The organism is Pseudochrobactrum saccharolyticum, assembly GCF_008801715.1.
GTDB classification, from domain to species: domain Bacteria; phylum Pseudomonadota; class Alphaproteobacteria; order Rhizobiales; family Rhizobiaceae; genus Pseudochrobactrum; species Pseudochrobactrum saccharolyticum.
The window spans coordinates 1-230,686 of sequence record NZ_VZPG01000005.1; the positions used below are offsets into that span (position 1 = coordinate 1).

Consider the following 230,686-nt stretch of genomic DNA (forward strand, 5'->3'; position numbering starts at 1 on the left):
AATCAATCTCTCAATCTTTTCAGTGCTTTAACCAGCTAACCAATTCCTCAGTCAACCAATCTCAGGGGCGAAGCTCTCTGCCGCTAGCAGCGCCGCCGCCCTCGTTGTGTCGCTATATAGACCCCACTCTCCCAAACTGTCAACACGACTTTTCAAAAAAATTACACAAATCGCAAACTTTCTTTCCACAGGGAAAACTTTAAAAATTAAGCGAAAATTTACCCTCTTTTTCACCCTCGGAAAACCGGATTCGGCAAATCAGCAAGCCCGCGACAGACACATAGATTATGACTTGTGTTTGATACCCGCCCTACTCTGCGCTACAGATAGAGAGCAATAACATTATATAATGCAGGGAACACCGCTTACATGCTCACTAAAAAAGGGAAATACGGCCTCAAAGCAATGGTTCATCTGGCAGAAGCCACACAGGATGACCTTATCTCTGTTGGCGAGATTGCCAAGGCACGTAACATCCCGCGCAAATTTCTGGATAATATCCTGACAGACCTGCGCGTTGCAGGCTTTGTTCAAAGCCGCAAAGGTAAAGGCGGAGGCTTTTGTCTGGCCAAACCGGCCGATCAGATTTCAATCGGCAATATTATCCGCAGCCTTGACGGCCCTCTGGCCCCCCTCCCCTGCGCGAGCAAGACAGGGTATAAAGCCTGCGAGGACTGCATCGAAGAAGACTGTAAAATTCGCCGTATGATGCTGGAAGTACGTGAAGCCATCGCCAGCGTGCTGGATAAGCGCACACTGGCAGATGGCTATAGCGATTTGTAACGGGAATTACTGCAGGCAGGTCTTCAGCGATGTCGCCAGATTGCGGATCAGCTGCGGATAAAGTTCCGGTCCATCCTGAAGATCAGCCCCAAGCGGATCAAGTATGCCTGTTTTAGCTTCCGTTCCTTCAAGCACGGTCTTTACCAAAGCGGACTCAAATTGCGGTTCGGAGAAAACGCAGGTCGCCCCCAAGGACTTCACTTTGGTCTGAATTTCACGAATACGCGCTGCACCCGGCGCTTTTTCCGGATTGACCGTAATTGAGCCTGCCGCGGAAAGTTCGAAACGACGTTCGAAATACTGATAGGCATCGTGGAACACAATATAAGGCTTGGTGCGCACCGGCTCCAGCTCCGCCGCCACTTCTTTTTGCAGCGCATCAATCTTATCGGCATAGGCTGCCGCATTCGCCTGATATTGCTTGGCATGCTCCGGATCAGCTTTACTTAAAGCTTCCGCAATCGGCTCCAGCATCAGCTTGGCATTTTGCGGATCAAGCCAGAGATGCAAATCATCATGATGATGGTCATGCGCTTCACCACCCTCACCATGACTGTGCCCGCCATGATCATGCGGTTCAAAATTACCGCTTTCACGCGCAGACAGGATCTCAAGTCCCTTTACCTGATCCAGCCGTACAACTTCAACCTTAGAACCAAGAGTCTCTAATGGCTTTGTCAGATAAGTTTCCATTTCCGGCCCGACCCAGAAAATGACTTTTGCTTTTTCCAGTGCACCGGCATCAGACGGTTTCAGATTATAGCCATGCTCTGATGCAGCGCCTTTAACAATAAGATCCGGCTCCCCTGCCCCCTGCATAACAGCAGAGACCAGCGAATGAATTGGCTTAATCGAAACCACGACATCGCCTTTTTCCGCCGCAAGAACAGTATGCGAAGAAACAGACAACAAAGCAGATGCCAGCAAAACTCGGATAACAGACATAAAACCTCACAGAAATTGCTATTAATCACTGCCAGCGATTGAAATGACAGCATATCGGAACAATATGTTATAAAGTTACATTATTGCGTAATGCTATAACGTATGAGATAACTCGTGACAAGAGCAGGATCTGCTTTTCTATCATTCCGAAAGCGTACAATGCATCATCCATTATCAGCTGCCGCCAGCGGACAGACATCTGACATTCTTCTGCGCCTTGAAAATGCAGGGATTGAGCGGAACGGTCGCTGGCTTGTCCGCAACATTGATCTCACTCTGCATAAAGGCGAAATTGTTACGCTCATCGGCCCTAACGGCTCGGGGAAAAGCACGACCGCCAAAATGGCATTGGGCATTCATAAGCCTGATGAAGGTGCAGTGAAACGCGAGAAGTCCCTGACCATCGGCTATGTTCCGCAAAAAATCTCGATTGATCCGAGCCTGCCGCTGACAGTTGAGCGCATGATCCGCATGACTGCTCCTATAAGAACAGAAGCAATCGAAGCAGCTCTGCAACTTGCAGGCATTCCGCAACTCATCAAAGCACAAGTTGTCCATCTTTCCGGCGGCGAGTTTCAGCGTGTGCTGCTTGCCCGTGCATTTGCATGCAAACCGGATTTGCTGGTGCTGGATGAACCGCTGCAGGGTGTTGATTTTGCCGGTGAAGCCGAGCTTTACGAGAAAATTGCAAAGTTCCGCGATCAGACCGGTTGCGGTGTTCTGATGATCTCCCATGATCTGCATATTGTTATGGCCGCAACAGACCGCGTTGTCTGCCTGAACGGGCATATATGTTGCAGTGGTACGCCGGTTGATGTGGCGGCCAGCCCTGAATATGCGAAGCTTTTCGGATTGCGCACTCCGCGCGGCATGGAAATTCCGCCCTCGCTTGCAGTCTACACACATCATCATGACCATACCCATCTGGCTGACGGACGGGTGCAACATGCAGACGGCACGATAACCGATCACTGTCACCATGATGACGGCCATCATCATGAACACTGCGAAGACCATAATCACCCCCAAAGCGGTGGACACAATCATGCTTGATGACTTCTTTATCCGCGCCATGCTTGCCGGTATCGGCCTCGCTTTAATTACCGGCCCTATCGGTTGTTTTATTGTATGGCGACGCATGGCCTATTTCGGCGACACGATGGCTCACTCGGCGCTGCTTGGTGTTGGCCTTGCTATGCTGTTTGACCTGAATATTATGGTTTCCGTCTTTCTGATCGCTTTTAGTATCGCCATGCTGCTGGTCGTCCTGCAAAAACGCCACTCACTTTCAGCCGATTCATTACTGGGCATACTCTCCCACGCCACATTGGCATTCGGACTGGTGCTTGTCGCCTTCATGACATGGATCCGCTTTGATCTGATGTCACTGTTGTTCGGCGATATTCTCGCAGTATCCATATCTGATCTTATCGCCATTTACGCCGGTGGAGCGTTAATTCTTGCGGGTCTGATCAAACTCTGGCGACCACTACTGGCAGCGACCATCAGCGAAGATATTGCGCAGGCTGAAGGCCTGCAACCGGAGCTGCACCGCACATTGTTTATGATTTTGCTGGCGCTGTTGATTGCCATTGCCATGAAAATCGTCGGTATTCTGCTGATTACCGCTCTGCTGATTATTCCGGCAGCCACGGCGCGCCGTTTTGCATTATCGCCGGAGCAAATGGCCATCTATGCGGCTTTTATCGGTGCCTGCTCGGTTATTGCCGGTCTATTCGGCTCATTAAATTATGACACACCGTCAGGACCATCCATAGTCGTGGCTTCTGTGGTGTTTTTTGTTATAAGCTTGCTCCCATGGCAAAAACTCAAAGCATCTTTGCCGGTTGCGCGCGATAAGGAGACTTCATAATGACCGCTCATACGCATACAGGAACTGCATCTGCGGCAGCGCGCGCTCCGAAACTCACACGTAATCAGAATCTCGTATTGGAAGCGCTTGCAAAAGCTGAGTTCCCGCTCAGCGCCTATACAATTCTCGACCAGTTGCGCGAAGAAGGCTTCCGTGCCCCCCTGCAAGTCTATCGTGCACTGGACAAATTGCTCGAATACGGCCTGATCCACCGCCTTGAAAGCCTGAATGCTTTTATTGCCTGCGCCCATCCGCACCATCATGAGCACGGCCATCTGCATGGTATCGCAGCTTTTGCCATTTGCGATAAATGCGGTTTAGCTTCGGAATTTTCTGAGCCGGAAATCGAAGATTGCGTGCAGCACTGGACGCAGAAGAACCATTTTCATCCAACGAAAACCACTCTGGAAATTCGCGGTCTGTGCGCAAGTTGCGCGCATAACTGAGCAGGAATTATAGAACACCCCGCAAAAATGCGGGGTGTTTTTGCCAATCAGCCCTGTAAATGCGATGTATCCGGCAAAGGTATAATGCCAAGCGACATCGCCACCGCCACTGCAGATGTGCGGTTGGCACAACCCAGTTTGATCTTGGCATTTTGCAGATAGGTCACCACTGTCCAGCGGGCGATGCTGAGAATTTCAGCAATTTCACCGTCAGTTTTTCCGCGTGCGGCCCATTTGAGGCAATCAACCTCGCGTGGCGTCAGAGAAACCAGCGACTGAACTTCGCTCTTTTGTGATGAATAGTCGCTCACCGCGGATAATACAGATTCATGTAATTGCGCAGTCGCCTGTAAAAAATCCTTTTCCAGCAGACGGATCAGGTCTTCGGCATTGAGGTCGTTTTTGCCCTTTTTCGTATCAAACGCAAAAATAGTATGGGCATCCCCGCTGCCATTCAGCCGCTGTGTCACCATAATAAATGTATCGCCAAAATTATGCGCTCTCAAATCATCGACATAATTCTGCAATGCCGGTGTATTTTGTTTGTGACTGTAAATCTCTGTAATGCTGACACTATGAGGCAGCTCGGGATCAGACCATTTCTGATGAAAAAGCGGATCAATATCAAAATAACTTTTTGCAGCGTAATTCACGATCCAGTCTGCCGGAAATGTCGACACCACAGTCTTGATATTATCAGCCATGCCCGCATCCGCATGCTTAGGCGTAATATGCGTAATATGCTTGCAGGAAAGTTTTTTACGAACGGCGATATATGTTTCCAGAATAGATGAACAATATTCTTTGCCAAAGAAACTGTTTTGAAATTCCGGGAAATGGATAAATTCAAATTCCATGAAAAAATTCCGTTTTAAACACCTGTAATAATCAGCGAAATGAAAACATAAAAATCAAAGCGCATAAAAACGCGCGAATATGAAAATGATTCGAAAATAAACGCACATGATTTGCGCGCCTCTTCTCAACTAAGACATGAATGCAGCAAAAATACTATTTCAACGCGATGACGCAAATAAGATAAAACAACAGTGATCCGCTGCGACGAATCTCCGGTCATCCCCTCCCTCTGGAAACCGGCCCAAAACACTCTTCTGCAGAACTTAATAATTAAAAATCAGTGCCTTAAAATTAAGATTATTTCACCGCCAAACAGAATCTCATTATCCGGCACAGTTATTTTATTAAAATGTTTTTGTCACAATGCACAATTACCAACTAATTGCCCGCTCATACTATCCGGTTAACGACATTTGCGGCTAAGCCTATGAATCCTTTCTGATATTCAGAACCACGCCGCGCAGCCGGATTATCATCCGATAAAAATCAATATATTCAAGAGATTAAGTATATTGTTGTTTTTTATTCATTTCCTTCTCTCTAAACTGCAACATTCAATTGATTGCGATAAAAAAACATGGTTCACTTCTGCCCGGATAAAGAAAAACGATAGCTGTCATGGTACTTTCATATGACGCGCCTATCGAAAAAATGCGAGGATGCCTGAAAGCAGGCCTCCCGTAGCTTTAAGGGGAGTATGTCAATGCTTAACAGAACAACACGGCTGTTGTCCCTGACAACAGCGATCGCTTTTGCCGGCACCACATTATCCGTGGCAGCTCCGTCAGAAGAACTGATCGCCGCCGCGAAAGCAGAGGGTCAGCTGACCACAATCGCCCTTCCGCATGACTGGTGCGGCTATGGTGAAATCATCAAGAGCTTCAAAGACAAATACGGCATTCAGGTCAATGAACTGAATCCGGATGCAGGCTCCGGTGATGAAATCGAAGCGATCAAAGCGAACAAAGACAATAAAGGCCCTCAGGCGCCTGACGTGATCGATGTCGGCTTTACCTTCGGCACCACCGCGAAAAAAGATGGCCTGCTCCAGCCTTATAAAGTATCGACATGGGATTCGATCCCTGATGATGCCAAGGATGCTGAAGGTTATTGGTACGGCGACTATTACGGCGTATTGGCTTTCGAAGTAAACAAAGACATTATCAAAGATGCACCGCAGGACTGGGCTGATCTGCTCAAGCCTGAATTTGCCAATGCCGTTGCGCATTCCGGCGATCCGCGTGCATCCACACAGGCAATCCTGAGCGTGTATGCAGCCGGTCTTTCTCTTGGCGGCAAGCCGGGTGAAGAAGCAGCTCAGAAGGGTCTGGAATTCTTCCGCGACGTGAACAAGGCCGGTAATTTTGTACCTGTCATCGGCAAGGCCGCTTCATTGGCACAGGGCTCAACCCCTATCGTTATCCGCTGGGACTATAATGCTCTGGCAGACCGCGATACGCTGAACGGCAATCCGGAAGTTGAAGTTATCATTCCGAAAACCGGTGTGGTAGCCGGTGTGTATGTACAGGGCATCAGCGCCTATGCACCACATCCAAATGCAGCCAAACTCTGGATGGAACATCTCTATTCCGATGAAGGCCAGATCGGTTATCTGAAAGGCTATTGCCACCCGATCCGCTTCAACGCCATGGCAAAAGAAGGCAAGATTCCTCAGGAACTGCTCGACAAGCTGCCACCGGCAGAAGCTTACCAGAAAGCTGTCTTCCCGACTTTGGAAGAACTCGACAAGTCTCAGGCTGTCATCACCAAGAACTGGGATAGCGTTGTCGGCGCGAATGTTCAGTAAGCTGAACAGCTGAATGCTGCTGTTACGGGCGGCAACACCCGCCCGTAACAGGTTTTGCAATTTGCATTTTTATACGACACATATCATCATAAAAAATAACTCAGCCGGCACCGCAATCTGAACATTGCTGTATGCCTGCAGATTTCAGCACCTCAATCTGCGGAAGCCATCACCGACGCAGACGATAAAAAGCAAAAATCATATGAGCCTGTCCAGCAATGGCATAACATCTGACACGCCCCCTGTGCGACGCGCCAAGCGCCGTCTGCCTTTAGAGTGGCTCGGTGTTGCCCCGTTTTTCGCCTTCGCAATTCTGTTTCTGCTCTGGCCGACCATGTATCTGGTTGTCGGTGCATTTCAGGATAGTCAGGGTAATTTCACCCTGCAAAATATTATAGATCTGTTTGAACCCGGCATCATGAGCGCCTATTGGGTCTCGATCAAAATCAGCTTTGCCTCCGCTTTGGGTGGCGCTGTGATCGGTTCGTTCATGGCATGGGCGATTGTACTGGGCAAACTGCCTCGTTTTCTGCGCCCGACTGTGCTCACATTCTCCGGCGTTGCGTCCAACTTCGCCGGTGTGCCGCTGGCTTTCGCCTTTCTTGCCACGCTAGGCCGCACCGGTTTTGTCACGATTTTGCTGCGCGAATGGTTCGGCTTCAATCTCTATGCCACCGGTTTTAACCTGCTGAGCTTTTTCGGCCTGACACTGACCTATCTGTTCTTCCAGATTCCGCTGATGGTGCTGATCCTCACCCCTGCTCTGGACGGTCTGAAAAAAGAATGGCGTGAGGCTTCATCCATTCTAGGTGCCACGACATTCCAATATTGGCGCATGGTGGCCTTTCCGATTCTCTGGCCCAGCCTGCTCGGCACCAGCCTGTTGCTGTTCGCCAATGCCTTTGGCGCCATTGCAACAGCCTATGCGCTGACCGGTTCTTCGCTGAATATCGTACCTATCCTGCTTTATGCGCAGATTCGTGGTGATGTTCTGCACAATCAGAATCTCGGCTATGCATTGGCTCTGGGTATGATCCTGATTACCGGTATTTCCAATCTGCTTTATATCTGGCTGCGCATGCGTGCAGAACGGTGGCAGAAATGAAGCTGAAATATTTCATTCCAAAAACCCTCGGCGCATGGATCGCCTTTCTGATCGGCGCGATCTATTTTGTGGTGCCGCTGATCGGTACATTTGAATTTTCCCTGCGTATGCGCCGCGGCGAATATTCCTTTGATGCCTATCGTGTAGTGCTGACTGACCCGAATTTTCAGGCAACTTTCGGCTACTCCATCATGCTGGCAATCATGACGATTATTTTCGGCGTGTTGCTGGTCGTGCCGACAGCCTATTGGGTGCGTCTGCGCATGCCATATTTGCGCCCCGTCATTGAATTTATCACGCTGATGCCACTGGTTATTCCGGCGATTGTTATCGTATTCGGCTATTTGCGGATTTATAACTCGTCCTCATGGCTGCCATTTACAGGATCAACGCGTGCAACCGATATTCTGCTGATGTTCGGCTATGTGACTCTGGCGCTGCCTTATATGTATCGCTCGATTGATACGGCCATGCGCACGATTGATGTGCGTACGCTGACAGAAGCCGCGGAAAGTCTGGGCGCAGGCTGGCCGACCATTCTGTTCAAGGTGATTTTCCCGAATGTGCTTTCCGGCGTTATGAGCGGTGCGTTCATTACCTTTGCGATCGTCATCGGTGAATTTACGCTGGCTTCGCTGCTCAATCGTCCGGCTTTCGGCCCTTATTTGCAGCTTGTCGGTGCAAACCGCGCTTATGAACCGTCAGCACTGGCAATCATTGCCTTCGGCATCACATGGCTGAGCATGATTATGCTCCAGCTTGTCACCCGCTTCTCCAAATTTAAGACAGCAGGCAATTAAGTCATGGCTTTTCTCAATATCAATAATCTCAAAAAAAGCTTCGGCGCCAATACTGTTGTCCATGATTTCAGTCTGGCGGTTGAAAAAGGCGAGTTCATCTCATTTCTCGGACCATCGGGCTGCGGAAAAACCACCGTTCTGCGTATGATTGCCGGTTTTGAATCACCCGATCAGGGCGTGATCGAGATCAACGGTCAGGATGTGGTCGATCTCAAGCCGAATAAGCGCAATATCGGCATGGTGTTTCAGGCCTATGCGCTGTTCCCTAATATGACCGTAGCGCAGAATGTTGCCTTTGGTCTGCGGGTTTCAGGCAAGCCTAAAACCGAGATTGATGCAACAGTTAAGGAAATGCTTGAACTGATCCGCCTTGAACATCTGGCAGACCGCTTCCCTTATCAGATGTCAGGCGGCCAGCAGCAGCGTGTTGCTCTTGCCCGTGCTTTGGCAACAAAGCCGCAGGTTCTGCTACTCGATGAACCGCTCTCGGCACTGGATGCGAAAATCCGTATTTCGCTGCGCGAAGAAATCCGCGCCATTCAGCGTCAGCTTGGCATCACAACCGTATTTGTTACCCACGATCAGGAAGAAGCACTGTCTATTTCCGACCGGATCGTGGTGATGCATGAAGGTAAAGCCGATCAGATCGGCACGCCGTTTGATATTTACAACCGTCCGGCAACGCGCTTCGTGGCATCATTCGTTGGTACGCTGAACATGCTGGAAGCCCGTGTGGCAGACCCGCAGCAGAATAAAGCGGATCTCGGAGGAACGATTATCACCGTGCCGCAATCACTGGCATCTTACAACAAAGGTGATGCGGTCACTCTGGCTCTGCGGCCGGAAACCATCAGCCTTGATGCCTCCCCTGCCCGCGATAGCAGCGTTGAAGTCATTGTGCAGGATGTGCACTTCTTAGGCTCAGTCATTCGTACCCGTGTAACACTGGGTGCAAATCAGCTGTCTTTCGACAGTTTCAACAATCCGGCGGTGCGCCCGCCGCAGCATGGTGACAAAATCACTGTCCATTTTGCTGCACAGGATTTATTGGTTCTGGGCAAATAAAAATAAAGGCCGGACTTTTATCAAGTCCGGCCTTTTTCTTGTCCTGTGACAAGGTACAATTACAGCCCATCGCCCCAAGGGCCGTGAAAGTCGCCGTCTTTGTCGATTCTTTTGAAACCATGCGCCCCGAAGAAATCACGCTGCGCCTGAATCAAATTGGCTGAACCGCGCTTCTGGCGGAAACCATCAAAATAGCTGATCGCAGAGCTCAGTGCCGGTACCGGCACTCCGGCAGTCACCGCGGCAGCCACAACCTGACGTAGACTTTGCGCAGCCACGCTCATTTGCTCAACAAATGCAGGTGCCAGAAGCAGATTATCCACCTCACTCGCAGCAAAAGCCTCACCGATTTCATCCAGAAACTGTGAGCGGATAATACAACCGGCACGCCAGATCCGTGCAATCGTTGCTAAAGGCAGATTCCACTGATGCTCTTGTGAAGCTGCGGCCATCACTGCAAAGCCCTGCGCATAGGCCGCAATTTTTGCGGCCAGCAATGCCTGCTCCAGTGCATCAATAAAAGCCTGATCCGCCTTGATCGATCCTGTCTGTACCGGCTCGCCATAGACATTTGCCAGTTTTTGTCGTTGTGCAATCAGGGAGGATATCGAGCGTGCAGCAACCGCCGCTTCAATACCTGTTGCCGGAACACCGAGAATCTGGCTTTCAATTGCCGCCCAGCGTCCGGTACCCTTTTGCCCTGCAGCATCCAGAATAATATCAGGCACCGGCTTTCCGGTTTCAGGATCAAGCGCTTTCAACACTTCTGCCGTAATCTCGATGAGATAAGAATTCAGAGCGCCTGTATTCCATTTTGCAAAAATCGGCGCGATTTCTTCCGCCTTCAAACCGCAGACATCACGCAAAATGCCATAGATTTCCGCAATCATCTGCATATCGGCATATTCAATACCGTTATGAATGGTTTTGACGAAATGTCCCGCACCATCCGGCCCCATACGGGCACTGCATGGTTCGCCTTTATAACGCGCGGCAACCGCATCCAGTATCGGCTCAATCCGCGCATAGGCTTCAGGCGTACCACCCACCATCATTGACGGACCGTTACGCGCACCTTCCGCACCACCGGAAATGCCCATACCGACAAAAGTCGGATCATTTTCGCCGAGAGAATTCAGGCGGCGCACCGTATCGCGGTAATCGGAATTGCCGGAATCAATAATGATGTCGCCTTTTTCCAGAAAGGTCTTGAGCTTGGCCATTTCCGTATCAACGGGGCTGCCTGCTTTAATCAGCATGATAATCGGGCGCGGCCTGGCAATATTCTGGCTGAGCTGCTCCATGGTTGCACAGGGAATAATGCGTTCCTGCAACTCACCGCTGGAAGCATAAAACTTTTCTAATACCGGCGCTTCACGGTCATAAACTGCAACCCGATATCCTTTTTCAGCAATATTGAGCGCCAGATTAGAACCCATGACGCCAAGCCCGATCAGTCCGATATCTGCCAGTTGCATTCTGTTTTCCCTATATGTGAACTATCCGGCAAAATAGCCGGAGCATAATTCTTCGTTCTATATAGGTATGCTATTCAAAACCGGTTTCAACTGAAAGCAGAGACTGACAGCTGAAACCGGTTATTTTTCTTTAAATTCCGCTCTATTCAAACAGCAATGGCCTGACGGTCAGCAATCAGCTTGCCGGTAGCAGTCAGCACACCGGATGCACCGTCCAGATAGTTTTCTTCCAGCTCCAGTGCCAGAAAACGGTGACGTTCCACAGGCCCCGGCATAGCCAGATCAGCCATTTTATTGCCGGTAAAACCGAAACGGCCATAATATTCCGGATCGCCCACCAGCAAAATCGCCTTATGACCAAGCGCCTGCGCATTATGAATAGCCTGACGCATCAAAGCGGCGCCGACACCCCGCCCCGCATAGATTGTCTCAACCGCCAAAGGTCCCAGCAGCAAAGCAGGCACAGCTTCTCCGCCGGCTTTTTTACCGGCAGAAATATGCCAGAGCCGGACACTGCCGATCATTACGCCATGCGCATCGCGGGCAATCAATGCCAGCCCATAAGCAGGCACGCGTTTACGGCGTAGCTTTTCCGATGATTTGCGCTTGCGTCCCTCGCCCATCACACGGTCGAGCAAAGCCTCACGCGCGCTGCTGTCCGCAGGCGTTTCATGCGCAATACTAAACGAGACCGGTGCCGGAGCAGTGATTTGCGCGGCTGACAATTCAGCCGTGGTTCCGGCCGCAACAGAAGAAGCAGACATCAGCGTGAACCTTAAAGCATTTGCGTGAAACAAATGCGCTAAAACAAAGCGGTAAGGGGTATTGTTTCCTCACACAGATGTATGAGGATAAACACAAAGCAAAAATCTTATGTGACAAGACCGGTGGAATTCTTCCACCGGTATCATTCGCAATGTGATGCTGAATATGCGTCCCTGACGAGACGCATATCAGTATCAGATCACATAGGAGCGCAGCGGTTCAAAACCGTTAAACGCAACAGCCGAATAGGTTGTTGTGTAAGCGCCGGTGCCTTCGATCAGCACTTCATCACCGATGGTCAGCGAGACCGGCAGTGGATAAGGTGCCTTTTCATACATCACATCGGCGCTGTCACAGGTCGGGCCTGCCAGAACGCAAGGTTCCAGAGTATCGCCGTCACGCGGAGTCACGATCTGATAACGGATCGCTTCATCCATGGTTTCAGCCAGACCGCCGAATTTACCGATATCGAGATAGACCCAGCGATTGTCATTGTCAGCTTTGCGGGAAACCAGAACCACTTCGGTTTTGATGACACCGGCATTGCCAACCATGCCGCGGCCTGGCTCGATGATGGTTTCCGGCAGACGATTGCCGAAATGACGGCTCAGCGCGTCGAAAATAGCTTCGCCATAGGCCTGTGCAGTCGGGATATCTTTGAGATAACGGGTCGGGAAACCACCGCCCATATTGACCATGCGCAGGTTGATGCCTTCTTTAGCCAAAAGATCAAACACGCCTTTGGTATCGGCCAGAGCACGATCCCAAGCGGTCAGATCAGTCTGCTGCGAACCGACATGGAACGATACGCCATAGGCATCCAGACCCAGCTGATGGGCTGCACGCAGCACATCAACAGCCATTTCCGGAACGCAGCCGAATTTGCGCGACAACGGCCATTCAGCACCTTCACCATCGGCCAGAATACGGCAGAACACGCGGGAACCAGGAGCCGCACGGGCAACCTTTTCCACTTCTGCAACGCAATCAACAGCATAGAGGCGAATGCCATATTCATAGGCGCGTGCAATATCGCGCTCTTTCTTGATGGTATTGCCATAAGAAATGCGGTCAGGTGTTGCACCGGCATTGAGTGCCATTTCAATTTCCGCAACCGAAGCTGTGTCGAAGTTCGAGCCCATGGAGGCGAGCAGCGACAGAATCTGCGGTGCAGGATTTGCCTTTACCGCATAGAAAATGCGCGAGGCCGGCAGAGCCTTTTCAAAATGTTCATAATTTTCACGCACAATGTCGAGGTCAACGACAAGGCAAGGGCCTTCCGGACGTCGGGTGGCGAGAAAGTCGATAATGCGCTGTGTAGCCATCCTGATCTCCTGAACTGCAATAAGCAGTAAAAAGCCGCATCTTCATATCATTTGCGATGCGAAAGCCTGCCCCCGTGCAATGACGCACAAGGTTGAGCATGGTTTCAAAGGACTGATGAGCAAATACCTGCGCATACACGCATCAAAAGCCATCAGAGGGACAAACTGCCTTACGGCAAATATGAATCAGCTCTTCGCGCAACCGGCCTTTGGAGATGCAGGAAACACGGAACAAATACATATGCAGATGGATCAACGCCCTGAATTTAGCGTTTTTCCGCTTTGTCTGCCTTGGCTTGGAATGGGAAAAACCCGGTTCCGCACTTAGGGCAATGAGGGTGTGCCTCTTTGAGTTCCCGACCTGTGGAGAGCCGGAAGACACCAGAAAGGCCCGCACCGTCGTTGCTTCAAGGTGTCCTTGATCCATGGTTGGCCATCAGATCAACTGGAGCGGTTAGGTCCAGGTTACCGTACCGGTCTATTCTCCATTCAGAATACCGGCGGACACCCACAGGCACGTGCGACTTTGGGCAAGCGCGATATAAGATGATTTATGTGTCCACACAATGACAAATTTGCGCCGGTTTGATTTTTTTTGGTTAATAAATCACTTCTTTATTCAAAATACGGCGCAGTGCTTTATGTAGATGATAAAAACAGGTGTCTTATTGATTGCAATGCAGCGAATCACTTTGATATTTCTGAGACATTTTGAATATTCAGGATCGCGATATATGGTGCGGTTTAGTCGCTGATCTGGAGGACAGAGCTTATGGACACACTCACACGGATGCGTGCTTTTATTGATGTTGTGGAGGCCGAAGGCTTTTCCGCAGCTGCGCGCAAAATCGGTCGTTCCAAAGCCCTTCTGTCCAAATATGTCCGCGAGCTGGAAGATGATCTGGGCGTGCGGCTACTGAACCGTACAACTCGGCAATTTTCACTCACCGAGAGCGGCCACACTTATTATCACCGCGCAACGGAGATTCTGCGTGAGCTGGATGATCTGCAAGACTCCATCTCCGAGAGCAGCGGCGATGTGCGCGGCAAGATCAAACTGACAGCACCGCGCAGCTTTGCTGATGCCTCACTGGGCATGTCACTGATTGATTTTTGTGCTGACCATCCGGAGATTGCGCTGGATATCCACCTTGATGACCGGTTTGTAGATCTGGTTGAGGAAGGCTTTGACCTTGCCATCCGCATCACCCGCTTGCAGGATTCATCGCTGATCGCCAAAAGGCTGAGCGCATTTCACACTGTTGTCTGCGCCTCGCCTGATCTGATCGCACGGCTGGGCATGCCGGAAACACCGGAGCAATTGCGGGAAATGCCCTGCATTATTGATACCAACAGCCGTTCCCGCAATAATTGGCAGTTCCGCAATCAGGACGGCTCGATGATGACAGTCGCCATCCGCGGCCCGCTGGAGGTCAACAGCCCGCTCACCACCATGGCAGCGACTGTCAAAGGTCTGGGCTTCAGCGTTCTGCCGCGTTTTGTTGCTGATGGTGAGTTGAATAAAGGCACACTTGTGCCGGTGCTCCTAGATTATATGCTTAATGACGGCGGCATTTATGCCGTTTACCCGCACCGTACCTATCTGCCTGCCAAAGTGCGTCTGCTGGTGGATTATCTCGCCAAATGGTTCAAAGATAATCCGTGCAAAGAGCTGACCAATGACGAGGCGTAAAACCCGTAGACTGTCGTCGTAGTTTTGCCTCACTCATTCTCCAAATTCCGAACCAGCATTGACCGCTCAAAAGAGTGATTTTCGTTTCCATGACCAGCAGCAAAAACAAGTCTTTACTGAATGTCCTCGGCCTGACCTGTCTCATGACAGGGCTGGGTGTTGTCGCGGCATCAGCGCATCCGCATGTTTTTGCCGAAGCCCGTCTGGAAATCACAATCACACCGGATCGTTCCGTTGAGAAACTGGCGCATGTCTGGCGCTTTGACGACCTGTTCTCGTCAACCGTATTGATGGAGTTCGACAAGAAAGGCACGCTGAAACTCGACAGCGCCGAGTTGAATGAACTCAGCACAACAATCGACACTTCTATTGCCGAGTATAAATATTTTCAGACAGTTACGCAGGATGGCAAAGATATTGCCATGAACAAGCCTGAGCATCTGATTGCCGATCTGCCGGATAATCAGCTGATTGTTCTGTTTGAAAGTAAGCCGGAAAAACCGTTGAAACTGGAACCCGGGCATAAAGTCAGTTTCGGCGTCTATGACCCGACTTTCTATACGGCAATTGATTATCTGAAAGACGAAGATCTGGTAGTGAAGGGCATGCCATCCGGCTGCAGTTCTGCTGTTGTGCGCCCTGATCCCGATGAGGCGCTTGCCCAAAACCAGCAAAGTCTGACACAGGCATTCTTCGACGAAGCCGCGGCGATGACCAATGACGTGTCAAAATTCTTCGCAACCCGAATAGAAATCACCTGTAAATAACAAGTCACCGGCCAGCGCATAAGGATTGGCCAAAATTCAAATTTGTTACGTTATATCATCAGAGGCATTCCGGCATGAACCACGCAAAGCAACACACTCTTACTCTACCCCCGTTAAGAGCCTGTGCTTTGCTGCTGACCATATGCACCTGCCTGTTATTTGTGCTTCACAGTCAGGCATGGGCACAGTCTTCACTGGGTATCGGCGCCAGTGAAGTCACATTGCAGCCAACCGGCCCGTTTGCAAAGCTGATATTGTGGATTAATGCCGAGCAAAAACGTTTCTATCTGATGATGACCACAGCACTGAAAGCGATGAAGGATGATCCGTGGGCTGCGTGGACATTGGTCAGCCTGTCTTTTCTCTATGGTATTTTGCATGCCGCCGGCCCCGGCCACGGCAAAGCAGTGATCTCATCCTATATGATTGCCAATGAAACAGCTTTGCGACGCGGAATTTTTCTTTCCTTCGTCTCATCCGTTTTGCAGGCACTGTCCGCTATTTTTCTGGTCGGCATGGCATGGTTTGTGCTGCGTGGTATCGGCATTTCAATGGGAAAAGCAGGACGCGGCATGGAAATAGCCAGCTATGTGCTGGTCATTCTCTGCGGGATTTATATCATCTTCCGCAAGCTTCGCTCAAAGCCGCAACGTGCTCCTGCAATAGCGGTTGAAACAATTGCACCGGCTCCCGTCTGGCAAGGTTCACTCTCAGCCTCGGCAACACAAAAACCATCGGCATTGAACACATCCATGCGGCTTAAATATCAGCCTGCCAATGCAAAACCGGCTGTCTTTGACCATGAGTTTTCAGGGAATGGTGCCAATTGCACAGCCTGCGGCCACAGTCACCTTGCTGATCCGTCCACTCTGAGCGGTGATTTCAACTGGAAAACCGCATGGGCAGCGATTATTGCCGTCGGCATCCGTCCCTGCTCCGGCGCGATTATCGTGCTGACATTTTCAATGCTCAACGGTCTGATGCTGGGTGGTATTCTCTCTGCTTTTGCCATGGCATTCGGTACTTTCATCACCGTTGCCTTGCTGGCAACACTGGCTGTCACCGCTAAAAATACGGCGCTGCGCCTGGTCAAGAATCCGCTGATGTCAGCACGTTTGCAAACGGCGATTGAAATCGCCGCTGCATTATTCATCATTCTGACAGGCGTGCTTCTGCTGATTGCTGCCCTCAGCTGATTAATCTTTGTGGTGTTTTCGCTGTGATTTCGCCCGCAGCCAGAACACCACAAAAAAGGCCATCACAAAAACAACAGCAATCAGCGCCGCCAGCACATGGCTGTAAGGCCCGACCGCCAGCATAATGATCGGCATGGAATAAAACAGCGCGCCGAAAACCACCATAATCAGTGCGGCGGCTATAGCGGAATTGCGCGTATCCTTCTTATTCTGCTGTGTGGATGCCATGCGCTTATCTCCGGCCTGTATCGGCGTAGAAGCTTTCCAGCTTTTTGATCTGCTGTCCGTTCGCGTCAAAATTGTCAGGAGCGAGCCAGTTTTGGTAAGCCTGTTTCAATGCAGGCCATTCACAGTCGATCACCGAATACCATGTAGTGTCACGGTTTTTGCCTTTAACAATCAGATGCTGCCGGAAAATACCTTCAAACTGAAAACCGAAACGCTCCGCCGCACGCTTTGACGGCAGATTGTCATTATTACATTTCCACTCATAACGGCGGTAACCGAGCTCATCAAAAATATATTGCATGAACAGATACTGGGCTTCGGTCGCAGCCGGTTTGCGTGAAATCAGCGGCCCCCAATAGATATTACCGATTTCAATACTGCCATTCTCGGCATCAATGCGCATCAGCGCCTGACGACCGGCAATTTTACCTGTCGCCTTGTCAATCGTGACGAAAAACATAGTCGTCTGGCTTGCGGCGGATTTCTCCAGCCATGGCCGCATCTCTTCGAGAGTTGAAGGCACTGTATCAAACAGCCATGTGAAACGGCTGTCCGCATCGGCAACGCTTGACGCCTCAAACAGCCCCTGCCCGTGTTTTTCAACACTCAGCGGCTCCAGCCGCACAAACTGCCCTTCAAGAACTTTGCGCTCAGGAACAGGCCGCGCTGTCCACTCTGACAAGTCCTGCATAATCATTCTCCTCTTCCTCAAAAGGAAATGACCATATTTTATGCAGATTGCAAACTGATTTCACTTTGCTGCAGTCTTGCGGCACTGCGATCTATCGACACTGCTTTGATAAGTGCAAAAACCTGCTCGCCGGTTTTCAGATTGAGATCCTGCACAGATTTGCGCGAAATACGGGACAATAATTGTACATCACCCAATTGCAGGCGCAATTCCGCAAACGGCCCGTCATCGGTTGAGATTGCAACAATCGTTACCGGAAAAATATTGCGGATACTGATATCCACCGGCGCAAAGCGCGACAGAGATACATCGCGCGAGCGGATACGCAGACGCACTTTCATCCCCGATTGCAATGCATGGTCTGTCAGCTGAAAATTATGTCCGCCAATGGCAATGTCAGCCATGGCATAGGCATCATCACTGCGGGTGACTTCCCCTTGCAAAAGCACACTGGTCGTATCGCCCGTACCATCAATCTGGCTGAAAATATCAAACACTGAACCGCTTTCCCGTACCCGTCCCTGCTCCAGCAGCACAAGCGTATCCGCCAGCCGCGCGACTTCATCCACCTCGTGGCTGACAAAGACAATCGGCAGCCCGCTCTCGTCACGCAGACGCTCCAGATAAGGTAAAATTTCCTGACGCCGCGCATGATCCAGCGATGACAGAGGCTCATCGAGCAGCAGCAGGCGCGGTGCCGACAGTAATGCCCGCCCGATCGCCACACGCTGTTTCTCACCGCCGGACAATTGATGCGGCTTGCGCTGCAATAAAGCGCCGATGCCGAGCAGCTCGGTTATTTCCTCAACCTTACGCTCCGGCTCACGTTTACCTGCCCATTGCGCATAGGTCAGATTGCGCAAAACACTGAGATGCGGAAACAGACGGGCATCCTGATAGACATAGCCGATATGGCGTTCTTCAGGACGGAGATTGATGTTTCTGGCGCTGTCAAACAGCACCAGATTGCCAACGGCAATACGTCCTTCCTCAGGGCGCAGCGTTCCGGCAATCATGCGCAGCAAAGTGGTTTTACCGGCACCGGACGCACCGAACAAAGCTGTAACGCCGGTCTCCGCACGAAAGGCCGCCTCAACGCGAAACCCGCCATTGCCGCCTTTTACATTGAAATCAAGGGTATTGAAGCTGATTTGATGTGTCATTTGCCAGCTCCGCTCAACCGGCGCTGCAACCATTCGGACAGCACCACCGCCAGCACAGACAGCACGACGGAAACCAGAATAAGCTTCAGGGCAGCGGCATCACCGCTCGGCGTTTGCATCAGCGCATAAATCGCCAGCGACAGGGTTTGCGTTTCACCCGGAATATTCGAGACAAAGGTAATTGTAGCGCCAAATTCGCCGAGCGCTTTGGCAAAACCCAGCACACTACCGGCAATAATGCCCGGTATCAGCAAAGGCAGCGTCACAGTCATAAAGGCTTTGATGCGCCCTGCTCCCAAAGTGCGGGCAGCTTCTTCCAAGCCCCTGTCAATATTTTCAATCGCCAGCCGCATCGGGCGGATCAGCAATGGCAGTGCCATCACACCGGCAGCCAAGGCTGCCCCTGTCCAGCGGAAAGCGAAGGTAAAATCAAACCATTGCAGCAGCAAACTGCCGATAGCGCCGCGCGTACCAAACAGCACCAGCAGAAAATAACCGGTTACTACCGGCGGCAGCACCAGCGGCATTGTCAGCACCGCCTGTAACAGGCTTTTGCCGGGGAAATTATAGCGTGCCAATATCCACGCAAAACCAAATGCAACCGGCAAGGCTCCGAGGATAGCAAGCCCTGCTATCCTCAAAGACAAAGCGATAATTTCCATTTCCGGCATTGCCATCAGTCAGATCAGAGCCTTATTTTGCTTCTGCCGCAGGCACAAAGCCCTTATCGGCAATGATTGCCTGTCCGGCATCGCTGCGCAGGAATGCAAGAAATGCCTTGGAGTTTTCGTCAGACTTGCCGACCAGTGCCGCAGGATAAAGAATTGGCGCGTGGCTTGATGCAGGGAAGCGGTAAACTTCTGTCAGTTCAGGCACCTGTGCACGATCCGATGCATAAACAATACCGGCTTTCACTTCACCGCGGGAAACATATTGCAGCGCTACGCGCACATTTTCCGCGAAGACCGCATTGGCAGACACATCACCCCAGATGCCGAGTTTTTCAAGTGCTGCCTTGGCATATTTACCGGCAGGCACATTTGACGGATCGCCCATGGAGAAACGGCCGGCTTTGAGGATTTCCGCAGCTTCTGCCGGTTTTGTATCTTTGGCACCGGCGATAACCAGCGCATTACCGGCAATCACAGCGCGGCTGTCATTATCGATCAGCTTGCGTTCCTGCACATAATCCATCCAGTCGAGATCGGCTGAGATGAAAATGCTGGCTGGCGCACCGGCTTCAATCTGTTTCGCCAGCACAGAGGAAGACGCATAGGATGCGGTTACTTCCGCACCGTTTTCAGCCTTAAATTTCTCTGCTGCCGTATCAATCACATCTTTCATGCTGGCCGCAGCAAATACGACAATCTTCTCTGCCGCTAAAGTTGGCAGGGCAGTTCCGGCAAGCAGGCCAAATGCAACAACAAATCTGATCATGATATCCCTCAATATTTTCAATCATTATATTTCATCATGCATAACGATTCCTGCCTTATGCTTCAAGCAAATAAAAAAGGCCCTCCGAAGGGAGAGCCTTTTGCAAATGAGGACGGACTAGAAATCAGTCGCCGATATGCTGTTTGGCACCGCGCTCTTTCGCCAGCAGAACCTGACGCTGGCGCTCGGCATAGCGGGCACGGTCAGAATCACTGCGCTCATGATAGCAAGTATCGCAGGAAATACCTTCCTGATAGAATTTCGACAATTTACCCTCTGGCGTTACCGGATTGCGGCAGGCGCGGCAGAGTTCCACATCGCCTTCCACCAGACCATGACCAACAGAAACACGCTCGTCAAAAACGAAGCATTCACCTTCCCAGCGTGTATCTTCCGCAGGCATATCTTCGAGATATTTCAGAATGCCGCCTTTAAGGTGGAAGACATCATCAAAGCCCAGACCTTTTACAAAAGCCGTTGCCTTCTCGCAGCGGATACCGCCGGTGCAGAACATGGCAATCTTCTTGCCTTCCAGCTCATCGCGGTGGTCTTCAACCCATTGCGGAAACTCGCGGAAAGTCTTGGTTTTCGGATCAATCGCGCCTTTAAAAGTGCCGATGGCATATTCATAATCATTACGCGTATCGATGAGGATCGTGTTCTCATCATCGATCAGCGCATTCCACTCCTGCGGCTGCACATAGGTGCCGACGCTCTGCAACGGATCAATCCCGTCCACACCCATGGTCACGATCTCTTTCTTGAGACGGACTTTCATGCGGTTAAACGGCATCTGGCTAGCTGTTGAATATTTCAGTTCAATATTCTGCTCACGCAAGGCAGGAATAGCTTCAATGAAAGCAATCAGCGCGGCAATGCCGGACTGTGTTCCGGCAACAGTGCCGTTCAGTCCTTCAGCAGCCAGCAGCAACGTGCCTTTGATACCCTGCTCATCACAAAGCTCAGTCAGCGGTGCCTGATAGGCTTCAAAATCCGGAAAACGCGCAAAACAATAGAGCGCAGCAACAGTGAAATGTGCTTCACACATAAATAAACCTCAATAGCTGGTCGCCTCGCAAAGGCGCTGCCGTGATATTCCGCCTGAGCACCCTGAGGGTCAGTCAGACAGCCGAAAACAGATTAATCTGCTTGCCTGTGCTCTAACGCCGCTGCGGAGCAATTTCAAGATCAGCATCAAATTTTGCTGCCACGAAGCGAGAATCTATCCCCGCCCTCACTACGCATGACACAGTGCAAAGGGTATATCAGTCAGGAGAGAGTGCCATGTTTCGCGCAGAAATCAGAATGCTGTTTTCAGAAGCAGGACAAGCGCATCATCTCGATCCCGCAGCCCTTGTCGCTGTCGCACAGACAGAAAGCAGTGGCATTGTCACCACACGAATCCATGGCCGTGATGAACCACTGATCCGTTTTGAGGGGCATTATTTTGATAAACGCCTCAGCCCTGCCGATCAGGCAAAAGCCAGAGCGCTGAAGCTCTCCTCTCCCCGTGCCGGAGCCACTCCCAATCCGGCGGGCCAGGCGGCACGCTGGCAAATGCTGGACAAAGCCTGCCGCATCAACCGCGATGCCGCTTATGAATCCACATCATGGGGTGTCGGACAAGTTATGGGTGCCCATTGGCATTGGCTCGGTTATGTGTCCGTTGCTGAAATGGTTGAAACTGTACGCAGCGCCGTGCCGGAGCAGATTGAGCTGATGAGCCGCTTTATCGTCTACAGCAATCTGCGGGATATTCTGAACAAGCACGACTGGCAAAAATTCGCATATAGCTATAACGGCCCGCTCTATGCCAAAAACCGCTATGACCGGAAACTGGCTCAAAACTATGCGCTGTATCAACCCTTGTTTCCCGCCTTCATCACTCCTGAAGAATGAACAGCATAGACAAAATATCTTTGGAACGTTAAATCGATTATAACAATAATTCCGAGGGTGAGATGTCGCAGAAAACCGAAAGCCTGATTCCCGTCATGACGGGACAAACCGTCATCCCTGTTCTGCTGGTTGATAAAGCAGCAGATGCCGTGCCACTTGCACGCGCTCTGGCAAAAGGCGGTCTGCCTGCCATCGAAATTACCCTGCGCACCAGTGCGGCACTGGATGCTATCCGTGCTGTGGCAGAAGATGTGCCGGAAGCCATTGTCGGCGCCGGAACCATCCTCAATGCCGCCCATTATGAGCAGGCTGTCGCCGCCGGTTCAAAATTCATCGTCAGCCCCGGCGTAACAGATGCCATTCTGAAAGCCGCAGATAACAGCCCTGTTCCTCTGCTGCCGGGTTGCGCAACAGCAAGCGAAGTGATGAGCCTGCGTGAGCGCGGCTATACTCATGTGAAATTTTTCCCTGCGGAACAGGCAGGCGGCGCGGCCTATCTTAAAGCCCTGTCCTCCCCGCTTGCCGGTACCTTCTTCTGCCCGACAGGCGGCATCAGCCTCAGCAATGCCATGAATTATCTCACCCTGCCGAATGTGCTGTGCATCGGCGGCTCATGGATCGCTCCCAAAGAGCTGGTCAATGATGGCAAATGGGATGAAATTACAGCACTGGCAGCCGCAGCCGCCGCGCTCAAATCCTGATCAACATTAAAATTCAGGCAATAAAAAAGGGAGCTCAAAGCTCCCTTTTTTTCATTCTTTTACCGATCAGTTGATCTTAGAGAATTTAGCAATCGGAATGAAAGTCACAGCATTGCCTGTAAAGCGGTTTGCATTACCGGCAGGCAGGTCTTTCTGGAAGCCGGCTGTGTAAACAACGGTTGGTGCCTGACGCATGGCATCATTCCGCAGAACCGGATTGGACACCGGTACAACCTTGGCTACAGGCTCATTCGAAATCGCAACTTCTGTCGCGGCATCGGCAGGCTGCAGCACTGCATTGGCAGCCGCTTTTGTAACTGGGCGATCTGAGCGACCGGCTTTAGCGGTTGTCCGTACAGCGTCAGCACCAGTTGCTGCGGCAGTATTCTCGCTGTTTACGACCGGACGGGAGGACGGACGGCTGTTGCGTGTATCCTGTGGCATAACCATAGCCACCTGCTGTTCCTGAGCCTGCGGACGCGGAGCAGGAATAGATGCAGTGTGGTCACTATTGCTCAGCAGATCAGCAATCGCATCCTGACCGGCTTCAGCACGGGCAACGGAGACTTCCTGAGCCTGTGTTGGACGTGTTGCCGGAACAGCAGCGGCCAGAACGGTATTGATCGCCTGTCCTGCGCCCTGCGGACGCTGTACCGGAACCGGCACATATCCGCTCAGCATAGCACCGGTATTTGCAGTTGTGTCAGCTGCAACCAGCGCGGCAATCTGGTCATTGGCAGGCTGGGCCGGTGCGGAAGGCGCACCTGTGGCACCCGCAAAAGCCTGCGCTTCAAGTGTATTCGGCGGTGGCGGCGCCATAGCCAGCAGCACTTCGGCTTCCGACTGCGGACGCTTCACCGGAACCGGCACAGCAAAAGCCATTGCCGCCTGTGCATCCGGTGTCATTTCCACACCGGCCGAAGGGCGCGGTGCATTCAACGGTACCGGTGCATCGCGGGCAGGCAAAGCAGCAATCAACGCTTCCTGCGGCACCTGAGGCTCAGGCTGTGCAGGTACAGCACGGTTCGGCACTGCCGGTACCGGAGCCTGACGGGCAGGAACTGCGGCAGCAGGTGCTGTACGCGCCGGACGGGCAGTTGCTACAGCACGGCTGGAGCTTTCACCATTATCTTCTTCTTCATCCGCACCGCCGCCAAACAACATACCGAACAGAGATTTGCTCTTCGGCTTGGCAGAAGCCATCTGGATTGTACCGCCATTGGCCTTACGGGCTTCATAGGCAGCAAGCGCCTGTTCATAACCCGGCAATGGCTTGCCATCGGTCGGAACGTGAATTGTTTTACCGTCAGGGAACACAGCCAGCAATTCGCGGCGGCTCAGGCGCGGCCAGTGACGCACACTGCCGACGTCAAGATGCACAAATGGCGAACCGGAAGTCGGATAATAACCAACGCCGCCGATCTGATAGCGCAACGCAGTGTCACGCAGCTTTTTCAGCGGAACACCCGGAATGAAAAAATCCATCGCCTTGCCGAGCGTATGCTGGCTGCTTTTGGCAACGCCGCGGGTACGCGAACGCAGCATGGAGTTCGTCGCCGGCGAACGATAGGCGGAAACAACAGTAATATAATCGCGGCCACCGGCGGTCTGATAGACCTGCCAGACCAGATCAAACAAACGCGGGTCCATCTTGGTCGGCTCGTTGCGGCGCCAGTCGCGCAGGAAGACATTCAGCTTCTTCAAACCATCCGGCAGATAGCGGCCGTTTTTCTTGAACGTGATTTCTGCACGTTCACCGGTATGCACAAAATGCAGCTTCAGTGTACGGGTTTCGGCTGCAGCCTGAGACGGCGCGAAAGCTGTAACAGCCGTGAAAACAAGTGCCAGCTGCGCGCTGAGTTTAAAAACTCTGCCTGCCCAGCCCGCCAGTTTAGATGTTTTGCTGTTTTCCAATTTCGAATGCCTTACCGTTTACAGTCACGCTATTCAGATGAATATCGGATTTAATGGTTAATAGACACTTATTGAACAGACAATGAGTTTTCAGCATGACAAAAAAAACGCATTCGGGAAGGACTTTCCATCATGGTAAAGAGTTTATGAACAGATTTTACAACCTGAGGAAGCATGATTTTATCTATACACGCGCCCAGCGTCACGAACAGCACTCTGTGGCATATATGCACCATCTGATTGAAAATATTTAATTTTCAGGGCAAATAGTGCGATATTTCGCGGTTTTCGGCACCTGAAAAACAAAGAACACCAATCAGAAAATTCATATAATATTTCAGCAGTATAATAGGCCTTAAGCACATAAAATTTACCGGATTTTACTCACATTGTTTCGTCAATGTAACGCAATGTGATGGGATAAAGAGCCTCATTTCGGGAACCAAATCGGTTTTGGCTCTGCTTTTGAGTCGGAAAAACACAAAATTGCACCAGCGCCACCTGATCCGGCATGCTGATTTCACCCTTTTATATCTTAACAGCGCCTGCCTGCACCTGACTTTGATCCCGCAATTTCAATACTGTTGAAACGCATGAAATCTGCGCAGGAACATCCTATATAGACTGCAGCATTAAAAAGAATCGTATGAGGTTGAACCGCAATGAATTTACGCAACCATGCAGAATTTCTCCGTATGCCTGCCGATGCCCCGCAGGCACAGGTTTCCGCAACTTCCGAGCTGAGCAATCTGCCATGCTGGAACCTCACCGATCTTTACCCTGCACCGGACAGTGCGGAACTGACCCGCGACCTGCAGCTTTCAGCAGAGCGATCAATTGCTTTTGAGAATAAATGGAAAGGCAAGCTCGAAGCTGAAGCCTCCAAGCCTCAGGGCGGTAATTTTGCCGATGCGATTAAAGAATTCGAACAACTTCAGGAACTGATGGGACGCATCTATTCCTATGCCGGTCTGCTCTATGCGGATGACACCTCCAGTGCCGCCAATGCCAAACTCTATGGCGATGTGCAGCAGAAACTCACCGATGCAGGCAGCCACCTGATCTTCTTCTCGCTGGAACTCAACCGTATTGATGACGCCCTGCTCGACAAGGCGATCGCTGAGAACCCTGCTATCGGCCATTATAAGCCATGGCTGATCGACTTGCGTAAAGACAAGCCTTACCAGCTGGATGACCAGATTGAGACATTGTTCCATGATATCTCTGTCACCGGTTTTGTTGCGTGGAACCGTCTGTTTGACGAAACCATGAGCGGTTTGCGCTTTACCATCGACGGCGCAGAGCTACCGATTGAACCGGTGCTCACCATGTTGCAGGATGCGGATGGTGCAACCCGTAAAAAAGCCTCAGACGCATTGTCCAAAACCTTTGGTGAAAATCTGCGCCTCTTCACGCTCATCACTAATACATTGGCCAAGGATAAAGAAATCTCCGACCGCTGGCGCGGTTTTGAGGATATTGCCGACAGCCGCCACCTTGCCAACCGCGTGGAACGCGAAGTTGTCGATGCACTGGCCAGCGCCGTAAATGATGCCTATCCGCGTATTTCCCATCGCTATTATGCGCTGAAAGCCAAATGGCTCGGCCTTGAACAACTCGATAACTGGGATCGCAATGCGCCGCTGCCGGAAACCCCGCAGGTGACTATCGGCTGGGATGAAGCAAAAGCAACTGTGCTGGATGCCTATGCAGGCTTCGCACCGGAAATGGCCGATATTGCCCGCGACTTCTTTGACAAGAACTGGATTGATGCCCCGACCCGCGCCGGCAAGGCACCGGGAGCTTTTGCCCACCCGACTGTGCCTTCCGCACATCCTTATGTATTGCTCAACTATCTGGGCAAGCCGCGCGATGTTATGACCCTTGCCCATGAACTCGGCCATGGTGTGCATCAGGTTCTTGCCGCCAAACAGGGTGCGCTGATGGCCTCAACCCCGCTGACACTGGCAGAAACCGCTTCCGTCTTCGGTGAAATGCTGACCTTCCAGTCCCTGCTTGCTAAAGCAAAGGACAAGCGCGAGCGCAAAGCCATGCTTGCACAGAAAACCGAGGATATGATCAATACGGTTGTGCGCCAGATCGCCTTCTACCAGTTTGAACGCAAAGTTCACACCGAGCGCAAAAACGGTGAACTGACAGCCGAACAGATCGGTGAAATCTGGATGGAAGTGCAGCGTTCAAGTTTAGGTCCTGCAATCCGCCTCAATCCGGGTTATGAAAGCTTCTGGACTTATATTCCGCATTTCATTCACTCGCCGTTCTATGTCTATGCCTATGCTTTCGGCGATTGCCTCGTAAATTCGCTCTATGCGGTTTACCAGAACAATCCTGAAGGTTTTCAGGATAAATATTTCGATATGCTGAAGGCTGGCGGTACCCGCCATCATAAAGAACTGCTGGCACCATTCGGTCTGGATGCTTCTGATCCGGCCTTCTGGCAGCAGGGCCTGTCAGTGATTGAAGGCATGATCGACGAACTGGAAGCGATGGAAGACTGATCGCATTATGGTTGAGCGAGTAATGCCTGCATCTTCTGAGCCTTTCATTCTGTTTCGTGACGATGTTGAACAGCAATCCATGCTGTTCAACAGGCCGGAACAGCTGATTATTATTGAACAGGCTTCCGATTTTGAGGCAGGCTTTGCCGCGCTTGAAGCAGCGCATCGTCAGGGCAAATGGCTGGCAGGTTATTTCAGCTATGAGGCGGGTTTTCTGCTGGAGCCGAAGCTTGCTCCCCTGCTGCCGGAGGAACGCCGTGTTCCGCTGATTTGCTTTGGTGTCTTTAGTAAACCTCCGGCGGATATCCCTGCCGGAAACCGGAACAGTGGCACCAATGCGTATCTTTCTGATTTTCATGCCCATTGGTCGGAAACAGACTATCAGCAGCGTTTCGAACGCCTGCATCGTCATTTGCGTGAAGGTGATTGCTATCAGGGCAATCTGACATTTCCGATTTCAGCACGCTATCACGGTGAGCCTGAGGCGCTGTTTGCCGATCTCAGCAACCGCCAACCTGTGCGTTACAGCGCATATGTCAATCTGACTACGCAAGACAAGGCACCGCTTATTCTGTCGCGCTCACCGGAGCTGTTTTTTCAAATCGATAAAGACGGCTGGATAGAAACCCATCCGATGAAGGGCACCACACCGCGCGGGGCAACACCACAAGAAGATGATGCCTTGCGTGATTTTCTGATCCATGACGAAAAAAGTCAGGCCGAAAACCGCATGATCGTGGATTTGCTGCGTAACGACATTTCGCTGATCAGCGAAGTCGGCAGCCTTTCTGTGCCGAAACTCTTCCATGTCGAGCGCTATCCGACGGTGCACCAGATGGTCAGCCATGTGCGGGCGAAGCTGTTGCCCGATCTCACTTTGCGGCAGATTTTTGCAGCTTTGTTTCCGTGCGGCTCGGTGACCGGCGCACCGAAAATCAGCGCCATGACGATTTTGCACAAGCTTGAACAACAGGCGCGCAATATTTATTGCGGCTCCATCGGCTGGATCGCACCATCCGGTGAAATGCGTTTCAACGTCGCCATTCGCACCCTGTCACTCTATCCTGACGGAGAAGCAGTCCTCAATGTCGGCGGCGGTGTGGTCTATGATTCAACGGCAGAAGCGGAATATGCCGAATGTTTGCTGAAAGCCCGTTATGCGACCGGTGAAAACACAGTCTCCGGCACCCGAGAGTGAAACATGCAAGACCTGAATTTTGGCCTGATCGAAACATTACGCTTTGAGCCTGCCAATGGTTTTCTGCGTCTTGAACAGCATTTACAGCGTCTGCAACAATCCGCAACGCAACTCGGCTTCACTTTCGATGAAGCTGTCATTCGGGCACAATTACAGGCACACGCAAACAGTACCCATGCCTTACGTGTTCGACTTTGCCTTACGGCAGACGGCACAGCAGATATCATCAGCGCAGTCTTTCAGCCTTTGCCGCCGCAAATGATCTGGACATTGGCAATTGCGGAAGCCCGTCTGAATAGCACCGACACGCTTCTGCGCCACAAAACAACACGCCGAACAACCTATGAAGCCGCACGGACGGAATTTACACCTGCACAGGCCGATGAAGTTCTGCTGCTCAATGAAAAAGGCGAGCTATGCGAAGGTACAATCACTTCGCTCTTTGCGGATATGGGGGATGGTATATTGCTGACCCCGCCGCTGGAATGCGGGTTGCTGAATGGCGTCTTGCGGCAGGAACTGCTGCAACAAGGCAAAGCCAGAGCCGCCGTTCTCACGCTTCAGCACTTGCAAAAAGCGCACCGGATTTTTGTCGGCAATTCTCTGCGCGGCATGATAAGAGCGCAATTAGCCGATGCATTCTGATATCAGCCGCCCTTTAAATTACGCCATTATAAAATATAATGTTTTTGCTGTCTGAGACCAACAAAACCGCTTCACACACAAAGATGTGAGGTAAAAAAGCAACAGATACAAGGCTCTTCATGGTTAAGGAACCTATAAAGCTCTTGTATTTGCCTGCATTTACATACATCAAATTATTATAAAATTTTGCAGAATCCCGGGAGAGCTCGCTTATGAAAACATTCCGCACGGCCGCATCCCTTTGTCTGGCTGCCACACTCGCTGCCTGTACCACATACGGACCAGTCAATGGCGGCGGCAACACCATGCCGACCCGTCCGGCTAATGCCGGTATTGATGGTGGCTGGGTTGATGCCAATGGCATTACATCGAATTTCAACGGCGGCGTTTTTGAAACCCGCACAACTGACACCAATGAAAAGCTGGCAGAAGGTAATTACCGTTACCTGTCACCGCGTTTGGTGGAAATTGATATGCGTTCGATCGTACGCGGCACCACATCCAAAGTGAATTGTGCACAGGTTACTCCATCACAGCTCAATTGCACCACATCAACCGGTTCGCAATTCTCGCTGACACGTAAAGCCTGAAATTAGACAAGAAAATATACAAACGCCCGCGGCTCTGCTGCGGGCGTTTTGCTATTCCTAGAGTATGTCGCAGCTAAATGGTCTCATTTAGCGTCCGCGAACATACGACAATTAAGTGAATCTAGAGCGAACGCTATGAATTCAATTAAACGCGACACGCTCTAGCTCTCTCCGAACTTGGGAGATGCAAACAGCATTCGTCATATTACTATGCTATTCTGCCCCGACAAATGTCTACGGAGAGAGCTATGTCCGGACTGTTCAAGATTCTGTTTTGCAGCGCCAGCCTCGTGAGCCTGTCACTGCCTGCCTATGCCGATTACACGCTGACCATTCTGCACACAAATGACACGCATTCCCGCATTGAAGAGGTCAATAAATATGACGCGACCTGCTCGGCTAAAGAAAGCGCAGAGCAGCAATGTTTCGGCGGCATGGCGCGGCTGAAAGCGGCTATAGATGCAGAGCGCGCCAAGGGCGGCAATATGCTGGTGCTGGATGCCGGAGATCAGTTTCAGGGCTCTTTATTTTTCACCACCTATAAAGGCACGGACAATGCCGAATTCATGAATGCCATCGGCTATGATGCGATGGCACTCGGCAATCATGAATTTGATCTTGGGCAGGAAGGGCTGGCACCCTTTTTGGAAAAAATCAAACTGCCGGTTCTGTCTGCCAATATTGAAACCGCTGCCGGTTCACCGATCCACGGCAAATTCGCGCGCTATCTTGTCAAAACAATTGGCAATGAAAAGATCGGCATTGTCGGCCTGACCACACCGGACACAGTGGAAATTGCACGTCCGGGCAAGGACATCCGTTTTCTTGATGCCAAGGAAACATTGCAGCGCATGATCACAGACCTGAAGGCAGAAGGCGTGAACAAGATCATTGCCCTTACCCATCTGGGTTATGATGCGGATCAGCAATTGGCAGCAGAACTGGATAATGTGGATGCAATTGTCGGCGGGCACAGCCATACATTACTTGGCGATAATGCCTTACGCGCTTCCGGCCCCTATCCTACTCTCGTCAAAAATCCGTCCGGCAAGATGGTGCCGGTCGTCACGGCCTATGCCTATACGCAATATCTGGGCAGGCTGGTGTTGAATTTTGACGATGCGGGCAATCTCACATCAGCCTCCGGTGCACCGCTCCGGCTGGATGCCTCCATCAAGCCGGACGCAGAACTGGCCAGCCGCATTGCGGAAATGGCCAAGCCGATTGAAGAGCTGAAAAACCGCCGTGTCGCCGAGACAACCAAGCTGATTGATGGTTCTGCTGTCAGTTGCCGCACGCAGCAATGTCCTATGGGCGATCTGGTTACCACTGCCATGCTCGATCGTGTCCGCGATCAGGGTATCACTGCCGCGCTGATAAATGGCGGTGCATTGCGCGCTTCAATCAAGGCCGGTGACATCACTATGGGCGATGTACTGGTGGTGCTGCCGTTTCAGAATACGGTTGCAACATTTCAGATGAAAGGCAGCGATCTGCGATCAGCATTGGAGAATGGCGTCAGCCAGATTGAAAAAGGCAGCGGCCGCTATCCGCAGGTTGCAGGCATAAAATTCACACTGGATATGGCTAAACCTGCCGGACAGCGCATTACCGCTGTCGAAATGCAGGATGCGGAAAGCAACTGGCAGCCGCTTGATGATAATAAGCTTTATGGCATTGCCGCAACCGATTATCTGCGCACAGGCGGTGACGGCTATGACATGATCGCCCAAAAAGCTGAAAAAGCCTATGATTACGGTCCTTCACTCGATCAGGTTGTTGCTGAATATTTGCAGGAACATTCGCCCTATTCAGATGCTGCACAGCCCGCAGCAAAAATGCCGGTCTCTGAGGCTTATGAAATCAAACAAGGCGACAGTTACTGGTCGATTGCAGAGAAGCTCTATGGCAATGGCACAGAATGGAAACGCCTGTTCCGTCAGAACCCGACTTACAAGCCACGGAAACTGCCGGTTGGCGCTGTTTTGAAAACCGGAGCACCTTCCCAATAAAAAACCACTTTAAATTTGAGTTTTCTCATCATGTTATGGTTATGTTCTGGTCATGCCGGACATAATACTGTTATGATAGGCAAATTTTGTTCGGCAGCTTCCGCGCACGCAGATACAGATTGTATTTGTTCGAGTGAAAGCACCGCCCCCTCAGGATAGAGACACAGACATGCATGATAATGTGATGAGCCAATCCGCGACTTCCCAGCCGGTTTCAGCAAAACCTGTTCTTGAAAAAACAGGCGTAATGCTGATCAATCTGGGAACACCTGATGGTACTGATTACACATCCATGCGCCGCTATCTGCGCGAGTTTTTAATGGATTCGCGTGTTATCGAATGGCCGAAGGCGATCTGGTATCCGATCCTGTTCGGTATTGTGCTCAATACACGCCCGAAAAAGTCCGGTGCCGCCTATGACCGCATCTGGAACCGCGAGCGCAATGAATCACCTTTGCGTACCTTCACACGTTCCCAGAGCGATCAGCTCAGCGCCCGCCTCTCCGATCTCGGCAATGTGGTTGTGGACTGGGCAATGCGTTATGGCCAGCCCTCGATTGAAGATGTGCTGACACGCCTGCGCGAACAGGGTTGCACCCGTATTGTCGCCTTCCCGCTCTACCCGCAATATTCTTCTTCCACCACCGGCAGTGTGATTGAAAAACTCAATGACGCACTGAACAAGCTGCGTTTCATGCCTGCCGTGCGTACAGTGCCGTCCTACCAGCATGAGCCGGTCTATATTGATGCGCTGGCACGCTCGATTGAAGACCATATTGCCAAGCTTGATTTTGATCCGCAGGTCGTGGTTGCCTCCTATCATGGCATTCCGCAGAGCTATGCACGCCGCGGCGATCCTTATCCGCAACAGTGCCTTGAGACTACACGCCTGCTGCGCGAGCGCCTTGGCTGGGATGAAACCAAGCTGATCAGCACGTTCCAGTCGCGCTTTGGCCCTGAGGAATGGCTCCAGCCTTATACAGATAAAACCATCGAGGAAATGCCAAAACAAGGCATCAAATCCGTTGCCGTATTCAATCCGGGTTTCGTGGCTGACTGCCTTGAAACTGTTGATGAAATCGGCAATGAAGCGGCAGAATCCTTCCATGAGAATGGCGGCGAAAATTTCAGCCATATTCCGTGCCTCAATGACACGGAACTCGGTATGCGCGTGATTGAAGACCTCGTACGCCGTGAATTGCAGGGCTGGGTCTGAGACTTTTATAAAACAAGACCATCATCATTTCCGGCATTTTAAAAAGGAAACAGAATGGAATTCGGTGCCAATATCGCCCTGCTGATTTTAGCTGCAGTGGTTATTTTCACGCTTTATGCCGGTATTAAAATTGTGCCTCAGGGTTCCAATTTTACTGTCGAGCGTTTCGGCCGTTACACCCGCACTTTGTCGCCGGGGCTGAATATGATCGTCCCGTTTTTTGATCGTATCGGCGCGCGCCTCAATATGATGGAGCAGGTACTGGACGTACCGACACAGGAAGTCATTACCCGTGATAATGCCACCACATCCGTGGATGCTGTGGCTTTCTTTCAAGTGCTGAATGCGGCGCAGGCTGCCTATCAGGTTTCCGATCTGCAATATGCAATCCTCAACCTGACCATGACAAATATCCGTACCGTCATGGGCTCGATGGATCTGGACGAATTGCTCTCCAACCGCGACACCATCAATGATCGTCTGCTGCGCGTACTGGATCAGGCGGCGCATCCATGGGGCATCAAGATCACCCGTGTTGAGATCAAAGATATCAATCCGCCGAAAGATCTGATTGATTCCATGGCGCGGCAGATGAAAGCCGAGCGTGACAAGCGTGCACAGGTTCTGGAAGCAGAAGGTGACCGCAATGCGCAGATTCTGCGCGCTGAAGGTTTGAAACAGTCGCAAATTCTTGAAGCGGAAGGTAAGCGCGAGGCTGCCTATCGTGAAGCGGAAGCCCGTGAGCGTCTGGCAGAAGCGGAAGCCAAAGCGACAACCATGGTGTCCGAAGCGATTGCGCAGGGTGATGTGCAGGCGCTGAATTACTTCGTTGCACAGAAATATACCGATGCGCTTTCCGAAATGGCCTCTGCCAAAAATCACAAGGTCATTATGATGCCGCTGGAAGCCTCGTCGCTGATCGGCACATTGGGCGGTATTGGTGCGATTGCCAAAGAAGTCTTCGGCAATAATTCGGATTCCGGTGCGAATACCACCACCCAAGGCGCACAGGCCGCTCGTAAAGCACCTGCCAAACCGGCTGCCCGTAGCGAAGGTACAAGCCGCAGCGGCTCTGCTGATTATGTCTCGGTTCCGAACCACATTATCGGCAATCGTGTACCGCCGACAGGATCACGCTGATGCCGGATATGCTCGCAGCATTAGGGATATGGAACTGGGTCGTCCTTGGCCTTGTTCTGCTGTTTCTGGAACTGGTGACACCGGGTGTCTTCCTGATCTGGATCGGTTTTGCTGCTCTGGTTACCAGCCTGATTGCGTTTACCGGCCTCGGCTTCATCGACAGCTGGCAAGCGCAACTGCTGCTCTTCATGGTTCTGTCCGTGATCTTTGTGCTGATCGGGCGCAAATATTTTAATCCGCGGGTGCAGAACAGCGATGAACCGCTGCTCAACCGCAGAGCCGATCAGCTGATTGGCATGCGCACCACACTGGAAGAGCCGATTATCAACGGCCATGGCCGTGCACGTTTTGATGATACACTCTGGCGTGTGACCGGCCCTGATCTCCCAGCCGGTACAACAATCATCGTGCGGGAATATCACGACGGATTATTGCAAGTTGAAGAAGTGAAATAACAAAAAAGGCGGCTAATAGGCCGCCTTTTTATTATCCTGCAGAGAGCGTTTAAGCCACACCGGCACGCAGCAGATCGTGGAAATGCACCAGCCCGACAGGACGGTTATTCTCAGCCACAATCACCGCGCCGATACGCGCTTCATTCAAAAGTGCCAGTGTTGAACCGAGCAGCTGGTCAGGGCTGACAGTCTTCGGCGTGCGGGTCATAATATCATCGACTTTCAGCGTCGCCATCGGCCGGTCGACATTGCGTGTCAGGTCGCCATCCGTGATGATACCGGCCAGTGTGCCGTCTTCATTCTCAACAATCACACAGCCGAAATGCTTATGCGAGTGAATGCGCATCGCTTCCGGCATTGGTGTGCCGATTTTGACCAACGGCAATTCCTCACCGCGATGCATAATATCTTTCACATGAGAAAGGCTGGCACCCAGTGAGCCACCCGGATGGAATACGCGGAAATCGCTGGCGGTAAAGCCGCGTCTTTCCAGCAGAGCAAGTGCCAGTGCATCACCCACTGCCAGCTGCATCAGAGTTGATGTGGTCGGTGCAACACCATGCGGGCAGGCTTCAACTACTTTCGGCAATAACAACAGCACATCAGATTCACGGCCGAGCGTGGAATGTTCACCGGAGGTCAGCGCGATCAGCGGCACTTTAAAACGGCGGGAATAGCTGACAATACCTTTCAGCTCCGCAGTCTCACCCGACCAGGACAGGGCAAGAATAACGTCATTGCTGTTAATCATGCCGAGATCGCCATGATTGGCTTCCGCCGCATGAACAAAAAACGCAGGCGTTCCGGTGGACGCAAAAGTTGCCGCCAGCTTGGAGCCGATATGGCCGCTTTTGCCGATACCGGTCACAACAACCCGTCCCTTCATAGCGGAGATAGCCTGAACTGCCTGTTCAAACGGCTCTGCAAGCCCGTTTTGCAGCGCATCTTCAAGAGCGCTCATACCGGCTTTTTCAACTGCGATTGTATTCAGGGCGGAGCGGATAGCTGGGCTGTGGCTGCTCAATGGACTTCTCTCACTTCATTCATCCGGTCAATAGTGCTTCTTCTATATAGAAACCGGAGCTGCATTCTGCAAAACGAATTATGAGGTAAAACTTTACATATTCCCTGTCCAGCCTCCCTGCTTGCAGAAATACAGCACATATTTCCCTGTAATTAATAAAGCACAAGCTGAAAAGCTGAATAAAGCCAGCCCATTACAGCAAAAGAAACTTTGTATTAACCATGATCCTTTACCGTCCTGTAACAAGCCTGCTCCGTGCAGGCATTCTCAGTTGCGTGCACAACTCTTGGCAGGACAATGGAAAAAACAGCCAAACCGGCTCATTACGCCCCGCTTTCCCTGTACGGGCTGCGTCAGGCAGCTCTGCTGACGGGCGTTGTGCTGTTTTCATCCGTGACCATATCCCAGGCACAAACCGTGCCCTCCGGTGCTCAAAATGACGCAATTGCCGATGTTATTGCGCAGAGCGAAGGCACTGAAAATATAACTTATGATGCCAATGGCCGTATCGTTGCACAGCCTGTAATCAATCCTGCAGTTCCGGCTGCACGCCCTGTTGCCGACAGCGCTGTTCCGTTGAGCGAAGATATCAGCGGTTTACGCACCGGCCCCGCAGATGCAGGCAGAGCCGTTCGCGAAGGACGGGAAAATATGCCGGAAGGCGCCCTTGAAGGCCGCCCGCGTGCGCCTTTTGAAGCGGATCCGTTTGAACCGCAGGGCATTCGCGCCGGAAGTTTCATCTTACGTCCGTCGCTGGATCAGGGTATCCGCGCCACTAACAATGCCGATAACAGCGCAACCGGAACCAGCGGTGTCTTGTCCGAAACCGCATTGCGGCTGAATGCCCGTTCAGACTGGGCAAGCCATCTGGCCACACTGGATGCATCCGGTATCTTCGAGAGAAATCTCTCCGGCCAGTATGTTTCCAATCCGCGCGGGCAGATTGATGCTGCATTACGACTGGATATGAGTGATGAAACCCGTCTGAATTTCGGGCTTGGTTATTCTGTCAATCGTGAAGATTCATCTGATCCGAATGGTATCAGCGCCGCACGCACCCGCCCTCTGGTACAGAGCCTGAATGCGCAGGCCGGTATTGAGCGCGATATCGGCAAGATTTTTGCCAGTGCGATAGCACGGGTGAACAATACCCGTTACGGCAAAGCCAAATTATATAATGGCGACCAGCTGGATCAGAGCGACCGCAACAATACCTATGTCAGCATGACATTGCGCGGCGGTTTTGAGCTGAGCGCCGCCATCCGCCCGTTTGCGGAAGTTGAAGTGGGTCGCCGGCTTTACCAGAACGATAATGGTCTGGATCGCAATGCAACCCAGCTCGGGCTTCGTACCGGTTTGCAGATCAATACCGGTGAAAAACTGAACGGTGAGTTTTCTGTCGGTTATATAGGCGCACGCAGTGCAGATGACCGTCTGCAAGATACCGGCGGCCTGTCGGTGGATGCAGCGATGAACTGGTCACCGCAGCGCGGCACCGATGTCCGCTTTGGTCTGCGCACTTATCTCGACAGCAGCCCGGATATTGGCGGCAATTCATCCATTTTGTATCTCGCCAATATTGATGTCACCCGCATGATCCGCGCCGATCTCAGCGTGAATGCCCGCTTTGATGCTTCTATCCGTGATAATCGTGACGGCAGTGGTACCGATTATGGTATGGGCGCGGAAATCGGGGCGACTTATTGGTTCAACCGCTTCTTCGGTGTGGATGGCAAATTGCGCCATGAATTCATCAACAGCGATGTGGCCAGCCGTAAATATAGCAGCAACAGCGTCTATCTCGGCGTAAAACTGCGCCGCTGACATAATTACAGTCGTAATAAAAAAGCCGGTCACTGACCGGCTTTTTTATTTAGCTCAAGACAACTTAATCGTCTTTAGCAATTCATCAATACTGACTTCGACCAGCGGGCGGATATCATGGCGCCACAGGGCAAAGGCCACATTGGCCTGAATGAAGCCCTCTTTGGAGCCGCAGTCAAAGGTACGGCCCTGATAATTAAAGCCGTAGAAATCCTGCTCTTTCGCCAGTTTCAGCATCGCATCAGTCAGCTGAATTTCGTTACCGGCACCCTTTTCCTGCTTGCTCAGCAGGTCGAAGATTTCCGGCTGCAAAATATAACGGCCGTTAATATAGAGATTTGACGGCGCGGTACCTTTGGCTGGCTTTTCAACCATCTGGTTGATTTCAAAACCATTGCCGATTGCATTGCCTTTGCCGACAATACCATATTTGTGCGCTTCTTCCGGATCGCATTCCTGCACAGCAATCACATTGCCGCCGGTCTGTTCGTAAAGCTCAACCATTTCCTTGAGGCAGCCTTTTTTCGACTGCATCACCATATCCGGCAGCAACAGTGCAAAAGGCTCGTCACCAACGATTTCGCGGGCACACCATACTGCATGGCCAAGGCCAAGCGGCACCTGCTGACGCGTGAAACTGGTCGTACCAGGCTGCGGCTGCAGGCTCTGCATATGGTTCAGCTCATTGAGCTTACCGCGTTCCTGCAGCGTTGTGTAAAGTTCAACCTGAGCATCAAAATAATCTTCGATCACCGCTTTATTACGGCCGGTCACAAAAATCAGATGTTCGATACCCGCTTCGCGCGCTTCATCAACCACATATTGAATGACCGGCTTATCAACAACGGTCAGCATTTCTTTCGGGATTGACTTTGTGGCTGGTAAGAAACGTGTCCCCAGTCCGGCGACAGGGAAAACTGCTTTGCGGATTTTTTTAACTGAACTCATGTCACTTCCCGTTTTATCCGGTTTCAACCTACATCAAACAAACCTAAGCCACCGGTTATAATTTTTCTATTATCAACCTGTACTCTAGTCTCTTGCTAAACTTGATCTATAAAAGCCATTACAGCTAAACTATGAAAAAAGCCTGTACTTTCTAAAAGTTACGGTCACATTTCATGTGCGATTATTAACGCAGTTGAGCGTCTCTCATGCCCGAACAGAAGTTTCTTCACGTCCGGTTCATCAATGATGCAGTAATTCAGACAAGCCGAAATTACGCATATGCAGATCATTCATTGTCTGATTATTATCTGCACTGTCTTAACAGTTTTTTGCCGGTTCTTAATTCCGGCACTGCATGGTAAACTAAATGCTAACTTCCGTGTGGCATAAACAATGAACCTAGACCATTTCCCGCAAAATTGTGAAGTGATTTTGCATCCGGATAATGCGGCTAAAACCATTACCCGAGCGTAGTGAGCACCGGCAAACTGAACGACGCTCTTAATTGATTGCATTTTCGTACCCGCAACAATGCCTGTGTGCATTGTTATAATGCGAAATGCTAAAGTTTATATTCAGGGAGAAAAGCATGCTTCGAACCCATATTTTCAAAAGCCGCTTCTGGAAGACCGCAGCAACAACAGCCTCTGCGGCTGCCTTGTCGCTTATTCTGACAACCGGCTATGCATCTGCCGATGCTCAATTTCGCAAATGGGTTTCCAGTTTTCGCCCTGTAGCCCTTCAGAACGGGATTGCTCCGGCCACTTTTGACCGTGCTTTTGCCGGTGTGAATGCGATTGATCCTGAAGTGCTGCAAAAAGCGCGTTATCAGCCTGAATTTACCTCCCCTGTCTGGGAATATATCGACAACCGTGTCAACGAGCATTCTATCGGCACCGGTCAGGCCATGGCGCGCAAATGGGGCAAAGCCCTCAATGCGATTGAAAAGCAATATGGCGTAGACAAAAATGTGCTTCTGGCTATCTGGTCAATGGAAACCGGCTATGGCGAGATGATGCAGCGCCCCGATGTGATGCGCGATGCGATCCGCTCGCTGGCCACACTGGCCTATGCCGACCAGCGCCGCGCCAAATATGCCCGCACGCAGCTGATTTCAGCGATGAAGATTCTCCAGACCGGTGATATTGACCGCGGACATCTGAGCGGTTCATGGGCCGGTGCAATGGGGCATACCCAGTTTATCCCGACCAGCTATCAGGCCTATGCGGTTGATTTTGATGGTAACGGCAAACGCGATATCTGGAATTCCGTGCCGGATGCGCTGGCAACCGCTGCCAATCTTCTGCGTAAAAATGGCTGGGAGCCTGGCCGCACATGGGGTTACGAAGTGGTTCTGCCTGCTTCGGGTAAGTTCCCGTCCGGCAGCCTGAGCATTGCTGAATGGCGCCGTCTGGGACTGGTCCGCGCCAATGGCCGTCCGTTCCCGAGTGATGCTGAAAAAGCCACGCTGAAAGTCATGGATGGCCGCAGCGGCCCTGCCTTCCTGATGACCAAGAACTTCTTCGTTATCAAGCGCTATAATAATGCGGATAAATACGCTCTCGGCGTGGGTCTTCTGGCTGACCGCGTTGCCGGTTATCAGGGTTTGGTACAGGACTGGAACCGTCCTTTCACACCAATCTCCATGAAAGAACGTGAAGAACTGCAAACGCATCTGCGTGCACTCGGCTATTATGACGGCAATATTGACGGCAAAATCGGCTCAAGTTCACGTAAGGCGATTGAGGCCTTCCAGCAGCGCAACGGGCTGTCACCTGACGGCCATCCGAGCAAAGAAGTGCTCAGCGTTCTGCGCCGCCGCTAAATACGACTTATTGTCAGGCCGGTTAATCCGGCCTGATCCTTTATACTGCCGCATATATGCGTTCTAAACGGCAAATGCAGCAGAAGGCTTAAGGGTTGAAACCCGTTATGACAGATCAAACAGTCACACAGAACAAGATCAGAGCGGGCTTGCTCAGCCTGCAATCCTTAACTGTGGCTTTCGGCCTGACCGTATTGCTGGCAACTCCCGCCACTGCACAGACACAAATGGCAGAGCCGGACAGTGCCCCCACTCTCATTGCCCAGCAATATCCGCAGCAACAAAAACGCCGTACATTGCTGGATATATTATTCGGAAATCCCGCACAGCCCAGACAGCAGGAAGTCACCCGCCCTCCGGTTCAGCAGCCGCAGCGGCGCTCGGCACCGGTGAAGAAAAAGCCCGTTGTTACCAAGCCTAAACCAGCCATTATTACACCGCCGCAACCGGAAGCCGTCGCAAAGAATCCCGATGCGCGGAAGATTATGGTTATTGGTGATTTTATCGCCGGTGGTCTTGCAGAAGGGCTGACAGAGACATTTTCCCAAACTGCGGATTTGCAGGTTATCAACCGGACCAATGGCTCATCAGGCTTTGTTCGTCAGGATTATTATAACTGGAGCAAAGAACTTCCGGCCATTTTGACTGAGCAGAAACCTGCCGTCGTCGTTATGATGATCGGGGCGAATGACCGCCAGCCGCTCACACAGAAAAGCGTCAGTGTTGCCGCCGATACGGATGAGTGGAAGAAACTGTATCAGTCGCGGGTTGATGAATTTCTGCAAGTCACAGCGAAATCCGGCGTGCCTGTTGTCTGGATCGGCCAGCCGCCCTATCAATCTTCTTCACTGTCTCAGACCATGTTGTCGCTGAACAAGATTTATAAGACTGCGGCAGAACAAGCCGTTACAACGGAAGATACAACACCTCAGGTTGTTTTCGCCGATGTATGGGACGGTTTTGTCGATGATAAAGGCAGCTTTACTCAGACCGGTGTTGATGTGAACGGTCAGACGGTACGCCTGCGCGGCAATGACGGAATTAATATGACCGCAGCCGGCAAGCGAAAACTGGCTTTCTATGCGGAAAAACCATTGCGTCAATTGCTGAAACTCTCATCACCGGATGCTCCTGTTTCACCTGACAGTAAAAGCAATGAACCTATGGCTTTGCCGGTGCAGAAAGAAATCACCCGTATCGGGCCAATGAAACTCAATGATCTGGATCAGTCCGGTGATGATACACTGCTGGGTGATACAACAGTGATCAGCAAAACCGCTGCTGCAGCGAACAAGCCTGCTATGAAAGCAGCTCCGCATGGCCGTGCGGATGATTTCAGCTGGCCACGCCCTTAAAAAAAGCCTCAAGAGCGGCTCCGGTTAAGATTAAATAGCTGGAGCCGCTCTATCTTTTAGTTTACGCATTATCCTACGCAAAACCGCTTCACACTTTTGCTGGAAATGCTTTAGCGAGGCCTTTCTTCATTCACGCAGGCAACAGACTTGCGCCCATCAATTGCAGATCAATAGCTCTTGCAGCCTGCCGCCCTTCACGGATTGCCCAGACAACTAATGACTGGCCGCGACGTACATCACCCGCTGCAAAGAGTTTTGGTATAGATGTGTGATAATCCGTCTCATTGGCCATCACGCTCTCACCGCCACGGGCATCTTTTTTCAGCTTCAGCCTGTCACCGAGTTCCGGCAACACGCCCTGCTTGGCAGGGCCGCTGAAACCAAGGGCAATGAATGCAAGATCAGCCTGCAAAATAAACTCCGAACCGGCAATTGGCATGCGCCGTTCATCCACTGCACTGCAAAGCACATGGGTCAGTTGGCCGTCTTCGCCGCCAAAGCCAAGTGTTGCCACCTGAAACTCACGCATAGCGCCTTCCGCCTGACTGGACGAAATACGGATCTTTGTCGCCCAATAAGGCCACACGCCGAGCTTATCTTCCCGTGCCGGTGGTTCAGGACGAATATCCAGCTGCGTGACCTGCACTGCGCCCTGCCGGAACGCCGTGCCCACACAGTCAGAAGCCGTATCGCCACCGCCGACAACCACAACCCGTTTGCCTGCTGCCGAAATACTATCTTCCAATGCCCAAGCACGCGACTGTTCATCTTCCCCTGCAACACGGCGGTTTTGTTGCACCAGATAAGGCATGGCATCATAAACACCATTTAAGTCAGAACCAGGCAAAGCCGGATCGCGTGGTGTTTCCGCCCCGCCGCAATAGAGCACGGCATCATAATCTTTGAGCAATTGCTTGACCGCAATGTCCTTGCCAATTTCCACGCCGCAATGGAACGTCACCCCCTCGCCTTCCATCTGGGTGATACGGCGGTCAATCAACTGCTTTTCCATTTTGAAGTCAGGAATACCATAGCGCAGCAAACCACCCGCACGGCTTTCCCGTTCATAAACATCCACACCGTGACCAGCACGTGCGAGCTGTTGTGCAGCGGCCAGACCTGCAGGACCCGAGCCGATAATCGCGACACGTTTTCCGGTCTTAACAGCCGCGATTTGCGGTTGTATCAGACCCAGTTCGAAAGCCTTGTCAGCCAGTGCCTGCTCAACGGTTTTGATCGCCACCGGCATATCTTCCAGATTAAGCGTGCAGGATTCCTCGCACGGTGCAGGGCAAATCCGCCCTGTAAATTCCGGAAAATTATTGGTGGAATGGAGATTGGCAATCGCCTCTTCCCACTGCCCCGCATAGACCAGATCATTCCAGTCCGGAATCTGGTTATTCACCGGACAACCGCTGTCACCGCTTTTATCGCCATGGCAGAACGGCACACCGCAATCCATGCAGCGTGCTGCCTGTTTCTGCACTTCCGGTTCACTCATCGGCAGAGTGAATTCACGAAAATGCCTGATGCGATCCGATGCCGGCTGATATTGCGCAACCTGCCGGTCGATCTCCAGAAAACCTGTAACTTTACCCATTTTAAAAACCTGTTCTTTTCTGAAGTTCGGATTATTCTGCGGCAACCGGATTGCGCAGAAGTTCCATCTCTTCCAAGGCACGGCGATATTCGACCGGCATGACTTTGACGAATTTCGGACGATACTGTTCCCAGTTATCAAGGATCATCCGTGCCTGCTCAGACCCCGTATAATGATGATGATTGGCCAGCAACTGTGCCAAACGTTCCTCATCGTGACGGGTCATATTGCCGGAAACATCCACGCGGCCTTTATGCATCAGATCACCGCCGTGATGATGCAGCTTTTCGAGAATGTCGTCCTCTTCTGGCACCGGCTCCAGTTCGACCATCGCCATATTGCAACGCTGGGCAAAATCACCGGCTTCATCCAGCACATAGGCCACGCCGCCGGACATACCGGCCGCAAAATTGCGCCCTGTCTCGCCAATCACAACCACCACACCGCCGGTCATATATTCGCAGCCGTGGTCACCCACGCCTTCAACAACCGCAACGGCACCGGAATTACGCACGGCAAAACGCTCGCCCGCCTGTCCGCGAATATAGCACTCACCTTCAATCGCGCCGTAGAGCACAGTATTGCCCGCAATAATCGCCTCATCGGCCTTGAGCCGGCTGTCTTCACTCGGACGGATAATAATCCGCCCGCCGCTTAAGCCCTTGCCGATATAATCATTACCTTCGCCATGCAGTTCGAAACTGATGCCATGTGCCAGAAAGGCTGCGAAAGACTGCCCCGCAGTACCATTGAAACGCACCTGAATCGTATCTTCCGGCAGACCTTTATGGCGGTAACAGCTGACCAGCGCACCGGACAACATCGCCCCTGCCGAGCGATCGGTATTTTTAATGCTGCGGATAAGCGTAACCTTCTCACGATTTTCCAGTGCCGGTGCGGCAGCTGCAATCAGATCACGATCCAGCACATCATCAATCGGATGCTGCTGCAATTGCGTATGGCGCAGCTGTGCCTCATCGCCAGCGATTGCCGCATAAGGGCGATAGAAAATACGGCTGAAATCCAGCCCCTGTGCCTTCCAGTGATTAATCGCTGCTTGCTTTTCCAACAGGTCGGAGCGACCGATAATCTGCTCCAATCTGGTAAAGCCAAGCTCGGCCAGCAGCACGCGCACTTCTTCCGCCAGATAGAAGAAGAAGTTAATCACATGCTCCGGTGTGCCTTTGAAACGCTGACGCAGCACAGGATCTTGGGTCGCCACACCAACCGGACAAGTATTGAGATGGCATTTGCGCATCATGATACAACCGGCAGCAATCAGCGGCGCGGTGGAGAAACCGAATTCATCCGCACCCAGCAAAGCACCGATAATCACATCACGACCGGTACGCAAACCACCATCGACCTGCAATGCAATGCGCGAGCGCAAACCATTGAGAACCAATGTCTGATGCGTTTCCGCCAGTCCTGTTTCCCAAGGGGAACCGGCATGTTTCAGCGAAGTCAGCGGCGATGCACCGGTACCGCCGTCATAACCGGAAACGGTGATATGATCGGCACGTGCCTTGGCAACACCGGCAGCAACCGTACCGACGCCGACTTCCGACACCAGCTTGACCGAAATATCGGCTTGCGGATTGACATTTTTCAGGTCGAAAATCAGCTGTGCCAGATCTTCAATGGAATAGATATCATGATGCGGCGGCGGTGAAATCAAGCCGACACGCGGGGTGGAATGACGTGTCTTGGCAATTGTCGCATCCACTTTATGCCCCGGCAACTGACCGCCTTCACCGGGCTTGGCACCCTGCGCCACCTTGATCTGAATCATGTCGGCATTGACCAGATATTCCGTGGTCACGCCAAAACGTCCTGATGCCACCTGCTTGATCGCCGAGCGTTGCGGATTTGGTGAACCGTCACGCAGCGGGTAGAGACGATCCGGCTCTTCACCACCCTCACCGGTATTGGACTTGGCACCCATCCGGTTCATGGCAACGGCCAGTGTTGTATGTGCTTCACGCGAGATCGAGCCGAAGGACATCGCACCGGTTGAAAAGCGCTTGACGATTTCAGCCGCAGGCTCAACTTCTGCCAGATCAACCGGCCTCTTTCCGCGTTCACCCGCGCGCTTTAAGTGGAACAGGCTGCGGATGGTTTTGGCTGCCGCAGAACGGCTATTGAGCATTTCGGAATATTCCGCAAAGCTCTTCGGATTGTCATTGCGCACAGCATGTTGCAGCTTGGCCACCGCATCCGGCGACCACATATGCGCCTCACCGCGAATACGATACGCATATTCACCGCCCGCAGGCAGCGCACCGGTACCGCCGATTTCTTTCACAAAGGCCGTGTTGTGCCGTAGCACAGTTTCCTGCGCCACTTCAGTTAACCCCACACCTTCAATCATCGAAGCGGTGCCGAAGAAATACCGGTCAACAAAATCCTGTTTTAAGCCGATGGCATCGAAAATCTGCGCACCACAATAGGACTGATAGGTGGAGATGCCCATTTTTGACATCACCTTCAGCATGCCTTTGCCGATCGACTTGATATAACGGCTGACAATCTCACTACTATCCACCTCAGGTGGAAAATCCCCGCGCTGATGCATGTCGGTCAGCGTATCAAAAGCGAGATACGGATTGATCGCCTCGGCACCATAACCGGCAAGGCAGCAGAAATGATGGACTTCGCGCGGTTCACCGCTCTCAACCACCAGCCCCACAGATGTGCGCAGACCCTTACGGATCAGATGATGATGCACGGCAGCCGTTGCCAGCAAAGCCGGAATGGCGATACGGTCAGGCCCGACCTGCCGGTCAGACAGGATGATAATATTATAGCCGCCATGCACCGCCGCTTCCGCACGGTCGCACAGACGTGCCAATGTGCCATCCATACCCGCCGCGCCTTCATTCACCGGATAGGTAATATCCAGTGTTTTGGTATCAAAACGGTCTTCCGAATGGCCAATGGAGCGGATTTTTTCCAGATCAGCATTGGTCAGGATCGGTTGGCGCACTTCCATACGCTTGCGCCGTGAGGTGCCGACCAGATCAAACAGGTTCGGTCGCGGCCCGATGAAAGATACGAGGCTCATCACCAGTTCTTCACGGATCGGATCAATCGGCGGATTGGTCACCTGCGCAAAATTCTGCTTGAAATAGGTATAAAGCAGCTTGGCCTTGTCCGAGAGCGCGGAAATCGGCGTATCCGTACCCATCGATCCAACCGCTTCCTGCCCCGTTGTCGCCATCGGTGCCATCAGCAGTTTGGTGTCTTCCTGTGTGTAACCAAAGCTGCGCTGACGCTCGATCAGACTGACATCACGGCGCAGAGCGCGTGGCTCCACCGGTGCCAGATCTTCCAGCACCAGCTGCGTGTTTTTCAGCCATTGGCGATATGGATGCGCACTGGCGATCTGGGATTTCAGCTCGTCATCACTGACAATGCGCCCCTCTTCCAGATCAATCAGCAGCATACGCCCCGGTTGCAATCGCCATTTTTTGACAATCCGACTTTCATCCACCGGCAGCACACCCGCTTCCGATGCCAGAATGATCCGGTCATCATCCGTCACGAGATAACGCGCAGGGCGCAGACCGTTACGATCCAGCGTCGCGCCAATTTGGCGACCGTCGGTGAAAGCAACGGCGGCAGGGCCATCCCAAGGTTCCATCAAGGCGGCATGATATTCGTAAAATGCCTTACGCTCATCCGCCATCAGCTTGTTATTGCCCCAGGCTTCAGGGATCAGCATCATCATCGCATGGCTCAGGCGATAACCGCCCTGCACCAGAAATTCGAGCGCATTATCAAAACAGGCTGTGTCCGACTGCCCTTCATAGGAGATCGGCCAGAGCTTGGAAATATCATTGCCGAACAGCTCGCTATCCACCGAAGCCTGACGCGCAGCCATCCAGTTTACATTACCGCGCAGCGTGTTGATTTCACCATTATGGGCAACCATACGATACGGATGCGCCAGCTTCCATGACGGGAAAGTATTGGTTGAAAAGCGCTGATGCACCAGTGCAATGGCGCTCTCAAAACGCGGATCTGCCAAATCCTTGTAATAGGCACCGACCTGATAGGCCAGAAACATGCCTTTATAAACAACGGTGCGGGCAGACATGGAGACAATATAGAAACCGTTATCACGGCCTTCGGTTTCCTGAAAAATCCGGTTGGAAATCACCTTACGCAGCACGAACAAACGGCGCTCGAAATCATCATCGCTGGCAATATTCGGATTGCGGCCGATAAAGACCTGACGATGCACCGGCTCGGTTGCGGCAATATCTGCGGCTTTGGACAGTGAACTATTATCCACCGGCACGGTGCGGAAACCGAGCAATGTCTGGCCTTCTGCGGCGATCACTTCCGTAATCACCCGCTCCAGATGCGCACGCAGCTTCACATCCTGCGGCATGAAAATCTGGCCGACAGCATAATGTCCGGCATCCGGCAGATGAATACCGGCTTTTGCCATTTCTTGTGCAAAAAACTGGTGCGGAATCTGCACCAGAATACCGGCACCATCGCCCATCAGCGGGTCGGCACCCACGGCACCGCGATGCGTGAGATTTTCAAGCATCTGCAAGCCGTCCAGCACAATCTGGTGCGACGGCACATTTTTCATCTGCGCAATAAAGCCGACACCACAGGCATCATGCTCATGTCGCGGATCATAGAGCCCTTGTTTCTTGGGCATAGTTCGGGATGTTTTGGCGGTTTTAGTCGATGTTGTGGTTTTGCCGCCTTTTTCTGTATGCGTATGAGCCTGAAATGCCCCAACAGAATGCGACTTGATCAACATCGAAACCTCCTTAGACCCGGTACAGGGCCATGTGCCGGCTCAGGCGTGCGGCACCAACCCGTCCTCCGGACGGGATAAAGACCGCAGCTGAAACAGCAGAATTGTTAAATGAGCTTGTGAAAATGCCTGTCCGTGCAGCGCACCAAAGGAAGCAGACAGCATAATACATCAGATTAATCATTGACCGGCCTCCCTTGTTGCTAAGCACGCTATGGCGTGCGCATGAACGGAATGCTCTCACCGGTTATCGCAACGGCTGTTTTGATTGCCATTGCGGAAAACAGGTAAAATCATAGCATGAATTGCAGCAAAATTCGCCGGATTTTCCTTAGACCGAACCCTGCTCAATAGGTCAGCATTGCTGCCCTATCATTTTATTGCAGAATATTTTCTGCTCTACAAGCACGAAATATTCAATTTTAAATCGATTTTTTGTAATTTTATTGCGCAATCAATTTCATCATATGAAAAAACAAGGATTTAGCTGGCAGCACCAGACGCAAATCAGAAAAACTGCGTCAATGTGACCACACCGAAACTTGATATCAGGTTTCATTCGTGTGTCAGAAAAAACCAGCTATAAACACGCATCACATTAAACTGCACCCTCTAAACGATTTGCAGTTTAGTTCTTAGTCCTGATGCATACGGAGCTCTTGATGTTCTTCGCTTCCGATAACTGGGCCGGTGCCCATCCTGATATCAATGCCAATATTACTGCTCATGCTGGTGGCTTTGCTGCTTCCTATGGTGCCAGCGAAATCGACAAAAAGGTCGAGCAGCGCTTCAATGAATTATTCGAGCGTGAAGTTGCGGTTTATTTTGTCGGCACAGGTACCGCCGCCAATTCTCTGGCGCTGGCCAGCGTTAACCGTCCGGGCGGTGTATCGCTTTGCCATCGTGAAGCCCATGTGATCGAAGATGAATGCGGCGCACCGGAATATTTCACCGGCGGCGCCCGTCTGCATCCGGTAGACGGCGCTCTGGGCAAAATGGATCCGGCAAATCTGCGCAAGGAGCTGAAACGCTTCAACCCTGCCTTCATCCATGCCGGTCAGCCAATGGCTGTGACCATTACGCAGGCTACCGAAATCGGCACACTATATTCGCTTGATGAAATCGCAACGATTTCAGCGATCTGCCGTGAACATGATCTGCCGCTGCATCTTGATGGCGCACGCTTTGCCAATGCTCTGGTGACGCTGGGTGTTACACCGGCAGAAATGACATGGAAACAGGGCGTTGATATCGTCTCTTTCGGCGGCACCAAAAACGGTTGCTGGTGTGCGGAAGCTCTGGTTTTCATGAACCCGCAACAGGCGAAAGACCTGCCGTTCATCCGCAAACGTGCGGCGCAGTTATTCTCCAAAACCCGTTTCATTGCCGCGCAGTTTGATGCTTACTTACAAGATGATCTGTGGCTCAATCTTGCCCGTCATTCCAATGCCATGACCACCAGAATGGCAGATGCCATCAAAACTTCCGGCAAAGTGAAGCTGGCATGGCAGCCGCAGGCCAATGAGATTTTCGCCATTTTGAAAAAGTCAGACAGTGAAAAACTACTGGCACAGGGCGCAGTATTCCATGACTGGAACCCGCCACATAGCGCTGATCCTATTGCTGAGGACGAAACTTTCATTCGTCTTGTTACCAGCTTCGCCACAACGCAAGACGAGACAGATAAATTCGTCAGCCTGATCAAAGCTCTTTAAACAAAAAAGGGCAGGAAATTTCCTGCCCTTTTTCATGATTCACAATATGTGCAGATCAGTTTTTACTGATTGCTTTTGCATCAACGGTTTTGGCATCGATGCTTTGCGAAGTATCGCCCGAAACACTCGTCACATTAATCTTGCGTGGCTTCAGTTCTTCAGGAATCTCACGCTTTAGATCAATATGCAGCAAGCCGTTTTTCAGGCTCGCACCGGCGACCTCAACATGGTCGGCCAGATGGAAGCGGCGTTCAAATGCACGCGATGCAATCCCGCGATAGAGAAATTCTTTTTCACTGTCCGCTTCATCGGCAATCTTGGTGCCTTTGATGGTCAGCTGATTGCGGTGCGCTTCAATTTCAATCTCATTCTGATCGAAACCGGCCACAGCCATGGTAATACGGTAGGAGCTTTCACCGGTGCGCTCGATATTATAAGGCGGATAAGCCTGCGCACTTTCCGGCTGGCCGAGACTGTCCAGCATCGTGAACAAACGGTCGAAACCAACGGTTGAACGGTAAAGCGGAGAAAAATCAAAATGACGCATAAAATGCCCTCCTTCAGAGCGACGTTGCGTTAAAAGACTGTCTGAAAAACTCCCGTTATCGGCGAGCCTTTCTCGTTTGCGCAGCCCCTTATCAGGCGGCTACACCAATGATCTGGTATTACAGAAAACATATTTCAAGGGGGTAATTCCGGCATTTACAATTTGTCTTCCGCCCGCCATGATCCCGCTATATGCAGACCATATAAGAAGCACTGAAGCTTCACCGGCACGCAATGACAAGAGTAGCAGTAATGACAAATCCGTTTTTTGAGACAGAAAATAACAAGGTACCCGCAGGATTGCAGGCAGGCTATTTTCAGTCTGCCGACGGGTTTGAGCTGCGCTATGCTTTTTGCCCCTATGCGGAAGATACACCGCGTAACGGCACTGTCATTTTGCTCCACGGGCGCAATGAAGCCTTTGAAAAATATTATGAAACGATCAGTGATCTGAACCGGCGCGGTTTTTGTGTTGCGACAATGGACTGGCGTGGTCAGGGCGGATCGTTCCGCATTCTCAAAGATGCCGCGCGTGGCTATGTCCGAAAATTTTCCGATTACCGCAGTGATTTCGAGATTTTTCTCAAAACCATCATCATGCCGGACTGCCCGCCGCCCTATTATATTCTGGCACATTCAACCGGCGCATTAATCGCCTTGCAATCGCATGAAATGCTGCAATCGCGTATCCGCCGCATGGTGCTGGTTTCCCCTTTTCTCGGGCTGGCGCGCAGCATCTTTTCAGACCGTCAGCTTAGGCCGCTTGCCACATTGCTGGCATCATCCGGTTTTGGCAGCCGCTATGCTGGTAAAGTCCCTTTGCAACTGCCGCCGGAGAGTTTTGACGGCAACCCGCTTACGCACGATCAGACCCGTTATCTGCGCAATGCCGCAATCACACGCGAGCACCCGCAACTGGGTATCGCAGGGCCGACAATCCGCTGGCTGGCGCAAACACTCAATGCCATTCACAGTATCAACAATCAGCAATTTTACGAGAATTTTGCGATCCCAACGCTGTTTATCGTTCCCGGTGCCGACCGTGTTGTCGATGGTAAAGCAGCAATGCGTCTTGCTGAAAAACTACGCAGCGCCTCTCTGATTACCATTGACGGCGCACGACACGAATTATTGCAGGAAAGCGATTTTTATCGGGAGCAGGTCTGGGCAGCGTTTGATGCATTTATACCAGGATCAAACGCGCCGGAACAAAATACTGAACCGGCGCTGATTGAAGCATAGGTCGCTATAGTCAGGCGTTCAGTAGTTTCAGAGCCTGTTCATGCAGAGCTGCTGAAGAAGCAGCAACAATATAGCCCCCCTTCTCCGCAGGTCCGCCGTCGGCCTGCGTAATAACACCGCCTGCCTGTTCAATCACCGGAATTAAGCCCATAACATCATAAGGCTGCAAACCACTTTCAATCACCAGATCGGCAAAACCGGAAGCCAGCATTGCATAGGCATAGCAATCCACACCATAACGGGACAAACGCACCTGTGCTTCCAGACGATCAAACGCCTCGCGCTGCTTGTCTTTGAACAAAGCCGGTGACGTTGTGAAAACCGTTGCTTCCGACAAATCTGTGGTCTGGCGGGTTTTCAGCTGCACATGCCCGCCATTGCCTGCATATTCCGGCCCGCTCCAGAAAGCACCGTCACCCAGCGCATAAAACATCTCATTGGTGAAAGGCTGGGACATCATACCAATACGGGCATCGCCATCAACCATCAGGCCGACCAACGTACCCCAAACCGGCAGTCCGGAAATAAAAGCACGGGTGCCGTCAATCGGATCAATTACCCAGATATGGCTGCTGTCGAGATTTTCGCCGCCAAACTCTTCGCCCAGAATTCCGTGATCGGGAAAATGCTGATTGATCACTTTGCGAATGGCTTTTTCAGCTTCGCGATCCGCTTCGGTTACCGGATCAAAACCGACAGTATATTTATTATCGATTGCGATTTTTTGCCGGAATCGCGGCAGGGTTTGTTCGGACGCTGCCTGTGCAACCTCTTTTAAAAACGACGAATTCACCACGAAAATTCACTCCATTTCACAGCAGGATTTTAGCATTTCGACGAAATTTCGGCGATATCTCTCATCAAAATGCTTGAGCTATAGCTTTTAGCCAAAACATTTTGATGAAATATATCAATAAGTTAATTTGATTGTAACTTCAGAAAATTCAGAATTTTCATAAAAATGTCTGATTTTTCCGAATTCCGAATTGACCGTAACTCACCGGCAAAATAAAATAGTTAATGGACAATATGTCTGTTTTCGCCCGCAAGGGCGTTTCCTCCCTAGATTTTGGACCGCACTTTTGTGCGGTCTTTTTTTATGCGCGTTTCATTCTGCGGCCTGCGGTTTCTGTAAAAATACATAATCCGGCAAGGCCGTCAGATCTGCCATAAATTGCGTCAGATCACGGCAAAGCCCCGCAAATGACGGCAGGCACTCAAGGCTGTTTTCGTCGACATAGAGTGCGCGGTTCACTTCAATTTGCAAAGCATGGAAATCACGATGCGGGCGTCCGTAATGTTCGGTAATATAACCGCCGGCATAAGGCTTATTATGCGCAACATTATAGCCCATATTTTGCAACAGCTCGATTGCCGCCCATGACAAGGCATCAGAACAGGACCTTCCGAAACGGTCACCGATAATGAAATCCGGCCGCCCTGTAATCCCGTTCTGACCCGCATTATCAGCCATATCCATTCCGCTCGGCATCGAGTGGCAATCCACCAGAACAGCATAGCCAAATTGTGCCCGCGTATCGCTCAGCAACTGTCCGAGCACATGATGATATGGCTTATAGATGGTTTCGATCCGGTCGAGCGCCTCACATAATGGCAGTCTGGATTTATAAATATCCTGACCTTCGCCAACGATTTTAGCGATTGTGCCTAAACCGCCTGCAACCCGTGTTGACCTGATATTCGCATGAGACGGCACAGGCTCGTTAAACATTTTCGGGTCGAGCTCAAAGGGCTCACGATTCACATCCAGATAGGCACGCGGGAAATGCGCACGCAGCAAAGGCGCGCCCAGCGGCACGGCCATGGCGAATAATTCATCCACATAGCAGTCTTCCGACTGACGGATATCATGGGGGCTGAGACGGGATTGCTGCAGAAATGCCCGCGGATAATAATTGCCGCTATGCGGCGAATTAAAAACGAACGGGATGCGCTGTTGCGCCGGAGCACAGACTTCAAAAGGAGTGATTGTCTGAAAATCCCGTTGCAGGCTCATTCTTCACTTTCATATACTGCAAGGGCATATGCCCAGATTATTTGGCCGGATAGCCGGTTCATTTCTCAAGCCTAACTGATAATCCGGAAAAGCAAAGCCGGAATTGTCATGTTTTGCCAGAAAATACCGGCAGCAGGCATTCAGTTTATTATTTAAGAACAATTTCATACCATGACACATGACATTTTCTTGAACTGCCCTATATGGTGTTTTTAACGTCGTTCTTGCCTGCCAAAATGCATAGGCAATAAAACACTTTTGCCCTGCCGGTCGCAGAGACGGGGCAGATTAATGGGAATGATTCATCCGATATTTACCAAAGCAGCGTCTTATAGGATCAGATTGAATCGCTTTTCTTGCCATTTTGTCACCGCAATATCATGCTGGGGACACGCAGATAAAAAGCGTACAGACATTCGGACGGACCAATGAAAAGAATTCTGCTTGCTGAAGATGATAATGATATGCGCCGTTTTCTGGTGAAAGCACTGGAAAAAGCCGGTTATCATGTCACCCATTTCGACAATGGAGCCAGCGCCTATGAGCGTCTACGCGAAGAGCCTTTCTCTTTGCTGCTGACGGATATTGTTATGCCTGAAATGGACGGAATTGAACTTGCACGCCGTGCAACCGAAATTGATCCTGACCTCAAAGTCATGTTCATCACCGGTTTTGCTGCTGTTGCCCTCAATCCTGATTCAAACGCACCGCGTGAAGCCAAGGTATTGTCCAAGCCGTTTCACCTGCGTGATCTCGTGAATGAGATCGAGAAAATGTTGCTGGCAGCCTGATTTCAGGTATCGGGATAAGCCTGTTGAAAAACAACAGGTAAAACAAAGTTTTTTCTCTTTATTCTTCAAAAGGGCATTGACGCGCGCGAGCCAATATGGTGTATGCGCGTCATCGGATGGGCGTATAGCTCAGCGGGAGAGCACTACATTGACATTGTAGGGGTCACAGGTTCAATCCCTGTTACGCCCACCATCCAAATCCCATAAAATAGTATATTACAATCAGCACAGACGGCATCATGCCGTTACCGGCGCTGCACATCTCGCGACCTCTCAAAAGCTTTAACGAGGTCTCTCAATCGGGCACAGCTATACTCCGCGCCCTCTCCCCAAATCACCTATAAATACAGCACCATATCGGCGCCAGTATATTATGTAGTATCTAATAAAAATTTGTCTTTATCTTCAAATTGACCAGACAGAGCCAGAATAGATCATATTTTTTCAATAAATTTCAAAATAATACGCATTTTTATGAGTGAAACCGGCTTTTTTACACAACATTAAATTGTTATCTTATGATATTATAAGCATTCTCATTGCGACTATCTGCACGGGAGATTGTGGGGAAATTATCTCACGTTCAGATAGATGGGGCAAATGGATGGGAATCAAAGTAGGGGTCACAGGGGGAATTGTTTTTGGTTTCAAAAACGCACCGGAAAATTTGCATCGGCACGATCACAAAAGATCGCCCCGTTATGCTGCAGAAATTGCTGATGTCTTATGCCCGGCTGATTATTCCTGAGGGGACACAGGTCTGTTTTTTAATTGTAGAAAACAATCACGAGAAAACAGTCTGCTCGATTATCAATGACTTTAAGGCAAGAGTTTCGCCTGCTGAAGTCGTCTATACAGTTGAGCCGGTTTTAGGCATCGCATCGGCCAGAAATCATGTGCTCAATTATGCGGTTGATCATGGTTATGATCTGCTGACCTTTGCTGACGATGACGAGCAGGTAGAACCGCAGTGGCTCATGGAATTGCTGAAAGAACGCGATCACCTCGATCTTGATATTGTCGGCGCACCGGTACGTTTTGCACCACCGGAAGGCAAATTGTCATTCTGGCAAAGAATTGTCTGGCAGGGTGTCGATAAAGTGAACCGCAATGCTGAAAACCGCTCCATCAAAAAGCGCGATGAAGGCAAAGCCGGACAACTGAAACTTGCTACCGGCAGCTGGATGGGCAATCTCGACTTTTTCCGCTCGACAGGATTGCGCTTTGACGCAGCTTTGGGTCAGGCCGGCGGCGAAGACTGGCAGCTATGGGCCGAGGCGAAAGCTCTTGGCGCAAAAACAGGCTGGACACCGCACGCCATTGCCTATGAAACCGTTCCCGCTTCACGCCTGAAACTGAGCTATTATTATCGCCGTAACCGCGATCATGCCAGAACTGTACATCTGGAACGCATGAAAAACCAGAAGAGCGGCAGCTTATGGCGCACCTTCAAATCCGTTCTTTCGCGTGTTTATAAAGTGCTTGTCGGCAGCTTACTACTGCCCATCTATCGTGAAAGAGGCTTGCTAACGATTGCTGCGAATTTAGGCAGTCTGGTCGGCTTTATCGATGGAGCCCGTGGCAAAAAATCCATGCATTATGTTGATATTGACGGCTACTGATAGCTCCCCCTGCCCGAAGAGTAAAAGCATCTGCCTATGACAGTTCCGATCCTTGTCTATCATCATATTGCAGCTGTCGGCAGCAGTGTCCCTTTTCGCAGCCTTTTTGTGCATCCGAAACGCTTTGCAAGCCAGATGCGCTGGCTGAAAAAACTCGGCTATCAAGGGCTCTCCGTGCGGGATGCCATACCTTATATTAAGGGAGAAAAAACCGGAAAGGTTGCTGTCCTGACTTTTGATGACGGCTTCCTGAATGTGCTGGAAAATGCCGCACCGGTTCTGGCAGAATGCGGCTTCACCGCCACAAATTATTTTGTGGCCAACCAGATTGGTGGCAGCAATATTTGGGACAAGGCAATCGGCATTCCGGAAATGGCATGTATGTCCGTCACGCAAATGCGTGAATGGGCAGCATTGGGACATGAAGTCGGCGCCCATACGCTTGATCATGTCAATCTGAATGACACACCGGATGAAGAAGCCCGCCGCCAGATCAGTGAATCAAAATCACGTCTGGAGGACATGCTGGGCGCAGAGGTTCCTCATTTTTGCTATCCCTACGGTGCCAATAATCAGACACACCGCTTAATGGCACGTGAGGCAGGTTTTCAAACTGCGGTCACGACAATTGCCGCACGCGCAAAACCAAATGATGACCCGTTTGGCATTCCGAGAATATATATCCGCCGCAATCATACATTGCCGGAATTTTTATATCGTGTGTATTTCCGCTAAGGGCAGCAAACTGCACATATTCAGATAATTAACACCTGCAATTATCGTCAGTTTGTTCTGACGCAAAGACGCATTCCGCCACTTCATTAAAGTCCACTGCATAACCGCTGAGCAGCCTGCTGCTGCAGCACCTGACTTGCAGTGAGCACCTTATATGAACCGCTTTCATGATCGTCCGGCATTTTTCATCAGAAAACTGATCCTGCTGTTCTGTCTTCTGTTAAGCGGCTTCATCAGCCTGCAATCGACAGCCTTTGCCGCTCAGCTGGATAAGTATCTGCCTGTGCTAAAAGTGCAGGAACTATTTCAGGATGCGGATCGTATCGGCACACCGCAAGGTGAACCGCCGATTGCGCCGGTCTATAAAAATCAGGATCTGCTCGGCTATATTTATCTGAATTCAGACTTTACCAGTTCTGTCGGCTATTCCGGCAAACCGATCCATATTCTCGTCGGCATTGATACCAAAGGTATCATTCGCGGCATCAAACTTGCCGACCACAAAGAACCGATTGTGCTGATCGGTATTCCCGAAGCCAAAGTGGTTGCGGCGCTCAACTCCCTCATCAACAGCGATTTCAATGCCGTTGCTTCAGGCACTGCCAAACCGCCTCAGGTCGAGATTGTCAGCGGTGCCACGGTCACTGTTCTGGTCATGGGCGACAGTGTGGTGCGCTCGGCTGTCGGGCTGATCCGTAGCGGCCGTCTGGGCAATCAGCTTGCTGCCGGACAAGTCGCGGCACCGCAGGAAACCCGCACTGTTGATCTGTCGAAACAGGATATCCGTGACTGGCAGGAACTGACCGGTGACGGTTCTGTTCGCAGCCTGAAGCTCAGTGTCGGCGAAGTAACGCAAGCCTTCCTTGATGCCAAGCAACCGCGTGCGGCAGAAAACCCTGAAACATCCGCTCCAGAAGACCAGTTTATCGAGCTCTATGTCGCGCCGGTATCAGTGCCGTCCATCGGTCTCAGCCTGCTGGGTCAGGCCGGATATGACCAGATGCAGAAACGGCTTAAACCCGGCCAGCAGGCCGTACTGGTTGCCGGTGATGGTGCCTATTCCTTCAAGGGATCGGGCTATGTACGCGGCGGTATTTTCGACCGTATCGAACTGTTGCAGGACGGTCAGGGCATCCGTTTTCGGGATAAAAACCATACGCGCATCGGCAATATTGCTGCTGAAGGCGCACCGGATTTGCGTGAAATCGCGTTGTTCACGGTGCCGGAAGGTTTCGCCTTCGACGTAACAAAACCATGGGAACTGCAATTACTGGTACAGCGTGGCTTTGGTGCCCGTGACAAAGCCAGCATCTTCTATGACCTCGGTTATACACTTCCCGACCAATATGTGACCATCACCGCACCTGCCAAACCTGTCCCGGCTCCCGTGCAGCCTGCACAAGATGCTGCCACTGCGAATAATCCACATGTCAGCGCACCGGTCGGTGAAGCATCCATGCCTGATTTCTTCGGAGAAGATAATCCGCTGTGGATCCAGATGTGGCAGATGAACAAAATCAATATTGTGATTACTGCCTTCGCCATTCTGGTGCTGGTCGCAATCTTCTTCTTCCAGAACCATCTGGTCAGACGTCCGCGCTTCTTCGCATGGGTCAGACGCGGCTATCTTCTGTTCATCCTTGTCTGGCTTGGCTTCTACACCAACACCCAATTGTCGGTCGTCAATGTCCTGACTTTCACCAATTCGCTTATCACCGGCTTCAACTGGGAATTCTTCCTGACCTCCCCGCTGACTTTCCTGTTATGGGGTTCGGTTGCTGCCGGTCTGCTGTTCTGGGGACGCGGTCCGTTCTGCGGCTGGCTCTGCCCTTTCGGTGCGCTGCAGGAATTGAGTAACAATCTGGCACAATGGCTGAAAGTACCGCAGGTCAAACTGCCATGGGGCCTGCATGAACGTCTGTGGCCGATCAAATATATTATCTTCCTCGGCCTGTTTGGTCTGTCCCTCTATTCCGTGGCTCTGGCCGAGGTTTTCGCCGAAGTCGAACCGTTCAAAACCGCGATCATCCTGAAATTCGCCCGCGAATGGCCGTTCGTCATCTATGCCCTGACCTTGCTGACTGCCGGTCTGTTCATCGAGCGCTTCTTCTGCCGCTATCTGTGCCCGCTCGGCGCGGCACTCGCCATACCCGGCCGTATCCGCATGTTTGAATGGCTGAAACGCTGGCCGGAATGCGGCTCGCCATGTCAGCGCTGCGCTGTCGAATGTCCGGTACAGTCCATCCATCCGGAAGGCCAGATCAATGTCAATGAATGTATCTACTGTATGCATTGTCAGGAGCTTTACCACGATGACCAGCGCTGCCCGCATATGATTCAGGTGCGCGTCAAACGTGAGAAATTCGCTGCCCGCAACGCGCCTTATACGCCACCGGCAGAACGTACCGGCAGCCAGTCAAAAACCATCATCACCCATAACGGACAACCTGTTACCGGCGCATCCGCACCGGACGCAGCATCCTGAAATTTTCAACTGGAGACAAAGCAATGTCTGAGCAAGAAAATAAAACCCGCATGAACAGACGGCAATTACTCGGCACCTCGGCTTTTGTGGCCGCTGCCGGTGCCAGCGGCATGGGCGGTGCGCTAGTCATGGCCGGCGCACCGAAGCAGGCCATGGCGGCATCCGCATCCGGTTCAAGTGCAGAAGTCAAACCGGGCGAACTGGATGAATATTACACATTCTTTTCCAGCGGCCAGAGCGGTGAAGTCCGTATTGTCGGCCTGCCATCCATGCGCGAGCTGATGCGTATTCCGGTTTTCAACCGTGACAGTGCCACCGGCTGGGGACAGACCAATGAAAGCCTGAAAGTTCTCCGTGACGGCATGTTGCCTGAAGACCGTGAGTTTATGAAAGACCGCGGCGGCGTTTTCGACAATGGCGATCTGCACCATCCGCATCTTTCCTTTACCGACGGCACCTATGACGGCCGTTATCTCTATGCCAATGACAAGGCCAATACCCGCGTCTGCCGTATCCGCCTTGATGTCATGAAATGCGACAAGATCATTCAGCTGCCGAACCAGCACACGGTTCATGGCCTGCGCGTGCAGAAATATCCGAAAACCGGCTATGTCTTCTGTAATGGTGAAGACCGCGTGCCGATCCCGAATGACGGTAAAAATCTGACAGATACCAAAAACTATCATGCGATTTTCACCGCAGTAGACGGCGAAAGCATGAAGGTAGCATGGCAGGTCATGGTCAGCGGCAATCTCGATAATGTGGACTGTGACTATCAGGGCAAATATGCTTTTGCCACTTGCTACAATTCCGAAGAGGGCGTGACACTGGCCGAAATGATGGGCAGTGAGCAGGACTGGATTGTTATCTTCAACCTGAAACGCATTGAAGAAGCGGTTGCCAAAGGCGAGTTCAAGGAAATCAACGGCGTGCCGGTGATTGACGGACGCAAAGGCTCCAAATTCACCCGCTATATTCCGGTACCGAACAGCCCGCATGGTATGAATACCGCACCGGACGGCATCCATATTGTGGCCAATGGTAAATTGTCGCCGACCGTCACCGTTTTCGATGTGCGCAAATTTGACGACCTGTTTGATGACAAAATCAATCCGCGTGATGCCGTTGTGGCGGAGCCGGAACTCGGTCTCGGGCCTTTGCACACCGCCTATGACGGCAAAGGCAATGCCTATACGACACTGTTTATCGACAGTCAGGTCTGCAAGTGGAACATTGAGGATGCCAAACGTGCTTTCAAGGGCGAAAAGGTCGATCCGATCCGCCAGAAACTCGATGTGCATTATCAGCCGGGACATAACCACACTTCGATGGGACAGACCAAAGAGGCTGACGGTAAATGGCTGATCTCCCTCAATAAATTCTCCAAAGACCGCTATCTCAATGTAGGACCTCTCAAACCGGAAAATGACCAGCTCATTGATATTTCCGGAGATAAAATGGTGATTGTCCATGACGGACCAAGCTTTGCCGAACCGCATGACGCAACAATCGTACATCGCTCCAAGATCAATCCGGTCAATGCCTGGAATCGTGAAGATCCGTTCTTTGCCGATGCTGTTGCACAGGCAAAGGCCGATGGCGTCGATCTGATGGAAGCTGCGGAAGTCATCCGCGACGGTAATAAAGTCCGTGTTTATATGACCTCTGCCGCACCGGCCTTCAGCCTTGAGGAATTCACCGTCAAACAGGGCGATGAAGTCACTGTCTATGTAACCAATATTGATGAAATCGAAGACCTGACCCATGGTTTCTCGATCATCAATTACGGGATCAATATGGAAGTGGCACCGCAGGCTACAGCCTCGGTCACCTTCATCGCCAATAAGCCGGGCGTGTGGTGGTATTACTGCTCGTGGTTCTGCCATGCCATGCATATGGAAATGAAAGGCCGTATGCTTGTTGAGCCGAAAGGCGCTTAAACATCATGCAGCATCAGCGCCATAAGGAAAAACGCAACTCCGCAGCTTTACCGGAGCACACAACGCCCGCAATGAAGCAATATGCTTTGGCTACGGCTTTGTGTTTTTCCGGCCTGCTGCCCGCACTGATTTCTCCGGCACTGGCCGGAGAGATCATCGTATCTGCCGGACAAAATCTGCAAACCGTCCTTGATCAGGCACCGGCGGGGGAAACGATCCGCCTGCTCAAAGGGCGGCATGACGGGTCAGTCGTCATTGACAAGACAGTCATGCTGGAGGGGGAAGCCGGAGCCGTGCTTTACGGCTCCGGCACCGGCAATACGATTACCGTCAATGCACCGGAAACCATCATTCGCGGATTGGAAATCCGTGGTTCCGGCGACAATCTCTTTGATCTCAATTCCGGTATTTTCATCGCCAAAACCGCCACCGGCGCACGGGCGGAGAATAACCGGCTGATTGATAATCTCTATGGTATCTATCTGCATGGTGCCAAGGATTCCGTGGCCGAAGGCAATGAGATTATTGGCAAGCGCGGTGTACGCATGGCGCAAACCGGCAGCGGTGTTTCCATCTGGAATGCACCGGGTGCCAAAGTGCTGAATAATATCATCCGCTATGGCCGCGACGGCATTTATACCAATGCCAGCCGCAAGAATATCTTCCGTGGCAATCTCATGGAAAATGTACGTTTTGCTGTCCATTATATGTACACCAATGACAGCGAAGTCAGCGATAATATCTCGCGCAATAATTCTGTCGGCTTTGCCATTATGTATACCAGCCGGCTTAAAATTACCGGCAATCTTTCGGAGGGTGACCGCGATCACGGGTTGCTGCTAAACTATGCCAACAGTTCCGTCATCACCGGCAATCGGGTGATCGGCAAAATGCAATCGGCTGACCGCTGGATGGATGCCGGTGTTCAAAGCGCCGAGCATGGTATGCCAGAACCGGAAACTGACCCGTCTGCAGAGACTGGCAACCTGCGACTGGGGCCTGAGAAATGCGTTTTCATCTACAACGCCAATAAGAACAAATTCACCGGCAATCAGTTTGAAAATTGCAGCATCGGCATTCATTTCACGGCCGGTTCCGAAGGCAATGTGATGAGCGGCAATGCCTTCATCAACAACCGCAATCAGGTCAAATATGTCGGCACACGCAATCTCGACTGGTCGGCCAAAGGACGCGGCAATTTCTGGAGCGACAATCCCGCCTTTGACCTCAATGGCGACGGCATTGCTGACAGCCCCTACCGGCCAAATGATCTGATCGACAAAGTGCTGTGGACAGCTCCCCAAGCCAAAATTCTTATCAACAGTCCGGCGATCCAGACAATCCGCTGGGCGCAGACGCAATTTCCCGCATTGATGCCGGGTGGTGTCATTGACAGCTATCCGCTGATGAAACCGCCTGCGATGCCGGTCAAATCCGGAGGCGAAAATAAATCATGACTGAAACCGTAAAGCTTGCCGGTGTCACCAAAACCTATGGCACATTCAATGCCATCAGCGATGCGTCCTATGTGCTGAATGCCGGTGAAAATATTGCCTTGGTCGGCCATAATGGTGCAGGCAAGACCACGATGATCAAGCTGATGCTGGGATTGATCCGCCCGACACATGGCAAAGTGCTGGTGCTGGGTGAAGACCCTGCAGCCGGACAATTCGCGGCACGGCGCAAGCTTGGCTATCTGCCCGAGCATGTCTCCTTCAATATGGCACTGACCGGACGGGAGACCCTGTCTTTTTACGCCAAGCTCAAATCTGTTCCTGTGAAGGAAACCGCCGCGCTGCTCGATCATGTCGGCCTGTCCCATGCGGCAGACCGCCGTGTCGGCACCTATTCCAAAGGCATGCGCCAGCGGCTTGGTCTGGCACAGGCTTTGCTCGGCAAACCCGCCGTGCTGCTGCTGGATGAACCGACAACCGGCCTTGATCCGGCCTTGCGCAAAAACTTCTACGATTTGCTGGAGGTTATGCGTGCGGAAGGCACCACCATTCTGATGTCCTCCCATGCGCTCACCGAACTGGAAAATCGTGTCGGACGGGTAATTATCGCCAATCGCGGCAAGGTCATCGCAGACGGTTCACTGGATGATCTGCGCCATATTGCGCGTCTGCCGGTGCGTATCCGTGTCAGCTTAGCCGAAGGTGAAACCGCACCGCACAGCACCGGACAATCCCTGCGGATAGGCTGGCGGAAAACCGGCTTTGCAAGTTTTGAAGCGGATGTTTCCGCAGAAGATAAAATGCAGGTTCTGAACTCCGTTATCGCTCAAAACCATAACATCACGGATATTGATGTCATGGCACCGACACTGGATGAGCTTTACGCCCATTTCCTCACAGTTAAAGAGGCCGCGGAATGAAAAATCTCATTCATATTGCCGGCAAGGAAATTCAGGAAGGGTTGCGCAACCGCTGGGTGCTGGCAACCACTCTGCTGCTGGCTGCGCTGGCACTCAGCATGAGCTTTCTCGGCAATGCACCGACCGGCAGCACAATCGGTTCCAACCGGCTGGATGTGGTGATCGTCAGTCTCTCCAGCCTCACCATTTTTCTCATCCCGCTGATTGCGCTGCTGATCTCTCATGATGCTGTTGTCGGCGAGATGGAACGCGGCACCATGCTGTTACTGCTGAGTTACCCGATCGGGCGCAAACAGGTCATTCTTGGCAAGTTTCTCGGACAGCTCACTATTCTCGCTTTCGCGACCCTGTTCGGCTATGGCAGCACCGCCATAGTGCTTGCGCTGACAGGCGGCGGCATTGATGCGGCAAGCTGGCTGGCTTTGCTGTCGCTGATCGGCAGCTCTGTCCTGCTCGGCGCGGTATTCATCGCCATCGGCTTTTTCGCCAGCACAATCGTGCGTGAGCGCAGCACTGCTGCGGGTATTGCCATCGGCATCTGGCTGCTCTTTGTGCTGATCTATGACATGGCGCTGCTTGGCCTACTGGTCTTCGATCAGGGGCAGATGATCGGCACTGCTTTGCTCAATATTTTGCTGCTTATCAACCCGACAGATGCCTATCGCCTGCTCAATTTCGGCACAGGCGGTGCCGGTGCCCTCACCGGCATGGGCGGCGTTGCTGGCACCACAACTCTGAGCGCAGGTGTCCTCACTCTGGCGCTGGGACTATGGACTGCCATCCCGCTCGGCCTTTCCATACTCATCTTTTCAAGGAAAGAACTATGAGACTGATCTCTCTTTTCATCCCCGTTATTGCTGCTCTTACTCTGTCGGCCTGTTCACCAGAAAAACAGGCTGAGACACCCGCTCCGTTTGCACTGACTGAAGCGGCTATGGGGCGCTATTGCGGCATGAATGTTCTGGAACATAGCGGCCCGAAGGGACAGGTCATTCTTCATCCGGCAAGTGAAGCCATATGGTTCTCCTCTGCCCGTGACACGCTGGCTTTTACCATGTTGCCGGAAGAGCCGAAAAATATCGCGGCAATCTATGTCTCCGATATGGCCAAAGCCCCAAGCTGGGAGCAACCGGGCGCACAAAACTGGGTTGATGCGAAAAAGGCTTTTTTCGTCATCAACAGCAATGCCACCGGCGGCATGGGGGCTAAAGAAACCGTGCCCTTCTCTACCCGTGAAGCGGCAGAGCAATTTGCCAAAGATAAAGGCGGCGACATCGTTACCTTTGCCGACATTCCGCAGGACTATGTTCTCGGCACCTCAGACGCGCCAACTGAAGCACCAATGAGCACACATCACTAATCTCATGAATATTTGCACGGAGACTGCCATGACAAGCCGTATCAATCGCAGACGTTTTATCGGTATCAGCTGTGCTGCTGCGGGTCTGAGCCTCCTGCCGTTTCATGCCGGTGCATCTGCACATAATAATGCTGTGATCTGGCAGGGCTTTGCCCTTGGCGCACCGGCAAAAATCATTCTGCATCATCCCGACAAGAGGGCCGCAGAAGCCCTCCTCCGGCAGGTTCGTGCGGAAATCGCACGTCTGGAAGGTATTTTCAGCCTTTACCGGCCAGACTCTGAACTTGCCTCGCTCAACCGCTCCGGTGCTCTGGCGATGCCATCGCCGGAGCTGGTTGAGTTGCTGGAAAAATGCCGTGATTTTTGGGAGAAAAGCGGCGGTCTGTTTGACCCGACCATTCAGCCGCTTTGGGCATGTCTTGCGCGGCATTTCTCCGCAGAACATGCCGCCGCCTCCGGCCCCTCCGCACAGGAATTGCAGCAGGCGCAGTCTTTAACCGGCTTTGATGCCGTGCGTTTCAGTAAAGACCGGATTGTCTTTGACCGCCCGCATATGGCCATGACCCTCAATGGTGTGGCACAAGGCTATATTACTGATCTGATTACGCAATTGCTGGCAGACCACGGCGTTACCAATACGCTGATAAATCTGGGTGAATATCGTAGTCTGGATAATCAGCCCGATGGTACGCCCTGGCAGATCGGTATTGCCGATCTTGAAACTGATCCGCAGCCCGATGCGATGCTGCAACTCTCCGGTAATGCACTGGCCACATCCGGCGGCGCCGGTTTCCGGTTTGATCCGGACGGGCATTTCAACCATCTGCTCAATCCGAAAACTGCGAACAGTCATGAACTGTCTTCGTCCCGTTATCAGCGACTGACAGTTATCGCGCCTGACGCCACTTCTGCCGATGCATGGGCGACAGCCTTCAGCCTGATGGAGCAGGCAGAAATCCGTGCAATCCTGCAAAATATGTCCGCAACTTCTGTCTATATAAAAACTGAAAAAGATGGTTTTCAGCGGTTAAAAGTCTGAAAATGATAGCAATATATTGAATTGCGCCACGCTTCACAAAGCTTTACTACTCATCCCACATTGATGAACACAGGGTCGGTCACGGCGACGGCTCTATAGCGTATCATGACTGCAAAGGGATGAGTATGATTGACCGGACGCTTGTCAGCGCATTGCCGATCTTTGCAGGCATGGAAGAAAGCGCTCTGGACAAACTGCTCTCCAATGCGGTTCAGCGCCCTGTTGCCAAAGGCGCTAAAGTCTTCGAGCAAGGTCAAAAAGCAACCTCATTCTACCTGCTTCTGCAAGGCCGGTTGAAAGTCATGCAGGTTACCGCCGGTGGTCAGCAGCTGATTGTGCGCGTCGTCCATCCCGGTGATTTATTCGGATTTGCTCTGGCAATCGGGCGCACAGAATATCCGGGCACACCGATTGCTGTCGCCGACAGTATTGTACTCGCATGGCCGATGAACATGATGAACAGCTTTCTGGAGCGCAATCCCACGCTGGCAATTAACGCCATGCAGATGATCGGCCAGCGGCTGGATCAGGCGCATAACCGTATCCGTGAAATGTCCACGCAGGAAGTGGAGCGCCGCATCGCGCATACGGTTATCCGGTTAGCACAGGAAGCGGGCATTCATGAAGGTGCTGATATCCGCATTGATTTTCCGATTTCGCGGCAGGATATTGCCGAAATGACCGGCACCACATTGCATACGGTTTCACGCATACTCAGTAACTGGGAAACCAGAGGACTGGTCAAAGGCGGACGGCAATTGCTTCTGGTTTCCAATCTGACCGGACTTAAAAGACTGGCCGAGCACGAAGACTAAAATACTCCACCATTTTTGTCCGGTTTTTCAGCCTCTTTGCGCCCCGACAAAGAGGTGTGTTTCAATCTGTCTTAAGAAACGGGCAGCCGCTGAAGCGGTTACCTTTTTTCGGAGACTGACATGAAACTTACCGCAACAAAACTGGCTCTGACAGCAGGCGTTTTCGCCCTCTTCACCCTGCCGTCTCTGGCTGCCGATATTGAAGTACACATGCTTAATAAAGGCGCAGAAGGCGCAATGGTCTTTGAGCCCGCCTATATCAAAGCCAATCCCGGCGACAACATCATCTTCATCCCGACGGATAAAGGTCACAATGTCGAGTCGGTCAAAGATATGATCCCCGAAGGCGTTGAAAAGTTCAAAAGCAAAATCAATGAGAACTATACGCTGACAGTTCAGCAGGACGGCGCTTATCTGGTCAAATGCACACCGCATTATTCCATGGGCATGGTCGCGCTGATCGTTGTCGGTGATAATCCGGCTAATCTTGATGCCATTGTGGCTGCGAAGAAGCCAAAGCCGGTGCAACAGCGCCTCGAAAAAGCAATTGCCAGCGCACAAAAATAACAGCCCTGCCTGATGCAGGTTTGCATACCGGCCCGCATGTTGAGATGAGGACACCGCTGTGAACGCCCCTGATACCGCTGACCATCTGAAAAACGAAACCATCAAAACCAGAAAACCGGTGCCGCGCGGGTTAAAAATGACCGGCCCTGTGCTTTTCAGTTATGGTTTCAGACCGTTTTTCCTTGGTGCCGGTATCTGGGCTGTGCTTGCCATGCTGTTGTGGATTTTATCCCTCACACTCGGCATGCCGCTGGGCGGTTCTTATGATGCACTCAACTGGCATGCCCATGAAATGCTGTTCGGTTTCGGTTCTGCGGTTCTGGCAGGGTTTCTGCTGACCGCTGTGCCGAACTGGACCGGCAGCCTGCCGGTCTCCGGCACACCGCTGATCATTCTTGCCGGTTTCTGGCTGGCGGGACGTCTGGCCTTTCTCTATCCCGATCTCATCCATTTCTATGCGGCAATCGCATTGGAAAGCCTGTTTCTGCCATTGTTACTGGTCATTTGTGCAAGAGAAATCATTGCCGGCAAACAATGGAAAAATCTGAAAGTGCTGATCGGTGTCACACTTCTCACCATCGCCAATCTGATCTTCCATTATACCGTGATAACCGATGGTGATATTGCTTTTGCCAGCCGTATCGCTGTCAGTGCCTATGTGTTGCTGATTATGATTATCGGCGGCCGTATCGTGCCGAGCTTCACCCGCAACTGGCTCAACCGCAATCAGAAAACACGTTTTCCTGTACCGTTTAACCGCTATGATGCGCTTTGTATCATCACAGGCGCATTAACGCTTCTAAGCTGGATAGTTGCGCCGGAAACGCCGGTCACACTCGTGCTCGCCAGTCTGGCTGCGATCTTGCATATTGCGAGACTGGTACGCTGGCGCGGCTGGGAAACCGCACCGGAAAAACTCCTGCTCATCCTGCATATTGCCTATGCTTTCATTCCCGCAGGTTTTATCGCTATCGCTTTGTCTGCAGCGGATATGCTCAATGCCTATTCAACATTGCATATTCTGACTGTCGGCGCTGTCGCGACCATGATGCTGGCGGTGATGGGGCGTGCCACACGCGGACACACCGGCAATGCGCTCAGCGCATCTCCGCTCACCATTCTGTCTTATGTCTGTCTGATTGCCTCAGCACTCCTCAGACCATTTGCGGAAATTGTTCTGAATTATTTCCATACAATTCTGGCAGTGTCGGCGCTGTTATGGATCGCGGCCTTCACCCTTTATGTCATCGAATATGCACCGATGCTGCTGCAGGATCGTCGCCAGCGGGCAGAATAAGAACAAATCAATGAGCGCCGGAGCGTATCATCATCCGGTATGCTTCGCCGCTGGCATCAAAATTTCCGACCCATTGATGACCGGCATTTTCCAGCTCCGGCAGCAAGAAATGCGGCTCGGCAGAGAACAGCGCAAAGATCACCGCACCTTCTTCAATTCTGCCAAGCAGGCGCAGGATTTCTTCCGTAACAGTCTTCTGATCCGGCAATGAATAATCCAGATAATGCATCGGATCCGGCCAGATTTCCGGCACTACGGTTCGGGCAGACAGGCTGACCGGTTTTATCTCTTCTGCGGTTTCTTCTGAAATTGCCGGAGAGAAAATGACCTCCCAGTCACCACCGGTAATTTCACGGGCAGCACAGGAAAAACCTTTCCGCTCCATGACCTGAAACAACGGCACCGGACGGAAAGTTGCAAGCAATCTGAGGGATTGCCCTTCCTGCAAGCCGGAAACAGTCTGCATAATCAGTGGAAACGGCTCACCGCCCTCACGCAGCACCGGCCGTACATCCAGCTCAACTATTTGCATGTAAATCCCCCGTCATAGACAGAATCTTGATTCCGGTGCGTTTTCAGGAGGTCAGTTTAAACCGGAAGTCTTCAGAGAATAAACAAACCATGTGTGAATTATAATCATGGTTTGAGGACAGGATTTTGTTCTGTCGCAAATTGCTCGAAATAAGAATTAGCTTTTTAAAATTACGCTAAAATACACAGTGAGGTAAGCACGGACATATCGGTGACCGCGCGTAAAAGCGTGTGGTTTACACTCATTAAGAGCGTAAACCACAAAGCTGATTAACCGGCGGCCATCACTGAATGCGCCTGTCCGGTTTTGTTCAGGTCAGGAATAACGACGATATCACTGCCATCACGCACATTATCATACAGATGCATCACATCCTGATTGACCATGCGGATACAACCGGAAGAAACGGATTTACCGATGGTCCAATATTCAGGCGAGCCGTGAATACGGTAGATCGTGTCACGTCCGTCTTTATGGATATAATGGGCACGGGAACCGAGAGGATTTTGCAAGCCCGGCCCCATGCCGCCATTGGCGATGCTGTATGGTTCAAGCGCCGGATTACGGGCTACCATTTCATCCGGTGGTGTCCAGCGCGGCCACTTACGCTTATAGGCAATTTTCGCACGGCCGGACCATGCATAACCGTCTTTACCGACGCCGATACCGTAGCGGGTTGCACGGCCACCGGATTTAATGTGGTAGAGATATTTATTCGGGGTATCGACGATAACCGTGCCCGGCTTTTCATCCGTGATATAATCAACTTCCGTACGCCAGAATTTCTCCGGAATTTTCGACACATCGACTTCAGGAACCTGATAGCCTTCATCCCACACTGCATAATACATTGGCGGAGTGACAGGCTTGATTTTGTTGGCTGCAAGATCAGCCGAAGGGCGCTTGGTTTCACCGGTGGAAACGCAACCCGTCAAAGCAAGAGCACTGGCTCCAAGCAAGAAATGACGACGGGAGAATGCAAATTCAGACATTTATAGCTCAATCTTCATTGGAATTGACCCCGAACTATCATGTCTGTCCTTAAGTCAGGCTTAAGAGCAGTCACGGGATCTTTCACTTCATTCATTTATCTTTTCTGATTTACTGAACGCGGGAGGCTGCGTTTTTCATTCAGCAAGTCTGAAACCTGAGAAACCACATCTATGACAACAACATGGTAAAAACAGAATTAACGTATGAAATAATAAGTTTTCTGGATGACCTGTGGCATTTATAACAAAGCCCTCTGCGTTTCAGGCAAAGGGCTTTGTTCATTTCGTACTTATGTCAAAGTTCAGTTCTTGCCGTAGCCGCCACCGGTCGGGGTAATGATGGTGAAAGCCTCACCGGCTTTCAGAACTACCTGATCGCAGCCTTTCAGCACTTCGACAGCACCGTCCTGACGGCGGACTTCATTGCGTCCCAGCTGGCCGTCCTCACCGCCTTCAAGGCCAAACGGCCGTACACGACGATGGCCGGAGAGAATCGCAAATTCCAGCTCTTCCAGAGCACGGATGGTACGATGCGTACCATTACCCGCAGTCCATTTACCGCGGCCGCCGGAATTTTCACGGATATGGAAATCTTCCAGCATCACAGGGAAACGGGTTTCCAGAATTTCCGGATCGGTCAGGCGTGAATTGGTCATATGGGTATGAACCGCATCGGCACCATTGAAACCAGGGCCTGCCGGCGCACCGGAGCAGATGGTTTCATAATACTGATATTCATTATTACCGAAGGTCAGATTGTTCATCGTACCCTGTGCCGCAGCCATGGCCTTGGTTGCACCAAACAGGCAGTTGGTCACAGCCTGACTGACTTCCACATTGCCCGCCACAACAGCAGCCGGATAATGCGGTGACAGCATCGAGCCTTCCGGCACGATGATTTTGATCGGGCGCAAACAACCGGCATTCATCGGAATATCGCCGTCCACCAGCACGCGGAAAACATAAAGCACGGCGGCACGGGTAACCGGCTGCGGCGCATTGAAATTATCAGGACGCTGTTCAGACGTACCGGTGAAATCAACCGTTGCTTCACGCTTCACACGGTCAATCGTTACTTTGACTTCAATTTTGCTGCCCTGATCCAATTCATAGGTGAACTGACCATCCGGCAATTGATCCAGCACACGGCGCACGCTTTCGGCAGCATTATCCTGCACATGCCCCATATAGGCTTTCACCACGTCTTCACCAAAATGCACAATCATCTTGCGCAGTTCAGCCACGCCTTTTTCATTGGCAGCAATCTGGGCTTTCAGATCATTGACGTTCTGCGTGAGGTTACGCACCGGATATTTTGCGCCATTGAGCAAATCAGCCAGCGCTTCTTCGCGGAACTGCCCCTGATCGACCAGCTTGAAATTGTCGATATAGACGCCTTCCTGCTCAATATTCACCGCCAGAGGTGACATCGAACCCGGTGCAATACCGCCGATATCGGCATGGTGACCACGGCTGGCAACCCAGAAACGGATTTCTGTCTGCGCATCATCAAAGACCGGCGTACACACGGTCAGATCCGGCAGATGCGTGCCGCCATTATAAGGCGCGTTAATCAGGAACACGTCACCCGGTTTGATGACCGGATTTTCACGGATAGCTGTGGCAACAGAGGCATCCATCGAGCCGAGATGCACCGGCATATGCGGCGCATTGGCAACCAGATTGCCCGCAGCATCAAAGACCGCGCAGGAGAAGTCGAGGCGCTCTTTAATATTCACCGAATAGGCGGTATTCTGCAAAGTCACGCCCATCTGTTCCGCAATCGACATGAACAGATTGTTGAAAATCTCCAGCATGACCGGATCAGCTTCTGTACCGATTGCAACGCGTTTCGGCAGCGCTTTGATGCGGGTAAGCACCACATGATCATGCTCGGTCAGGCGTGCCTGCCAGCCATCTTCAATGATAATAGTCTGGTTTTTCTCAATAATGATTGCAGGACCGGTAACAGTCTGGCCGCGCTGCATGGTTTCACGCACCACAACAGCTGCATCATGGAACGCACCTTGTGAATAGAAACGCGTCTGACGATCAGCCTGCGCTTCAGTTGCCTCACCAATATTGCCTGCTGCCTCGCCCTCACCGGCACCACCGCCGACAGTTTCGAGTTCAACAGCATCAATGACCAGCGCTTTATTTTCCGCAATGAAACCAAAACGACGCTTATGCGCAGCTTCAAATTCGGCACGCAGGCGCGAAGCCGCATCAACTGCCGGATAAGTTGCCTCAACGGAAAGCACAGTATCGGTGCCCGCATAACGGATATGCGCGCGCAGATGTTTGGTGATAACTTTCTCATCCACGCCCTGCGCGGTGAGTTCCGCCACGCATTCTGCGGCCAGTTCTGCACCAAGACGCTGCAATTCTGCAGGCGCATCCGCATCAAGATCAACACCCAGCGCCTTCTGACGAGTGGCGCGAATATCTGCCAAGCCCATACCATAGGCGGACAGCAGACCGGACATCGGATGCAACAGAATATTCTTCATGCCCAACGCATCAGCCACCAGACAGGCATGCTGACCACCGGCACCGCCAAAGCAGCTGAGTGCATAACGGGTCACATCATAACCGCGCTGTACGGAAATCTTCTTGATCGCTTCCACCATATTGGCAACAGCAATACGAATAAAACCGTCTGCCACGCTTTCCGGTGTGCGATCATCGCCGATCTCAACAGCCATCTGCGTGAACAATTCACGCACGCGCTCAACATCCAGTGGCTTGTCCTGATCGGGACCAAAGATCGACGGGAAATAATCCGGAATCAATTTGCCGAGCATCACATTGGCATCGGTGACAGCCAAGGGACCACCATTGCGGTAACAGGCAGGCCCCGGATTGGCACCGGCAGAATCAGGACCAACGCGGAAACGACCGGCATCAAAATGCAAAATAGAACCGCCGCCCGCTGCAACAGTGTGGATCAGCATCATCGGCGCGCGAACACGCACACCAGCCACTTCGGTCTCAAAAGCGCGTTCATATTCGCCGTCAAAATGCGCCACATCTGTTGATGTACCGCCCATATCAAAGCCGATAACCTGCCCAAAACCGGCCGTTTCACCGGTACGGGCAAGTCCGACCACCCCGCCGGCAGGGCCGGAGAGAATAGCGTCTTTACCCTGAAACATATCCGCAGCCGTCAGACCACCGGAGGACATCATGAACATCACGCGCGCACCGGTACGCTCAACATCCAGCTCGCGGGAAACCTGCGCCACATAACGGCGCAAAACCGGCGACAGATAAGCATCAACAACGGTGGTATCGCCACGGCCGACCAGCTTAATCAATGGTGACACTTCATGGCTGACGGAAACCTGCTCAATGCCGATTTCACGGGCGATTTTGGCCACAGCAGCTTCATGGGCAGGAAATTTATAGGCATGCATGAAGACAATAGCGACAGCATTATAGCCTTCAGCTTTCAGGGCACGCAGCGCAGCTTCTGCCTGAGCCAGATCGAGCGGCAATTCAGTGTTGCCATCGGCCAGCACGCGCTCATCAATCTCGACAACGCGGTCGTAAAGCGCTTCCGGCTTGATGATTTCCGTTGCGAAAATATTCTTGCGTTCCTGATAGCCGATGCGCAGCGCATCACGGAAACCTTTGGTGGTCACCAGCGCCAGCTTTTCACCTTTGCGCTCCAGCAGCGCATTGGTGGCAACGGTTGTACCCATACGCACTTCACCGATTGCACCGGTCGGTACCGGCTCACCGGTTTTCAGCCCCAGATGCAAGCGGATACCCTGAACAGCCGCATCCTTATAGGCAGAAGGATTCTCTGACAGCACTTTGCGGGCGTGGAGCACACCCTGCGGGTCACGACCGATAACATCCGTAAATGTGCCGCCACGATCAATCCAGAAGTCCCAAGCCCCTGAAATCTCTTGTGTCGCTGCGCTCATTATCGGCTCCCTCACAAAATTATGCCGTTACGCTGAATGTTTATTGGAAAACATAGTTTCATTTTATTGACAAAATGTCGATAAGATGGTGACATAAAATACACAGGATTGGGAGACTGGCAATATGAGCAGGAAAAAATCGCCGCCACCGGCAGATCATAATGACGAGTCATTTATGGCCGAGGTCAGCCTGCCCAAGCATTTGCGCCCTGTCCCTTCCATCGGCCCTATTGTCTCTTCCGCCCATCTGGCAGAAGGCGGCTCCACCGCTTTATCTGAAGTTGAATATGGTTTGATTCTCGCGTCCCATGCATTCTCCCGCTGGATGGTACGCTGCATGGCCGCCGCAGGGCTGCCGGGTCTCTCCCCGATCGAAATTCTGATTCTGCACTCGATCCGTCATCGCGGACGTGAAAAGAAGCTTGCCGATATCTGTCTGGTTCTGGATATTGAAGACACGCATATTGCGACTTATGCCCTGCGCAAGCTGGAAAATGCCGGCTTACTGACCACCGGCAAGGCCGCAAAAGAAAAGACCGTCCGTATTACCGATAAAGGTGCTGAAGCCTGCGCGCGTTATGCGCAAATCCGTGAGCGTCTGCTCGTGGATTCCACAGCCAATGCCCGCCCTTCGGAAGAAACCCTGTCGGAAGTGGCGGCTCTGCTGCGCTTTATGTCGGGTGCATTTAATCAGGCAGCCCGTTCTGCCATTACACTATAAGGATGACCGGAGTGAACGACGCACAGCTTCGCCAAACAGCTGAAACCCAGCCTCTGCTGGAAGTCAAAGATCTCTCGGTAGAGTTCGGCACCGCCCGCGTGGTGGACGGATTGAGCTTTTCCGTTCGTTCCGGCCGCACAACGGCGATTGTCGGCGAGTCCGGCTCCGGTAAATCCATTACCTCTTTGTCGGTGATGCGTCTGGCAGATATGCTCGGTGCAAAATTCCCTGAGGGCAAAATCCTGTTTACCGGCGCGCAGGGACAGATGAACCTGCTCGAAGCCGAACAGAAGACGATGCGCGGCATTCGCGGCAAAGAAATTGCCATGATTTTTCAGGAGCCGATGACCTCGCTCAATCCGGTTTTCACCATTGGTGACCAGATTGCCGAAGTGCTGATGCTTCATGAAAAAATGAGCAAAAAAGCAGCGCTGAAAGAAGGCCAACGCCTGCTGGAAATGGTACGTCTGCCGGATGCACAGGGCATGCTCAGCCGCTTCCCGCACCAGCTTTCCGGTGGCATGCGCCAGCGCGTGATGATTGCAATGGCGCTTGCCTGCCGTCCGAAACTGCTGATTGCAGATGAGCCTACCACAGCCCTCGATGTAACCATTCAGGCGCAGATTCTGCATATTATCCGCGATCTCCAGAAAGAACTGGAAATGGCCGTGATCTTCATCACCCATGATATGGGTGTTGTTGCAGAAATGGCCGATGATGTTGTGGTGATGTGGAAGGGTAAAAAGGTTGAGGAAGGCGCGGTCAGCGATATTTTCGCCAATCCGCAGCATCCTTATACCAAAGTGCTGCTGTCAGCCGTGCCGAAACTCGGCAGCATGGCCGGTGAAGATTTCCCGAAACGTATGCCGGTGACAATTCTGGAAGATAATAAGCCGGTTCTGGTCGGTGAAACCCGCATTCAGGACACAGCCCGTCTCGATGAAGCGCCGCTCTTGTCGGTGCGTGATCTGTCCGTGCGCTTTAATATCAAGAAGAACCTGTTCGGCCGCACAACCCATGTGTGCAATGCAGTATCGCAGGTCAGTTTTGATATTCATCCGGGCGAAACACTGGCTCTGGTTGGTGAATCCGGTTCCGGCAAGTCCACCATCGGCCGCACAATCCAGCAATTGCAGAACCCGCTTTCCGGCGATATGCGTTTTAACGGCAAAGCCTTCTCAGAAATGAGTTCGGCAGAGCGCTTCCGCATGCGTCAGGAAGTGCAGTATATTTTTCAGGATCCGTTTGCCTCGCTCGATCCGCGCAAAACTATCCGCTTCTCGATTGCCGAGCCGATCCGCACACACGGTCTCATTCTTGATGAAGCCGCGATCACCAAGCGTGTTGACGAATTGCTGGAACGGGTAGGCCTGAGTTCAGCCGTTGCCGGACGTTATCCGCACGAATTTTCCGGTGGTCAGCGCCAGCGTGTTTGTATCGCCCGCGCGCTTGCTTCCAATCCGAAGCTGATTATCGCCGATGAAGCCCTGTCCGCGCTCGACGTTTCTATTCAGGCGCAGATCATCAATCTGTTTATGGATCTGCAGAAAGAACATGGTCTCGCTTATCTCTTCATCAGCCATGACATGGCTGTGGTTGAGAAAATGAGCCACCGTGTGGCCGTGCTTTATCTCGGTCAGATCATGGAATTAGGCTCACGCCGTCAGGTGTTTGAAACACCGTCCCATGATTATACGCGCCGCCTGCTCTCTGCCGTTCCTGTCGCCGACCCGCTGGCGCGTACCAACCGCGCAATGCTGGAAGGCGAAATTCCGAGCACAACACGCCGGATCGAGGACAAACCGCAGATCTGGCAGCATGAGGAAATCGCTAAAGGGCATTTCATTGCCCGCAGTGCATAAGTTTAATTTCAAAGGGGAGTCGAGACTATGAAGCTTAAAGCATTACTCACAGCGCTGACTGTCGGCACAGCATTGTCCGCTGTTGCTCTGTCATCCGCACCGGCATTCGCTGCCGGTAAAATGACCGTATCCTCGCCGCAGGATCCGGGCAGCTGGGATCCGATTGACACATTTCTGGTCAACTGGGCATCTGTTGCCACCAATATTTATGACGGTCTGGTCTATCGCGGCCCTGATCTGAAAATCGTACCGGCGCTCGCAACCTCATGGGAAGAGCTGGACGAAGGCAAGCGTATCCGCTTCAACCTGCGTGAGAATGTAAAATTCCACAATGGCGAGCCTTTCAATGCGGAAGCTGTCAAATTCACCTTTGAGCGTCTGCTCGGTGATGAAGGTGCCAAAGGCCCGCAGCGCTCCAACTATGTTGCAATTGAAAAAATCGAAGTTATCGACGACAAGACTGTCGATTTTCACCTGAAAGCGACCGATCCGGTTCTGATGACCAAGCTCGCCGGTTACGGCGCGATGATCGTGCCGCCAAAATATATTCAGGAAAAAGGCGATGATTTCTTCAACGCCAATCCTGTAGGCACCGGCCCGTTCAAAGTCACCAGCTACAAGCCAAAAGTCGGCATTCAGATGGAAGCTTTTGCTGACCATTGGGGCGGCGCACCAAAGCTGTCTGAACTTGAATACCGCTTCATCACCGAACCATCAACAGCCGTTGCCGAATTGCAGGCAGGCCGCGTTGATCTGGTAATCCCGCCAACAATTCCGATCGGCATGATCCCGACTATTGAAGCTGATCCTAATCTGGCGATTGTCACCACTGCCGGTCCAACCGTTTATTCGCTTCGTTATAATACCCGCGACGGTATTACCGCTGATGAACGTGTGCGTAAGGCGCTGATCCTCGGTGTTGATCGCGACACCATCATCAAATCCATTCTCGGTGGTCAGGCTGAGCCGATTGCCAGCCTTCAGGGGGCGCTTTCCTTCGGTTATGATGCCGAAATGAAGCCGCTGCCATATGATCCGGAAGGCGCGAAGAAGCTTCTGGCAGAGGCCGGTGTTAAGCCGGGTGCAGCCGTGCAGATCGACATTCGCGGTAATGATGCGACATTCAACGAAGTTGTGCAGGCTGTTTCCAGCTATCTACAGATCATCGGCATCAATGCGACCATCAAGCCATATGAAACCAACGTATTGCTGAATGACATCATCCCGCAGGGTAAAACCGGCGCGATGTTCCAGCAGTCATGGGGCGGCTGGACATTCGATTACGATAACACCGCTTATTCCATGTATCACGCCGGTGAAAAGTGGAACCCGTATGACAATGATGCGAAAATGAATGAGCTGCTGGAATCCCAGCGCGCCATCACAGATCGTGCCAAGCGTGAAGAAATCCTCAAGGAAATCGCGAAATACGCCGCCGACCGCGCATTGGAAATGCCGCTTTACAATCTCAAAGCGATTTACGGCATCAACAAGCGCGTGAAAGATTTCGTACCGGCACCGGACAGCCGTCTGCGCCTCACCGAAGTCAGCGTTGACTAATACAGCATCAACCGCGCCGTTTTTTTTGCCGGCGCGGTATTTCCTTGATCTTATAAAGGATAAGAATTTTGGCCGGGTTTCTGATCAAACGAATTTTACAGGCGATCTTTGTCGTCATTGTCGTGACTTTGACCGTCGCTTTCGCAATCCGTATGACCGGTGATCCGGCGCTGATGCTCACCCAAGGTGCGGGCAGCGTAACCGAGGCCGATCTGGAACGCATCCGTGAAGGTCTGGGTCTGAACCAGCCTTTCATCGTGCAATATATGAATTTCATCAAAGGCCTGTTCACGCTGGATTTCGGGCGCAGCTTTCTTGGCGGCACTCCGGTTTCCCTGCTGATTAAAGATGCCCTGCCTGCCACTTTGCTGCTGGCTTTTGCATCCATGGCCGTTTCGATCATTATTTCGATCCCGCTCGGTATTAAAGCTGCGGTATCACGCGGCAAATGGGCAGATCAGCTGATCCGCATCCTGTCGCTTGTCGGCCTGTCCTTCCCGAACTTCTGGCTCGCAACCATGCTGGTATTGCTGTTTGCCGTTGGCCTGCAATGGCTGCCGCCAAGCGGTATGGATGGTTTTGCCAGCTTCATCATGCCTGCGGTGACAATGGGGATTATCCTCACTGCTACCAATGTGCGTCTGGTGCGCACCTCCATGTTAGAGACCCTGCAGTCACAGTATATTATGGTGGCACGCGCCAAGGGCCTGAGCGAAAACAAGGTGCTGTACAAACATGCACTGCGCAATTGCGCCATTCCGCTGATCACCTATTTCGGCCTGCAATTCGGCGGGTTGCTCGGCGGTATTGTGGTGGTTGAGCGCGTGTTCAACTGGCCCGGCATGGGCACTCTGGCTTTCGATGCGGTTTCCGGTCGTGACTATCCGGTTCTGCAGGCAAGTATCACCGTACTGTCGCTCATGATTATCGGTGTCAATCTTCTGGTCGATATTGCCTATGGTCTTGTCGATCCGCGTATCCGGACGGAGTAGAAAATGGCCGCGAAAACTTCCTCTTCCCTGTTGTTCTCCCGCCTGTTCAGCCTCGAATTCATTCTCGGTGTCGGCCTCACAGCCATTATCTGTCTTGCCGTGCTGTTTTCCGGCCTGCTGTTTCCGGGTGGTGCGGACAAGATCGACCTGATGGCGCGTCTTACGCCGCCATTCACCAATATGTCCCATATTTTCGGCACCGATCCGCTCGGCCGCGATGTGCTGGCACGCGTAGTCACCGGCGGTAAAATCTCGCTACTGGTCGGCTTTGTCTCAGTTGCCGGTGCCGTGGTTGTCGGCGTTATCATGGGTCTGATTGCCGGTTACTATCGCGGTTTCTGGGATATGGTGGTGATGCGCTTTGCCGATGTGCAGCTCGCATTGCCATTCATCCTGCTGGCCATTACCTTTATCGCCATTGTCGGTGGCGGCCTGATGAACACCATCATCCTGCTGATCGTTTCCCAATGGGTACAATATGCCCGTCTGGTGCGCGGTTCGGTACTGGCGCTGCGTGAGCGTGAATTCATCCTCTCCGCCCGTGCAATCGGTGTCAAAGACTGGCGCATTATTTTCCAGCACCTGCTGCCGAACCTGCTTGGTCCGGTGATCGTGCTGATGACACTGAATGTCGCCAATAATATCCTGCTGGAATCCAGCCTGACGTTCTTGGGGCTTGGCGTTGATCCGACGATTCCGAGCTGGGGTGGTATGCTGGCCGATGGCCGTACTTACTTGCAAACCGCATGGTGGGTCAGTGTTTTCCCAGGTTTGGCAATTTTGCTGACAGTGCTTGGTCTTAATCTTCTGGGCGACTGGCTGCGTGACAGCCTTGATCCGACAGGGAGAACATCACGATGAGCACGATCTTTGAAAAAAGCTTTGAGCGCAGCCTCGACAAGCTGGTTTCCCGCTTTTCCGATGCGTCGATGAAAGGCGCAACGGTTGAGGCATGGCTGTTCGATGATCTGCAAAGCCGCAAAGCTGCGGAAGCAAAATTGCAGGCACTTGGCGTTAGCGCCAAACTGCATAGTGCCTATAAGCCGCTGGTGCATTTCTTTCTTGAAGATGTGGATTGCGGCAACCTCAAGCAGATCAGCATCGCCTATCCTGCCCATGAAGCTTGCACACCAAACCGTTTTCTGCTGGAAACCTATCCGCTGAGCAAACTGACCGGCGATGCGGAAGTCGGGTTCAAGCCATCCGGCAAACAGGATTTCACCTATCAGGTGACCCTGAAAGACAAAAACGGCACCGCCACGCAACACGAGGTTTTCGCACCAAACCGCACCCATCAGGATGCGGTTGGCGAAACCTTATTGTCGCCGACCGGCTGGTTGAAAGTCACCCATCAAGGCACGACCAAATCCGAGCGATTTGAGACAGATTTTGAACAGCTGTTCCATGCCGGTATTGCCGCTGTTGCCGATCATGCATGGGGCGATACAGAGCCTTATTTTGAAGAGCTGAATATTGCCGTCTCGCTACCAGTCAAAGATCAGAAGCTGGCCTATGCGGAAGAAGCAATCAGCCTGACTGAAGCGCTGCACGAAGATTTCTATTTCTCACTGCTGGAAGTGTTTCAGAAGAAATCCGGTCGCCCGCTCGGTGACCGTGGCTTGCAACCGGGGCAGATCGTACCGGAAATTACTTATGCCGATGCGGCACCTTCAATCCGCATCAGTAACCGCGCTTTGTCCACACAAGACAGCACCGGCGAGAACCAGCCGCTTGCCACAGCACAAGCACCGCTTTTTGCAGCACAAATTGCACAGGAGCTGGAGCTTATTGGTGGTGAGGCTTTTGAGGCCAAATCCCGTTCCGGCCGCAGCGTTCTTGGCCGCTATATCAAAGGCACTGATGAGCCGATGATTATCAGCGGCGGTCAGCATGCCAATGAAACCACCGGTGTGGTCGGTGCATTGCGTGCAGCTCATGAGCTGAAATCCCGTAAAGGCGCGCATTTCACCATCTCCCCGCAGGAAAATCCTGACGGCTATGAGCTGCACCGCCGTCTCTGCGCTGATAATCCGAAACATATGCACCATGCGGCGCGTTACACCGCTATGGGCGATGATCTGGAATATCGGAGCGGCGAGAAGCTCTGGGAAAAAGCCATCCGCACACAGGCTGAAGCGCTGACCGGTGCCAAGCTTCACGTGAATCTGCACGGCTATCCGTCTCATGAATGGACACGCCCGCTCTCCGGCTATATTCCGCGCGGTTTTGGCATGTGGACATTGCCGAAAGGCTTTTTCCTCATCGTCCGCCATCACTCCGACTGGACACAGCAGTCCGAAGAACTGGTTGATCATGTCACCCGTCATCTCTCGGCCATTGACGGTCTGGTGGAATACAATAATGCGCAGATCGTCTTGTTTGAAAAACATGCAGGCGAAACCGGCTTCCGCATCATCAACGGCTTCCCTTGCCTGATCGGTGTTGATGACCGTCATACGGTACCGCTGACGCTGATCACCGAATATCCGGACGAAACCATTTACGGCGAAGATTTCATTCGCGGCCATACGGCGCAAATGGAAACAGTGCTCTCAGCCTATGAGGCACTGCAAAAATTATCCGCCAAATGGTACATTGCTTGAATAAAAATCCCGCCGCTTCAACAAAAGCGGCGGGATTTTTTTAATTTATTATACCAACAGGTAAAAATGCCTCATGGCACCCCGCTTTACTTCACCCTGCTGACAAAATAGGCTTTCCTTGCTTCTGATATTTCAGCATCGGCCATCAAACCAATATCTGAATAAAACCAGAGACATATAAAAAATAATCCGGCCTTTTGCTTTCCTTATCAGATGCACAAGACAATCGCAGTTCCGGCTCAAAACAGTCCGGAAATGGTGTGTGTAAAGAGGAGAGACCATGCCTGAGACTCTGATTTCCGTTGATCTTTCACAGTCCGCTTATGACAATGAGAACCTGCATAACCGCTGGCATCCGGATATTCCGATCAATGTCTGGGTTGATCCCGGTGATGACTTCCTCGTCGAGACTGTCGACTGGACCGGCGGTGCGATCAAGAACAATGATTCCGCTGAAGATATCCGCGATGTCGATCTGACAACGGTGCATTTTCTCTCCGGCCCTATCGGTATCAAAGGTGCCAAACCCGGCGATCTTCTCGTCGTTGACATTCTCGATGCCGGAACACTCAAGGGTCATGAATGGGGCTTTAACGGCTTCTTCTCCAAGACCAATGGCGGCGGCTTTCTGACCGACCATTTCCCGAGCGCCCAGAAATCCATCTGGCATTATGAGGGCATGTTTACCCGCTCCCGTCACGTTCCGGGTGTCAGCTTTGCCGGTATGATCCATCCGGGTCTGATCGGTACGCTGCCTGACCGTAAAATGCTGGAAATGTGGAACACACGTGAGCTTGGTCTGATTGCAACAGAACCAAATCGTGTGCCACCACTGGCCAACCCGCCGCATGCCCGCACAGCGCATCTTGGCTCGATCAAGAAGGGTGAAACCTTCGACAAGATTGCAGCGGAAGGCGCACGTACTGTTCCGCCACGCGAACATGGCGGCAATTGCGATATTAAAGACTTGTCACGCGGTTCGAAAATCTATTTCCCTGTCTATGTTGACGGTGCAGGCCTCTCCATGGGTGATCTCCACTTCAGTCAGGGCGACGGCGAAATCACCTTCTGCGGTGCCATCGAAATGGCCGGTGGCTGGCTGCACATCAAAGTCGATCTTATCAAAGACGGCATGGCAAAATACGGCATTCGCAATCCGGTCTTCAAACCATCGCCGATGGTGCCGAATTATAAAGACTATTTGATCTTCCAGGGTATTTCCGTGGATGAACAGGGTCATCAGCATTATCTGGATGCCAATGTTGCCTATCGTCAGGCCTGTCTCAATGCCATCGAATATATGAAAAAATTCGGCTATTCCGGTGCTCAGGCCTATTCGATTTTAGGGTCTGCTCCGGTGCAGGGACATTTCTCCGGCGTGGTGGATATTCCGAACTCCTGTGCGACTTTGTGGTTGCCAACCGAAATCTTCGATTTCGATATCAGCCCGTCCGCAGCAGGACCGAAGAAGTTCCTCGACGGCTCCATTGATATGCCGATTGCCTATGATCTTTGAGGTGAAACATGCCGGTTTATGAATATGCCTGCGAAGAATGCGGGCCATTCACAGCACTGCGTCCGATGTCGGAATATGATCAGCCTTGCGCCTGTCCGGACTGTGAAACATCCGCCAAACGCGTCATGCTGACAGCGCCCAATCTTGCATCGATGAATGCAAATAAACGCAATGCAATGGCGGTGAATGAACGCAGTTCCCATGAACCGATCAGTTCAAAATCATTAGGACACGGGCCGAATTGCGGCTGCTGCGGATCAAAATCCAAGAAATCCAAGGCAAAAGTCTCGGCAAATGGCGCGAAGAGTTTTCCTTCCGCCCGCCCATGGATGATCAGTCATTAAATCTGCAAATAAAAAAGGCGGGTCTTCCCGCCTTTTTTACAAATTAACACCGCGATTGAATTTTGTTTCCATCACAATATTCGATGTAGTGCGGACAATACCCATCATTTCATTGATCTTGTTGATCTCGGCATTAAGCTTTTCCAGCGTATCCGTGCAGATGTGAATAATCAGATCCCAGTCACCGGAGATCGAATGTACAGCCTGTACCGCTGTCAGTGTTTTCAGTTGTTTGATAACATCAGGAAAATTCTTGTTGTTCAGTGCCGCAAAGGTAAAGCACTGGATCGGTGAGCGGTTCACATTCGAACCGAGACGCACCGAATAACCGTCAATAATCCCGTTGGTTTCCAGCCGCTGGATACGCTCCTGCAAAGCCGTGCGGGATACGCCAAGCTGGCGCGCCAGAGACGCCACAGATTCACGAGCGTTTTTCTGCATCAACGCCAGTAACTGCTTATCCTTATCGGTCATTTGCATAGTCGTCATTCCGTGTCTTAACGATGGGCGCCCTTATAGCGGCCTTCCTGAAAGTAATCCATCAGGCGCAGATAATAGTAGACGCTTTCAGCGGCCAGCGGGCCGAAAATACCGCCATTCCATGTCAGACCATAAGGTTTGAACAGACGGATACGATCGCTTTCGCCACTCACAGCTTCAGCCACAACACGTCCGCCGATAGCAGTCGTATTCATACCGTGACCGCCGAAAGAGCTGCATGCCCACACACCATCTTCAACTTTGGCAATGTGAGGCATTTTATGGCGCGAATAGCCCATCAGACCCGACCATGCCTTTTCGATTTTCACATCTTTCAGACCGGCAAACACATCGCACATATCCTTGCGCAGAATTGCAGCGAGACGTGTCTCATCCTGCTCATTCTTAGTGGTAATGCGCCCGCCCCAGAGAATGCGGTCACCTTCCACCACACGATAATAATCGGATGAGCGACGGTCATCACCGACCGCATCTGTAGTGCGGATGAAATCCTGTAAACGGCTGCCCAGCTTTTCAGTCAGTACAACATAAGTGGCGATCGGCAGGAATGAACGGCGCAGCTTGCCAAACTGGGAACCGCCATAACCACCACAACACAACACCACATCATCGCATTGCACAGAACCCTGTGCGGTTTTCACCGTATAACGTCCTGTGGCACCGGCCTGTGGGTTACGGGTGAAGGACTGCATCGCACTGTCTTCAAAAATCCGGCCGCCTTTGGCACGGATCAGATCCGCCAGACCCAGTGCATAATTCAGCGGATGAAAATGGAAGCCGGTACTGTCACGCAATGCCTGTTTATAGATCGGCGTATTCAGCTTCTGACGAACGGCAGCAGTGTCGAGATATTCATATTCATAATTGAAATGCTGCGCCATACGATCACGATAGCGCTGCATCTGGTCGGCGGCCTCATAGCGCACAACGCTGAGCTTGCCTTTGACAATATTGCAATCGGGCAGATTATTCTGCTCAATATTCTCACGGACAATTTCCACGCCTTCAACCGACATGGCAAACAGCTTTTTTGCATCCTCAAAGCCGCTGCGTTTTTCAATCGCGCCCAAGCCTTCAGCCCAGCCGTTCAGACAGAAGCCGCCATTGCGCCCCGACGCACCCCAGCTCACTTTATTCGCTTCAATCACGATCACGGATTTATTGCGCTTCAGCAATTCCCATGCGGTTGTCAGACCGGCAAGCCCCCCGCCGACAATACAAACATCGGCCTGCAAATTTTGCTGCAAGCTTTCATAGGCAGAAGATGAAGCAACGCGGGTGGCGCTGTAATAGGTAGCCGGATATGAACTCATAATGATACTGCTTCTTACAGAAAATGCGTTTCAATTTGTAAAAGACAATACCGGTTTCTGACTACGGGGGAAGTCCAGAAACCGGCATGCATAAACAGACTGATTATTTAAGCTTGGTATAATCCACGCCGTACCACTTTACGGACAAATCAGACATTGTGCCGTCTGTTTTCAGCTGTTCAAAGATCTCTTTAACCTTAGCTGAGAACTCAGGATCACCCTTGTCAACGGCAACAGCCAGCGGCTCGTAGAATGCCGGCTCATCTGCCAGTGCGCGGATCGGATAACCGCGCTTCACCGCATTTTCCACGGTTGGCATAGCGGAGACTGTCGCATCAAGACGGGTGCCGTCACCAAGACGCAGATCATCCAGCGGGCCTACGCTGTCGCCATAGGTTTTAATATCGCCCGGCTTCACGTCATATTTGAATTCCGGCACACCAACGGCATCAATCTTCAGGCTGCCATTGATATAATCTTCGGTGGTTGTGCCGCCTTCAACACCAATGGTCTTGCCGTTCAGATCTGCACGCTTTTCAGCCTTGGAATCTTTGTGCACGGTGAAAACATAAGGCGTGTAATAATAAACAATCGGGAAATCGAGCACACGGGCGCGGCCTGATGTCGGGGTCATGGAACCTACAGAAATATCCCAGCGGCCATTCCAGTGACCGGCAGTGATAATGCCCCATTCCGGTGTCACAAAACGGGCAGTCGCACCCAGACGTTTGGCAACTTCGGTTGCAACATCAATGTCAAAACCCACCAGCTTGTCGTCTTTCATGAAAGACTGCGGTGGCCAGTTCGCGGCAGTTGCCACAACCAGTTCTTTTTTGCTGGTCACGCGATCCAGCGTTTCACCGGCAAAAGCAGGCAGGCTGACAGTCAGTGCCAGTGCTGCAACGGCGGCGGATAAAATTGCATTCTTCATATGGTTTCCTCCCCAGAGCATAGCGCTAATCAAATGACCTCACCGGAATAAACGCTATGCGAACAACAATAGATAGTTGTGGTCAGAACGGCTGACCGCCCGTATTCATCAGCGCTCCTGACGCTTCATGCGATGTTCCAGCACGGCCTGACAGCGTTCGAGAATGATCGACAAAATCCAGTACAGCAGTGCAGCAGTGATCAGCATTTCCAGATGGCGGAATTCTTCACGACCCTGCGTACGGGCAAGGAACATCAGCTCCCAGACACCAATCACCGAGACAAGTGATGAATCTTTCAGCATCGCAATGAACTGGTTTCCTGTCGGCGGGATGATCAGTTTCATCGCCTGCGGCATGATTACTTTGCGCATAGTGGTGAACGGACGCAGACCAAGGGCACGGGCAGCTTCCCACTGACCACGCGGAATGGACATGATCCCGCCGCGAAAAATCTCGGTCATATAAGCGCCGTAGCAGAGCGACAGAGCAAGCACACCGGCGGGAACCGCATCAATCACATAGCCAAGCTGCGGAATACCTAGATAAATCAGATAGATCTGGATCAGCAGCGGCACGCCGCGGAAAAATGAGGTGTAAAATGAGGCGATAGCAACCGCAAAACCGTTCTGTGAAAGTTTGGCAACCGCACCAACAATCGCCAATACAAAAGCAATCGCAATGGAAATCGCCGAGATATAAACGGTCGTGAATACGCCCTGCGTAATCAGGAATGGCAGCTTCGACAGGATAAAAGTGTAAGACAGATCAAAGCTGTAGAAGAAATACAGAGCAGCAGAGAGCAATGCCAGCCAGACAACGATCGTCTGTATCTGCATCGGCAATTTACCGACAAGATTGATAATCAGCGTCAGAACCAGCGAAGTGACGGCTGCAACCGCAATTATGCCGCCCGATGTCTGCAATAATCCGGCCAAACCCGTAGCGGCAGCATCGGCTGCACCTGTCAGATGCCAGTTCTTCCAGACCATAAAAATGAAGGTAACAAGGGCGAATGCGCCCAAAAACCACGGTTTTTGCGTGATTTTATTTTTTTGTACTTTATCGTAATACATGCTGCTCTGCTCCCTGCCTCTATGTCTCCGCCAAAAAAGCGCAGGCTTCCACCCGAACATTTGCCGGAAATGACACAAAAGGCAGTCAAAATCACTGAAATAACAGTCATAATGCGATTCAAAGCAGCAGATTTAACTGCATAAGCGCATGGTGAAGTCTCTTAAAAGTGATTTCGCAGGTCATAAAAGACTGAAACACGGGTCAATGACCGTCATTTTCACATTATTTCTCGCCGGATATATCGCAAGATATTAAACAGTGTTTTCAGGACACAGCGTTGCCGGTTATGCGACTTGATTTATCCCTGCCCGCACCATAAATTCGGCTCATGCAGCAAGAACCGGAACTGTCCGGCGCTTTGCTGATAATAATTTTAATCGTTCTCAGGGCGGGGTGTAATTCCCCACCGGCGGTAACAGGCGGAAGTCTGAAGCCCGCGAGCGCTTAATCGAATGATGGCGGCATGATCTATATCATCATCTTGCAGGCTCAGATTTTGGTTATGGCGTGCTGAAAATGGTGTTTTTCGAAAACCGGAGCGGAGTGTACTTTGAGTATATGAGCACCGGAAAGCGTAGAAAACGACATTTGCAAGCCGTCAGTGACAAAATATGTCGGTTAAGGACAGCAGATTCGGTGTGAATCCGAAGCCGACGGTCATAGTCCGGATGAGAGAGAGCGGGGCTGAAATGGCATCATGCGCGGCGTTTTTTGCCGCCATTATGTAATTTTCTTCCCGTAGCATTTCCCAATCCCTGGGGTAACGGCTTACGAGACAGGAAGAAAACGTTGAGCCCAATTGCCTCTGTTCAAACATTAAAACCAACCGTCCGTGGTGCAGCGCTCATGCTGGCAGCCGGAGCAGCTTATGCGGGCGTTAATGTCGCCACCCAATGGGCGGGCACACGCACCGGCATCCCTTCGGTTATTATTGCTTTCTGGCAATATGTCATCGCCCTTGTACTGACCTTACCGCTGCTGATCCGCGAAGGCGCACAGGCACTGCGCACCAATCATCTCGGGCTGCATATTATTCGCGTGGCACTGGCTGCTGCCGGTGTGCAAGTGTGGATTTTTGCCCTCACCCATGTGCCGATCTGGCAGGTGATTGCACTGTCCATGACCTCGCCGTTTTTTGTTATTCTCTGTGCAAGATTGTTCCTGCGCGAGGCTGTAACACAGACACGCCTGCTCACGACTCTGGCAGGCTTCATCGGCGCATTGATTATCATTGCTCCGTGGTCGGACACTTATACAGTCTATTCCCTGCTGCCAATTCTCGCGGCGGCACTGTGGGCAGGCTATTCGGTGATGACCAAATATCTGACCCGTTTTGAAACAACCGCCAGTATCTCCATGTATATGCTGATCCTGCTCACACCGATTAACGCGGCACTCTGGGCTGCATCAGGTGTCGGTTTTCCGGAGATCGCATCGCCATCCATGGAAATCTGGTCAATCCTGCTCACCATCGGTGTACTGACTGCCATGGCGCAATATTTCCAGATCGCCGCCTATTCCGTGGCAGATGCTGTCTATCTGCAGCCTTTTGACGATCTGAAACTGCCGCTGAATGTTATTCTCGGCTGGATCGTTTTTGCGGCCACCCCAAGCATCAATTTCTGGCCGGGTGCCCTGCTGATTGTCGGCGCATCACTCTATCTGATGCGTCAGGACAGCGGGCGGTCATCCCCGAAAATACAAGCGGCAGAATAACCAAAAAAACGGCGGGAAATCCCGCCGTTTTTATTTGAACTGATACGCTTTAATGACCTGCCGCGTCTTTCGGCACATCACCGGGCTTCTTCATCATCGTGGCAAAAAACGCCAGTGAGACAAACAACACGGTCAGGATCATAAACACGTCGATGAAAGACATCAGCGTTGCCTGCTGGCGCACCATGCCGGAGAGTTTCATCAATGCAATATTGGCACCATCCATACCCGCCGCATTAAATTTAGCAGTCAGATTGGCCAGCATTTCCTGCGCTTCGCGGTTGCCCCAGTTCAGATGTTCCGACAATTGCGCATAATGCAGATCACCGCGCCGCATCAGCATCGTATTAATCACCGCCAGACCAATCGCACCACCCAGATTACGCATCAGATTAAACAGGCCGGAGGCGTTTTTAATATGGGATGGATGCAATGTACCAAGCGCCAGATTGTTGATCGGCACCATACACAGCATCATCGAGCAACCACGCAGAATTTGCGGTAGCAACAGTTCATAGAAATCCCAGTCCGCTGTCAGCCCTGTCATCAGATAGGTACCGGCGGCAAAGCCGATAAAACCGATCATCATCATCAGGCGCGGATCCATCCGCGTTGACAGAAAACCTGCCAGCGGCGCTGTCATAAACATCGCCAGACCACTGACAAACAGAGCCTCACCGATCATCAGCGCATCATAACCGCGGATACTGCCGAGATAGAGCGGATAAAGATAAGTCAGCCCGTAAAGCCCTACCCCCATGATGAATGAGAAGCTGGAGCCAAGCGCAAAATTCATATTTCTGAAGGCCGAGAGATCAACAATCGGCTCTTCCGCCGTGAATGCCCTGTAAAAGAACATCAACGCACCGGCCACGAGCACAACAGTCATAATCACAATATGGCTGTCCTGAAACCAGTCATTGCGCGGCCCTTCTTCCAGCACATATTCCAGTGAGCCGAGAAATGCCGCCATACCGGCCAGTCCCCACCAGTCGAATTTAGCCAGCAGGGATTTATCACCCTTGTCAAAGTCGATCAGGTTCCATGCAGCAATTGCCACCAGAATTCCGGGCCCGACATTGACCAGAAACAGCCAGTGCCATGAAAATGCGTGCGAAAGATAACCGCCGATTGTCGGCCCTACAGTCGGCGCCAGTGTTGCCACCAGTCCGACAATCGGAGAGACGATAGAGCGCTTGGACGGCGGGAAAATTGTGAAAGCCGCCGCAAAGACGCTCGGGATCATACCGCCGCCGATAAAACCCTGAATAGCGCGGTAGACGATCATCTGTTCAATATTGGTCGCGGTCGCACAGAGCACGCTGGCAGCGGTAAAACCCGCCGCCGAAACAGTGAACAGCACACGGGTAGACAGCAGACGACCAAGGAAGCCGGAAAGCGGGATCATCACCACTTCGGCAATCAGATAGGAGGTCTGCACCCATGAAATTTCATCGGAACTGGCACCCAGTCCCGCCTGAATTTCAGCCAGCGAGGCCGACACAATCTGGATATCCAGAATGGCCATAAACATACCGAAGACCATGGCCAGAAAGGCAAAGGCTTTTTTCGGATCAATTTTTTCTTCAGCGGCAGGCACTGCCTGCATGGTGGTTGATACAGCCATGGCTGGATACTTTTATTGTACAGCCGGAATGTTCTGCGGTGCTGTGCGGGTATCCACATCCACAACAACACTCAGACCTGCACGTAGTTTACCAGTCGCCAGAGCCGCTTCAGGGATGGCAATGCGCACCGGCACACGCTGAACAACCTTGGTGAAATTGCCCGTGGCATTTTCCGGCGGCAGCAGGGAGAACACAGAGCCGGAAGCCGGTGACAGCGATGCGACTTTGCCTTCAAATGTCTCTCCGCCCAGTGCATCAACGGTGAAATGCACCGTCTCGCCACCATGCAGATTTTTCAGCTGGGTTTCTTTAAAATTCGCATCAATATAAAGCGCATTCACCGGCACCAGCGCGGCAATACGCTGCCCTGCACTGACCAGATCACCTTTTTTACCGGTCAGATTGCCGACAACACCATCAAAAGGCGCGCGCAATGTTGTAAATGACAAGTCGCGCTGAGCCTTGTCCCGCGCCAGCTCAAGACTGCGGGTCTGGCTTTCGGCTTCCTGATATTGTGCTTTCAAAACACCGATATTAGCCTGAGCCGCTGCAATCTGCGCCTGTGCATTGGCATCCGCCGCCTGTGCCTGTGCGAGAGCCGTGGTTGCACGATCAAGCTCCGACTGCGAGACAAAACGCGTATCATGCAGCTTGGTGATCCGCTCCATAGTTGCCTGTGCATTGGTCAGGCCGGCAGCGGAAGATTGCTGAGAGGCGCGTGCCTGTGTGAGGCTGGCTTCTGCCGCAACGGTCTGCGCCTCAATTCGTGCCAGCGTTTTCTGCTGGCTGGCCAATGCCGCGATTTTCTCATTCAACGCAATCTGGTAATCACCCTGATCGAGCTGGAAAATAGCATCACCGGCTTTGACATGACTATTGGCGCTCACCAGCACATCATCAATATAGCCGGTTACTTTCGGCGACATCGCCATAATATCCCCGTGAATATAGGCATCATCGGTCGAGACCATAAAGCGTCCTGTTGTCCACCAGTCATAGCCGTACCATGCGCCACCGGCCAATGCCGCGAGCAGCAGAACACTCAGGACTTTACGCTTGCGCGATGATTTACCCGATGCAGGCTTTGATGTTTCAGGCACTGTCGTCTGTTCGCTGAAAGGCTGGGAATGCTCGGCGCGCAGCGGATCATCCGGCATTCTGTTGTCATCATTCTGCGCCGCTCGCTTGAAATCAACCGGAGCAACACTCTGGGTGTTGTCCTGATCGGACGAGGAATGATTCGACTGAACTGGTTTCGCAACAGGCTTGAGAGCGGACATAGCGGGGGCAACTTTCTGAGAAAAACAGGCCGTACTGCCAATAAACTTTATTGAATTGATTATCCCGGTAAGGAGAATTTTAAAAAAGAACCGAAACCGGACTAAGAGTGATGTCTGCTTCTGTCTTCCTTACAGGAGTCACACAACCCTTCAAACCGATCGGTTCGATGTTGACATAAAGCAAGAGAGACGGCATATCAATTGAAATCGCACTGATCGGTTCGAATTGATAATTTTTATCGTCGGCACATAAGCGGAAACACACAGATATGACAGACACCAAACAAGGACAGAATGGCCGTCACGGCGCCGGACAAGATCCGGCAAAGCGTCAGAAAATTCTGGACGGTGCGCAAAATGTATTTCTGCGCATGGGGTTTGATGCTGCGAGTATGAATGACATCACCCGTGAAGCCGGTGTGTCCAAAAGCACGATCTATGTTTATTTCGAAAGCAAAGACGAATTGTTTGAAACGCTTTGCGAGCAACATCGCAGCGTTTTATTTTCACAGATTGGTGCAATTAACGGCGATACGCTGTCCAGCAAAGAGAGCCTGATTGCCTATGGTGTGGCGCTCGTTACACTTGTGACATCGGATATGGTTATCAGCGCCCAGCGCACTATTCTCGGTGTTACAGAGCGGAAACCGGAAATGGGTGTGCGTTTCTATGAACGCGGCCCGCGTCGCGGGTTGATGGTGCTGAAGGCCTATATTGAAAAACTGGCCGAGCAAGACATTATCCGTGTGCCGGACGTGCAGCATGCCGCCTATCAGCTGGCAGAACTGTTTCTCGCAGGCATATATCGCCAGCGGCTGTTCGCCTATATGGAAGAGGCACCGACAACAGAACAAATCTGCTATAATGTGGAATCCGCAGTGAATATGTTCTTCGCGGCCTATGGCACACAACCGGACGCGCCCGAAGCCCGATAACACCGTCCCTCCTCTAAACATCACAATGCATGACTGTAATTGTGATTGCAGCAATGCAGATTTGCGCTACTCTGCCAAGCTAGCAGTTTACGTTCAGGTCAACTAACTGTATTGACCGGAGGGGGAAGCAAACGCATGGCTGTCGGGGACACATCAAAGACAATCAATAATCATCATGCTGCAACAGTGATCTATGTTGTACTCGCTACAGCAGCAATTGCGGGCGCATTGCTTGGCAGCTCACTCAGCCCTGAATGGCGCTGGCTGCATTATCTGACCAAGCCGACGGCTACGGCTTTCCTGCTGTTTCTGACTTTGCAGATTAAGCATCCTGCATCCCGCCATTATCGCAATGCTATTGCGCTCGGGCTGGCCTTTGCCATTGGCGGTGATTTCTTCCTCATGCTGCCGCAAGATTATTTTATGGCGGGGCTGATCTGCTTTCTGCTCACCCATTGCGCCTATATTTATGCATTACTATCCGATCATGCTGCGTTCAAACCCGCTGTCTTTATCGGCTTTGCAGCCATTGCATTGCTGATTATTTCCGGTCTGTGGAGCAGCCTGCCTGATGGCATGCATATTCCGGTCGCTATTTATGCAGTGGCACTGGCGCTGATGGCTGCACTGGCACTCAACCGCGCTATCAACATGACAATCGCCGACCGCAGCACAAAACAGGCAGCCAAGATTGCGGCTTTTGGCGGCATCTTCTTTGTTATCAGTGATAGTATTCTGGCTTACGGGCGTTTTCGTTTTGATATTCCGCTGAATCCGGTCTGGGTACTTGGCACCTATTATGCAGCGCAATGGTGCTTTGCCCGTTCTGTTTTAAGGGACACAAATGACTGAGCAACTGAGCACGAATTTTGCGATTTTGCGTGAAGCATGGCTGAAAAACCGCCCTGATGAGCGGCAGCGCCGTGAAGATTTGTTGCGGTTGCGCACCGCATTTAAGGCCAGCCTGCCGCAGATGGCCGAAGCAATATCGCGCGATTTCGGGCATCGCTCCACCCATGAAAGCATGATGGCCGAAGCCGTGATTGTGCTCAAGGAAATCGACTTCTGTCTGCGCCATCTCAGAAAATGGATGAAGCCGCAAAGGCGCAAAGCCGGATGGCAGTTCTGGCCTGCGAGAGCAGAAATACGACATGTGCCGCTGGGCGTGGTTGGCATCATGTCCCCGTGGAACTATCCGGTGAATCTCTCCCTGACGCCACTGGTTTCTGCACTTGCGGCGGGTAATCATATCTATCTGAAACCTTCAGAACATACCCCGCATACCAATGCCTATCTCAGCCGCCTGTTGCAGGAAATTTTCCCGCCCGACCGTGTATGTATCGCTCAGGGTGGTGCGGACATCGCCGCAGCATTTTCTGCCCTGCCCTTTGACCACTTGTTTTTCACCGGTTCCGGCGCGGTCGGTAAAAAAGTCATGGCCGCAGCTGCCCGAAATCTCACACCGGTCACTCTGGAACTTGGCGGTAAATCGCCTGCATTGATCGCCCCCGATGCCGATCTTGTTAAAAGTGTCAGCCGCATCCTGACGGGCAAACTCTTCAATGCCGGACAAACCTGTATTGCGCCGGATTATGTACTGCTGCCGGAGAATATGCTGGAAGCTTTTATCGCAGAATGCAAAAGCCAGACCGCCCGTCGCTATACGGGGCTCGACCGGCAACCGGATTACACCGCCATTATCAATGAAGGTCAGTATAAACGCCTCACCCATTTGCTGGATGATGCCAGTATCCGTGGCCATAAGACCATTCCGCTCCTGACATTGAGCGACACACAGAGAGCCGGAGAATATCATATTCTCCCGCCGATGCTGATTATCAATCCGGATGAAAACAGCGCCATTATGCAGGAAGAGATATTCGGCCCGTTACTGCCGGTAAAAACCTACCGCACCTATGATGAGGCCATTGGTTTTATCACCAGCCGCGACCGGCCACTGGCATTCTATTGTTTCAGCAACAGTAATGAGACCATTGAGGCTGCGCTTACACATATTGTGGCAGGCAGTGTGTGTATTAATGATACGCTCTATCAGTTCGCCTGTGCAGACCTGCCATTTGGCGGCGTGGGCATGAGCGGCATGGGGCATTATCACGGTGAGGAAGGTTTCAAAACTTTCTCCAAAGCCATGCCGGTGCTGCGAAAATATAATCCCGCGGCGACTGATTATCTGCACCCGCCTTATAGTCGTTTTGCCGATTTCATCATCCGTTTTCTGACACGATAAAAAACAAAAAGCCCCGCCTGAAACAATCAGGCGGGGCTTTTTCATTGCTCTTTCACAACTGCTTAATTGGCAGGCTGCACCTGCATCATAGCGGCTGCACCGCGGGCAAAATATTGCGGACGATACATATCTTCCACAAATGGTGCCGGATGCGCATAAGTGCCCGGTGTCACCGCCCGCACAATATAGGCGACCGTATATTCACGGGCATTGCCGCCGCTGCTGTTGAATGCCGCAACAAAACGGTCACTGCGAAATTCGCTATGAGCAACGGTCGTGTCACCGAGCCAGCCAAAATTGCTCAGATCCGCACTGTTCACAACGCGCGGATTATCAATTTCAAATCCGGCAGGCAGCAAATCCGTTATCAGCACACGGGAAGCCCAGTTATTCGATTCAGCTACTTTCAGAACAACCACATAGCGCTCATTCTGTTTCGCTTCAGAAACACTGATCTCTTCACCGTCGAGCGTGTAATAGCTGCGGCCAATACTGAAACCATCACCGCCTGCCGGTGGTGCTTCCACCGGCGCTGCAACAGTCGTAATCACAGCAGTCACCGGCTTGTCACCGGTATTACCGACAGTCACCGGCGCGGCTTCAAGCTGTTCACCTGTCAGACGTTCAGACAACGCACCCTGACGGGCCTCACCATTGAGCAGCAAGGTCAGATTGGCATCTTCGTCCTTCAGCCCCTTGGCAGCCAGCAACAACCATGCCTGCTCCTGCGTGCTGGTATAGCGCGTTTCATTGCTCAGACCGCCAACCACTTTCACCAGTTCCGGCACAATGCTTGGTACCGGACGGCTTTCTGCGGCAAGAGCCAGAATGGCCGCGCCGTCACGCAGGTTCGAACCGTAATCCGAACGCGCCCAGGAAATATTGCCTTTATTGGCAAGACGGAAAGCCGAAGCAAAAGCCTTTTCGGAGCGTGCACCGTCACCATAAAGGGCAAGGCTTGCACCGAGCTGAGCACGTGCCAGCGGCGTTTCAAACTCATCCAGACGGGTATCCGCGTAGTAGCGCAGATCGGCAATGGATGCACGGCGGTTACGCGACAATACATAGAAAGCATAGGCTATCGAATTGCCGTTATCCTTGATCGAAACATCGTAAGACAGTGCATTTTGCAGATTATCCAGTGCCGAAATCATCGGCTGCTGCGGCACATCAAACCTCTGCTCGCGGGCGCGGGTCAGGAAATCTGTCACATAGGCATCAAGCCACAGATCACCGCTATCCGGCGACCAGAGACCGAAACTGCCGGAAGAGGACTGATTATTCAGAACCTTGTAAATGGCTTCCTGAATACGCTTGTGCAGTTCTTCTTCACTGTCCTGCATCGGCATACCGGCCTGCTTGGCCAGTTCGCTCATATAGAGCAATGGCAAGGCACGGCTGGTTGTCTGTTCGGTACAGCCATAAGGATAACGGTCAAGCGATGTCAGCAAGCCCGGAATATCAAAGCCGGATGCATTGGAAACATTGATGCTGACTGAAGCGCCGTCCATACGCTGACCGGCAAGCAGTTCTTTATTGATAACAAGAGAACCGTTAACTGCAGCCAGTGTTACTTCCTTGCGGGTCGTTTCCGGCAAAGACGATGCACGCACCGGCAGGATCAGATCCTGCGAAATACTCAGACCGCTTTCATGGGTCAGCTGTACCGTCAGCTCTTCAGTTCCTGCGCGCTCAGCTTTCAGCGGCAGTGTCAGATATTTCTTTTCGCCCTGTGCCAGTGTCACAGATGCCGGTGCCTGTTCCTGCGGTACAGAAACCAGACCGGAACTGGCCACACTCACAGTGTAATTTCCGGCAGGGCCATCCGTATTGGCAATATCAAGACGCAACTGTGCCTGATCGTCCGGTGCCATGAATTTTGGCAGAGCGGCAGTGATAACCACCGGATCACGGATGATGACATCCGACTGCGCATTACCGACAGCCGTCTTTGTCCAGGCTACAGCGCTGATGCGCGCAGTACCGTTAAACTGCGGAATATCAAAGCTGACATTGGCTTTGCCATCGGCACCAACCTCAACAGGACCGGCAAAGAATGCCACCAGTTTTTCGGTTGGCGGCGAGCCTTCAGCGGCCATTTGCGCGCCGTCACCACCGGTGCGCAGACGACCCATCGTGCCGAGCGAACCGTCAATCAGACGACCGTAAAGATCGCGGATTTCGAGACCGAGCTGACGCTGACCGAAATACCATCCAGCCGGATCGGCCGGTTTGTGATTGGTGAGGTTGAGGATACCCACATCCACAGCCGAGATCATGACATAAGCCTGATCGCCGGATTTCAGACCGCCGATTGAAACCGGTATAGTCAGAGCCTGACGCGGTTCGGTTTTCTCCGGCGCTTCAATCCGCACTGAAAGCTTGCGCTCTGCAGGATCAACAGCCAGCCAGCGGATACCGATGGCACGGGCAGGCATACGGGTTTCCTGTGCTTCGCCCGGACGATAAAGGCTTGCGGTAATATAAGCACCGGCACCCCACTCACCGCTGACCGGAATTTCAACTTCTGCACCCTCAGCAGGAACCGAAACGGTTTTGGTCATCAGCAGACTGTCAGCGCCGACAGTGACCAGCAGCTCACCGGCAAAACGCGGAGAGACTTTCAGCTTTGCGGTTTCGCCGTCTTTATAAATATCTTTATCAAGCGCAACTTCAAGACCGTCCGGTGTTTCAGTCGAGCGTGCTTCAACATACCAACCGGCATCAAATTCAATGCTGGTCTGCGGGCCGTCAGGGTCAGAGGTCGCGATCTCAAGACGATAACGTCCCCATTCCACAGGCACCTGAATGCTGCCTGCAGTCTGTTCATCAGCAGAAACAGTGCCGTCGGCAACTTTCTTCGTATAGCTCACCGGCTCATAGTTCCATGAACTGCCGCTGCGATACCACTGATACTGGCGCTCGACCTTAACCAGCGTCCATTCCAGCCCTTCTTCGGCCACGCGCTTGCCATCAGCATCGCTGACAATCACCGAGAATTGTGCATTGCTGTTTTCAGGCAGGCTGTCGCCGTCAAATTCCGGCTTGATACCGATCATGGCGCTGTCGGATGCAACCGGCAAAGTCAGCTTACGCTCGACCGCACGGCCGCCGCCTTCACGCATACGCACAACAATATCCGCGTTCAGACGCTGTGTTGTCGCTGGCAGATCATTCAGCAGTACCGGAATTTCGGCCTTGCCCTGTTCATCCAGTTCCGGCAGATCATCCAGCGTAATACGTGTATCTTCCGGCTGATCCTCATCGGCCAGACCGAAAACATATTTCGGGAACAGATCCCATGTCCGTGTCGGGCGAATATTGACTTCGCCTTCCAGTGTCAGACCGGCGGCAGGTGCACCATAAAGATAGCGGCCGTCAACTTTAACCACAGCCACATCACCGGCTTGAATTTCCTTCACATCCGAAGTCAGATCAAATTCTGTGCGATCAGGCACAAAATCCTCAACCAGAAACTGCTTTTCTGACAGCGGGGTGGCTTTCGGGTCGCTCAGGATACGCAATGTCCATGTACCGCGCATGGCGTTGTCTGCCAGCGGCAATTCCACAGCATGACCACCGGCAGCCTGTGAGGTGCTGACAATCGCACGGTCTTCCACACCATCGGGACGCAGGAAAGAGAATGTCAGCGGCAGATTTTCAACGGCCTTCGCTGAGCCGTCACGCACCAGCGCAGCGGCATGAACGGTTTCACCGGTGCGGTAAATACCGCGCTCCGTCCAGCCGTAAACATCCAGCGCACCCGGTGCAGGACGACCGGTTACACCACGGTCAGAGAGGTCAAAACCGGCACGTTTCATATCGAGGAAAACATAATCTTCCTCATCGCCATTGCCCTTGGAGCGTGCGGTCAGAATGGCAGGCGCCATCGCTGCTGTGCCGCGCATCAGACCGGCTGTGAAAGTCGCACGACCATCACCATCCGTTGTTGCAGTCCCCAGAACTTCATTATTCGCCGCCAGCAATTGCAGTTCAACGCCGCTCAGCGGCTTGGCTGTTGCAAGGGAACGGGCGAAAACATTCAGACCATCTTCACCGGCAAAAGTTGCAAGACCGGTATCAGACACCAGAAACCACTGTGTCGCCTGCGATGACCAATATTCCGAACGGTCACCCTCAGCCTTGGCTGTCATAATATAGATGCCTGGCTTACGCTTCGGCAGCGCTTCATCCACGGGGAAGGATGAGACGATTTCTTTGTTCAGCTCGCTCTCAACATCCAGCTTGCCGGTGTAAACTTTTTCACCCAGCGAGCTGACAATCTGCGATGTGGCATAGCCGTCAAGCTGACCGAAGAAACTGATACCATCCATCGACTGGGTCAGAGCACGCTCGCCCACACGATAGACTTCCAGATCAATAGTTTTGACATTGATGCTGACAACAGGAATACCGCGGCGCATGGTGCTTGGCAGCACAAAAGCATCGCCGTTAAAACGTACTGTCGGTGCACGGTCACGCACATAGATATTAAGCGCAACCGGTGTTTCAATCATTTCACCGATCGCGGCAGGCAGACCGGAGCGGATACCGATGCGGTAATTTTTACCGTGCTGCAAACCTTCAATACAGATTTGCTTTTCTTTGGCTTCCAGACCTTTCGGGCTTGCATCATCAACAGTCACGAAAGAAGCGTAATCAATGCCGCTTTTCATCAGCGTTTCTGAAAGCTGGATACAAACACGCGGATTGGCGCTGTCGCTGTCCACCGTATGATCGACCACGCGGAAACCTTTACGTGTACGCAGGTCTTCATAAGCGGCACTGACCGCAGCCGAATTTTGCAACGCGAGGCTGGCTTTATAACTGTCGATAGCAGGACGGAAATTATCGCGCAATTCCAGCGCCTTGGCCAGATTGCTCAAAGCTTCAGCACGGTCAGAAACCGTACGGCTGAGCTGATAGGCAATAATAGCCGAAGATGTGGCAGCGCGTTTGATCTGCCAATTGGCATCATTGCTTTGTGCAGAACCAAGCGTCGCGCGGCTCAATCCCATCCAGACAGCACTGTTTTCTTTTGCAGCAGGCACAATACTGGCAAAATCAATCACGGATGAAGAAACACTGCCGGATTCGTAATTTCTTTGGGCAGCGCGCAGCAATTTGCTGACATCACCGGCAGGTTTTTCGCCGCTGTTCAGCTTATTGCGATAGGTGCGCGCCTCATCCAGAACACTGGCTGGAACAAAGGTAATCGGTGCAGGTGCGGGCAATTCCGCTTCCGCAGCGGCAGCATCCAGCACTTTACCCGCTACTGCGCCTTCAAAAGCATTGAGCTGATTATAATCAGACTTCAGGAAGCACCATTTCGCCTTCACATTATAGGTGAAAGCACGGCACTCCTCATCTTTAAGACAAATATTCTCACACTGGTCAAGGCCGACATCCTTCACTGTGCGCAGATCAAAACCGGGATAATCACCGTTTTGCGTTGTTTCAATCGTCCTTGTTCCGTTTTGAGCAGTCTGTGCCGTAGTAGTTTGGGCTATGGAAGCTTGAACAGACAGTGAAAGCGCAGCAGACAATATCAGGCCTGCAAAGACAGTACGCATCGACATCGGGATTCTCCGGTCAATTAAATTTGATTCAGCCATGAAACTTGTCCGGAGACTCTTGTCAAGTCAGACGCGCAGTCAGGACAACAGAAGCAAAAGCATTTTACAGATCAGATATGACAATACATGCTGTATCACTAATTCAGTATCATAAATTTTGGATGACCATGACCGGTTTTTATTCTAAAGAGGAAACAAGTCTTTAAGACGTTTGAAGTGCCGGAGCATGTTGTATTTGATTGCACCCACCGCAAGTGCTCTGGATTTTTTAGTTTATCGCATGTGCGCGGGCGTTAAATGACAGCATTTAACTGCGGCATGCTTAGTGCGGAATGCTTCTATGGAATTGAAGTGGCTCGAAGATTTTCTCTGCCTGTCACAACATTTAAATTTCTCCCGCGCGGCTAATGAGCGGCATGTTACTCAATCCGCGCTGTCACGCCGGATCAGGCAGCTTGAAGCCTGGGTCGGCGTACCGCTGATCGACCGTTCCACCTATCCTATTCGTCTGACCCTTGCCGGACAGAGTTTTTTGCTCCGTGCGCATGATGCGGTCGGCCTCCTCACTCATGCCAGAGATGAGCTGAGCGCCCGCTATACGCCGATGATGGAAGTGCTGTCTTTTGCGACACTCAACACCCTGTCGCTCACCTTTTTTCCGGCGCTGATGGCACGCATTGAAAGCAACGGCGATAATTTCCGCACCCGTTTCTCCGATCCGCATCCCTCATTTCTCGGCAATGTCTCAACACTTCTCAATGGTAATTGCGATTTTCTGCTGACCTATGCTCATCCCTTGGTCAGCCAGATGGAGGATCTGAGAAATTTTCCTTATTTGTCTCTCGGGCATGAAAAGGTAATACCGGTATCAGCGGCAGATGCCGCCGGCGAACCTCTGCACCGGCTGGGCAACCATACATTGCCGACAGAATATCTGCGGTATCGCGATACAACATTCTTTGCACAGGTTCTCGATCCGCTTGTGGAGCGCCGCGGCCTCAATCTGAATATGGTCTATGAAAACGGCATGGCCGTCGGGCTGAAGGCCATGGCGGTTTCCGGTCAGGGCGTGGCATGGATTCCGCAAAGCCTGATGCCGGATGAATGGAAACGCGGCATTCTGGTGCGTGCAGGCGTTCAGGACTATGATCTGGATGTGGAAATCCGCGTCTACCGCTCGCAGCGTTTTCGCACGGATTATGCCGAGCGTTTCTGGCGGCGCGCATCAGCACTCGCCGCCAAAGACATTAACTGGTGGCAGAACTGAATAAGAATTTCAGTGCCTTAAGGTCTTTTGCATCGTCCAGTACCAGAAGCTCTTCATAAACAACGGCAGCATTATCCGATGCCCCGCAGCAATCCATGAATTTACCGAGGCGGTCAGCATCGGTGAAAGGCTCCTGTAAGCCACCGACAGCATAATTGCGCGATGCTGTTAGCACGCGCCCGTCATGCAATTTCACGGTCACAACATGCGGGAGTTTGTCCTGTGCAATCCGCTCTTCATCCGCACTGTAGCTCAGCATTGTCACACGGTTCAGCAAGGCATCACTTGCATAGTGCTGCACAGCTTGCGGCGTAAAATCAGCAAGACTTAAATGTCCCTGCCGCAATGCTCTCGCCACGCAATATTGCATGGAAAAACGTGCCTGCATTTCATCGACTGGCTGCGGATAGGTCAGATTACGGTAATTGGCGATACCAACCAATGCCTCGATACTGTCCACATCCTCTGCCGTGAAATCGTGCTCATGCATCAGATCCAGCAAACCGTCAACGATCAGATGGGTTGAACCGCAACACGGATGTTTCTTCGGCATCACCCCAGCGGTCTCAATAATATGCTCTGCGTCAGCGATGATCGCTTCCGCTTTCCAGCCACGGCGCTGATCTCCGGCAAACAGGCTATGAAAACCCTGCGCACCTTCCAGAATATCAGGTTGTGCCTGCATCCCCGCTTTGGCCAGCAATGCGGCCTCCGCCGCATTGCGTGCCGCCATGCCCGCATGGAATGGTTTAATCAGCGTGCCGAATTGACCTTTGGTGCCGGAAGCATAGCTGACCGCAATGGTGATTGCCCTTGCAGTCGCCTCGTCATTCAGCCCGAGCAGATGTGCCACTGCTGCGGCAGTGCCGATGCTGCCAATGGTTGAGGTACCATGCCAGCCTGCCGTATAATGCGCCTGACCAACGCCATCGCCAATCAGTGCCTGCGCCTGAAGGCCCGCCAGATAAGCATCAATCAGTTGCGCACCGGACGTTTTCTCAAAATCCGCAACAGCCAGCAAAGCCGGAACGATAACCGCTGAAGCATGGCTCATACCGGGCAGAAAATTATCGTCATAATCCAGCGCATGAGCGGCCGTGCCGTTCACCAGCGCCGCCACAATCGGACTCGATTTTGCACCGGTCACCAGCAGCGCCTCTCCCGCGCAGCCGGTCCGGGCAAAAGCCTCAAACACTGTTTTGGTGCTTGCATCTTCACGCCCCGCAACCATACAGGCCAGCGTGTCGATAATCGCATCACGCGCCAGCAGACGCGCCTTTGCACTGGTTACCGGCTTTGCACAAACTTGCGCAATCGCTCCGGCAACCGTCATTTTCGCCTCCCGCATTTCCCTCACCCCTGAAATGCGTCGAAGATCAGTTTTAGCAGACGGCCGAATTTGTGCCGGTTGAGCTGGCGACCGGCAATATCCGTATCCACCCGATGCACAATCACCATGTCCAGCGCCGGAATGGTAATGCAGAAATGTCCGCCTGCGCCAAAGCCTGCATAGCTGCCTTTAGGGGTTACAACACCGGGGAAGAACACACCGTCCCGCTCCAGCCACCACATATAGCCATAGGCACCGCGCGCACCGGCATCGGAATAAGGCATCACGCATTCCTGCGCCCAGCCTTTAGGCAGAACGTCTTCACCATTCCAGCGGCCATGACGTAAGTATAGCTGGCTGAAACGTGCCAGATCGCGTGTCGACAGGCGGAACGGATAGGCCGCATGACGGCTCTCGGTGAAACGATCATGCCAGCCATCCGGCTTATCACCACTAAGTGAAAAATCTTCAAACTGCAGCGGCTTGGCAATACGCTCTTCAAAAGCCTGATGCACAGTTTTACCAGTCAGCTGTTCAAAGATTGTACCCAGCGCATTGAAATCCCAGTTATTATAACACCAGAAGGTGCCCGGTGCATGGGAATGGCGCTTCTCTTTAATCATGCGCATCCACGGTGTTTCATAGCCTGCTGCATGATAAATACCGGAACGTGCGGTGAGCAGATCATAGACTGTTGCCTGTTTTTCAACCTCGCTCAGACCGTCATTGTCATCGATGCCAAGTTGCTCAAGCGTCAGGCTCAGATCAATTGTGCCATCCGCCACATCCTGTCCCATCAGAGCGGCCAGAATGCTTTTACGTATCGAATGGCAGAGATATTTATGAGTAACATCACCATAGGTGTAGATGATCTTGCCGCTCTGCACGATCATCAATGCATCGGTCTCCTGGCTCTCAACGCAGGCTTCAACCGCCTGCAAACCCGCTTCAGACCAACCGGACTGGGCAGGATTTTGCACCCGCTCCCACTCAGCCGCCGGATTGGCTGCATGCTGATAACTCATAGCTCTTCCCCCAGTTTAATTATGCGCCACGGCCTCAACGCTGGCCTGCAAAAATTCCTGCGTATAAGATGCGCTGGCACGGGACTGGCGCAGATCATCTGCCGTCAGTTCCTCCAGAATAATGCCTTTATGCATCACACCGACGCGTTCACAGATATGCGCAACCACCGCCAGATCATGGCTGACCATCAGATAAGTCAGACCGCGTTCACGGCGCAGGGTTTTAAGCAGGTTGAGAATTTCCGCCTGAACAGAAACGTCCAGTGCCGAGGTCGGCTCGTCCAGCAACAGCACTTCCGGCTCGATAATCAGTGCACGGGCAATTGCCACACGCTGACGCTGACCGCCTGACAATTCATGCGGATAGCGATACATGAAACTCGGCCCCAGTCCGACAGCTGTCAGCACATCACGGATACGCTCTTCCTTACGATCCATACCATGAATGGTCAGAGATTCCGCCAGCACTTTATGCACCATTTTGCGCGGATGCAGCGAGGCATAAGGGTCCTGAAACACCATCTGCACGCGGCGGAAGAACGATTTGTCCCGCTCACCGGACAGCAATGTACCGTCAAAACTGAAATTGCCGGTATAATGCGGGATCAGGCCAGCCAATGCGCGCAGGATTGTCGATTTACCGCAACCGGATTCCCCGATCAGACCATAGGCCTCACCACGGGCAATGTGGAAACGCGCTTTCTTGACCACTGTCGAGCGCTTGCGCCCCTTGCCAAAGCTGACAGACAGATCAGACACATCCACCAGCGGCTTTGTATTCTCACTCATAATATCCGCCATTATTTCTGACCTCCGCTGAGGGTTGCACCTGAAAGCCAGCTCGGATCACGCTCCGGCACTTGCAGCATATCCACCGGATGGTCGAGACGCGGCAGGCTGGCAAGCAGAGCCTGCGTATAAGGATGCTGTGCTTTGTGCAGTTCTTTGGCAGGCAGATCTTCCATAATGCGACCGGCATACATCACCAGCACGCGGTCACAGAAATCCGCCACCAGATTGAGGTCGTGGCTGATAAACATCAGTCCGGTGCCGGAACGGCTTACCAATTCATCCAGTACGGTCAGCACCTGACGGCGCACCGTGACGTCCAGCGCCGAGGTCGGTTCATCGGCGATAATCATATCCGGTTCAGGGATCAGCATCATTGCGATCATCACGCGCTGCCCCATACCGCCGGAAATCTCATGCGGGAACAGATTCATCACCCGCTCCGCATCACGGATATGTACGGCTTCCAGCATGTTCAGTGTGCGCTGACGGGCTTCCTGCTTATTCACCCGATGATGCAGCCGGTAGGCTTCCATAATCTGGTCGCCGATACGGATCAGCGGATTGAGCGAATATTTCGGATCCTGCAAAATCATCGAGATTTTATTGCCGCGCACCGAGCGCATCTGGCGCTCACTGGCACCCAGCAAGTCAACATCACCGAATTGCAGTTTCTTCGCTTTGATCTGCGCTGCCTTCGGGGTCAGTTTGAGGATCGAGCGACCGGTCATGGATTTACCGGAACCGCTCTCACCTACAATACCGACTTTCTCGCGTCCGATGGAAAAGCTGATGCCACGCACCACATCGATTGAGCGATCAACACCCGGAAAAGACACCCACAGGTCTTCAACTTCTAACAGAGGTTTGGTCATTTGATTTATCCGTTCCTCTTATCCGTTACGCGGGTCAAGCACGTCGCGCAGACCATCACCAAACAGGTTGAAGGCAAGGCTGGCGAGCAGAATGGCACAACCAGGCATGGCTGCGAGCCACCACGAGGTCATCATGAATTCACGTCCGCTGGAGAGCATCGCACCCCACTCAGGGCTTGGCGGCTGCGCACCGAGACCAAGGAAGCCAAGGCCTGCGGCTGTAAGAATGATTGATGACATATTCAGCGTGATACGGATCACCACAGACGGGATACACATCGGCACAACGTGATGCCAGATCACACGCATGGTGGAAGCACCCTGCAAGCGAATGGCAGCCACATAGTCGGAAGAGCGGATGGTCAGAGTTTCTGCACGCGCTAAGCGGGCAATCGGCGGCCATGCAGCCAGCGAGATCGCAATCACTGCATTTTCAATGCCGGGTCCGAGCGCCGCTGCAAAAGACAGCGCCAGAACAAGACTTGGAAATGCAAGGAAAATATCAACAATACGCATCAGCGCTGTATCAACCCAGCCGCCCATATAACCGGCAGTGGTGCCGACAATCAGGCCGATTGGTGCAGCGATAATTGCCGTCAGCGTCACGATATAAAGCGTAATCCGCGAACCATAGACAAGACGGCTGAAAATATCGCGGCCCAGCTCATCGGTGCCGAAATAATGCGTCCATGACGGCGGCTGCAAACGGTTGGCCAGATTATTGGCGCCGATATCATAAGGCGCGATATAGGGCGCAAAGATCGCCACAGCCACCAGCAGCAGAATAACGAACAGGCCGAAAACTGCGGATGTATTGGTCAGAAGCTTCAGCCAAGAGCGGCGCAATTGCTGCACATTGGCCTGAAGGGCGGAAGAAGGCACCGGCGCACGCAGCCATTCACGGAATGACGAAGTGTTAGGTGCGGAATTGGAAGTATCAGTCATAAGAGCACCTATCGTGTACGCGGATCAAAGACGCGGTAAAGCAGATCGCTGATCAGATTGATGACAACGAAGAGTATACCCACGATCAGCGTACAGCCGACCACAGCATTCATGTCACCGGCCATCAGAGCATTGGTGAGATAGCGGCCAAAACCCGGCCATGCGAACACGGTTTCTGTCAGCACTGCACCTTCGAGCAGGAACGCATAGGACAGTGCAACAACCGTCACCACCTGCACGGCGACATTGCGGAATGCATGTCCCCAGACAGTGCGCGACCATGACAGGCCTTTCACACGGGCAGTGATGATATATTCCTGATTGAGCTGCTCGATCATAAAACCGCGGGTCATACGGCTGATATAGGCCATGGAGCCAAAAGCCAGAATGAGCGCAGGCATGATGATATGGCTGAAGGCATTGCCGAATGCTTCCCACTGCCCCTGCATCGCACTATCGAGCAACAGGAAACCGGTTGTCGGCTCGACTGAAAACTCATGAATGAAATCAATACGACCCGGACCACCGATCCAGCCAAGACCGGCATAGAATACCAGCAGCGCCATCAGACCGAGCCAGAAATTCGGCGTGGAATAACCGAGCAGGCTGAGCATACGCACCAGATGATCCAGCGGCGAATTGCGATACATTGCCGAGAACACGCCGAGCGGAATACCAAAACCGGTACCGATGATAATCGCAACGGTTGCAAGCTCAATGGTGGCAGGGAATACGCGGCCGATATCTTCCAGCACAGGACGGCCGGAGGTCAGCGCATTGCCGAAATCAAACATCACGGCATTTTTAATATAAAGACCATATTGCACGATCAACGGCTGATCGAGACCAAGCTTGCGATACATCGTATCATAGGCTTCCTGAGAGATATTATCCCCCAGCATCGCGATCACCGGATCAAGCGGCAAAAGACGGCTGATGAAAAAAGTCAGCGTGACCAGACCAAGCAGCGTAATCGCCACGGAAATGATCAGGCGTGCGGCGGCGGCGAGAAAGAGAAGAACGGGATGAGGTTCATGATAGACCTCATTGTCAAACTCCGTATCTTGCAAAGTTTCGGGCGTCGTCATGGCAATGTTTCCGTCAATATCGGGAAAAGGAGAATTTGCAGCACAGGGCTTTCAGCACCGCAAAGGTGCCGGTAAAATAAAGAAAATGTGCTGCAAACCTGACTGAATGCCGGAATATCAATTCCGGAAGTTACCTGCCGCCGCAATGCAAGCGGCAGGTCTTTCGCGGTCAGTTATTTAGCGGCTGTATCATAATAGGTGCGGAAACCGTTCCACTCCCAATTCGTGATACCCTTGTTAATACCGGCAACATTATAGATCTGGAACATATAGGCCTGCGGGCCTTTTTCCATCATCTCTTTCTGCAAGGCATGATAAAGCTCGGCACGCTTGGCTTCATCTTTTTCAAACAAGGCTGCATCGACTTGCTTGTTCACGGCCTCATCAAAATAGCTCGCGCGCCAGCTCGGATACATGGTCTGCTTGGCTTCCATGCGGTTATCCGGATTGAAAATCTGACGCGAGGCATTGCCATGCGCATCCGGCACGCCGGTCGCCCAGCCCATCAGCGAGGTCTGGAATTCACGGCCACGGATACGGCTGAACAGCTGGGCATTGGCCATGCGTTCGATCTTGATTTTCACACCGGCTTTAGCCGCTGCATCCTGAATACTCTGGGCAATCGGGGCTGCATAAGGAGCGGTACCGATAAACATGGTGGTTTCAAAACCATCCGGATGACCGGCTTCAGCCAGAAGTGCTTTGGCTTTTTCCACATCCAGAGTGAATGGCTGGCCTTCTTTTTCATCCAGCGCACCAAAAGCACCAAGCTGCACAAAACTTGCGCGCGGCACACCGACATTGTGCATTACAGTCTTTGCCAGACCGTCATAATCAATGAGATAGCGCATAGCGAGACGCACTTTTTCATTGTTGAAAATCGGGTCGGCATTGTTGAAGTTCCAATAGAACAAGGTCGGTTTCAAAGCGCGTGAAACGGCAACCTTATCCTGTGCTTCCAGATCTTTCAGATCTTCCGGTGTCAGATCACGGGCAATATCACTATCGCCTTTTTCCAGCAGCAGGCGCTGGGTACCGGCTTCCGATACGTGACGGATCAGAACCTGTTTCAGCTTTGGTGCTTCACCCCAATAATTATCACTGGCCTGCAACAGCACAACTTCCGCAGGGTTCCAGCGCATCAGCTTGTAAGGGCCCACACAGTCGGTACGGGTGGCGAGATACTTGTTGCCCATATCGCCTTCAACCTGATTGGCCATCAGTACTTTTTGATTAAGCATTGTGGCAACACGGTTCGCGGCAATTGCCGACAGGATGAGATTAACCGGATACGGCTTATCGAGCTTAAAGACGACAGTATGATCATCCGGCGCTGTAATCGCGGTATCAACATTCTCTTTGACAAAACCATATTCGGTCAGTGTCGCAGCATTACCGAAGCCCAGTTTCACAACGCGCTGCAACGACCATGCCAGATCACCGGCCGTGGCTTTTTCGCCATTGTCAAATTTCAGGTCATCGCGCAGATGGAACGTAATCTGCAAACCGTCGTCCGACACGTCCCAGCTTTTAGCCATGCGCGGCAGAATTTTGGTTTCATCTTTCGGGTCAAAATCAACCAGCGGATCGCAGGTATTCTGGATAATTTCATTGCTCACCACTTCGCCGATCTGTGCCGGATCGAAAGTGCTGATCGCATCAATATTCCATGCCATCACCAGCGCATTTGGCGGTGAAGCAGCTTCCGATGCAAATGTTGCAGCCAATGTAACACTGGCCATAGCGGCAGTACCGGCAAGCAATGCGAATGCAGAACTGCGGCTCAAAAATTTATTGGTCTTCATCTTTATCCCCTGTTTATCATTATTTGCGTTGATAAAGGACATGGCGGCAGATCACCGCCATGCCGATTGATTTTACTCAGCCATTTTACTCAGCAGGACGCGGCTGCAATGGCGGGTTAACCTCCGGCGGGATCGGGCAGGTATAAGGTGTTTTTGCCATACGTGCCTGATGATCAGCCTTGGCAGCGTTGAGAATGCTCTCATCCTGCATCACATCCAGCGCGGTTCCGGCCATAACTTTAGCCGCATAGACCATGCCTTTATGCGCGGCCGGCATTTTGCCCTGCGCAGTGATCTGCCATGAGTGACCAGGTGAACCAATCGCATGGGTGGCAACACGCGCCTGCACAGTCGGCACCGCCCAGCTGACATCGCCCAGATCGGTAGAACCAATCATCGGCACGCCGGTCTGTTCACGTGGCAGTACATAATCGCAAAGCGGTGCATTTTCAGCAAAAGGCTGACCAACGCGCAGGTAATCAGTTTCAATATCTTCCGCCGACAGAGTTGTCTGAATTTCTGCAGCAAAAGCACGATCAGCATCATCAAACGGTACGCCACCGAGGCGCTCCATATTGGAATGCATTGCGATTTCCAGCGGCGTATTGCCGAGCAGGTTAGACACCGCACTCATGATCGAAATATCGACCGTGGTTTCGGTCATCATTGCAGCGCCCTGCGCCACTTTTTTCACACGCTCATTGAGCGAGAACATGCCCGGCAGATCGGTTGCGCGGATTGCATAACGGACTTTGGCTTTGGCCTGCACTACGTTCGGCGCAATACCACCGGCATTGAGATAGGCATAATGCAGACGGCAATCCGCCGGAATATGCTCGCGCAGATAATTGCAGCCAACGCTCATCAGCTCAACCGCATCGAGAGCAGAACGGCCGAGATGCGGTGCAGCAGCAGCGTGCGATGCACGGCCGGTAAATTCGAAGTCCATACGCGTATTGGCAAGCGACTGGGCATCATCCACTTGCGTGAACGAAGCCGGATGCCATGAAATGGCAATATCCACATCGTCAAAAGCACCGGCGCGCACCATGAACGCTTTGGCAGCACCGCCCTCTTCCGCAGGGCAACCGTAATAACGCACACGGCCTTTTTTACCGTTCTGTTCCAGCCAGTCTTTCACAGCCGTTGCTGCGAGAAGCGCTGCGGAACCCAGCATATTATGACCGCAGCCATGACCATGGCCTGTACCCGGAATCGGACGCGGTTCAGCAATACCAGCTTCCTGAGACAGACCCGGCAATGCATCATATTCGCCAAGGATAGCGATAACAGGCCCGCCTTCACCGGCTTCACCGATCACGGCAGTCGGAATACCGGCCACATTTTCCGTAATCTTAAAGCCCTGATCGCGCAGCATCTGAGTATGCTCGGCGCAGGATTTATATTCCGTATAGGCAATTTCCGGCATACCCCAAACGCGGTCGCTGAGTTCCTCGAACTCACGCTTTTTCGCATCAACCAGATCCCAGATCACCTCACCATTTTTCATGGTGTTCCTCCCAAATTACATAATATTTTCAAAGCATTTCCAGCAAAAGTGTGAAGCGGTTTTGCGTAGGATAATGCGTAAAACTCAAAGAAATTTCAGGAAACAGGCCTCCACCTGTTCCTGAAACCGTGTTGTTTTACAGGTTTTCGTCGATGAAACGTCCCAGCGCATCAAACACTGCGTGGCGGTTTTCAATGCGCGCGAAACCATGGCCTTCATGCGCAATACGCAGAATTTCCACCGGCTTACCCAAGCCGCGCAGGCAGGAATAAACCATCTCGCTCTCGCATGGCGTTACGCGCGGATCCTCCAGCCCGTGCACCACCATCAGCGGTGCCTGTACTTCAGCCATTTTGTGAATTGGCGAGAAGCGTTCCAGCGCATCTTTCATCGTCGCCACATCGCCATATTCCACCTCACGCAGGACTTTGCGCCACGGGCCGGTGGTCTCCATCAGGGTCAGGAAATTGGCGATGCCGTAATATTCCACGCCGAGTTTCCACAAATCTGGATATTCAGTGAGTGCAGCCAGCACCATGAAACCGCCATAGGAACGGCCAAACACGCCGATACGGCTGTCATCAACATCCGCACGATTACCCACAGCCAGACGCACAGCTTTGAGATCAGCCACGCTGTCCATACGCAATTCACGGTCATCAAGATGCTGATAAGGGCGGCCATAGCCGGTGCTGCCGCGAATATTCGGTGCAACCACCATGATGCCGCGTGCCAGCATATATTGAATATCGGCGCGGAAATCAGGCTTCCACTGGGCTTCAGGGCCACCATGGACAATGATCATCACCGGATAGCCGCTCGCAGGCGCAGCAACTGTCGGCTGGTAGACAAAGTAAGGAACATCCAATCCGTCAAAGCTCGCAACACTGGTCACTGTCGGCTCAATAAAGTCCGGCAGAGCGGTTTTTGCCTTTGGCGCATCGGTCAGGCGGCTATAGGTGCCTGTAGCCACATCACAGCGCCAGATATCCCCGGAGGTTGCCGCACCTTCCGCAGGCATCACCAGTGCGGAACCATCCTGTGTCCATGCCACAGATGCAATGACGCATGGCATCGGCGTTGGCAGAGATTTCTGCACTTTGCCCTGACGGTCAATGATAACGATCTCGCTCCAGCCCTGACGGTTGAGCACCAGCGCCACGCTCTGCTGATCCGGCGCAATAGCCAGAGCTTCCACATCCTGTTTTTCAAAACCGGCAATTTCAACAAGTTCATTGCTGTCGTGGGCTTTGAACATCACACTGGAATAATCACGTCCCTGATCGGAAATCAGCAGAATACCGGAATCATCCTTGAGGAATTTTGCAGCCTGATAGGAAGCGCGTCCCTGATGCGGCAGCATATCTTCATAAGCGCCGCTTGCCAGATCAAGGCGGCAGAAATTCTGATCCGTCATGGCGCGGGTACAGTCATTGACCAGCAGTGCTGCACCATCCGGTGTGAAAGCTGCCGGAGTGCGCCAGCCGGTGCCCTGATAAACACATTTGGCTTCACCTGTCGCAACCGTCATCACATAGAGATCCATGTGGGTGCGGTCACGATAATTGGCGGAATAGGCAATCTGCGTGCCGTCCGGTGACCAGCAGCCCCAGCCATGTACCACAGTTGCGTCAGTGGTCAGCTTACGCGGCTCACCTTCCGCATTTTCAATCAGCCAGAACTGATGACGCTCATCACCACCCCAGTCGGTACTGATCAGCAGATCGCGGCTTTTCGGATTGAAAGACAGTGTGCCGACAGGTTCCGGCAGATTGGTCAGCTGCTTCGCTTCGCCACCGGCCAGCCGCTTGATCCAGACCTGTGCGGTACCGCTTGCATCGCTCAAAAATGCCAGCAATTCGCCATCCGGTGAGATGGCCGGTTTTACGGCTTTGCGGATCTCCGTATAGGAGGACATCGCAACGGCGGAAGGATCGGATTTCAGTGTATCAAACATGAAGCTGCCCGTTATTTTAAAAGAAAATTATGCGTGAACCGGTGCTTTGACGGCCTTAGCCAGACGCTCGGAAGCATCGGCAAGAGCGCCAGCCATAGGGCCGGTTGTCGACTGATGATTAGACAGAGTAACAATGGTGAAATTGGCTTCCGGCCATGCGGTTTTCAGCTTCCATGCTGTCACCATCGGGGTCACGGTATCATAACGCCCCTGCACAATTTCTGCAGGCAGATGGCGGATACGGTCGAGATTATCCAGCAGTGCATTGGCAGGCATGAAGGCACCGTTCATGCAATAATGCGTGAAAATACGAGAAACAGCTAAAGCCGCATCACTCTGCAACAATGTCGAGACGTGCTCGGCGCTTGGTTCCAAAGTCTGAGTGCGGGCAGAGAAACCGCGCAAACTCTGCGCCGCAGCATGTTCCACCACCGGATCACCGCAGGTCAGACGCTTATAATAGGCGCTCAAGAGATCGCCGCGTTCATCCTCCGGCACAAATTCTGCAAATTCCTGCCAGTAATCAGGAAAAATCGTTCGTGAACCGTGGAACCACCAGTCACTGTCTTCGCGATCACCAAGGAAAATCCCGTGAATGCGGAAGCCAAGGCAGCGTTCAGGATGTGCCTGCCCATAGGCCAGTGACAGGCAGGAGCCCCATGAGCCACCGGCAACCAGCCACCGCTCAATACCGAAATGCTCGCGAATGCGTTCAATATCTTCAATCAGATGCTGCGTGGTATTTTCGCGCAATTCTGCAACGGGAGTCGATTGTCCGGCACCGCGCTGATCAAGTGTAATCACGCGATAGGTATCAAGATCAAAGCTGGCAATCTGCTTGGCTGATACACCGGCACCCGGCCCGCCATGCAAAAATATCGCCGGAATCCCGTCAGGATTACCATAATCATAAACCGCAATTTCATGAATATCGCTGACTTTCAGACGAAAGCTGTCACGCGCCTGACGCAATTCTGCCACGGCCCATCCTCCTGCTGCTGTTTATTGAAACAGCACTCCGTTCACCACTCTTGCGTCTGAATTGATTTGCCTCTTTGCGGCATTTATTTTTTAATTTCAGACGTGAAATTTATAGGCAGTGAACAGCTTTCAAGGCCAATGCAATTTCCGACTGCCTATACCAAAACGGAATAGTTTTGTTCAACATTGCATAAAAATCCTCAAAACCACTCTTTTCGATAGCTATTCATTCGAAGAAAGTTATTGAAATTTATGGGGAAATAAAAAACTCCGGCATTGCTGCCGGAGTTTTCAATCAACCTGAAGTCTCAGATTTAGCGGAACAGGATCAGAGATTTTTCAAAGGTTGTCCACACACCCCAGAGTATTGGTATACCCACAGCGGCCCATGCAAGAGCAGCTTTAGCATCCAAGCCGCCTGTGCCGATGCCGAAGGAACCGCTCGGCCCTGTCGCTTCCGCTTTTGTGGCTGCTTGCAGTTTGGCAACTTCCGCATCCGACATGAACCATTTATCGCCCAGCGGTCTGATGAAGAAATTTGCAATCAGACCAAGCGCCAGCATGCCCGCCAGAATATACATCGTATAATCATAGACCTGCGCGCGCGGCACACCGGCAGCAATCTGGAACTCACGAATATAATTCACCACAACCGGCCCGACGATACCCGCCGTTGCCCATGCAGTCAGCAAACGTCCGTGGATTGCGCCCACAAATTGCGTGCCGAAAATATCCGCCAGATAGGCAGGCACAGTCGCAAAACCACCGCCATACATCGACAGGATGATACAGACCATCACCACAAACAGCGTGACCGAGCCCATATGCGCGGCTGTCGGCAGCAATGTATAAAGTGCAATGCCAAGTGCGAAAAAGGTAAAGTAAGTGGCTTTACGACCAAGGCGGTCAGACAGGGAAGCCCAGAAAAAACGGCCACCAATATTAAACAGCGAGATCAGACCGGTAAAACCGGCTGCAATTGCAGCAATTGCAGCTTTCTGCTCTGTACTCAGTTCTGTGAAAGTCAGCCCTGCCTCACCGATCAGACGACCACCGAAAATCTCCTGCAACATTGGTGACGCCATACCGATCACACCGATACCGGCAGAGACGTTCAGGCACAGCACTGCCCAGATCAGCCAGAATTGCGGGGTCTTGTGCGCATCACGCAAATGCACATGGCGGCTGGTAATCATCGCTTTCTTAGCTTGCGGTGCCACCCAACCTTCCGGCTTCCAGCCTGCAGGCGGAATACGATAGCCGAAGGCACCGCCCATCATGAATACGAAATAGCCTGCGGCCATCACCAGAAATGTCTGCCAGACACCAATGGAATCCGGTGTTTTGAAATGTTCCATCAGCAGATCAGCCAGCGGCGCACCGATCATGGCACCGCCACCAAAACCCATAATCGCCATACCGGTCGCCATACCGCGGCGATCAGGGAACCATTTAATCAATGTGGAAACCGGTGAAATATAACCAAGGCCAAGACCGATACCGCCAATGAAACCGGCACCAACCCACATCAGCCATAATTGGTGGGTCATCACGCCGAAAGCGGCAATCACCATACCGCCGCACCAGCACAGCGCGGAAACAAAACCGGCTTTGCGCGGGCCTACCCGCTCCAGCCAGCCGCCCCAGATCGCAGCGGAACAGCCGAGCAGAACAAAGAACAGCGTATAAATCCAGCCGAGATCTGCCACACGCCAGTCGCAACTGGTGGTAAACAAGGCAGTTAAAAGGCTCATATCCGCACAGGCAGCGGCGGTTTCACCACCCAAAGCACGGCTCAGCGGCAGCCAGAACACACTGAAGCCATAGGCCATGCCGATACACAGATGTATCGCTAGCGCCGCCGGCGGCACCAGCCAGCGGTTAAATCCGGGTTTGGCGATAATCCGCTCGCGGTCGAGAATCCCCGGCCCGCTCAAACCTCCCAGGGTTTGATCTGTTGCACTCATGTCAAAATCCTCCCTTCTGCGAACGCGCCGCAGCCTGCCCATCTCCCGTGAGCATCCCTTAATTGTCAGAATGAAATTATTTAAATGCTGAATCATTTCAGCCGGATACTGGACTGTATCCGGCTGAAGTTGCGTATTATGAGACCGGACGTTTAATCAGTGGCGCGGCCTCAAGCACCAGAGGATGCAGCCCCTCTCCGCCTGCATCAATCAGATTAAATAATTGCGTACGCATGCGTGGTTCCCAGAACATATTGATATGTTTGGCGACACCCGCCGCCTGATCGATCTGCGTCTGCGAACTGAAAAATGTGGCAATCTGTGATGCCATCATCGGAATGCGGCTGTGATAAGTATGTTCACTCATAGCTTAGCTCACCGTATCCAAAGCTGTTTCAATATGGCGGCTGGCATCAGAATGTTCACGATATTCCTGCTGCCATTGTGTCGGGCCGTTGGATGCGGTGATCTGCACCGCAGTTACCTTATATTCCGGACAGTTGGTCGCCCAGTCCGAGAAATCGGTAGTCACCACATTGGCCTGTGTCGTCGGGTGGTGGAAGGTCGTATAGACCACACCCGGTGTCACACGGTCTGTAACCAGCGCCCGCAAAGTGGTTTCACCGGAGCGGCTGGCGATCTTCACCCAGTCGCCGTCACGCAGACCACGCACTTCCGCATCATGCGGATGGATTTCCAGACGGTCTTCCGCATGCCATGCCACATTTTCGGTACGGCGGGTCTGTGCACCCACATTATATTGCGAAAGAATACGTCCGGTGGTGAGCAGCAGCGGGAAGCGCGGGCCCGAACGCTCGTCAGTTGCCACATATTCCGTGCGCATGAATTTGCCTTTGCCGCGCACGAAATGGTCAATATGCATCACCGGCGTGCCGAGCGGTGCTTTGGCATTACATGGCCACTGCACGGAACCTTCACGTTCCAGCAGTTCATAGGACACATTGGCAAATGTCGGTGTGGTCATGGCGATTTCGTCCATGATCTGCGACGGATGCGTATAGTTCCAGTTCAGCCCCATTGCACGGGCAAGGTTTTGCGTCACTTCCCAGTCAGCATAGCCGTTGGTTGGTGTCATCACCTTACGCACGCGGTTGATACGGCGTTCCGCATTGGTGAATGTGCCGTCCTTTTCAAGGAAGGTCGAACCCGGCAGGAAAACATGGGCGAAATTGGCGGTCTCATTGAGGAACAGATCCTGCACCACCACACATTCCATGGCCTCCAGTCCGGCGGCCACATGGCGGGTATCCGGATCGGACTGCAGAATGTCCTCACCCTGAATATAGATACCCTTGAAGGTGCCTTCCACCGCCGCATCCAGCATATTCGGAATACGCAGACCCGGCTCATCCTGAAGAATTACGCCCCAGATATTTTCATAAATCTCACGGGTTGCAGGATCAGAGATATGACGATAGCCCGGCAATTCATGCGGGAATGAGCCCATATCGCAAGAGCCCTGCACGTTATTCTGGCCACGCAGCGGGTTCACACCCACGCCCTTGCGGCCGATATTACCGGTGACCATCGCAAGATTGGCAATCGCCATCACGGTCGTGGAACCCTGACTATGCTCGGTTACACCAAGACCATAATAGATTGCACCATTGCCGCCGGTTGCAAACAGACGGGCTGCGCCGCGCACTTCTTGTGCCGGAACACCGGTCAGCAGTTCCACAGCCTCTGGGCTGTATTGTGTCTGGGAGACAAATTCCACCCAATCGCGGAACTCTTCATTCTCGCAACGCTCGCGGATGAAAGCATCATCCTGCAGACCTTCGGTTACAATCACGTGCGCCAGCGCCGTCATGATTGCCACATTGGTGCCCGGACGCAGTGCCAGATGATGTGCCGCCTCAATATGCGGCGAACGCACCAGATCAATACGACGCGGATCAATCACAATCAACTTGGCACCTTGGCGCAAACGCTTACGCAAACGCGAGCCAAATACCGGATGGCCATCGGTCGGATTGGCACCGATCACCATCACCACATCAGTATGTTCAACACTGTCGAAATCCTGCGTCCCCGCAGAGGTACCGAAAGTCTGGTTCAGACCATAGCCGGTCGGCGAATGACAAACACGCGCACAGGTATCAACATTGTTATTGCCGAAACCCGCGCGGATCAGTTTCTGCACAAGGAAGGTTTCTTCATTGGTGCAGCGTGACGAGGTAATACCGCCGATGGAGTTGCGCCCGTACTGTGTCTGCAAGCGTTTAAACTCGCTGGCCACACGGCCATAGGCTTCTTCCCATGACACTTCGCGCCAAGGATCGGTGATCTTCTCACGGATCATCGGTTTGAGAATACGGTCTTTGTGATGGGCATAACCATAGGCAAAGCGGCCTTTAACGCAGGAGTGACCGCGATTGGCCTTACCGTCTTTATACGGCACCATACGCACCAGTTCTTCGCCACGCATTTCCGCTTTGAAAGAACAGCCGACACCGCAATAAGCACAGGTCGTGACTTTGGAATGTTCAGGCTGACCGATTTCGATCACCGATTTTTCTGTCAGCGTCGCCGTCGGACAAGCCTGTACACAGGCACCGCAAGACACACATTCCGAGCCTAAGAAGCTCTCATGCATTCCCGGTGAGACGCGGGAGTTGAAACCACGTCCCTCAATGGTCAGCGCGAAAGTACCCTGCACTTCCTCACAGGCACGCACGCAGCGTGAGCAAACAATACATTTGGAAGGATCATAGGTGAAATACGGATTGCTCTCGTCTTTCGGCATCCATTTCGCATTCAGAGCACCGTCATTACGGCCTTGTTTGAACACATGGTTCGCGCCGTCCTGACCATAGCGCACATCACGCAAGCCCACGGCACCGGCCATATCCTGCAATTCGCAATCGCCATTGGCGGCACAGGTCAGACAGTCCAGCGGGTGATCGGAAATATAAAGTTCCATCACGCCTTTGCGCAAAGATTTCAGGCGTCCGGTCTGGGTATGAACCACCTGCCCTTCCATCACCGGTGTGGTACAGGAAGACGGCGTGCCGTTACGGCCTTCAATTTCTACGAGGCACAGACGGCAGGAACCGAACGCATCCACCATATCGGTGGCGCATAGCTTCGGGATGGCAATGCCGGCTTCCATCGAAGCCCGCATGATCGAGGTGCCTTCCGGCACAGTCACCTGATTACCGTCGATGGTCAGAGTCACCATTTTTTCCGAGCGTGAAACAGGTGTGCCGTAATCGATTTCTTTAATTAAGCTCATCTTCTGTCACTCCTATTCCGCTGCCTGCACGAAAGTCTGGCTTTCAGGGCGCGGACGAAAATCCTCTTCAAAATGCGTCAGGGCACTCATCACCGGATAAGGGGCAAAGCCGCCAAGCGCACAAAGGGAGCCGAATTTCATTGTCTGGCAAAGATCTGTCAGAACTTCGATCTGCGTCTCGGGTTCTGAACCGGCTGCAATTCTGTCGATCACTTCAACACCGCGTGTCGAGCCGATGCGGCATGGGGTGCATTTCCCGCAGGATTCAATGGCACAGAATTCCATCGCAAACCGCGCCTGTTTCAGCATATCTGCCCGATCATCAAAGACCACCAGACCGGCATGACCGATCAGCCCGTCTTTGGCAGCAAAGGCTTCATAATCAAACGGTGTATCGAACAATGCACGCGGGAAGTAAGCACCCAGCGGTCCGCCGACCTGAACCGCCTTAACCGGACGACCACTTGCGGTACCGCCGCCGATCTCATCGACAATCTCGCCCAGTGTCAGGCCGAAAGCGGTTTCAAACAGCCCGCCATATTTAACATTACCGGCAATCTGCAACGGAATTGTACCACGGGAGCGTCCCATACCAAAATCACGGTAATAGGCAGAACCCTTGTCCATAATCACCGGAACGGAGGCCAGTGAGATCACATTATTGATGACTGTCGGTTTGCCGAACAGGCCTTTATGGGCAGGCAATGGCGGCTTGGCACGTACCAGTCCGCGCTTACCTTCAAGGCTTTCCAGCAGAGCGGTTTCTTCACCGCAGACATAAGCACCGGCACCGGTGCGCACTTCCATATCAAAGGCGAAACGCGAGCCCATCACTGATGCGCCGAGCACACCGGCTTTGCGGGCAATCTCGACGGCCTTTTCCATCATCGCAATCGCATGCGGATATTCGGAACGCGTATAGAGATAGCCTTTGGTCGCACCCACTGCGATACCGGCAATCGCCATACCCTCAATGAGAACGAAAGGATCACCTTCCATAATCATACGGTCGGCAAAAGTACCGCTGTCACCCTCGTCAGCATTGCAGACAATATATTTACGCGCACCTTGCGCATCGTGAACGGTTTTCCACTTGATACCGGTCGGGAAACCGGCACCGCCACGGCCGCGCAGGCCGGAATCCGTGACCTGCGCCACAATATCCGCAGGCTGCATGGCAATCGCGTTTTCCAGCCCCTTAAGCCCGTCATGAGCGCGATAATCATCCAGCGACAAAGGATCGGTCAACCCGCAACGGGCGAAAGTCAGACGGGTTTGTTTTTTGAGAAACGGGATTTCTTCGGTCAGTCCCAGCGACAGTGGGTGGTCTTTGCCCTCAAGCAAGCCGCTGTCAAAGAGGGAAGCCACATCGGATACATCCACAGGACCATAGGCCATACGGCCTTTATCGGTCGCCACTTCAACCAGCGGCTCCAGCCAGACCATGCCACGGGAGCCATTGCGTACGAGCTTGATATCCAGACCGCGCTTTACGGCTTCACCGGCAATGGCATACGCCACTTCATCGGCACCAAGCGCCAGAGCGGCAGCGTCACATGGCACATAAATTGTTACACTCATGCCCGTGCCTCCGCGATCATTCGTTCTGCCTTGCCTTCATTCAGGCGACCGATCAGCCGGTCATCCACTTGCGCCGCAGGCGCACAGGCACACAGACCAAGACAATAAACCGCCTCAAGCGTGATTTTACCGTCGCCGGTTGTTTCACCCCAGCCGATACCGAGCAATTTTTGCACCGCTTCTGCCACGCGGTCGCCGTCCATAGACTGGCAAGCCTCAGCGCGGCACAGCCGGATCACATGGCGACCGGTCGGCGATGCGCGAAAATCGTGATAAAAAGTCATAACGCCGTGCACTTCTGCGCGCGACAGGTTCAGTGCCTCGGCAATCAGTGTCAGTGTTTCCGCCGGCACATAGCCGAATTCTTCCTGTATGGCGTGCAAGACAGGAAGCAGCGGGCCCTCAATGGCTTTATACTCATTGATAACATCTATCGTGCGCTCGGCGACATCAGACTTTTGAGATGACGTGCCTGCGCTTCTGGTAAAAACTGAATCCGAGCCTGACATTGACGTCAAAGCCTCCCGCAAATTTATATTTCTGTTCCCCATCTTAGAACAGATCAAAACTGCGCCCCTGATTCAATAGGGCAAAACCGTCAGTCAATAGAAAAAATCTATCAAGTGAGCGGCATCATAATGCGCGACAATGCTCTTGCTTCATGCAGCAAAGCCGCGATCAGCGGTGTGTGCGGTTCACGCTGTGCAGCAATCAGCCCGACACTATGGCTGGCCTGCGGTTCAACAATCGGAATCGAGCGGATCGGCTCGCTAAAGCCCAGAATCTGGGAAAGATTGAGCGGCATAATGCTCGCCCATTTGCCTGTACGGATGTGAGAAAACAGCACAATCATGGAATTGGATTCCAGCGTCGGCTGCACGGTTACTCCCGCCTGCGCCAGATGCTGATTGATAATCCGGCGGTTCTGCATATCGCTTGTCAGCAGACAGAGCGGCAAACTGCCGACTTCCGCCCATGTGACATTTTCACGCTCCGAAAACCGGCTGCCGACCGAGGTAATCAGCTGATAGCTCTCGCGATAAATCGGCACCGCTGTCACTTTTCCCAGCGGTTCATTGTCCAGATAGCTGATTCCGGCATCAATATCGAAATTCTCCAGCGCGGCCAGCACTTCAACAGAGGTGCGGGAAATGATCGTAAAAGTCACATCGGGATGCTTCTCGCGAAACGGGGTTGTCAGCTGCGAGACCATCGCCAGTGCGGTGGGAATTGCCGCGATACGGATATGTCCGCCAAGGCCGAAACGCGCCGCCCGCATCTCTTCTTTCATCGTCCGTGCATCACCGACAATGCGCCTTGCCCATTCCAGCACACGCTGCCCTTCCGGTGTCAGCCCCTGAAAACGGGAGCCGCGCTGCACCAGCATCACCCCCAGCATATCTTCAAGCTGGCGGATACCGGCAGAAAGCGTTGGCTGGGTAATGCCGCAATCTTCTGCCGCTTTGCCGAAGTGTTTTTCCCGCGCAAGCGCAATGAAATATTCCAGCTTGTCGATCATGGTGTTCCCCGTTATTTTCTGCCCTGTTATATGCAATAATATAAGGGCGGTACAATCAACCGCTTCGAATTATGCCTGTTCATGCAGGCGGAGACAGCTTTTGGCCGAGACCCAGCCCCTTAAAAAACCGCGTTTGCATAAGAAGCTCATGGTCTTGAGCGGCACTGCAATCGCTCTGGCTGTGACATGGGCCAGTCTGGAAATTCTCGACAAGGCTTTTCCGCCACCGCTGGAAGTTGTCAGCCAGACATCCAAAGAGGTGATGGATCGCGACGGTAATCTACTGCGTGCCTTTGCCATTCCGTCCGGTCACTGGCGGCTCGCCACCACCCACAAAGATGTCGATCCGCAATTTATTGAGATGCTGATCGCCTATGAGGATCAGCGTTTTCGCGACCATGGCGGTATTGATCCGCGTGCCATGGGGCGTGCAGCCATACAGCTTGCCAGCCACGGGCGCATTATCTCCGGCGGCTCCACTCTGTCGATGCAGGTTGCCCGTCTGATTGAACCACGCACGGAGCGCTCCTTTATTGCCAAATTTCGCCAGATGCTGCGCGCCGTGCAAATCGAGCGCCGCCTGTCGAAAGAAGAAATCCTTGATGCCTATCTGACGCTTGCGCCTTTTGGCGGCAATCTTGAAGGTATCCGTGCCGCCAGCCTTGCCTATTTCGGCAAGGAACCGCGCAGGCTCACAACCTCGGAAGCAGCTCTGCTGATTGCCCTGCCGCAATTGCCCGAGCGCCGCCGTCCCGACCGCTATCCTGATAATGCCCGTGCCGCCCGTGATCGGGTGCTGAACCGCTTGGCGGTAGTGTCGCTGATCGGCAATGATGAGGCAGACCGCGCCGCACATCTGGCCATACCAAAACGCCGCTTGGCCATGCCCGCCCTTGCCCCGCATGTCAGCGAAACCGCTTTGCGTAAAGATAGCCAAGCCAATGTGCATCATGTGACGCTCAAGCGCTCGGTGCAGCAGGCACTGGAAACCGTGGCAATGGATTCCGCCAAGCGCCTCGGCCCTAAAATCTCCGTCGCCATGGTCATGGCCGATGCGGTAAGTGGCGAAATTATCGGTGAAGTCGGCTCCTCGGATTATTTTGATTCCAGCCGCTCAGGCTGGATTGATATGACCAATGTGCAGCGCTCCCCCGGCTCCGCGCTGAAACCCTTCATCTTCGGGCTGGCTTTTGAAGACGGTCTGGTGATGCAGGAAACCATTATTGAAGACCGGCCGACCAATTTCTCCGGCTATCGCCCGCGTAACTTCGATATGAGCTATCAGGGCGATGTGACGGTACGCGAGGCGCTGCAACTCTCGCTCAATGTGCCGTCCGTGCGCCTGCTCGACAGTGTCGGTGCCACACGCCTGATGGTGCGGATGCGCCGCGCAGATATTAAAACCACATTGCCACCGGGGGAAACACCAGGTCTGGCTATTGGTCTTGGCGGGCTTGGCATCAGCCTTAAAGATCTGGTGCAGCTTTATACCGGCCTTTCCAATCGCGGCAAAACTACCGTCATTTCCAATGGCGTGGATGACCGTATAAAAGATGACAAGAGCGCAACCTCCGGTGAGCCGCTGCTGCAACCCGCAGCCGCATGGCAGGTGGCTGATGTACTTACGGGTGTTAAACCGCCGCTGGGGTCACTCCAGCGCGGCCTCGCCTATAAAACCGGCACCAGCTACGGCTATCGTGATGCATGGTCAGTTGGCTTTGACGGCCGCTATGTGCTGGGTGTCTGGGTTGGCCGTGCCGATAATGGCGCCGTGCCGGGTTTAAGCGGTTATGGCTCCGCCGCACCGATCCTGTTTGAAGCTTTTTCCAAATCCGGTGTCGGCTTTACCCCGCTTGCAGCCCCACCGGTCGGTACAATGCGGCTGCGCCAATCCGAGCTGCCGGTATCGTTGCGGCGCTTTACACCCTATCTTAGCCCCCTTGTCAGTGCGTCCGTGCGGGAATCCGCACCGCAAATCCTGTTTCCGCCGGAAGGTGCGCGGGTCGAGTTGACCAACCAGCCTGACGGCACCACCGCACCGCTGGCATTGAAAATGCAGGGCGGCCGTGCACCGTTCATCTGGCTGGCCAATGGCAAACCGCTGGATAAAGCCTCACGCAAACGCTCCGGCCTCTGGCAACCGGATGGTGCAGGCTATTCCACACTGACCGTGATTGACGCGATCGGTCGTGCCGCCAGCGTACGCGTCTTCATCGATTAGAACTAAGCTCATACCCGCATATCATCACGCCCGTAATGCACTTCGCATTGCGGGCGTTTTTATGTGATGAATTTCGATTCCGCACAGCTGCAACTTATTACCAAACGCACAATGCTAAATATAAACATATATTTATCTGCGATAGTTTTATTCGTGATTTAGCAAAATTACGCAAAAATATTCTAATAAAACTTAATTCGTAGACGAAACTTCCTTGTTATCGCACACCATTCTGTGAAGAATATACTCACACAATCCGCCTGCCTCCGTTTGAGAGAAAACAGGTATGAGATTTGTGAGGCAAAACCGTTAAGCGAGAGACCGCTTAATGACCAAAATTATAAGGAAAACAGCAATGTCGTTGTCAGATATCGCCCGCGTCAAAACCTTAATTTCGCGCCGCACCGGCATGAAAATGATGCTGCTTTCCGCTGTTGCCATGAGCGTTGCATTTGCTGCACCTCTGTCGGTTCAGGCACAGGACACAACTATCAAAGTCGGCATCATGGGTGGTGAAGACGAAGATGTGTGGAAAGTTGTTGCTGAACAGGCTGCAAAAGAAGGCCTCAAAATCGAAACCGTCATTTTCAACGATTACACCCAGCCGAATGAAGCGCTGGAGCGTAAAGAGATTAATGCCAATGCGTTTCAGCATGAGCCATATCTGAATGAGCAGATCAAACAGCACGGCTATAAAATTTCCGTTGCCGGTTACACTGCCCTCTGGCCAATTGGTATTTATTCCCGCAAAGTTGAAAAGCTGGAAGATCTGAAAGAAGGCGCAATCGTCGGCGTTCCGAATGATCCGACCAATGAAGGCCGTGCCCTGCGCGTTCTCGAAAGCAAAGGTCTGATCAAACTCAATCCGGATGCAGGCATTCTTGCAACTCCGATTGATATTGTTGAGAACCCGAAGAAGCTTGAGATCAAAGAACTGGATGCCGGTGTTGTCGGTCTTTCCATTGATGATCTCGATGCAGCCATCGTCAACAATAACTGGGCAGCCAAATCCGGTCTGGATCCTGTAAAGGATGCTATCGGCTGGGAAGCAAAGGAAAACAATCCTTACCGTAATTTCATTGCCATCCGCACTGAAGACAAGGATGCAGCATGGGTGAAACCGCTTGTTGCAGCTTTCCAGAACGAGCCGGTGAAAGCAGAACTCGACCGTGCTTATAAGAGCACAGGTATTCCTGCCTGGGAATAAGAGCTGTCAAACCAAGCTTAAACCGCGCATAGTAACGGTCCGGATTTATCCGGACCGTTTTGCACTCTGAGCATTGCCATTTTGCTCCGTTATTATTGCCTCAATTTAAAGAAAGAGCTCGAGCATTTTCATTTTAAATCAACTCTTTGAAAATGCTCTATCTACTTGTTTTTACGCGCATCTTTTCCGAAAACCGCTTCGCATTTTTCGGGATGCGCTCCAGAGGATAAAGTGAATACTTCAGTTCCAACAAAGAATATGCAGCAAAAGCTGCCTTCCGCATCCGGTCAGCCTCCCGTGACCGGTGACGAAGTTGTCAAACTTTCCAATATTAAACGTATGTTCGGCACTACACCTGCCGTGGATGATATTTCTCTCTCGGTTCAGCGCGGTGAAATTCTCGGTATTATCGGCCGCAGCGGCGCGGGCAAATCGACACTGATCCGCTGCCTCAACGGTCTGGAACGGCCGGATAGCGGCTCGGTCATCATTGAAGGTCAGGAAATCACCGGTCTCACTGAAAGCCAGTTGCAGCCGGTGCGCCGTCGTATCGGCATGATTTTCCAGCACTTCAATCTGATGTCGGCCAAAACCGTGGCGCAGAATATTGCCCTGCCGCTCAAAATTGCCGGCATTGCCAAGCCGGAACGTCAGAAAATCGTTGCGGAGCTGCTGGAACTGGTCGGCCTGTCAGAGCGTGCGCAGCATTATCCGGCACAGCTTTCCGGTGGTCAGAAGCAGCGTGTCGGCATTGCCCGTGCGCTGGCAGCCAAACCGAGCCTGCTCTTGTCGGATGAGGCAACCTCCGCTCTCGATCCGGAAACCACCCAGTCCATTCTGGCACTGCTGAAAGACATCAATCAGAAACTCGGCCTGACCATTCTGCTGATCACCCATGAAATGGATGTCATCCGCAAAATTGCAGACCGTGTGATTGTGCTGGATCACGGGCATATTGCCGAAGAAGGCCCAGTCTGGGAAGTTTTTGCACGCCCGAAGGCCGATACGACCAAAAGCCTGCTGAAAATGCTGACCCCTGCACTGCCGGATAGCATTGCCGCACAGCTGACGCAGAACCCGCAATCAGCTTCGGAAGCGATTGTCCGTCTGCGCATCTCCGGTGAATCTGCACGCAGACCGCTGATCAATGATATTGCCGCCGCTTCCGGTCTCAATGCACGCCTCGTTCATGGCGGCATTGATACGATTCAGGGAGAACCGGTCGGCACATTATTCCTTGGCCTCCCCGCCCATGACCAGACAGCTTTGCAAAAGGCTGTGGGTTTTCTGAAGACAATTTGTGATGAAACGGAGGTTGCCGGATATGTTTCAGTTCCTGACGCCCGCAATGCTTGATCTACTCTGGCGCTCGTTAGGCGAAACCCTGATTATGACGGGTTTCTCCAGCTTCTTCACATTGCTCTTCGGCCTGCCGCTTGGTTTGCTGCTGATCCTGACAGACCGTAACGGCCTGCTTCAGAATATTCCGGTCAACCGTGTTATCGGCGCGGTGGTTAATGCGTTCCGCTCGGTACCATTCATTATTCTGCTGGTTGCCCTCATCCCGTTCACACGCCTGATTATGGGCACTGCACTGGGCACATGGGCTTCCATCGTGCCGCTGTCGATTGCCGCCATCCCTTATTATGCCCGTATGGCTGAAGTATCACTGCGTGAAGTTGACCACGGCCTGATTGAAGCTGCCCGCTCCATGGGTGCAAGCCGCTGGACGATCATTAAAGAAGTGCTGATACCGGAATCCATGCCGGGTCTGATCGCAGGCTTTACAGTTACCATCGTCACGCTGATCGGTGCATCCGCAATGGCCGGTGCGATTGGCGCAGGCGGTCTCGGCGACCTTGCTATCCGCTATGGCTATCAGCGTTTCAACTATCCGATCATGGCCGCTGTTGTTGCCGTTCTGATCGTGTTTGTCTGCCTGATCCAGTGGATCGGTGACAGGCTGGTACAAAAAGTCGATAAACGCGTCGTTAAACGCTAGAGCATTTCCAGCAAAAGTGCGCAGCGCCTTCGCAGGGAAATCAGTTCACTGGACTGATTTCCTTTCCTGCTTCGATGCGTAGGATAATGCGAGAAAATAAAATTTAGAGCGGCTCCGCTCTAAATAAAAAAAGGCCGGTGAAAACCGGCCTTTTCTTTATCTCTTTGTCAAGTCAGCCGTGTTTCTCATGAACACCGACTTCAACCGTATTACCGTCAGGATCAAAAACCAGAGCCGCGAAATAACCCATTTCCTTCGGCCCCTGATAGGACGGTGCACTGCTTTCCCGCCCGCCGGATCTGAGTGCAGCCTGATGAAAAGCCTCAACCTGCTCATGACTTTTGGCGCTGAATTTAAGGTGTAAATGCTGACCCGGCTGTGATGCAGAATCTGCACCATTTGCAGATTTTGCCGCAACAATCCGCAAGAATGGCAGAGGACTGCGGGCATTGCCACTGACAAAAAACAAATTATCCGCCGTCTGCAACACCCTAAGCTCCAGTGCAGCCATGCTGCCGGAGTAAAACTGGTAGGATGCCGGAATATCCCGGCTCTCAAAGCCGATATGGTCGAATAAAGACATAGGCAATAATATAGAGAGCTTCAGAAATAAGAAAAGAGCCGCCGGATACGGAATCCTGCGGCTCTTTAACTTGCTATGCTCTGTCTATTTAGGACTGATCAATTACCGTGTACGGCTCAGACCATCCTTGGCAGGCTTATATTGCGGATCAAGCTGCACCGCGCGGGCATAGGAAGCCGCTGCACGTTTCTTGTCACCGCGATGCTCATAGACCAGCGCCTGATTGGCCCAGCTTTCCGCAATCTTGTCATCCAGCCCGATAGCCGTATTGAAGTCATCAAAGGCATTGTCATAATCGCCGAGCGCCGCATAGGAAATACCGCGGCCATTATAAGGCTCCGGCGCATTCGATTGCAGGGAAGCCGCAGCAGAGAAATCCTCAATCGCCTGTTTGTGCTGACCGCGTGCCTGATAGATCAGACCGCGATTGTGGTAAGCACGGCCATCCGTTGTATCCAGCTGAATTGCGCGGTTGAAATCTGTCATCGCTTCGTCCAGACGTCCTGCCTGACGATAGACATTACCACGCCCGATATAGGCGGCATCATATTGAGGGTTGATCTGAATGGCGCGGCCATAATCCTGCACAGCCGCCGCATCATTTTTCAGATAGCGCTGGATCAGCGCACGATTGGCATAGGCCTGATAATAATTCGGATCGAGCTGGATCGCCGTATCAAAATCCTTCATCGCCTCGCGATAGCGCCCTGCTTTACCATAGGCCGAGCCGCGCACATTATAGCTTTCAGGATTACGCGGATTGCTCTGAATGACGGTTGTCAGCGAACCGATATTCTCGCTGGAACCCTGCGCAAGATCAACCGGCGTAAGCATGGAATTGGAAGTGCTCTGACAGCCCGCCAAAGCCAGAACTGCACAGGATGCCGCGACCAGCAAACCTTTATTCAAAAAAAGGCGCTGTTCACGCAAAGTCAATTTCACACTTGCCAAAGATCCCATTCGCGCACTCCTCAAAAGCAGTCTTGTGGCCTGAGATTCCGGCCTGTGCTCTGCACAGTATCTGACGGAAAATGGTAAGACTGCATATATTTTATGACATGCCAATGCACTCAGCCCATACAGAAAAAGGCGGAAGTGAATACTCACCCCACCTTAAAGCTGTTTTCCAGCGATGCAAACATATCTGTATGGTCAACTTTTACAATAAAGCTTCATATTACATCAGTTCTCAAAAACCGGCATAATAAGCCTGAAAAGCTGGCCTGAACGCAAAGCAAAACGCATGACCCTGAGATCATGCGCTGCTTAATCAGTATATCTGATCAGAAACGACGCAGCCTGTAGCCACGCGTTCAGTCTGATTAACCGGTCGCCAAGCGACCCGTTAATTAGCGGGCCGCTACGCGACTTGTTACTTAACGAGCCGCTACGCGGCCGCCGCCTACCAGACCTTCACGCTGTGCGCGCTTACGAGCCAGCTTGCGTGCACGGCGAACGGCTTCAGCCTTTTCGCGGGCGCGCTTTTCAGATGGCTTTTCATAATGACCGCGCATTTTCATTTCGCGGAAAATACCTTCACGCTGCATCTTTTTCTTAAGAGCGCGGAGAGCCTGATCAACATTATTATCGCGTACGAGTACCTGCACGTGTAATCCCGTTCCGTTTCGGTTAGATTTTTCAGTTTAGCCTGAAGGCACCGGTGAGCCCCGAAGAAAAAACAGTCTGGCAGTTCCGGTAAAGGAGCCGTCTTATGGCTGAGAAATCTTAAGACTTCGCAACGGCCTTCCGATGCAAATTCGAGTGCCGTTTAACAGTATCCGGCGCGATTGTCCACACAGAATCCGTAACACAGCGCCCGATCAGGCCTTATCAACCTCATTATTACAGTTTTAACCGTAAAAATCACGTTTTATTTGCATTTTTCTTTGCGGACATTGCATTGGTTTTAATCTGCAAATGCAAAATTTACCCCGTATTTCACAGAGATTCTCTGTCGCTTTTCTCGCTAAATTTCAGACGAAATGAAGTGAGTCCTTCGCACTGACATCCCGCCGCAATACGGAGGCTTTTCAGCAAACAAAAACCGCATGATACGCCAAAACCCGTCGCAAAATGGCAAAGTCAGTGTCGGCATATGGTTTAACTTTAAACCAACAGGCGGAAAAAATCTTCCGCGCCCAGATAAGGGGACATTATGCGTAAGTTTTCAGTATTTGCAGTTGCCCGAGAAGCACTGCGCGGAAATAAAGGCTGGGAGCCGCAATGGGCTTCACCGGAACCGCGTGCCAGCTATGATGTGATTATTGTCGGCGGTGGCGGTCACGGTCTTGGTGCTGCCTATTATCTGGCCAAAGAGCACGGTATCACCAATATTGCAGTACTGGAAAAAGGCTGGATCGGCGGCGGCAATACCGGCCGCAACACCACCATTATCCGCTCGAACTATCTCTATGAAGAGAGCATGAATATCTATGAGCACTCGCTCAAGATGTGGGAGAACCTGTCACAGGATCTCAACTATAATGTCATGTTCTCACCGCGCGGTGTATTGATGCTGTCGCATAATATCCATGACAAGCAATCCTTCAGCCGTCACATCAATGCCAACCGCCTCTATGGCATCGACAATGAATGGCTGACACCGGAACAGGCCAAAGCCTATTGTCCGCCGCTGAATATTTCGCAAAATTCCCGCTATCCGATCAATGGCGCAGCCTTGCAGCGCCGCGGTGGTGTTGCCCGTCACGATGCGGTTGCATGGGGCTATGCCCGCGCAGCCTCTGACCGTGGCGTGCATATTATCCAGAATTGTGAAGTGCTCGGCATCCGCCGTAATGCGGACGGCAGTGTCAGCGGTGTTGAGACCAATCGCGGCTTTATCGGCGCCAAAAAAATCGGTGTTTCCGCTTCCGGTCACTCCTCGGTCATCATGAATATGGCTGATGTGCGCGTACCGCTGCAAAGCTCCCCGTTGCAGGCACTGGTTTCCGAGCCGATGAAGCCGATTGTACCATGCGTGGTCATGTCCAATGCGGTTCATGCCTATATTTCCCAGTCGGACAAGGGCGAGTTTGTCATCGGCGCGGGCACAGACCAGTATAATTCCTATTCGCAGACCGGCGGCTTGCAGATCATTACCCATACACTGGATGCGATCTGTGAATTATTCCCGATGTTCCGCCGCGTAAAAATGATGCGCCAATGGGGTGGCGTCACCGACAACACTGTTGATCGTGCACCGATCCAGAGCAAAACCCCTGTGCCGAACTTGTTCGTCAATGCAGGCTGGGGCACCGGCGGTTTCAAGGCGACACCGGGTTCCGCCCATTTGTTCGCCCATCTGATCGCCCGTGGCGAACCGCATCCGCTGGCCGCAGGCTTTACGCTTGATCGTTTCCGCACCGGTCGTCTGATCGACGAAGCCGCTGCCGCCGCTGTTGCGCACTAAATAAGGATAGCCAATCATGTTACTGATCCATTGTCCTTATTGCGGCGAAGACCGCTCGGAACTGGAGTTCCGCAGCGCTCATGATGCCCATATTGCCCGCCCGACCAATATAACCGAACTTTCGGACGAGGAATTCGTTGAGTTTCTCTATTGGCGCGACAATCCCAAAGGCGTGATTTTTGAACGCTGGCGGCATATTCACGGCTGCGGCCGCTTCTTCAATGCGGCACGCGACACGGTGAGCGACCGGTTCCTGCTCACCTATAAAGCCGGAGAGCCGAAACCGGATCTGAGCCAAATCGTACAGACGAACAGTGTTGCGGCCAAGGAGAGTGGTCAATGAGCGGCTCAAAACGCATACCTGGCAAAGGCCGCCTGACACCGGCGAAAACCGCCCGTTTCACCTTTGACGGCAAGACCTATACGGCATTGGCAGGCGATACTGTCGCCTCGGCTCTGCTTGCCCATGATATTCACCTGATCGGACGTTCGTTCAAATATCACCGTCCGCGCGGCTTTCTGTCTGCAGGACCGGAAGAGCCGAATGCACTGCTGGATATTTCCCGCGACAAAGCCCATCGTCAGCCGAATGTGCGCGCAACCGTGCAGGAAGTTTTCGACGGCATGTATTCAGAATCGCAGAACCGCTGGCCGTCTTTGTCTTTCGACATCGGCGCAGTGAATGATCTGTTCTCGCCTTTCTTCGGTGCAGGCTTCTATTACAAGACTTTCATGTGGCCGAGAAAGGCGTGGGAGAAGGTCTACGAGCCGATCATCCGCCGTGCCGCAGGTCTGGGCGTAACGCCGACAGAACCTGATCCTGACCGTTATGCAGGCCGCTATGAGCATTGTGACGTGCTGGTTGTCGGTGCAGGTGTAGCTGGTTTAAGTGCGGCACTTGCTGCGGCGCGCACCGGTGCCAAAGTCATTCTCTGCGATGAACAGCCTGAAGTCGGCGGTGCCCTGCACCACGAGAACGGCACCAAGATCGACGGTCAGGATGGCTTTGCATGGGCGCAAATCACTGCGGCCGAGTTGAATGCCATGCCGAATGTACGTGTTCTCACCCGCACCACGGCTTTCGGCTATTATAACCATAATTTCGTGGCTTTGGCTGAGCGTGTCACCGACCACGTTGCATTGCCGGAGAAGAACACCGCGCGTGAGCGTCTGTGGCAGGTGCGTGCCAAGCGCGTCATTCTCGCCAACGGTTCTATTGAACGTCATATGGTCTTTGCTAATAATGACCGTCCGGGTGTGATGCTGGCTTCGGCTGCCCGCACCTATCTCAATCATTTCGGCGTGGCTGTCGGCTCGCATGTTGGTGTCTTCACCGCCCATGACAGCGCCTATGAAGCCGCATTTGATCTGAAAAATGCAGGCATTGATATTCCGGTGATTGTCGATGCACGCGCCCATCCGGGTGAAGCCGTGCTGGCGGAAGCCCGCCGTTTGAATATTCCGGTTCTGACCAATCATTGTGTGCTGAGTGTTGGTGGCAAGCTGCGGGTCAAATCCATGACTGTTGCCACCAATGGCGCGAAGTCAGGCCGCAAATATACGATTGATGCGCTGATCACCTCCTCCGGCTGGACACCATCGGTGCACCTGTTCTCACAATCACGCGGCAAGCTGCGCTTTGACGATGCCAAACAGCGCTTTCTGCCGGATGTTTACGCGCAGGACTGCATCTGCGTCGGCACCTGTAACGGCACCGACGATCTGCAGGCGGTAATTGATGAAGCCGTTGCAGCAGGCACATCTGCCGGTGTTGCAACCGGCGGCAAGGCATCAGCAACCACCACTGTCAGCGCAACAACAGCCTATAGCTGGAGCGGCGGCATGGTCGGCACCACAGCCGGTGCAGGCCCTGACAGCAATGTGAAGGCTTTTATCGACTTCCAGCATGATGTTTGCGCCAAGGATATCCGCAATGCCGTGCGTGAAGGTATGCACTCTATCGAGCATATCAAACGCTTTACCACCAACGGCATGGCATCCGATCAGGGTAAAATGTCCAATATGCACGGACTGGCGATTGCCTCGGAAGCACTCAACAAGCCAATCCCGCAGGTCGGTCTCACCACCTTCCGCCAGCCTTATACACCGGTGACGTTCGGCACACTCATCAACTCGTCCCGCGATCATCTGTTTGATCCGGCGCGTCAGACTGCGCTGCATCATTTTGAGGCTCAGAACGGCGCGATTTATGAGGATGTCGGCAACTGGAAACGCGCATGGTATTATCCGCAGGCCGGTGAAACCATGCATGATGCGGTTGCCCGCGAATGTAAAACCGTGCGCGAAGTCGCCGGTATCTTTGATGCCTCCACCTTGGGTAAAATTGAAGTTGTCGGCCCTGATGCCGCTGAGTTCCTCAATCTGATGTATACAAACGCATGGGATACGCTGAAACCGGGTCGCTGCCGCTACGGTATTATGACCGGTGAAGACGGTTTTGTGATGGATGATGGTGTGGTCGGCCGCATGGCGCATGACCGCTTCCACGTCACTACCACAACCGGCGGTGCGCCGCGTGTCCTCAACCATATGGAAGATTATCTCCAGACCGAGTTCCCGCATCTCAATGTCTGGCTGACCTCCACCACCGAACAATGGGCAGTGATTGCCGTTCAGGGGCCGAAAGCCCGTGAGATTATCGCGCCATTTGTTGAAGGCATTGATATTTCCAACGAAGCCTTCCCGCATATGAGTGTGGCAGAAGGTAAATTCTGCGGCGTACCGACCCGTCTGTTCCGCATGTCCTTTACCGGTGAACTGGGCTTTGAAATCAATGTCCCTGCCGATTATGGTCAGTCTGTGCTGGAAGCCGTCTGGGAGCGTGCCAAAGCCATGGGCGCCTGCCTCTACGGCACTGAGACCATGCATGTTCTGCGTGCTGAAAAAGGCTACATCATTGTCGGTCAGGATACAGACGGCACTCTGACCCCCTATGATGCAGCGGTCGGCTGGGCTGTTTCCAAGAAGAAAATCGACTTCGTTGGCATCCGTGGTATGCGCCGCCCTGATCTGGTGGCGGAAGGCCGCAAACAACTGGTCGGCCTGCTGACCAAAAATCCAAACACAGTGCTGGATGAAGGCGCACAGATCGTTGCCGATCCGAACCAGCCGAAACCGATGAAAATGCTCGGTCACGTCACCTCTTCCTACTGGTCGTCCAATCTCGGGCGCTCCATTGCCATGGCTGTGGTGCATGATGGATTTAATCTGCACGGCAAAACCCTGTTCGTGCCGATGCTGGATCGTGTGATTGAGGTTGAAGTAACCGGCCCGGTCTTTATTGACGAAAAGGGAGAGCGCCTGCATGTCTAACTCCGAAGCAATCGCACAGCGCATCACAGTTCTGGGCAACAGCCGTGCCGGAAACGGTTCGGTGCAGATCATTCCGGCAGAACCGGCGGAGCGTATTTCGCTCCGCGCCCGCGCCAATGATGTTACAGCACTGTCCAAAGCCCTTGGCGTCACCCTGCCGCAAAAACCGAAACACAGTACCACCAAAGGCAAGCGCTCGGCATTGTGGCTTGGCCCTGACGAATGGCTGGTGATTGACACCGGCGGACAATCACCTTTTGCGGATTTGCAAGGCGTTGAAACGCTGCATGCCGCAACCGATGTATCCCACCGCAATATCGGCATCATCATTTCCGGTGAAGGCGCAGAGGCAACAATCAATGCGGGCTGTCCGCAGGATTTATCGCTGGCCGTTTTTCCGGTTGGCGCTGCCACCCGTACGATTTTCGGCAAGGCCGAGATTGTGCTGTGGCGCTTGTCTGAAACCGAATTCCGGCTGGAATGCTGGCGCTCCTTTGGCACCTATGTTTTCGGACTGCTGAGTGAAGGCGCATTGGACGCAGCCGTCTGACGATAACCTCAACGTCCTGAAACTGTCATAATTACACTTTAAGCACCGCATCTTCCCAAAGACGCGGTGCTTTTATTTTGAGCAAGCATAATAGCTTTAATGTGATTGTTCATTTACAGCAGACCGCACTAAAGCATCTTCTGCGCCGTATTGCCCTCTTCTGTTTTGACAAGCACCATTTTCATGACCATTAAAAAACGTCTCATCATTAATTTCACAGGTTATGAAGGGCTGCACCCTAAGGCAGTGCGCGTGCGTCATCGCAAAATTATGAGCGATTTTGACAAGCTGTGGGGCACAAAAACCAGCCTGTCCCCGATGGCCGATGCAGATCACGGCAGCGGCACCATGCAGGTGACAGCCAAAGGCGAGAACTGGGAAACACAAAGCGAATTCTGCCAGTTCGGTACCGCAGATATTTTTGATGAATATGCAGCACGATCCCTGCCACACCGTCTGTTCACCGGCAGCCGCGCTTTTCTGAATATTCTCTTCACCGGCACCTTATGGCGTTATGGCCGCACCAGTTGGCGGTTTGTCATGTTTTTCATGTGGCCGTTTCTGATGGTGCTGGCCATGCTGGCCTTAACGCTCGGCATCACAGCAGCGCCGGTACTGGCCGGTTTCTCACCACTGCATATGCTCTGGTCGCTGCCGCTGGCTCTCGGTATTTGCTACGCACTGATACGGGTGCTGGATGAAAAACTTTTCATCTCCTATCTGCTCGACGACTGGTCAGCCGCCTATGACCGGATTTATGACAAGAGTTCCAGTCTGCGCCAGCGCAAACAGATTTTTGCCCAGATGTTGACAGAAAAACTGCGCAGCAGTGAGGCTGATGAAGTCATCATTATGGGGCACAGTCTCGGCACTGTACCGGCGATTGAAGCGCTGGCTGAAGTCTGGCGCACCGAGCCGGAACTCCTGCGTAAACAGCCGGTCTCTTTGCTTGCTGCCGGCTCCTGCTTGCTGATGATTGCTCTGCATCCGCGCGCTAAAGCCTTGCGCGAGGATGTAAGTGTATTACTGAACGATAGTCCGGTTTTCTGGGCTGAATTTCAGGCGCTGACGGATATCATCCATTTTTACAATTCAGAGCCTGCCAAAGCACTGAAAATTCAGACGAACAATCCGCCGCTGATCCAGCATATCCGGTTCAAACATATTCACTCTCCTGTCCGCTACAAACAGGCCAAGGGCAATTTCTTCAAAATGCATTTGCTGTTTATTTCAGGCAGCCAGAAGAAGAACGCCTATGATATCGGCATGTTCCTGCACGGGCCTTTCGCGCTCAAAACCCTGCTGACCGATTACCCCGATCAGCCTGCACCGCTGGATACATTACACTAAAACGGCACTGCCTCGTTTCTGGTCAGCACGAGGCGAAAATGGTGTTCTTCGAGAACCGAAACGGAGCGTACTAAAGTACGTGAGTATCGGAAGCGCAGAAAAACGCCATTTGCAGCCCGTTCTGGCCGGAAACTTCACTCAGCAGGTGGGACGACAGCGATGGTCAGCCACCGCGCTGTGAGAGCCGGTTTGACCATACCTTCCACTTCCAGTGTCACATCATAATGATTGACCACACGGCCGGAAGGACGGATATCCGCATCAGCCAGTTTGAAACGGGCGCGGACGCGGGTTCCGGTTTTGACCGGCGACATGAAACGCACACTGTCAAAACCGTAATTGATGCCCATGGTTGCGCCCTGCAGCATCGGCAGTGCTTCAAAAGCCAAAGTCGAGAGCAATGAAAGCGTCAGAAAACCATGGGCGATTGTACCGCCGAAAGGTGTTTCCGCCGCACGAACCGGATCCACATGGATATATTGATGATCATCCGTTGCATCGGCAAACTGGTTGATCATTTCCTGTGTGACCACACGCCACTCGGAGCAGCCGATTTCTGTGCCGATCGCTTCACGCAGCTGATCCAGAGTGATCGCATCTTTCATTGCTATAGACCTTTATGATGGATTCGCACTTTCAGAGAATGTTATTCTCTATCTCTTTCCAGCTGCTATAAACCGCTTTTGCACCTTTTTCCAAAAGCTTTTCCGTGTGCCCGGCATAAGTATGCCCGCCGCCGGTATAACCGATTGCTGTCATACCTGCGGCAACAGCCCCCTCCACACCAAATGGTGAATCTTCAAACACCACACAACGTGCCGGATCAGCACCGAATTTCTCTGCGGCAAACAGGAACAAGTCCGGTGCAGGCTTGCCGCGTTTGACCATTGTTGATGAGTATAATGCCCCATTAAACGCCCCGATCAGACCGGTTTTTTCCAGACTGAAAGCAATACGCTGCGGTGAGGAAGACGAGGCCACACAACTGCGGGTCTTCAGGCGCTCCAGCACACCGGCAATGCCGTCACAAGGCTGCAGGGCTTCAGAAAACACCCGATGTGTTTCCGGCCAGATATCATCCTGCGCTGCATCCGGCAGATAATGACCGGTCAGATCGCCGATCAGACGGATAATATCCGCCTGTTTCATTCCCACGCCTTTGGCTACCGTACCGTCAGGAATCGGCATATTATGGCGGGCATAAACATTATGGAAAGCCAGCGCAGCCAGCGGCTCGCTGTCGACCAGCACACCGTCACAGTCAAAAATCACGAGATCCCAGTTATTATTGGTTACGCTGTCCAGCACTTTGAACTCCTGCTCTGTCATGCCGCACGGATGCAGCCCCTTAGTAATTGATATTTAATCTAGTCTTTTATAACTGTCATTATCAGGCGGGTTATTCTCCCGCAAAACACTATCTCCGGAGAACAAACATGGCCACCAATGTCGCACTCACCGGCTTAGCTCGTGATATGAAAGCCCGCGCCGATACCGGTAAACCCATCCGCATCGGCCTGATCGGCTGCGGAGAAATGGGCACCGATATTGTGACCCGTGTCGCCCATATGCCCGGCATTGAAATCGGCGCGATTTCGGAGACCAATCCGCAGCGCGCTCTCAAAGCCGCCGAGATCGCCTATGGTGAACAAGGCCATGCCCGCGAGGTTGGCACCGGCTCTGATCTGAGCCTCGCGCTCGAAGCCCGTAAAATTGCTGTTACCGATAATGCAGACCTCATTCTCAATAATGACCTGATTGACGTGGTGATTGATGCAACCGGCATTCCTGCTGTTGGTGCAGAAATCGGCCTGCGTGCCATGGAGCACGGCAAACATCTCGTAATGATGAATGTTGAAGCTGATGTGACAATCGGCGCTTATCTTAAGAGCGAAGCCGACCGTCTTGGCGTTGTCTATTCGCTCGGTGCCGGTGACGAGCCGTCATCCTGTATGGAACTGATCGAATTTGTCACCGCCATGGGGCATCCGATTGTTGCCGCCGGTAAGGGTAAGAACAATCCGCTCAATATTGATGCTATTCCCGATAATTACATTGAAGAAGCCACGCGCCGGAATATGAATGTGCGCCTGCTTGTGGAATTTGTGGACGGTTCCAAAACCATGGTGGAAATGGCGGCTATCGCCAATGCCACCGGTCTGGTACCGGATAAAGCCGGTATGCACGGCCCTGCCGCAACACTCGACCAGCTCTCCTCAACGCTGATTCCTGAGAAAGACGGCGGCGTGCTCTCCCGTGTGGGCGTTGTCGATTACACCATCGGCAAAGGCGTGGCTCCGGGTGTATTCGTGGTTGCGGACATGTCCCATCCGCGTATTAGTGAGCGTATGGAAGACCTGAAAATGGGTAAAGGCCCATATTTCACCTTCCATCGTCCGTACCACCTGACCTCGCTGGAAGTGCCCCTCACCTGCGCCCGTGCAGTGCTCTATGGCAAAGCCGACATGGTACCGCTGAGCAAACCGACCGCAGAAGTTGCAGCCGTTGCCAAGAAAGATATGGCGGTTGGCGAAACCCTCGATGCAATCGGTGAATATTGCTACCGTGCATGGATCATGACCTCCGGTGAAGCCCGCGCAGCCAAAGCCATTCCATGCGGAATGCTGACCGGTGCCAAAGTACTGAAGCCGATCAAAAAAGGTGAGCTCATCACCTATGACAATGCGGCTCTGCCTGCCGGTTCTCGCCTTGCAGAACTGCGTGCCCGTCAGGACAAGCTGGTTTACGGTAGCTAGAATAAATTCAGCAATTTTTCGCCTCCGGAATAATTATCATTCCGGAGGCGAAAGTCTTATTTTTTATTTGAGTCCGTAATATAATAGACAACTTGTGCATGCGTTACATCATCCGCTATTTTAGAGATGATACCCTTTTCCATTGCCTGTTCCGGCAAAAGAAACTGCCTTTGTGCTTCTCTGGCTAATAATGAACTAACCTCATCATCACGAAACTTCGTGCATTTCTTATAAATATCTTTGAACATTTGATTATAAGCAGCCAGATCAGACTGCGCTATCTCTATAACGTCCGGACTAAAATAAGAGCTTTTCCGTGTAATGCTGGCCGGATGCAGAATAAAGCGTCCGCCCTGTAACGACTGTCTGTTTTCAGCACCACAGAAGATCATACTCGCGGCAGATCCGACCGTTGAGATATTGACTGTCGCCACCGGAATGCGGGATCCCTTTACAAGCCAATACCCCACATAACCGCTATCCATATCACCACCATAACTACTGATATAAAGATTGATGGTTTCCAGATTTTTATAGCTGATATTCAGCTCATCAAGTACCCGTGCCAGATTAGATATATTGTCAGCATTAACCTCAGCGGTAAAATAAATTTTACCCACTTTTACTGCGGCCTCAGCTCCAGGTGACGTTAGATAAACCTTATTCACGTCTGCATGGGCTGCCACTGAGAGAGAACAAACGCACACACCAAGAAACAATATTTTGCGATATAAATTAGTAAATAATCTCATTCATTTTCCTCCTTTAACAAGGAGAATAAAGATGAAAATACTCAGATTAAAAATCCCAATTTAAAGCGGGTTTTACGGTGCCAGATCACTTGAGGTTCTTTTTCTCAGGCGACGAATTTAAGTCTTTGTCTGTGCACGAATTTCAACCAGAAGAAGATATTTTTTCCTATTAAAAGCAGCATTAAACATTGCTCAAATCACAATAAAAAGGCGGCTCAAAAGCCGCCTTTTCTTTTATCTGCCGAATTGTGCCGGTTTAATCCAGCGCTTTGACGATATTCTCGACCATCTTCTTTGCATCAGCAAACAGCATCATGGTGTTGTCACGGAAGAACAATTCGTTCTCCACACCCGCATAGCCGGAGCCCATGCCGCGCTTGATGAACAGCACCGTTCCGGCCTTATCCACATCAAGAATAGGCATACCGAAGATCGGTGACTGCGGGTCTGTTTTCGCCGCCGGATTGGTCACGTCATTCGCACCGATTACGAAAGCCACATCGGCCTGCGCAAATTCGGAGTTGATATCTTCCAGCTCGAAGACTTCATCATAAGGCACATTGGCTTCCGCCAACAGCACGTTCATATGTCCCGGCATACGACCCGCCACCGGATGAATGGCATATTTAACTTCTACGCCCTCTTCCTTCAGCTTATCGGCCATTTCACGCAGCGCATGCTGTGCCTGTGCTACCGCCATACCATAACCCGGTACGATGATGACTTTGGCGGCATTCTTCATGATGAAAGCCGCATCATCTGCCGAGCCCTGTTTGACCGGACGCTGCTCAACTTCGCCAGCCGCACCGCCAGCAGATGTGTCGCCGCCGAAACCACCAAGGATCACAGAAATGAACGAGCGGTTCATGCCCTTACACATGATATAGGACAGGATCGCACCGGAAGAACCAACCAGCGCACCGGTGATAATCAGTGCCAGATTGCCCAGCGTAAAGCCGATACCTGCCGCTGCCCAGCCGGAATAGGAATTGAGCATAGACACAACCACCGGCATGTCCGCGCCACCGATCGGGATAATGATCAGCACACCGAACAGCAGGGACAGCAGCACAATCGCCCAGAACACCAGATGGCTTTCAGTAATCGCCAGCACGATCACCAGAACGACGATGCCGATAAACAGCGCCGCATTGATGATATGCCGTGACGGCAGCATGATTGGCTTGCCGGACATACGCCCGTCCAGTTTGAGATAGGCAATGATCGAACCGGTAAAGGTGATCGCACCAATGGCCACGCCAAGCGACATTTCCACCAATGCCTGTGCGTGGATTGACCCCACCTCACCGATGCCAAAAGAATGCGGTGAGTAGAGAGCCGCAGCGGCCACCATCACGGCCGCAAGACCAACCAGCGAGTGGAAAAATGCCACCAGCTGCGGCATTGCCGTCATGGCAATACGCTTGGCCACAACGGCACCGATACCGCCACCGATTGCCAGCCCCAGCACAATCAGCGCCAGTCCGCCAAAAGACGGCTGCGCCAATATCAACGTGGTGACAATGGCGATGCCCATACCGAGCATACCGTAAAAATTACCCTGACGACTGGTTGTCGGATGAGAAAGACCCCGCAATGCCAGAATGAATAACACGCCGGAAACGAGATAAAGAAAGGCTGCCAGATTAACGCTCATGTTTCAGCCCTCACTTGTCTTTTTTCTTATACATGGCGAGCATGCGCTGGGTGACGAGAAAGCCCCCGAAAATATTCACGCTTGCCAGCACCAAAGCGATAAAGCCGAAGCCGGTTGCCCAACCGGAAAGGGAAAGACCGACGGCCAGCAGCGCACCGACGACGATCACCGAGGAAATCGCATTGGTCACCGCCATCAAAGGCGTATGCAAGGCAGGCGTTACCGACCAGACAACGTAATAGCCGACAAAAATCGACAGCACGAAAATCGCCAGCTGAAATACAAAAGGATCAATCACACCGCCACTCGCGGCATGCACAGCATTGCTGATGGAATCTGAGCTCCCCAGACCTTCCGCAGCCTGTCGCAGGTTTTCAACCGCCTTATCGAGACCACCCAGTGCCTCTTTCAAAGAATCCGCACTCATGCCTCATCCCCCTTATTTCCGGCTTCATTTACGGTTTTCTTGCTTGCACCCGTTTTGGTTGCCGGTTTTGCAGCTGCCGGTTTTTTCGGGGCAGCTTTTTTAACCGGAGTTTTTTTCACTGCAGATTTTGGCGCAGCTTCAGCCTTATTATCAGCAGCAACCGGTGCTGCTTTCGCATCAGCAAAAGCCGGATGCACGATGGCGCCCTGATGGGTCAGCACCGTTGCTTTCACCAATTCATCATCAAGATTGATTGCAAGCTGTTTGGTGTCTTTGTCGACCAGCGTTTCAAGGAAAGCGAACAGATTACGCGCATAAAGCTGTGACGCAGAGGCAGCGATGCGACCGGCCGTATTCATATGACCGATAATTTTCACGCCGTCTTTTTCAACAACCTGTCCCGCTACCGCACCTTCAACATTGCCGCCACGCTCAACAGCCAGATCAATCAGCACCGAGCCAGGCTTCATGCTGGCAACCATCTCAGCACTCACCAGACGTGGCGCAGCACGCCCAGGAATAAGCGCTGTAGTAATCACAATATCCTGCTTGGCAATATGGTCAGCAACCAGCGCTGCCTGTTTTGCCTGATAGTCTTTCGACATTTCCTTGGCATAGCCACCGGCAGTCTCGGCCGCTTTGAACTCGTCATCCTCTACAGCGACAAATTTAGCACCGAGCGATGCCACCTGCTCTTTGGCTGCAGGACGCACATCAGTCGCCGTCACCACAGCACCAAGACGGCGCGCGGTCGCAATGGCCTGAAGACCGGCAACCCCTGCCCCCATCACAAAAACTTTGGCTGCTGGTACTGTGCCGGCAGCGGTCATCATCATCGGCATGGCACGGCCATATTCCGCCGCGGCATCAATCACCGCCTGATAGCCTGCAAGATTGGCCTGCGATGACAGCACATCCATCACCTGCGCACGGGTAATGCGCGGCATAAACTCCATGGTGAATGCAGTCAGCCCTGCCTGCGCAATGGCCGCTACACTGTCCTCATGGCCATAAGGATCAAGCATCGCGATCAGCACGGCACCGGTTTTGTAATTTTTCAGTTCAGCGGATGAAGGACGGCGAAGTTTAAGAATAATATCCGCGGTTTTAATATCGGCGGTCTTACCGATCTGCGCACCGGCATCGGCAAAAGCCTGATCCGTAATACGCGACGTAATGCCTGCACCGCTTTCCACGATTATCTTAAATCCGTAACCGATCAGCTTTTTCACGGTTTCCGGCGTTGCCGCCACCCGTGTTTCACTCGGATCAGTTTCAACGGGAATGAATATTACCTGAGACAAAACTGCCCTCACTTTCCCTATCCCCAAAACTCACAAAATCCGCACCGGTCTCCTCCGGAACAACATTTTGGACGGGCGCAGTAAATCACGGAAAAAGCAGGCTGCAATACTCTTTATGCAAAAAATTTCTTATGTGATCGAAAATACGCAATTATGGAGAGATTTTTGCTCTGAACAGGGCGCAAAAAATTATACCGCCAAAATGGCGGTATAATTTATGGATTCCATGCCGTTCTGAAATGAAATTTTTCAGTCTGCTTCTGACAGGTCTCAGGCAAAGAAAACTGCCGCAGCCATAATCAGCGCGAACAGAATAACACCCGAGAACCAGCCGGCAGCAAAAAATGCAAATGCCATCGCGATCATCAAAGCGGAAAGCACAATCGTTCCCCATTTTACCAAAAAGGTAAAACCATGATAGGTGCGCTCATGCTCAGGATAATCCATCTCTGCGCCAAGCTCTGCAGGACCGTGCTGAATTTCTGCCATTTCTTTCTCCCTCCCCAAAGATATCTTCCTTTGCGGCCGTCTTCCGGTTCAGAAATCTTATCTAGGCACAGTTGACACAGTTCTGAAGCAATAGGCAAGCTTCACTTCACCGCCAATGTTGCGACAATCTGCTGCAAGCCGATGCCATTTGTAGCCAAGTCGGGCGACTTTTAGATCAGATACTCAGATACTTATATCCCCAGTCCGGTATATTTAGCCGTCGGTAGAATAGTCAGCGGAACATTGCCTGCACGAACATCGGCAAACATATTGCGCCGCTCATGAGCCTGAGATTTAAAAAACGGAAACCGCGCGGCAACCGCATCGCGGATTGAACTGACCGCCGCAGCGCCTAAGCCCACCTGAATACCATAGCCTTCATGATCGCGCGGGTCTGCCAGCATTTGCGAGCCAAAGATGCGCTTATAGAAAGCCATATGCTCCGGCTTGACTGCGGCAAGGCAAAAACTTGCATTGAAATATTCTGACGCCATCGCGGCAATGCGCAATGTCAGATAGGGAATGGCGGGAAATTCAGCGAGATAAGCAGGATCTGCAGCGAAACGTGTCGGATCAACAAAGCTCATATTATTATCCAGCATCGGCCCCAGAATATCGGGAAATAATTTGGCGCTGGTACCAATGCGATGCTCTGCCGTAATGTGATGAACACGGAGCGTACTGACCAGAATACCGTCTATATAGACACCGTAAACATAGGCCTGATGATCGCGGTCGACTTCATCAATAATGGTGCCAAGAAAATTGTCGTCCATGACATTGCGCGTCATATAGGAACGATAACGCAGCCGGCCGACCTCTTCCAGATCTTCCGCGTGTATAACCCGCCGGTATTCCACTCGATCCAGAAACTCCAGCATGTGCCGGGCAAAGTTCGAAAGGACTGGTGCTTTCGCAACCGGTTGAGAGACCGTCATCTATAATGTCCGCCACCAATAAACTAAAGCTCTGGTGCAGCCGTTTCATGAATATGCCACGCTTCATATTCCGTAAAATATACAGGAATACACATCCAATTTTAAACCCGCCCCCTATAAGCAAAATCTAAAATAAAGCGTAATTTCAAAGCACTAACCATTCCGGCAGATGTCTTATGTCCGGAACATAATATATTCAGGAAACAGCAATAGCCCTCACGGGCATCACCTTGCATATCTGCCCGCTGATTTGAGGAAACAAATATGCTGGTAACCATTTCTCTTTATGTGTGACAAAAAGCAAGGGTCCAGACCGGCACAATTAATCTTTTTTATATCTGCCGCGAAATGAATGCATCGCCGGAGACAAATATCACCGGCATATTCTCAGAAAGAACCGCTGATCAGGAAGGAAGTTCGTCCGCCTGCACTGCCTCCGCATGATTATTCGACATCACGGAGAGAGAGCGCCCGAGCTGCGCACTGATCTCATCGGCACTCAGTGGTGCGCCGAGCAAAAAGCCCTGTACCAGATCTGCACCGCCGGTTCCGCGAATCAGTTTCAGCTGCTCCTCAGTTTCCACGCCCTCAATGGTAACGCCGAAACCAAGCTCATGAGACAGCTGTGTCACACCGCGTAAAAGCATAAAGGCCCGTCTGTCCGTCACAATATCGCGGACGAAAGAACGATCAACTTTGACCTTTGTCAGTGGCAATGTGTTCAGATAGCTGAGACTGGAATAACCGGTACCGAAGTCATCAAGAGCAATGTTAATGCCTGAATTTTTCAAGCGCTGCAGCATTTCGCAGGTTTTGACGCGGTCGCTGATAATTGCACTTTCCGTCACTTCAACTTCAAGCAGGTAAGACGGTAATTGCGCTTTCTGCAAAGCATCAACAACCATATCGACAATGCCGGAATTTTTCAGATCAATGGCAGAGAGATTGACCGACACGCCGATCTTATGCCCCCAGCCCGCGCAATCCTGACAGGCACGGTTCAGCATAAATTGCGTGAGTTCCGTAATAATCCCCATCTCTTCGGCAAGCGGAATATAGTCTGCAGGCCCGATAGGCCCGAATTTCGGATGATGCCAGAGGGACAGCGCCTCAACCGCCACAATACGCAGAGAATTCAGGCTGACAATCGGCTGATAGACAACTGTCAGACTGCCTGCATTGATTGCCTCTCGCAGATCATTTTTAAGCTTCTGCCGTGAGCGATATTTTGTATCCATCGCTTCCACGAAAGCAACCCAGCGGTCATGTTCGCTGCTTTTGGCCTCATAAAGCGCCAGATCGGCATTCACATGCAGGCCACGAAGATCGACATTCTTCATAATATCAACCGCTACACCGGCGCTGATATCCAGATAGATCTGCTGGGATGCAAATTCATAAACACCGCTCAGATAGGCCGTGACCTCATCCATCACCGTATTAATATGCGAGCGGTCTTTAATGCCCTGAATGAACAGAACAAATTCATCGCCGCCAAAGCGCGATGCCACAAAACGCTCGGCATCAAGCTGGCCGAGACGCTCCGCAAACTGCCGTAACAACTCATCACCGGTGTGATGACCATATGAATCATTCACATGCTTGAAGTGGTTAAGATCAATAACGGCAAGCGCAACGAGGTCGTCAGGCTTATTGCCTGCGGTCAGTGCGCGAACCAGCGTTTCAAAATAGAAACGGTTCGGCAATCCGGTCAGCCCGTCATAGCGTGCCATATGCTGGATCTGCGCTTCGGCCTCAATACGTCCTGTCACATCATCAAAAATCAGCACCGCTCCCTCTTCGCGACGCTGATTACACATCACCTCAATGTAGCGATTATTGCCGAAATGAAACACATCGCGCTGACGGCGGCCTTCCAGCAACTCGTCAATCCGCATGCGTACATTGTCCAGCTCATCACGCGGAAACAATCCGTGCTTGCTGCAATAGCGCAGAACAACTTCAAACGGGCGGTTCAGAAGACTGATATTTTGCGAGATATTCAACATATCCCGCACCTGCTTATTGACCACAGCAATTGATGCACGGCCATCCAGCATCACCAGCCCCTGAGGCATATTATTCAACGCCGTATCAAAGCGGCTTACAACGGTGCTGAGGCGGCGCTCATTCATCACGGCCGCAAACAAGGACTGTCGCAGACCATTGGCCATTTGAATATTGCTGAGAAAATACGGCACCAGCAATGCGCCGATAATCACATGATAGATGCTGTCGACCAGAATAAACCCGAACAACACCGGCACCAGAGCGCATACCGACATCATGACAACGGCATTGCGCGACGCATAATTACGGCCGACAATTGAAACAACGGAGGCAAGAAGAATAGACAGGCTGGCCAGTTCGGCAAACGGATCATCGATCACATAGGTGCTGTAGAAACAAAGCAGCCCGAGGATCAGGCAGATTGCACAGGCACCCAAAAGATAGTGCATTTCCCAGCGATTGATTTTGTCGTGAGTGAGTCTGCTGAAATCCGCCCTGTCAAAAACATGCATATCATACATGCGGATACTGGTAGTCAGCGCGAACAGGCCGGAGAAGATAACAAAGACAATGTCGCCGGTTTTAAAATAAATAACCATGCAGGCCAGCATATGTGCGGCCAGTCCGAACCAAAGTGTTTCCCGGTTGCCATAAAGCGCTCTGACAAATGACAGGCGAACGTCCACCGGAATGTTGGTCTTAAATAACCATGTCATTTGTCACTGCTCCCCCTCGCCGGGGAAGAATGACAAAAATACTTTAAAAATAAGTTTCAAATTTTTCTACTTCTGAGTGTTTTTACATTAAAATCAATGCCATAGGTTGCTACCCCCTTTGATAGGATTATTATCGCCGGGAACTATAAAAATATATTTAAAAATTATGATATTCGTAAGTTCTACAATAAAGATATATCCCGCAAACACAGCGCTTTCAGCCCGCGCAATCAGACTGTCCGCTGATCCCGCCTGAAAATCAATCCGCCAACAGTCGCAGATTTCACCCTTGCAGGCTGTGTCCGCCATCAACCGTGATGGTTGTACCCGTCATATAACCGCCCGCATTGGAGGCAAGCAGCAACAATGCGCCTTCCAGATCACCATTTTCTCCAAGCCGGCGCATCGGGTTCTTCGCTTTAAGATAATTACTTGCCGGTCCTGTCATAAGCTCCTGATTAATCCCTGTCGGAAACCAGCCCGGAGCAATGGCATTCACGCGAATATTATGTGCTGCCCATTCAAGTGCCAGAGCCCGCGTCATCTGCGCCAAGGCTGCCTTAGACATGGAATAAGCAACAGCGCCTTTCTGCGGCATGTTTTTCAGAATACTGGTGGTGTTGATGATCGCACCGGCAATTTTGGCCTCAATCATCCGTCGTGCAGCTTCCTGCGCGACATTGAACGCCCCGACAACATTAACCGCGAAAACCTGCTCCATCATCTCGGCGGTTGTTTTCAAAGCACTCGCTTTGCAGGCAATACCGGCATTGTTAAACACCACACTGACCGTACCGAAATGCTTCTCCGCTTCGTCAAAGGCGGCAGCAATATCCGCACTATCGGCAACATCAGCACAAATATGAAGGATATCCGGCTTTATAGTCTCGCAATCAGCACAAGAGGTCACAGGATGGCTGCGCGCGATGGACACAACTTTTGCACCATGTGCAGCAAGTGTGTGCACCATATGATGCCCCAGCCCTGACGAACCGCCTGTCACCGCAATAACTTTATCTTTGACAGAAAATATATTCGGATGATTTGCGGACATCGCCCTCTCAATCAATTATTTTGCCGTCATACACAGCGCAAAATTTTACAATAATTATTCCCAATCACGCCGCTTTACAGTAGACAAATTCAGGCCGCTGAAAACTGACAATCCGGACGGTATTCCCGCTCCTGTTTTGCATTTTCCGGCTCTTACAGAAACACTGCCTCACTGCATAATCGTAAAACTAACCAACTGCCTGCGACTGCGCAACCACGACAAGGCCTGTTTATCATGCAAAAATCCCGCCCTCTGATTGCTGTCACCTCTGACATTCGTGATATTGACGGCAATAACTGGCACGCAACACCTTCGGAATATATTACAGCGCTTGCTGAAGTCGCTCAGGTCACGCCGCTTCTGGTGCCGAATATCCGTGACAAGGTTGACCACGACGCCCTGTTCGCGGCGGTGCACGGTCTGCTCATCACCGGTTCCCGTTCCAATGTGCATCCGGAGCATTACGGACAGGAAGCCACAGAACAGCACGGCCCGTTTGATCCGGACCGCGATGCGACCACCCTGCCTTTGATCCGCGCTGCACTGGAACGGGGTATTCCCGTGCTTGGCATCTGCCGTGGTTTGCAGGAAATGAATGTCGCGCTTGGCGGCTCGCTGGCCAATGATATTCAGGAACTCAACGGCAAGAACGATCACCGCGCGCCGGTTTCCACAATCCGTGATGAGCGTTATGCGATTTCGCATCCGCTGGAGATTGCTGAAAACTCATGCCTTGCTGCGATTCTGGAAAGCACAGCAGTTAACACCAATTCTGTACACCGGCAGGCGATTGACCGCCTTTCCGACAAGCTTGAACCGCAAGCCGTAGCCGAAGACGGGACGATTGAAGCGGTTGTTGTGAAAGACGCACAGGATTTTGCGCTCGCAGTGCAATGGCATCCTGAATATTGGGTGCGCTCCGATGCACCTTCAGCCAAAATCTTTCAGGCATTCGGTGATGCTGTGCGCAAACATGCCGGCAAAGCAGAGTAAAAAATATACAGTGTTACAGATCGCGGTTCTGAAACCCGCGATCTGTATTTCAGAACCGGTATTTCAATCCGCCGCTTAAAGAAAAAGACTGGAATTTCATTCCGGCTCCGTCCGGAAAATATTCCACGACCTCTCCGCTGGTCAGATTATACATTGTTGTATCAGCAGTTTTGTTGAAATAGCGCTCATAATTACCGGCGAGGAAAAATGACGTCTGCGCAGTATAGGCATATTCTGTACGCGCACCGACGGACATGAATGCCAGGCCATCATATTTCTCAGTAAAACGCAGGTTCCGCCGCCAATGATGATCTTCATCTCTGGATTTAAAGGCCAAACCACCCCTTGCCTGCACTGAGAACGTCCACTGTTCAAAGCTCTTACTTGCTTCCAGCCCTAAAAATGCTGTCGGATAACTCTGTTCATAACTGATAGTACGTTCACCATCAGGAATATCACCGGCATCATCACGAAATTCATTCCGGCTATAAATATAGCTGCCGCCATAGGCATCCCATTTCACATTGGTATATTTAAAGCCGCCATGCAGATTAAGCAGCGCTGTTTCATTGAGGCGGAAATCATGCCCCAGCGCCAGATCAGCCGTTATATAGCGGTTAAGCTGTGTATCGGGATGGATTGAGCGATGTGACCACGCATCGGAGCCATAACCGGCTGGCGGATCCATCAGCCAGTCATAATCTTTCATCCGGTTATTGCCGCTGAAACCGACCATCACATTGCCTGCCAGCGTCCAGTCATTATCAAACACAGCTTTTGCTGTTGCGGTCAGAACCGGTGCATCCGTCTTCCAGATCAGATGACTGATCTTCTTGCCGGTATTATTATAAACCAGCTCATCCCCTTGCAGATGGATGTAACCAATTCCGCCCAGAAAAGAAAAATCGGGGTTGCTGATCCGTATCTCTGTGACTTGCGTGGGATTTAAATCTGCGGCACCGGCCGGCAAAGCTGCAATTAACAAAAACTGACTGCAAATAACTGCTGATACAGACTTCACAACACGCCCCCGCCTATGAATACAGGGCGTATTTAGAATATAATTTTACAAAATTTCAAATACTAAAATACTGAAACCTGCCTGTTTATGCGTATCAGGCAGGTTTACTTGTCGACTGACGGATATGTAATTCCGGTTTAATCAGCGGCTGATCGCTATGCATTTCAACACCATTGAGCTGATCCAGCAGTGCACGCGCTGCCTGACGTCCGACTTCACGCTGGCCGTTCCAAACCGTTGTCAGTGCCGGTGTAGCAATTGCCGCCTCTTCCAGATCGTCATAACCGGTCACAGAAATATCTTCACCCGGCACCAGGCCGGCACGGGCAATACCATTCATCAAACCAATAGCGACCAGATCGTTCCAGCACACTGCTGCCGTCGGCTTGTCTTTGAGAGACAAGAATTGCGGTGCCACTTCAAAGCCGCCCTGTTTGGTGCGCGGCCCCGGAATACGCCATTCCGGCTTCACAGTCAGCCCGGCTTTTTCCATCGCATTGACATAGCCCTGATAGCGGTCGCGACCTGTAGAGGTCTGATCCGTGCCGCCGATCATCGCAATGCGTGTATGTCCGAGTGAAATCAGATGATTGGTCGCAAGACTGATGCCATAGGCATCATCGCCGCGAAACACCGGCACATCCGCACCTTCCACATTACGAGCGATCAGCACCACCGGCAGACCGTTATTTTCTGCCAGTTCAATATCTTCCGCAGGCGTACCGATAGCCGGTGACATGATTACGCCGTCCGCGCCGAGCTGCAAAAGCGTATCCACAAATGTGCGCTGCTTTTCCAGCTGGTCATAATGATTGCTGAGAATGAAAGTCTGGCGGGAGCGATCCAGCTCCGTTTCAATAGAGCGCAGAATTTCCGCAAAAAACGGGTTCATAATATCATGAACCACAACACCGATAATGCCGGAGCGCGATGTGCGCAGCGATGCGGCACGACGGTTATAAATATAGCCGATGGCGCGGGCATGTTCCTTGATACGGTCGCGGGTCTGATCCGCCACCAGAGGACTGTCACGCAAAGCCAGAGAAACCGTGGCCGTTGACACGCCAAGCGCATCAGCAATGGTTGAAAGTTTGATCTTCTGGGCCAAAAGCCGTCCGCCCCTTATTCAACAATCATATTCACCGGAACCGGCAGTTCTGCGGTATAGTTATCTTCAGTAATCTTAGTTAATCAATATCTAGAATATAGTTTAACAAATAGCGAGACAGTTTTTAGCAACTTATCCGGCAAATTATTCAATACGGAACACAGAGCCGCCCTCACCTGCATTGTTCCGTTTTAATCGGCATCATCATCTGCCAGATCATCCGCCGTATCGGTCTCATCACTGGCAGACGTGCGCAACGGGCGACCGGCAGCAACAGCATTCAGATTATTTTCCATCCGCGCCAGTAATTTCAGCAGAACTTTCCGTTCTTTCTTTTCAAAACCGCGCAGGCAGTCTTTTTCAGTTTTGCGTACCAGCTTTTCAATCACACGGATAACATCATGCCCCTGATCGGTCAGAAACACATGAGTCTGGCGCTGATCGCTTTCCGATGCCTGTTTGGTGACAAAACCCTGTGCCTGCAAACGACTGATCGTTTTTGTCACAGTCGGCGGACGCACGCCCAGACGCTGCGCCAGAATACCGGGCGGCAGGCCGTCTTCTTCGGCAAGTTTCAGCAAAACCGCATCCTGCCCCGCATATAATCCGTGTTCCAGCAGCCGTGTGGCTAATATTGTGCGCATCATCCGCGCATTGTGCTGTAACGGCTGAAGAATAGCAGCTTTGCCTGTCTTGCTCATATGCACCCTACCTGTCCGTATATAAAAGCATTTCCAGCAAAAACCGGAACCGGTTTTGCGTCAGGAAATGCTCTATTTCATAAACAACCTAATTGAAGGCGTTATGACTGACAAGCAGCAGTCTGGTCTCAGCTGCAAAGTCAGGACAACGGGCATAAAGGCGTATTTAGAATAGCCGCGGCCACACTCACCCGTTATGATGCCTCTCACTTGCACATATCAGAGGAGAAATATTTTGCCGGAGATCACCCAGCACGCCAGTTCCGCCCTTTCTGACAGAGTGCCGCAAACCAGTGAGGCTCTCGTAACTGAGCCGCTGCAGGATACTATTCCTGAAAATCTCATTGCTGTCTTACCGCTGGGTGCCCATGAGCAACACGGCCCGCATTTACCCTTTGAGACGGACACAATCATCGCCGAAGGCATAGCTGCCCGTCTGGCAGAAAATCTGCCGGAGCATATTACCGCGCGTTTTCTGACCACCGAGCCGGTTGGCTATTCTGTTGAACATATGGATGTGGAAGGCAGCCGTACGCTGGCTTTTTCTGAAGCAGTGAACCGCTGGATCGGCATCGGCGAAAACCTCTGCGCCGCCAATATCCGCAAGCTGGTTATCCTCAATGCCCATGGCGGCAACTCTCCTTTGGCAACCATAGTCGCTACAGAACTGCGCGCGCGTCTGGGGATGCTGGCCGTGGCAACCCACTGGACACGGTTCGGCATACCGGAAGATCTCATCAGTGCGGAACAAAAGCACCTTGATATCCATGCTGGCTATATCGAAACCTCTGTCATGCTGGCCTTGGCACCGGAGCTTGTGCAGATGGATAAGGCGCAGAATTACATCAATGAACAGGCAAAATTCATTGAAGAATTTCAGTATTTGCGTGCCTATGGCCCGCACGCTTTTGGCTGGATGATGAGCGATCTGAACAAGCAGGGTGCCGCCGGCAATGCTTTACGCGCCAATGCGCAAGATGGTGAGAAAATCATCGCTCATGCAGTGAGCGGCCTGACCGGCCTGATGGATGATGTCCACCGGTTTGATATCTCGGTCTTTGGGCAATCGCCTGCACTCTGAAAACTGAGAACAATCGCACCGAGGTGATTGCTCTATATAACTAGTCTGTTCTATAGAATTACGGTTTCGCAATTCTTATATGCACAAAGATTTCAACACACAGACCGTTTCGGCTCCCGGCATCACCTGTCCGATCCGGTAAAAATTCTGACAATGAAGAGGCACTCTACCCATGAGCGATAGCCCTGTAGCAGATCAGGTTGCGACTGGCGCAACCACACTCCCTAAAATTCCGGTTACCGTGCTGACCGGCTATCTCGGCTCCGGCAAGACCACCCTGCTCAACCGCATTCTCAGCGAAAACCACGGCAAACGCTATGCTGTCATCGTCAATGAGTTCGGTGAAATCGGCATTGATAATGATCTCATCGTCGAGTCCGATGAAGAAATCTATGAAATGAACAATGGCTGCATTTGCTGCACCGTGCGCGGCGATCTGATCCGCGTGGTTGAAGGTCTGATGCGCCGTCCGGGTCGTTTCGATGCGATCATTGTGGAAACCACCGGCCTTGCCGATCCGGTACCGGTTGCCCAGACATTCTTCATGGATGATGATGTGCGTGCCAAAACCCAGCTTGATGCTGTGGTCGCCCTTGTTGATGCCAAACATCTGCCGCTACGTCTGAAAGACAGTAAAGAAGCCGAAGACCAGATCGCTTTTGCCGATGTGGTCCTGCTCAACAAGACCGATCTCGTTAATGCGCAGGAACTTAGCCATGTCGAAGCGACAATCCGTGCCATCAATCCGCATGCGATTATTCACCGTACCCAGCGCGCAGAAATTGATCTGACGAAAGTTCTCGATCGCGGTGCTTTTGATCTCCAGCGTGCGCTGGAAAATGATCCGCATTTCCTCGATCATGATCATCCGGATCATGTTTGCGGCCCTGACTGCGATCACGACCACGGGCACGATCATCATCACCATGACCACGGACACGACCATCATGGTCATCACCACCATCATGATCACGACCATAGCTGCGGCCCAGATTGTAATCATGACCATGGGCATGACCACGGCCATGCTTCAGCGATCCACGATGTAACGGTTATGTCCGTATCCTTGCGCACCGGCGAGCTGGATGCTGCGAAATTCTTCCCGTGGATTCAGAATGTAACCCAGGTTCAGGGGCCGGATATTCTGCGCCTCAAAGGTATCATCGCTTTTGCCGGTGACGATGACCGCTATGTGGTACAGGGCGTGCATATGATTATCGAAGGCGATCACCAGCGTCCTTGGAAACCGGACGAAAAGCGCGAAAGCCGTCTGGTCTTTATCGGTCGTAATCTGAATGAGCAGGCACTGCGTTCCGGCTTCGAGAAATGCAAATAACCATGCCGACGATTGCCCCTATTGATCTGGGAAGCCACTGCCTGAAAGCCGGCTTCCTCAATGATAATGCCTATTATGCACTGGCCGATGGTACACTCCATTGGCTGGATGAAGCGCATAAAACAGTAACCGTGCATGACGGTTTGCTCTGCGTTGCACCAACGGCTGACAATAAAGCCCTGATCACCGGCGGTGAAGACGGACGCATCTGTCAGACTGACGAAAAAGGCAATGTGCAGGAACTGGCTGTTCTGCCGCGCAAATGGAGCACTGCGGTTGCCAGTGGCCCTCATGGTGCAGTGGCCTATGCTTCCGGCCGTACCGCATGGGTGCGTGAAGCCAATGGCAAAACCACCGAATTTGCCCATGAGCGCAGTGTTGAAGGCGTTGCCTTCGCACCCAAAGGTCTTCGCCTCGCCATTGCCCGTTATAATGGCGCGACATTGCATTGGGCAGGCACTGCCGGCAAACCGGTTGATCTGGAATGGAAGGGCGCACATACCGGCGTGATCTTTTCGCCGGACGGCCGTTTTCTGATTACCACCATGCAGGAAAATGCTCTGCATGGCTGGCGTCTGGAAGATAACCGCAATATGCGCATGACCGGCTATCCGGCCAAGGTGAAAGACTGGTCATGGAGCCCTAAAGGCAAATGGCTGGCCACCTCCGGTGCTCCTGCGGCAATCATCTGGCCGTTTGCAGGCAAAGACGGCCCGATGGGCAAAGCGCCGCTGGAACTTGGCCTGCGCGGTGACACAATGGTTACAGCCGTTGCCTGTCATCCGGTCGAAGATATCGTGGCTGTCGGCTATCAGGACGGAATGGTACTACTCTGCCGTTTTGCAGATCAGAAAGAAGTGCTGCTGCGTCGTCCGGGTAAAGGCGCCATCAGCTCAATGGGCTGGGATAAAAACGGTACACGCCTCGCCTATGGTGCGGAAACCGGTGATTGCGGTCTGATTAATATTCAGTGGTAACAAAGAAAAAGCGGCTTCAGAGCCGCTTTTTTTTAAACATCTAAGATCGAAATTACTTCTTCGATTGTTCCAGTGCCTGCTCGCTCTGAGTGGCCGGTTCCTGTGCTTCCGGCAGGGCTTTCAATTTATCCGTTTTGTCTTTGACCTTTGCCGTTACAGCCTGCGACATTGCTGGTGCGCCATCCGGTCCCTGCCCCGAGAGCCAGGCAGTCACCAGCGACACATCTTTCGCACCAATCATATGACCGGCCTTCACCACGCGTGCATCCACTTTGGCACCGCTGGTACGCAGCAAATCCGAGAGTGCAGGCGCAAAAGGCGCATACATCTTGTCATCGGCGCCGGTCACAACCAGCACCTTAGCTTTACTCAGATTGGCTGCAGGTGTCTGATCCAGCACCGGCATAGAGCGCATCAGAACAGCTTTTTTCACCAGATCAGGATGCAGTATCATCGTGGCGGCCAACAGATTGGCACCATTGGAATAGCCGACAAAAGTGGTACGGCTCAAATCAATCTGATCGTCTTCAGAGAGTTTGGTCAGGAAACTGACAAAAGCATCCGCTTCATTACGCACATCTTTCTGGTCGAATTTTACCGGCGTAATGCGGGCATACCAGCGTGTGCGACCTTCCTGCAAAACCCGCCCGCGGATACCGAGCAGCGTGGCACGCGGCCAGACTTCCTGCGCAAACGGCACAAGACTGGTTTCATTACCGCCGGAACCATGCAGCAGGACAATCGTTTCGCCACTGCCGTTTTCCGGCTTGGTAAAGTGATAAACAAATTTCTGACTGCGGGAAATTGCCTCTTTTACCACCTTGCTCACATCTTTCGCTGCTTCAGCAGCATCCGCTTTAGGATTACGCATGGTCAGCCCCGCGCCTGTGGCCGGTGTCATTATATCTGATTTCTTCATAAATGCCGCATTACCGGAAGCTGTTTCAGCACGGGACGGCGCCTCCTGCGCAAGCACAGCCTGCGGCAGAAACGAGATCAGCATAGCTGCCACAGTGGCAGAAGCGGAAAAAGAGAATAATTTGTTTACCATAGGAGAAGTTTTGCCGGACAAATATTAAAATAATCTAACAAGTCGGTAAATTGATGCATTGCGTGCCTGTAAAGGCGCATTTTACGGAGAGTTGCAATTCTGGCAAGCTCAAAACAGGCCACTCTCTAAATCTCAATCGCGGCGAAAACATGCCATCAATAATTATTTTAACTTCATGCAGCATAATAAATATCTTCAACAGATATTCCGCCTCATCAGCAATACCGGAACCAAATGACATATAAACCAGCTCTGGTCTTCTTAGCACTTCTGGCTCAGGCTTTTTTCAGTCTGGTTCTGATTATCATCACCGTCTGGGGCAGTCTTGCACTCCATTATCAGCTGACAGAATCGCGCCTTCTCACTTATGCTGCAATCGGCATATGGGTGCTGGTTGCGTTGGCTGCACTCAGCACACTCTGGTTCACCGATCTGCAACATTATCGCAGAGCCGCATTTATCAGCTTTGCAATCCTGTTCGCAATTTTGCTGATCTGGTGGCACGGCATCAAGCCATCGCTGAACCGCGACTGGGCACCGGAAGTCGCACAAACAGTCACCGCCGAGTATAATGGCGATATGGTGCGGCTCGATCATATCCGTGATTTTGACTGGCGTACGGAAAAGGATTTTACCGTTAACTGGAAAAGTGCCGATTATGATCTGAGCCAGATTAAAAGCGTTGACCTATTCTTGTCCTATTGGGCAGGGCCTGCGATTGCCCACACATTGGTCAGTTTCGGGTTTGAAGACGGGAGACAGGTCGTTTTCTCCGCAGAAATCCGTAAAAAACGCGGACAGGCTTTCTCTGAAATCGGCGGGTTCTTCAAAGATTTTGAACTGGCAATGATCGCGGCAGAAGAAAGCGACATTATCTATCTGCGCACCAATGTGCGTGGTGAGCATGTCTATCGCTATCACGTGGATATTGAACCGGAACAGGCACGGCAGCTTTTCAGACTATATACTGATACAGCCAACCGCCTGAGCAAAGAAGCCGGTTTCTATAATACGCTGACCGCCAATTGCACGACGGTTGTTTTTGACATGGCACGAATTCTCGACCCGTCGATAGCTCTTGATTATCGTGTGCTGCTCTCCGGCTATCTGCCTGAATATATGTTTGAAAAACAACTGATTGTAACGGCTGAGACCAATACGCAGTCAATGCGTCTCAATGCGGATATCAGTCAGCAGGCAAAGGGCAGCCGCGAAGGCTATTCACAACGTATCCGCACTATGGCCATGCCTCAGGCTCAGGCGGCAGAATAAAACACCGGTGCCGCAGCCAACAGCCTGCGGCACCGGAAAAACCAGAGCGTGTTGCGTTTCATTGAACCCACGGCTCTCGCTCTGTTTCTTTATTTTAACGCATGTCTTTATCCCAAAACCGGTGTCCACTTTTGGGAGACATGTTTTAGTCTAGAGCAGCAGTTACGATGAACTCTACTTTGTAGCCCGGAGTTGCCAGATGGGCAGAACCGGTTGCGCGTGCCGGTGTGTTTGCAGGATCAACCCATGCTTCCCAAACCGCGTTCATTTCTGCGAAATCTTTCATGTCATCCAGCCAGATAATGGTCTGGAGGATTTTGGATTTGTCGGTACCGGCAACAGCCAGCAGACGATCAACTTCAGCCAGTGCGGTTTTGCACTGTTCAGTCACGCTTGCATTTTCTGTGCCAACCTGACCGGCCAGATAAACAGTGTTGCCATGGACAACCGCACCGCTCATACGCTTGCCGGATTCGAAACGCTTAACAGACATAGTTCTTCCTCTCATTGTAAATTCGATAAAGCCTTATAAGCATCAAAGCGCGCCAAGACTATTTGTCAGGGTCAAGAAAACGGAAAACAGCACATATTTTTTCGGAATAATGTGAGCAATCCTTATGCTGACCGAATATTCCGCTCCATTCTTGACTCAAAACCTGCCTGCATCTATAAGCCGCCCCACGTTCAGATATTTTTTGCAAGGTCGTTCATCGACCGCGTCTGAACCAGCTCCTGTTAAAAAACAGATTTAAGAAGGGCCGCACACCGCGGTATTAAACAAATGAAGCGCACATATCAGCCATCTAAACTCGTCCGCAAGCGTCGTCACGGTTTCCGTTCGCGCATGGCTACTCCAGGCGGTCGTAAAGTTATTGCAGCCCGCCGCGCACGCGGTCGCGGCAAGCTTTCTGCATAATTGTTGCTCCGCGTAGAGCGGTGACACAACAAGCAAATAAGCAGACCAAAATACTCCGCCTTCGCAAGAGAGCGGAGTTTTTGGCTGTTCGTAGCGGGGAAAAGCGTCGCGGCAAATATTTCCTTTTGGAAGTAAAACAACGCGATGAGGCAACCAGCAAACAGGCAAAAACCGGTGAAAACCCGCGTGTCGGCTTCACCGTTACCAAGAAAAACGGCAATGCGGTTATCCGCAACAGAATCCGCCGCCGCCTGAAAGCCGCCGCTGCACTCAATGAGGCCGCAATGGCTCCGCAAACTGATTATGTTATTGTTGCACGCAGGGAAGCGTTAAACGCCCCCTTCAGCGCACTGACCAGAGAGCTCTCAAAGCGGTTTAAATGACCGTTTCTCAAAATAGGCCTGAATTATATCGTCTCAGCGTTCGCTTTTCTGAATGGCTCGTATTATAAGGCAGGCACTTAACTCTGACAGGTATGGGGCATATTCTGCACAGCGCTCTGTCAGCCAGCATATTATACGCTAGGACAGCGCAGCGATTTTGCGCACTTAGCTGTAATGAACTGACAGGAACCAGGACCCGTCAATGGAAAAAAATCGTAACTTCTTTCTCACCATTGGCCTGTCGATTCTGATTCTCACGCTCTGGCAGGTATTCTATCTGGGGCCAAAGACTGAGGCTCAGAGAGAACAGGCACGGATTGAAGCGCAGAATACTCAGAATGCGCAGGCAACATCCGCCAATGGTGCAACATCTGCCAATATCCCGCAGGGCAATGCGCCTCAGGCTGGTATTCCGGGTCAGACAGCAGAGGCTCAGGGAGCAAAACCTGTTACCCGTGAAGCAGCGCTGACTCAGAGCAAGCGTATCAGCATTGATACACCGCGCGTCAGCGGCTCGATCAATACTGTCGGCGCCCGTCTCGATGATCTTTTCCTGAAGGATTATCGCGAAACCGTTGATCCGAAATCCCCTGAAATTGAACTGCTTGCACCATCAGGCGTGAAAAAGGGCTATTTCGCTGAACTCGGCTTCTCCGGCAATGATGCAATCGGCACTGTTCCGGGTCCTGCAACCGAGTGGAATATTGAAGGCAATGACAAGCTCACTCCTTCAACACCGGTAACCCTGACCTATGCCAATGAAAAAGGCATCCAGTTCAAGCGCGTGATCTCCGTTGACGAGAACTATATGTTCGCCGTTGAGGATACGATCACCAACCCGACTGATGCTGCTGTTTCGCTCAGCTCCTATGGCCGCGTAACCCGTTTTGAAAAGCCTGAACATGCCAGCGGCACCTATGTGCTGCATGAAGGCCTGATCGGCGTTGTCGGCGATCAGGGTCTGCAGGAAATTTCCTATTCCAAGATCGAAGACAACAAGAACATGCCGCTTGCCAAAGCAACAGGCGGCTGGCTTGGTATTACCGACAAATATTGGGCTGCGACACTGATCCCGCCGCAGAACGAAAGCTTCGAAGCACGCTTCTCCTATTTCACTGACGGCACTCCGCGCTATCAGGCAGATTTCCTGAGCAGCCCTGTTACCATTGCTGCCGGTCAGAACGCTGTCATCAAAAACCATGTTTTTGCCGGCGCCAAAGAAGTTGCCAAGATCAAAGAATATGAAGAAAAACTGGGCATCAAACAGTTCGAACTGCTGATCGACTGGGGCTGGTTCTACTTCATCACCAAGCCGATGTTCTATCTCATCGACTGGATCTATAAATTCTCCGGCAATTTCGGTGTCGCTATTCTGGTGGTTACCGTTCTGCTGAAAGCCCTGTTCTTCCCGCTGGCCAACAAGTCCTACAAATCGATGGCCCGTATGAAGATGATGCAGCCTGCTATGCTGGAAATCCGTGAAAAATATGCGGATGACAAAGTTAAGCAGCAGCAGGAAATGATGCAGCTTTACAAGCGTGAGAAGATCAACCCGCTGGCCGGTTGCTGGCCAGTGCTGGTGCAGATCCCTGTATTCTTTGCGCTCTATAAGGTTCTCTATGTCACCATCGAAATGCGTCATGCGCCGTTCTTTGGCTGGATTCATGACCTTGCTGCGCCGGATCCGACATCGTTGTTCAACCTGTTTGGTCTGCTGCCTTGGGATGTTCCTGCATTCCTGATGATCGGTGTATGGCCGCTGATTATGGGTGTCACCATGTTCCTGCAGATGCGCATGAACCCGACCCCGCCGGATCCGACACAAGCTGCAATCTTCACATGGATGCCGATTATCTTCACATTCATGCTGGCTGCATTCCCTGCAGGTCTGGTTATCTACTGGGCATGGAACAACACATTGTCCATTCTCCAGCAGGGCATGATCATGAAACGTCAGGGTGCCAAGATCGAACTTTTTGACAACCTGAAAGGCATGTTCAAAAAGAAAGAACCTGCGGCACCGGCGAAAACCGATAAGCCTGCCAAGAAATAAAACAAACAGAAAAGCCCCCTTTACGGGGGCTTTTTTATATCTGAAGCGCATTGATGGTTGACAAAAGCCACTGAAAGCTCAATGCCATAAAGAACAGTGTTATGTTGCAATGACACGGATATAAGCCACAGGAAGAATTGAGTGACCGAAGCAGAACTGGCCGTCGCAAAAGAAGCAGAGAAATATGCAGCACTTGTTGCCGAGGGTAAGGCTCTCTTCAACAAGCGATGGATTTTTATCCGCGGCGTGCCGTCAATGAAATTTCTGCCGCCGGAAGGCCCTGTTGAAATCGCTTTCGCCGGTCGCTCCAATGTCGGCAAATCCTCGCTGATTAATGCGATTGTCGGCCAGAACGGCTTGGCACGCACATCCAACACACCGGGTCGTACGCAAGAGCTCAACTATTTCGTGCCGGATGGTTATTCCGGTGAAAATGGTGACCTGCCGCCTTTGGCACTCGTGGATATGCCAGGCTATGGTTTTGCCGAAGCACCAAAATCCATGGTCGATGCATGGACACGACTAGTTTTTGATTATTTACGCGGCCGTACCACGCTGAAGCGTGTTTATGTGCTGATTGACGCTCGTCACGGCATTAAAAAGAATGATGCTGATGTGCTGGATCTTTTGGATAAAGCCGCTGTCTCTTACCAGATCATTCTCACCAAGATCGACAAGATCAAGGAAGCAGGCGTCCCGCGCCTGATGGCGGAAACTCAGAAAGCGATTGCGCGCCGTCCGGCCGCTTTCCCGCAGATTCTCGCCACATCCTCCGAAAAAGCCATCGGCTTTGATGCAGTGCGCGCTGCGATTGCCCTGCTGACCAAGGAATAGGAACCACGCAAGGTGGTTTCTTTATCACTCACATAACCCTTCATGCCGTGGAGTGCTCCATGACCGCGACAAGCCCTGAAATCCAAGCACAACTCCTCTCAGCCGCGCTGCCATTCATGCAGCGCTATGAGAACAAAACCGTCGTCGTTAAATATGGCGGTCATGCCATGGGCGATGCGGCACTGGGCAAGGCCTTTGCCCGCGATATCGCACTGCTCAAACAGTCCGGCATCAACCCGATTGTTGTTCATGGCGGCGGCCCGCAGATTGCAGCAATGCTGGGCAAGCTCGGTATTGAATCCCGCTTTGAAGGCGGCTTGCGCGTTACCGATGAGAAAACGGTTGAAGTGGTTGAGATGGTTCTCGCCGGTTCAATCAACAAAGAAATCGTGGCGATGATTAATGCCGAAGGCGAATGGGCTATCGGCCTGTGCGGCAAAGACGGCAATATGGTTTTCGCTGAAAAAGCGCACAAGACCTATCGTGATCCGGATTCCAATATTGAGCGCGTGCTTGATCTGGGCTTTGTCGGCGAGCCGGTTGAGGTTGATCGCACCCTGCTCGATCTGCTGGCACGTTCCGCCGTTATTCCGGTGATTGCGCCGGTTGCACCGGGTCGTGATGGCAATACTTACAATATCAATGCAGATACCTTTGCCGGTGCGATTGCGGGTGCGCTGAGCGCAACACGTCTGCTGTTCCTCACCGATGTACCGGGTGTTCTGGATAAGAACAAAAACCTGATCAAGGAATTGTCGGTTGCAGACGCACTGGCACTGATTGAAGACGGCACCATTTCTGGCGGCATGATCCCGAAAGTGGAAACCTGTATCGACGCTATCCGCCGTGGCGTTGAAGGTGTGGTTATCCTCAATGGCAAAACTCCGCATTCCGTATTGCTGGAATTGTTTACGGAGCACGGTGCCGGCACACTGATCGTGCCGTAACTAACAATGCACACTTATTGTGCCATGAACTAAAGAGCACGCTTATCGTGCCCTAAACTAAAAGACCTTATAAAAAAATCCCGCAAATTGCGGGATTTTTCTTTGAGCATTTCCAGCAAAAGTGGGAACCGGTTTTGCGTAGGATAATGCGTGAAAAAAATGTCTTATTGCCATAATAATAAGAACAGAATGCCGGTGACAATCAGGATACAACCGGCCACTTCCATCCGGTTGATCCGCTCTTTAAAAATGAACACTGCCGAGATGAAAGTAAAAATCAGTTCGATCTGCCCAAGCGCACGCACATAGGCCACCTGCTGCAAAGCCATAGCTGTAAACCAGCCCATTGATCCCAGTACGCTGGACAGGCCAACCAGCGATGATGAGCGCCATGATTTCAGCACCAGAACAATCTCATTCTTGTCCTTAATCAGCATCCAGACCAACATGAAAGCTGTCTGGAATGTCGTCACACAGGCCAAAGTTACCGCTGCCTGCATGATCGGATTTGGACCGTCCAGCGACAGTGCTGCGGAGCGATAAGCCACGGCGGAAATACCGAATACACCACCCGAAGCAATACCGATCAAAGCTGTACGACTGACCAGCGCTTTAAACAGATTGCCCCAGCTTAACGGCATACGCGCGACCGAAATCAGCATCACACCCAGTACACCAACAATAATTGCCAGAACGGCACCGGTTGTCAGGCGTTCGCCAAGCAGGATCAGGCCAAAGATTGCCGCCTGCACGGGCTCGGTTTTGGAATAGGCCGTGCCCACTGCAAAGTTGCGCAGGGTAAACAAATAAACCAGCATGATAGTGGCGAAGATCTGTGCCAGCCCGCCGACAACACTCCAGAACAGGAATGCACCATTAAGCTGCGGCAAAGCAAAACCAGCAAAGAAATGCAGTCCCAGCACATAAAGAATGGCGACAGGAAAACCATAACCAAAGCGTACAAAGCTTGCGCCTCTGGTGCCGAGCTTGCCTTGCAGTTTCTTTTGCAGTGTCGTGCGCACATTCTGCATAAAGGCAGCGGCAATTGTAATCGGTATCCAGAGTTCCATGATTATGCAGTGCTTTTCTGTTTTGTAGAAATATATCAGGCTCTGTTTGCCCTGCCCCGCCGCTAAATACAAGCCACCTGTCTCAGGCTCTGTTACCCAGCAAAATAAAGGCTGATCTTTACAAAACTTCGTGGCATAACACCTGCATGACCAATTTACCTGAACCGCGCCACTTCGCCCATGTCACTGACTGGGTGTTTGATATGGATAATACGCTCTACCCGCATGACACTAATCTGTTCTCGCAGATTGATGTGCGGATGACATCTTATGTCTCGGAACTGCTGCAGCTGCCACGCGATGAAGCGCGCAAGGTTCAGAAGCGGTTCTATCAGGAATATGGCACGACCCTGAAGGGTCTGATGGAATGTCATGATATTGACCCCGACGACTTTCTCGCCAAAGTGCATGACATCGACTATACATGGCTGAAACCCGACCCGCTTTTGGGTGAAGCCATTGCCCGCCTGCCCGGCCGCAAATTTATCTATACCAATGGCGACCGCAAACATGCGGAAAATGCGGCAGCACAGCTTGGTATTCTCGACCGTTTCGACGATATTTTCGACATTGTTGCCGCACAACTGGTACCGAAACCTGAGCGTGCACCTTATGAGCTGTTTTACAAACAATGCGGTATCAATCCGCAAAAAGCAGCGATGTTTGAAGATCTGGCACGCAATCTCACAGTGCCAAAATCCACCGGCATGCGCACAGTTCTGATTGTGCCGAATAATTTTGAACCGGATTTCAGCGAGATTTGGGAAAGCGATCCCGCCTTTACTGACAGCGTGGATTTTGTCACGGATAATCTGACAGAGTTTCTGACTGCGCTACACCCGTAAATGCATCAACCCGTGCACAGCAAACGCCGCTTCACTTCACTGGAAGCTGTAATCGATGCAGCCGCACACCGGCTGCTCGATCAGTTACCACAACATGGTCTCTCCGGTGCACTGGTTGAGTTTCTGGTTTTCGGGCTGAAACAGGCATGGGCATGTCTGTTCGGCGGCGCCATGCTTGGCCTGATTATACTCAGCAAATATCTCTGGGCAGACGGTTCTGCCCTGCCGCAACTGATCACACGCTATGATTTCCTGTTTCTGTCAGCCATCACCATTCAGCTGCTGATGCTGTTGTGCCGCTTGGAAACTTTGCGGGAAGCCAAAGTCATCCTGATTTTCCATATTGTCGGCACGGCAATGGAAATCTTCAAAACCCATATGGGGTCTTGGATTTACCCGGAGGAAAATCTGTTCCGTATCGGCGGAGTGCCGCTGTTTTCCGGCTTTATGTATGCGGCAGTCGGCTCCTATATGGCGCGGATCAACCGGATTTTTGACATCAGACTGGCAAACTATCCGCCATTACCGCTGACTTTTGCACTCGCCACCGGCATTTACATCAATTTCTTCAGCCATCATTATCTCCCCGATATGCGCTGGCTGCTCTTCGCCGTCACCGCATTGATGTTCTGGCGCACTAGTATGCATTACCGCGTGTTCCGTTTTCGCCACCGTATGCCGCTGCTGCTGGCGTTCTTCCTGACTTCCCTGTTCATCTGGATTGCCGAAAATATCGGCACGTGGTCACGCGTCTGGCTCTATCCCGGTCAGCATGACCAATGGGTGCCGGTCTCCCTGTCCAAGCTCGGTGCATGGTATCTGCTGATGATTATCTCTGTTGTGCTGGTGACAATTATTCATCCGCCGAAACAGCCGGACGACAGATAATAAAAAACGCCGGTGCGTTCACACCGGCGTTTGAAATTCTCATTATCAGCGCTTACAGATCATAGTGATTTTTCACGACATTCCATGCTTCATCGGCCGTATCCACATAATGGAACAGCTCCAGATCTTCCGGCGAAATTGTGCCCTGCTCGGAGAGATACGGAATATTGATCGCTTTCGTCCAGAACTCTTTGCCGAACAGCACCAGTGGCACACGTTCCATCCGGCCGGTCTGCATCAATGTAAGTGTTTCAAACAGCTCGTCCATGGTGCCAAAACCACCCGGAAAGACTGCAAAAGCCTTGGCACGGAACAGGAAGTGCATCTTGCGCAATGCGAAATAGTGGAAGTTGAAGCATAGTTCCGGCGTGACATAGGCATTCGGTGCCTGCTCATGCGGGAGCACAATGTTCAAACCGATAGACGGCGCACCAATATCAGCGGCACCACGGTTGCCCGCTTCCATCACACCCGGCCCGCCACCGGTGACGACGACGAATTCACGGTAATAGGTTGAAGCCGAATATTCCGAACAACGGCGGGCAAATTCACGCGCTTCTTCATAATAGACGGAATTAGCTTCGAGATTCTTTTTCTGAACTTCGTTTTTCGCAGCCCATGCCTCGCCGCCCGGCTCAGGGATACGCGCGCCACCGAACAGCACGACAGTCGACTTGATGCCGCGCTCTTCCATAATCATTTCCGGCTTCAGCAGCTCAAGCTGCAAGCGGATCGGGCGCAGTTCCCGCTTGGTCATAAACTCCGCATCGCTGAAAGCCAGCTTGTAGGCAGGCGCACGGGTTTGCGGTGTATCCGGCACCGCAGCGACGCGCTTAACAGTTTCACCGGAATTGCTGAAAGGTGTCCAACCATCTTTCTCAAGCGGATTCATGCAATATCATCCTGTTGTGGCAGCGACATCAATTATAAAAAAGCAAGCCACTGTTCGTGTTTCCATATTGAGTGTCTGAATCAAAAATCGTCAGGCCGAGACGAAAAGGGTGATTTCGAGAACCGGAACGGAGCGTACCTATTGTACGTGAGTACCGGAAGCCCAGAAATTGCCCTTTGCAGGCCGGCATGGCGACTTTTAGATCAGATACTGAGGCATATAGTGCAAAAGCGGCAATGCCAAGATTGACCATGCTTTGAGCATAGCCTAATCATTTGCCGAAAATATTCCGTAATCTGTATATTTCGTCAGGCATTTCGTCTGAATGACGAAATAAATGCGATTTAATTCCGTTTCAACACCTCAGGAGCAGTAATATGTCCCAGCCTGATCTGTCAGCTCTCGAAAAAATTATCACAAAAGCTTTTGATGAGCGTGACACAGTCTCGGTATCTACCACCGGAGAAATCCGTGATGCCGTCGTACAATCCCTCTTGCTGCTCGATCAGGGTAAAGTACGTGTTGCCGAAAAACAGGCAGACGGTAACTGGACAGTCAATCAGTGGCTGAAAAAAGCAGTTCTGCTTTCCTTCCGTCTTAACCCGATGGAAATCATCAAAGGTGGTCCGGGCGCATCCGTCTGGTGGGACAAAGTCGCTTCCAAGTTTGACGGCTGGTCTGCCGACGAGTTTACACAGGCCGGTTTCCGCGCCGTGCCAAACTGCGTCGTACGTCACTCCGCTTATATTGCACCAAATGCCATTCTGATGCCGTCTTTTGTCAACCTCGGCGCTTATGTCGGTGAAGGCACGATGGTTGATACATGGGCAACTGTCGGCTCCTGCGCTCAGATCGGCAAGAATGTCCATCTGTCCGGCGGCGTCGGCATCGGTGGTGTGCTTGAGCCGCTGCAGGCCGAACCAACCATCATCGAAGACAATTGCTTTATCGGCGCCCGTTCGGAAGTTGTGGAAGGCTGCATCATCCGTGAAGGTTCGGTGCTTGGTATGGGTGTCTATATCGGCAAATCCACCAAAATCGTCGACCGCGCCACCGGCGAAGTCTTCTACGGCGAAGTACCACCCTACTCAGTTGTTGTTGCCGGTACTATGCCGGGTAAACCACTGCCAAATGGTGAAGCAGGCCCGAGCCTTTATTGCGCCGTTATCGTTAAGCGCGTTGATGAGAAAACCCGCTCGAAAACCTCAATCAATGATCTGCTGCGCGATTAAAAGCAGCCTATCAAAAACAACAAAAAGCGGCGGGCCTCAAGCCCGCCGCTTTTTGTTTGCACTACCGTCAATTAACGACGGGTGCTTGCAGGCGAATGATCGTCAAAGCCGTTAGCGGAACCGTCACTATAGGTTTCGGTCTGTGTGCTGGTTACAGTCGCAGTCGCAGTTACAAATGTCTGGTCAGCACCATACAGATTGTCTGGAATACCGGCATTTGGATTTTCAGCAAAAGCAGCACCGGCAGTCAGAGCAAGAGCGGCAACAGTCAAAGCAATCTTTTTCATTTTCATATTCCTTTTATAGGCCGGTCATTTTCAACGGATCAGTTGGGAGGTCTGTTCATCAGACGTTGAAATCCGGCTGTCATTCATAATGTTGATATTATGCGGAACAGGTACCGGCTAAATTAGCCGTTATAGCTGGATGGTGAATTATCACCGAAACCGTGAGCCGAACCGTCAGTAAAGGTTTCAGCCTGCGTGCTTTTCACGGTTGAAGTGGTAATCACAGGTGTCTTGTCATTGCTGTACAGATCATCAGGAATGCCAACATTTGGATTTTCAGCAAAAGCGGCACCGGCGGTCAGAGCAAGGGCGGCAACAGTCAAAGCAATCTTTTTCATTTTCATATTCCTTTTATAGGCCGGTTATTTTCAACGGATCAGTTGGGAGGTCTGTTCATCAGACGTTGAAATGCGGCTGTCATTCATAGTGTTAATGTTATGCGGAGGAGGTACCGGCTAAATTAGCCGTTATAGCTGGATGGTGCATTATCACCGAAACCGTGTGCGGAACCGTCTGTAAAGGTTTCAGCCTGCGTGCTTTTCACAGTTGAAGTGGTGATCACAGGTGTCTTGTCATTGCTGTACAGATCATCAGGAATACCCGCATTTGGGTTTTCAGCAAAAGCTGCTCCGGCAGAAAGAGCAAGTGCAGCAACAGTCAAAGCAATCTTTTTCATTTTCATATTCCTTGTTCAATTTATGTGAACGTGCTTGGGAGAAGCGCCGTTCCGATGACCCTGAGATAGGAGCCATTGTTTAGGATTTCAACTCACATAAATTTTACGAATAAATAAAAATTCTGACACAATCTTTCCTTGAAAAAACAAGGAACACATATCAACTCAATAAAATCAATAACTTAATAGTTTAAAAATTCGGCAGATATTTCAATATTCGCTGTATCGTTCTCTAAATAGAGACATTCCGTTCGTTGTATCGTTCCCAATTGATGAACAATAACAGTTTTATCACAATATTATTACCGGCTGTTACAGTGCTGTTTTTGGAATTAGATACCGGCAAATCACACAGTGACTCATCAAAGATAGATTCCAGATGCGCCAGCTTGCGGCATCTGCTAAGCCTTGTGCATGATGACCACATTTGATCCCGCCGAAAATCTCGCTGCTCTTATCCGCTGCCCGTCAGTTACACCGGCAGAAGGCGGAGCTCTCACAACGCTGCAGGCAATGCTGGAGCCGCTCGGCTTCAAAATCGAGCGTCCTGTCTTCACCGAAGAAGGCACGCCGGACATAGAAAACCTCTATGCACGCCTCAAAGGCACAGGCCCGCATCTGATGTTTGCCGGCCATACCGATGTCGTGCCGACCGGTGATCTCTCGCTCTGGAAGCACCCGCCTTTTGCAGCCGTAATTGAGAATGGTGAACTCTATGGCCGTGGCGCAGTCGATATGAAAGGTGGCATTGCCTGTTTTGTTGCCGCAACCGCCCGCTATCTGAAAAAGTTTCCGGATCGCAAGCCGAGTATTTCTTTCCTGATTACCGGCGACGAAGAAGGCCCTGCAATCAACGGCACAGATAAATTACTGCATTGGGCAAAAGCTAAAGGCGAAAGCTGGGATGCTTCACTGGTTGGCGAGCCAACCAATCCTGACCGTCTGGGTGAAACAATTAAAATCGGCCGCCGTGGCTCTGTCACCGGCACGGTAACAGTTCATGGCACACAGGGGCACGTGGCTTATCCGCATAATGCGGATAATCCGGTGCGCGGTATTATGGCTCTGCTGAACAGCCTGCTGATACCGGCCTATGATCAGGGTACAGAGAATTTTCAGGCCACAAATCTGGAAATCACTTCGATTGATGTCGGCAATCCGGCAACTAATGTCATTCCGGCAAAAGCAATCGCCTCATTCAATATCCGCTTCAATGACACATGGACAGCCGATACTCTGCAAGACGAAGTTACACGTCGTCTGAGCGATGCTGCACAGGACAATCCGTTCCGGCAGGATAAATCGGTGCCACTTCACTATGAGTTACAGTGGAGCGAACGCCCGAGCCATGTATTTCTGACCCGCAATGACAAGCTGATTGACTCTCTGAACGATGCGATCAAAGCAGTGACCGGCAAACAGGCCACACTTTCCACATCCGGTGGCACATCTGATGCCCGTTTCATTAAAGATTATTGTCCTGTGGTGGAATTCGGTCTTGTCGGCCAGACCATGCATATGGCCAATGAGCGGACGTCACTGCAAGACCTTGAAAATCTCACCGCAATTTACGAAAAATTCCTTGAGGGCTTTTTCGCCTGAGTCATTTTACTTCGGGTGCCTGTCGTGAAAACACAGGCACCTCTTTCGCCGTCACTTATACAGGTTGCCCATGCCCAGTTTTGAAGAGATTCAGTATTATTTCTCCGCAGTCTGGCGCACCATGACCGGCCATCCGGAAGCATTGAATGATCTGAATACGGATGCAGACGGTTTCTGGCGGTCTTTTTATGCAATCCTGATTTCTCTGCCGCCAATGCTGATCGGTTGGGTCGAAATCGCAGCCCGCCTTACAGAAGGAACAGAAGGCAGCGACGCTACAGCATTGCGCCTTATCAATACGGTCAAGCTCGGCGCTATTGATATGATTGTCTGGCTGTTACCGCTGCTGATTATCGGCTTTCTCAGCCGCAGCCTTGGCCTTGAACGCCGTTTTTCCACTTATGTAGTCGCTACCAACTGGACCACCGCGTTATTTGCGTGGATTTATGCCCCGCTTTCATTCCTCAATCTGCTGCTGCCGGATTTGTCTCCGGTCTTCGCAGGCATCGGTTTCGGGCTGTTTCTGGCGACATTGGTGCTGAGCTACAGGCTCACCCGCGCAGCCTTGCAAAGACCACATAGTTTCGCCGCGCCATTTTTCATTTCTGTAGTGTTGGGTAGTATTATGCTGACAATCATACTGCAAAATCTGGCAGGTTTTATGCCTGCTCTATAAAATCAGCGGATAATCCGCACCGATCATATAGAGGCCATGGGCAGGTGCCACGACACCGCAGGCTTTGCGGTCACGTGCTTCCAGTGCCGCCACCAGATCGTCATTGGTCCAGCGGCCTGTACCAACTTCGCTGATGCTGCCAACCAGTGACCGCACCTGATTATGCAGGAAAGACCGTGCAGAGGCCCGCACCTCAATCAACTCGCCATGGCGCTGCACATTCAAGAGATCAAGCGTTTTAACAGGGCTTTTGGACTGGCACTGTGTGGAGCGGAATGTCGTAAAATCATGCAGACCGACAAGCAATTGTGCGGCCTCGTGCATGGCATCCGTATCCAGCTTTTTCGCTACCCACCAGGCACGGCTGGCTTCCAGCGCCAAAGGTGTGCGACGATTGATAATGCGGTAAATATAATGCCGTCCCAGCGCGCTGAAACGCGCATCAAAATGATCCGGCACTTTCTCGACATTAATCAGAAAGACGCTCTCTTTATCCAGTGCCAGATAGGCATTGACGGCATCGCGTACTTTGGATGCGCCCCAATCCTTGGTCAGGTCAACATGGGCTGTCTGTTGAAAAGCATGAACGCCGGCATCGGTACGCCCTGCAGCCCCGATTGAATTACTGTCACCACAGAATTTGAAAATCGCGGCTTCAATAGCCCCCTGCACCGTCGGCGCATTATCCTGCCGCTGCCATCCGGCATAGGGTGAACCATCATATTCAACTGTCAGGCGATAACGCGGCACTCAATTTTCTCCGAATGCAGAAGCATAAATCAATTTGCCCTGTATGGTCGCACAAGGCTTACTCTCTGTGAGATATTTCAATTGCAGATATTGTGCAGGATAAGGACTTTCAAACTGAGCAGCATCGGCAACGCTGTAACCGAAGCGGCCATAATAGGCGGGATCGCCTAAGACAATGCTCAGAACCTCACCTTGCTGAACCAGCAGCTTGTGCGCAGCTTCAACCAGCGCACTGCCCAGCCCCGTCCGTTGCATTTCCGGTGACACAGCAAGCGGCGCCAAAGCAACAGCAGCAAGACGATTGCCGGACTGTTCGACCCATAATCTGGAAAACAGGATATGTCCGGCAATTTGACCGTCAATTTCCGCAACCAGCTCCAGCATAATGTCACCGTCAGCGGCCAGCTTGCGCACCAATGCAACCTCATCAGCCCCGTCAAAAGCAGCAGTAATCACACCATCAATCATTGAGCGATCCTGCTCTCTGACGGGACGGATATCCGGCTGCTTGACGGGAGAATGACTCATGGCAGAATTGTACCGGTTGCGAGCTTAACGCCATTGCAGAATTCTGCAGCGCTGACAGCCTTGCCACCCGCTTTTTGTACCAGCGTCAGCGCAATTGCACCGTCACCACAGGCAATCACCAGCTGACCTTCCAGCACTTCACCGGCTTTGCCAGCGCCATCAGCGATCACCGAGCGCAGCACTTTTACGCGCTCAAGCTGACCATTGATTTCCATCTTGCACCATGCCCCCGGAAACGGGCTCAGCCCACGGATACGGTCATGCACGGCCTGCGCAGGTTGCGACCAGTCGATACGCGCTTCGGATTTTTCAATCTTGGAGGCATAGGTCACGCCATCTTCTGACTGCGGATTGAGCTTCAGACTGTCACGCTCCAGTGCAGCCATAGCACGCACCATCAGATCGGCACCGGTAATGCTCAAACGATCATGCAATTCACCGCAGGTCATATTCGGAGTGATGGTAATTTTCTCGACCATGGCCACAGGACCGGTATCCAGCCCCTCATCCATTTTCATAATCATCATGCCAGTCTCGGCATCACCAGCCATAATCGCCCGCTGGATCGGCGCCGCACCGCGCCAGCGCGGCAACAGAGACGCATGACCATTATAACAACCAAGTGCGGGCGCTTCGAGAATAGCCTTTGGCAGCAACATGCCATAGGCAACAACCACAGCGACATCCGCATTCAGATCACGGAAAATCTGCTGTTCTTCTTCACTTTTCAGGCTTTTCGGGGTGAAAACAGGAATACCGAATTCTTCCGCTTTTTCATGCACCGGCGATTTTGTCAGTTCCAGACCACGACGACCAGCCGGACGCGGCGGTTGGCTATAAACAGCAACAATCTCATAGCCCTGTCCGATCAGCGCTGTCATCACCGGAACAGAAAATTCCGGCGTGCCCATAAACACAATACGTAACGACATAGACTATCCTACCTACACTCTCTGACCTGACCGTAATTCAGCCTGTGCTTCAGATTTTTTTACCCGAAGCCGGCACATGGGTTTTAGCCAGTTTTTTGAATTTCTTGATCACCATATCCCGCTTGAGCTTGGAAATATGGTCGATAAAAAGTACGCCATCCAGATGGTCAATCTCATGCTGCAGACAGGTAGCCATCAGGCCCTCAGCTTTGATTTCCTGCGGTTTACCGTCCAGATCCTGATAGGTCACGCGCACAGTCGCAGGACGTTCCACTTCCGCATAATAATCAGGGATCGAGAGGCAACCTTCTTCATAGCTGCTCGGCTCATCCGAGCGCTCGACAATCACCGGATTGATGAAGACATGCGGCGCAGGGGCATCGCCCTCTTTCGCCAGATCAATCACCACCATACGGATCGGCTCAGCCACCTGAATTGCAGCCAGACCAATACCCGGCGCATCATACATCGTGGCAAACATATCATCAGAAAATTTACGCAAATCCGCATCGAAACGCTCAACGGGTTTGGAAACCTGACGCAAGACCGGATCAGGAATAAAAATAATCGGCTTAATGGTCATCACAGTGATCCGGTGTTGCAAATGATTGAAAATATCTGACACCCGCGCAGGCAGGCACAATCGGAATGATGTCCGATCTAATCTCTCAGCACTCCGCCGTCAATAAATTACATGAGATGAATAAAAATTTGTTCACGTTTTATTCTTATATTTACCGCGAATCGTGTAATCTTTATCTATGGAAACATTATCTGCTTCAGAAATACCGGCATCCTTTGCGGGTGCTCTCGGCCTCAGCCCCGCCCAGTTTTTGCTGGCGGCGGGCGGTTTTGTTCTGCTCATCATCCTCCTGCTGTTCTGGCTGTCCGGCCGTAACAGCAGAACGATGTTGCATGCACAATTCCAGTCGGAAGAGCGGGCGCGCGAGGCAGAAATGCAAATGCAGTCGATCCTGAAAAGTCAGGCAGAGATGCAGGGCCGGATGCAAACGATGGCTGAACTTTTCGGCGCCAGACAGGCAGAACTCAACAAATCCATCCGCGACCGGCTCGACGGCATGACCAGTCATCTTGGCCGCAGTATCAATGAACAGACCCGCTCGACCCATGAAAACTTAAGCAAGTTGCAGGAGCGGCTGGCGGTGATCGACACCGCGCAGAACAATATCCAGTCTCTCGCCGGTCAGGTTGTGCAATTGCAGGCCATCCTAGCCAATAAGCAAACGCGGGGCGCTTTCGGCCAATCGCGGATGGAAGCAATTATTGCCGACGGTCTGCCAATGGGTGCCTATGAATTTCAGGCTACACTCTCCAATGGCATGCGCCCTGATTGTCTAGTGCGGATGCCCAACGGTACAGCCTCATTAGTGGTCGATGCCAAATTCCCGCTGGAAAGCTGGAATGCATTGAAGGTCTCTGAGACACCGGAAGCCAAACGTCATTACGAACAGCTGTTCCGCCGTGATATGGAGGTACATATCCGTGACATTGCTGCCAAATATTTCATCAGCGGAGAAACACAGGATACGGCTTTTCTGTTTGTGCCGTCAGAATCGATCTTTGCGGAAATTCACGAGAATTTTGAGGTGATTATTCAGCGGGCACATCGTTCCCGCGTGGTTATCGTCTCGCCTTCCCTGCTGATGCTCTCCATTCAGGTCATCCAATCCGTGCTCAAAGATGCGCGGATGCGGGAACAGGCGCATCTCATTCAGGGAGAAGTTGTGCGGCTGATGGATGATGTATCGCGCCTTGATGAGCGTGTGCGCAAATTACAAACCCATTTCTCACAAGCCAGCCGCGACATTGACGATATTCTGATTTCATCTTCCAAAGTCACCCGCCGCGGCGCGAAGATTGAAGCATTGGAACTGGGCGATAATCCGGATAATCACGAGCAGAAAAAAGCGCCGCAGCAACAGTCTTTACCGCAGAACCGTGCCCCTTCTGCACCACGCTTTTTATAGGGGGCAATCTCGCGGAATCTATCTCTGAAAACAGGATTATAAGCCTTTGCAAACGTGGCCAAAATCCTGTTCAAGGCACAACAGAGCCTTATTTTATGTAATAAAATTAACCATTTCAGCTATCTGCGTCACAATAAATAAAGACGAAACCAGCAATCCGCGCCTGTTCAGTTCACATATATCCGCCTCGAAACCGGAAAGCCGCAGCGGAATCTCTGCCTCACATTATGCCCGCAACACTTTGCCCGCCAAATAAAAAAGCCGGACGCACATTGCATCCGGCTTTAACTCTACAATAAAAATCAGCTAGTTACGTTTTATATATTACCTAAAGACCAGAGCCTGATCAGCCCTTCATTGTCTCACGAATACGGGCAACCAGCGCATCACTTTCCGGAAAGCCGTTTTCAGCTTTACGATCCCATACCACCTTATCATTCAGACGGATGATGTAATTGCCATCTCCGCCCGGAATAAGCGCGATCTCACCGACTTCATCACCGAATGCCTGCAACAATTCCTGAGCCGCCCATGCAGCACGGAGCATCCAGTTACACTGGATGCAATATTCAATGGTAATACGTGGTTTAGCAGTCATATCGAAATATCCTATATTAAGTAGAGCGTTCCCGTTCATATTGAATCGTTAGAACCACTCTACTCTTTTGTTTTACGCATTTTCCTACGCAAAACCGGTTCCCACTTTTGCTGGAAATGCTCTAAAACAAACCCGCCGGAAGGCGGGTCTGCTCGAAATCTCTGAAGTGATTATTCATCACCCATTTTAAGCGCCTGAATAAAGGCTTCCTGCGGAATTTCCACCTTACCGAACTGACGCATGCGCTTCTTACCTTCCTTCTGTTTTTCCAGAAGTTTGCGCTTACGCGAAACGTCACCGCCGTAACATTTTGCCGTCACATCCTTACGCAGAGCCGAGATCGTCTCACGCGCAACAATACGTCCGCCAATAGCCGCCTGAATCGGAATCTTGAACATATGCTGCGGGATCAGGTCTTTCAGCTTTTCACACAGCACGCGGCCACGTTTTTCAGCGGCAGAACGGTGTACAAGCATGGAGAGTGCATCAACCGGCTCGTCATTGACGAGGATCGACATCTTCACCAGATCACCTTCTTTATATTCCGACAGATTATAGTCGAAAGAAGCATAGCCTTTGGAAATCGACTTCAGGCGATCGTAGAAATCGAACACCACTTCGTTGAGCGGCAGTTCATAAGTCACCATCGCACGCGGGCCGACATAAGACAGATCGACCTGAATACCACGACGCTCCTGACAGAGTTTCAGGATCGAACCGAGATAATCATCCGGCGTCAGAATCGTCGCTTTAATCCACGGCTCTTCAATAGAAGTGATTTTCACCACATCCGGCATATCTGCCGGATTGTGCAGTTCCTTCACCGAACCGTCGAGCATATTCATGCGATAGACAACGGAAGGAGCGGTAGCGATCAGATCAAGATCAAATTCGCGGGAAAGGCGTTCCTGAATGATTTCAAGATGCAACAGTCCGAGGAAACCGCAACGGAAACCAAAGCCCAGAGCGGCCGATGTTTCCATTTCAAAGGAGAAGCTCGCATCATTGAGACGCAGCTTGCCCATGGCAGCACGCAAATCTTCAAAATCAGCCGCATCCACAGGGAACAGACCGCAGAACACCACCGGCTGAGCAGGTTTGAAACCCGGCAGCATGGTTGTTGTCGGACGTTTGTCTTCGGTGATCGTATCACCAACGCGGGTATCCGCCACTTCCTTGATCGAAGCGGTGATAAAGCCAAGCTCACCCGGCCCCAGATCTTCAACAGCCACCATTTTCGGTGTGAATACGCCGACGCGCTCCACCGGATATTTGGCACCTGTGCCCATCATACGGATGGTCTGGCCTTTTTTCAGCACACCGTCGATGATGCGAACCAGCACGATCACGCCTAGATAGGTGTCATACCAGCTATCCACCAGCATGGCTTTGAGCGGTGCATCACGGTCGCCTTCTTTTGGCGGCGGCAGGCGCTCAACAATCGCTTCCAGCACATCCGGAATACCCAGACCGCTTTTCGCGGAAATTTCCACGGCATCCGATGCGTCGATACCGATCACATCTTCAACCTGTTCTTTCACACGCTCAGGATCAGCCGCAGGCAGATCAATCTTGTTCAGCACAACAACCAGATCATGATTATTGTCGATTGCCTGGTAAACATTGGCCAGCGTCTGCGCTTCCACGCCCTGAGACGCGTCTACCACCAGCAGCGAACCTTCACAGGCCGCTAATGAGCGGGAAACCTCATAGGCAAAGTCAACGTGCCCCGGGGTGTCGATCAGGTTGAGAACATAGTCCTCACCGTTTTTCGCACGATAATTCAGGCGAACAGTCTGCGCCTTGATCGTGATGCCGCGCTCGCGCTCGATATCCATCGAGTCGAGCACCTGCTCTTTCATTTCACGATTATCAAGGCCGCCGGTTGCTTGAATCAAACGGTCGGCAAGTGTCGACTTCCCATGATCAATATGGGCGACGATGGAAAAATTCCGGATATGGTCAAGTGGTGTGCTCATGCGCGCGATTTAGCAGCAGATTTGCGCAAAGGCAAAGGGGATTCATGCAAATCGGGGCAAAACAAAGCTTAAAGTGTAATCTTTCGGGGTATGGTGCATTATGTCCCCTTTGCGAAACGGCAAAAAACCAGTAAAGCGTGACCCCAAAGCTGGCAGAACGCGCAAGACATCGCGGGGCAGCACTGGAAAGTTTACTGCATAGAGATGGCAATATCCGCTATGCAGCTATCATGCCGCAATAAGACCGGCGCAGGAGACAGGTCATGGACACACAAACGCTTAATCACCGCACAACACCAAAACTGGTTACAGTTTTCGGTGGTTCAGGTTTTGTAGGGCGTCATGTGGTTGATGCACTGGCACGGCGCGGTTACCGTGTGCGTGTTGCTGTGCGCAAGCCGGAAATTGCCTATTACATGCAGCCGCTTGGCAATATCGGTCAGATCCAGCTGGTACAGGCCAATATCCGCCATCGCTGGTCGGTTGAACGTGCAGTCAAAGGCGCGGATTATGTCGTTAATCTGGTTGGTATTCTTGCCGAAGGCGGCAAACAGCGTTTCAACACTGTTCATGCCATCGGTGCGAAACATGTGGCTGAAATTGCTGCCGCTGCCGGTCTGCCGCTACTGCATATGTCGGCACTCGGAGCAGATCTGAAAAGCGCATCCGAATATGCCCGCACCAAAGCAGAAGCAGAACGTCAGGTACTGAGCGTAAAGCCGGATGCGGTCATTCTGCGCCCGAGCGTGATTTTCGGCCCTGAAGACCAGTTCTTCAACAAATTCGCCAGCATGTCCCGTTTCTCCCCGTTCATGCCTCTGATCGGCGGCGGCAAGACCCAGTTCCAGCCGGTTTATGTCGGCGATGTGGCTGAAGTGATTGCCCGTGCGGTTGAGGGTAAATTGCAGGCAGGTAAGGCCTATGAGCTGGGTGGTGCGGAAGTGCTGACCCTGCGTCGTTGTATGGAAATTTCGCTGGAAGTGATCGGCCGCAAACGCGCTTTCATCAACCTGCCTTGGTGGGTTGCCAGTCTGCAGGGCAAAATTCTCGGCCTGTTGCCAAACCCGCCGCTGACCAGCGACCATGTTAAATTGCTGAAGAGCAATAATGTGGTTTCGCAGGAAGCTGCGGATGCTGACCTGACACTGGAAGGTCTGGGCATCAAACCACAGGCAATTGATGCAATCCTGCCGTCTTACCTCTGGCGCTACCGTGTACTGGGTCAGTATGACAAGGCAAGCCTTGCCCGCTAAAACGGCCATAAACTGAATACAATAAAGGCCCCTCGCGGGGCCTTTTCTGTTTCTGATATTGGAAGCTTAACCCCAGACCATCAACGCGGCCAGACCGGCAGAGCCCACAATCAAACGCCACCAGGCAAACAATGCAAAACCGTGGCGGGATACATAATCCAGCAAATAACGCACAACAATCACACCGGAGATGAAAGCCGCAACAAAGCCGATACCAATCTGCGTCAGATCATTCGTTGAGAGCAGCGCATGATTTTTATAGAGATCATAGGCAAAAGCACCGGCCATTGTCGGCATTGCCAGAAAGAACGAAAATTCCGCTGCGGAGCGCTTATCCGAGCCCATCAGCAGCGCCCCGACGATGGTCGAACCGGAACGGGACACTCCCGGTATCATTGCCAAGCACTGCACAAGGCCGATCATAAAGCACATTTTCAGCGGATATTGCGTCACATCATTATAACGCGGTCGCAACGGCAGCCGATCTACCCACAGAAGAACAAACCCGCCGAGAATCAGCATCGAGCAGACCAGCACCGGCGTTTCAAACAAAACCTGTTTGATATAACTATGTGCCAGCGCACCGATCACGGCAGCCGGTAAAAAGGCCAGTATGATTCCGGTTGCAAAACGCCTTGCACCCGCATCCCGCGGCAGATCAGTCAGCAGCTTCCACAAACGGCCGAAATAAACACTCAGGATTGCGAGAATAGCACCAAGCTGAATCAGCACCTCAAAAGTACGGCCGGTTGATTCAAAGCCAAGAAAGTATCCTGCCAGCAAAAGATGGCCTGTAGACGACACCGGCAGAAACTCTGTCAAACCTTCCAGAAGACCGAGAATCGCAGCCTCAAATATTGCCCATGCGTCCATAATGCTGAATACCTTTGTCTGCGTTATATAAATATTGCCGCCGGTCCGGATAGATTTTAAATGTCGGAATTAAACGGACATTATGTCTGTGAACCGGAAATATGCTGAAAAACAATCTCACCGCCATAAATTCAGCCTGTTGAAATGTTTTTACTCACAATGCAATGCATCTTTATGTAACTCACCCGTCCTAACCAATTATTTATAGGAAGCATGTATAATTACGCAAAATGCTCTACAACCGCATTTTTATTGCGTCTGCTGTTTTAAATCTAACTCCTCGTCTGCCGCTCAGGCTTAACGCTCTGCCGGACCGGAACCTTCTTTAAGGTCTGACTCTTTTGCAGGTCGGCTACAAGCTGGCAGATTATTCAGTCCGATTACCGGCTTACCGGTGGCAAAGTTTCAGACCATGCCGCTTCCAAGCCACACCTGAAAGTACTATCGAACCATATGCTCACGCTGTTTCACCATCCGATGTCTACAACCTCCCGTTATGTCCGTCTGATTCTCAATGAATATGGTGTGGAATCGGAAATGATTGAGGAACGTCCGTGGTCACGCAGAAAAGAATTTCTGGCACTCAATCCGGCCGGAACTCTGCCGGTTTTGCTGGCCGAAAATGACTGGCCGGTTGTCGGTGCCACAGTTATTGCGGAATATATGGATGAGACCCGTGGCGCGCTGAAGCGCAATCGCCGTCTGCTGCCGGAAACGCCGATGGAGCGCGCCGAAGTGCGCCGTCTCGTCGACTGGTTTCTGATTAAATTTGAAAATGAAGTTACACGTCATCTTGCCCGTGAACGCGTGTTCAAGTTGCAGATGTCGCAGGAAATGGGCTCATCAGCACCGGATTCCACAGCAATCCGCGCTGCCCGTTCCAATATCCGCCAGCATCTGCGTTATACAGACTGGCTGGCCGCAACCCGCAACTGGCTGGCCGGTGATACGCCAAGTTATGCCGATATGGCAGCAGCTGCCGGTATTTCCATTCTCGATTATCTGGGGGAGATTGAGTGGGCAGAACACCGCGCAACCCGCGAATGGTATGCGCGCATGAAATCCCGTCCTTCTTTCCGTCCGCTTCTCGCTGATCGTGTGCGCGGCATTTTTCCGGCATCCCATTATGGCGACCTCGACTTCTGATCGCGCACCAAAGAAACCTCTGCCGAAAAGCGATGAGCCTCCTGCTGTCCGTCTGAAGCGCTTCTTAATGGAAGAAGCCGCAGCGGTCGGTTTTGACGTTGTGGCTATTACGACGCCGGACGCCATTCCGCAGGCACCGCAGCGGTTGCGCTATTTTCTCGATCATGGCCGCCACGGCTCCATGGAATGGCTGGAAGAAACGGCTGACCGGCGCTCAAATCCGTCTGAGCTTTGGCATGAAGTGCGCTCCATCGTCATGCTGGCGATGAATTACGGCCCTGACCACGACCCGCGTGACTTACAAAGCAAAAAAGACTGCGGGGCGATCTCGGTCTATGCGCAGAACCGCGATTATCACGATATTATCAAAGGCAAGCTCAAACATATGGCCAGCCGCTTTGCGGCACGAACCGGCCATGAGGTGAAAGTCTTTGTCGATACGGCTCCGGTGATGGAAAAACCGCTGGCAGTTTCCGCAGGCATGGGCTGGCAGGGTAAACATACTAATATGGTGAGCCGCGAATATGGCTCATGGCTGTTTCTCGGCTCGATTTTTACCACTGCGGATCTGGAACCCGATCGTGCTGGCAAAGACAGTTGCGGCAAATGCCGCGCCTGTCTTGATGCCTGCCCGACAGATGCCTTTCCCGCCCCCTATCAGATTGATGCGCGGCGCTGTATTTCCTATCTCACCATCGAGAACAAAGGCCCTATCCCGCACGAATTTCGCACCATGATGGGCAACCGTATCTATGGTTGTGATGACTGTCTGTCGGCCTGTCCGTGGAACAAATTCGCGCAGGTCTCCAGAGAGGCCAAACTACAAGCACGGGAGGAGCTGAAAGAACCGGCTCTTGATACTCTGCTGCAACTCGATGATCCCGCTTTCCGCACCCTCTTCAGTGGTTCGCCGGTCAAGCGGATCGGGCGTGACCGCTTTATCCGCAACGTTCTGATTGCAGTCGGGAATTCAGATAATCCGGCCTATCTCCCAATGATTGAACAATTGCTGAATGATCCCGCACCGGTAACACGCGGGGCTGCTGTCTGGGCACTATCTCAACTGGCTGATGAACAAGAATTTCGGCATCAGAAAAACCAGCACCTTCCCCTTGAACAAGACGCGGAAGTGATCGAAGAATGGCTGACTGCCGCAGCGCAAATTGAGAGAAACAAATAATGCATATTTTTCTGTTCGGCTCCGGCTATTCCGCTCATTATTTTATCGAAGCACTCAAGCAAAATCCGGCAGCAAAAATCAGCTCAATCACCGGAACTGTCCGCCGTCCGGAACAGGCAGAGATTTTACGCAAAAACGGTATCACACCTGTTTTCTTTGATGCGGAACAAGGCCTCAGCGCAGCATTGCGCGATGAATTGCAACAGGCAACCCATATCGTCTCGTCTGTCGCGCCATTAACCGGCAGCGCGGATGAAACAGACCCGATCCTGCGCCTCATGCCGGAAGGCCTGCCCTATCACGCGCCGAATGCGCGTTTCATCAGCTATCTGTCCACCATCGGTGTTTACGGCGATTATCAGGGCGCATGGGTGGATGAAACATCGGAGTTAAAACCGCTTTCTGCCCGCTCTGCCGCCCGTGTGACCGCCGAAAAGGAATGGCTGGCGCAGGTAGAAGGCACAGATATCGCCTGTGCCATATTACGGATTGCCGGAATTTACGGCCCGTCTTTTCAGGGGCAGGCACGCAATGCTCTGGCCAATATCAAACAAGGTCGCGCCCATCGCCTGATTAAAAAAGACCATGTTTTCAACCGTATTCATGTGGAAGATATTGGCGGTGCATTGGCACATCTGGCGCTGAACAATCAGGGCGGCATTTATAATCTTGCCGATGATGAACCGGCACCGGCACATGAAATCATCTCCTATGCCGCAGAATTGCTGGGTGTTACTCCGCCTCCGGCCGTCGATTATGAAACGGCTGAGCTTTCTCCGATGGCGCGCTCTTTTTATCAGGAATGCAAACGGGCTTCCAATGCCGCATTGAAAGCAACCGGCTATCAGTTGCTTTATCCGGATTATCGGACAGGGCTGAAAAATCTTCTGCAAAGCGGCGAAGGGCTCTGAACCCGCCGCGACTGTGATATTTTTACGCTTGTCAGCCAAGGCAACTCAGTCGATGCTGTCCGCGAATTTATAAATGACCGGAACCTGTTCTGATGACGTTTCGCCCCCGTATATTATCCGCATTGTTTTTAAGAGTTGGACTGGCTGTTGCCATTTCAGGCAGTGCATTATTCTCCGCACAGGCTGATGCACCGGCCAAACAGGCTTTTGGCTCGGTCAAACTACCGTCAGTCACTGCACCGGAATCCTACGGCTTCTATTCCAAAGGCTGCATCAGCGGTGCGGTTGCATTGCCGGTTGACGGGCCAAACTGGCAGGTTATGCGCCTGTCCCGTAACCGCAACTGGGGACACCCGAACCTGATTGCACTTCTGGAGAAACTCTCCCGCGATAGTGCTAAAACCGGCTGGAACGGCTTGCTGGTCGGGGACATTTCCCAGCCACGCGGCGGCCCTATGCTCACCGGCCATGCCTCCCATCAGGTCGGGCTGGATGCTGATATCTGGCTGACGCCGATGCCAAACCGCCGTTTCACCAATCAGGAGCGTGAGGATGTGAGCGCGGTTTCCATGCTCAAAGCAAATTCTCTCTATGTGGATCAGAACAAATGGACGCCGTCACGCACGGCACTGCTCAAACATGCGGCCGGCTATCCGGAAGTAGAGCGGCTTTTTGTGCATCCCGGCATTAAAAAACAACTCTGTGAAACCGTAACCGGTGACCGCAGCTGGCTGGCTAAAGTGCGCCCTTACTGGGGGCACCATTATCATTTCCATGTGCGTCTGCGCTGTCAGGCCGGATCACCGGACTGCAAACCGCAGGAACCGACGGGCAAAGATGACGGTTGCGGCAAATCCCTCGACTGGTGGTTTACTGACGAGCCGTGGAAACCGGCAAAACCTGCCAAACCCGGTGAGAAACCAAAGCCGCCCAAAATCATGATGGTCTCGCAACTGCCGCAGGCCTGCGCATCCCTACTGAATGCACCGGCTCCGGCTTCCGTGCAAGACGTGACTTTTGGCCTGAAGAAAGGCGGCAATGCCAGCGCCTTTGCACCGGAACAAGCACCGGCCTCTGTGCCATTGCCCGCGCAGAAACCGTAATCGCAAAATCTGTCACACTATTGCGCTTTTCTTCAACCAGCGCATCCGATATAGAATTAAAACGATTTAGAGGCAGAGCAGACAGCAATCATCGCTTGGCTCTTTCTCTGCAACAATAAAACAAACATTCAGAGTGAGAAGCAGTATTAACAATGCCTAATATCGATCCGAACTTTGTTTTTCCTGTCCTTATCGGTGATATCGGCGGCACCAATGCCCGCTTTGCTATTCTGGTTGATTCCTACGCGGAGCCAAAAGAATTTCCGGTTCTGCTGACCAAAGATTTCGCAACGCTGGAAGATGCAATCCAGACTGTTGTTCTGGATCACACATCCATCCAGCCGCGCTCGGCAGTGATTGCCATTGCCGGTCCAGTCGAAGGCGATGAAATTCCGCTCACCAATTGCCAGTGGGTTGTGAAGCCGCGCCAGATGATGGAACGCTTCAACCTGCAGGACATCACCGTCCTCAATGATTTTGAAGCACAGGCACTGGCCGTTGTCTCCCTCGACGATCACCATCTGGAAAATATCGGCGGTGCAGCCGCTCATCCGAACGGCAAACGTGTGGTTCTGGGGCCCGGCACAGGGCTTGGTGTTGCAGGTCTGATCCGCTCGCGCCAGACATGGGTTCCGGTTCCGGGTGAAGGCGGCCATGTGGATTTTGGCCCGCGCTCTGAGCGCGATCTGCAGATTTTTCCGTTTATTGAAAAGATTGACGGCCGTGTTTCTGCAGAGCAGCTGCTTTGCGGACGTGGTTTGCAGCATATTTACAAGGCAATCTGTCAGGCCGATGGTGTAAAACCGTCCCTCGTTACACCGGCTGAAATTACCGATGCGGCGCTGGACAAAAGCAATGCACAGGCTGTTGAAACTTTAGAGCTTTTCGTGATCTATCTCGGCCGTCTCGCCGGTGATCTTGCCCTGATTTTCATGGCACATGGCGGCGTTTATCTGTCAGGGGGCATTCCGCAGCGCATTATTTCCGCCTTGCGTACCGGCAGTTTCCGCGCTGCTTTTGAAGATAAAGCACCGCATCAGCTGATCCTCAAATCCATCCCTGTCTATGTCATCACCCATCCGCTGGCAGCTATTGCAGGGCTTTCTGCCTATGCACGTACCCCTGCCCGTTTTGACATTCACACAGACGGCCGCCGCTGGCGCTGATTTCCAGAGCGGTTTGTATTCAGATTAGATTACCGTGTTCGCTCTGGATTCTTTAGTGGCCGCATTATCACAGCCGCCAAATAATAAGTCATAAACCTTATTGACCATGCTTTCGCGCAAAGAGCATGGTCAAATGCTTTATACAGCTTTATAGAAAAGGAATGACGACAGGCGCAACAAACCCTGCCGATGCTTACAGATAACCAGCAGCAGGATTTTCCCTGACCGTGACTTTATTTAAAAAGAAAAAAAAGATTGATCCCGCAGAGACCACACAGATGATCCGTCGTGTGCTTTCTGAAAATTTTTCCGATCACAAATTATCCTATGCCAAAGCCATTGCCGGTTCCCTGATGATTTCCGGCGCTACCGTTTTTGTCGGCTATATTATGCGCGATGTCATTAATGACATTTTCTACAAGCAGCGCGCCGATCTGATCGCCTATATTGCCGGTTCTATCCTGCTCGCTTTTGTTTTGCGCGGGTTGGGCAGCTATATTCAGGCGGTACAACTGGCCAAGATCGGTAACAATCTGGCCGCGATCTATCAGAAACGTGTCTTCGCCCATCTGATGAAGCTGGGGCTGAATTTCTATAATGATCACCGCTCCGGTCATCTGGCAGCGCAGATCAATCAGAATATCGGCGGTATGCGCGATCTGATGAATATGACAATCACATCGCTGGCGCGTGATGCCGTGATGCTGGTCGGCCTGATCTGTATCATGGTCTATCAGGAACCGTATTTATCGCTTTATTCGCTGCTGATTGCACCGCCGCTGATTCTGACCGTGACCTATGTGTCACGCCGTATCCGCACAGTGACGCGTGAGGTTGTGCATCTGAACTCCCATCTGCTCGGTGCCATGCAGGAAACCACGCAGGGCATCGCCATTGTGAAAGCCTTCACGATGGAAGATCAGCTGCGCGGCAAAATCAACGGGCTGATCGAACTGGCTGAAACCCGTTCCAACAAAATTGCCAGCGTTTCCGAGCGTGTAACTCCGATTTCCGAAATTCTCGCCGGTATCGCTATCGCGTCCGTCATTGCTTATGCCGGTTACCGCGCCATCGCTGAGCAGCAGCCACCCGGCACAATGTTCGCCTTCATCACTTCGATGATGCTGGCCTATGACCCTGCGCGCCGCCTTGCGCGTCTGCAGGTCAGTCTGGAACGTGCGCTCGTCAATGCCCGTATGATCTATGAAATTCTTGATCTGCAACCGGCACAAAGCGATCGCCCCGATGCTGTTGAACTGAAGGTACAGAACGGAACTGTCCGTTTTGAAGATGTCCAATTTGCCTATCATGCGCAGGGCACACCTGAGCATCAGCAAGTTCTCAAAGGCGTCAGCTTTATCGCAAAAGCCGGAGAGACAACGGCGATTGTCGGTGCGTCCGGAGCGGGTAAGTCCACATTGATTGCGCTGATCCAGCGTTTCTATGATGTCAATGACGGGCGTATTCTCATTGACGATCAGGATATTGCCGGTGTGACTGTCAATTCACTGCGCCATTCCATCGCCTATGTTTCGCAACAGCCATACCTGTTTGAAGGCACCATTGCTGATAATATCCGCTATGGCCGCCCCGATACGACAGAAGAAGAAATCATTGAGGCGGCGAAACTCGCCAATGCCCATGAATTCATTATCCGTCAACCGCAGGGCTATGACAGTCCTGTCGGTGAAAACGGTGTGACACTTTCCGGCGGTCAGCGCCAGCGCCTTTCCATTGCCCGTGCAATCGTGCGCAATGCACCGATCCTGCTGCTCGATGAAGCCACATCCGCCCTCGACAATGATTCTGAAAAACGGGTGCAGCAGGCTCTGGAAACCATCATGAAGGACCGCACCACAATTGTGATTGCCCATCGTCTTTCGACTGTGGTCAGTGCGGATAAAATCATCGTCATGGAAGCGGGTAATATTGTTGAAGAAGGCCGTCATGCCGATCTCATCTCCATCGAGAACGGGATTTACGCCCGCTTCTACCAGCTGCAATCCGCACCTGAGAATGAAACCCTGATCGGATAAGTCATGACCTCAACTGTTTCAGCCATGCAGACTTCTTCATCCCCGATGCGCCTCGTTGTCACCGGCGCAGGCGGACGTATGGGAAAAGCACTCATTCGTGCCATTGCGGAAAATCCGGAGACTGTTCTTTCAGGCGCGATTGTGCGTGAAGGCTCCCCGCTGATCGGACAGGATGCCGGTGAAATAGCAGGTTGCGGTAAAAACGGTGTCCTCATCTCTGCCGATCCGCTGCCGGTTTTTGCCGAGGCGCAAGGTGTGCTGGATTTCACCACACCCGCTTCGACGCTGACCTATGCAGCACTTGCCGCGCAGGCACGCATTGTCCATGTGATCGGCACCACAGGCTGCTCGGAAGATGATGAAGAAAAGATCCGCGCCGCCGCCCGTCATGCGACAATTATCAAGTCCGGCAATATGAGCCTCGGCGTCAATCTCCTGTCTGCTTTGGTGGAACAGGCAGCACGTGCGCTCAGCCCTTCCGCTTTCGATATTGAAATCTTCGAAATGCATCACAAGCATAAAGTCGATGCCCCTTCCGGCACTGCCCTGCTCCTTGGAGAAGCGGCAGCAGATGGCCGCGGCATTACACTGAAAGATCACAGTGTCCGTGTGCGCGACGGCCATACCGGCGCACGTGAAGACGGCACAATCGGTTTCGCTTCTTTGCGCGGCGGTTCTGTTGTCGGGGATCATTCTGTGATTTTTGCCGGTCTTTCAGAGCGCATTACTCTCTCCCATCAGGCACAGGACCGCTCCGTTTTCGCACAAGGCGCGGTAGCAGCGGCATTATGGGGACACGGCAAAAAACCGGGTCTTTATTCAATGCGTGACGTTCTCGGCCTCTGACCCAGTTTTTATTTGTCTATCTAACCGGAGATAAACTTATGTCCCGCACCCTTGTTCTTGTCCGCCACGGCCAAAGCGAATGGAATCTGAAAAACCTGTTTACCGGCTGGCGCGATCCATCCCTGACCGAACAGGGTCATGCAGAAGCCAAAGCCGCAGGCCAGCGCCTGAAAGATGCCGGTCTGAAATTTGATATTGCTTACACATCCGATCTGTCCCGTGCACAGATCACCTGTCAGCATATTCTTGACCAGCTTGGTCAGTCTGATCTGCAGACCATCCGCAATGTTGCGCTGAATGAGCGCGACTATGGCGATCTTTCTGGCCTCAACAAGGATGATGCCCGCGCCAAATGGGGTGAAGAACAGGTTCATGTCTGGCGCCGTTCCTATGATGTGCCGCCTCCGGGCGGTGAAAGCCTGCGCGATACCGGCGCACGCGTCTGGCCTTATTATCTGCACACAATTCAGCCGCATGTATTGCGCGGTGAAAAAGTGCTGGTTGCCGCTCACGGCAATTCCCTGCGCGCTCTGATTATGGCTCTGGAAGGCCTGACCAGCGATGAAATCATTGCGCAGGAGCTGAATACCGGCGTACCGATCATTTATGAACTGAATGCAGACAGCACGATCGCTTCCAAGAAAGTGCTGAGCGCATAATCAGAGCCATTCGCTCAGAGTGATTCAAAGCCGGATACATCCATGTGTCCGGCTTTTTTCTATGCATAATGTGGAAAACAACACACGTCTAAGGTGTTGAAATGATTTTATTTTCCATCCTGAGACGAAAAAACAAAAAAACTTCAAAAAAATACAAATTTTCTGCAATTTTCGATGAAATGCCGTTGACATGAATCACTCTGCCCTTTAAACGGTCACTCAACGCCCAGATGGCGGAATTGGTAGACGCACCAGCTTCAGGTGCTGGCGCTCGCAAGGGCGTGGAGGTTCGAGTCCTCTTCTGGGCACCATATAAAGACTGCTACCAAGGTCTTTAACAAAAACACCCGCGCAAGCGGGTTTTTTTGTATCTGCATTTCATCCGCACAATATCCCCCTCTCCTCAGCAGGAAACATTATGGAAACTGTCGCAATTGACAATCGCAGCGAATTTGCTCTCTGGGCTATTCAGCGCGCGCAGGAAATCGTTACACAGCAAGGCGCCGCACTGGCAATAGCAGCACGTGATATGAATGAAGAAGAACTGGCCAGAACTGCAGCCGATCTCGGCTCAGCCATTTCCGATGCCTTGATTGATGTTTTCGACGGATTAATGGTTCAGGAATAATTCGGATATTTTTTATCAGATTATCCCGTTTCCTTTTTTGTAAGAGCGCACTAATATTATTGTAACATCTGCTGACGAAACGAAAAAACACCAAACACGACCAGCAGCACTGCCGTTTATACGACCCGTCTTCGCATGCCACCTTTCTTATAAAACAGAAATCTGGAACTTATCTTGATCAGTCAGAATGCTACCCGGCCATTTGAAATCCCTGCGAATGAAGCTGAACGTCTTGTATCTGTTCGCAGCCTGCTTCCTTCTCAGTTCACAATTACAGATGAGCTGAACATTCTCACAACGCTTGTCAAAAATATTTTCCACGCAGCATCCTGCGCCGTGACGATTATTGATGAAGACTGGCAACGCATCGCCTCAACGGCAGGTATCAAGGCGGAAGATTGTCCGCGCGAGCAATCTGCATGTACCTATGTCGTTAAATCCGGCCGTCAGTTTATTGTGCAGGATATGACGAGCGATCCCGCTTTCAACAGCAAAAACTATGTTACCGGCGATCCGTCCTTCCGCTTTTATGCAGGGTTTCCGCTGGAGATTGATACAGGGCTGACATTGGGTGCCTTGTGCATCATTGATACAAAGCCACGCACCCTGAGCGATGATGATTGTGAGGAGATGCGCCGCTTTGCCCTTCTCGCCAGCGCTCTGCTCCGGCTGCAACGCAAGAATGTTGTTTTGCAAAATGACAAAACCAATTTATGGAAAAATTCTCTGACTGATCCACTGACGCAGCTCTACAATCGCCGCGCATTGAAGGAATATGTCTCGCCGTTTCTCCGTCAGCATTTTGATGAAAAACGCTCTGCCGGCATCCTGCTGCTGGATATGGATAATTTCAAAACCATCAATGACACGCACGGACATCCAGCCGGTGACAGATTGTTGCGGCAGGCGGCAGAAAGAATCCGTTCCGTTCTGGGGTCTGATGATATTCCCGTCCGTATCGGCGGCGATGAATTTTGTATCATTCTGCCGGAAACACAAAGCGATGATACACTGAAAACGATTGCCGACTGTCTGGTTGATGCATTCCGCATCCCGTTCAAAATCAACGGGCATGATATTCATTCAGCCGTCAGTATCGGCACATTGCTGGTACCCGAGGACGGCCGCACCAGCGAGCAAATGTCCCGCCATGCGGATAAAGCACTTTATACAGCCAAAGCCCGTGGCCGAAATTGTGCCGTCCGTTTTGACAAGTCGATGCTTTAGACCTGTTTAAACCGTATTCTTGGGCTATAAATATACGAAAATATCATCTGCGGGTTTGGCAAAAATCACGCATGATATTGCTCGGGGTCATTCAGCACCCTATATACACGATCTCTGACTGCACTATTCCGGCACCAAACACCCTCCGGAGATGCTCTAGTGATCTGCAATGAGGAAACTGCGCTTGCGTAAGAAATTGCATGACAGGAAATTACCCCAGACGGTTCTGAGAGCAATACGCAACCGGCGCGGCTACCGGCCGCTGGCAGATAATAATCCGAGCGGCGATACAATCGTCGCCTCTTACAATGTCCATAAATGTATCGGCATTGACAAAAAATTCGACCCCGAACGCACGGCTCAGGTCATCTCCGAACTGAATGCCGATATCATCGCTATTCAGGAAGCGGATAAGCGTTTTGGTGAACGCCACGGCTTACTCAATCTGCAGCATCTGGAGAGAGACAGTGGCTTAGTGCCAGTGCCGATCCAGACTATGTCGCCCAACGGCCATGGCTGGCACGGCAATCTGCTGCTGTTCCGGCAGGGGCTTATCAGAGACATCCACCAGCTGAAATTACCGGGTGTGGAGCCGCGCGGTGCCGTGGTTGCTGATATTGATCTGGAAGAAGGCCCACTGCGGATTATTGCCGCGCATTTCGGCCTGCTGAAACATTCCCGTTCCCGTCAGGCAGAAACCCTGCTCTCGATGATCCGTGAGGATAATGAGCGTCCGACTATCCTGATCGGCGATCTCAATGAATGGCGTGTCGGCAAAGGCTCCTCGCTGGCAACTTTGCAACCGGTGTTCAACCTCACAGCGGGTGCTGTTCCGAGCTTTCCATCAAGATTTCCGGTATTGGCGCTGGATCGTATCCTCAGCAGCCCGCAAAAGCTTGTTACCTCGGTCGAAGTACATAACACGCCGCTTGCCCGTATCGCATCGGATCACCTGCCCATCAAAGCCCATCTCGACCTCAGAGCACTGGACTTACCCAATCCGATGCAAGCGCGCTTTTCTGCTTAAAGATAAGGCGAGCCCAGCCAGACAATACGCTCCAGCAAACGGCGGGAGAATGGCCGCGCCTTCAGATCGGCCAGCTTGACACCTGTCCCCAGCGCGACATGCTGATCGATGCGTCTGGAAATGGATTTTGCCGTTCCGGCATCATAGACTTCAAGATCAATCTCAAAGTTCAGACGCAGAGAACGCGGGTCAAGATTGCTCGAGCCGACATAAGCCCAGACATCATCGACGCTCATCAGCTTCGAGTGATTGAACGCGCCTTTGGCTCGCCAGATCCGGCAACCGTCTTTCAGCAACTGATCGAACTGCGCCGTCATCGCCATATCCACCAGCACCAGATTATTCTGCGCTGGCACAACAATATCAACCGTAACGCCACGCCGCGCAGCCGTTACCAGCGCACTGACCAATTCACGATCCGGCAGCAGATAAGGCGTCATGATACGGATATGTTTTTCAGCGACCGAAAAAGCGCCCATCATGATTTTATGATTGGTTTCAAGACTCTTATCCGGCCCCGAAGGCACAGCACGCACCAGCAGCCCTTCACCGGGTGAAAAAGCCGGCGGCGTCACAGACCATGCGGCACCGCTTAAATGCTCATCGGTGGTAAAGCGCCAGTCCTCGGACGCCGTATTGAACAAATCTGTCACAACCGGCCCTGTCAGGCGAAAATGCGTGTCCTGCGCCGCATGACTTTGTGCAAATTCCGTTGTGAAGCCCGCACGGATATTCATACCGCCGGTAAAAGCAATTTCTCCGTCAATAATCAGAATTTTACGATGCGTACGCAGATTGGCATAAGGCAGACGCAGCCCCATAATCAGCTTGCCGTTAAACACCTCTGCCTGCACGGTCTTGGAACGCAGCAAACCAACGATACTCGGCGTGGAATAACGGGCGCCGACAGCATCCACCAGCACGCGGACTTCCACACCGCGGATAACGGCCTTGCCAAACGCCTCGGCAAATTGCTTACCGATTTCATCATTATCAAAAATATAGGTTTCCAGCAGAATGCTGCGTTTTGCTCTGCCTATTGCTTCCAGCATGGCTGCATAGGCGATATCACCGCTCTGCAAAACCTCAATATTATTGCCCGATGTCAGATTACATCTGCTGACAACATCGCCCAGCCGTTTCATCGCAATAAAATTATTGCCGCTGGCATCGCGCACCTCATCCGGCGAGGCATCATAATGCGACAAGTGATAAAGCTCGATATCGGTCATACCCGCACGCTGCATACTCAGCGAGGTTCGTCTGATACGGTTCACACCGGCAATGGCATAGACCACGGCACCGATAATCGGCGACAGCATGATAACGCCGACCCACCCAAGAGCGGAGCGGACTTCCTCTTTGGTCATCGTCGCATGAATGGCAGCAATCGCACCGATAATCAGCGAAAAACCAAGCACAATATGCGGCCAGTAAACCGGCCAATATGAAATCAACGCGTCAAACATGCAGGCAAATTATCAGCAATCACCGAGCTTTGGCAAAAAAATTTCGCGCCTGATTTATAATACACAACTCTTAAAAGCCGTATACTCTCATAGCCGTCTTTGAGAATATATTCGCAACACATCCATCTGCCGCATTTGCAGCTATAACAACAAAAAATATCTCTCATCAAAACACCTCCCTTTGATCTTTTCAAACCAAAGGGAGGCAACATTGCAAATTATTGAAACAACTCCGAGCCTAATAACAAGCAATCAGCTCAGCAGCGAATTATATAATAAACCGGTCATCAAAATGATGCCTGTTTAACCTTTTGGAACTTCGCCGTTACATCTCCTGACAGATTAAAATTATCGGGCTTGAGGAACATGACAGGGGCTCCTTTCGCCAGATTGAACTTGTTTAAATCCGCCCAAACAACGTTCAGACTGGTTGTCATTTCAAAATAGTAGCGTTTTTTTGCCAGGTTAGAGACCGTACGATACTCCGTATTATACTGTCCGGAATCCTTATACGGTGCACCAAACGGTACTGAAACATTTCGCGCAACGGACAACATGGTGGAAACCGCTTCATGATCGGTTTTAGGCTCCGGTATAGTACGGAGATAATAGGAGGCACGCTGGAACCGATCTGTCGGGCTTACATTTCCGGGAAGTGGCGTTTCTCTGCTCGCATTAGAAAAATCAAGCTTTTTTAACAATGCAAGCTGTTTATCGTAAGAAGGATCATTCGTCACCACCCGATAATCAGGATTGTGATAAACAACAGCCTTACCATTTATATATTCAACAATAGCAGAGTCACCGGCAGCATCCTCCAATGCCAGATGAACGGTCGCTTTAGTGCCCCCGTTCACCTCAACCATCACGGGCTGAATTTTATCAAGCAGCATAAGCGCCTCTGAAACCGTTGCTGCACTGTCAAGCGCGTATTGAGCCCAAAGCGCCGCCTGTAGTCCGGGCTTACTTGTGTCCCGCGTACCAAAATCAGTCGAGGTTAAATAGAGAAGATGCGCTCCCAGACCACGTTCATTGAAACCATCAACCGTTCCAACGCCAAACATCGTGGTGACCATGCTTCCATATTTGGATGTCCATTTCAGCGGATTTTTCGCAACAACAGTTTTATGATCGAGTTGCCCCCCATTACGAGATATACCCCGTGGGAAAACATTAATAACCGGCTCAGTTGTAGCCGGCCAATCCGTCGTACGCCCTACTACGACACCAACTTTATTGTTCCAAAGGAGGCGGGTACAGGCCTCTGCATTGAACGCAGGAAATAAGCTGAACGGGACAATAGCTGTAGCAATGGCAATACTGCTTGAGAGCACTTTGCAAAATGTTTTTTTCATCTAATAAATCCAGTTATTAAAATTAAAACAAACACAACTTAAACTTAAAATTTTTTGTTGTTTAAGCTGTCAAGCATGCGGAACATGCAGAGCTGTTGCAGCCTGTGGGAGTCAAAGCGATCATAGTCTGCCTGTCTGGAGCACAGACAGGTATACCCCGTATCAATAAGGTTGAAATCTCCAACTTAATGCCAATTAAAAATTGAAACCCACCTGAAAAATGGAGACAATTACAGCATGTCCATTTTAAAAACACAGAGTAAAACCTGCATTTTCCAACCCGTTTTTCAGCCGCACTAAAGATCCTGATTTTAATATAGTGAAGCAGGATCACATTATAATCATTTGAATTTTGCAATAAATTTAATATGATCATCTTTTAATAAGAGTTGCGTTACTTCATCAACAGGATGACACTCATGTCTTTATCATCAGATATTAAAACTCCGGCACAAGCCATCAGCTCCCTCACTCATAAATGGGGCTGGTTTATCGTTCTGGGCATTGTCATGCTGATGCTCGGTGGTATTGCTTTCGGTAATCTCGTTTTTGCGACCGTGGCATCGGTCTATTACGTAGGTATCACTATTCTGATTGCTGGTATTGTTGAAATCATCCATGCATTCAGTGTTCAGACATGGAAGAGCTTCTTCTTCTGGATGATCAGCGGTGCGCTTTATGCGGCAGCCGGTGTTCTGACCTTCCTCAACCCGCTGCTCGCATCCAGCATTTTCACAATCTTCATCGCCGCAGCACTGCTGGGCTCGGGTGTATTCCGTATGTGGGTCGCATTCCAGAGCCGCAGCGTTAAAGGCTGGGGCTGGATGCTCGCCGGTGGTCTCATCACTGCCCTCGCCGGTATCGTTATTGCAATCGGCTGGCCGGTCAACAGCCTGTGGATTCTCGGCATGTTCCTTGCCATTGATCTGGTCTTCCAGGGCTGGGCGATGATCGCACTGGGCTTTGGCCTCAAAACCATGCGCGGCTGATAAAACCGCTTTATGAAAAGGGCGTTTTCTGCTTTCAACGGCAGAAAATGCCCTTTTGCATTTCAGGTCGACGAACTGCCGCGATGCTGCTAGAAGGCACACCTGTCCAATTTTATATTATCCGAGCTCTTTATGCCTGAACAAACGACCCCCGCCTCGCATCGTCGCACATTCGCGATCATTGCGCATCCGGACGCCGGTAAAACCACGCTGACTGAAAAACTGCTGCTATTCGGCGGTGCTATTCAGCTTGCCGGTGAAGTTAAGGCAAAGAAAGACCGTATCCAGACCCGTTCCGACTGGATGAATATTGAGCGCGACCGCGGTATTTCCGTTGTCACCTCGGTGATGACCTTTGAATATAAAGACTGCATCTTCAACCTGCTCGATACACCGGGGCACGAAGACTTTGCGGATGACACCTATCGCACACTCACAGCCGTTGACAGTGCCGTTATGGTGATCGATGCCGCAAAAGGTATCGAACCGCGTACGCTGAAACTGTTTGAAGTCTGCCGTATGCGTGACATTCCGATTGTCACTTTCATCAACAAGATGGACCGTGAAGCCCGCGACCCGTTTGAGATTCTCGACGAGATCGAAGAAAAACTGGCGCTGGATACCGCTCCGATCACCTGGCCGATCGGTTCCGGCAAAAGCTTTGCCGGAACCTATGATCTGCACAACAACACCATCCGCCGTCAGGATACCGAAGAGCAGCCGACACCGGTCAGCGGCCCTGACGATGCGCTGGCTGCCGGTCTGCTACCGGAAAATGAACGCGAAAACTTCATTGAAAGCGTGGAAATGGCGCGCGGCGTCTGCCGTGAGTTTGATCTGCAGTCGTTCCGTGAAGGTCATCTGACACCGGTCTATTTCGGCTCAGCGCTGAAGAAATTCGGTGTGCGTGATCTGATCGAAGCTTTCTGCGATTACGGCCCGAGCCCGCGCGCTCAGGACGCCGATACCCGCCGCGTTGAAGCCGATGAAGAAAAAATGACCGGCTTTGTCTTCAAAATTCAGGCGAATATGGATCCGAACCACCGCGACCGCATCGCCTTCCTGCGCGTCTGCTCCGGCAAATTGTCCCGTGGCATGAAAGCCAAGCTGGTGCGTACCGGCAAGCCGATGAGCCTTTCCGCTCCCCAGTTCTTCTTTGCCCGGTCACGTCAGATCGCCGATGAAGCTTTTGCCGGTGACGTGGTTGGCATTCCGAACCACGGAACTCTGCGCATTGGTGACACGCTGACCGAGGGTGAAGACCTGCTGTTCCGTGGCGTACCAAACTTCGCGCCGGAGATTCTGCGTCGCGTGCGTCTTGATGATGCAATGAAGGCCAAGAAACTGCGCGAAGCTCTCCAGCAGATGGCTGAAGAAGGCGTGGTACAGCTGTTCCTGCCGGATGACGGCTCTCCGGCGATTGTCGGCGTGGTCGGCGCGCTGCAGATCGACGTTCTGACCGAGCGTCTCAAAATCGAATATTCGCTACCGGTCGGTTTTGAAATGTCGCGCTTCAGCCTGTGCCGCTGGATTTCTTCCGATGATCCGGCTGAGCTGAACCGTTTCATCGCTACCCATCGCGCTGATATTGCTCATGATCTGGATAATAATCCGGTCTATCTGACGCCAAATGCATTCTCGCTGAATTATGAAGCAGAACGCTGGAAAGCCATCAAATTTGCCGCGATCAAAGATTATCAGGTTCGCGACATTAAAAAATAAACATAATAAATCCGCGTAACCGGTTTCTGCTGTCATCTTCTGCGGATGATCTGACAGAGCCGGTTACGCGGCAGCCCCTCTGCGGCTGAACTTGTTTTTTATGAATGCACAGTCTCGCCGTGCAGATTGATATCGAGACCCTCGATTTCCGTGGCCTTGGACACACGCAGCCCCATGAATATTCTGATGACAAAAACAATCAGGGCAGTCATCAGCGCCGTATAAAGCATGGTCACCACCACACCATAAAGCTGCTTGAGAACCGTCGCGCCTTCCGAGAGCGGATTGATCGCCGCATCTGCAAACAGGCCGGTGAGAAGCGCGCCGATAATACCGCCGACACCATGCACACCAAAAGCATCCAGACTGTCGTCATAGCCAAGCCAGTGCTTGAGCTTGACTGCCGCGAAATAACAGCCTGCACCGGACGCCACGCCGATCATCAGCGCCCCTGCCGGATTAACAAAGCCTGCAGCCGGTGTAATCCCCACAAGACCAGCCACCGCGCCGGAAATAATACCCAGCACACTCGGCCGCTTTGTCGCCAGCCATTCCACAACCATCCAGCTCAGCGCAGCCGCAGCAGCGGCAACCTGCGTATTCACCATGGCTACTGCAGCAATACCATTCGCACCACCGGCAGAACCGGCATTGAAACCAAACCAGCCAACCCAGAGCAGCGATGCACCAATCAGCGAATAGACCAGATTATGCGGTGCCATATTCACCTGTCCGTAGCCGTCACGCTTGCCCAGCATCAGCGCCACAACCAGACCGGCAATACCCGAATTGATATGCACGACCGTGCCACCCGCAAAATCCAGTACGCCGTCACCACCAAGAAAACCGCCGCCCCACACCCAATGCGCCACCGGCACATAGACAATGAACAGCCACAAAATGGTGAAGATCAGCAGCGCTGAGAATTTCATCCGCTCGGCAAATGCACCGACAATCAGTGCGGGCGTGATGATCGCAAATGTCATCTGAAAGGTGATAAACACATATTCAGGAATTGTGCCGGTCAGGGATGCCGGTGTGACTCCCGCAAAAAACGCTTTCGACAAACCGCCGATAAAAGCATTGGCGCTGCCGCCGTCACTGAAAGCCAGCGAGTAACCGGCTACCATCCACAATACGGAAGCCACACAGGCAATTGCAAAACTTTGCATAGTGGTTGCCAGCACATTCTTACCGCGCACCATGCCGCCATAAAACAGCGCCACACCCGGTATGGTCATCAACAAAACCAGCACTGTGGAGGTCAGCATCCACGCGGTATCACCGGTGTTAGCCACAGCTGTCGCATCCTGCGCAAATGCCTGCGCATATGGAAAAACTATCAATACAGCCAAAGCACCGAATGCAGCTTTGAATGCATTGCGTGCTGATAATCTGGGCTCTCTGAAAATAAGCATCAAAATCTCCCGTATCTGCCGGAAGCCCCGCAACAGGCAGGCTTCTGTGGCTCAACAGAGACAAGGCAATTTTCATGCCAAACTGTGAAAAATCATTAATCGGGAGCAGGGTTAAAATAATAAGCTGCTGATTTTATGTTAAAAATATTTCCGCTTAAAAAATGGATTTCTTAACGACAAGTAGTATTGATATTCGTTGAGCACAAAGAGCAGACACCCGTTAAAAGCAGACTTGCCTAAAAATAAAGCAGCGCATATGTGCAAGCCTTATTTTTAGGCAATCAAGTTAAAATAATTATTCAGCTTAAAGCAGCAGCAATTTTTTCAGCCAGCCGCAATGCCACTTCATCCTTATCCAGCAATGGCCATTCGTCCACGCCATCACGGCTGACCAGCAACACCTGATTATGATCGCCGCCCATCACGCTGGAACCATCCTCGGCAAAGCTCACATTGTTGGCAGCAATCCAGTTTGCACCTTTTTTATCGAGCTTCTTGCGGGCATTTTCGACCACATTTTGCGTCTCGGCAGCGAAACCGATAACGAGACGCGGGCGCAGTTCGTGATGACCGATCGTCGCCAAAATGTCGGGATTTTCCACCATCTGCAAAGACGGCGCCGCTTCACCTGCCTGCTTCTTGATCTTCTGATCCGCCGCATTGGCTGTGCGCCAGTCTGCAACAGCCGCAACCATCACCGCTGCATCAGCAGGCAATTGCGCCTCAACAGCATCGCGCATTTGCCGCGCTGTCTCCACATGGATGGTTGTAACGCCCTGCGGATCAGGAATGGTCACCGGTCCCGCTACCAACCGCACATCCGCACCAAGCCGCGCCAGAGCCGCAGCAATCGCATGCCCCTGCTTGCCCGACGAGCGATTGGCAATATAGCGCACCGGATCAATCGGCTCATGGGTCGGCCCCGATGTGATGATAATCTTTTTGCCCTTTAATGGCAGATATTGAGGAGGCAGCAACAATTGCTCGATCTTCGCCACGATCTGCAAAGGTTCACTCATACGCCCCGTACCGGCCTCACCCTTTTCAGCCATTTCACCACGCTCAGGGCCGATAAAATGCACACCATCCTGATGCAACACTTTCACATTGCGTTGTGTTGCCGGATTATTCCACATCGCCGGATTCATTGCAGGCGCGATCAATACCGGCACTTTGCGCGCCAGCAGAATAGCCGCTGCCAGATCACCGCCCAGCCCTGCCACCATCTGCGCCATACGATCAGCCGTCGCAGGAGCCACCACAATCAGATCGGCATCACGCGCCAGCCTGATATGGCCGACATCCTGCTCATCCTCACGGGAAAACAAATCCGTATAAACATGGTCGGCAGCCAAAGCACCGACAGACAGCGGCGTAATAAAAGCCTGCGCGGCCTCTGTCATCACCGGCCGCACCTGCGCACCACGCTCTTTCAAACGGCGGATCAGATCAAGCACTTTATAGGCAGCAATCCCGCCGCCGATAATCAGCAAAATCCGTTTATCTTTAAGGCTCTGCGCTACAGGATCAGATGCCGGAACCAAAGGAGCAGGCACTTGTGTTTCGCCCGACAACAGAACCCGCACCTCCTCTTCCATTGAGCGGCCATTGGCTGCCGCCTGACGGCGCAGTGCTTCTTTTACATCTTCATCAAGATTACGGATTGTGATGCTGGCCATGATAGAGCATTCCTAAGTTATCTTAAATGATAGGAAATGCTCTATCTATTTGTTTACGCATTTCCGGACGCAAAACCGCTTCACACTTTTGCTGGAAATGCTTACCTCCAACAAAAAAGCGATACTCCTTTCAGAATACCGCTTTTAAATTCAGATTTGCAATCATTTATGCAATCAATGCAATCAAAAGAGCAATTTTACCGTCAGGATCACCACGCAAACCGCTATCACAATCTGGGCAATCCTGCCTGAGCGCGTATGCCGTGCTTCTGCTTTACCGATAGCTGCAGCGGTCGCATCATCAAAACGCAGACCATTGGCAGCCATATTGTCCAGTTCACCGGAAAGCCGCTCCAACCGCTTGGTCAGTTCCGGTGTCTGACGCATGAAATGCAGCAATGCCATGCCGCTTTCTTTCACATCAGCCGCGATGCCGACCGGCCCCAGATTTTTACGGATCCAGCCACCGACAACCGGCTCAGCCGATTTCCACATATTGAAATTCGGATCGAGTGTACGCGACACACCTTCAACCACAACCATCGTTTTTTGCAGCATAATCAGCTCGGCACGGGTTTCCATGTCGAAAAGCTCAGTCACCTCAAACAGCAAAGTCAACAGCTTCGCCATGGAAATGGTTTCTGCAGGCTGACCATGAATAGGCTCGCCGATTGCGCGGATTGCCTGCGCAAAGCTCGCCACATCATGATGATGCGGCACATAGCCCGCTTCAAAATGCACCTCGGCCACACGGCAATAATCGCGCGTGATAAACCCATAGAGAATTTCTGCCAGAAAACGGCGCTGCTGCTTATTGAGACGGCCGGTAATGCCAAAATCCACTGCAACAATTGTGCCTTTGGCATCCACAAACAGATTGCCCGGATGCATATCCGCATGAAAGAAACCATCGCGCAGCGTATGACGCAGGAAGGACTGGATCAATGTACGCGCCAGTTTCTGCAGATCAAAACCGGCAGCACGCAGGCCATCGACATCCGACATTTTAATGCCGTCGATCCACTCCATGGTCAGCACATCGCGGCCGGTGCGCTCCCAATCCACGGCAGGCACACGAAAACCTTCGTCACCCTTGATATTTTCGGCAATTTCGGACAATGCCGCCGCTTCCAGCCGCAAATCCATCTCGATACGGGTGGTTTGTGCAAGCGTTTCAGCCACCATGACCGGACGCAGACGGCGCGTCACCGGCACAAAGCGCTCCTGCAAACGCGCAACCATGAAGAAGCCTTCAAGATCCTGCGCGAAACGCTGACGCACACCCGGACGGATGACTTTAACGGCAACTTTGCGTGTACCGCCAACAAATGCCGGATGTACCTGCGCCATGGATGCGGCAGCAATCGGCGCATCAAATTCCGTATAGAGATCATCAATTGTACGACCGAGGGAACCCTCAACCGTGCGCTTTGCAGCCTCTTCGGGGAAGAAATCCATCCGGTCCTGCAAAAGTTGCAGATCATCCGCAACTTCCTTGCCAACGAAATCCGGACGCGTTGCCAGAAACTGACCAAGCTTTACATAAGAAGGTCCCAACCGGTTCATCGCCCGCGACATGCGTTCTGACCGCGCTGTATCGCGCGAGCGTTTACGTGCCAGAGCCCCTGCAACACGGTGAGCAAAAGCAGGTAAACCGCTCAGGCCTTCTGCCGGCAATGCGCTGATTACACCTTCACGGGTCATCACCCAACCGGCATGGATCAGTCGGAAACTAGCAGCAATGCGGCCCATAACTCACTCACTTTACAGAGCGCATTCCGGAAATCCTGTAGTAATTTCCGGAATTAAAATGCGCGGGAAATAATAATCAGATTTTCCAGCCAGAATGCAGGCTGGCAATACCGCCGGTGAAATTACGCCATGTCACGCGGGAGAAGCCGGCCGCTGTGATCATATTGGCAAAATCCTGCTGTTTCGGGAATTTGCGGATGGATTCAACCAGATATTTGTAGGATTCCGCATCACCGGTCACCATTTTGCCAATGGCCGGAATGGCATGGAACGACCATTGGTCATAAATCTTATCCAGCAGCGGCATTTCCACTTCGGAAAATTCAAGGCAGAGGAAACGGCCGCCCGGTTTCAGCACGCGGAAAGCCTCCTCCAGCGCCCAGTCAATATGCGGCACATTGCGGATACCGAAAGCAATCGTATAGGCATCAAAGGAATTATCGTCGAAAGGCAGTTTTTCGGCATTCGCCTCGACAAAATCCACATTATTCAGCAGGCCTTTTTTGGCAGCCCGCTCCTGCCCGACAGCCAGCATGGAACCATTAATATCAAGCACAGTTGTATGCGCCTGACGGTCTGATGCTTCAACAATACGGAACGCAATATCACCGGTACCACCGGCCACATCGAGCGAGCGCCAGTTCTGGATATGCGACGGGATTTTCGGCGGTGCCAGCCAGGCAACCATTGCATCTTTCCATGCACGGTGCAGACCGGCGGACATCAGATCATTCATCACATCATAGCGTTTGGCTACACTGTGAAAAACTTCATTCACCAGCCCCTGCTTGGACTCTTCATCGACTTTCTGAAAGCCGAAAGAATTCTCCATACCACCATGGGCACCGACACGGCTCTCATCTGCACCCTGATCCACGGTAGAATTTTCGTGTTGCTGGCTCATTTATTTATCCTGTCCTGCCCGCCCAACTTACCCGTCGGAACCAAAGCACTGCATAGAGACCCGAAACTGCAAATTTCAAGCTATGCCTGATGAAACATCTGCCCAGTAGCATATAAAGGCTGGGCGCGATGTTACAAGCAAATACGGCAAAGTTTGATATGACTTAACAAAATTTGCGCCGCAAAGCGCCGGTAATAATGATTCTTTTAGCGCATAAAACCCGTCACAGTTTCGTGTAGCTCTGCGCATTCATCCATAAAGCCTGCATTCTCTTTGAGAGAATTGTATAAAACGGGATAAATTTAAGCCCTGCTGCTTTTCCATACCCGTATTTTCGCTTATTGCGGTCTGGAAAATTCATCGGCTTCGGCTAATAATGCAAAAAATAAATTTTGAAAGCAGCGGGATATTATGAGCGTTACGGTAGTTAGTCATCCGCTTGTTCAGCACAAGCTCACCATTATGCGCATGAAAGAAACTTCAACCGCCAGCTTCCGGCGGTTGCTGAAAGAAATTTCCCTTCTGCTTTGCTATGAAGTGACCCGCGATCTCGATCTGACAACAACCATGATCGAAACGCCGATGCAGCCAATGGAATCGCCGATCCTCGACGGCAAAAAACTGGTTTTCGCATCCATCCTGCGTGCAGGTAATGGTCTGCTGGAAGGTATGCTTGATCTGGTGCCTGCGGCACGCGTTGCCCATATCGGTCTCTATCGCGATCACAAGACTTTGCAGCCGGTGGAATATTACTTCAAAGCACCGGAAGATATCGTCAACCGTCTGATTATTGTGGTTGATCCGATGCTGGCAACCGGCAACTCCGCCGTTGAAGCGATCACCAAGCTGAAAGAGCGCGGCGCAAGCAATATCCGCTTCCTCTGCCTGCTGGCAGCGCCGGAAGGTATCAAGCATTTTGCGGAAGTGCATCCGGATGTGCCGATCTACACAGCGGCCATTGATGAGAAGCTGAATGAAGACGGCTATATTGTTCCGGGTCTTGGTGATGCCGGTGACCGTATGTACGGCACCAAGTAACTAAAAAAGCGACCGTATGTACGGTACCAAATAGTAAAGATTGCGACCGTATGGTCGGCACCAAAGATGAAATAAAAAACGGCGCTCAGAGCGCCGTTTTTTATGCAGTTACCGTTTCATAAATCACCGGATTGAGCTGCGGTTTACTATCACTCAGCATCATCGCCTGCCGCACCATCTGCACAGCCTGATCGGCTTTGTCTTGCGTCTGCGCATGAACCAATGCCAGCACATCACCAGCTTTAACTTCACTGCCCAACGACAAAATATTGGTCACACCGACAGAAGGATCGATCTGATCCTGCGGGCGCATACGCCCGCCGCCCAATGCGACAACGCTCATACCGACTGCGCGTGTATCAATGGCGCTGATATAGCCATCACGCTCAGCACACACCGGCACCTGAAGAGGCGCAACCGGCAGATAATGCGCGGCTCTTTCAACGAAATCTGCAGGCCCGCCAAGGCCAGAAATCATACGGCCAAATTTTTCTGCTGCACTGCCATTATCCAGAGCCGTTTGCGCTTTTGCCAGACCATCAGTAACAGTTTGAGCCAGCCCTGCCGTTACCAGCATATGGGCGGCAAAATTCAGCACAACTTCCGCGAGACGCGCCTGCCGTTTGGCACCGGTCAGGAAATCAACAGCATTGCGCACTTCCACTGCATTACCGGCACAATCAGCCAGCGGCTCGTTCATATCGGTAATCAGCGCACTGGTCGGTAACCCCGCACCATTAGCCACCTGCACCAGACTTTGCGCCAAAGCCTGCGAAACTTCAAATGTCGGCATGAAAGCACCGCTGCCGGTTTTCACATCCAGCACAAGCCCGCTAATACCGGAAGCCAGTTTTTTCGAGAGAATAGAGGCGGTAATCAGCGGAATGGATTCCACCGTCGCCGTCACATCACGCACGGCATAAAACCGCTTATCCGCAGGAGCGAGGTCGCCGGTCGGACCGATAATGGCACAACCGCAATCGCGCACAACTGTGTTGAACAAGGCTTTATCAGGATAGCTCTGATAGCCGGGAATGGCATCCATCTTGTCTAATGTGCCACCGGTATGCCCAAGGCCGCGACCGGAAATCATCGGCACATAGGCACCGCAGGCAGCAACAATCGGTGCCAACATCAGCGAAACATTATCGCCCACACCGCCTGTCGAATGTTTATCCACCACAGGCCCGTCAAGATCGCGCCATTCCAGCACATCGCCGGAATATTGCATCGCCGTTGTCAGCGCCACAGCCTCGTCACGGGTCATGCCATTGAAGTATGTCGCCATGCCAAAAGCGGCAATCTGCCCTTCGCTCACACTGCCATCGGTAATACCGCGCACAAATGCCTTGATTTGCTCCGCGCTCAAAACTTGGCGATCGCGCTTTGCCCGAATAATTTCCTGTGGCAGCATGACGGCTCCTCTTCAGTGATTAGCCGATTTCACCGACCAGTATTTTGATAATTTTTTGCAGCTTCTGCCCGCCCAAAGGCGCCATCGTCTTGGTCTCATGATGGGAAAGTTCATCGCCGCTCATGCCTGCACCATAATTGGTGATGACCGAACAGGCGGCAGCCCGCAGCCCCAGAAAACGCGCCAGAATGACTTCCGGCACAGTGGACATGCCCACAGCATCGGCACCCAGCACCCGCGCCATGCGGATTTCTGCCGGTGTCTCAAAAGACGGGCCGGAGAACCACATATAGACACCTTCATACAGCTGCTCGCCCGCTGCACGTGCCGCATCGCGGAAAGCCTGCTTGAGTTCTGCATCATAGGCCGCTGTCATGCCGGTAAAACGCGCATCCGTATGTTCGCCGATCAACGGATTCATACCGGAATAATTAATGTGATCGTCGATCAGCATCACGCTGCCGGGTGCCATCTCCTGCACCACAGAACCGGCGGCATTGGTCAGGATCAGCGTTTCAATGCCAAGTGCTTTCAGTGTCTCCAGCACAGGGCGCATCGCCGCTGCGTCACCCTGCTCGTAATAATGCGCACGCCCTGCCAGCACCATTACCAGTCTACCCATTAAGCGACCGACAACCACCTCGCCCGCATGGCCGCTGACGCCGCTTTTCGGAAAGCGAGGCAGATCGGAATAACGGATATGCACCGGATCATCGAGCTCACTGACCAGTCCGCCAAGGCCGGAACCCAGCACAATAGCAACTTTCAGCGTTTCACCGGCGAAAGCTTCATTCAAACGGGCGCGTAAAATCAAAGCTGCTTCGGTCATGGCCTTAACCAATCACATCGGTCTGAAAACTGAATGGCAGCAATTCGCGCATCGTCACAGTCTGCACAACACCGGAACTGTCACACAAATGCAGCGGCACATCGGCACCGGCAAATTCTGCCAGACGCTGACGGCAACCGCCGCAAGGGGAGCATTTTTCCAGTTTCTCAGCCATCACCAGAATTTCGGCAATCTCACCGCCGCCATCCATCACATAATGCGACAGCATGGTGGTTTCAGCGCACCAGCCTTCAGGGAAAGAAATCACTTCAATATTGCAGCCGGAATAAATCCGCCCGTCTTTGGTACGTAAAGCAGCACCGACCGGAAATTTCGAGTAAGGGGCATGGCATTTCTGCATTGCAGCATAAGCTGCATCAAATAGATCCTGAGCCATATCAGCCCTCCTCATTTTTAATCTTAACGCTCTTTGACGTATGGTATTCCGCCCGCTTTCGGCGGAATGGCCTTACCGATGAAACCTGCCAGCAGGATAACAGTCAGAATATATGGCAGAGCCTGCATGAACTGCACCGGTACATCACCGATCAGCGGCAGTGACTGGCCTTGCAGGCGAATGCCCAGCGCATCGAGAAAGCCAAACAGCAAACAAGCATACATCGCCTGTACCGGACGCCATTTGGCGAAGATCAGTGCGGCCAGAGCAATATAGCCTTTACCGGCAGTCATATCCTTCACAAAGCCTGCGCCCTGTGCTGTCGCCAGATAGGCACCGGCCATACCGCAGAGCAGACCGCAGATAATCACTGCACGATAGCGAAGCCATGTCACCGAAATACCGGCTGTATCAACCGCCGCAGGATTTTCACCCACCGCACGCAGACGCAGACCAAAGCGGGTGCGATACAAAACCCTCCATGTCAGCGGCACCATCAGAAAGGCCAGATAGACCAGAATGGAATGACCGGAAATCAGCTCCGCATAAAGATAGCCGACAACTGGCACGTCCTTAACGGCTTCCGCGCCTGGAAAATTAATAGATGTAAAACGGGCGCTGTTTGGCAAAGACGGTGTTCGGCCACCCTGTCCAAACCATGCCTGACCGAGAATAATTGTTGTACCGGCCGCGATAAAATTGATCGCCAGACCGGAAACAATCTGATTGCCGCGATGGGTGATCGAGGCAAAACCGTGCACCAGTGACAACAGCATTGAAACCAGCAAAGCCGCACCAAGACCGGCAAGGGCGGAACCACTGATAGCCGCAACTGTACCGGCAGCGAAGGCACCAGCCAGCATTTTGCCTTCAAGACCGATATCGACAATCCCTGCACGCTCTGAATAGAGCCCTGCCAGACAGGCAAACAGCAACGGCGCAGACAGGCGCAAAGTTGAATCAAGCAGCTGAATAAGAGTTACATAGCTGTCCATGGCGCTTACTCCCCTGCTTTCGTGGCTGCACCGGCAGCATTTCGCGATGCAAAACGCATGAAAAACCGCTGGAAAGCAGGACGGAACATATGCTCCATCGCACCGGCAAACAGGATCACCAGACCCTGAATAATCACAATCATATCGCGGGAAATATTCGGCATATCAAAAGCGATTTCCGCACCGCCCTGATAGAGCATACCAAACAGGATCGCCGCCGGAATAATCCCCACCGGATGCGAGCGCCCCATCAGTGCCACCGCAATCCCCACAAAACCGGCACCGGCCACAAAGTCCAGTTGCAGGCGATATTGCGCGCCCATCACCGGATTAAGTGCCATCATACCGGCCAGCGCACCGGAAATCAGCATGGTGATAATAATCGTTCTCGACGGGTTGATACCGGCATATTCAGCGGCGCGCGGGCTGTGACCCATAGTGCGGATTTCATAGCCGATTTTTGTCCGCCAGATCAGCAACCACACCAGATAACAGGCCAGCAACGCCAGCAAAAAGCTGATATTCAGCGGTGCCGAACGGATTTCCATACCGAACAGGTTCATCAGCCAGTCGAGTTTCGGCAGTTGCCCACCTTCTGCAAAGCCACGGCTTTCCGGTGCCATCACACCAATCGGCTTGATGAAATTGATAATCAGATAGACCATCAGACTGGCGGCGATGAAGTTGAACATAATCGTGGTGATCACGATATGCGAACCGCGCTTAGCCAAAAGCCATGCCGGTATCAGCGCCCAGAGCGCACCGAAAATAGCACCGCCAAGCAATGCCGCAATCATGGTAATCCACCACGGCATGGATGCATCCAGCCAGAGACAGATCAGCGCCACGCCAAGACCACCGATATAAGCCTGCCCCTCACCGCCAATATTGAACAGCCCGCAATGAAAAGCGACGGCAACAGCCAGACCGGCAAAGATAAAATTCGTGGCATAAAACAGCGTATAGCCAATGCCTTCACCGGAACCGAAGGCACCTTTAACCATCAGCAGCGCTGCATCCAGCGGATTTTCTCCGACAAGCAGCACCACAAGTCCGGCAACCAGAAACGCAACCAGCAGGTTCAGTGTCGGGATCAGACCGTAATCCACCCATCGCGGTAATTTTGCAAAAGGCTGGCTCATGGCAACATTCCGATCACGGCGTCAGTGGTTTTTACCTGCGCATATTCGCCCTGCAACACGGCCAGTGTCAGCGCATGCACATCTTCCGCGCTCCAGAGACGGCCCTGCAAATCGGTGCGGTCTGTACTGGCAACCGCATCTTCCGGCACAATCACCTCAAAACCGAGATTAGCAGCCATACGCACTGTTGCATCAACGGAATTTTCCAACAACACACCGCCAATAACCAGCGTGCGGATTTGTAACTCATCCAGCACATCCATCAGGTCTGTGCCGATAAAAGCGCTGTTGGTACGTTTATCCACGACCGGTTCACCGATCTGCGGCTCGACTTCTGCTTTAAAGTCATTGCCTGCCGTTCCCGCGCGATAAGGCGACTGCGGATCGGTTGAATCATGGCGCACATGCACCACAGGCAGACGACGTTCGCGCCATGCTTCCAGCAGGCGCTGTAAATTCGCTTCAGTCTGTGGTTGTCCGCGGCGACCCCATTTCGGATCATCAATAGCCTTTTGCATATCAATGATGAGCAATGCCGGTGTTGAGCTAATCATCAATGCAGGCCCTTTTCGGTTTTCTTATTATCTTCATTCTGAATACCCGCCATCAGCAGGCCGATTTCCCCCTCACCGGCTTCCGGCCCGCACTCACCGACAACACGGCCGGCAAACATCACCAGAATACGGTCGGACAGCGAGCGGATTTCGTCCAGCTCAACAGAAATCAACAGCACGGCCTTACCGGCATCGCGCATTTCAATAATACGTTTATGAATAAATTCGATCGCACCGACGTCCACGCCGCGCGTCGGCTGCGCTACAATCAGCACATCCGGATTGCGTTCCATCTCACGTGCCAGCACGATCTTCTGCTGGTTACCACCGGAGAAATTCGCAGTTTTCAAACGCGGATCGGCAGGACGGATATCATATTGCGCAATTTTGCCCTTAGCATCCTGCATAATTGCTTCAATATTCAGGAACGGGCCTTTGAGATAGCGCGGATCATCATGATAGCCGAGAATGGAATTCTCATATTCCTCATAGGCCAGCACCAGCCCCATATGGTGGCGGTCTTCCGGCACATGGGCGAGACCACGGCGGCGCAATTCTGCCGGATGCGCATTACCGGTCACATTGACCGGCAGGCTATTCAGCATCACCACACCACTCTCGGCGCGACGAATACCGGCAATGACTTCGATCAGTTCTGACTGGCCGTTACCGGCAACACCGGCAATGCCGACAATCTCACCGGCACGCACATCAAAAGACACCGTGTCCACGACTGTGGTTTTCTGCGCATTGCGCACGACAAGGTTCTTCACCTGTAATACAGGCTCACCGGGTGTCGCAGCCTGCTTGTTCACGCGCAGCAAAACACGGCGGCCAACCATCAGTTCGGCCAGTTCTTCCACGCTTGCTTCAGCGGTTTTGCGGGTGGCAACCATCGTGCCCTGCCGCATCACAGAAACATTATCCGTCACTGCCATAATCTCGCGCAGCTTATGGGTAATCAGAACAATGGTTTTGCCCTGATCTTTCAGCTGCCGCAAAATACGGAACAGATGGTCAGCCTCTGATGGTGTCAGCACACCGGTCGGTTCATCAAGGATCAGAATTTCCGCGCCGCGATACAGCGCCTTCAGAATTTCCACGCGCTGCTGCAGACCAACAGGCAGATCTTCAACCACCGCATCAGGATCAACATCCAGCGCATATTCTTTTTCGAGCGCTTTCAGCTGCTCGCGCGCTTTTGCAATACCGGCGGATAATAAAGGCGCACCTTCCGCACCCAGCATCACATTTTCAAGCACTGTAAAATTATCAACCAGCATAAAGTGCTGATGCACCATACCGATGCCCGCAGCGATTGCCGCATCCGGATTGGATATATGCACCTGCCGGTCATTTACTTTGATCGTGCCTTTATCCGGCTGATAGAAACCGTAGATAATCGACATCAAAGTCGATTTTCCGGCGCCGTTTTCGCCGATAATCCCGTGGATGGTTCCCTTTTCGATCCGCAGATCAATAGCACGGTTTGCGTGCACAGCGCCGAAACGCTTATCAATTCCTGTCAGTTCAAGTGCAGGCTGCGCCATTATCCCATCCGTTAATCATCGACATCGCATTGCCGGAGCATTTTTATCAAATAACATATCGCGAACATCAAATGAAAACATCTGACATGTTCTGCTTTAACTGATTCCGCCACGCAGTTAACAATATATGCTATTGCATAAAGCTGTGTGTAAACCACCACAAAGCCGCATTTCACCCCTCATAATAGCGTGAAATATCACTTCCGTGCACTATATGAATACAAAACACCCTCTGATCTGTCAGGAAACCACCCATGTCTGAAAATCTGTCCGACCGGCTTACAGAGCTGGAAATTCGCAATGCGGAACAGGAAAAGACAATTGAAGACCTGTCCGGTGAGATTGCCGAGCAATGGAAACTGATTACCGCGCTGAACAAAAAGCTCAGCGCGCTGACTGATCGTTTTTTAGAGCTGGAAGAACAAACAGCGCCGGAAGTCTCCGTGACCAAACCGCCCCACTGGTAAGACACAAAGAAATTTCAAATGGAAAAGGGCAGTGTCACCACTGCCCTTTTCTATGAATAGCCCTACCGGATTAGTAAGGGCACTTATTGTCTGTGGTGTAGTCATGCACCTTGATTTTACCGGAGATGATGTCGGCTTTTGCAGCTTCAACCGCAGCCTTCATTTCAGGTGTAATCAGCTTGGCGTTGTTTTCGTCCATCGCATAACTCACACCATCATCTTTCAGACCCATCTGAACGATACCGGCTGTGAATTTATCAGCGGCAACATCTTCAAAAGCCTTATAAACGGCAGTATCAACGCCCTTAACCATCGAGGTCAGAACATGACCCGGATGCAGACCGTTCTGGTTGGAGTCAACGCCAATGCCGAGCTTGCCCGCATCAGCCGCAGCCTGCAACACGCCGATACCGGTGCCACCGGCAGCATGATAAATCACGTCAGACCCCTGATCGATCTGAGCCTTGGTGATTTCGCTGCCTTTAGCCGGATCATTCCACGCGGCAGGTGTATCGCCGGTCCAGTTATTCAGAACTTTTGTGCCTTCTTTACCGGCTTTTGCACCACCGGCATAACCGCAATAGAAACGACGGATCAGCGGCACATCCATACCACCGACAAAGCTTACAGTGCCGGTTTTAGAAGCCATCGCTGCCAGCATACCAACCAGATAGCCGCCTTCTTCTTCTTTAAACACAACGGAGCGCACATTCGGCGCTTCCACAACAGCATCAATGATTACGAATTTCGTATCCGGAAATTCCTTTGCAACTTTCTCAATTGCGGAAACAGCTGAGAAACCGGCAATCACAACCGGCGAGTTGCCATCCTGTGCAAATTTACGCAGAGCCTGTTCACGCTGCGCATCGTTCTGAATTTCAAATTCACGATAATTAGTACCGTGATCTGCTTTATATTTGGCAGCGCCATTATAAGCGGCTTCATTGAAAGACTTGTCAAATTTTCCGCCAAAGTCATAAACAACAGCCGGCTTCAGTTCTGCCGAATAAGCTGCTGAAACACTCAGGGTCGCGGCCAACAGGCCCATAACGATACGCTTCATTACCACTCACCTCCGATAGCGCAGTAATTCTGCGCGAGAAAATATCCACCCGTGTTCGGTAAATTATTCTGTTTTTTACCGCCCGCTCAGATTTTAATAATCGGCAATCTGGCACGGTCCGGAACTTTTTTCATCTTAAATTTATGCGCTTACACATATTTCATTGCCGGAACACACCGCGCCGCCCTTAAATCACGCAGGAAACGCCTGTCCCGCGCAAGCCGCAATAACCCTGAGGGTTTTTCGCCAGATATTGCTGATGATAGCCTTCGGCATAATAAAAATCAGAAGCAGGCAGAATTTCCGTCGTAATTGCGCCAAGACCACGGGCGGTCAGTGCCTGTTGGTAAGCTGCTTTACTCGCTTCAGCAGTCTTCAGATCTTCATCCGAATAAACATAAATCCCTGAGCGATATGTTGTGCCTATATCATTGCCCTGCCGCATACCCTGCGTCGGGTCATGTTCTTCCCAGAAAATCTGCAAAAGCTGCGCCAGCGTCACCTCGGCCGGATCATAGACCACCTGCACCACTTCATTATGTCCTGTCAGGCCCGTACAGGTTTCCTCATAGGTCGGGTTCGGCGTCAGACCGCCGCTATAACCGGCAGCGGTGACATAAACACCGGGCACCTGCCAGAACAAACGCTCCACGCCCCAGAAACAGCCCATACCGAACAGAATTTTCTTCATATTATGCGGCCATGGCCCGTGCAGAGGAAGTCCGGAAACAAAATGGTCTTCGGAAGTCGCAATCGCCTCAGTACGACCGGCAAGCGCCTCGTTACTGGTCGGCATACGCAACTTGTGTTCGGGATATTGTCTGAACATCATCATAGTCCCTGTCTGATGCATTTCCGGTTTAAACAGCAATAACGGAAATGCTGCATACTTGTTAGTTTTAACGGCAGGCAGCCGGAACAGGCTTACACATATCTGTACTCTTAACGTGCATAAGATTTACGCCCAATCGTTCCGACAGCAAAACACACTATACTCAGCACTAAAAATAAGAACCATCCGGGCATATTCAACACCGGAACCATCCAGTTGTCCCAAAAGCCGTTCCAGAAGACCTGCCGTATAAAACCGGCAAAAGCAGCCAAATATTCAGGCAGATAGTCCTGCAAACTCTGCAGAAATGGCGTCACAACCAAACGAAGCTGCGCAATTGATCGCGCAATATCAAAAACAGCAAATAACAAGCTGACACCCAACGACCAGAGCGCCAGAAAATTAAAAAATACACGCATAATAACCCATATCCGTCTTCTGAAATTCAGAACTCAAAAAACAACTCTGAATTTCATTCTATCACAAGGAGCTTTCCTGACAGACAGGCTATTAAATTTTTCTAATATAAAATTATAATTCACGGAAAAGTCTGTAACTTCCCTCCGCCGTTGAACAAAAACATTTGTCCTTTCGGACATAAGATTCGACCAGTTTCGTCACGAATTTCAGCAAGATCAGTCAAAAATGGGTCAAATCATACTCTGGCGGCGCGAAAATCGACGATATTTTCCACAGAACCTCAAAAATATTAAAATCAATAAATTCAATAAGTTAAATAAATAAAGCATCCGATTTTTCATATAATTTCACTGTTTTCTGCCTGTAAAATCAAATGAATTCAGTGAAACACGAAATAATGGTTGAACATCCGTCTTTTATAGCTATATTCCGCGCCGAAACGGTCGTTTAACAGCTGACCACTGTTTGAAGATACGCCGTTGTGATTGATATCACTTATAAATATCAGTCTTGAGTGGAGAGGTGGCCGAGTGGTTGAAGGCGCACGCCTGGAAAGTGTGTATACGGGGAACCGTATCGCGGGTTCGAATCCCGCTCTCTCCGCCATTTTGCTAATATAAGCCATTGAAATCATTGATTTTCCTCATGTTCCATAATATTATGGTACAAAAGGTGGTACAAAATCATTGAAAAAATACTCCCCTGACATCCCGCATTTGTACGTCCGACGAAAGACTTTCGTCTTTCGTCTTGTCATACCTGTACATCTGCGCAGCCTTGCAGGGAAATCAGAATTCAAAGCTTCACTGAAAACCAAAGACCTTTCAGTTGCCATGAAGCAATATGGCGAAGTCGAACCATATTATCAAAGCCTTATGGAAAAACTTCGCAATGGTGAAGACCTGACCAACTATTCAGAGCTAAGCTACGAAGAACTTATGCGTATAGCACAAGTCACCGGACGAATTTACAAACCGCTTGATCAGCTTATACAAAATCCAGCACAATTAATACAGACCCACAGCGAATGGACAAAAGCAGGCAAACCGAAAGGGCGCGAATTTTCAAGCTACTTTGGCACAGCCGAAGCTACCATGAAGCTGTCCAACCTAGTCGCATTCTACGAAGATGATCAGGTGCATGTGCTGAGTTCTTTAAATGACAGAGAAAGATCGAAAAAACTAACCCCATTGAAGAATGCCGTTACGCAGTTAATGTCCTTCTTAGAAAAAGATATCGATCTGCCCTCCTTAGATCGTCAACAGGCACGAAATTTCCACAGACACTTAAAGAACAAGATTGCAACGCAAGAAATTAAAGCAAACACCGCTAGTAAGTATATTACACACTTACGCGTCCTTATCAAAACCTACAAAAACGCACATGATGACGAAACAGAAACTGTCTTTGATGGACTAAACTTCAAAGCACAAGAGAATGCGCGACCTCCGTTTACAATCGACTTCTTAAACGAACGCTGGTTCAAAAAGGATGCATTCACACAATTAAACCCGTGTGCAAAGGCACTTCTTTTTGCTGTGATAGACACGGGTTGTTCATTTAAAGAACTCTGTGGCCTCGATCCAGAAAAAGATATCCGCCTCAACGTCGCTATTCCACACATTATCATTCAGGGAAATGAACATCGGCAGTTAAAGACTACACATCGCAAACGTACTATCCCGCTTACAGGGTATTCCTTGCAGGCCTTTAAGACTTTCCCAATGGGTTTCACACAGTACGCGACAGACAATGGCCCATCAAATGCATCAGGCCTGATAAATAAGTATATGCAGAACAATGGGCTTTTAGAAACCGATAAACACTCCGTCTACAGTCTACGCCACACGTTTAAAGACCGCTTGAGAAAGCACGGCATCCCTGAAGAACTACAGCACGACTTAATGGGACATAAAGATCAAGGAATGGGTTCCCATTACGGAAATGGTTATCCGCTAGAAGAAACCGTGACATATTTACAACGAATGAGTGCCGATTGGAAATATCTCTCTTTGAATGATAAAGAAAATCGACTTCCTAGATAAATACTTTTGTTAGCAGGCTCTGCAGGTCATTCACCCTCATCGCACAACCATTCGTGATGAAGACCAACATCAGGACTGCATAACAGAAGGGACATCGATGCATTGATCAATGCATGATAAATACAAACACATTGACCTTGATAACTATAAAGCATGCCTGCAAGAAGTCGGGGATATGCTCAGAAAAAATAATGATCATAACGGTTTTCGAAAAATCACTGCTGAATGGAACGCAGTCAAAGCCTATGAAAACTCGATGATTGCACCATGGGATTAATACGCTTCCCGTAATTCATGCGTATTCGTTGCCTGATAATACCTTCCGAAGGCAACACACAGCAAACCACTCTCACCGATAAATACCAGACAGAGGAACTTTGTCTCTGCAGCATGATCACATGTGATTTCTGGTCGGTGCAGCACGATAAATACAACGTAGATGTTCGGCAGAAGTACTTGATTTCTTCCTGTATACTTGCCTCGTCACACAATAAAGTTCTCTTTGTCGTTCATAACAGAACAGAAAAGCAAGAGACTAATATCATCATAGCCCAATGCGTCCTGATAAATCAGAGTCACATCATTCATTACTTCTGCAAATAATTCAGATCAATGTATGAGCGGCACAAGCTATTTCCAATAGCAAGTATCGAAGGCAAAAATGCATCGAGAACGTGGAAACAGATTTCATTTTCATTCAACAGTTCAAGGATTTCCTTGCACTGATGGTAAACTATTATGAGAAACAATATGAGAAAAGAATTTTTACATGAAGAATTAGTAACGCACATTCCGAACTTGATGAATGCATACGGACGATTTCAGTACCATTCAGAACCAGACAAAATATGGTCACTGGGGAATGAAATTGATCACCAAAAACACGTTTACGAACTCACCGCATACTTTAACAACACTGATAGAAGAACGACTGAATTACAGTTCGGTCTGGATAAGATGTGCTGTGACTTTCACAGCCATTTAAGTCGCTCACTACTGGGAAACAACTGGACTATTACTAAGAACCTTCATAAGCAGCCAATGCTGGTATGTTTCTTTGACCACGAAGGTACAAGACAACGTCAAACCCTAGCACGCAGCGTATACCCACATATTCATGGCCTGTTGCTCATTCATGATACCACCTTCGAAAAGTTCATAGATATTACAGAAAAACGACCCAACGAACGAAGGTACTTACTGCAAAAGCCATGGGCTTTCAAAGAAGTGTCATTCAAACCGACGTTCAACGGCGTCGAAGGAATGAAGGAGTTTGTAAGTTACGCGTTGAAGTTTGACAAAACCAGTGCGAAATCTGGCAACAACCTGTTCCCATGGGATATCTATCCAAAATCCAACAAGAAATGGAACTCCGCTCTGAACGAAATTCCAGAGGACGAACTGAGATATTATAGCAGTGCACTGAAGCGATACCGGAATTAATAATCAACAGACATCATCGCGCAACCATAGCAACGAATAAATACTCAGTGGGATATAATTGCAAAATACAAGATTTCCGATATTTATGGGGCATTAACAAGGACTCGGTGCAATTCCGAGTGGCTCTTCTGGCCGCCTATCCGCCAGACAACACTGCAACGGCATTCTTAAAAGCCAAATTTTCAGTTCGTTGCATCAGTGTGTAAAATTCCCAATGCTAAGATTAAAAGAATACCGCAGTCAGTGGTTTTCAAACATTCGTGGCGATATCTTATCGGGTATCGTTGTTGCTCTCGCTCTTATTCCTGAAGCGATAGGGTTTTCTGTTATTGCAGGCGTGGACCCCAAAGTTGGTTTGTATGCTTCATTTGCAATTGCATGTGTGGCAGCTTTTACCGGTGGTCGCCCTGCAATGATTTCAGCGGCTACAGCGGCCACAGCTGTCGTCATGGTATCACTCGTTAAAGAACATGGTCTGCAATATCTTTTCGCAGCCACAATCTTAATGGGTATTCTTCAGATACTTGCCGGAGCATTAAAGTTGGCGCGGGTAATGCGTTTTGTTTCCCGTTCCGTCATTACCGGCTTTGTAAATGCACTGGCCATTTTGATCTTTATGGCTCAGCTACCGGAACTGATCGATGTTCCGACACAAACCTACTGGATGATTGCAGCCGGACTGGGGATAATCTATCTTTTCCCTTATCTGACCAAAGCAATCCCCTCGCCATTAATCGCAATTGTCGTACTGACGGTCATTGCATGGTCAACTGGTATGGAGTTACGGACAGTCGGTGATTTAGGGGAACTCCCTTCAGCATTTCCGATTTTCGCGTTGCCACAAGTACCCCTCACCTTCGAAACTCTGCAGATCATATTCCCATATTCCGTAACACTGGCAGCTGTTGGCTTGCTTGAATCATTGCTGACAGCTCAAATTGTTGATGACATGACTGATACGCCCAGCAATAAAAATCAGGAATGCTACGGACAAGGAACAAGCAATATAGCTTCTGCACTTATCGGCGGAATGGGTGGCTGTGCCATGATTGGCCAGTCCGTGATCAATGTGTCGTCAGGCGGTCGCGGCAGACTCTCAACATTTGTAGCAGGCGCGTTTCTTCTTTTCCTGATTGTTGTGCTTAACGATCTTGTCAAAATCATTCCAATGGCAGCACTTGTTGCAGTAATGATTATGGTTTCAATCGGAACATTCTCTTGGCGCTCTGTGCTTGATCTGAGACGCAATCCACTGCCTTCTTCAGTCGTCATGCTTGCAACAGTGGTAACAGTCGTAACAACACATGATTTGGCAAAAGGCGTCATCGTCGGAGTGCTTTTATCAGGCATATTCTTCGCCGGAAAAGTGGCTAAACTTTTTACTGTTTCCAAACAAAACGACGAGAGCATAAACACACTCACCTATAGGGTTGAAGGGCAGATTTTCTTCGCTTCAGCTGAGAGCTTTATCCATTCTTTCGATTTCAGCAGCACACATGCCCATATTATGATTGATGTCAGCCGAGCGCATTTGTGGGACATAACTGCTGTTGGAGCTCTTGATAAAGTCGTTTTAAAGCTTCGATCTTCCGGAGCACAGGTCGAAGTACGCGGTTTTAACCGTGCAAGCGCAGATATGATCGACAAGTTTGCTCTGCACGACAAAGCAGAACGACAAGCCTCCAGTAATTCGCTTCATTAAAAACAATGCTGGCATAGTTGAAAACTATGCCAGCATTCCCCCCTCAGGTTGCCCCCCATAATAATATTTATCATTTGTGTTGACATAGTCCATATATCCATTATTCTGGATATATGGAAAATGAAACAGCAATCACGGCACTCGCGGCCTTAGCACAGACCACACGACTGGAAACTTTCCGGCTATTGGTCAAACACGAACCGAACGGTTTACCGGCAGGCGAACTGGCACGTGTATTGGATGTACCCCAGAATACAATGTCAGCCCATCTTGCCACATTATCACGAGCAGGATTGATCAAAGGAGAACGTCAGAGCCGGTCGATCATTTACCGTGCTGATCTTGATGTATTTCGGGAACTGACGCTTTTCATGATCAAGGATTGTTGTGGAGGCAATGCCGCGCTTTGCAAGCCTCTAATTGTAAACCTTGCGCAATGCACTGATGACAAAACAAAAAATCCAGAAACAATGATCAATTAACTTTAGCTATCAACTAGACGGACACATGTGATGACTGACAAGGTCTATAACGTGCTCTTTTTGTGCACGGGCAATTCCGCTCGTTCAATTTTAGGCGAAGCCATACTTAACATGGACGGAGAAGGTCGGTTTCGTGCCTTTTCTGCTGGTAGCAAACCCAAAGGCGAAGTTCATCCACTCGCGATAAAAGAACTTCAGGCTATGGGTCTTCCCACTAATCATCTCACATCAAAAAGCTGGGATGTATTTGCCGGTTCAGATGCGCCGAAAATGGATTTCATTTTTACCGTGTGTGATAGTGCTGCAGGAGAGTCTTGTCCTGTATGGATCGGCCATCCAATGACTGCGCACTGGGGCATTGAAGACCCAGCGGCAGTTGAAGGCAGCGAAACCGAAAAGCAACGTGCTTTTGCTCTTGCAGCGCGTTTTATGAAGAACCGAATATCAGCGTTCCTCAATCTTCCACTAGGTTCAATTGATCGCATGTCAATACAAAACCAGCTGAACCAAATTGGTTTGATGGAAGGTAATATTGGCACACCAAGGAAGCTATAATGTCTGTCTTTGAACGATATCTGACACTCTGGGTTGCCCTATGTATCATCATCGGGATTGCCTTAGGGCATTTGTTTCCTGCAGCCTTCCATATGGTCGGCGCAGCAGAAATCGCTAAGGTCAATATACCTGTTGCCATACTGATCTGGCTGATGATCATTCCCATGCTGCTTAAAATCGACTTCTCAGCGATGCGTCAGGTCGGCCAGCATTGGCGTGGCATCAGCGTGACACTCTTCGTCAACTGGGCGGTTAAACCCTTCTCTATGGCCTTGCTGGGCTGGCTGTTCATCGGTTGGCTGTTCAGACCATATCTCCCGCAAGATCAAATTGACTCTTACATAGCAGGCCTGATTATTCTTGCCGCAGCACCATGCACCGCAATGGTTTTTGTCTGGTCGAACCTGATTAAGGGTGAACCCCATTTCACGCTATCTCAGGTGGCACTGAATGACGCAATCATGGTCATTGCCTTTGCCCCGATTGTCGGCCTGCTTTTAGGATTATCAGCGATCACAGTGCCGTGGAATACACTGATTTTCTCAGTGGTTTTGTACATCATCTTTCCCGTCATCATCGCACAACTGATACGGCGCAGCCTGCTTTCCAAGAATGATGGACAGTCCCTAAACAAGCTGCTGAAGGCATTACAGCCATTATCGCTGGTCGCACTTCTTGCCACACTTGTTTTGCTCTTTGGTTTTCAGGGAGAACAGATCATCGCCCAGCCACTGATCATCGCCATGCTTGCTGTACCGATCCTGATCCAAGTCTATTTCAACTCCGGTCTGGCCTATATCCTGAACCGGATGTCGGGCGAACAACATTGTATTGCAGGCCCGTCTGCCATGATCGGCGCTTCAAACTTCTTCGAATTAGCCGTGGCCGCAGCGATCAGTCTTTTCGGCTTCAGTTCCGGTGCCGCGCTTGCAACAGTTGTCGGCGTCTTGGTGGAAGTCCCCGTTATGCTCTCCGTTGTCTGGATCGTGAACCGGTCTAAAGGCTGGTACGAACAAGGCAAAAATCAAACTAAAACAGGTGATATCTGATGTCCGTTATAATCTATCACAACCCTCAATGCGGAACTTCACGCAACACACTCGCCATGATCCGCGCCAGCGGTGAAGAACCTGCCATCATTGAATATCTGCAAACACCGCTATCCAAAGAGCAATTGTCAGAACTTGTTGATGCCATGAAAATATCAGTACGAGATTTGCTGCGAGAAAAAGGCACGCCTTTTGCTGAACTCGATTTATCCAATACGAAATGGTCAGACGATCAGTTACTGGATTTCATTGTGCAACATCCGATCCTGATGAACAGACCGGTTGTAGCGACACCTCATGGCACAGCCCTTTGTCGCCCGTCAGAACGTGTTCTTGATCTTCTGGAAAACCCCGCTGTCAACTTTACCAAAGAAGACGGGGAACAGATCACTTATGAACGGAAGGACAGATAATCGTGACACTGCCCAATCTTGACCTGCGGGCGTTTTGCTCACCCGATTACGATAAGCTCCAAACGCCTTTACTGACACATAAACCGCGCATCCTGCTTCTATACGGGTCGCTAAGAGAACGTTCTTACAGCCGCTTCTTAACGCTTGAAGCACAGCGCCTGTTAGAATTTATGGGGGCTGAAACACGAATATATCATGCCGACGGCCTACCATTGCCAGATGACAGCACTGCTGATCACAGCAAGGTTCAGGAGCTACGTGAAGCAATGGTGTGGTCAGAAGGGCAAGTCTGGACCAGCCCTGAACGCCACGGCGCAATGAGTGCCGTCATGAAATCACAAATTGACTGGATACCTTTAGCGGGCGGTTCTGTACGCCCGACGCAAGGTCGCACACTGGCGCTGATGCAGGTTTCCGGCGGCTCTCAGTCTTTCAACGCTTTGAATCAAATGCGTGTGCTAGGTCGATGGATGCGCATGATTACAATCCCCAACCAATCATCTGTCGCCAAAGCATGGCAGGAGTTTGATGAAGCCGGACATATGAAGCCCTCTTCATTCTACGAAAGGGTCGTTGATGTGATGGAAGAACTTATCAAGTTCACCATCCTGACACGGGGCATTTCTGACCACCTGACCGACCGTTACAGTGAACGGAAAGAAGCCGCAGAGAAACTGGAAACCCGTGTTTCGTTGAAATCCATATGACCGACCAGCGCCTTCCTGTTTATGCAATCCTGAGCCTTGGCCTTACACAAATCATCGGCTACGGCACACTTTACTATTCATTCAGTGTGCTGGCTCCGTCCATTGCGGGTGGCTTTCAGGCGACAACGGAATGGGTCTATGGAATATTATCCATAGCACTGCTAGCAGGTGGTGTGCTGGCACCGTGGCTGGGCAAACTCATTGACCGCTTAGGTGCTGCACAAATTATGACAGTCGGCTCTGCTTTTGCAGCGCTTGCTCTCATCCTTTGCGCAACATCCCCCAATTCGCTGGCGTTCATTGTAACGCTTACAATTGTGGAGATTGCTGCCAATCTCGTACAATACGGAGCCGCCTTTGCACTGCTTGTGCAGATCAAACCAATGGTTGCTCAGCGCAGCATTGTCTATCTGACACTGATAGCCGGTTTTGCATCCACCATCTTCTGGCCACTCACATCATTGCTTCTGCAATGGCTGACATGGCAGCAAATCTATCTGGTCTTTGCCGGTCTGCATCTGGTGGTATGCCTCCCGCTGCATTATTCCCTGACACGCACCAGTAAAACAACTCATGACCAACGTAAGAATGATGACAAAGAAATAGCTTCTGTAGCCGGTGCATTGCCTCAGGCATCAAGACGTATGGGCTTCACAGTACTTCTGGCAGCATTTTCCTTACAGGCATTGATATCCTCTGCAATCCTTGTCCATATGATCCCGCTACTGTCGGTACTGGGATTAGCAAAGTCAGCAGCCTTTATTGGCGCTGTGTTCGGACCATCGCAAGTTGCCAGCCGCATGATCAATATGATGGCGGGGAAAACCCTATCCCCCGTAAACTTAGCCATCATCGCAGCCTCATTCATTGCCTTATCCGTTATGATATTGATGATCGGTGCACCCTATATCCCTGCGGCGATATTATTCGCCTGCCTGTTTGGTTTCGGGAATGGTCTGTTCAGCATTATAAGCGGCTCACTTCCATTATTCTTATTTGGAAGTACCGGATATGGTGCGATGCAGGGAAAACTGATGTCTGCGAGATTGGTGCTATCCGCCATCGCACCCTTTGCAATGGCCTTCGCGTTGAAGAATACAAGTGTTTACATCACTCTGGCGATAATCATCGTCGTATCGATTGCGGGAGGCGGTCTGTACTTCATAATAAAGCAAGACTTACAGAGCAGAGCTTTGAATTGAGCCTATTACGCACTTAGTCTGTAAGCTAGGCCACATAGCATAGCACATTTCCAATTATTTATATTTTCGCCCCGCCTTCATTGGCTGCGGTGGCAGTGCGTCTTTATCAGGAACTTCAAAAAGCTCACTGACTGTCACTTGCAGTGCATCAGCCAATGCTTCCAGTGTCGAAATCGTGACGTTCTCTGTACCCCGTTCGACCCTCCCTACATATGACCTGTCAACATTTGACTCCAAAGCTAACCGCTCCTGAGAGAAGCCTTTAGCCACGCGAAGTTTCCGTAAATTCCAACCGATAATCTGTCTTGCGTTCATAGAACGATTAACAGTATAGACGGCTTGACAATCGACGGACTGCTGGGCACATATTAATTTTCAGCACACGTTAGTGAATCCAATGGATTCACATAACAATGTCGGGGGCAAATGAAGTGCAGAGCGAAGCGATCAAACGTATCGGGTCAATCAGCCAATCAGCTGCAACCCATCAGAAACATACGCAACACGACTAAGGTCGGAAAACAAAGGTCGCTTCGATGGCATACCCAATTCAAATGATAGAACCAGTTACCCATAGAACAGCAGTTGGTTTCAAAGGAATTTCTTGGACCTGCTTATTCTTTGGTCCATTCCCCGCATTGTTTCGCGGTCACTTTGTTGGTTTCTTAGTCATCCTACTTGCCGTTCTCTGCACCTTAGGCCTTGCAAGCATTGTGTTTATGTTTGTTTACAACAACTGGCATTACAATTGGCTTGTATCAAAAGGTTTTAAACCAGCGGGCGCCGCTATGGGCATGGGAATGATGGCCAATCAGAACATGATCAATGTTCATGTTGCCGAGTCCAAATAATACCTAACCAGACAACTTTCGAACTAAACAACTCAAGCAGGGGCAATAATGAAAATCCTCCTACTCGCAGCAAGTGCACTTTCAGTTTCAACCACATTTGCAGTTGCAGCTGACGCTATTGTAGCACCAATCAATGAACCGGCAGCCATTACGACAGATTCACCTCGTTGGTTTATTGATGCAGGCGTCGGTGGTGCATGGTCAAATGCAAATGCACTCCACTTCATCAACCCAATTGGCACAGCTTTTACTGACAATGTAGTATCAGGCGACCGTATCCACCTGAACGATGTTGATAAAAAAGACAGCTCCGTCGGAGCAGTATTTAGCGTAGGCTATATGCTGGCACCTAACTACTACGTTAAAGGTTCGTATCGTTATTTCGGTCAACACGACTATAGCGGAAATGCGACCTTCGGTGGCGATGACTACGATCAAGACCTTCGCGTTCGCGCACATGGAGTATTCGTAGGCGCAGGTTATATCCATGACCTTACAGACCGTTTTTATGTTGATGCATTCGGTGAAATCGGCGCATCTTTCTTAAAAGCTTCTGCCAAACAGGGCGAAAACCTTTATCCTGACGATTTCGCTTCATTCCCATCTAAGAGCCAGACAAACTTTGCTGGCGGGCTTGGTCTCGGCATTGGTTATAAAGTTACAGAAAACGTAGACTTCACTGTTACAGGTACTTACCACTGGCTCGGCAAAGCTGAAACAAACAAGGCACTTAACGTTCAATATATGAATGACGGGGAAATGCTGAAAGCCAAGAACATTGGTGTCGCAGGTGTTACTGCCGGTATTCGTGTGAAATTCTAATAACTAAAATGGGCAGTTTAACTGCCCATTTTCATATCATGTTTTGGCATGTAAACCTTTCGCATAATCACAAAAGAACATCATGCATAAATTGCTATTGATAAGTGCCGCAACATTCATTGTTTCAAGCAATGCTTTAGCGGCAGATATAGGTGTTACCTTTGAATGGGGCCCAACAAAAAAGTGCTTTGATTCAAAGTCACCGCCAATCAAACTCTCCAATGTTCCACAAGGCACGGCAAAACTCTTGATCAAAATGATAGATCAAAATGCATCGAGTTTTGATCATGGCGGCGGCAGCGTAGCCTTCAAAGGACAGTCACAACTTCCTTATGGCGCCTTTAAATACAAAGGTCCATGCCCGCCATCAGGAACGCACTTCTATAAAATCACAGTAAAAGCTGTTGATGCATCCGGTAAGACTTTAGGCTCTGGTTCGGCAACTCAGCCCTTTGCAAAGAAATAATCTCCCCCTCCCCCTGCATATTACTGGAGGGGGGGGGCATACCCATTGATAATCCATAATAAACATTTACAACAAGACTTGAGTATTATTCTTCAGCCGCGAAAGGGTTGATCTGGAACATCCGGTTGCCTGTATGATGCTATTCCAGCTTTGGCCGCTTTCAAGCATTTTCAATATAGCCTGATTACGGGATTTATTCTCCGGACGCCCTTTATACAGCCCCTGCTCTTTAGCCTTGGCTATTCCCTGCTTCTGCCGTCTACGACGATCTTCATAGTCTTTACGGGCAATGGCCGCGATCATGTCCAGCATCATATTATTAATGGCTTCTGACATACGGGCAGTGAATTCATCTGTACTTGAAACGGCCATTCCCCATGATGTCGGCAAATCAAGAGCAACCACTTTAACCTGTCTGTCACGAATTTCAGACTTCAAACGCTCCCAGTCTTTAGCATTCAAACGACTTAAGCGGTCCACTTGCTCTATCAGCAAAATATCACCTGCCTGACAGTCAGATAACAGACGAAAAAGTTCCGGACGGTTTAGCGATGCGCCACTTTCATTTTCAATATACGTGGCTGCAATCTTCAGACCTTTATCGCTAGCGAACTGAAACAAATCGTCTTTCGCCCTGCTGGCATCTTGTTCTTTCGTCGATGCACGAAGGTAAGCTCTCACAAACATACGAACCACCATAAAGTTCCATTTACATGGTTCTATTATAGGTGGTTCGTTTTAAGTTATCAAATGATGTTTATGGAACCAAGATCAGTATGGTTCGCTTAAGGCATAGTTATAAATAACTCACCTACCTAAAGGATGTGCACGAAGAAACGTCTCAACTTTTGCAACCATAAATGCAGCCGCTTCTCGTTCTTTCCAACCAGAAACTTTGGTTTTTATGAATTTAACATATTTCATAAGCGCCATAATGACACGTACGCGCTGACTGTCCGAATATTTACCAACAAAAATGTTTAAAAATGTAGATAAACTCTCGTGCCAGTGAAATGCCTGACCAGAGCCGTAATGTACTTCATCTTCAGCTTGAACAATCAATAAATCCGCTACTTCAATTGCATTGTTATAAGCCTCAAGCGTATCAATATCTTCATTCACTCCTCTTTCAAGCAAACATACAATTAATTGATTTTGCGCGTGATAAGGAACATATCCACTGCGTCTATTCTTTGCATAACTAATACCTGTTCTTAAATGCTTAATAGCTTCGGAATAATTTCCCAACTGCCTTTCACACATACCAAAGGCGTTCCAAAAAAGATCATCTTTATTTAGTTTTGAGTTAGCAGAAAGCTTTGAGTATAATTTCTGTATGACATCAAGTCTCGATTTATTATCACCAGCTATTACTTTCAAATAATTAAACCTTAACAGATCAACAATAATAAGTTTAATCTCTTGAGACATATATCTGGCAGATGAAAGCTTATTAACTGATATTTCTATAGTCTCTATAAGATCATCAGCATCACAAATTTCTTCAATAGCAAATTTTGCAAAAATACTACCTCTAAAATATTCACCAGTATCTTCAGGGGAAAAGAATATTCTAAAAATATTTTTTACATCATCTACAGAGTCTATTTCATTGAATTTTAAACCTAAACATTGATTAATAACAAATTCATCAATATGATTATTTGTGAACTCTAGATATAAGGATAGTAGAACCCCTTTATATGCACGCGGAGAAATTTCTTTTAAAATGGCCAGTTCTTTTTTATCCGCCCGATAAGTTCTTGAGACTTCATCAAACCAATGAGAATATCTGCGAAATTGGCCTGAAAACCGTGCTTCCCACGCTGAATCAAACGTTCGGCTTTAACTTGATCTGATAACTGGGATAGCTCCCCCCACAGCCCAGCCTGATTAATCAAAGGAACTAAATTTCGGGCATCACTAGGTGTAAGTTCACCAACACGATAATCTACAATATCAAAATTATGAAATATAGTAGACAACTCTTCTTTTCGACTCTCATAAACATTAATACGAGAGGTTACAATAAACGTAACATCATCTGGGGTATACCTAGAAATATTGGTAAAATATCTAGCATATTTGTAAAAATCATCTATGATAATTACTGGTTTTTTATAATTAGATATAATATACGACAATTCATCTAAAAATTCAGCTTGATTTCTTGTAACCCAAAATACCTCTCTATCAATCGATATATCAGAAACCAACGCTTTTAGTGCCGTTGTTTTTCCATGACCAAGCGGTGAAAATAGATATATAAAACTTGCTCCATCACGAATAACTTGTAAAATATTGTTTACAACAGATGGAACAATAATATAGTTTTGACTTTTCTTAACTAAGTCCGATTGCAACAGTTCATTGTTTATTTTACCAAAAATGAACATATCATTTATGTCTTGATAAGTAACCAAACGATCACTTACGCTGTAATCTCTTACATTCTCAAAACAAATAAGACTCCTGGGCTTATCATCAACTGCCTCTTCAAGCACTCGCTTAGAGATTCTTGCAAATCCTTCTTTATCTATCCACAATGGATTTCCAAATTGTTCCTGCATATACTCTAGTTCATCATTTTTTATGGATGAATTTATAAAAAAAAATCTTTTTCTTAATTACTTTTCCACTAAGCATAAGCTTAGCTATCTCTGGATCATATAAAGAATAACCTAAAAATACTATTACATCCGCAGTAGCCATATCATTCTTCAAAAGAACCGACCAAGGGCCATCATATACATTATTTGCGATATTGGAATTATAATCCAATATACAGCTTTCTCTTATATTCTTATAGTCAAATCTATTAATATAACCATGCAGATGCACAATAGATAAATCCGATTTTACAATATTATCGGGGTCATCGCCTTGCGTGTATACATGATGCTTTTTCCGAATCTTATCACAGCTCATTTCAATTGAATTATCATAATTTGTTGTATATATTCTTTTCCAAGGATACTTTATAATATCATCCATATCATCAGAGACTGACGTTACCTTGAATGTATCTGTTATCAACTTAAAATATTGTTCAATTGATTTATCAGCCAACTTAGATGCAGCAATATCTATACGAGAGTAATTAGTATTTAAATTTTTATTCATAATTGCAAGCAGCGGATTTATTGTTGGCAACTCCTGCAAGTTAACATTGATCGAATCGATCGATGCCCCAGCCCCACAAAACAAAATTGCTCTGCCTTTAATCGCTGCACTTAATAGTTCGAAAAGACCTTCTTTGGTCGTAGTCATCCCAGCTCCATTCCAATTTCGCCCAGATTTACAAGAAAATCAATAAATCACTATAGGCATTCTGAATATTAATCAAACAACATAAATAACTTTAGGTCATAATATTATGTAACGGAAAATTATGAGAATGATTACATATGATATTATTGGAGACATCCATGGGAACAGCGAAAAGCTTCATAAGCTATTGAATAAATTAGGGTACACTAAAAGTCGAAACTCTAGTGGGTACACGCATTCTGAAAGAAAAGTTATTTTCCTTGGCGATTTCATTGATCGTGGACCACAGCAACTTGATACTGTCCTGACAGCCAAAGCTATGATTGAAAGCGGCTCCGCATTAGCGGTAATGGGCAATCATGAATACAATGCCATTTGTTATGCGACACCAAATCCACATCAACCCAACGACTATCTACGCCCCCATTCAGGGAACACTGGAAAAAAGAACTTCCAGCAACACGCTGCATTCCTGAATGGGGTGCAACATGATT

The 230,686-nt window shown here is 51.4% G+C and carries 200 protein-coding genes, 3 tRNA genes, 3 pseudogenes and 1 other annotated feature (1 of these 207 cut by a window edge); of the genes and pseudogenes, 110 read left to right on the plus strand and 96 right to left on the minus strand.

Going from position 1 to position 230,686, the window contains the following annotated elements; genetic code table 11:
• Nucleotides 1-369: 369 nt before the first annotated feature.
• Nucleotides 370-783, plus strand: a complete 414-nt coding sequence (locus tag F7P81_RS14105; RefSeq protein ID WP_075656957.1) for an RrF2 family transcriptional regulator — start codon at nucleotides 370-372, stop codon at nucleotides 781-783.
• Between the two features lie 6 nt (nucleotides 784-789).
• On the opposite strand, the gene F7P81_RS14110 is transcribed toward F7P81_RS14105, so the two are convergent.
• Nucleotides 790-1,728, minus strand: coding sequence for a zinc ABC transporter substrate-binding protein (locus F7P81_RS14110; protein WP_151160030.1), 939 nt, complete (start codon nucleotides 1,726-1,728; stop codon nucleotides 790-792).
• 159 nt (nucleotides 1,729-1,887) lie between these two features.
• Between F7P81_RS14110 and F7P81_RS14115 the strand changes: the two genes are divergently transcribed.
• From F7P81_RS14115 to F7P81_RS14125, 3 genes are read left to right on the plus strand one after another with little or no spacing between them, the layout of a single operon-like run.
• Entirely contained in the window at nucleotides 1,888-2,781 is an 894-nt protein-coding gene (locus F7P81_RS14115; protein ID WP_151160031.1) for an ATP-binding cassette domain-containing protein, read from the plus strand.
• A complete protein-coding gene (locus F7P81_RS14120) occupies nucleotides 2,774-3,601 on the plus strand; it encodes a metal ABC transporter permease (RefSeq protein WP_151160032.1) in 828 nt (275 codons plus the stop codon). Before F7P81_RS14115 ends, F7P81_RS14120 begins: the two co-directional genes overlap by 8 nt.
• Nucleotides 3,601-4,047 carry a Fur family transcriptional regulator gene (locus F7P81_RS14125; RefSeq protein WP_075656960.1) on the plus strand — a complete coding sequence of 149 codons (447 nt, stop codon included), beginning with the start codon at nucleotides 3,601-3,603 and terminating at the stop codon, nucleotides 4,045-4,047. The genes F7P81_RS14120 and F7P81_RS14125 overlap by 1 nt, the downstream gene beginning before the upstream one ends.
• A gap of 47 nt (nucleotides 4,048-4,094) precedes the next feature.
• On the opposite strand, the gene F7P81_RS14130 is transcribed toward F7P81_RS14125, so the two are convergent.
• On the minus strand, nucleotides 4,095-4,904 hold the full coding sequence (locus tag F7P81_RS14130; RefSeq protein ID WP_151160033.1) for a helix-turn-helix transcriptional regulator: 810 nt from the start codon (nucleotides 4,902-4,904) through the stop codon (nucleotides 4,095-4,097).
• A 704-nt stretch (nucleotides 4,905-5,608) separates the two neighbouring features.
• Between F7P81_RS14130 and F7P81_RS14135 the strand changes: the two genes are divergently transcribed.
• The 4 genes from F7P81_RS14135 (at nucleotide 5,609) to F7P81_RS14150 (ending at nucleotide 9,682) form a co-directional block, all read left to right on the plus strand.
• A complete protein-coding gene (locus tag F7P81_RS14135) occupies nucleotides 5,609-6,712 on the plus strand; it encodes an ABC transporter substrate-binding protein (RefSeq protein WP_022709617.1) in 1,104 nt (367 codons plus the stop codon).
• A 202-nt stretch (nucleotides 6,713-6,914) separates the two neighbouring features.
• Entirely contained in the window at nucleotides 6,915-7,817 is a 903-nt protein-coding gene (locus F7P81_RS14140; protein WP_022709618.1) for an ABC transporter permease, read from the plus strand.
• Nucleotides 7,814-8,617, plus strand: a complete 804-nt coding sequence (locus F7P81_RS14145) for an ABC transporter permease (protein ID WP_022709619.1) — start codon at nucleotides 7,814-7,816, stop codon at nucleotides 8,615-8,617. Before F7P81_RS14140 ends, F7P81_RS14145 begins: the two co-directional genes overlap by 4 nt.
• Before the next feature lie 3 nt (nucleotides 8,618-8,620).
• Complete coding sequence (locus F7P81_RS14150) at nucleotides 8,621-9,682, plus strand: ABC transporter ATP-binding protein (RefSeq protein WP_151160034.1); 1,062 nt, start codon at nucleotides 8,621-8,623, stop codon at nucleotides 9,680-9,682.
• A gap of 59 nt (nucleotides 9,683-9,741) precedes the next feature.
• On the opposite strand, the pseudogene gndA reads toward F7P81_RS14150, so the two are convergent.
• From gndA to F7P81_RS14165, 3 genes and pseudogenes are all read right to left on the minus strand, one after another.
• A pseudogene (gene gndA / locus F7P81_RS14155) lies at nucleotides 9,742-11,166 on the minus strand (NADP-dependent phosphogluconate dehydrogenase); the annotation flags it as partial.
• 140 nt (nucleotides 11,167-11,306) lie between these two features.
• A complete protein-coding gene (locus F7P81_RS14160; RefSeq protein WP_151160036.1) occupies nucleotides 11,307-11,924 on the minus strand; it encodes a GNAT family N-acetyltransferase in 618 nt (205 codons plus the stop codon).
• Nucleotides 11,925-12,119: 195 nt separating this feature from the next.
• Nucleotides 12,120-13,250 carry a type III PLP-dependent enzyme gene (locus F7P81_RS14165; RefSeq protein ID WP_151160037.1) on the minus strand — a complete coding sequence of 377 codons (1,131 nt, stop codon included), beginning with the start codon at nucleotides 13,248-13,250 and terminating at the stop codon, nucleotides 12,120-12,122.
• A 772-nt stretch (nucleotides 13,251-14,022) separates the two neighbouring features.
• Between F7P81_RS14165 and F7P81_RS14170 the strand changes: the two genes are divergently transcribed.
• The 3 genes from F7P81_RS14170 to F7P81_RS14180 all read left to right on the plus strand — a co-directional run bounded on the left by F7P81_RS14170 (nucleotide 14,023) and on the right by F7P81_RS14180 (nucleotide 16,906).
• Nucleotides 14,023-14,943: a LysR family transcriptional regulator gene (locus tag F7P81_RS14170; protein WP_022709725.1), complete on the plus strand. Its 921-nt coding sequence runs from the start codon at nucleotides 14,023-14,025 to the stop codon at nucleotides 14,941-14,943.
• 89 nt (nucleotides 14,944-15,032) lie between these two features.
• Nucleotides 15,033-15,710 (plus strand): DUF1007 family protein, encoded by a 678-nt coding sequence (locus tag F7P81_RS14175; RefSeq protein ID WP_151160038.1) that lies wholly within the window; start codon nucleotides 15,033-15,035, stop codon nucleotides 15,708-15,710.
• Nucleotides 15,711-15,784: 74 nt separating this feature from the next.
• On the plus strand, nucleotides 15,785-16,906 hold the full coding sequence (locus F7P81_RS14180) for a nickel/cobalt transporter (RefSeq protein ID WP_151160039.1): 1,122 nt from the start codon (nucleotides 15,785-15,787) through the stop codon (nucleotides 16,904-16,906).
• Here F7P81_RS14180 and F7P81_RS14185 read toward each other — a convergent pair whose 3' ends face one another.
• The 6 genes from F7P81_RS14185 to trhO all read right to left on the minus strand — a co-directional run bounded on the left by F7P81_RS14185 (nucleotide 16,907) and on the right by trhO (nucleotide 21,473).
• Nucleotides 16,907-17,134 carry a hypothetical protein gene (locus F7P81_RS14185; protein ID WP_151160040.1) on the minus strand — a complete coding sequence of 76 codons (228 nt, stop codon included), beginning with the start codon at nucleotides 17,132-17,134 and terminating at the stop codon, nucleotides 16,907-16,909.
• Between the two features lie 4 nt (nucleotides 17,135-17,138).
• Complete coding sequence (locus F7P81_RS14190) at nucleotides 17,139-17,825, minus strand: GNAT family N-acetyltransferase (RefSeq protein ID WP_151160041.1); 687 nt, start codon at nucleotides 17,823-17,825, stop codon at nucleotides 17,139-17,141.
• 38 nt (nucleotides 17,826-17,863) lie between these two features.
• Nucleotides 17,864-18,988: a molybdenum ABC transporter ATP-binding protein gene (modC, locus tag F7P81_RS14195; protein ID WP_116088796.1), complete on the minus strand. Its 1,125-nt coding sequence runs from the start codon at nucleotides 18,986-18,988 to the stop codon at nucleotides 17,864-17,866.
• Nucleotides 18,985-19,665: a molybdate ABC transporter permease subunit gene (modB, locus tag F7P81_RS14200; protein WP_022709719.1), complete on the minus strand. Its 681-nt coding sequence runs from the start codon at nucleotides 19,663-19,665 to the stop codon at nucleotides 18,985-18,987. Before modB ends, modC begins: the two co-directional genes overlap by 4 nt.
• A gap of 16 nt (nucleotides 19,666-19,681) precedes the next feature.
• Nucleotides 19,682-20,425 carry a molybdate ABC transporter substrate-binding protein gene (gene modA, locus F7P81_RS14205; protein WP_116088798.1) on the minus strand — a complete coding sequence of 248 codons (744 nt, stop codon included), beginning with the start codon at nucleotides 20,423-20,425 and terminating at the stop codon, nucleotides 19,682-19,684.
• A gap of 124 nt (nucleotides 20,426-20,549) precedes the next feature.
• Nucleotides 20,550-21,473, minus strand: coding sequence for an oxygen-dependent tRNA uridine(34) hydroxylase TrhO (trhO, locus tag F7P81_RS14210; RefSeq protein WP_151160042.1), 924 nt, complete (start codon nucleotides 21,471-21,473; stop codon nucleotides 20,550-20,552).
• A 236-nt stretch (nucleotides 21,474-21,709) separates the two neighbouring features.
• On the opposite strand from trhO, the gene F7P81_RS14215 reads away from it, so the two are divergent.
• On the plus strand, nucleotides 21,710-22,324 hold the full coding sequence (locus F7P81_RS14215; RefSeq protein WP_151160043.1) for an N-acetylmuramidase family protein: 615 nt from the start codon (nucleotides 21,710-21,712) through the stop codon (nucleotides 22,322-22,324).
• A 62-nt stretch (nucleotides 22,325-22,386) separates the two neighbouring features.
• The gene (locus F7P81_RS14220) at nucleotides 22,387-23,025 is read left to right on the plus strand and encodes a 2-dehydro-3-deoxy-phosphogluconate aldolase (RefSeq protein WP_151160044.1); all 639 of its coding nucleotides are present in this window, start codon (nucleotides 22,387-22,389) and stop codon (nucleotides 23,023-23,025) included.
• A gap of 66 nt (nucleotides 23,026-23,091) precedes the next feature.
• On the opposite strand, the gene F7P81_RS14225 is transcribed toward F7P81_RS14220, so the two are convergent.
• Nucleotides 23,092-24,939, minus strand: a complete 1,848-nt coding sequence (locus F7P81_RS14225) for a peptidoglycan L,D-endopeptidase MepK (RefSeq protein ID WP_151160045.1) — start codon at nucleotides 24,937-24,939, stop codon at nucleotides 23,092-23,094.
• A 695-nt stretch (nucleotides 24,940-25,634) separates the two neighbouring features.
• Here F7P81_RS14225 and F7P81_RS14230 point away from each other — a divergent pair.
• The 8 genes from F7P81_RS14230 (at nucleotide 25,635) to F7P81_RS14265 (ending at nucleotide 34,714) form a co-directional block, all read left to right on the plus strand.
• Nucleotides 25,635-27,458: a M3 family oligoendopeptidase gene (locus F7P81_RS14230; protein ID WP_170265298.1), complete on the plus strand. Its 1,824-nt coding sequence runs from the start codon at nucleotides 25,635-25,637 to the stop codon at nucleotides 27,456-27,458.
• A 7-nt stretch (nucleotides 27,459-27,465) separates the two neighbouring features.
• Entirely contained in the window at nucleotides 27,466-28,656 is a 1,191-nt protein-coding gene (locus tag F7P81_RS14235; RefSeq protein WP_374828102.1) for an aminodeoxychorismate synthase component I, read from the plus strand.
• A gap of 3 nt (nucleotides 28,657-28,659) precedes the next feature.
• A complete protein-coding gene (locus tag F7P81_RS14240) occupies nucleotides 28,660-29,301 on the plus strand; it encodes an aminotransferase class IV family protein (protein WP_151160047.1) in 642 nt (213 codons plus the stop codon).
• Between the two features lie 212 nt (nucleotides 29,302-29,513).
• Entirely contained in the window at nucleotides 29,514-29,891 is a 378-nt protein-coding gene (gene omp10, locus F7P81_RS14245) for an outer membrane lipoprotein Omp10 (protein ID WP_151160048.1), read from the plus strand.
• A 248-nt stretch (nucleotides 29,892-30,139) separates the two neighbouring features.
• Nucleotides 30,140-31,903, plus strand: a complete 1,764-nt coding sequence (locus F7P81_RS14250; RefSeq protein ID WP_151160049.1) for a 5'-nucleotidase C-terminal domain-containing protein — start codon at nucleotides 30,140-30,142, stop codon at nucleotides 31,901-31,903.
• Nucleotides 31,904-32,072: 169 nt separating this feature from the next.
• A complete protein-coding gene (gene hemH / locus F7P81_RS14255; RefSeq protein ID WP_139316437.1) occupies nucleotides 32,073-33,119 on the plus strand; it encodes a ferrochelatase in 1,047 nt (348 codons plus the stop codon).
• 54 nt (nucleotides 33,120-33,173) lie between these two features.
• Entirely contained in the window at nucleotides 33,174-34,259 is a 1,086-nt protein-coding gene (locus tag F7P81_RS14260) for an SPFH domain-containing protein (RefSeq protein WP_151160050.1), read from the plus strand.
• On the plus strand, nucleotides 34,256-34,714 hold the full coding sequence (locus tag F7P81_RS14265) for an NfeD family protein (protein ID WP_151160051.1): 459 nt from the start codon (nucleotides 34,256-34,258) through the stop codon (nucleotides 34,712-34,714). Before F7P81_RS14260 ends, F7P81_RS14265 begins: the two co-directional genes overlap by 4 nt.
• Nucleotides 34,715-34,763: 49 nt before the next feature.
• On the opposite strand, the gene F7P81_RS14270 is transcribed toward F7P81_RS14265, so the two are convergent.
• On the minus strand, nucleotides 34,764-35,738 hold the full coding sequence (locus F7P81_RS14270) for a KpsF/GutQ family sugar-phosphate isomerase (RefSeq protein ID WP_246176138.1): 975 nt from the start codon (nucleotides 35,736-35,738) through the stop codon (nucleotides 34,764-34,766).
• Between the two features lie 297 nt (nucleotides 35,739-36,035).
• Between F7P81_RS14270 and F7P81_RS14275 the strand changes: the two genes are divergently transcribed.
• Nucleotides 36,036-37,562, plus strand: coding sequence for an outer membrane beta-barrel protein (locus tag F7P81_RS14275; RefSeq protein WP_151160052.1), 1,527 nt, complete (start codon nucleotides 36,036-36,038; stop codon nucleotides 37,560-37,562).
• Between the two features lie 54 nt (nucleotides 37,563-37,616).
• On the opposite strand, the gene galU is transcribed toward F7P81_RS14275, so the two are convergent.
• Nucleotides 37,617-38,510 (minus strand): UTP--glucose-1-phosphate uridylyltransferase GalU, encoded by an 894-nt coding sequence (gene galU / locus F7P81_RS14280; protein ID WP_151160053.1) that lies wholly within the window; start codon nucleotides 38,508-38,510, stop codon nucleotides 37,617-37,619.
• 559 nt (nucleotides 38,511-39,069) lie between these two features.
• Here galU and F7P81_RS14285 point away from each other — a divergent pair.
• Complete coding sequence (locus F7P81_RS14285; protein ID WP_374828103.1) at nucleotides 39,070-40,335, plus strand: lytic murein transglycosylase; 1,266 nt, start codon at nucleotides 39,070-39,072, stop codon at nucleotides 40,333-40,335.
• 107 nt (nucleotides 40,336-40,442) lie between these two features.
• Nucleotides 40,443-41,690, plus strand: a complete 1,248-nt coding sequence (locus tag F7P81_RS14290; protein ID WP_246176139.1) for an SGNH/GDSL hydrolase family protein — start codon at nucleotides 40,443-40,445, stop codon at nucleotides 41,688-41,690.
• A gap of 130 nt (nucleotides 41,691-41,820) precedes the next feature.
• Here the strand turns inward: F7P81_RS14290 and F7P81_RS14295 are convergent, their stop codons facing one another.
• Together F7P81_RS14295 and gltB are read right to left on the minus strand one after the other, a co-directional pair.
• Nucleotides 41,821-43,290, minus strand: coding sequence for a glutamate synthase subunit beta (locus F7P81_RS14295; protein WP_151160055.1), 1,470 nt, complete (start codon nucleotides 43,288-43,290; stop codon nucleotides 41,821-41,823).
• Nucleotides 43,291-43,321: 31 nt separating this feature from the next.
• The gene (gltB, locus tag F7P81_RS14300) at nucleotides 43,322-48,067 is read right to left on the minus strand and encodes a glutamate synthase large subunit (RefSeq protein ID WP_306402447.1); all 4,746 of its coding nucleotides are present in this window, start codon (nucleotides 48,065-48,067) and stop codon (nucleotides 43,322-43,324) included.
• Between the two features lie 665 nt (nucleotides 48,068-48,732).
• Between gltB and F7P81_RS14305 the strand changes: the two genes are divergently transcribed.
• Entirely contained in the window at nucleotides 48,733-49,785 is a 1,053-nt protein-coding gene (locus F7P81_RS14305) for a threonine aldolase family protein (protein ID WP_151160057.1), read from the plus strand.
• Between the two features lie 55 nt (nucleotides 49,786-49,840).
• Here F7P81_RS14305 and F7P81_RS14310 read toward each other — a convergent pair whose 3' ends face one another.
• Nucleotides 49,841-50,332: an Hsp20 family protein gene (locus F7P81_RS14310; RefSeq protein ID WP_151160058.1), complete on the minus strand. Its 492-nt coding sequence runs from the start codon at nucleotides 50,330-50,332 to the stop codon at nucleotides 49,841-49,843.
• A 251-nt stretch (nucleotides 50,333-50,583) separates the two neighbouring features.
• Here F7P81_RS14310 and F7P81_RS14315 point away from each other — a divergent pair, with 251 nt between their 5' ends.
• Nucleotides 50,584-51,573 carry an alpha/beta fold hydrolase gene (locus F7P81_RS14315; protein WP_151160059.1) on the plus strand — a complete coding sequence of 330 codons (990 nt, stop codon included), beginning with the start codon at nucleotides 50,584-50,586 and terminating at the stop codon, nucleotides 51,571-51,573.
• A 10-nt stretch (nucleotides 51,574-51,583) separates the two neighbouring features.
• On the opposite strand, the gene hisN is transcribed toward F7P81_RS14315, so the two are convergent.
• On the minus strand, nucleotides 51,584-52,375 hold the full coding sequence (gene hisN, locus F7P81_RS14320; RefSeq protein ID WP_374828104.1) for a histidinol-phosphatase: 792 nt from the start codon (nucleotides 52,373-52,375) through the stop codon (nucleotides 51,584-51,586).
• Nucleotides 52,376-52,681: 306 nt separating this feature from the next.
• On the minus strand, nucleotides 52,682-53,590 hold the full coding sequence (locus tag F7P81_RS14325) for an N-formylglutamate amidohydrolase (RefSeq protein ID WP_151160061.1): 909 nt from the start codon (nucleotides 53,588-53,590) through the stop codon (nucleotides 52,682-52,684).
• A 428-nt stretch (nucleotides 53,591-54,018) separates the two neighbouring features.
• Between F7P81_RS14325 and cpdR the strand changes: the two genes are divergently transcribed.
• The 14 genes from cpdR to F7P81_RS14395 all read left to right on the plus strand — a co-directional run bounded on the left by cpdR (nucleotide 54,019) and on the right by F7P81_RS14395 (nucleotide 68,615).
• Nucleotides 54,019-54,381: a cell cycle two-component system response regulator CpdR gene (cpdR, locus tag F7P81_RS14330; protein WP_022709690.1), complete on the plus strand. Its 363-nt coding sequence runs from the start codon at nucleotides 54,019-54,021 to the stop codon at nucleotides 54,379-54,381.
• A 118-nt stretch (nucleotides 54,382-54,499) separates the two neighbouring features.
• Nucleotides 54,500-54,574 (plus strand) — tRNA-Val (locus F7P81_RS14335).
• Between the two features lie 448 nt (nucleotides 54,575-55,022).
• Complete coding sequence (locus F7P81_RS14340) at nucleotides 55,023-56,003, plus strand: glycosyltransferase family 2 protein (protein ID WP_281348911.1); 981 nt, start codon at nucleotides 55,023-55,025, stop codon at nucleotides 56,001-56,003.
• 36 nt (nucleotides 56,004-56,039) lie between these two features.
• Complete coding sequence (locus F7P81_RS14345) at nucleotides 56,040-56,738, plus strand: polysaccharide deacetylase family protein (protein WP_151160063.1); 699 nt, start codon at nucleotides 56,040-56,042, stop codon at nucleotides 56,736-56,738.
• 154 nt (nucleotides 56,739-56,892) lie between these two features.
• Nucleotides 56,893-59,223 (plus strand): 4Fe-4S binding protein, encoded by a 2,331-nt coding sequence (locus F7P81_RS14350; protein WP_210307664.1) that lies wholly within the window; start codon nucleotides 56,893-56,895, stop codon nucleotides 59,221-59,223.
• A 23-nt stretch (nucleotides 59,224-59,246) separates the two neighbouring features.
• A complete protein-coding gene (nosZ, locus tag F7P81_RS14355; protein WP_151160064.1) occupies nucleotides 59,247-61,163 on the plus strand; it encodes a TAT-dependent nitrous-oxide reductase in 1,917 nt (638 codons plus the stop codon).
• 71 nt (nucleotides 61,164-61,234) lie between these two features.
• Nucleotides 61,235-62,620, plus strand: a complete 1,386-nt coding sequence (locus F7P81_RS14360) for a nitrous oxide reductase family maturation protein NosD (RefSeq protein WP_151160199.1) — start codon at nucleotides 61,235-61,237, stop codon at nucleotides 62,618-62,620.
• Nucleotides 62,617-63,537, plus strand: coding sequence for an ABC transporter ATP-binding protein (locus F7P81_RS14365; RefSeq protein ID WP_075656994.1), 921 nt, complete (start codon nucleotides 62,617-62,619; stop codon nucleotides 63,535-63,537). Before F7P81_RS14360 ends, F7P81_RS14365 begins: the two co-directional genes overlap by 4 nt.
• A complete protein-coding gene (locus tag F7P81_RS14370; RefSeq protein ID WP_151160065.1) occupies nucleotides 63,534-64,364 on the plus strand; it encodes an ABC transporter permease subunit in 831 nt (276 codons plus the stop codon). The genes F7P81_RS14365 and F7P81_RS14370 overlap by 4 nt, the downstream gene beginning before the upstream one ends.
• Entirely contained in the window at nucleotides 64,361-64,897 is a 537-nt protein-coding gene (locus tag F7P81_RS14375) for a nitrous oxide reductase accessory protein NosL (protein ID WP_151160066.1), read from the plus strand. The genes F7P81_RS14370 and F7P81_RS14375 overlap by 4 nt, the downstream gene beginning before the upstream one ends.
• A gap of 28 nt (nucleotides 64,898-64,925) precedes the next feature.
• Nucleotides 64,926-65,936 (plus strand): FAD:protein FMN transferase, encoded by a 1,011-nt coding sequence (locus F7P81_RS14380; protein ID WP_246176141.1) that lies wholly within the window; start codon nucleotides 64,926-64,928, stop codon nucleotides 65,934-65,936.
• A gap of 119 nt (nucleotides 65,937-66,055) precedes the next feature.
• Nucleotides 66,056-66,751, plus strand: coding sequence for a Crp/Fnr family transcriptional regulator (locus F7P81_RS14385; protein WP_151160068.1), 696 nt, complete (start codon nucleotides 66,056-66,058; stop codon nucleotides 66,749-66,751).
• 120 nt (nucleotides 66,752-66,871) lie between these two features.
• On the plus strand, nucleotides 66,872-67,318 hold the full coding sequence (locus tag F7P81_RS14390) for a pseudoazurin (protein ID WP_022712562.1): 447 nt from the start codon (nucleotides 66,872-66,874) through the stop codon (nucleotides 67,316-67,318).
• A gap of 136 nt (nucleotides 67,319-67,454) precedes the next feature.
• A complete protein-coding gene (locus F7P81_RS14395; RefSeq protein ID WP_151160200.1) occupies nucleotides 67,455-68,615 on the plus strand; it encodes an NnrS family protein in 1,161 nt (386 codons plus the stop codon).
• Nucleotides 68,616-68,622: 7 nt separating this feature from the next.
• Here the strand turns inward: F7P81_RS14395 and F7P81_RS14400 are convergent, their stop codons facing one another.
• The 3 genes from F7P81_RS14400 to F7P81_RS14410 form a co-directional block, all read right to left on the minus strand.
• Nucleotides 68,623-69,147, minus strand: coding sequence for a DUF2249 domain-containing protein (locus tag F7P81_RS14400; RefSeq protein WP_022712561.1), 525 nt, complete (start codon nucleotides 69,145-69,147; stop codon nucleotides 68,623-68,625).
• A gap of 269 nt (nucleotides 69,148-69,416) precedes the next feature.
• Nucleotides 69,417-70,139, minus strand: coding sequence for a L,D-transpeptidase (locus tag F7P81_RS14405; protein WP_022712560.1), 723 nt, complete (start codon nucleotides 70,137-70,139; stop codon nucleotides 69,417-69,419).
• 302 nt (nucleotides 70,140-70,441) lie between these two features.
• On the minus strand, nucleotides 70,442-74,071 hold the full coding sequence (locus tag F7P81_RS14410) for a hydantoinase B/oxoprolinase family protein (RefSeq protein ID WP_151160069.1): 3,630 nt from the start codon (nucleotides 74,069-74,071) through the stop codon (nucleotides 70,442-70,444).
• Nucleotides 74,072-74,195: 124 nt separating this feature from the next.
• Between F7P81_RS14410 and F7P81_RS14415 the strand changes: the two genes are divergently transcribed.
• The 8 genes from F7P81_RS14415 (at nucleotide 74,196) to F7P81_RS14450 (ending at nucleotide 83,669) form a co-directional block, all read left to right on the plus strand.
• Nucleotides 74,196-74,792: a winged helix DNA-binding protein gene (locus tag F7P81_RS14415; RefSeq protein WP_022712558.1), complete on the plus strand. Its 597-nt coding sequence runs from the start codon at nucleotides 74,196-74,198 to the stop codon at nucleotides 74,790-74,792.
• A gap of 11 nt (nucleotides 74,793-74,803) precedes the next feature.
• Nucleotides 74,804-76,654, plus strand: a complete 1,851-nt coding sequence (locus tag F7P81_RS14420) for an ABC transporter ATP-binding protein (RefSeq protein ID WP_246176142.1) — start codon at nucleotides 74,804-74,806, stop codon at nucleotides 76,652-76,654.
• Between the two features lie 27 nt (nucleotides 76,655-76,681).
• Nucleotides 76,682-78,214, plus strand: a complete 1,533-nt coding sequence (locus tag F7P81_RS14425; RefSeq protein ID WP_151160070.1) for an ABC transporter substrate-binding protein — start codon at nucleotides 76,682-76,684, stop codon at nucleotides 78,212-78,214.
• 68 nt (nucleotides 78,215-78,282) lie between these two features.
• On the plus strand, nucleotides 78,283-79,206 hold the full coding sequence (locus tag F7P81_RS14430) for an ABC transporter permease (protein WP_075657004.1): 924 nt from the start codon (nucleotides 78,283-78,285) through the stop codon (nucleotides 79,204-79,206).
• A gap of 3 nt (nucleotides 79,207-79,209) precedes the next feature.
• Complete coding sequence (locus tag F7P81_RS14435; RefSeq protein ID WP_022712554.1) at nucleotides 79,210-80,067, plus strand: ABC transporter permease; 858 nt, start codon at nucleotides 79,210-79,212, stop codon at nucleotides 80,065-80,067.
• Nucleotides 80,064-81,809: a M14 family metallopeptidase gene (locus F7P81_RS14440; protein WP_151160071.1), complete on the plus strand. Its 1,746-nt coding sequence runs from the start codon at nucleotides 80,064-80,066 to the stop codon at nucleotides 81,807-81,809. Before F7P81_RS14435 ends, F7P81_RS14440 begins: the two co-directional genes overlap by 4 nt.
• Before the next feature lie 280 nt (nucleotides 81,810-82,089).
• On the plus strand, nucleotides 82,090-83,325 hold the full coding sequence (gene fmdA, locus F7P81_RS14445) for a formamidase (protein WP_151160072.1): 1,236 nt from the start codon (nucleotides 82,090-82,092) through the stop codon (nucleotides 83,323-83,325).
• Between the two features lie 8 nt (nucleotides 83,326-83,333).
• Nucleotides 83,334-83,669, plus strand: coding sequence for an FmdB family zinc ribbon protein (locus F7P81_RS14450; RefSeq protein WP_122010252.1), 336 nt, complete (start codon nucleotides 83,334-83,336; stop codon nucleotides 83,667-83,669).
• A 36-nt stretch (nucleotides 83,670-83,705) separates the two neighbouring features.
• Here the strand turns inward: F7P81_RS14450 and F7P81_RS14455 are convergent, their stop codons facing one another.
• The 4 genes from F7P81_RS14455 to F7P81_RS14470 all read right to left on the minus strand — a co-directional run bounded on the left by F7P81_RS14455 (nucleotide 83,706) and on the right by F7P81_RS14470 (nucleotide 87,488).
• Nucleotides 83,706-84,149, minus strand: a complete 444-nt coding sequence (locus F7P81_RS14455) for an Lrp/AsnC family transcriptional regulator (RefSeq protein ID WP_022712550.1) — start codon at nucleotides 84,147-84,149, stop codon at nucleotides 83,706-83,708.
• A 17-nt stretch (nucleotides 84,150-84,166) separates the two neighbouring features.
• The gene (locus F7P81_RS14460) at nucleotides 84,167-85,483 is read right to left on the minus strand and encodes an NAD(P)/FAD-dependent oxidoreductase (protein WP_151160073.1); all 1,317 of its coding nucleotides are present in this window, start codon (nucleotides 85,481-85,483) and stop codon (nucleotides 84,167-84,169) included.
• Between the two features lie 103 nt (nucleotides 85,484-85,586).
• Complete coding sequence (locus tag F7P81_RS14465) at nucleotides 85,587-86,414, minus strand: transporter substrate-binding domain-containing protein (protein WP_022712548.1); 828 nt, start codon at nucleotides 86,412-86,414, stop codon at nucleotides 85,587-85,589.
• A 108-nt stretch (nucleotides 86,415-86,522) separates the two neighbouring features.
• Nucleotides 86,523-87,488: an amino acid ABC transporter permease gene (locus F7P81_RS14470; protein ID WP_151160074.1), complete on the minus strand. Its 966-nt coding sequence runs from the start codon at nucleotides 87,486-87,488 to the stop codon at nucleotides 86,523-86,525.
• Nucleotides 87,489-88,278: 790 nt separating this feature from the next.
• On the opposite strand from F7P81_RS14470, the gene F7P81_RS14475 reads away from it, so the two are divergent.
• A complete protein-coding gene (locus tag F7P81_RS14475) occupies nucleotides 88,279-89,205 on the plus strand; it encodes a DMT family transporter (protein WP_255618271.1) in 927 nt (308 codons plus the stop codon).
• 49 nt (nucleotides 89,206-89,254) lie between these two features.
• On the opposite strand, the gene F7P81_RS14480 is transcribed toward F7P81_RS14475, so the two are convergent.
• Nucleotides 89,255-90,832 carry a DHA2 family efflux MFS transporter permease subunit gene (locus tag F7P81_RS14480; protein ID WP_151160075.1) on the minus strand — a complete coding sequence of 526 codons (1,578 nt, stop codon included), beginning with the start codon at nucleotides 90,830-90,832 and terminating at the stop codon, nucleotides 89,255-89,257.
• A 12-nt stretch (nucleotides 90,833-90,844) separates the two neighbouring features.
• Entirely contained in the window at nucleotides 90,845-91,990 is a 1,146-nt protein-coding gene (locus F7P81_RS14485; protein ID WP_151160201.1) for an HlyD family secretion protein, read from the minus strand.
• Nucleotides 91,991-92,382: 392 nt separating this feature from the next.
• Here F7P81_RS14485 and F7P81_RS14490 point away from each other — a divergent pair, with 392 nt between their 5' ends.
• The 3 genes from F7P81_RS14490 (at nucleotide 92,383) to F7P81_RS14500 (ending at nucleotide 95,296) form a co-directional block, all read left to right on the plus strand.
• Nucleotides 92,383-93,048 carry a TetR/AcrR family transcriptional regulator gene (locus F7P81_RS14490; RefSeq protein ID WP_151160076.1) on the plus strand — a complete coding sequence of 222 codons (666 nt, stop codon included), beginning with the start codon at nucleotides 92,383-92,385 and terminating at the stop codon, nucleotides 93,046-93,048.
• A 135-nt stretch (nucleotides 93,049-93,183) separates the two neighbouring features.
• The gene (locus tag F7P81_RS14495; RefSeq protein ID WP_151160077.1) at nucleotides 93,184-93,900 is read left to right on the plus strand and encodes a lysoplasmalogenase; all 717 of its coding nucleotides are present in this window, start codon (nucleotides 93,184-93,186) and stop codon (nucleotides 93,898-93,900) included.
• Complete coding sequence (locus F7P81_RS14500) at nucleotides 93,893-95,296, plus strand: coniferyl aldehyde dehydrogenase (RefSeq protein WP_151160078.1); 1,404 nt, start codon at nucleotides 93,893-93,895, stop codon at nucleotides 95,294-95,296. The genes F7P81_RS14495 and F7P81_RS14500 overlap by 8 nt, the downstream gene beginning before the upstream one ends.
• A 62-nt stretch (nucleotides 95,297-95,358) precedes the next feature.
• Here the strand turns inward: F7P81_RS14500 and F7P81_RS14505 are convergent, their stop codons facing one another.
• Nucleotides 95,359-100,875 carry an alpha-2-macroglobulin family protein gene (locus F7P81_RS14505; protein ID WP_246176144.1) on the minus strand — a complete coding sequence of 1,839 codons (5,517 nt, stop codon included), beginning with the start codon at nucleotides 100,873-100,875 and terminating at the stop codon, nucleotides 95,359-95,361.
• 337 nt (nucleotides 100,876-101,212) lie between these two features.
• Here F7P81_RS14505 and F7P81_RS14510 point away from each other — a divergent pair, with 337 nt between their 5' ends.
• Entirely contained in the window at nucleotides 101,213-102,139 is a 927-nt protein-coding gene (locus tag F7P81_RS14510; protein WP_116088843.1) for a LysR family transcriptional regulator, read from the plus strand.
• On the opposite strand, the gene F7P81_RS14515 is transcribed toward F7P81_RS14510, so the two are convergent.
• From F7P81_RS14515 to F7P81_RS14590, 16 genes are all read right to left on the minus strand, one after another.
• Nucleotides 102,120-103,472, minus strand: coding sequence for an MmgE/PrpD family protein (locus tag F7P81_RS14515; protein ID WP_170265295.1), 1,353 nt, complete (start codon nucleotides 103,470-103,472; stop codon nucleotides 102,120-102,122). The two genes, F7P81_RS14510 and F7P81_RS14515, sit on opposite strands and share 20 nt — an antisense overlap.
• A 20-nt stretch (nucleotides 103,473-103,492) precedes the next feature.
• On the minus strand, nucleotides 103,493-104,494 hold the full coding sequence (locus F7P81_RS14520; RefSeq protein WP_151160080.1) for a serine hydrolase domain-containing protein: 1,002 nt from the start codon (nucleotides 104,492-104,494) through the stop codon (nucleotides 103,493-103,495).
• A gap of 15 nt (nucleotides 104,495-104,509) precedes the next feature.
• Complete coding sequence (locus F7P81_RS14525; protein WP_151160081.1) at nucleotides 104,510-105,283, minus strand: ABC transporter ATP-binding protein; 774 nt, start codon at nucleotides 105,281-105,283, stop codon at nucleotides 104,510-104,512.
• An 11-nt stretch (nucleotides 105,284-105,294) separates the two neighbouring features.
• On the minus strand, nucleotides 105,295-106,158 hold the full coding sequence (locus F7P81_RS14530; RefSeq protein WP_022712534.1) for an ABC transporter ATP-binding protein: 864 nt from the start codon (nucleotides 106,156-106,158) through the stop codon (nucleotides 105,295-105,297).
• A gap of 18 nt (nucleotides 106,159-106,176) precedes the next feature.
• The gene (gene nikC, locus F7P81_RS14535) at nucleotides 106,177-107,103 is read right to left on the minus strand and encodes a nickel transporter permease (RefSeq protein ID WP_075657018.1); all 927 of its coding nucleotides are present in this window, start codon (nucleotides 107,101-107,103) and stop codon (nucleotides 106,177-106,179) included.
• Nucleotides 107,104-107,111: 8 nt separating this feature from the next.
• Nucleotides 107,112-108,191, minus strand: a complete 1,080-nt coding sequence (locus F7P81_RS14540) for an ABC transporter permease (RefSeq protein ID WP_116088846.1) — start codon at nucleotides 108,189-108,191, stop codon at nucleotides 107,112-107,114.
• A gap of 173 nt (nucleotides 108,192-108,364) precedes the next feature.
• Complete coding sequence (locus F7P81_RS14545; RefSeq protein ID WP_151160082.1) at nucleotides 108,365-109,996, minus strand: ABC transporter substrate-binding protein; 1,632 nt, start codon at nucleotides 109,994-109,996, stop codon at nucleotides 108,365-108,367.
• Nucleotides 109,997-110,081: 85 nt separating this feature from the next.
• Nucleotides 110,082-111,506 carry a M20 family metallopeptidase gene (locus F7P81_RS14550; protein ID WP_151160083.1) on the minus strand — a complete coding sequence of 475 codons (1,425 nt, stop codon included), beginning with the start codon at nucleotides 111,504-111,506 and terminating at the stop codon, nucleotides 110,082-110,084.
• Between the two features lie 136 nt (nucleotides 111,507-111,642).
• Nucleotides 111,643-113,463 carry a S9 family peptidase gene (locus F7P81_RS14555; RefSeq protein ID WP_151160084.1) on the minus strand — a complete coding sequence of 607 codons (1,821 nt, stop codon included), beginning with the start codon at nucleotides 113,461-113,463 and terminating at the stop codon, nucleotides 111,643-111,645.
• A gap of 27 nt (nucleotides 113,464-113,490) precedes the next feature.
• Complete coding sequence (gene pip, locus F7P81_RS14560; protein ID WP_151160085.1) at nucleotides 113,491-114,444, minus strand: prolyl aminopeptidase; 954 nt, start codon at nucleotides 114,442-114,444, stop codon at nucleotides 113,491-113,493.
• 314 nt (nucleotides 114,445-114,758) lie between these two features.
• Entirely contained in the window at nucleotides 114,759-116,411 is a 1,653-nt protein-coding gene (locus tag F7P81_RS14565) for an OFA family MFS transporter (RefSeq protein WP_151160086.1), read from the minus strand.
• A 136-nt stretch (nucleotides 116,412-116,547) separates the two neighbouring features.
• Nucleotides 116,548-116,778, minus strand: coding sequence for a formate dehydrogenase subunit delta (locus F7P81_RS14570; protein WP_022712526.1), 231 nt, complete (start codon nucleotides 116,776-116,778; stop codon nucleotides 116,548-116,550).
• Nucleotides 116,779-116,781: 3 nt separating this feature from the next.
• Nucleotides 116,782-119,667, minus strand: a complete 2,886-nt coding sequence (gene fdhF / locus F7P81_RS14575; protein WP_151160087.1) for a formate dehydrogenase subunit alpha — start codon at nucleotides 119,665-119,667, stop codon at nucleotides 116,782-116,784.
• A gap of 12 nt (nucleotides 119,668-119,679) precedes the next feature.
• A complete protein-coding gene (locus F7P81_RS14580; protein ID WP_151160088.1) occupies nucleotides 119,680-121,248 on the minus strand; it encodes a formate dehydrogenase beta subunit in 1,569 nt (522 codons plus the stop codon).
• Nucleotides 121,245-121,757 (minus strand): formate dehydrogenase subunit gamma, encoded by a 513-nt coding sequence (locus F7P81_RS14585; protein ID WP_151160089.1) that lies wholly within the window; start codon nucleotides 121,755-121,757, stop codon nucleotides 121,245-121,247. The genes F7P81_RS14580 and F7P81_RS14585 overlap by 4 nt, the downstream gene beginning before the upstream one ends.
• A 110-nt stretch (nucleotides 121,758-121,867) precedes the next feature.
• On the minus strand, nucleotides 121,868-122,767 hold the full coding sequence (locus F7P81_RS14590) for a LysR family transcriptional regulator (protein WP_022712521.1): 900 nt from the start codon (nucleotides 122,765-122,767) through the stop codon (nucleotides 121,868-121,870).
• 148 nt (nucleotides 122,768-122,915) lie between these two features.
• Here F7P81_RS14590 and pbpC point away from each other — a divergent pair, with 148 nt between their 5' ends.
• From pbpC to F7P81_RS14610, 4 genes are all read left to right on the plus strand, one after another.
• Nucleotides 122,916-124,988, plus strand: a complete 2,073-nt coding sequence (gene pbpC / locus F7P81_RS14595; protein ID WP_151160203.1) for a penicillin-binding protein 1C — start codon at nucleotides 122,916-122,918, stop codon at nucleotides 124,986-124,988.
• 355 nt (nucleotides 124,989-125,343) lie between these two features.
• Nucleotides 125,344-126,195 (plus strand): MetQ/NlpA family ABC transporter substrate-binding protein, encoded by an 852-nt coding sequence (locus F7P81_RS14600; RefSeq protein WP_116088857.1) that lies wholly within the window; start codon nucleotides 125,344-125,346, stop codon nucleotides 126,193-126,195.
• 258 nt (nucleotides 126,196-126,453) lie between these two features.
• Nucleotides 126,454-127,551 carry a methionine ABC transporter ATP-binding protein gene (locus F7P81_RS14605; protein WP_151160090.1) on the plus strand — a complete coding sequence of 366 codons (1,098 nt, stop codon included), beginning with the start codon at nucleotides 126,454-126,456 and terminating at the stop codon, nucleotides 127,549-127,551.
• On the plus strand, nucleotides 127,532-128,197 hold the full coding sequence (locus F7P81_RS14610) for a methionine ABC transporter permease (protein WP_122092538.1): 666 nt from the start codon (nucleotides 127,532-127,534) through the stop codon (nucleotides 128,195-128,197). The genes F7P81_RS14605 and F7P81_RS14610 overlap by 20 nt, the downstream gene beginning before the upstream one ends.
• A 172-nt stretch (nucleotides 128,198-128,369) precedes the next feature.
• On the opposite strand, the gene F7P81_RS14615 is transcribed toward F7P81_RS14610, so the two are convergent.
• The 3 genes and pseudogenes from F7P81_RS14615 to rpsU all read right to left on the minus strand — a co-directional run bounded on the left by F7P81_RS14615 (nucleotide 128,370) and on the right by rpsU (nucleotide 130,387).
• A complete protein-coding gene (locus tag F7P81_RS14615; RefSeq protein WP_075657162.1) occupies nucleotides 128,370-128,780 on the minus strand; it encodes a VOC family protein in 411 nt (136 codons plus the stop codon).
• Nucleotides 128,781-128,882: 102 nt separating this feature from the next.
• Nucleotides 128,883-129,680 (minus strand): annotated as a pseudogene (locus F7P81_RS14620) (tetratricopeptide repeat protein); the annotation flags it as partial.
• Nucleotides 129,681-130,156: 476 nt separating this feature from the next.
• The gene (gene rpsU, locus F7P81_RS14625) at nucleotides 130,157-130,387 is read right to left on the minus strand and encodes a 30S ribosomal protein S21 (protein WP_022712514.1); all 231 of its coding nucleotides are present in this window, start codon (nucleotides 130,385-130,387) and stop codon (nucleotides 130,157-130,159) included.
• A gap of 548 nt (nucleotides 130,388-130,935) precedes the next feature.
• Here rpsU and F7P81_RS14630 point away from each other — a divergent pair.
• The 5 genes from F7P81_RS14630 (at nucleotide 130,936) to F7P81_RS14650 (ending at nucleotide 137,422) form a co-directional block, all read left to right on the plus strand.
• The gene (locus F7P81_RS14630) at nucleotides 130,936-132,189 is read left to right on the plus strand and encodes a sarcosine oxidase subunit beta family protein (RefSeq protein WP_075657028.1); all 1,254 of its coding nucleotides are present in this window, start codon (nucleotides 130,936-130,938) and stop codon (nucleotides 132,187-132,189) included.
• Between the two features lie 16 nt (nucleotides 132,190-132,205).
• The gene (locus F7P81_RS14635) at nucleotides 132,206-132,532 is read left to right on the plus strand and encodes a sarcosine oxidase subunit delta (RefSeq protein ID WP_151160092.1); all 327 of its coding nucleotides are present in this window, start codon (nucleotides 132,206-132,208) and stop codon (nucleotides 132,530-132,532) included.
• Entirely contained in the window at nucleotides 132,529-135,522 is a 2,994-nt protein-coding gene (locus F7P81_RS14640; RefSeq protein ID WP_151160093.1) for a sarcosine oxidase subunit alpha, read from the plus strand. The genes F7P81_RS14635 and F7P81_RS14640 overlap by 4 nt, the downstream gene beginning before the upstream one ends.
• Entirely contained in the window at nucleotides 135,515-136,072 is a 558-nt protein-coding gene (locus F7P81_RS14645; protein ID WP_151160094.1) for a sarcosine oxidase subunit gamma, read from the plus strand. Before F7P81_RS14640 ends, F7P81_RS14645 begins: the two co-directional genes overlap by 8 nt.
• Nucleotides 136,073-136,255: 183 nt before the next feature.
• Entirely contained in the window at nucleotides 136,256-137,422 is a 1,167-nt protein-coding gene (locus tag F7P81_RS14650; RefSeq protein ID WP_151160095.1) for an alpha/beta hydrolase, read from the plus strand.
• Between the two features lie 134 nt (nucleotides 137,423-137,556).
• Here the strand turns inward: F7P81_RS14650 and F7P81_RS14655 are convergent, their stop codons facing one another.
• Both F7P81_RS14655 and F7P81_RS14660 read right to left on the minus strand, forming a co-directional pair.
• On the minus strand, nucleotides 137,557-138,027 hold the full coding sequence (locus F7P81_RS14655; protein WP_022712508.1) for a MaoC family dehydratase: 471 nt from the start codon (nucleotides 138,025-138,027) through the stop codon (nucleotides 137,557-137,559).
• A gap of 31 nt (nucleotides 138,028-138,058) precedes the next feature.
• Entirely contained in the window at nucleotides 138,059-138,727 is a 669-nt protein-coding gene (locus tag F7P81_RS14660; RefSeq protein WP_246176151.1) for an HAD family hydrolase, read from the minus strand.
• A 131-nt stretch (nucleotides 138,728-138,858) separates the two neighbouring features.
• On the opposite strand from F7P81_RS14660, the gene F7P81_RS14665 reads away from it, so the two are divergent.
• Nucleotides 138,859-140,178 carry an NAD(P)H-dependent oxidoreductase gene (locus F7P81_RS14665; RefSeq protein ID WP_151160096.1) on the plus strand — a complete coding sequence of 440 codons (1,320 nt, stop codon included), beginning with the start codon at nucleotides 138,859-138,861 and terminating at the stop codon, nucleotides 140,176-140,178.
• 56 nt (nucleotides 140,179-140,234) lie between these two features.
• On the opposite strand, the gene F7P81_RS14670 is transcribed toward F7P81_RS14665, so the two are convergent.
• From F7P81_RS14670 to F7P81_RS14705, 8 genes are all read right to left on the minus strand, one after another.
• Nucleotides 140,235-140,930 (minus strand): ATP-dependent Clp protease proteolytic subunit, encoded by a 696-nt coding sequence (locus F7P81_RS14670; RefSeq protein WP_151160097.1) that lies wholly within the window; start codon nucleotides 140,928-140,930, stop codon nucleotides 140,235-140,237.
• Nucleotides 140,931-141,186: 256 nt separating this feature from the next.
• Nucleotides 141,187-142,587 carry an NAD(P)(+) transhydrogenase (Re/Si-specific) subunit beta gene (locus F7P81_RS14675; protein WP_151160098.1) on the minus strand — a complete coding sequence of 467 codons (1,401 nt, stop codon included), beginning with the start codon at nucleotides 142,585-142,587 and terminating at the stop codon, nucleotides 141,187-141,189.
• Nucleotides 142,588-142,597: 10 nt separating this feature from the next.
• A complete protein-coding gene (locus tag F7P81_RS14680) occupies nucleotides 142,598-143,014 on the minus strand; it encodes an NAD(P) transhydrogenase subunit alpha part 2 (protein ID WP_116088865.1) in 417 nt (138 codons plus the stop codon).
• Complete coding sequence (locus F7P81_RS14685) at nucleotides 143,011-144,318, minus strand: Re/Si-specific NAD(P)(+) transhydrogenase subunit alpha (protein ID WP_151160099.1); 1,308 nt, start codon at nucleotides 144,316-144,318, stop codon at nucleotides 143,011-143,013. Before F7P81_RS14685 ends, F7P81_RS14680 begins: the two co-directional genes overlap by 4 nt.
• Nucleotides 144,319-144,588: 270 nt before the next feature.
• Nucleotides 144,589-144,807 carry an aa3-type cytochrome c oxidase subunit IV gene (locus F7P81_RS14690; RefSeq protein WP_022712501.1) on the minus strand — a complete coding sequence of 73 codons (219 nt, stop codon included), beginning with the start codon at nucleotides 144,805-144,807 and terminating at the stop codon, nucleotides 144,589-144,591.
• A gap of 191 nt (nucleotides 144,808-144,998) precedes the next feature.
• Nucleotides 144,999-145,745: an N-acyl amino acid synthase FeeM domain-containing protein gene (locus tag F7P81_RS14695; protein WP_151160100.1), complete on the minus strand. Its 747-nt coding sequence runs from the start codon at nucleotides 145,743-145,745 to the stop codon at nucleotides 144,999-145,001.
• A gap of 404 nt (nucleotides 145,746-146,149) precedes the next feature.
• The gene (locus F7P81_RS14700; protein ID WP_151160101.1) at nucleotides 146,150-148,471 is read right to left on the minus strand and encodes a putative bifunctional diguanylate cyclase/phosphodiesterase; all 2,322 of its coding nucleotides are present in this window, start codon (nucleotides 148,469-148,471) and stop codon (nucleotides 146,150-146,152) included.
• Nucleotides 148,472-148,754: 283 nt separating this feature from the next.
• Nucleotides 148,755-149,525 (minus strand): SDR family NAD(P)-dependent oxidoreductase, encoded by a 771-nt coding sequence (locus F7P81_RS14705; protein ID WP_151160102.1) that lies wholly within the window; start codon nucleotides 149,523-149,525, stop codon nucleotides 148,755-148,757.
• A gap of 234 nt (nucleotides 149,526-149,759) precedes the next feature.
• On the opposite strand from F7P81_RS14705, the gene F7P81_RS14710 reads away from it, so the two are divergent.
• A complete protein-coding gene (locus F7P81_RS14710; RefSeq protein ID WP_022712496.1) occupies nucleotides 149,760-150,518 on the plus strand; it encodes a gamma-glutamyl-gamma-aminobutyrate hydrolase family protein in 759 nt (252 codons plus the stop codon).
• Nucleotides 150,519-150,567: 49 nt separating this feature from the next.
• Here F7P81_RS14710 and F7P81_RS14715 read toward each other — a convergent pair whose 3' ends face one another.
• The 3 genes from F7P81_RS14715 to F7P81_RS14725 all read right to left on the minus strand — a co-directional run bounded on the left by F7P81_RS14715 (nucleotide 150,568) and on the right by F7P81_RS14725 (nucleotide 153,348).
• Entirely contained in the window at nucleotides 150,568-151,539 is a 972-nt protein-coding gene (locus tag F7P81_RS14715; RefSeq protein WP_170265296.1) for an omptin family outer membrane protease, read from the minus strand.
• Nucleotides 151,540-151,633: 94 nt separating this feature from the next.
• A complete protein-coding gene (locus F7P81_RS14720) occupies nucleotides 151,634-152,647 on the minus strand; it encodes a LacI family DNA-binding transcriptional regulator (RefSeq protein ID WP_028234002.1) in 1,014 nt (337 codons plus the stop codon).
• Between the two features lie 191 nt (nucleotides 152,648-152,838).
• Nucleotides 152,839-153,348 (minus strand): MarR family winged helix-turn-helix transcriptional regulator, encoded by a 510-nt coding sequence (locus F7P81_RS14725; RefSeq protein WP_151160104.1) that lies wholly within the window; start codon nucleotides 153,346-153,348, stop codon nucleotides 152,839-152,841.
• Between the two features lie 316 nt (nucleotides 153,349-153,664).
• Between F7P81_RS14725 and F7P81_RS14730 the strand changes: the two genes are divergently transcribed.
• From F7P81_RS14730 to F7P81_RS14740, 3 genes are all read left to right on the plus strand, one after another.
• On the plus strand, nucleotides 153,665-154,429 hold the full coding sequence (locus F7P81_RS14730; RefSeq protein WP_246176152.1) for a creatininase family protein: 765 nt from the start codon (nucleotides 153,665-153,667) through the stop codon (nucleotides 154,427-154,429).
• Nucleotides 154,430-154,601: 172 nt separating this feature from the next.
• Entirely contained in the window at nucleotides 154,602-155,765 is a 1,164-nt protein-coding gene (locus tag F7P81_RS14735) for a CobW family GTP-binding protein (protein ID WP_022712491.1), read from the plus strand.
• 2 nt (nucleotides 155,766-155,767) lie between these two features.
• On the plus strand, nucleotides 155,768-156,742 hold the full coding sequence (locus F7P81_RS14740; RefSeq protein ID WP_151160205.1) for a WD40 repeat domain-containing protein: 975 nt from the start codon (nucleotides 155,768-155,770) through the stop codon (nucleotides 156,740-156,742).
• A 163-nt stretch (nucleotides 156,743-156,905) separates the two neighbouring features.
• On the opposite strand, the pseudogene F7P81_RS14745 reads toward F7P81_RS14740, so the two are convergent.
• Nucleotides 156,906-157,793, minus strand: a pseudogene (locus F7P81_RS14745) (alpha/beta hydrolase); the annotation flags it as partial.
• 234 nt (nucleotides 157,794-158,027) lie between these two features.
• On the opposite strand from F7P81_RS14745, the gene F7P81_RS14750 reads away from it, so the two are divergent.
• Nucleotides 158,028-159,065: an Lnb N-terminal periplasmic domain-containing protein gene (locus F7P81_RS14750; protein ID WP_151160105.1), complete on the plus strand. Its 1,038-nt coding sequence runs from the start codon at nucleotides 158,028-158,030 to the stop codon at nucleotides 159,063-159,065.
• A 145-nt stretch (nucleotides 159,066-159,210) separates the two neighbouring features.
• Here the strand turns inward: F7P81_RS14750 and F7P81_RS14755 are convergent, their stop codons facing one another.
• Complete coding sequence (locus F7P81_RS14755) at nucleotides 159,211-159,558, minus strand: RidA family protein (RefSeq protein ID WP_075657046.1); 348 nt, start codon at nucleotides 159,556-159,558, stop codon at nucleotides 159,211-159,213.
• A gap of 288 nt (nucleotides 159,559-159,846) precedes the next feature.
• Between F7P81_RS14755 and rpmH the strand changes: the two genes are divergently transcribed.
• The 5 genes from rpmH (at nucleotide 159,847) to argB (ending at nucleotide 164,198) form a co-directional block, all read left to right on the plus strand.
• A complete protein-coding gene (gene rpmH, locus F7P81_RS14760; protein ID WP_022712486.1) occupies nucleotides 159,847-159,981 on the plus strand; it encodes a 50S ribosomal protein L34 in 135 nt (44 codons plus the stop codon).
• 50 nt (nucleotides 159,982-160,031) lie between these two features.
• Nucleotides 160,032-160,364: a ribonuclease P protein component gene (rnpA, locus tag F7P81_RS14765; protein ID WP_246176153.1), complete on the plus strand. Its 333-nt coding sequence runs from the start codon at nucleotides 160,032-160,034 to the stop codon at nucleotides 160,362-160,364.
• A gap of 202 nt (nucleotides 160,365-160,566) precedes the next feature.
• Entirely contained in the window at nucleotides 160,567-162,417 is a 1,851-nt protein-coding gene (gene yidC / locus F7P81_RS14770; protein WP_151160107.1) for a membrane protein insertase YidC, read from the plus strand.
• 141 nt (nucleotides 162,418-162,558) lie between these two features.
• Nucleotides 162,559-163,251 (plus strand): ribosome biogenesis GTP-binding protein YihA/YsxC, encoded by a 693-nt coding sequence (gene yihA, locus F7P81_RS14775; RefSeq protein WP_022712484.1) that lies wholly within the window; start codon nucleotides 162,559-162,561, stop codon nucleotides 163,249-163,251.
• A gap of 59 nt (nucleotides 163,252-163,310) precedes the next feature.
• Nucleotides 163,311-164,198, plus strand: coding sequence for an acetylglutamate kinase (argB, locus tag F7P81_RS14780; protein ID WP_022712483.1), 888 nt, complete (start codon nucleotides 163,311-163,313; stop codon nucleotides 164,196-164,198).
• Between the two features lie 164 nt (nucleotides 164,199-164,362).
• Here argB and F7P81_RS14785 read toward each other — a convergent pair whose 3' ends face one another.
• Nucleotides 164,363-165,268 (minus strand): DMT family transporter, encoded by a 906-nt coding sequence (locus tag F7P81_RS14785; protein ID WP_116088879.1) that lies wholly within the window; start codon nucleotides 165,266-165,268, stop codon nucleotides 164,363-164,365.
• Nucleotides 165,269-165,414: 146 nt separating this feature from the next.
• Here F7P81_RS14785 and F7P81_RS14790 point away from each other — a divergent pair, with 146 nt between their 5' ends.
• Entirely contained in the window at nucleotides 165,415-166,113 is a 699-nt protein-coding gene (locus tag F7P81_RS14790; RefSeq protein ID WP_151160108.1) for a pyrimidine 5'-nucleotidase, read from the plus strand.
• 12 nt (nucleotides 166,114-166,125) lie between these two features.
• Nucleotides 166,126-167,001 (plus strand): DUF817 domain-containing protein, encoded by an 876-nt coding sequence (locus tag F7P81_RS14795; RefSeq protein WP_246176145.1) that lies wholly within the window; start codon nucleotides 166,126-166,128, stop codon nucleotides 166,999-167,001.
• Nucleotides 167,002-167,053: 52 nt separating this feature from the next.
• On the opposite strand, the gene F7P81_RS14800 is transcribed toward F7P81_RS14795, so the two are convergent.
• A complete protein-coding gene (locus F7P81_RS14800) occupies nucleotides 167,054-167,893 on the minus strand; it encodes an LOG family protein (RefSeq protein WP_151160110.1) in 840 nt (279 codons plus the stop codon).
• A 377-nt stretch (nucleotides 167,894-168,270) separates the two neighbouring features.
• Between F7P81_RS14800 and dapD the strand changes: the two genes are divergently transcribed.
• Nucleotides 168,271-169,125 (plus strand): 2,3,4,5-tetrahydropyridine-2,6-dicarboxylate N-succinyltransferase, encoded by an 855-nt coding sequence (gene dapD / locus F7P81_RS14805; protein ID WP_151160111.1) that lies wholly within the window; start codon nucleotides 168,271-168,273, stop codon nucleotides 169,123-169,125.
• A gap of 71 nt (nucleotides 169,126-169,196) precedes the next feature.
• Here dapD and F7P81_RS14810 read toward each other — a convergent pair whose 3' ends face one another.
• The 3 genes from F7P81_RS14810 to F7P81_RS14820 all read right to left on the minus strand — a co-directional run bounded on the left by F7P81_RS14810 (nucleotide 169,197) and on the right by F7P81_RS14820 (nucleotide 170,088).
• Nucleotides 169,197-169,412 (minus strand): hypothetical protein, encoded by a 216-nt coding sequence (locus F7P81_RS14810; RefSeq protein ID WP_151160112.1) that lies wholly within the window; start codon nucleotides 169,410-169,412, stop codon nucleotides 169,197-169,199.
• A 122-nt stretch (nucleotides 169,413-169,534) separates the two neighbouring features.
• Nucleotides 169,535-169,750 (minus strand): hypothetical protein, encoded by a 216-nt coding sequence (locus tag F7P81_RS14815; protein WP_022712476.1) that lies wholly within the window; start codon nucleotides 169,748-169,750, stop codon nucleotides 169,535-169,537.
• 122 nt (nucleotides 169,751-169,872) lie between these two features.
• Entirely contained in the window at nucleotides 169,873-170,088 is a 216-nt protein-coding gene (locus F7P81_RS14820) for a hypothetical protein (protein WP_022712475.1), read from the minus strand.
• 414 nt (nucleotides 170,089-170,502) lie between these two features.
• Here F7P81_RS14820 and dapE point away from each other — a divergent pair, with 414 nt between their 5' ends.
• Both dapE and F7P81_RS14830 read left to right on the plus strand, forming a co-directional pair.
• On the plus strand, nucleotides 170,503-171,690 hold the full coding sequence (gene dapE / locus F7P81_RS14825; RefSeq protein WP_151160113.1) for a succinyl-diaminopimelate desuccinylase: 1,188 nt from the start codon (nucleotides 170,503-170,505) through the stop codon (nucleotides 171,688-171,690).
• Nucleotides 171,691-171,760: 70 nt separating this feature from the next.
• A complete protein-coding gene (locus tag F7P81_RS14830) occupies nucleotides 171,761-172,366 on the plus strand; it encodes a hypothetical protein (protein ID WP_075657055.1) in 606 nt (201 codons plus the stop codon).
• On the opposite strand, the gene truA is transcribed toward F7P81_RS14830, so the two are convergent.
• From truA to def, 4 genes are read right to left on the minus strand one after another with little or no spacing between them, the layout of a single operon-like run.
• Nucleotides 172,361-173,116, minus strand: a complete 756-nt coding sequence (gene truA / locus F7P81_RS14835; protein WP_151160114.1) for a tRNA pseudouridine(38-40) synthase TruA — start codon at nucleotides 173,114-173,116, stop codon at nucleotides 172,361-172,363. The genes F7P81_RS14830 and truA overlap by 6 nt on opposite strands.
• Nucleotides 173,117-173,644, minus strand: a complete 528-nt coding sequence (locus F7P81_RS14840) for a GNAT family N-acetyltransferase (protein WP_151160115.1) — start codon at nucleotides 173,642-173,644, stop codon at nucleotides 173,117-173,119.
• A complete protein-coding gene (fmt, locus tag F7P81_RS14845) occupies nucleotides 173,641-174,576 on the minus strand; it encodes a methionyl-tRNA formyltransferase (protein WP_151160116.1) in 936 nt (311 codons plus the stop codon). Before fmt ends, F7P81_RS14840 begins: the two co-directional genes overlap by 4 nt.
• A gap of 49 nt (nucleotides 174,577-174,625) precedes the next feature.
• Nucleotides 174,626-175,159 carry a peptide deformylase gene (gene def / locus F7P81_RS14850; RefSeq protein ID WP_122092461.1) on the minus strand — a complete coding sequence of 178 codons (534 nt, stop codon included), beginning with the start codon at nucleotides 175,157-175,159 and terminating at the stop codon, nucleotides 174,626-174,628.
• Between the two features lie 178 nt (nucleotides 175,160-175,337).
• On the opposite strand from def, the gene F7P81_RS14855 reads away from it, so the two are divergent.
• Nucleotides 175,338-176,564 carry a DNA recombination protein RmuC gene (locus tag F7P81_RS14855; RefSeq protein WP_151160117.1) on the plus strand — a complete coding sequence of 409 codons (1,227 nt, stop codon included), beginning with the start codon at nucleotides 175,338-175,340 and terminating at the stop codon, nucleotides 176,562-176,564.
• A gap of 346 nt (nucleotides 176,565-176,910) precedes the next feature.
• Here the strand turns inward: F7P81_RS14855 and F7P81_RS14860 are convergent, their stop codons facing one another.
• Both F7P81_RS14860 and lepA read right to left on the minus strand, forming a co-directional pair.
• A complete protein-coding gene (locus tag F7P81_RS14860) occupies nucleotides 176,911-177,162 on the minus strand; it encodes an Rdx family protein (RefSeq protein WP_151160118.1) in 252 nt (83 codons plus the stop codon).
• Between the two features lie 170 nt (nucleotides 177,163-177,332).
• Complete coding sequence (gene lepA / locus F7P81_RS14865) at nucleotides 177,333-179,141, minus strand: translation elongation factor 4 (protein WP_022712466.1); 1,809 nt, start codon at nucleotides 179,139-179,141, stop codon at nucleotides 177,333-177,335.
• A 263-nt stretch (nucleotides 179,142-179,404) separates the two neighbouring features.
• Between lepA and F7P81_RS14870 the strand changes: the two genes are divergently transcribed.
• On the plus strand, nucleotides 179,405-180,394 hold the full coding sequence (locus tag F7P81_RS14870) for a complex I NDUFA9 subunit family protein (protein WP_151160119.1): 990 nt from the start codon (nucleotides 179,405-179,407) through the stop codon (nucleotides 180,392-180,394).
• Between the two features lie 66 nt (nucleotides 180,395-180,460).
• Here the strand turns inward: F7P81_RS14870 and F7P81_RS14875 are convergent, their stop codons facing one another.
• Nucleotides 180,461-181,267, minus strand: coding sequence for an undecaprenyl-diphosphate phosphatase (locus tag F7P81_RS14875; protein ID WP_151160120.1), 807 nt, complete (start codon nucleotides 181,265-181,267; stop codon nucleotides 180,461-180,463).
• A gap of 453 nt (nucleotides 181,268-181,720) precedes the next feature.
• On the opposite strand from F7P81_RS14875, the gene F7P81_RS14880 reads away from it, so the two are divergent.
• From F7P81_RS14880 to F7P81_RS14935, 12 genes are all read left to right on the plus strand, one after another.
• Complete coding sequence (locus tag F7P81_RS14880; RefSeq protein WP_121992414.1) at nucleotides 181,721-182,413, plus strand: glutathione S-transferase family protein; 693 nt, start codon at nucleotides 181,721-181,723, stop codon at nucleotides 182,411-182,413.
• On the plus strand, nucleotides 182,394-183,593 hold the full coding sequence (queG, locus tag F7P81_RS14885) for a tRNA epoxyqueuosine(34) reductase QueG (protein ID WP_151160121.1): 1,200 nt from the start codon (nucleotides 182,394-182,396) through the stop codon (nucleotides 183,591-183,593). The genes F7P81_RS14880 and queG overlap by 20 nt, the downstream gene beginning before the upstream one ends.
• Complete coding sequence (locus tag F7P81_RS14890; protein ID WP_151160122.1) at nucleotides 183,593-184,504, plus strand: NAD-dependent epimerase/dehydratase family protein; 912 nt, start codon at nucleotides 183,593-183,595, stop codon at nucleotides 184,502-184,504. Before queG ends, F7P81_RS14890 begins: the two co-directional genes overlap by 1 nt.
• Nucleotides 184,505-184,596: 92 nt before the next feature.
• Nucleotides 184,597-185,607 carry a penicillin-insensitive murein endopeptidase gene (gene mepA, locus F7P81_RS14895; RefSeq protein WP_151160123.1) on the plus strand — a complete coding sequence of 337 codons (1,011 nt, stop codon included), beginning with the start codon at nucleotides 184,597-184,599 and terminating at the stop codon, nucleotides 185,605-185,607.
• A gap of 152 nt (nucleotides 185,608-185,759) precedes the next feature.
• A complete protein-coding gene (locus F7P81_RS14900) occupies nucleotides 185,760-186,773 on the plus strand; it encodes a glucokinase (protein WP_022712457.1) in 1,014 nt (337 codons plus the stop codon).
• A 227-nt stretch (nucleotides 186,774-187,000) separates the two neighbouring features.
• Nucleotides 187,001-188,809: an ABC transporter ATP-binding protein gene (locus F7P81_RS14905; protein ID WP_151160124.1), complete on the plus strand. Its 1,809-nt coding sequence runs from the start codon at nucleotides 187,001-187,003 to the stop codon at nucleotides 188,807-188,809.
• Nucleotides 188,810-188,833: 24 nt separating this feature from the next.
• Complete coding sequence (dapB, locus tag F7P81_RS14910; protein WP_374828118.1) at nucleotides 188,834-189,655, plus strand: 4-hydroxy-tetrahydrodipicolinate reductase; 822 nt, start codon at nucleotides 188,834-188,836, stop codon at nucleotides 189,653-189,655.
• Between the two features lie 38 nt (nucleotides 189,656-189,693).
• Entirely contained in the window at nucleotides 189,694-190,314 is a 621-nt protein-coding gene (locus F7P81_RS14915) for a 2,3-bisphosphoglycerate-dependent phosphoglycerate mutase (RefSeq protein ID WP_022712454.1), read from the plus strand.
• 224 nt (nucleotides 190,315-190,538) lie between these two features.
• Nucleotides 190,539-190,625 (plus strand) — tRNA-Leu (locus F7P81_RS14920).
• Between the two features lie 107 nt (nucleotides 190,626-190,732).
• On the plus strand, nucleotides 190,733-190,942 hold the full coding sequence (locus F7P81_RS14925) for a hypothetical protein (RefSeq protein WP_151160125.1): 210 nt from the start codon (nucleotides 190,733-190,735) through the stop codon (nucleotides 190,940-190,942).
• A gap of 174 nt (nucleotides 190,943-191,116) precedes the next feature.
• A complete protein-coding gene (locus F7P81_RS14930; RefSeq protein ID WP_151160126.1) occupies nucleotides 191,117-192,169 on the plus strand; it encodes a sensor domain-containing diguanylate cyclase in 1,053 nt (350 codons plus the stop codon).
• A gap of 184 nt (nucleotides 192,170-192,353) precedes the next feature.
• The gene (locus F7P81_RS14935; RefSeq protein ID WP_175576120.1) at nucleotides 192,354-193,196 is read left to right on the plus strand and encodes an endonuclease/exonuclease/phosphatase family protein; all 843 of its coding nucleotides are present in this window, start codon (nucleotides 192,354-192,356) and stop codon (nucleotides 193,194-193,196) included.
• On the opposite strand, the gene cls is transcribed toward F7P81_RS14935, so the two are convergent.
• On the minus strand, nucleotides 193,193-194,665 hold the full coding sequence (gene cls / locus F7P81_RS14940; RefSeq protein ID WP_151160127.1) for a cardiolipin synthase: 1,473 nt from the start codon (nucleotides 194,663-194,665) through the stop codon (nucleotides 193,193-193,195). The genes F7P81_RS14935 and cls overlap by 4 nt on opposite strands.
• Nucleotides 194,666-194,952: 287 nt before the next feature.
• Nucleotides 194,953-196,020, minus strand: coding sequence for a linear amide C-N hydrolase (locus tag F7P81_RS14945; protein WP_151160128.1), 1,068 nt, complete (start codon nucleotides 196,018-196,020; stop codon nucleotides 194,953-194,955).
• Between the two features lie 419 nt (nucleotides 196,021-196,439).
• Here F7P81_RS14945 and F7P81_RS14950 point away from each other — a divergent pair, with 419 nt between their 5' ends.
• Together F7P81_RS14950 and F7P81_RS14955 are read left to right on the plus strand one after the other, a co-directional pair.
• Nucleotides 196,440-197,009 carry an HdeD family acid-resistance protein gene (locus tag F7P81_RS14950; protein ID WP_022712447.1) on the plus strand — a complete coding sequence of 190 codons (570 nt, stop codon included), beginning with the start codon at nucleotides 196,440-196,442 and terminating at the stop codon, nucleotides 197,007-197,009.
• Between the two features lie 132 nt (nucleotides 197,010-197,141).
• The gene (locus F7P81_RS14955) at nucleotides 197,142-198,731 is read left to right on the plus strand and encodes a peptide chain release factor 3 (RefSeq protein WP_151160129.1); all 1,590 of its coding nucleotides are present in this window, start codon (nucleotides 197,142-197,144) and stop codon (nucleotides 198,729-198,731) included.
• 98 nt (nucleotides 198,732-198,829) lie between these two features.
• Here the strand turns inward: F7P81_RS14955 and F7P81_RS14960 are convergent, their stop codons facing one another.
• The 4 genes from F7P81_RS14960 to ubiE form a co-directional block, all read right to left on the minus strand.
• Nucleotides 198,830-200,002, minus strand: a complete 1,173-nt coding sequence (locus tag F7P81_RS14960) for an ammonium transporter (RefSeq protein WP_245257360.1) — start codon at nucleotides 200,000-200,002, stop codon at nucleotides 198,830-198,832.
• 446 nt (nucleotides 200,003-200,448) lie between these two features.
• Entirely contained in the window at nucleotides 200,449-201,828 is a 1,380-nt protein-coding gene (gene coaBC / locus F7P81_RS14965; protein WP_151160131.1) for a bifunctional phosphopantothenoylcysteine decarboxylase/phosphopantothenate--cysteine ligase CoaBC, read from the minus strand.
• Nucleotides 201,829-202,011: 183 nt separating this feature from the next.
• Nucleotides 202,012-203,580 carry a 2-polyprenylphenol 6-hydroxylase gene (gene ubiB, locus F7P81_RS14970; RefSeq protein ID WP_151160132.1) on the minus strand — a complete coding sequence of 523 codons (1,569 nt, stop codon included), beginning with the start codon at nucleotides 203,578-203,580 and terminating at the stop codon, nucleotides 202,012-202,014.
• A 76-nt stretch (nucleotides 203,581-203,656) separates the two neighbouring features.
• Nucleotides 203,657-204,484, minus strand: a complete 828-nt coding sequence (gene ubiE / locus F7P81_RS14975; RefSeq protein ID WP_022712442.1) for a bifunctional demethylmenaquinone methyltransferase/2-methoxy-6-polyprenyl-1,4-benzoquinol methylase UbiE — start codon at nucleotides 204,482-204,484, stop codon at nucleotides 203,657-203,659.
• A 411-nt stretch (nucleotides 204,485-204,895) separates the two neighbouring features.
• On the opposite strand from ubiE, the gene upp reads away from it, so the two are divergent.
• Nucleotides 204,896-205,522, plus strand: a complete 627-nt coding sequence (upp, locus tag F7P81_RS14980; RefSeq protein ID WP_183956655.1) for a uracil phosphoribosyltransferase — start codon at nucleotides 204,896-204,898, stop codon at nucleotides 205,520-205,522.
• Nucleotides 205,523-205,622: 100 nt separating this feature from the next.
• On the opposite strand, the gene deoA is transcribed toward upp, so the two are convergent.
• From deoA to F7P81_RS15015, 7 genes are read right to left on the minus strand one after another with little or no spacing between them, the layout of a single operon-like run.
• Nucleotides 205,623-206,936: a thymidine phosphorylase gene (gene deoA, locus F7P81_RS14985; RefSeq protein WP_151160133.1), complete on the minus strand. Its 1,314-nt coding sequence runs from the start codon at nucleotides 206,934-206,936 to the stop codon at nucleotides 205,623-205,625.
• A 19-nt stretch (nucleotides 206,937-206,955) separates the two neighbouring features.
• Complete coding sequence (locus F7P81_RS14990) at nucleotides 206,956-207,765, minus strand: purine-nucleoside phosphorylase (RefSeq protein WP_151160134.1); 810 nt, start codon at nucleotides 207,763-207,765, stop codon at nucleotides 206,956-206,958.
• A gap of 4 nt (nucleotides 207,766-207,769) precedes the next feature.
• Nucleotides 207,770-208,162, minus strand: a complete 393-nt coding sequence (locus F7P81_RS14995) for a cytidine deaminase (protein WP_022712438.1) — start codon at nucleotides 208,160-208,162, stop codon at nucleotides 207,770-207,772.
• A gap of 23 nt (nucleotides 208,163-208,185) precedes the next feature.
• A complete protein-coding gene (locus tag F7P81_RS15000; protein ID WP_151160136.1) occupies nucleotides 208,186-209,157 on the minus strand; it encodes an ABC transporter permease in 972 nt (323 codons plus the stop codon).
• Nucleotides 209,158-209,162: 5 nt separating this feature from the next.
• The gene (locus tag F7P81_RS15005; RefSeq protein WP_022712436.1) at nucleotides 209,163-210,299 is read right to left on the minus strand and encodes an ABC transporter permease; all 1,137 of its coding nucleotides are present in this window, start codon (nucleotides 210,297-210,299) and stop codon (nucleotides 209,163-209,165) included.
• The gene (locus F7P81_RS15010; RefSeq protein WP_151160137.1) at nucleotides 210,296-210,853 is read right to left on the minus strand and encodes a cysteine hydrolase family protein; all 558 of its coding nucleotides are present in this window, start codon (nucleotides 210,851-210,853) and stop codon (nucleotides 210,296-210,298) included. The genes F7P81_RS15005 and F7P81_RS15010 overlap by 4 nt, the downstream gene beginning before the upstream one ends.
• Nucleotides 210,853-212,403 (minus strand): ABC transporter ATP-binding protein, encoded by a 1,551-nt coding sequence (locus F7P81_RS15015; protein ID WP_122093547.1) that lies wholly within the window; start codon nucleotides 212,401-212,403, stop codon nucleotides 210,853-210,855. The genes F7P81_RS15010 and F7P81_RS15015 overlap by 1 nt, the downstream gene beginning before the upstream one ends.
• Before the next feature lie 254 nt (nucleotides 212,404-212,657).
• Between F7P81_RS15015 and F7P81_RS15020 the strand changes: the two genes are divergently transcribed.
• Nucleotides 212,658-212,870: a SlyX family protein gene (locus F7P81_RS15020; protein ID WP_022712433.1), complete on the plus strand. Its 213-nt coding sequence runs from the start codon at nucleotides 212,658-212,660 to the stop codon at nucleotides 212,868-212,870.
• Nucleotides 212,871-212,940: 70 nt separating this feature from the next.
• On the opposite strand, the gene F7P81_RS15025 is transcribed toward F7P81_RS15020, so the two are convergent.
• The 3 genes from F7P81_RS15025 to F7P81_RS15035 all read right to left on the minus strand — a co-directional run bounded on the left by F7P81_RS15025 (nucleotide 212,941) and on the right by F7P81_RS15035 (nucleotide 215,184).
• A complete protein-coding gene (locus tag F7P81_RS15025) occupies nucleotides 212,941-213,933 on the minus strand; it encodes a BMP family lipoprotein (protein ID WP_075657078.1) in 993 nt (330 codons plus the stop codon).
• A 187-nt stretch (nucleotides 213,934-214,120) separates the two neighbouring features.
• Nucleotides 214,121-214,765 (minus strand): peptide-methionine (S)-S-oxide reductase MsrA, encoded by a 645-nt coding sequence (gene msrA, locus F7P81_RS15030; protein WP_210246333.1) that lies wholly within the window; start codon nucleotides 214,763-214,765, stop codon nucleotides 214,121-214,123.
• 110 nt (nucleotides 214,766-214,875) lie between these two features.
• The gene (locus F7P81_RS15035) at nucleotides 214,876-215,184 is read right to left on the minus strand and encodes a hypothetical protein (RefSeq protein ID WP_022709275.1); all 309 of its coding nucleotides are present in this window, start codon (nucleotides 215,182-215,184) and stop codon (nucleotides 214,876-214,878) included.
• Between the two features lie 517 nt (nucleotides 215,185-215,701).
• On the opposite strand from F7P81_RS15035, the gene F7P81_RS15040 reads away from it, so the two are divergent.
• The 10 genes from F7P81_RS15040 to arsK all read left to right on the plus strand — a co-directional run bounded on the left by F7P81_RS15040 (nucleotide 215,702) and on the right by arsK (nucleotide 224,783).
• A tRNA-Ser gene (locus F7P81_RS15040) sits at nucleotides 215,702-215,791 on the plus strand.
• Nucleotides 215,792-215,871: 80 nt separating this feature from the next.
• A complete protein-coding gene (locus F7P81_RS15045) occupies nucleotides 215,872-217,230 on the plus strand; it encodes a DUF6538 domain-containing protein (RefSeq protein WP_151160138.1) in 1,359 nt (452 codons plus the stop codon).
• 750 nt (nucleotides 217,231-217,980) lie between these two features.
• Entirely contained in the window at nucleotides 217,981-218,673 is a 693-nt protein-coding gene (locus tag F7P81_RS15050) for a hypothetical protein (RefSeq protein WP_151160139.1), read from the plus strand.
• A gap of 97 nt (nucleotides 218,674-218,770) precedes the next feature.
• Nucleotides 218,771-218,826: a sequence feature (sul1 is cis-regulatory element that is thought to sense ions involved in sulfur or methionine metabolism; They are found in Alphaproteobacteria), on the plus strand.
• Nucleotides 218,827-218,887: 61 nt separating this feature from the next.
• A complete protein-coding gene (locus F7P81_RS15055; protein ID WP_151160140.1) occupies nucleotides 218,888-220,375 on the plus strand; it encodes a SulP family inorganic anion transporter in 1,488 nt (495 codons plus the stop codon).
• A 113-nt stretch (nucleotides 220,376-220,488) separates the two neighbouring features.
• Nucleotides 220,489-220,857 carry an ArsR/SmtB family transcription factor gene (locus F7P81_RS15060; protein ID WP_151160141.1) on the plus strand — a complete coding sequence of 123 codons (369 nt, stop codon included), beginning with the start codon at nucleotides 220,489-220,491 and terminating at the stop codon, nucleotides 220,855-220,857.
• Nucleotides 220,858-220,887: 30 nt separating this feature from the next.
• Complete coding sequence (locus F7P81_RS15065) at nucleotides 220,888-221,412, plus strand: arsenate reductase ArsC (protein WP_151160142.1); 525 nt, start codon at nucleotides 220,888-220,890, stop codon at nucleotides 221,410-221,412.
• Nucleotides 221,412-222,461 (plus strand): ACR3 family arsenite efflux transporter, encoded by a 1,050-nt coding sequence (gene arsB / locus F7P81_RS15070; protein ID WP_151160143.1) that lies wholly within the window; start codon nucleotides 221,412-221,414, stop codon nucleotides 222,459-222,461. Before F7P81_RS15065 ends, arsB begins: the two co-directional genes overlap by 1 nt.
• A complete protein-coding gene (gene arsC / locus F7P81_RS15075) occupies nucleotides 222,461-222,874 on the plus strand; it encodes an arsenate reductase (glutaredoxin) (RefSeq protein ID WP_151160144.1) in 414 nt (137 codons plus the stop codon). The genes arsB and arsC overlap by 1 nt, the downstream gene beginning before the upstream one ends.
• A complete protein-coding gene (gene arsH / locus F7P81_RS15080; protein ID WP_210246334.1) occupies nucleotides 222,871-223,581 on the plus strand; it encodes an arsenical resistance protein ArsH in 711 nt (236 codons plus the stop codon). Before arsC ends, arsH begins: the two co-directional genes overlap by 4 nt.
• Nucleotides 223,578-224,783 carry an arsenite efflux MFS transporter ArsK gene (arsK, locus tag F7P81_RS15085; protein WP_151160146.1) on the plus strand — a complete coding sequence of 402 codons (1,206 nt, stop codon included), beginning with the start codon at nucleotides 223,578-223,580 and terminating at the stop codon, nucleotides 224,781-224,783. Before arsH ends, arsK begins: the two co-directional genes overlap by 4 nt.
• Before the next feature lie 54 nt (nucleotides 224,784-224,837).
• Here the strand turns inward: arsK and F7P81_RS15090 are convergent, their stop codons facing one another.
• Entirely contained in the window at nucleotides 224,838-225,098 is a 261-nt protein-coding gene (locus F7P81_RS15090; RefSeq protein WP_022709229.1) for a helix-turn-helix domain-containing protein, read from the minus strand.
• A 221-nt stretch (nucleotides 225,099-225,319) separates the two neighbouring features.
• Here F7P81_RS15090 and F7P81_RS15095 point away from each other — a divergent pair, with 221 nt between their 5' ends.
• The 3 genes from F7P81_RS15095 to F7P81_RS15105 all read left to right on the plus strand — a co-directional run bounded on the left by F7P81_RS15095 (nucleotide 225,320) and on the right by F7P81_RS15105 (nucleotide 226,922).
• Nucleotides 225,320-225,634 (plus strand): hypothetical protein, encoded by a 315-nt coding sequence (locus F7P81_RS15095; RefSeq protein ID WP_210215520.1) that lies wholly within the window; start codon nucleotides 225,320-225,322, stop codon nucleotides 225,632-225,634.
• Nucleotides 225,635-225,682: 48 nt separating this feature from the next.
• Entirely contained in the window at nucleotides 225,683-226,456 is a 774-nt protein-coding gene (locus F7P81_RS15100; protein WP_151160147.1) for an outer membrane protein, read from the plus strand.
• Nucleotides 226,457-226,538: 82 nt separating this feature from the next.
• Entirely contained in the window at nucleotides 226,539-226,922 is a 384-nt protein-coding gene (locus F7P81_RS15105) for a YbhB/YbcL family Raf kinase inhibitor-like protein (RefSeq protein WP_075657090.1), read from the plus strand.
• Nucleotides 226,923-226,988: 66 nt separating this feature from the next.
• On the opposite strand, the gene F7P81_RS15110 is transcribed toward F7P81_RS15105, so the two are convergent.
• The 4 genes from F7P81_RS15110 to F7P81_RS15125 form a co-directional block, all read right to left on the minus strand.
• Nucleotides 226,989-227,609, minus strand: a complete 621-nt coding sequence (locus F7P81_RS15110) for a recombinase family protein (RefSeq protein WP_151160206.1) — start codon at nucleotides 227,607-227,609, stop codon at nucleotides 226,989-226,991.
• A gap of 120 nt (nucleotides 227,610-227,729) precedes the next feature.
• Nucleotides 227,730-228,353: a hypothetical protein gene (locus F7P81_RS15115; protein WP_151160148.1), complete on the minus strand. Its 624-nt coding sequence runs from the start codon at nucleotides 228,351-228,353 to the stop codon at nucleotides 227,730-227,732.
• A 293-nt stretch (nucleotides 228,354-228,646) separates the two neighbouring features.
• A complete protein-coding gene (locus F7P81_RS15120; RefSeq protein ID WP_151160149.1) occupies nucleotides 228,647-229,492 on the minus strand; it encodes a P-loop NTPase in 846 nt (281 codons plus the stop codon).
• 13 nt (nucleotides 229,493-229,505) lie between these two features.
• Nucleotides 229,506-230,192, minus strand: a complete 687-nt coding sequence (locus tag F7P81_RS15125) for an SIR2 family protein (protein WP_151160150.1) — start codon at nucleotides 230,190-230,192, stop codon at nucleotides 229,506-229,508.
• Between the two features lie 121 nt (nucleotides 230,193-230,313).
• On the opposite strand from F7P81_RS15125, the gene F7P81_RS15130 reads away from it, so the two are divergent.
• A protein-coding gene (locus tag F7P81_RS15130; RefSeq protein ID WP_210246332.1) for a metallophosphoesterase crosses the window boundary here: on the plus strand, nucleotides 230,314-230,686 show its beginning. It continues 581 nt past the right edge of the window; the window shows 373 of its 954 coding nt (coding positions 1-373); its start codon is at nucleotides 230,314-230,316; its stop codon lies off the right edge, out of view.

Coding starts and splice junctions, on each gene's coding strand:
- F7P81_RS14105 (WP_075656957.1), top strand. CDS start 370: ATGCTCACTAAAAAAGGGAAATACGGCCTCAAAGCAATGGTTCATCTG.
- F7P81_RS14110 (WP_151160030.1), bottom strand. CDS start 1,728: ATGTCTGTTATCCGAGTTTTGCTGGCATCTGCTTTGTTGTCTGTTTCT.
- F7P81_RS14115 (WP_151160031.1), top strand. CDS start 1,888: ATGCATCATCCATTATCAGCTGCCGCCAGCGGACAGACATCTGACATT.
- F7P81_RS14120 (WP_151160032.1), top strand. CDS start 2,774: ATGCTTGATGACTTCTTTATCCGCGCCATGCTTGCCGGTATCGGCCTC.
- F7P81_RS14125 (WP_075656960.1), top strand. CDS start 3,601: ATGACCGCTCATACGCATACAGGAACTGCATCTGCGGCAGCGCGCGCT.
- F7P81_RS14130 (WP_151160033.1), bottom strand. CDS start 4,904: ATGGAATTTGAATTTATCCATTTCCCGGAATTTCAAAACAGTTTCTTT.
- F7P81_RS14135 (WP_022709617.1), top strand. CDS start 5,609: ATGCTTAACAGAACAACACGGCTGTTGTCCCTGACAACAGCGATCGCT.
- F7P81_RS14140 (WP_022709618.1), top strand. CDS start 6,915: ATGAGCCTGTCCAGCAATGGCATAACATCTGACACGCCCCCTGTGCGA.
- F7P81_RS14145 (WP_022709619.1), top strand. CDS start 7,814: ATGAAGCTGAAATATTTCATTCCAAAAACCCTCGGCGCATGGATCGCC.
- F7P81_RS14150 (WP_151160034.1), top strand. CDS start 8,621: ATGGCTTTTCTCAATATCAATAATCTCAAAAAAAGCTTCGGCGCCAAT.
- F7P81_RS14160 (WP_151160036.1), bottom strand. CDS start 11,924: ATGTCTGCTTCTTCTGTTGCGGCCGGAACCACGGCTGAATTGTCAGCC.
- F7P81_RS14165 (WP_151160037.1), bottom strand. CDS start 13,250: ATGGCTACACAGCGCATTATCGACTTTCTCGCCACCCGACGTCCGGAA.
- F7P81_RS14170 (WP_022709725.1), top strand. CDS start 14,023: ATGGACACACTCACACGGATGCGTGCTTTTATTGATGTTGTGGAGGCC.
- F7P81_RS14175 (WP_151160038.1), top strand. CDS start 15,033: ATGACCAGCAGCAAAAACAAGTCTTTACTGAATGTCCTCGGCCTGACC.
- F7P81_RS14180 (WP_151160039.1), top strand. CDS start 15,785: ATGAACCACGCAAAGCAACACACTCTTACTCTACCCCCGTTAAGAGCC.
- F7P81_RS14185 (WP_151160040.1), bottom strand. CDS start 17,134: ATGGCATCCACACAGCAGAATAAGAAGGATACGCGCAATTCCGCTATA.
- F7P81_RS14190 (WP_151160041.1), bottom strand. CDS start 17,825: ATGCAGGACTTGTCAGAGTGGACAGCGCGGCCTGTTCCTGAGCGCAAA.
- modC (WP_116088796.1), bottom strand. CDS start 18,988: ATGACACATCAAATCAGCTTCAATACCCTTGATTTCAATGTAAAAGGC.
- modB (WP_022709719.1), bottom strand. CDS start 19,665: ATGGCAATGCCGGAAATGGAAATTATCGCTTTGTCTTTGAGGATAGCA.
- modA (WP_116088798.1), bottom strand. CDS start 20,425: ATGATCAGATTTGTTGTTGCATTTGGCCTGCTTGCCGGAACTGCCCTG.
- trhO (WP_151160042.1), bottom strand. CDS start 21,473: ATGTGTGAAGCACATTTCACTGTTGCTGCGCTCTATTGTTTTGCGCGT.
- F7P81_RS14215 (WP_151160043.1), top strand. CDS start 21,710: ATGTTTCGCGCAGAAATCAGAATGCTGTTTTCAGAAGCAGGACAAGCG.
- F7P81_RS14220 (WP_151160044.1), top strand. CDS start 22,387: ATGTCGCAGAAAACCGAAAGCCTGATTCCCGTCATGACGGGACAAACC.
- F7P81_RS14230 (WP_170265298.1), top strand. CDS start 25,635: ATGCCTGCCGATGCCCCGCAGGCACAGGTTTCCGCAACTTCCGAGCTG.
- F7P81_RS14235 (WP_374828102.1), top strand. CDS start 27,466: ATGGTTGAGCGAGTAATGCCTGCATCTTCTGAGCCTTTCATTCTGTTT.
- F7P81_RS14240 (WP_151160047.1), top strand. CDS start 28,660: ATGCAAGACCTGAATTTTGGCCTGATCGAAACATTACGCTTTGAGCCT.
- omp10 (WP_151160048.1), top strand. CDS start 29,514: ATGAAAACATTCCGCACGGCCGCATCCCTTTGTCTGGCTGCCACACTC.
- F7P81_RS14250 (WP_151160049.1), top strand. CDS start 30,140: ATGTCCGGACTGTTCAAGATTCTGTTTTGCAGCGCCAGCCTCGTGAGC.
- hemH (WP_139316437.1), top strand. CDS start 32,073: ATGCATGATAATGTGATGAGCCAATCCGCGACTTCCCAGCCGGTTTCA.
- F7P81_RS14260 (WP_151160050.1), top strand. CDS start 33,174: ATGGAATTCGGTGCCAATATCGCCCTGCTGATTTTAGCTGCAGTGGTT.
- F7P81_RS14275 (WP_151160052.1), top strand. CDS start 36,036: ATGGAAAAAACAGCCAAACCGGCTCATTACGCCCCGCTTTCCCTGTAC.
- galU (WP_151160053.1), bottom strand. CDS start 38,510: ATGAGTTCAGTTAAAAAAATCCGCAAAGCAGTTTTCCCTGTCGCCGGA.
- F7P81_RS14285 (WP_374828103.1), top strand. CDS start 39,070: ATGCTAAAGTTTATATTCAGGGAGAAAAGCATGCTTCGAACCCATATT.
- F7P81_RS14290 (WP_246176139.1), top strand. CDS start 40,443: ATGACAGATCAAACAGTCACACAGAACAAGATCAGAGCGGGCTTGCTC.
- F7P81_RS14295 (WP_151160055.1), bottom strand. CDS start 43,290: ATGGGTAAAGTTACAGGTTTTCTGGAGATCGACCGGCAGGTTGCGCAA.
- F7P81_RS14305 (WP_151160057.1), top strand. CDS start 48,733: ATGTTCTTCGCTTCCGATAACTGGGCCGGTGCCCATCCTGATATCAAT.
- F7P81_RS14310 (WP_151160058.1), bottom strand. CDS start 50,332: ATGCGTCATTTTGATTTTTCTCCGCTTTACCGTTCAACCGTTGGTTTC.
- F7P81_RS14315 (WP_151160059.1), top strand. CDS start 50,584: ATGACAAATCCGTTTTTTGAGACAGAAAATAACAAGGTACCCGCAGGA.
- F7P81_RS14325 (WP_151160061.1), bottom strand. CDS start 53,590: ATGAGCCTGCAACGGGATTTTCAGACAATCACTCCTTTTGAAGTCTGT.
- cpdR (WP_022709690.1), top strand. CDS start 54,019: ATGAAAAGAATTCTGCTTGCTGAAGATGATAATGATATGCGCCGTTTT.
- F7P81_RS14345 (WP_151160063.1), top strand. CDS start 56,040: ATGACAGTTCCGATCCTTGTCTATCATCATATTGCAGCTGTCGGCAGC.
- F7P81_RS14350 (WP_210307664.1), top strand. CDS start 56,893: ATGAACCGCTTTCATGATCGTCCGGCATTTTTCATCAGAAAACTGATC.
- nosZ (WP_151160064.1), top strand. CDS start 59,247: ATGTCTGAGCAAGAAAATAAAACCCGCATGAACAGACGGCAATTACTC.
- F7P81_RS14360 (WP_151160199.1), top strand. CDS start 61,235: ATGAAGCAATATGCTTTGGCTACGGCTTTGTGTTTTTCCGGCCTGCTG.
- F7P81_RS14365 (WP_075656994.1), top strand. CDS start 62,617: ATGACTGAAACCGTAAAGCTTGCCGGTGTCACCAAAACCTATGGCACA.
- F7P81_RS14370 (WP_151160065.1), top strand. CDS start 63,534: ATGAAAAATCTCATTCATATTGCCGGCAAGGAAATTCAGGAAGGGTTG.
- F7P81_RS14375 (WP_151160066.1), top strand. CDS start 64,361: ATGAGACTGATCTCTCTTTTCATCCCCGTTATTGCTGCTCTTACTCTG.
- F7P81_RS14380 (WP_246176141.1), top strand. CDS start 64,926: ATGACAAGCCGTATCAATCGCAGACGTTTTATCGGTATCAGCTGTGCT.
- F7P81_RS14385 (WP_151160068.1), top strand. CDS start 66,056: ATGAGTATGATTGACCGGACGCTTGTCAGCGCATTGCCGATCTTTGCA.
- F7P81_RS14390 (WP_022712562.1), top strand. CDS start 66,872: ATGAAACTTACCGCAACAAAACTGGCTCTGACAGCAGGCGTTTTCGCC.
- F7P81_RS14395 (WP_151160200.1), top strand. CDS start 67,455: ATGACCGGCCCTGTGCTTTTCAGTTATGGTTTCAGACCGTTTTTCCTT.
- F7P81_RS14400 (WP_022712561.1), bottom strand. CDS start 69,147: ATGCAAATAGTTGAGCTGGATGTACGGCCGGTGCTGCGTGAGGGCGGT.
- F7P81_RS14405 (WP_022712560.1), bottom strand. CDS start 70,139: ATGTCTGAATTTGCATTCTCCCGTCGTCATTTCTTGCTTGGAGCCAGT.
- F7P81_RS14410 (WP_151160069.1), bottom strand. CDS start 74,071: ATGAGCGCAGCGACACAAGAGATTTCAGGGGCTTGGGACTTCTGGATT.
- F7P81_RS14415 (WP_022712558.1), top strand. CDS start 74,196: ATGAGCAGGAAAAAATCGCCGCCACCGGCAGATCATAATGACGAGTCA.
- F7P81_RS14425 (WP_151160070.1), top strand. CDS start 76,682: ATGAAGCTTAAAGCATTACTCACAGCGCTGACTGTCGGCACAGCATTG.
- F7P81_RS14435 (WP_022712554.1), top strand. CDS start 79,210: ATGGCCGCGAAAACTTCCTCTTCCCTGTTGTTCTCCCGCCTGTTCAGC.
- F7P81_RS14440 (WP_151160071.1), top strand. CDS start 80,064: ATGAGCACGATCTTTGAAAAAAGCTTTGAGCGCAGCCTCGACAAGCTG.
- fmdA (WP_151160072.1), top strand. CDS start 82,090: ATGCCTGAGACTCTGATTTCCGTTGATCTTTCACAGTCCGCTTATGAC.
- F7P81_RS14450 (WP_122010252.1), top strand. CDS start 83,334: ATGCCGGTTTATGAATATGCCTGCGAAGAATGCGGGCCATTCACAGCA.
- F7P81_RS14455 (WP_022712550.1), bottom strand. CDS start 84,149: ATGCAAATGACCGATAAGGATAAGCAGTTACTGGCGTTGATGCAGAAA.
- F7P81_RS14460 (WP_151160073.1), bottom strand. CDS start 85,483: ATGAGTTCATATCCGGCTACCTATTACAGCGCCACCCGCGTTGCTTCA.
- F7P81_RS14465 (WP_022712548.1), bottom strand. CDS start 86,414: ATGAAGAATGCAATTTTATCCGCCGCCGTTGCAGCACTGGCACTGACT.
- F7P81_RS14470 (WP_151160074.1), bottom strand. CDS start 87,488: ATGTATTACGATAAAGTACAAAAAAATAAAATCACGCAAAAACCGTGG.
- F7P81_RS14480 (WP_151160075.1), bottom strand. CDS start 90,832: ATGGCTGTATCAACCACCATGCAGGCAGTGCCTGCCGCTGAAGAAAAA.
- F7P81_RS14485 (WP_151160201.1), bottom strand. CDS start 91,990: ATGCCGGATGATCCGCTGCGCGCCGAGCATTCCCAGCCTTTCAGCGAA.
- F7P81_RS14490 (WP_151160076.1), top strand. CDS start 92,383: ATGACAGACACCAAACAAGGACAGAATGGCCGTCACGGCGCCGGACAA.
- F7P81_RS14495 (WP_151160077.1), top strand. CDS start 93,184: ATGGCTGTCGGGGACACATCAAAGACAATCAATAATCATCATGCTGCA.
- F7P81_RS14500 (WP_151160078.1), top strand. CDS start 93,893: ATGACTGAGCAACTGAGCACGAATTTTGCGATTTTGCGTGAAGCATGG.
- F7P81_RS14505 (WP_246176144.1), bottom strand. CDS start 100,875: ATGTCGATGCGTACTGTCTTTGCAGGCCTGATATTGTCTGCTGCGCTT.
- F7P81_RS14510 (WP_116088843.1), top strand. CDS start 101,213: ATGGAATTGAAGTGGCTCGAAGATTTTCTCTGCCTGTCACAACATTTA.
- F7P81_RS14515 (WP_170265295.1), bottom strand. CDS start 103,472: ATGACGGTTGCCGGAGCGATTGCGCAAGTTTGTGCAAAGCCGGTAACC.
- F7P81_RS14520 (WP_151160080.1), bottom strand. CDS start 104,494: ATGAGTTATCAGCATGCAGCCAATCCGGCGGCTGAGTGGGAGCGGGTG.
- F7P81_RS14525 (WP_151160081.1), bottom strand. CDS start 105,283: ATGAGTGAGAATACAAAGCCGCTGGTGGATGTGTCTGATCTGTCTGTC.
- F7P81_RS14530 (WP_022712534.1), bottom strand. CDS start 106,158: ATGACCAAACCTCTGTTAGAAGTTGAAGACCTGTGGGTGTCTTTTCCG.
- nikC (WP_075657018.1), bottom strand. CDS start 107,103: ATGACTGATACTTCCAATTCCGCACCTAACACTTCGTCATTCCGTGAA.
- F7P81_RS14540 (WP_116088846.1), bottom strand. CDS start 108,191: ATGACGACGCCCGAAACTTTGCAAGATACGGAGTTTGACAATGAGGTC.
- F7P81_RS14545 (WP_151160082.1), bottom strand. CDS start 109,996: ATGAAGACCAATAAATTTTTGAGCCGCAGTTCTGCATTCGCATTGCTT.
- F7P81_RS14550 (WP_151160083.1), bottom strand. CDS start 111,506: ATGAAAAATGGTGAGGTGATCTGGGATCTGGTTGATGCGAAAAAGCGT.
- F7P81_RS14555 (WP_151160084.1), bottom strand. CDS start 113,463: ATGTTTGATACACTGAAATCCGATCCTTCCGCCGTTGCGATGTCCTCC.
- F7P81_RS14565 (WP_151160086.1), bottom strand. CDS start 116,411: ATGAGTGCAACAGATCAAACCCTGGGAGGTTTGAGCGGGCCGGGGATT.
- F7P81_RS14570 (WP_022712526.1), bottom strand. CDS start 116,778: ATGAGTGAACATACTTATCACAGCCGCATTCCGATGATGGCATCACAG.
- fdhF (WP_151160087.1), bottom strand. CDS start 119,667: ATGAGCTTAATTAAAGAAATCGATTACGGCACACCTGTTTCACGCTCG.
- F7P81_RS14580 (WP_151160088.1), bottom strand. CDS start 121,248: ATGAGTGTAACAATTTATGTGCCATGTGACGCTGCCGCTCTGGCGCTT.
- F7P81_RS14585 (WP_151160089.1), bottom strand. CDS start 121,757: ATGTCAGGCTCGGATTCAGTTTTTACCAGAAGCGCAGGCACGTCATCT.
- F7P81_RS14590 (WP_022712521.1), bottom strand. CDS start 122,767: ATGATCGACAAGCTGGAATATTTCATTGCGCTTGCGCGGGAAAAACAC.
- pbpC (WP_151160203.1), top strand. CDS start 122,916: ATGGTCTTGAGCGGCACTGCAATCGCTCTGGCTGTGACATGGGCCAGT.
- F7P81_RS14600 (WP_116088857.1), top strand. CDS start 125,344: ATGTCGTTGTCAGATATCGCCCGCGTCAAAACCTTAATTTCGCGCCGC.
- F7P81_RS14605 (WP_151160090.1), top strand. CDS start 126,454: ATGCAGCAAAAGCTGCCTTCCGCATCCGGTCAGCCTCCCGTGACCGGT.
- F7P81_RS14615 (WP_075657162.1), bottom strand. CDS start 128,780: ATGTCTTTATTCGACCATATCGGCTTTGAGAGCCGGGATATTCCGGCA.
- F7P81_RS14630 (WP_075657028.1), top strand. CDS start 130,936: ATGCGTAAGTTTTCAGTATTTGCAGTTGCCCGAGAAGCACTGCGCGGA.
- F7P81_RS14635 (WP_151160092.1), top strand. CDS start 132,206: ATGTTACTGATCCATTGTCCTTATTGCGGCGAAGACCGCTCGGAACTG.
- F7P81_RS14640 (WP_151160093.1), top strand. CDS start 132,529: ATGAGCGGCTCAAAACGCATACCTGGCAAAGGCCGCCTGACACCGGCG.
- F7P81_RS14645 (WP_151160094.1), top strand. CDS start 135,515: ATGTCTAACTCCGAAGCAATCGCACAGCGCATCACAGTTCTGGGCAAC.
- F7P81_RS14650 (WP_151160095.1), top strand. CDS start 136,256: ATGACCATTAAAAAACGTCTCATCATTAATTTCACAGGTTATGAAGGG.
- F7P81_RS14655 (WP_022712508.1), bottom strand. CDS start 138,027: ATGAAAGATGCGATCACTCTGGATCAGCTGCGTGAAGCGATCGGCACA.
- F7P81_RS14665 (WP_151160096.1), top strand. CDS start 138,859: ATGGCCACCAATGTCGCACTCACCGGCTTAGCTCGTGATATGAAAGCC.
- F7P81_RS14670 (WP_151160097.1), bottom strand. CDS start 140,930: ATGAGATTATTTACTAATTTATATCGCAAAATATTGTTTCTTGGTGTG.
- F7P81_RS14675 (WP_151160098.1), bottom strand. CDS start 142,587: ATGAGCGTTAATCTGGCAGCCTTTCTTTATCTCGTTTCCGGCGTGTTA.
- F7P81_RS14680 (WP_116088865.1), bottom strand. CDS start 143,014: ATGAGTGCGGATTCTTTGAAAGAGGCACTGGGTGGTCTCGATAAGGCG.
- F7P81_RS14690 (WP_022712501.1), bottom strand. CDS start 144,807: ATGGCAGAAATTCAGCACGGTCCTGCAGAGCTTGGCGCAGAGATGGAT.
- F7P81_RS14695 (WP_151160100.1), bottom strand. CDS start 145,745: ATGACGGTCTCTCAACCGGTTGCGAAAGCACCAGTCCTTTCGAACTTT.
- F7P81_RS14700 (WP_151160101.1), bottom strand. CDS start 148,471: ATGACATGGTTATTTAAGACCAACATTCCGGTGGACGTTCGCCTGTCA.
- F7P81_RS14705 (WP_151160102.1), bottom strand. CDS start 149,525: ATGTCCGCAAATCATCCGAATATATTTTCTGTCAAAGATAAAGTTATT.
- F7P81_RS14710 (WP_022712496.1), top strand. CDS start 149,760: ATGCAAAAATCCCGCCCTCTGATTGCTGTCACCTCTGACATTCGTGAT.
- F7P81_RS14725 (WP_151160104.1), bottom strand. CDS start 153,348: ATGAGCAAGACAGGCAAAGCTGCTATTCTTCAGCCGTTACAGCACAAT.
- F7P81_RS14735 (WP_022712491.1), top strand. CDS start 154,602: ATGAGCGATAGCCCTGTAGCAGATCAGGTTGCGACTGGCGCAACCACA.
- F7P81_RS14740 (WP_151160205.1), top strand. CDS start 155,768: ATGCCGACGATTGCCCCTATTGATCTGGGAAGCCACTGCCTGAAAGCC.
- F7P81_RS14750 (WP_151160105.1), top strand. CDS start 158,028: ATGACATATAAACCAGCTCTGGTCTTCTTAGCACTTCTGGCTCAGGCT.
- F7P81_RS14755 (WP_075657046.1), bottom strand. CDS start 159,558: ATGTCTGTTAAGCGTTTCGAATCCGGCAAGCGTATGAGCGGTGCGGTT.
- rpmH (WP_022712486.1), top strand. CDS start 159,847: ATGAAGCGCACATATCAGCCATCTAAACTCGTCCGCAAGCGTCGTCAC.
- yidC (WP_151160107.1), top strand. CDS start 160,567: ATGGAAAAAAATCGTAACTTCTTTCTCACCATTGGCCTGTCGATTCTG.
- argB (WP_022712483.1), top strand. CDS start 163,311: ATGACCGCGACAAGCCCTGAAATCCAAGCACAACTCCTCTCAGCCGCG.
- F7P81_RS14785 (WP_116088879.1), bottom strand. CDS start 165,268: ATGGAACTCTGGATACCGATTACAATTGCCGCTGCCTTTATGCAGAAT.
- F7P81_RS14790 (WP_151160108.1), top strand. CDS start 165,415: ATGACCAATTTACCTGAACCGCGCCACTTCGCCCATGTCACTGACTGG.
- F7P81_RS14800 (WP_151160110.1), bottom strand. CDS start 167,893: ATGAATCCGCTTGAGAAAGATGGTTGGACACCTTTCAGCAATTCCGGT.
- dapD (WP_151160111.1), top strand. CDS start 168,271: ATGTCCCAGCCTGATCTGTCAGCTCTCGAAAAAATTATCACAAAAGCT.
- F7P81_RS14810 (WP_151160112.1), bottom strand. CDS start 169,412: ATGAAAAAGATTGCTTTGACTGTTGCCGCTCTTGCTCTGACTGCCGGT.
- F7P81_RS14815 (WP_022712476.1), bottom strand. CDS start 169,750: ATGAAAAAGATTGCTTTGACTGTTGCCGCCCTTGCTCTGACCGCCGGT.
- F7P81_RS14820 (WP_022712475.1), bottom strand. CDS start 170,088: ATGAAAAAGATTGCTTTGACTGTTGCTGCACTTGCTCTTTCTGCCGGA.
- dapE (WP_151160113.1), top strand. CDS start 170,503: ATGATGACCACATTTGATCCCGCCGAAAATCTCGCTGCTCTTATCCGC.
- F7P81_RS14830 (WP_075657055.1), top strand. CDS start 171,761: ATGCCCAGTTTTGAAGAGATTCAGTATTATTTCTCCGCAGTCTGGCGC.
- F7P81_RS14840 (WP_151160115.1), bottom strand. CDS start 173,644: ATGAGTCATTCTCCCGTCAAGCAGCCGGATATCCGTCCCGTCAGAGAG.
- fmt (WP_151160116.1), bottom strand. CDS start 174,576: ATGTCGTTACGTATTGTGTTTATGGGCACGCCGGAATTTTCTGTTCCG.
- def (WP_122092461.1), bottom strand. CDS start 175,159: ATGACCATTAAGCCGATTATTTTTATTCCTGATCCGGTCTTGCGTCAG.
- F7P81_RS14855 (WP_151160117.1), top strand. CDS start 175,338: ATGGAAACATTATCTGCTTCAGAAATACCGGCATCCTTTGCGGGTGCT.
- F7P81_RS14860 (WP_151160118.1), bottom strand. CDS start 177,162: ATGACTGCTAAACCACGTATTACCATTGAATATTGCATCCAGTGTAAC.
- lepA (WP_022712466.1), bottom strand. CDS start 179,141: ATGAGCACACCACTTGACCATATCCGGAATTTTTCCATCGTCGCCCAT.
- F7P81_RS14870 (WP_151160119.1), top strand. CDS start 179,405: ATGGACACACAAACGCTTAATCACCGCACAACACCAAAACTGGTTACA.
- F7P81_RS14875 (WP_151160120.1), bottom strand. CDS start 181,267: ATGGACGCATGGGCAATATTTGAGGCTGCGATTCTCGGTCTTCTGGAA.
- F7P81_RS14880 (WP_121992414.1), top strand. CDS start 181,721: ATGCTCACGCTGTTTCACCATCCGATGTCTACAACCTCCCGTTATGTC.
- queG (WP_151160121.1), top strand. CDS start 182,394: ATGGCGACCTCGACTTCTGATCGCGCACCAAAGAAACCTCTGCCGAAA.
- F7P81_RS14890 (WP_151160122.1), top strand. CDS start 183,593: ATGCATATTTTTCTGTTCGGCTCCGGCTATTCCGCTCATTATTTTATC.
- mepA (WP_151160123.1), top strand. CDS start 184,597: ATGACGTTTCGCCCCCGTATATTATCCGCATTGTTTTTAAGAGTTGGA.
- F7P81_RS14900 (WP_022712457.1), top strand. CDS start 185,760: ATGCCTAATATCGATCCGAACTTTGTTTTTCCTGTCCTTATCGGTGAT.
- dapB (WP_374828118.1), top strand. CDS start 188,834: ATGCAGACTTCTTCATCCCCGATGCGCCTCGTTGTCACCGGCGCAGGC.
- F7P81_RS14915 (WP_022712454.1), top strand. CDS start 189,694: ATGTCCCGCACCCTTGTTCTTGTCCGCCACGGCCAAAGCGAATGGAAT.
- F7P81_RS14925 (WP_151160125.1), top strand. CDS start 190,733: ATGGAAACTGTCGCAATTGACAATCGCAGCGAATTTGCTCTCTGGGCT.
- cls (WP_151160127.1), bottom strand. CDS start 194,665: ATGTTTGACGCGTTGATTTCATATTGGCCGGTTTACTGGCCGCATATT.
- F7P81_RS14945 (WP_151160128.1), bottom strand. CDS start 196,020: ATGAAAAAAACATTTTGCAAAGTGCTCTCAAGCAGTATTGCCATTGCT.
- F7P81_RS14950 (WP_022712447.1), top strand. CDS start 196,440: ATGTCTTTATCATCAGATATTAAAACTCCGGCACAAGCCATCAGCTCC.
- F7P81_RS14955 (WP_151160129.1), top strand. CDS start 197,142: ATGCCTGAACAAACGACCCCCGCCTCGCATCGTCGCACATTCGCGATC.
- F7P81_RS14960 (WP_245257360.1), bottom strand. CDS start 200,002: ATGCTGACCTCCACAGTGCTGGTTTTGTTGATGACCATACCGGGTGTG.
- coaBC (WP_151160131.1), bottom strand. CDS start 201,828: ATGGCCAGCATCACAATCCGTAATCTTGATGAAGATGTAAAAGAAGCA.
- ubiB (WP_151160132.1), bottom strand. CDS start 203,580: ATGGGCCGCATTGCTGCTAGTTTCCGACTGATCCATGCCGGTTGGGTG.
- ubiE (WP_022712442.1), bottom strand. CDS start 204,484: ATGAGCCAGCAACACGAAAATTCTACCGTGGATCAGGGTGCAGATGAG.
- upp (WP_183956655.1), top strand. CDS start 204,896: ATGAGCGTTACGGTAGTTAGTCATCCGCTTGTTCAGCACAAGCTCACC.
- deoA (WP_151160133.1), bottom strand. CDS start 206,936: ATGCTGCCACAGGAAATTATTCGGGCAAAGCGCGATCGCCAAGTTTTG.
- F7P81_RS14990 (WP_151160134.1), bottom strand. CDS start 207,765: ATGACCGAAGCAGCTTTGATTTTACGCGCCCGTTTGAATGAAGCTTTC.
- F7P81_RS14995 (WP_022712438.1), bottom strand. CDS start 208,162: ATGGCTCAGGATCTATTTGATGCAGCTTATGCTGCAATGCAGAAATGC.
- F7P81_RS15000 (WP_151160136.1), bottom strand. CDS start 209,157: ATGGACAGCTATGTAACTCTTATTCAGCTGCTTGATTCAACTTTGCGC.
- F7P81_RS15005 (WP_022712436.1), bottom strand. CDS start 210,299: ATGAGCCAGCCTTTTGCAAAATTACCGCGATGGGTGGATTACGGTCTG.
- F7P81_RS15010 (WP_151160137.1), bottom strand. CDS start 210,853: ATGATTAGCTCAACACCGGCATTGCTCATCATTGATATGCAAAAGGCT.
- F7P81_RS15015 (WP_122093547.1), bottom strand. CDS start 212,403: ATGGCGCAGCCTGCACTTGAACTGACAGGAATTGATAAGCGTTTCGGC.
- F7P81_RS15020 (WP_022712433.1), top strand. CDS start 212,658: ATGTCTGAAAATCTGTCCGACCGGCTTACAGAGCTGGAAATTCGCAAT.
- F7P81_RS15025 (WP_075657078.1), bottom strand. CDS start 213,933: ATGAAGCGTATCGTTATGGGCCTGTTGGCCGCGACCCTGAGTGTTTCA.
- msrA (WP_210246333.1), bottom strand. CDS start 214,765: ATGATGTTCAGACAATATCCCGAACACAAGTTGCGTATGCCGACCAGT.
- F7P81_RS15035 (WP_022709275.1), bottom strand. CDS start 215,184: ATGCGTGTATTTTTTAATTTTCTGGCGCTCTGGTCGTTGGGTGTCAGC.
- F7P81_RS15050 (WP_151160139.1), top strand. CDS start 217,981: ATGAGAAAAGAATTTTTACATGAAGAATTAGTAACGCACATTCCGAAC.
- F7P81_RS15055 (WP_151160140.1), top strand. CDS start 218,888: ATGCTAAGATTAAAAGAATACCGCAGTCAGTGGTTTTCAAACATTCGT.
- F7P81_RS15060 (WP_151160141.1), top strand. CDS start 220,489: ATGGAAAATGAAACAGCAATCACGGCACTCGCGGCCTTAGCACAGACC.
- F7P81_RS15065 (WP_151160142.1), top strand. CDS start 220,888: ATGACTGACAAGGTCTATAACGTGCTCTTTTTGTGCACGGGCAATTCC.
- arsB (WP_151160143.1), top strand. CDS start 221,412: ATGTCTGTCTTTGAACGATATCTGACACTCTGGGTTGCCCTATGTATC.
- arsC (WP_151160144.1), top strand. CDS start 222,461: ATGTCCGTTATAATCTATCACAACCCTCAATGCGGAACTTCACGCAAC.
- arsK (WP_151160146.1), top strand. CDS start 223,578: ATGACCGACCAGCGCCTTCCTGTTTATGCAATCCTGAGCCTTGGCCTT.
- F7P81_RS15090 (WP_022709229.1), bottom strand. CDS start 225,098: ATGAACGCAAGACAGATTATCGGTTGGAATTTACGGAAACTTCGCGTG.
- F7P81_RS15095 (WP_210215520.1), top strand. CDS start 225,320: ATGGCATACCCAATTCAAATGATAGAACCAGTTACCCATAGAACAGCA.
- F7P81_RS15100 (WP_151160147.1), top strand. CDS start 225,683: ATGAAAATCCTCCTACTCGCAGCAAGTGCACTTTCAGTTTCAACCACA.
- F7P81_RS15105 (WP_075657090.1), top strand. CDS start 226,539: ATGCATAAATTGCTATTGATAAGTGCCGCAACATTCATTGTTTCAAGC.
- F7P81_RS15110 (WP_151160206.1), bottom strand. CDS start 227,609: ATGTTTGTGAGAGCTTACCTTCGTGCATCGACGAAAGAACAAGATGCC.
- F7P81_RS15115 (WP_151160148.1), bottom strand. CDS start 228,353: ATGTCTCAAGAGATTAAACTTATTATTGTTGATCTGTTAAGGTTTAAT.
- F7P81_RS15120 (WP_151160149.1), bottom strand. CDS start 229,492: ATGCAGGAACAATTTGGAAATCCATTGTGGATAGATAAAGAAGGATTT.
- F7P81_RS15125 (WP_151160150.1), bottom strand. CDS start 230,192: ATGACTACGACCAAAGAAGGTCTTTTCGAACTATTAAGTGCAGCGATT.